This is a genomic window from Streptomyces griseorubiginosus (genome assembly GCF_001514195.1).
Taxonomy (GTDB): domain Bacteria; phylum Actinomycetota; class Actinomycetes; order Streptomycetales; family Streptomycetaceae; genus Streptomyces; species Streptomyces griseorubiginosus.
In genome coordinates, this window is the sequence record NZ_KQ948736.1 from 242,448 (window position 1) to 469,685 (window position 227,238).

The following is a 227,238-nucleotide window of genomic DNA, read 5'->3' on the forward strand; positions in this document are numbered from 1 at the left end:
ATGAACGCCTCGACGAGGGTCCACACATGGGCGGGGATCGGGATGCCCGCGCGCAGGGCCAGCCAGAGCGTGTCCAGGACCTCGCCGTAGACGTCGAGTTGGAACTGGTGTGCCGTGGAGTTCCCGAACCGGACCGGCCGAGAGCCGGCGTAACCGGGCAGCCAGGGGGCCTCCGTCTCCGGCAGCAGCCGCTGGCCGCCGACGCCGTAGACGGTCTGGAGATCGCCGGGGTCGCCCGCGATGGCCCGCACCAGCCAGTCCAGCCAGGCCCGGGCCTCGTCGCGGTATCCGCTGCGCAGGAGGCAGGACAGGGCGAGGGTCGAGTCGCGCAGCCAGCAGAACCGGTGGTCCCAGTTGCGCTCGCCTCCGATGCTGCCGGGCAGTGAGGTGGTGGCGGCCGCGACGATGCCGCCGGTGGGAGCGTAGGTGAGGGCCTTGAGGGTGACGAGGGAACGCACCACCGCGTCCCGCCACGGCCCCTGGTACCGGCAGCGGGCGGTCCAGCGGTGCCAGTGGTCGACGGTCTCCTTGAGCACGGTCTCCACGGGCAGGGGCAGCGGCGCGGGCGGCTCGGGCCGGTGCGAGGGGGCCCAGACCAGCGTCAGCGTGAGCCGGTGTCCCGCGGTCAGGGTCACGTCCCAGTCGACCGTGTCCGCGCCCGTTACGACCCGGACGGGGCCGTCGGCGCCCAGCCAGACCGCGTCCGGCCCGGCGACCGCGACGGTGCAGGGGCCGAGGTCCCGCACCCACGGCACGACCCGCCCCTGGTGGAACCGCAGCCGCAGCGCGCTGCGCACGGTCACGGTGCCCGAAAGCCCCTCGACCACCCGCACGAGGCTGGGCAGCCGGGTACGGGGCGGCATGAAGTCGGTGACGCGGACGGTGCCGGCCGGTGTCTCCCACAGGGAGTCCAGGACCAGCGTGCCCGGCCGGTACGCACGGCTGGTGCAGCGGCCGCCGCTCGTCGGCGCGAGACGCCAGAACCCGTTGTCCTCGGTGCCCAGCAGTGCGGCGAGACAGGCCGGGGAGTCGAAGCGGGGCAGGCAGAGCCAGTCGACGGAACCGTCCCGGCCGACCATGGCGGCGGTCTCCTGGTCGCCGACGAGGGCGTAGTCCTCGATGGGCGCGCTCATGGGCGTGATCATCGGGGTGTTCACGGGTGTGTGCATGGGTGCGTTCATGACCGGAGGTACACCCCCGCCCTGCCCTCGTCGCGTTCGGCCAGGTGCAGCAGCGGCTCCCACCAGGACCGGTGGGTGCGGTACCAGTCCACGGTCTCCGCGAGACCGGCGGCCAGGTCCCGGCGCGGGTCGAAGCCGAGTTCGTCCCGGATCTTCCTGGCGTCGACCGCGTAGCGCCGGTCGTGGACCGTCTGGTCGGTGACGATGCCGACCCGGCTCCAGTCGGCGTCGCACGCGTGCAGCAGCAGGGCGGTCACGTCCCGTACGGACCGTTCGTTACCGGCGCCGATGTTGTAGACCTCGCCGGGGCGGCCGCGGGTGCGGACGAGTTCGATGCCCCGGACGTGGTCGTCGACGTGGATCCAGTCGCGGACGTCGTGTCCGCCGCCGTGCAGGAGGACCGGCCGCCCCTCCAGCAGCAGGCAGATGAAGCGGGGCACGAGCCGGTCGGGGAACTGCCGGGGGCCGTAGGTGGTGCAGCCCCGGGCGACCCGGACGTCGAGGCCGTGGGTGCGGTGCCAGGCCAGCGCGATCAGGTCCGAGGCGGCCTTGGTGGCGGCGCGGGGCGAGTTGGGCCGCAGCGGGTCGGTCTCCGGCCAGGATCCGGCGCGGATCGAGCCGTACACCTCGTCGGAGGAGATGTGCACGAACCGCTTCGGCCCGTGTCGCAGGGCCGCGTCGACGAGGGTCTGGGTGCCGAGCACATTGGTGCGCACGCAGGCCTCGGCCCCGTGGCCCGGTCGGTCGACGCGGGTCTCGGCGGCGAAGTGCACGACCTGGTCGTGTGCCGTGAGCAGTTCGTCGACGAGTTCCTGGTCGCAGATGTCGCCCCGGACGAAGGCGAAGTGGTCCGTACGGCGCAGGTCGTCGAGGCCGGCCGGGCGGCCGGCGTGCGTGAGCGCGTCGAGGACGGTCACCGTGACGTCGGCGGGACCGTCGGGGCCGAGCAGCGCGCGGACGTAGTGCGAGCCGACGAACCCGGCTCCACCCGTGACCAGGATGCGGGTGCGCGTCATGACGGGACCGGCGCCCTGCGGTGAGGGCGGCAGACCGGCGGGGGCGCCGCGGGTGTGGAGGGTCGGGCCCCGCCGCGGACGCCGTGCGGGCGCGGGTGCATGGCCGCGGTGGGCTCTGTCATGGTGCTCCGCCTTGTCGTCGCACGGCGTGCCGGGGCCGACCCGGGGCGTGCAGGGTCCATCCCGCCGCGCGCCAGGCCGCCGCGTCGAGGGTGTGGCGGGCGTCGACGATCGCCGGGGTGCGCACCACCTGGGCCAGCTCGGCGGGGTCGAGGTCCCGGTACTGGGGCCAGTCGGTCAGGTGCAGCACCAGATCCGCCTGGTCGCACGTCTTGGTCACGTCCGGTGCGAACAGCAGGGCCGGACGCACGGCGCGCGCGTTGTCGGCCGCCTCGGGGTCGTGGACGCGCACGTGCGCTCCCCGCCGTCGTACGGCTTCGGCGACGGCGAGCGCGGGCGAGTCCCGGACGTCGTCGCTGCCGGGTTTGAAGGCGGCGCCCAGGACGCCGATCCGGCGGCCCGTGAAGGACCCGCCGACCAGGTGCGCGGCGAGTTCGACGGTCCGCAGCCGCTGCCGGGAGTTGATCGCGTCGATCTGGCGGAGGAAGGCCACCGACTCCCCGAGGCCCAGGTCCTCCACCCCGGCCGCGAAGGCCCGGATGTCCTTGGGCAGGCAGCTGCCGCCGAACCCCAGCCCGGGGACGAGGCAGCCCGGCCCGATGCGGGGGTCGGCGCCCATGGCCCGCGCCAGGGTCAGGACGTCGGCGCCGGTGGCGTCACAGATCTCCGCCATGGCGTTGATGAAGGAGACCTTGGTGGCGAGGAAGGAGTTGGAGGCGAGTTTGACCAGTTCGGCGGTGGCGGGATCAGTGGCGACGAAGGGCGTGCCGAGCCGCGTCAGGGGCGCGTAGACCTCCCGCAGCCGCGCTTCCGCCCACGCGGCCCCGACGCCCGCCACGATGCGCAGGGGCCGCGTGGCGTCCTGGACCGCACAGCCCTCGCGCAGGAACTCCGGGTTCCAGGCGAGGTCGGCGGCGGTGCCGAGCCGTCCGGCCAGACGCTGAGTCGTACCCACCGGCACGGTGGACCTGCCGACGACGAGGACCCGTTCGTCCCGCTCCTCGGGCAGGTGTGCGGTCAGCTCGTCCACGGCCGCTTCGACGAACCGCAGGTCCGCGGCGCCGGAACCGGGCAGGGGCGGTGTTCCGACGCAGACGAAGTGGGTGGCGGCGAACCGGGCGGCCTCGGCCGTCGAGGTGGTGAAGCGCAGCCGTCCGCTGTCCACGGCACGTTTGAGCAGCCCGCCCAGACCGGGCTCGAAGAACGGCGGCCGGCCCGCGGTGAGCGCCGCGATCCGCTCGGGGTCGACGTCCGCACCGAGGACCTGGTGACCGAGGTCCGCCATGCAGGCGGCGTGGACGGCTCCCACGTATCCGGTGCCGATGACGGTGAGGCGCATGTCGATCTCCCGGGGGCGGGGGTGGGCCGTGCGGGGGCGGCCGAGTCAGTGGGCGGGGGCCGGAGCGGGCGGCGGGAGGCCGAGCAGCTCGCGATAGCAGGCGTCGACGGCGGCGCACATGGCCTGCGGGGTGAAGCCCCGGCGGGCCCGGCGCCGGCCCTGACGGCCCATGTCGGCCGCCTGGTGCGGATGGTCGAGCAGCCAGCGGACGGCCCGCGCGGCCCCGTCCGGGTCGGCCGGCGGGACGAGCAGCCCGGTGGCGCCGTGTTCCACGAGGTCGGGTACGCCGTTGACTGCTGTGGCGACGACCGGGCGGGCCGTGGCGAGGGCCTCGGTGAGCGCCCGGCCGAGTCCCTCGTACAGGGACGTGATCACGAAGACGTCCAGCCCGGCCACCAGCCAGGCGGCGTCCGTCCGGTGCCCGGTGAGCGTGAGGTCGACGCCCAGTTCCGCGGCGAGCCGTCGCACGTCCCCCTCCAGTGGTCCCTCGCCGATCATCACGAAGGCGGTGTCCGGACGCTCGGCGCGCAGTGCGGCGGCCATCCGGACGAAGTCGAGGGGGGCCTTCTGGTGGTCGAGCCGGCCGACGGTGCCGACGAGGGCGGTGGTGCGCGGCGTCCCGAGCACGCGGCGGGCGAGCGGGTCGAACCGTTCGGGGATGTGGGCCAGGTCGACCGCCGACGGGACGACCCGGACGGCGCCCGGTGGGGCGAGGCGCTCCTCGACGACCTGCTCGGCCAGGCGGGGCGCGACGGCGAGGAAGCGGTGGGTGAAGCGCCGGGTGACCCGCTCCAGGCGGCGGTAGACGAGTCGCCGGCCGCGGGACTGGTAGGGGTGGAAGCTGACGCCGTGGAAGGTGTGCACGACCACCGGTGTGCGGCACAGCCGGGCGGCCACGCGCCCGAGGAATCCGCCCTTGGCGGAGTGGGTGTGCACGATGGTGAACCGCTCGCGCCTGATCAGCCGCGTCAGCCGCCACAGCACCGCCAGGTCCGCCGGGGTCAGCGTGTGCCGGAACCCGGGTATCTCGACCGTGCGCAGGCCGGCGGCCCGGGCCCGGGCCCAGAGGGGACCGCCGGGGACTCCGGCGATCCAGACCTCGTAGCGGGCGGGGTCCATGCCCTGGGCCGACAGCAGGGTGTTGCCGCCGGCGCCGGCCTCCAGGCGGGTGATGACATGGAGGACCTTGACGCGGGGCAGCGACGGCGACGGCGGCAGCTCCGCCGCCGACGCGACCCGCGGGGGTGTGCCCGGCCAGTCGGCGTCGCCGACCGGACGTCCCGAACCGGGGACCAGTGTCCCGTGCCGCATCATCCACCACCGCTCGTCCACCACGACCATAAACCGTATATTTACGGCGTATACGTACATCTTCTCCCGGCAGGCGATCCGGGTCAATCCGGGCGAGGATGTCTCATGGCGAGCCCGGCGCAGGAACCGGCCGTCGGTGATCCCCGGGGTCCGAGGAGCGCGCATGGTCCTGGCCGAACTGGACGACATCAGGCCGCTGTTGGCATGCCCGCGCTGCGGTTCCGGGCTGGAGGCGGACCCGACCGGAGCGGGAGCCGGTGCCGGAGCGGGGGCGGGTTCCGGAGTGGGAACGGGTGCCGGGGCCGGTGTCGGTACCGGCGTGGGAGCCGGTGTCGGTACCGGTGTGGGAGCCGGTGTCGGTACCGGCGTGGGAGCCGGTGCCGGTGCGCTGCGGTGCGCCGCGCCGGACTGCGCGTACCACGCCTCCCCGGCGTTTCCCGACGTGGCGGGAGCGCCCGTGCTCGTCGACTTCGAGCACAGCGTGGTGCGCCGGGAGGCCGTCGCCGCCCTCGCGTCCCCCGCGCACGTGCACCGGGGGGCCGATGCGCTGCCCACCCCGCTGCGGCGGATCGCCAGGCCGCCCAACCGGGTCGCGGCCGTCAACATCGACCTGCTGCTGCGCGCCCTGCCGGGCCCGGCGCCGACGCTGCTCGTCGTGGGCGGGGCGACGGTCGGGAACGGGGTGGAGGCGGTCTACCGGGACACCCGCGTGCGGGTGATCGGGTTCGACATCGTCACCAGCCCGGCCACCCAGTTCGTCGCCGACGCCCACCGCATCCCGCTGCGCACGTCCAGTGTCGACGCGGTGCTGGTGCAGGCCGTGCTGGAGCATGTGCTGGACCCAGCGCAGGTGGTCGCCGAGATCCACCGGGTGCTGCGGGACGACGGGCTGGTCTATGCCGAGACCCCGTTCCTGCAACAGGTCCACGCGGGCGCCCACGACTTCACGCGCTTCACCCCGAGCGGCCACCGCTATCTGTTCCGGCGGTTCGAGGAACTCGCCGCGGGCCCCGTCGCCGGCCCCGGCACCCAGATGCTGTGGAGCGTGGACCACCTGGTGCGGGGTCTGACCCGCAGCGCCGTCGCGGGCCGCGCGACTCGGGCGGCGCTCTTCTGGCTGCGCGGCCTCGACCACCTCGTCCCGCCCGACTTCGCCCAGGACGACGCGTCGGCCGTCTACTTCCTGGGGCGTCGGCGGGACCGGGAGATGACGGAGGCGGAGATCATCGCCTACTACCGGGGGGCGCAGGGGTCGTCGTGACGGGGGACGTGGCCCCGGGCGACGACTCGGCGCGCAGCATCGCCGCGAGCCCGGCCCGCAGGCCCGTGGCCGGGCGGTAGGCGAAGGCGTCGTGGGCCAGGGTGATGTCGGCGGCGGTGCGGCGGGCGTCCCCGGGACGGGCGGGGCCCGGTACGACCCGCACCGGCGCGTTCAAGTCGCCCAGCAGGTCGATGACCTGACGCATCGTCACCTCGCTGCCGCCGCCGAGGTTGGCGACGCCGGACCAGGAGGAGAGCGCGGCCGCCCGCATCGCGGCGACCACGTCCTGGACGTAGGTGAAGTCACGGCTCTGGCCGCCGTCGCCGTACAGCGGGAAGGGACGGTCGGCACGCGCGGCCGCGACCAGGCGGGCGAAGGCCATGTCGGGCCGCTGTCCGGGGCCGTAGACGCTGAAGAGCCGCAGCGAGGCGGCCGGGACGCCGAAGACGGTGCGGTAGGTCTCGCACAGCTGCTCCGCGGCGAGCTTGGTGACGCCGTACGGGGACACCGGCCGGGGGCGCACGGTCTCCGGCGTCGGGTAGGCCTCGGCGTCGCCGTACACGGACGAGCTGGACGCGAAGACCAGGCGCCGCAGTCCGGTGTCCCGGGCCGCTTCCAGGACCCGCTGGGTGACCAGGACGTTGCGTTCCAGGTAGACGGCGAACTCCGGCCCCCAGGAGCCGCGGACACCGGGCTGGCCGGCGAGGTGGTAGACGGCGTCGGCGGGTGCGAACAGCTGCCGCAGGGGCAGGTCGAGCAGGTCGCCGCGGTGGAAGCGGAAGCCCTTCCGGCGCAGCAGCCGGTCGAGGTTGTGCCGTTTGCGGGCGGGGTCGTAGAAATCGGTGAGGGCGTCGACCCCGACGACCTCGTCCCCTTGGGACAGCAGGTGAGCGCTCAGGTGGGAGCCGATGAACCCGGCCGCGCCGGTCACCACGGCCCGCATCAGGACCCGCCCCCTCGGCGCTCCCGGGCCTCGTCCCACGGGGTGCGGAGCACGTACAGGGCGGTCCGGGCGAGGTACCGCACGACGTTCCAGGCCGTGGCCCGGTTGAGGAACTCCGCGTCCAGGGCGGTGCGCCGGGGCACCAGGACCCTCAGGTAGTACGCCTCGGGGTCCGGCCGGCCGTCGAGCCGGTCGGCGTAGGCGCGGGAGCGGAGTTGGCAGGGGCCGGTGAGGCCGGGGCGGTGCCGGAACACCCACTGGTGCTCGGGCGGGTAGCGGCGGGCCAGGTCCGGGACCTCGGGGCGGGGGCCGACCAGGGTCATGTCGCCGCGCAGGACGTTCCACAGCTGCGGCAGTTCGTCGAGGCCGAGCCGGCGCAGCAGCCGGCCGGTGGCCGTGATCCTCGGGTCGGCGCCGCCTGCGACCTGGGGGCCCGCGCTGCCGCTGCGCATGCTGCGGAACTTGTACAGGGTGAACTCCCGCCACCCCTCCCCCGTCCGCGGCTGCCGGAAGAGCACCGGCCGACCGCTCGTCACGGCGACCAGCAGCGCCAGCAGCGCCAGCAGGGGCGCCAGCACCACGAGGAGGGTCAGCGCGACGACGACGTCGAGGACCCGGCGCGACGCCGGAAGCCGCACCGTGCCGGTCGCGGGCAGGGTGGCGGGGGGAGTCTCGTCAACGGTGCGCATGGGACGGACCGCCTCTTTTCCTGGTCGTGCCGCTTTTGCCGGCCGGGCCGCTCTTGCTCGTCGTGCCGCTTTTGCCGGCCGGGCCGCTCTTGCTCGTCGTGCCGCTTTTGCCGGTCGTGCCGCCCGGCGCCGGGCCGGTCTCGCGCGGGTCGGGGATCGCCGGTGCCGACGGGTCGCGGCGGCGGCCGGTGCGGAGCCAGTGCAGGTACCGCCGGTAGACGGCCACGGTGGTCCGCAGGTCCGCCCACCGGCCGTGCGCGGCGGCGGCCGTCAGCCGCGCGGCCGGCTCCAGGGACAGGGTCAGTGCCGTGAGCAGCCGTGCCCGGGACCTGGGCCAGTGCAGACAGGCGTAGGTGGTGCGGCTGCACAGCATCAAGTAGTGGCGCCATGGCCCGAGTTGGGAGGAGCTGACGTTCTCCGCGTGGTGCACACGGGCCTGCCGGAGGAAGTAGGAGGGCCAGCCGGCCTCGCGGGCCCGCAGGGCCAGGTCGACGTCCTCCAGGTAGAGGAAGTACCGCTCGTCGAAGCCGTTCAGCTCGGTGTACAAGGGGCGGCGCACCAGGAAGAAGGCTCCGATCACCTGGTCCACCGGTCCCGAGCGGGTCAGCTCCCGCGGTCCGAGGTGGTGCGGCGGGAACAGGGCGGGGGCCAGCCGGTCCAGGCCGGTCATCTTCCCGACCCAGATGCGCAGGCTGGGAAAGCGCGAGCAGGAGATCCGCGGACGGCCCAGCTCGTCCACCATGAGCGCGCCGAAGATCCCGAAGCCGTCCGCGTCCGGCGTCCCGAGGAACCGGCCGACGGCCCGGAGGGTGTCGGGGTACAACTGCGCGTCCGGGTTGAGGAAGAGCACGAAGTCGCCGCTCCCCCGGCCCGCACCCTGGTTGCAGGCGGCGGCGAACCCGCGGTTGCGCGCGTTGCGCACCACGTCGAGCGGAACGCCGGCGACGGTGTCGCCGGTGGCGAGGTGGTGCAGGGAGTCGTCCGTGGAGGCGTTGTCGACGACGACGATCCTCGTCACCCTCAGCAGCGACGTGTCGGTCGCGGCGATCGACCGCAGGCAGTCGGCCAGGCAGCGGCCCGTGTTCCAGTTGACGATCACGATGTCGACGGTCGGCACCGGCCGGTCCGCGCCGGTCACGGGGTCACCGTCCCGAGTTCCAGGGCGGCGGCCCAGCGGGGCAGCCACGCGTCGTACGAGTACCTGCGCCCGGTGATCTCCCGCGCGGTCCGACCGAGCCCCGCCCGGACGGTCGCGGACGCGTCGATCAGCCCGAGGATCGCGGCGGTCCACTCGTCCGGGCCGCGGGGCGCGGGCATGCCGAACTCGGACAGCAGCTCGGTGTTGACGCCGAGCGGGGTCGCCACGGCGGGCAGCCCGGCTGCGGCGTACTGGAGGAGTTTGTAGCCGCACTTGCCGAGGCTGTAGGCGGTGGGCGCCAGCGGCATCAGCCCGATGTCCATCGCGGACAGGGCCTCCCGCTGGCTGTCCGGGCTCCAGGCGATCCGGTCGATGAGGTGTTCCAGGTCGCCGAGAGAGGGCGTGGTGGTGCCGACGACCGTGACCCGGGCCCCGGTCCGCCGGTGCACCTCCCGGAGCGCCCCGGAGATCAGCAGGAGACACGCCTCGTTGTGCGGTGAGCCGATCCAGCCGAGCCGCGGCGGGTCGTGCAGCGTGTACGACCTCTTGGGCACGTAGTCCGCCAGGGCCACACAGCTCGGTATCACCACGACGTCGCGGTGACGTTCGCAGGCCCAGTCGGCCAGCACGGCGTTGCCCGCGATGACCCGGTCCGCGTGCTCCACGGCCACCTGGGCCTTGGCCGCCTTGGGAGCGAGTCTGCGGACGAGACCCCCCTCGCCCCGGTCCCACTGCAGGGCGTCGTCGAAGTCGTAGACGGCGAACTCCGCGCTCCTCAGGAGCCGCCGCTCCCACCAGCCGCGGCTCAGCGGGGAGGCCTCACGGTGCAGCAGCAGACGCCGGGGTCCGGCGCGTACGACGTCCGCGAGCCGCAGCTCCGCCCGGGCCAGGGACACCGGGTGCCGCAGAAGGCGGGACGGGGCGGCGTCGGACAGCGAGAGATAGCTGCCGACGGCGAAGTCCGTGCCGATGCGGTCGAGCCACTCGAAGACACGGACCCGCGAACTTCCGGCACCCCGGCCGTAAGGGGTGATCGCGAAGCAGTCCGAGCCGTGATCCACAGATCCTCACCCCGACATGGTGGGTCGAGTCTGTATATTTACGGTGTATACGTACACCCTAACCACGGGACGGAAGGGGAGACAACCGCGACAACCGCTCCCCTTCTAGGAGATCTGCGTGGCGACGTTGGTGAACGTGTTGCCCGAGGTGTCCCCGAGGGCGGAGAAGTAGTTCAGGATCGCCGGGGAGAGATTGGTGAACCGGTTGTCCGTGATGTCGGGCCTGATGCCGTAGTTCAGCTCGACTCCGGCACCCCCGGCGTCATGGATGTCGTTCGCCGTGACGGAGACGGTGCTCGTGTTCAGCGTTCCGCTGCTGTTGCCGATGATCAGGCAGCCGGCGCTCAGCCCGGCCCCGCTGATGTCGTTGTTCCGGAACACGATGTTCGTGCCAACGCAGTCGAACAGGGCCGCCAGGATTCCGTACCGGGAGCCGGTGCCCGAAAGGGCCGCTCGTGTGATCGTGTTGTACTCGACCAGGATGTCGGAGATCACGTCGGTGACGGCGTTCCGCTCGATGTCGATCGCGCCCGGCATGTCGGGGCGGGCCATGTCGGTGAACGTGTTGTGGTGGATGTGCACGTTCGTTCCCGAGGTGACGCTGACGCCGTTGCGGTTGCTGTTGGTCCCGGTGAACGTGCAGTCGCGGACCTCGATGGTGTGCCCGGTGTTTCCGGCGGAGCCGACGTTGATGTACACGCCGTCGCCGATGATGTTGTAGAACTCGCAGTTCATGACCAGGACATCGCTGATATCGCCGTGCACCCTGATCTGGTGGCGGTGCTGGTTCCAGACGCCGTTCTGGTTCTGCACGTTCCCGTCGAACTTCAGGCCGTCGACGGTGACACCGTTTCCGCCCACGCGCAGGATGCCGTCGTCGCTGCTGTCCGTGGTGGTCGCGTTCGCGGTCCTGAGGACCGCGCCGTTGCCCTCGACATAACACCCGGCAGGGATCAGCAGGTCATCGACGAGGTACGTCCGGCCGGCCGGGAAACGCAGCCGCTTGCCGGCGGCAGCGTTCGCGGCGAGCTGGGGCGTCGCGTAGTCGGTGACGAGGACGACGTCGGTGTTGGTCGCGCCCTTGGCGGGGCGCGGCGGCTTCGCCGCGAGCAACGGCAGGGCCATCAGTCCCAGCATCGATCTGCGGGACAGCGATCCCGACCCGGAAAAGACGCCCACGGGCAAACCTCCTGAACAGCATGCGGTCGGACGGGTCCCGGAGCATATGTCGACAAACCGATTACCGGAACTCGCGGAATTCGCAGAACTCGGCACGAAAGCGCACATCCGCTTGAATCCCCGCACACAGACGGCGGATTGGCTTCACGTGTGGCATCGACCACAGGCCCGGCCACCGTATGAGGATCATGCAATTCTACGCATACAGGACAGTTGGTTCATACCGCCATAGAATCGAACGGTGGACGACTCCCCCGTACCACTGCCGGGCGCGGCGTTCTACACGGTCGCCGACCGGCGGTTCTTCCCCGGGCTGGTGGCGCTGCTCAACTCCCTGCGGTTGACGGGCCACGAGGAGCCCCTGGTCGTCGTCGACATCGGCCTGTCGCCCCAGCAGCGGGAAATGCTCGCGGACCACGTCCTCCTCGTGGAGCCGCCCTCGCCCGACATGCCGGCCGTGTTCGTCGCCCCCTACGGTCCCCTGCGTCGCCCCGCGGAGGTCGCGGTCCTCATCGATGCGGACATCATCGTCACCCGGCCGCTGACGGAGCTCACCGAGGCCGCCCGGCAGGGCCGGATCGTGGCCTTCGTCGACTGCCTGCCCAACAGCCACCGCTTCCACCCCGAGTGGCAGACCACCCTCGGGCTCGGCCCCCTGCGGCGCCGGCGCTATCTGAACGCCGGTTTCCTCGCCTACCCGCATGCCCTGACCGAACGGCTCCTGCCGCCGTGGACCGAGGGGCAGCGGACCATCGGCGTCGCGCACAGCAGATACGGCAGCGCGACCCTGGACGACCCCTTCTACTTCGCCGACCAGGACGTGCTGAACGCGGTGCTCGCGGCCCGCTTCGAGGACGACGAGCTCCTCGTCCTCGACCACCGGCTGGCTCCCCACCCGCCCTTCCCGGGCCTCGATCTGGTCGACCGAGACCGCCTGACGTGCCGGTACGGCGACGGAGCCGAACCCTTCCTCCTCCATCACGTGCTGGCCAAACCGTGGCTCAGGGCGACTCGGGACACCGTCTACTCCACGCTCATGACCCGGCTGCTCCTGGCGCCCGACGTCGCCCTGCGGCTGGACCCGCCGGCCCTGCCGCTGCGGCTGCGCGAGGGGCGGGCCGCCGCTCTCGACCGGCGCAGGGCCGACGCGGTGACCCTCGTCCACGACCACGGCCGGCACCAGCTCGGACGGTTCGGCATCAGGACCCGGCTGGCCCGCCGACGCGCACGGCGGGCCACCCGCTGAAGTCAGCATGGGTGCCGGGCGAGGGCACGGCGAGGACGAGGTCCTCACGGGCAGCGAGCTGAAACGGCGCGCCAAGGCGGGCGTCTTCGTCGTCAGCACCCGCGGCCTGGTGATCCTGCTGCTGGGGTTCGCCGGGAACGTGGTCGTGGCCCGGCTGCTGGAACCCCGGGACCTCGGCGTGGTCGCCGTCGGCATGTCCTTCGTGCTGTTCGCCGGGCTCGTCTCCGACGGCGGTCTGGGCGCCGGGCTCATCCGCCGGGAGCAGCCCCCGAGCGGCGAGGAGCTCGGCGCCCTGAGCGCGCTGCAACTGGGCCTGACGCTGGCGATGACGGCGCTCGCCGCGGCCGTGGCCGTCCCGCTCGGCCGGGTCGCCTGGGTGACCGCCGTCATGGTCGCCTCCATGCCGTTCGTCGCCCTCCAGTTCCCCGGCCGGATCCTGCTGGAGCGGGCCCTGCTGTACCGGCGGCTGGTGGTCGTGGAGATGTCCCAGGTGCTGTGCTACCAGGCGTGGGCGATCGGCACCGTGGCGGCCGGGTTCGGGGTGTGGGGGCTCGCCACGGCGACCGTGGTCCGGGCCCTCGTCGGGGCGGTGGTGATGGGGTGCGTGTGCCCCGACGGGCTGGTGCGGCCCCGGCCGAGGTTGCGGCTCATCAGGCCGCTCGTCGGGTTCGGCCTGCGGTTCCAGGCGGTCAACGCGACCTGGCTGCTGCGCGACCAGCTCCTCAACGTGTGCGTCGCTGCTGTCGGCGGGGTCGCCCAGCTGGGCCTGTGGGCCCTGGCCAAGCGGCTGATGGAGGTGCCGTACCTGATCCTCCAGTCGCTGTGGCGGGTCTCGTTCCCCACGATGTCCCGGCTGGTCTCCGACCGGGACCGCAGCACGCGCCTGGTCCAGCAGGCCGTCGAGATCACCTCGGTCGGCATGGGCTTCGTGCTGACCGCGCTCGCCGGTTCCGCGCCGGGGCTGGTGCCCGGTCTCTTCGGGCCCCAGTGGCGGGACGCCGCCGCGGCCGTGCCCGGCGCCTGTCTGGGGCTGGCCGTGGGAGGGTCGGTCTCGGTGGCCGCCCAGGGCTACCTGTACGCGCTCGGCGACGCGCGGACCGTGCTACGGGCGGGCCTCCTCCAGGCGGTGACCTGGTTCGCGGTCACCGTGCCGCTGCTCGTGCCGCTCGGGGTGGCGTCCGTGGGCCTCGGCTGGTGCGCGGCGGGGGTGGTGGAGGCGCTGGTGATCGGCCGGGCGACCACGCGCAGCATTCCCGTGCGGCTGGCCCGCCCGCTCATCGCTCCCGTCCTCGCCGGCGTGGGCGCGGCCGCGGTGGGCTGGGCGGTGTCCGCACGGGGTGGCGGCACCCTGTGGTCCGGTCTCGCGGGCGGCGGCTGCTCCGCGGCGCTCTTCGCGGTCGCCATGACCGTGGCAGACCGGCACCTGGTCCGGCGCACCTGCGCCTTCGCCGCGAGCTCGGTCCGCGCGGCACTGTCCCACCGGGCGGCGGAGGAGGGGTGAGCCGGTGACTCGACCAGCCCACGGCCCTCAGGGCTTGACCGCGATCCGCCCCTCGTCCATCCGCAGCAACAGCAGCCGCTCGCCGGTCCGTTCCAGGAACTCGTCCACCGCTCGGCGTGATCCCTGCCAGGTGCCGTAGTCGTCGATCAGCAGGACTCCGCCGGGGACCAGGCGCGGGTACAGGTGCTCCAGTTCGTGCCGGGTGGAGGCGTACCAGTCCGTGTCGAGGCGCAGGATCGCGATCCGCTCGGGCGCCCGTCCGGGCACGGTGTCCTCGACCAGGCCCCGCACATAGTGGATCCGCTCCTTCGGGTACGGGATCGGCGCGAAGCCCGACTTGACGTCCTCGAGGCTCGCCACGGCCCTGATCAGACTGTCCGGGTCGGCGTCGGCGAGCAGGCGGTCGGCCGGTTCCCCGTCGTTCCTGCGGTCGTGCCGGGTCGGCGGCGGCATGCCCTCGAAGGTGTCGAAGAGGAACAGCTCGCGGTCGGCGGCGCCGAGCGAGAGAAGGGTGCGGGCCACGGCGTGCATGCTGCCGCCCCGCCAGACCCCGCACTCCACCATCGCACCCGGGACGCGGTGGCGCACGACGTAACGGGTCGCCAGGATCAGCGCGTTGACGCGCTCGGCAGGCGTCATGGAGTACGGCCGGACCGCCGTGATCACCGCTTTCGCCTCCTCGTCGTAGTCGGCGGGGTAGGCGGCCGCGGCCGACCGGGGCACCCGCCGGACCTCGAACCCCGTGACGCGCCGCAGTCCCGCGTTGGCCCTGCGCTTCCATGACATGGCGTCAGCTCCTTGTGCCGGAGGGCGGCGGCCCGCCCGGGTCCTTCTCGGACGCGCGGACCAGCGCGGTGGCGAGCCCGAGGGAGAGGTAGAAGAGCACCCGCAGGACCGTGCCCTCGAAGCTCGACTCGACCGCGAAGACGACGAGTTGGGCGACGAGCGTGAACCCGACGACCCGGGCGGGCCCGCTGGTGCGCCACCGGGAGAAGAAGAACACGGCCGTCCCGGCCAGGACGAGCGAGACCAGGGCGCCCAGCAGGACCCCGAAGTACACCATCTGCTGGAGATAGGTGTCGTGGACCCGCGCGAGGTCCGCCATGCCGTCGGGGGCCGCTCCCCCGCCGTAGCCGAGGAACGGCCGCTCGGCGATCTTCTCGACGGCCTCGACGGCGAACTCCGAGCGGATGAGGACGTTGGCCGGGCTGAACCGGCTGGCCACCAGGGTGTGCGGGAGCAGCCGGTACAGCAGCGCGACGGCGATCACGGCCACCGCCAGGGCGGCGACGGCCTTTCCGAACACCCGGCCGCCCGCCCACCGGCTGCGGAGCAGGCTTCCCAGGGCCGCCAGGACGGCTGCCGTCAGGAGGCCGAGGACGACCCCGCGGGAGAGGGTGCCGAGGACCGCGGCGAGCGTGACGTACCCGGCCACGGTGAACCACCGCTCGTGCCGCACATGGCCCCAGTACAGGAGCAGCGGGACGAAGAAGGCCAGCACGGTGGCGAGATTGTTCGAGGGGCCCAGGGCGGGGTGGGACAGCCTCGTGTAGTACGAGAGGTAGCGGTCGGAGTCGGTGGGCAGCCCGGGCTCCTCGGGACCGAAGCCGGGCACGCGCAGCAGGAGCAGCACGGCGGGCACGACGAGCAGACAGGCGTAGCGCCTGATGTACGTCATGACGCGGTCCGGTGAGGCGTCCCGGAGTTCCCGCACGACGAAGAGGTAGGCGACGACGCCCTCCCCGTAGACGAGCGTGGCGCGGAAGGTCGCGCCCGGGTCCTGCGTCCACAGCATCGACAGGCCGCAGACGGCCGCCGGGACGCACAGCAGGGCGAAGAGCCCCGGGTATCCCAGGTCCAGGGGTGCGCAGGCCAGGTCGAGGAACAGGGTCAGCGCGGCGACGGCCAGCAGGATGTCCAGCACGGAGACCGAGTCGATCCCCGGCACGGACCTGAGCACGCGCACCGGCATCGCGGCCGCGATCAGGACCAGCATCAGCAGGACGCGGGGGCGTGCGCCGGGACCGGCCCCCGTGGCCGGGCGGGCGGGTGCGCTCGCGGTCGTCATGAGCCGGCCCCGCTCCGGGTCCCATGCGTCCTCACCGGGGTTCCGCCTTCGAGGCGCGCCGGGGACCGCCGCCGTTTCCCGGGGACCATTCCGCCGTGTGGGACCTGCCGCGGTCCTCACGGCGCACATCACGCCCGTTCAGGCGGGCGGGCGGGGAGACCGCCGGTACGTACGGCCTGCTGCGCCGCCGCCGCTCCCCGCTGAGCACGGCGCCCAGCACGCCCACGCCGACCGAGCGCAGGCGCTGGACCGACTGGACGAAGTCCGGTACGCGGGTGACCCCGGCCTCCGCCACGAGGATCACCTGTCCCACGGCCCGGGCCACGACCGTCGCGTCGCTCCGGGTCAGCACGGAAGGTGCGAGGAAGACCACGGCGTCGGCCCGTGCGGTGAGCCGGCCGCGCAGGTCGGCGACCTCCGCCTGGCGCAGCGGCGGGGTGTCGGCGCCGGGTTCCGCGACGCGCCCGGCGAGAACCCGCAGCGGCACGTCGTCGTGCCAGGTCCGCAGGGCCTCGTCGAGGGAGACCCGGCCGTCCAGGACGTCCGTCAGCGCCCAGGGGGACGACAAGCCGAGCAGATCGGCCAGCTGGACGCGGGAGCGCTGGGCGTCGACCACGATCGTCCGTGTGCCGCTCTCGGCCAGGGCGATCGCCAGCCCGGCGGCGACACCGGCCGGCTCCTCCCCGCCGAGGGGCGAGGTCACCACGTACGCCCGGGCCCCGGCACCGCGGGCGGGGATCTCGGTCGTCAGAGCCAGCCACCGGAAGGCCTGGGCCCGCACCGGCGCGTCGGGCAGCCCCGTCCGGAACTCGAGGTCCCGGTTCCGCCCGCCCCGGGGCAGGACGCCCAGGACGTCGACGTCCGTGTTCTGCTCCAGGTCCTGGACGTCCCGGATCCGGGTGTCCGTGACCTCACGGCCGACCGCCCACACGAGCCCGAGGAACAGGCCCACGGCGAGCCCGAGGAGGATGTCGAAGTCCTTGTGCGGGGAGACCGGTCCGTCGAGGAGCTGCACGGGCTCCAGCGTCCTGACGTTGATCACGGGTGCCTTCCCGTCGCCCTGCTGCCCGGAGTTCTCCGCGGACGAGACGATCCTGGAGAACGCCGGTCCCAACGCCTGCGCGATCTCCCGGGCCTGCCGGGCCGAGCGGTCCCTCACCGTGACGTCGATGACCGCGGTGTCGGTCGGGTTGTCCGCCGTGATGTGGCTCTTCATGTGCTCCACCGAGTACGGCAGCCCCAGTTGGTCGGTGAGCTGCCGCAGCACGGACTGACCGGTCAGCAGGGTCGTGTACGACTTGGCGCGCTGCTGGGAGAGGAGCGCGCCCTGGTAGGCCTGGCTGGAGTCCTCCCCCGGGGCGGAGACGGTCACCAGCATCTGGGCCTTGGCCGCGTAGACCGGCGACTGCGACTGGGCCACCGCGGCCCCGGCGGCCGCGCCCAGGAGCGTCAGCAGGAGGATCGCCACCCAGTGGAGGCGCAGCAGACGGCGATAGGCGTTCAGGTCCATGTCGAGTCCCTGGAGGGATGGGGGTCGTCGCCGAGCAGGCGTTCCAGCGGGCGCAGGGTCTCGTCCCAGCTCAGACGCTCGGCCTGGGCGTACGCCTCGTCGCTGACCGACCGCCACCGGCGCTCCTCGCCCAGGTCCTCGACGACGGCACGGAAGGTGTCCTCGGTGTAGGGCACCGAGCCGCGCAGCAGGTCCAGATGGCGCCGCCAGGAGGGGACCAGCACGGGCAGGCCGTACGACAGGTAGTGGACGTGCTTCGAGGAGAATCCCTCCCGGCGCAGCTGGTCCTCGCTGCATGTGACCAGGCCCAGTTGGTAGTTCCGCAGCACGTCGGTCGAGGGGGCGTAGCCGAGGTAGTGGAGGCCGAGCGCGGGGTCGGGCGGGGGGCCGCCGTAGACGTCGATGCGGGGGTACAGCGCGGCCAGGCGCGAGAGCAGGGCCGGGTTGTTGAAGCCGGCGGTCACGTTGCCGAGGTAGACGATGCGCGGCGGCGCGGCGAACTCCGCCCGCAGCGGCGAGGGAGCGCAGCCGAAGTTGAGTGACATCAGGTTGCGCCCGCTGATCCCGTAGTGCTCGACCGCGTAGCGCGCGTACGAGTCCCAGTGCAGGGCCAGATGGTCGACGCCCTCGAAGAGGGCCGTCTCCAGCCGCCGCAGTTTGTGGTGCTGCCGTTCGGTCACCCTGCCGTCGAAGTACACCTCGTCCGCCCACGGGGCCGGGGCGTCGTAGAGCGTGCGGGCCGAGGTGGCCTCGGTCAGCACCCCGGCGTCGTAGACGGTCTCGCAGATCACCAGGTCGAAGTCGTCGAGGGGCAGTTCCCGTCTGAGGATCGCGCGCCGCAGCCGGTGGTCGGCCACGAGCAGGTAGTAGGACAGGTGCCGTCGGCCGAAGCGCCAGCGCCGGGTCAGCGCGGCCGCGGTCGCCTCGGTCGCGTAGAGGGCGGCCTTGCGGAGGCCGGGTGCGGGGAGTCGGCCGGCGAGCCGTGCCGGGGCGCGCCGGGACCTGCTCAAGTGGTAGGTGTCGACGAGACGTACGTCGTGCCCCCGTTGCCGCAGGAAGCGCTGGATCTCGACGGGCTTCACGCCGTTGGCGTAGGCGTCGAGCTGGCAGATGACGAGGACGCGCCTGGTCGCCCTCGTGGGCACGCTGGTCAACGGACTACCTCCTCGCGGTGGCGGGTTCCTTTACCGGGCGGTCTCCGGCTTCGAGGGCGCGGACCTGTGCGCGCAGCGCGGGCCGGTCGAGGATCAGGGCGTACTGGCCGCGGATCATCTCCGACCGGATGATCGGCGCGGTATCGAACCGGGTCTTCGCCGCGTCCAGGTGACGCAGCCCGAAGGCGAGGTCGCGCAGGTCGCCGTTCGACATCCGGTCGTCGACGCTCACCGCGCGCGTGATCGCGTCGAGCATGCGGTCGGTGGCGAGCGGGTCGGTGACGCTGATGTCGGCACGGACCTGGCCGACGAGGCTGTGCAGGAACTGCTGCTGGCGTTTGATGCGGTCCAGTTCGCCGCCGGGCAGGCCGTGCCGCTGGCGGACGTAGGCCAGCGCCTGTTCACCGTTCAGGACGTGGGTGCCGGCGGTGAAGTGCCGGTGCTGCTCGGGGTCGTAGGTATCGCGCTCGATGGTGACGGGGACGCCGCCGACGGCGTCGGTGAGGGCGCGGAAGCCGTGCCAGTCGATGACGCCGAAGTGGTCGACGCGGGTGCCGGTGAGCTGCTCCACGGTCCGGATGAGCAGCGGCGGTCCGCCCCAGGAGAAGGCGGCGTTGATCTTCGCCGAGCCGTGGCCGGGGATCGGGACCCAGCTGTCCCTGGGGAGGGACAGGGTGGAGGCGCTGCGTTCGTCGCCGCTGAGGTGCACCAGCATGAGCGTGTCGCTGCGCTGTGCGCCGTACTTCCACAGCGGGCCGGTGGCGTCGCTGCCGGTGGTCGGGCGCCGGGAGCGGCTGTCGACGCCGGCGAGCAGGAAGGTCGTACCGCCGTCGTGGCCGGGGGGCTTGGGCGGGCGGGGGCCCTTGGGGAAGGCGTCGGGAATGCGGGTGACCTGGTCGCCGTAGTGCTCGGTGGCCCACCAGAAGCCGCCCGCCCCGAGGCCCAGCAGTGCGAGGACGGTGACCAGCGCGACCACGAGGACGCGGCGCAGCAGGTGGCGGGGGCGCCGCACTCGCGGTCTCGGCTCCCAGGTCGGCCACCGGCGGGGCGCGGGCATCAGAAGTCGTCCGGGTACGGGTCGGCCAGCCCGGCGTGCGGCTCGGGGGCCGGTGCCGGGGCGGGGAAGCCGGGCAGCAGGTCGGCGAGGACGCGGCGCACCTCGTCGGTGTCGCCGCTGTCGGCGGCGGCGTACAGCTCGGGCAGGCGCCGGCCGAGGTCGGCGGTGTGCTCGTCCGGGGAGGTGACGGCGAGGATGCGGGGGTGGGCGGTGCGGCTGTGCTGCTCCCCGCTGGCGAACAGCGTCTCGTTGAGTTTCTCGCCGGGGCGCAGACCGGTGTAGCGGATGTCGACGTCGGGGACGTGCAGGGAGCGGGCGTACCCGCGGACGAGGTCCACGATCCGCACCGGGCGCTCCATGTCGAGCACCAGCACCTCGCCGCCGCGGGCCATCCGCGCCGCTTCCAGGACCAGGCCCACGGCCTCCTCCACGGTCATGAAGAAGCGGGTCGCGTCGGGATGCGTGACGGTCACCGGGGAGCCGGCGCCCAGTTGCTGGGCCACGACCGACAGCAGGGAGCCCCGGCTGCCGAGGACGTTGCCGAAGCGGACGGCGGCGAAGACCGTCCCGGGCGGGGCGCTGCGCTGGGCGCGGTGCACGATCAGCTCGGCCAGCCGTTTCGTGGCGCCGAGCACCGACACCGGGTCGGCCGCCTTGTCGGTGGAGATCAGCACGAACCGCGCGGTGCCGGCCGCCGTGGCGGCCCGGACCAGGTTCTCGGTGCCGCGCACGTTCGACTTCACGCCTTCGCAGGGGTGCAGTTCGAGCAGCGGCAGGTGTTTGTGCGCGGCCGCGTGGAAGACCACCTCGGGGCGCAGCCGGCGGAAGATCTGGTCGATGCGGGGGCGGTCGCGGATGTCCGAGATCACGATGTCGTCGGAGTGCAACGCGTCGCCGTGCAGCTCCAGTTGGAGCCGGTGCAGGTTCGACTCGTCGTGGTCCAGGAGGAACAGGCGGCTGGGGCCGAAGGCATGGACCTGGTGGCACAGCTCGCTGCCGATCGAGCCGCCGGCACCGGTGACCAGGACCCGCCGTCCGGCGATCGTGGCGCCGGCCTCGGGGCTGACGACATGCATCTCGGCGCGGCCGATCAGCGCGCGCACGTCCAGTTCCCGCATGTCGTCGCCGACCACGTCCCGCCGGAGCGCGGCGATGAACGACGGCAGGTAGCGCACGCTGGCCCCGGCGGCCTCGGCGGCCCGCGCCACCCGGCGGAACCTGGCCGGGGCCAGCCCCGGGATGGCCACCACCACCGCCTCGGCCCGGTGCAGCGGCACGACGCTGCCGGTGTCCTCCAGGGTGCCGAGGACGGGCAGGCCCCCGATGAGGGCCGCCCGGCGCTTGGCCGGGTCGTCGTCCAGGAAGCCGACGGGGTCCAGCCCGTACTGCGGGGTGTGCGCGAGGTCCCGGGCCAGCGCCCGTCCGGCCTCGCCCGCGCCGATGACCAGGGTGCGCAGGCCGGCGGGACGGCGGGTGCGGGCGGCGTAGCGCGCGAGGTGGGCGCAGACGCGGTCGACCGAGCGCTCGGGCAGGTGCGGGTACAGGGGCAGGGACAGCAGCTGCGGGAACAGCGCGTCGGCGCCCGGCAGGCCGCCCGGCGGGATGATCGCGGCCTGCCGGAAGTACGGCATGTGGTGCAGCGGGATGAAGTGGACCGAGGTGCCGATGCCGTGCGCGGCCAGTCGCTCGACGAGTTCGTCACGGCTCGTCCCGTACGACTCGAGCACCCGGACGACCTGGAGGTGGCGGGCGTGCCGGCCGGGCGCGGGAGAGCGCAGCGGTTCGATGCCCGGTACGGCCGCCAGCGCCGCCGCGTACTGCTCGGCGAGGGCGTCACGGCGGTTCTGCCACGCGGCCAGGTGGCGGAGCTGGGCCCGCCCGATGGCGGCCTGCACGTCCGTCATGTTGGCCTTGAGCCCGGCCTCCTCGACGGTGTAGCGCCAGGTCCCGCCGGGCAGTGCGCGCCGCCAGGCGTCGGCGGACATGCCGTGCAGCCGGCCGCGGCGGATCCGGTCGGCGAGCAGCGGATCGCCGGTGGTGACCATGCCGCCCTCGCCGATCGGCAGGTTCTTGGTGGCGTAGAAGCTGAAGCAGGTCGCCCGCGACACGCCGCCCACGGGGCGCTCCCCCACCGTGGCGCCCAGGGCGTGCGCGGCGTCCTCGACGACGCGGGTGAGGGGCAGTCCGGCGGCCTCGGCGAGTGCGGCGACGGGTGCGGGGGCGCCGGTGTAGTGCAGGACCATCATGGCCGCGGGCCGGCCGCATGCGGCGGCCGCGGCGGTGACGGTGGCGGGCGTGGGCATCCCGGTGGCGGGGTCGACGTCGACGAGGACGGGTCGCAGTCCGGCGTGGAGGATGGCCTGGGCCGCTCCGCAGAAGGTCAGCGCCGGGACCAGGACGGGCGCGCCGGCCGGCAACGCGAGGGCGCGCAGCGCCAGTTCGAGGGCGGCCGTGCAGGAGCTCACCGCGACGGCGTACGGGGCCGAGACGTACGCCGCGAAGTCGTCCTCGAAGTGTTCGGTCTCGCGGCCGGTGGTGACCCAGCCCGAGGCGAGCACCTTCTGCGCGGCCCGCCGGGCCTCCGGGCTGATCCAGGTCGTGGCGAAGGGGACGTCCCGCCGGTCGGGTCCCGCCGGCCCGTCGGCGCCGCGCGCTACGGGTTCGAGGTGGTCCTGGGGAGGCCTGCGGTGGTCCGGCGGTTCCTGTCGGGACCGCAGCCGGTGGACGGTCATCTCGCGCTCCCACTTCTGGCTCTCCCGGGGGCGGTGCTCGGGCAGACGCCCTCATGTCCTGAAAGCGTATATTTACGCCGTATACGTACACCCTGCCCCGGGTCATGCGTAGAGTCAACACAGGCGGAACGCACCGCGCGGAGCGACTCACTGGAGGCGAGGCATGGCAGGTGAGCGGGCTGAGGAGCGGAGCGGCGGCGCCCGGGCGGCGGCAGGACCGGCACGCCGCGCCGGCGACCGCGGCCGCTACGGCCGGCTGAGCCGGGAGCGCGTCCTGGCCAGCGCCCTGGAACTCGTCGACCGCGAGGGCCTGTCGGCGCTGAGCATGCGCCGCCTCGGCGCCGAGCTCGGCGTCGAGGCGATGGCGCTCTACCGCTATGCCGACAGCAAGGACGCCCTCCTGGACGGGCTGGTGGAAGCCCTGTACCTGGAACTGGAGGAGCGGCTCGCCCGGGAGCCCGCGGCGCCTTCCTGGCGTGCCGGACTGCACCGCGTGGCCCGGGCGACGTACGACGTCTGCCTCGCCCATCCCCAGGCCGTCCCGCTGCTCGCCACGCGCATGCTCGCCGTCCCGCTGGCCCGCCGGCCGCTCGCTGTGCTGAGGGATCACGAGAGAGTGCTCACGCTGCTGAGGGAGAGCGGCCTGGACGACGCCGGGGTGGCCGCGACCTTCCGGGGGTTCACCTCCTGGCTGCTGGGCTATGTGGCGGTGGAGCTACGGCCGATGGTGGACAACCCCGAGGAGTCGGATCCGGCGTTCCGGCTCGGCCTGCACCACATGCCGTCCCGGGAACTGCCCGTCCTGCGGGAGACCGCCCCCGCCCTCGCCGAGCGGGGCGGGGTGGTGGGGCTGACGGAGGGGCTGGACGCACTGCTCGACCGGTTCACGGGCACACAGGGGTGAGCTGACCGCTCAATGGACCCCGTCCAGCCGCGCCCGCTGTTCCGGCGTGAGCTCCAGGTCCACCGCCGCCAGGTTCTCCTCCAGCTGGGCCACCGACGACACCCCCGCCAGCGGGACGATCGGCAGGTCGCCGCCGATCTGCCAGGCCAGGACGACCTGGTTCACACTCGCGCCGGTCTCCTTCGCCACCTCGGCCAGGACCTTCAGGCGGGACGCGGTGCCCGGGTGGTCGAAGTCCGCGGGCAGCCGCTCCGGGTGGGTGTAGGCGCCCTTCAGGAGCGGTGAGTAGGCGACCAGGGTGAGTCCGGGTTCCGCGCGCAGATAGCTCAGCAGGTCCGGGCCGGCGTGCCCGAGGCTGCCGTCGGGGAACAGGGGCTCGGGGACGTCGGTACGGGGGCGGAGGTGGCTGTGGGCGTACTGGAGGACCTCGTAGCCGGGGAGCCCGGCCGCCGCCGCGAGCGCCCGGGCCCGCTCCACACGCCAGGTGGCGTGGTTGCTCACCCCCAGCAGGCCCACCGTGCCCTCGGCCACCAGCCCGGCGAACCCCTCGACCGTCTCCTGGAGCGGCACGCCGTGGTCCTCGATGTGCGCGTACAGCAGGTCCAGCTTGTCGACGCCGAGCCGTTCCCGGCTGCGCTCCGCGGACTCCCGGATCACCTTCGCCGACAGGCCCTCGGCGTTGTCGGCGTAGCCCGTGCCGGGGGCCAGCGGGCGGGCGCCGAGCTTGGTGGCGATGACGACCTCGCCGCCGATGCCGCGGCTGCGCCGCCACCGGCCGAGCAGTTCCTCGCTCTGGCCGCCCTGGCCGCCGTCCTCCCAGTAGGCGTAGTTGTCGGACGTGTCGATGAAGGTGCCGCCGGCCTCGACATACCGGTCGAGAACCGCGAACGAGGTCTTTTCGTCGGCCCGTGAGCCGAACAGCATCGCGCCGAGCGCGAGGACGCTGACCTCGCGACGGGTCGCCGGATCGGTGCCGATGGTGCGGTACTTCATGGTGATTCCCTCCCGTGTGTACCCGTCTCGGGGGCACACACGGGAGTCTTCATCTTGAAGCGCACTTCAAGTCAAGGGCCCGCGTGCCCACTTGCGCTCACTTCGCGAACGGGCCCTCCAGCGCCGCCCATTGGAGCAGCATGATCGTCTTGGCGTCGGCGATCTCCCCGGTGCGGATCATCTCCAGGGCCCGGCGGAAGGGCAGTTCGAGGATCTCGATGTCCTCGCCCTCCTCGTCGAGGCCGCCGCCCTCGTGGGTGCGGGTCGACGCGGCGTACTCGGCGGCGTAGAAGCTGACGCGTTCGGTGACCGAACCGGGGCTCATGTAGACGTCGAAGACGTGCCGGACCTCGCCGATGGTGTGCCCGGTCTCCTCCACGACCTCGCGCCGCACCGCGATCTCCGGGTGCTCGTCATCGTCGTCGAGCAGGCCGCCCGGGGTCTCGATGAGCAGTCCGTCCGGGTGGCCGTTGACGTACACCGGGTAGCGGAACTGCCGGGTGAGCAGGACGGTCTCGCGTGCCCTGTCGTACAGGAGCATGGTGGCCCCGTTGCCGCGGTCGTGGGTCTCGCGCTGCTGGGTGCTCCAACTGCCGTCGGCGTGCTGGATGTCGAAGGTCGTGGCCCGCTCGACGTACCAGTGGCTGGACAGCAGGGTCACCTCCCGGACCCTGACGCGTGGATTGCCGGTCAGGTCCAGGCCGGTGCGGTCGAGTCCGGTGCGGCCCCGGCGGTCGGGGGTGTCGATGCCCGCGGTCATCGGACACCGGCCGGGCGGCGGGAGCAGCGGGGGAAGTGCGAGTTGGTCATGACCGCTTCTACCACTCCGGCACGGGACGTACGAAAAGGGCCCCCACGGACTCTCGCCCGCGAAGACCCTTCGCACCGTCGGGACGACAGGATTTGAACCTGCGACCCCTTGACCCCCAGTCAAGTGCGCTACCAAGCTGCGCCACGTCCCGGTGTGCCGACCCGCGGTGACCGCGGGAACGCGCGTACAGAACTCTACCCCACCTCGGGGGCTCGTCCGAAGCAGGCACCGGGCGCGGGACAATCGGGGCATGGCCAGTACATCCTCAGGACGCCAGGCGGACGCACGGGACCGGGACGAGGAGGGGCGGGCGCGCAACGCACGGGACCGGGGCGACGACGGGCAGGTACGCGACGCACGGGACCGGGACGAGGAAGGGCGGGCGCGCAACGCGCGGCCGCGGGACGGGCTCGGGCGGCCGCTGCCGTACGGCTCCGAGGGCGTCGCCCGGCAGCCGGAGGGCGTGGTCCGCACACCGCGGGAGACGGTGACCGAGGCCCAGGACCTGCTGGACGCCGGGCGTCCCTTCCACGCCCACGAGGTCTTCGAGGACGCCTGGAAGTCGGGCCCCGAGGAGGAACGCGGCCTGTGGCGGGGGCTGGCCCAGCTCGCCGTGGGCCTCACGCACGCGGCCCGCGGGAACGTCACCGGCGGCGCAAGGCTGCTGCGGCGCGGCGCCGGGGCGGTGACGGAGTGGGCCGCGTCGGGGGCCGGGCGGCAGCGGCCGTACGAGATGGACCTGGCCGGTCTCGCGCAGTGGGCGCGGGCGCTGGCGGAGGAGGTGGAACGGACGGCGGCACCGGTGGACGCCCGGACCCGCCGCCCGCGGCTGCGGGGGTGACGGGCGGGCCCCGTGGCCCGGCGGTGCTCCCGGGGGGCGCCGGGTGGCCGTCCCCGCCGCGGCCGCGGGGGTGACGCGCGGACCCCGTGCCCCGGCGGTGCCGCGGGGAGAGCCGACGGGTGGCCGTCACCGGCCCGGGTGGCAGGGCACGGGAGCATCGCGCCCCCGGCCGCGGGCCCCACGCGGCGCGACCGGTGCCACGGAGCCCGGTGGGGCCCGACGCGGCCTGACCGGTGCCACGAAGCCCGGTGGGGCTCGACCGGTGCCACGGAGCCCGGTGGCCCGGCGTACGGGCCGGGCGCCGCTCTCCCCCCACCGAGAACCCCCGCGCACCCGTAAGCCCCGACGCGGTGACCTCGCTGTCAGTGGGGTGCGGCAGACTCGGGGGGTGCGAAAGATTCATGTCATCGGTATCGGCGCGGGCGACCCCGAGCAGCTGACCCTTCAGGCGGTCCGGGCGCTGCGGAGCACGGACGTGTTCTTCGTCCTGGACAAGGGCGAGGTGAAGAGCGACCTGACGCAGCTGCGCCGGGACATGCTGGACACGCACATACCCGAGGGCACCTACCGGGTGGTCGAGGCCCAGGACCCGGAGCGGGACCGGCGGGCGGGCGGCTCCGCGTACTCCCCCGCCGTCGGGGACTGGCGCAGCGCCCGCGCCGACATCTACGAGCGGCTGATCTCCGAGGAGCTGGGTGAGGAGGAGAGCGGCGCGTTCCTGGTGTGGGGCGACCCCGCGCTGTACGACAGCACGCTCGGCATCCTGGAGGAGATCCTGGAGCGCGGCTCGGTGGACTTCGACTACGACGTCGTGCCCGGCATCAGCAGTGTCTCGGCGCTCGTCGCCCGTCACCGCACCGGCCTGAACCGCGTCGCCCGCCCCGTCCAGATCACCACCGGCCGGCGTCTCGCGGAGGGGTTCCCGGAGGGCGTGGACGACGTGGTGGTGATGCTCGACGCCCACCAGTCCTTCCGTGCCTACGCCGACCAGGACATCGACATCTACTGGGGCGCCTACATAGGCACACCGGACGAGATCCTCGCGTCAGGACCGATCGCCGAGGCCGCCCCCCGGATCGAGCGGCTGCGCGCCGAGGCCCGGGAGCGCAAGGGCTGGATCATGGACACGTATCTGCTCCGCCGTCATCCGAAGCAGGAGTAGGAATAGGCACCGGAAAGGGGCCGTCCCGCGGGAGCCCGCACGCAGGCACTCGCCCGGACCGCCCGGCATGCACGGATGGCCCAGCGGTGTGATCGTGCCCTTGTGACAGTCGCCGAGCACCCCGCGGAGTCCGCACCGCCCGCCGCCACCGCCCCCGCCGACCAGCCGCCCGTGCTGGACGCGCGCCGGCGCAACGTCGTCTTCGTGACGATCATGCTGGGGATGCTGCTCGCCGCCCTCGACCAGACGATCGTGGGCACCGCGCTGCCGACGATCGTCTCGGACCTCGGCGGCGCCGAGCACATGTCGTGGGTCGTCACGTCGTACCTCCTCGCGGAGACCGTCTCGACCGTGCTGGTCGGCAAGTTCGGTGACCTGTTCGGGCGCAAGGTGGTCTTCCAGGTCTCGGCGATCGTGTTCATCACGGGCTCGTTCCTGTGCGGTCTCGCCTCCGACATGTCGTTGCTGATCACCTGGCGGGCGATGCAGGGAGTCGGGGCCGGCGGTCTGATGGTGACGGCGATGGCGCTGATCGCCGACGTCATCCCGCTGCGCGAGCGCGGCAAGTACCAGGGCGCCATCGGGGCGGTGTTCGGGGTGGCCACCGTCATCGGGCCGTTGCTGGGCGGGCTGTTCACCGACCATCTGACCTGGCGCTGGGCGTTCTACGTCAACGTCCCGATCGCGATCGTCGTGGTCTTCGCGGCCGCCCGCACCATCCCCGTCGTCAGGTCGGCCGTGCGGCCGGTGATCGACTACCTGGGCATCGCGTCCGTCGCGGTGGGCGCCAGCGCCCTGATCCTGGCGACGAGCTGGGGCGGCAACGAGTACGCCTGGGGCTCCGGCGTCATCATCGGCCTGTTCGTCGGCGGCGCCCTCGCCCTCGGGCTGTTCTGCTGGGTGGAGACCCGGGCCGCCGAACCCATGCTGCCGATGCGGCTGTTCGGCAACCCGGTGTTCACGGTCTGCTCGATCCTGAGCTTCATCGTCGGCTTCGCGATGCTGGGCGCGATGACGTATCTGCCGACCTATCTCCAGTACGTCGACGGCGACTCCGCGACCATCTCCGGTGTACGGACGCTGCCCATGGTGATCGGCCTGCTGATCGCGTCGGTGGCCAGCGGCAACGTGGTGAGCAAGACCGGTCACTACCGGCTCTTCCCGATCGCCGGCTCGCTGGTGATGGGGCTCGGACTGTTCCTGATGTCCCTGATGGGGCCGTCCACGGGCGCCTGGCTGGAGTCCCTGTACATGTTCGTGCTGGGCACCGGCATCGGGCTGTGCATGCAGGTTCTGACCATCGCCGTGCAGAACACCGTCGAGTACGCCGACCTCGGCACGGCGACCTCGGGCGTCACCTTCTTCCGTACGCTGGGCAGTTCCTTCGGCACCGCGGTGTTCGGCACGATCTACACCAACACCCTGACCCCGAACCTCAAGGACGGCATCGCCTCCGCCGTACGGGCGGGCGGCGGCGGCCTGGACCCGGCCACGGTCACCAGGGCCGCGACCAGTCCGGAGGGACTGCACCGACTGCCGTCGGCCGTCGCCGCACCGATCATCGAGGCGTACGCCGACACCCTCCAGACCGTCTTCCTGTGGACCGTGCCGGTGGCCGGGCTGGGTTTCGTCGTCGCCCTGTTCCTCAAGCAGGTCCAACTGCGGGACAGCGCACGGGCCGGCTCGACCGACCTGGGCGAGGGGTTCGCGTCACCGTCCGGGGCGGACTCGCAGCGGGTGCTGGAGGCGACCGTGGGGAAGATCATCGGCAGTACCGACCTGGACACCGCGCGCCGGATCATCGGGGACTCCGACACCCGGCTGGACATCGCCGGGGCCTGGGCGGTGATGCAGGTGGAGCTGCACACGCGGATGGTCGGCCACGCCAGCCTCGGCATGATCGCCGCGCGCCGGCATCTGCCGCCCGAGGTGCTGCTGCCGGTCTTCGACCGGATGGTCGAGGAGGGCTATCTGACCCGGGCGGGCCATCTCTTCTCGCACACCGAGGGCGGCGCGCGCGAGGCCCGGGTCATCGGCACCGCGTGGGGCAACTGGCTGGCGGACCGGGTGCAGCAGGACATCGGCCGCCCCTCGGGCACGGACCTGCGCGCCGCCGTGGACACGATCGCCAAACGCCTCCTGGTGGAGGACCTCAGCACCGGACTCCCGCAGCGCACGAGGGAGGCGGCGGAAAGCGCCGCCGCCTGAAAACCGTGTGCCCGGCGGACCGCGCGGACGCCATACTCACGGCATGTCCCCCGCCCCCGTCCGTTTCCACGATCCCGGTTCGACGGCCTACGACTTCTGCCGCTCGGCCCTCGTGCGGTGTCCGCGCTGCGACCGGATCGCCCACTTCGAGCGGACCGGGCGCTGGAAGACGAGCGCGCCCGGGGAAGGGGCGGCTCGGCCGGAGACGCGCGTGATCTGCCGCTCGTGCGGGCTGGCCCGGACCATGAACGGCTGCTGTCGGCCCCCGCTCTGGCTGCAGGCCGGGACGCGGCACGGGGAGCTGTGGGCGTACGACCTCGCGCATCTGGACCTGATCCGGCGGTTCGTGGCCGCCTCGCTGCGCGAGCGGGACCCCTGGTACGAGCACGGCCGGAAGATGACCCTCGTCGCCCGGCTGCCCGTGTGGGTCAAGCGCGCGCGGAACCGCGACGAGGTGCTCCGCACGATCGACCGCATGCGGGCCTCGGTCACGGCGCGTTGAGCTCCAGCCACCGCAGGACTCCCGCGAGATCCGGTACTTCCGTGACCCCGTCCGGCAGGGGCGGTCGGCGTACGACCACGACGGGCAGGGCCAGTTCGCGGGCGGCGGTGAGCTTGGCGGCCGTGGCCGCTCCCCCGCTGTCCTTGGTCACCAGGACGTCGATGCGGTGAGCCCGCAGGAGCGCCGACTCGTCCTCCACCGTGAACGGGCCGCGGGCCAGGAGGACTTCGGTGTGCGGCGGCATCGGCGGCTCGGGCGGCTCCACCGACCGTACGACGAAGTGCAGGCCGGTGAGCGGGGCGAACGCGGCGAGGTCCATCCGGCCGGTGGTCAGGAACACGCGTCGGCCGAGGCCGGGCAGCGCCGCCGCGGCCTCGTCGAGGGAGTCGACCAGGTGCCAGCGATCCCCCGGACCGGGGTGCCAGCCGGGGCGGCGCAGCACCAGCGAGGGCACGCCGGTCGCCGCGGCGGCCCGGGCCGCGTTGCCGGTGATGCCGCGGGCGAAGGGATGCGTGGCGTCGACCAGGGCGTCGACGTGCTCCTCCCGCAGCCACTCGGCGAGCCCCTCCGCCCCGCCGAAGCCCCCCACCCGCACCTCCCCCGCGACCGCCCCCGGCCGCGCCACCCGCCCCGCGAGGGAGGTGGTGACACGCACCCCCTCCCGGCCCGCGAGCACGGCGGCCAGCTCACGCGCCTCGGTGGTACCGCCGAGAACCAGGACGTGGGGGGACATGACGGCCAGCGTACGAGATGCCACGCTCGCCCCGTGAGACGCACGCTCCGCCCCGGACGAGGTCACCGCACCAGCAGCTGCACGGCCCCCACCACCGTCGCCGCGATCACCAGTCGCTCGAAGAGTCGCTGGTTGATGCGGTTCACCGCCCATTTGCCGATGAACGCGCCCGGCACGACGAACACCACGAGGGCGAGGTCGAGCAGCAGCGAGTGGGCGTCGATCAGGCCGAGGCCGACGCTGAAGGGCACCTTGGAGACGTTGACGATGAGGAAGAAGAACGCCGACGTACCGAGGAAGCCGAGCTTGCGGAAGCCGGCCGACAGCAGGTACATCGACATCACCGGCCCGCCCGCGTTGGCGACCATGGTGGTGAAACCGCCGAGGACACCGTAGGAGCGGGCCTTGACGCGCCCGGCGCGGGTGGCGACCGAGTCGGGTTCCTCCTCCGCGTCGGCCGTGCGGCGCCGCCAGACCGTCACCCCGGCCATCAGCAGCAGGATCGCGCCGATCGAGGTCCGTACGATCCCGTCGTCCGCCCACTCCAGGAACACGGTGCCCGCGACCACGCCGACCGCGACCGCCGGGAACAGCCGCCAGAGCGTCGGCCAGTGGGCGTGCCGTCGGTACGTGAGCACCGCGAGCACGTCGCCGGCGATCAGGATCGGCAGCAGCGCGCCCGTGGAGGCGCGGGCGGGCAGTACGGCGGCGAAGATCGCGAGGCTGACCGTGTTGGCCCCGCTGACGGCCGTCTTGGAGAAGCCTACGAGCAGGGCCGCGGCGGCGAGCGCGGCGAACTCCCAGCCGGAGATGTGCCAGAGCGTCATCGTGTTCATGCGGAGACCGATGCTAAGTGCAGGTAACCGCCGCGGTAAGTGCCGTCTCGCCGAGTGGTCCTGTTGCCGGTGCTCCCGCGGAGGCACACCCAGGCCTTCGCGGGCGTGACGGAAGTCCCCGGCGACGTGCTCACACTCCGAGACACCACTGTTTGCACCAGTACGCCCGGGGCACTCGCGCCTCCATGGAGTGGTTGCGTCGAGCGGCCTGCGTGGGCGAGGACCCCGAGCTGTTCTTCCCCGTGGGCACAGCGGGGCCCGCCGTGCGCGACATCGCGGCGGCCAAGCAGGTCTGCGCCCGCTGCCCGGTCCGCCCCGAGTGCCTGGAGTGGGCGCTCGGCACCGGGCAGACCTCGGGCGTGTGGGGCGGTACCTGCGAGCAGGAACGCGACGCGCTGCTCCGTACCGGCACTGACCATGCCCGAAGGAGGAGCACGGTATGACTGTGGTGAAGAGCACCCTGTCCGACTCGGCCCGCGAGACGGCCGGGGAGGCCCTTCAGAGCACCCTGGTGGATCTGATCGGCCTGTCGCTGATCGGCAAGCAGGCGCACTGGAACATCGTGGGCCCGCGTTTCCGGTCCATCCATCTGCAACTGGACGAGCTGGTGGCGACGGCGCGCACCTTCTCCGACACCGTGGCGGAGCGCTCCGCCGCCCTGGGGCTGCCGCCCGACGGCCGTCCGGAGACGATCGCGGCCGCGTACACGCTGCCCGGCTCGAAGAACGGCTGGATCAAGGACGACGAGGTCGTGCGGCTGGTGGCCGAGACGCTGGAGGCGGCGATCGGCAGGCTGCGCGAGCGCATCGAGGCCACCGAGAAGGCCGACCCGGTCACCCAGGACCTGCTGATCGGCATCACGGCCGAGCTGGAGAAGCAGCGCTGGATGTTCGAGGCCGAGAACTGGCCCCGGGACTGACCAGCCGCGAGCCGAGCCGCAAGCACCCACGAAAGGCGCACCGCGATGACCGACGCCCTCGAACTCGACGCGCTCTGGGAGGACTTCCACCGCGCGGTGAACATGACCTCGCAGGAACTGGCCGCCTGGCTGCGGGTGAGCGACGCCGACGAGTCCGCGGAACCGCTGCCGGAGCACGCCGGTGAGCCGACCGGGCAGCATGTCCTGGCGATCCTCCAGAAGCGGCGCACGGACCTGACCGACGAGGACCTCGAGGTGATGTACCAGGTCGTGGAGACCGTCGAGGCCGAGGTCGACGTGGAGAACGAGCCCGAGGACAGCCCGCGCAGGCACCGGCTGATGTCCGTGGGACACGATCCCCTCAGGTCGTGACGCACCCGCGGACGCGGTGAGGAACCGCGCACACGCGCCCGTGCCCGCCGTACGGGAACTCCCGACGGCGCACACGGGCGCGTGTGCGTATCCGCGTGCGCACTCCAACCCACCGCGCCGGCAGCCGGGTTGACGCATCCGGCGATCGGCGCCGACATGGCCGAAGTCGGTCCCTAGCAGCCGGGTCGTCGTGGCACACTGCTCGCACATCCTGTCGAGCAGAGGAGCTGTGTGTGACCGGGACCGAGTCGGCCCGACGGCGGATCGACACGAGCAGGCCGCATCCGGCCCGGGTGTACGACTGGTTCCTCGGCGGCAAGGACAACTACCCCGTCGACGAGGAACTCGGACGGCAGATCACCGCCCAGGGCGACGCCCCCCGGCAGGCGCGCGCCAACCGCCGGTTCATGGAACGGGCCACCCGGACCGTCGTACGGGAGGCGGGGATCCGGCAGTTCCTCGACATCGGCTCCGGCATCCCCACCGAGCCGAACCTGCACCAGATCGCCCAGTCCGCCGTACCGGACGCGCGCATCGTGTACGTCGACAACGACCCGATCGTCCTGGCCCACGCGGCGGCCCTGCTGCACGGCACGCCGGAGGGGGCGACGCACTACCTCCAGGCCGACGCCCGGGAACCGGAGCGGATCCTCCAAGGGGCCTCGGCCGTGATCGACTTCGACCAGCCCGTCGCGCTGTCGCTGATCGCGCTGCTGCACTTCGTCTCCGCCGAGGACGGCGCCGAGGAACTGGTGGCCACGCTGGTCGACGCACTGGCGCCGGGCAGTTGCCTGGTGCTGTCCGCGATGACGGCGGACTTCGACCCGGAGAAGGTGAACGCGGGCATCGCGGCGTACACGGCGAAGGGCGTGACCCTGGTGGCGCGTTCGCACGACGAAGTGAGCCGTCTCTTCAAGGGACTGGAGGTGCTGGAGCCGGGGATCGTGTCCCTGTCGCAGTGGCGCCCCGACGAGCGGGAGGACGGCGAGCCGGTGTCGCTGTACGGGGCCGTCGGCATCAAGCGCTGACCCCTCCGACGGGCCCGGGTCAGTCCTTCTTCCTCGCCGCTCCCAGCAGTTCCTCCAGCCGGTCGAAGCGCTCGTGGACGGCGTGCAGGGTCTCCGCGCCGAGCTGGTGGGGGCCGTGCCGCCGCTTCTGCTCCCGTGCCACGAACCAGGTCGCGAGGGCCGCGGTGACCATGCCGTAGGTCGTGATCCCCACGACCATGACGACCGTGCCGACGACCCGGCCCCACCAGGTCACCGGGAAGAAGTCGCCGTACCCCACGGTGGTCGCCGTCTCGACCGACCACCACAGGGCCTTCGGGTACGAGGTCAGGTTCGCGCCCCGCGCCCCGTCCTCGGCGGCGACGACCGCCCAGGAACCGAGGAGCATCACGACGAGCAGGACGGCCGTGGCACCGCCCGCCGCCTTCAGATGGAGCGAGCGTCCCTCCCGGCCGAGCAGCAGCCCGAACGCCCTGGTGAGGAAGCCGGGCAGCATGCGCACTCCTCGCGCCAAGGGGTCCGTACCCGGCCAGTGTCGCCGCCTGATCGTCCGGAGGCATCCCGGACGGGGCGTTCAGGTCGCGGTTTCCGGGACAAGCTGATCATCGGGCGGCACAATGGCGACAACGGCCGCACGAGAAGGAGCACTGTCGTGAGCGAGAGCCACACCCCGTCGGGCGTATCGGCGAGGCTGAACACAGGTGTGGCGCACAACGCGCGTGTGTGGAACTACTGGATCGGCGGCAAGGACAACTACGAGGTCGACCAGCGCGTCGGCGACCATGTCGCCGGGATGTTCCCGATCATCCGGGAGATCGCCCGCGCGGACCGCTGGTTCCTGGGCCGCTCGGTGCGCTTCCTCGCCGAGGAGCAGGGCATCCGGCAGTTCCTCGACATCGGCACCGGGCTGCCGACGGTGGACAACACCCACCAGATCGCGCAGCGCATCGCGCCCGAGGCGCGGATCGTCTACGTCGACAACGACCCCATCGTGCTCGTCCACGCCCGCACCCTGCTGACCAGCACCCACGAGGGCGTCACCGACTACATCGACGCCGACGTCCACGACCCGGCGGCCATCCTGGAACGCGCCTCCCGGACCCTGGACTTCAGCAAGCCGGTCGCGGTGATGATGCTCGGCATCCTCAACTTCGTCCTCGACACCGACGAGGCCCGCCGGATCGCCCGCGAGGTCATGGCCGCGCTGCCCGCGGGCAGTCATCTCGCCCTGACGCACCCGACGTTCGACGCCGAGCTGGGCGGCGAGGGCCAGATCCCGGCCATGAAGTTCTGGAACGAGAACGCCACTCCGCCGATCACGGCCCGCAGCGGAGCGGACATCGCCTCCTTCCTGGAGGGTCTTCAGCTGCTCGAACCGGGCCTGGTCTCCTGCTCCCGGTGGCGTGCCGACTCGGACTCCCCGGCCGTGGTACCGCAGTACGGCGCGGTGGCCGTGAAAGCCTGACGCGGGACCCGATCCGGCCGAGCCCGTCGTGGAGGACGTATGACCACCCTTGCCGACCCCGTCCCCGGTGGACGTCCCGGTGACGTGGAGCGGGCGACCGTCCTCGCCGAAGAGCTGTCCGGGAAGGGCGTCCACGGTGTGGTCCTGGCGTACGTCGACACGGCGGGCGTCTGCCGCGTGAAGACGGTGCCGACGGCCAAGCTGCCCGCCGCGGCCGCCTGGGGTGTGGGCATGTCGCCGGTGTTCGACACCTTCCTGGCGAACGACTCCATCGTCACCACCGACACCCTGGGCTCCCCCGACGGCGATCTGCGCCTCTACCCCGACCTCGACCGGCTGGTGGCCCTGGCCGGGCAGCCCGGCTGGGCCTGGGCGCCGGTCGACCGGATCACCCAGGAGGGCGAGCCGCATCCGGGCTGCTCCCGCACGGTGCTGCGGCGGATCGTCACCGAGGCCGCCGAGCGGCACCGGATCACCTTCAGGGCGGGCGTCGAGATCGAGTGGGCGGTGGGCCAGGGCCCGGTGGCCGACGGCGAGTTCAGGCCCGCCGCGTGGGGCCCGGCGTACGGCGCCGTCCGTCAGGTCGAGCTCGGCGACTACACCGCCGACCTGCTGGCGGCCTGCGCCCGGCAGGGCATCGAGGTGGAGCAGCTCCATCCCGAGTACGCCTCCGGGCAGTTCGAGATCTCCACGAGCGCGCTGGACCCGGTGGCGGCGGCCGACGTCAGTGTGCTCGTCCGCCAGACGATCCGGGCGGTGGCCCAACGGCACGGGCTCGTCGTGTCCTTCGCACCGGCGGTGTTCGCGGAAGGCGTCGGCAACGGCGGCCATCTCCACCTCTCCGCCTGGCGCGACGGCGTGAACCTGCACTCCGGCGGCACGGGCCGGTACGGCATGACCGCCGACGCGGAGTCGTTCATCGCCGGTGTGCTCGCCCATCTGCACGCCCTCACCGCCCTGACCGCGCCGAGCCCCGCCAGCTATCTACGGCTCAAACCCTCCCAGTGGGCCGGGGTGTTCAGCGTCTGGGGCCGGGAGACCCGGGAGGCGGCCGTCCGGATCGTCACCGGCACGGCGGGCCTGACCGACCGGTCCGCGAACCTGGAGCTGAAGCCGGTCGACCTGGCCGCCAACCCGTATCTCGCCTTCACCGGCCTGATCGCCGCAGGTCTCGACGGGCTGACCTCGGCCATGCCGCTGCCCAGGGAGATCACCGGCGATCCGGCCCTGCTCCCCGCCGACCAGGCCGCCGCGGCGGGCGTACGCCGGCTGCCGACATCGCTGTCCCAGGCGGTCCGGGCGTTCCGCGCCGACGAACGGCTGCGGGCCGCGCTGGGCCCGGCCCTCGCCGACGCCGTGGTCGCCGTGCGGTTCGGGGAGAGCGACGCCGTGGCCGACCTGGACGACGAGCAGATCGCGGCGGCGTACCGCTGGAAGTACTGATCATGAGCGGACCGCCGAGGGGTGCGGAGACGCGTCCCGTCCACGAGGCCCTCGCCGCCACCCGTCTCGTGGACCACCACTGCCACGGGGTCGTCACCGACGCCCTCGACCGCCAGGGCTTCGAGTCGCTGCTCACCGAGGGTGCGGCCTGGCCCGGGATCTCGCCGTTCGACAGCCCGGTCGGCGTGGCGGTCCGCCGCCACTGCGCACCCCTACTGGACCTGCCCCGCCACGCGTCGCCCGAGGACTACCTGGCCCGGCGCGCCGAACTCGGCGTGCGGGAGGTCGACCGCCGCTTCCTGACCGCCGCCGGCACGGACGTCCTCTGTGTGGACACCGGACATCTGCCGGAACGTCTCAGCACCCCGGCCCAGCTGGCGGAGGCGGCGGGCGGGACGGCGTACGAGGTCGTCCGGCTGGAGAGCGTCGCCGAGGCGGTCGCGGCGCGGGGCGTGACGGCACGGTCGTACGCCGACGGGTTCCGCGCGGCGGCCCTGGAGGCGGTCGGACGGACCGGTGTGGTGGCCGTGAAGTCGGTCGCCGCCTACCGCACCGGCTTCGACCTGGACCCGGCCCGGCCCACCGAGCAGGAGGTCACCCGCGCCGCCGGGGAGTGGCTGGCGCGCGGTGGCCGGCTCGCCGATCCCGTCCTCGTACGGCATCTGCTGTGGACCGCCGTGGACCTCGGCCTGCCGCTCCAGCTGCACACCGGGTTCGGCGACAGTGACATCCGGATGCACCGCGTCGACCCGACCCTCCTCACGGACTGGCTGCACCTGACCGCGGGCACGGTTCCGGTCCTGCTGCTGCACTGCTGGCCGTACCAGCGGCAGGCCGCCTATCTGGCCGCGGTGTTCGAGCAGGTGTACCTGGACGTCGGTCTCACCCTCCACCACGTCGGCCCGGCGCGGTCCCGGGCGATCCTGGCGGAGGCGCTGGAGATCACCCCGTTCCGCAAGCTCCTCTACAGCTCGGACGCGTACGGACTGGCCGAGTTCCATCTGCTGGGCGCGCTGTCCTTCCGGCAGGGGCTGGGCGCGCTGCTCCAGGAGCGGGTGGACGCCGACGAGCTGAGCCTGCCGGACGCGTTGCGCGTCGCGGCCTGGACGAGCGGGGACAACGCCCGCCGCCTCTACGGACTTCCTGCCCCGGCCCCGTCCCACCAGGCGGGCGCGACTGAGCGCCCGCCGTCCCCGGAAAGTATGATCTAGCAATGTCTGACTTGACCGATACCACGCCCGGCTGGCTGAGCGCCGACGACCTCGAGCAGGCGCGCGCCCGGATGCCCATCCTGTACGTCGAGGCGGTGCCCGTGCGCGTCGACGACAGCGGCGAAGTCACCAGCGTCGGCCTGCTGCTGCGCATCGGACCCGACGGAACGGTCAGCCGGACCCTGGTCTCCGGCCGCGTTCTGCACCACGAGCGGGTCCGGGACGCCCTGCTGCGCCACCTGGAGAAGGACCTGGGGCCCGTGGCGCTGCCCCGGATCCCGTCCTCGCTCCAGCCGTTCACGGTGGCGGAGTACTTCCCCACCCAGGGCATCACCCCGTACCACGACCCGCGCCAGCACGCGGTGTCCCTCGCCTACGTCGTCCCGGTGACCGGTGACTGCCGGCCCCGCCAGGACGCCCTGGACCTGGTGTGGTTCAGCCCGCAGGAGGCCTTGTCACCGGCGGTGGAGAGCGAGATGCCCGGCGGGCACGGAGTGCTGCTCAAGCAGGCGCTGGCCCATGTCGGCTGTGTGATCTGACCCGCTCAGCCGGAGTCCTTGCGCTGGGTGGGCGCGGCTCAGTCGGATTCCTTGCGCTGGGTGGTGCCCGGCTCGCCGCCGTCCCGCGTCCATGCGACGACGAGTTCGTCCTTGGTGCCGAAGCGGACCAGGTGGCTGCCTACCACGCCCTCCAGGAGGTCGAGGTGCTCGGACTCCGTCTCCAGCGTCAGCAGCAGCGCGCCCTCGGTGGCGGTGAGGGAGCCCCTGCCTCCGTTCTGGAAGAGCAGGCTGCCCTCACCGCTCTCCTCGTCCCAGCTGGTCGTGGAGCGACGCCCGAGGTGTGAGGCGAGCTGCTTGGCGTAGCGGTGCGGGCGGTCGGTGGCGACGCGGGCTTCGGAGCGGGGCATGGGAACTCCCAGGAGTGCGGTGGCGCTTGATGTTGCCGCAACACCGGGCGCCCCGCGCTCATTCCGTACCCCTGACCCACCGCGCCGGCTACGCGCGGATCTTGCTCGTCATGGCGAACTCGTCGGCCTCCGCGAGGTCGAACTCCCCGTGGTCGCTGCCCAGTCCCTGGGCGACCAGCGCGGCCGCGGCACTGCCGAGGACGGCCGCCTCGCGAGGCGTACGGCCCAGGCTCACCCCGCGCAGGAAGCCCGCCGAGAAGGCGTCGCCGCAGCCGGTGGTGTCGACGACCTCGACCTCGAAGGCGGGGATCGTCTCGGTGCCCTCGGCCGTGACCAGGAGGGCGCCTTCGCCGCCGCGGGTGACCGCGACCAGGCCCACCCCGCCGGCCAGGAACTTCCTGGCGCCGGTGACGAGGTCCTCCTCCTCGCTGAAGCCGACGACCTGGTCGTCGTTGGGGACAAGGAAGTCGATGTACGGGAGCAGCGGCTCGATCTGGTCGAAGGTGCCGAGGTAGCCCGGGGCCAGGAGGTCGACCGAGGTGACGACGCCGTGGTCCTTGGCGTGCGCCAGGACGCGGACGGCGACGTCGGCGCCGATGAGTTCGGGTCCGCCGAGGTGCAGATGGCTCGCTTCGGCGACCGCGTCCCAGGGGATGTCGTCGAGGCCGTAGGTGATGTTGGCGCCGAGCAGGTGGAGGGAGGGGCGGTCGCCGTTGGGGCGGATCGGCAGGACGCTCGCGGAGGTGGCGGTGTCCCGGCGCCGCACCAGCAGTTCGGTGTCGATGCCCGCCTTCCGCAGCAGCTGGATCAGCAGGTCGCCCGTGGGGTCGGTGCCGATCGCTCCCGTGGTGCGGACCGAGGCGCCCAGCTTGGCCAGGGTGAGGGCGGTGCCGGCCGCCGTGCCTGCGGCGGTCATCCGGATGTCCTCGACGAGGGTCGCGCCCTGCCCTTCGGGTATCTCCTCGACCGGCCGGACCAGCACGTCCAGGACGTGCACACCCATGGTGACGACGTTCATCTGTTCCCCTCCTGAGCGGATTGCGTGGTGCCGTAGTTGCGGGCGAGGGCGGCCTCGATCACCGCGATCTGCTGCTGTTCGTCGAGGGCGCGCGGCGTCCCGAGGACGGCCGCGCGCTGGTACACACCGCAGGCCCATTCGAGGAGCAACGCGTGCTCGACGGCCTTGTCGAGGGTCGGGGCGTGGGTGACCGCACCGTGGTTGGCCATCAGGGCGGCCCCTCTCCCGTCCAGCGCGGTGAGGACCGACTCGGCGAGTTCCGGGGTGCCGAAGGTGGCGTACGGCGCGACCCGGACGGTGCCGCCGAGCGCGAGCAACTGATAGTGGATGCAGGGCAGTTCGTCGAGGACGAGGGAGAGGGCGGTGGCCATCGGGGCGTGGGTGTGCACGACGGCCGTGGTGCCGTAGCGCCGGTAGACACCGAGGTGGAGGTCGAGCTCCGAGGTGGGCAGCAGCTCTCCGGCCACGATCTCGCCGTCGAGGTCCACGACGGTCACCTGCTCCGGGGTGAGCTCGGCGAGGACGGCTCCGGTCGCGGTGATGGCGACCCGGTCCTCGACCCGCACGCTGACATTGCCCGCCGTACCGATGAGCAGGCCCTCGGCCCCCAGACGGCGGCAGGCGGCCGCCACGGCGACCCGTTCCTCGCTCAGCACCGGGCTTGAGTCGGTCATGCGCGCGACGCTAACCTAAACGTGAAACAAAGTCACGTTCACGTTCGGAGGTGGTCCCGTGGCCGAGTCCGCCCCGGGCGCCGACCCCGCCGCCTGGATCGCCTCCCTGCGCCGCACTCCCCAGCAGGCCCGCAGCCGGGCCCGGCTGGCCAGGGTGCTGGACGCCGCGGAGCGCATCCTGGTCGAGGAGGGCGTGGAGGCGCTCACCACGACCCGGATCGCGTCCGAGGCGCGGGTGTCGGTCGGCTCGCTGTACCAGTACCTGCCCGACCGCGGCGCGATCATCGAGGCGCTGGCGGCCGGCTACTTCGCGAAGCTGGAAGCCGCGATGGACGCGCTCGCCTCCGCCGCGGCCACCGAGCGCTGGGAGGACCCGGTCGGCGTCCTCATCGACGCGTACGCGGAGATCTACCGCACCGAGCACGGCTTCCGCGCCCTGTGGTTCGGCAGCGGACTGACCGAGCGGACCCGGGCCGCGGACCGGGAGCACAAACGCCGGATGGCCGACGGGATCCGCCGCATCCTGCTCACCCTGCGTCTCGCCGAGGACGACGACACCCTCGCCCGCGTCTGCCACGCGGCCGTTCTCGCCGCCGACGCCCTCGCGCAGGAGGCGTTCCGCAGGGACGTCAAGGGGGACGCGGCGCTGCTGGAGGAGGCGAAGATCCTGCTGCGGGGTTACCTCACGGACGTCGCGGCGCGGTACAACGTCTCCTGACGTCTTCGAACCGACGGGGGACCCATGCGGCTCACCTTCACCGGCCGGGTGGTCGAATGGCGCGGCCCGGCCCCCTACTACTTCGTCCCGGTGCCCGACCAGGAGTCCGCCGACATCGGCGAGGTGGCGAGGGCGGCCACGTACGGCTGGGGCGTGATCCCGGTCGAGGCCCGCATCGGCGAGACCACCTTCACGACCTCGCTCTTCCCGAAGGACGGCGGCTACCTGCTCCCCCTCAAGAACGCCGTACGCAAGCCGGAAGGACTCGACGCGGGGGACGACGTACGGGTGGAGCTGACGGTACGCCTCCAGCGCCCGGTCGGCTGAAGCGCCCCGTCGGTTGCGGCGCCCGAGGGCACCGACACGACGCCCACGTATCGTGCAGCCGTGACCGACACCGAGCCCCTGCGGCTGCCCGAGATGCCGTTGCACGATCCGTTCGTCGTCGCCGACGAGGAGACGCGGACGTACTACCTCTACACCTCCAACGAGCCGTCGGCGTCAGGGGTGGAGGGGGTCGGGACGATGGTCTACCGCAGCCGCGACCTGAGGGAGTGGACGCGGCCCGTGGTGGTGTTCCGGACCGGCGAGCAGGAGGGGCTCTGGGCGCGGGACGGCGGATGGGCGCCCGAGGTGCACGCCTGGGGCGGCCGGTACTACCTGTTCACCACCCTGCACGACGAGAGCCGTCCGCTGCCGGTGCCGCCCGCCGGGCGGTGGGGTACGCCATTCCAGCTGCCGAACCACGCACGCGGCACGATCACCGCCGTGTCCGACTCGCTGCTGGGCCCCTTCACCGTCGTCGACCCGACCGGACCCACCCCGCCCGCGCACCTCATGACCCTCGACGGCACGCTCCACGTCGATCCGGCCGGGCAGCCCTGGATGGTGTACGCGCACGAGTGGCTCCAGACCGTGGACGGGACCATCGAGGCGGTCCGGCTGGCTCCGGATCTCACCGCGACGATCGGTGACCCCGTCTTCCTGTTCAAGGGCTCGGACGCGTCCTGGCTGGGTGAGCAGATCCCCGCCGGCGTACCGCACCAGCTCGCGCCCTACGTCACCGACGGCCCCCAGCTCCATCGCACCCCCGACGGCGGCCTGCTCATGCTCTGGTCGACGTACGAGAAGAACACGGCGGGTGCGGACGGCACCGTCAGCGGTGGTTACGTGCAGACCTACGCGGTCTCCAAGTCCGGTGCGCTGCAAGGGCCCTGGGAGCAGCGGCGGCCGCTGGTCCGGGACGACAGCGGGCACGGCATGCTGTTTCGGGCCTTCGACGGACGGCTGATGATGATCCTGCACCGCCCCTTCGAGAACGCGCGCGGGAAGCTGTACGAGATGCGCTTCGAGGGCGACGAGCTGCGGGTGGTGCGGCAGTGCACCGACCTCGACGGCGACGGGACCGGCGTCTGAGGCGCGTGCGGGCGGGCCGGATTCAGATCGCCTCGCGCACGGCCCGCTCGAAGCCCTCCACATGGCTGCGGGCGAGCCGTGCCGCGCGGTCGGCGTCCCCGGCCACGATCGCCGCGATCAGCGGGCCGTGCTCCTCGACATGTCCCGCCATGCCGGACAGCCGGTCGACGAACAGGCACCAGATGCGGGTGGCCAGGTTGTCGTGGCGGACGAGGGTGTCCTCCAGGTACGGGTTGTGCGTGGCGGTGTAGACGGCCCGGTGCACCCTGAGGTCCAGCCGCATCAGCTCGGCGGGGTCCCGGCCGAGGCCTCCGTCCTCCAGCTCGGTCCGGAGTGCCGTCAGGTTCGCCCGGTCGGCCGCCGTGGCGCGCCGCGCGGCCTGGGCTGCGGCCAGGGGCTCCAGTTCCAGGCGCACCTCGGAGATGTGTGCCAGGTCGGTGATGTTGACCTCGGTGGCGAAGGTGCCGCGCCGTGGATACGTCGTGATCAGGCGCTCGTACTGGAGCCGCTTGAGCGCCTCGCGCACCGGCGTGCGGCCGACGCCGAGCGACTGGCCCAGCTGCTCTTCGTTGATCGGCGCGCCGGGGCGGATCTCCAGCATGACGAGCCGGTCCCGGATGGCGCGGTACGCGCGCTCGGCGAGCGACAGTTCCTCGGCCTCGGCCGCGACCTGCTGCATGGATGCCCCCTTGACCGGTCCCCGCAAGCTCCCATACTTTACCGCACAGGTTGATATATCAGTTGCCCATGAGTTGGCTCTCAGGATGGTGCACAGATGGCAACGAGTACGTCGCTCACCACGCCCACCGCCTCCCTCACCGCGCCCGCCTCCTCCCTCGCCCTCCCCCTCGCCGAACTCGACCCAGAGGTCGCCGCCGCGGTCGGCGCCGAGCTGCACCGCCAGCAGTCCACCCTCGAGATGATCGCCTCGGAGAACTTCGCCCCGACCGCGGTCATGGAGGTCCAGGGCTCGGTCCTGACCAACAAGTACGCCGAGGGCTACCCGGGTCGCCGCTACTACGGCGGCTGTGAACACGTCGATGTCATCGAACGGTTGGCCATCGCCCGCGTCAGGGAGCTCTTCGGCGCCGAGGCCGCCAACGTCCAGCCGCACTCGGGCGCCCAGGCCAACGCGGCCGCGATGTTCGCCCTGTTGCAGCCCGGCGACACCATCCTCGGGCTGGACCTGGCGCACGGCGGGCATCTGACCCACGGCATGCGCCTCAACTACTCGGGCAAGCTGTACGACGTCGTGCCGTACCACGTGCGCGAGACCGACCTCCGCGTCGACATGGACGAGGTGGAGCAGCTCGCCCTCGCGCACCGGCCGAAGATGATCGTCGCGGGCTGGTCGGCCTACCCCCGGCAGCTGGACTTCGCGGAGTTCCGCCGGATCGCCGACGCGGTGGGCGCGTATCTGATGGTGGACATGGCGCACTTCGCCGGCCTGGTGGCCGCGGGGCTGCATCCGAACCCGGTGCCGTACGCCGACGTCGTCACGACGACCACCCACAAGACCCTCGGCGGCCCGCGCGGCGGTGTGATCCTGAGCCGGGCCGACCTGGCCAAGAAGATCAACTCGGCGGTCTTCCCGGGGCAGCAGGGCGGACCGCTGGAGCATGTCGTCGCGGCGAAGGCGGTGGCCTTCAAAGTGGCCGCCTCGGAGGAGTTCAGGGAGCGGCAGCGGCGCACCCTGCGGGGCGCGAAGATCCTCGCCGGCCGGCTACTCGCCGACGATGTCGCCGAAGCCGGGATCACCGTCCTGACCGGCGGCACCGAAGTGCACCTGATCCTGGTCGACTTGAGGAACTCCGAGCTCGACGGCAAGCAGGCCGAGGACCGGCTGCACCGCATCGGCATCACGGTCAACCGCAACGCCGTGCCGTTCGACCCACGCCCGCCGATGGTCTCCTCGGGGCTGCGCATCGGCACCCCCGCCCTGGCCACCCGCGGCTTCGGCGACACGGAGTTCCGTGAGGTCGCCGACATCATCGCGGAGTCCCTGAAGGGCGAACGCCCCGCGGACGAGCTGCGCACGCGGGTCGAGAAGCTGGCCGCAGCGTTCCCGCTCTACGCGGACGGCTCTCGGCGGAACTGAGAGGGCACTGTCGGGACTGAGAGGGCCCTGTAGCGGGCCACGGAAAAGGCCGTTCTCCCGTCGATGGGAAAACGGCCTCCGACCTGCGTGAAGCTGGTCGGGACGACAGGATTTGAACCTGCGACCCCTTGACCCCCAGTCAAGTGCGCTACCAAGCTGCGCCACGTCCCGGTGCCCGTCTGACCTGGGGTTTCCCCTGGCCGAACGCGCAAAGAAACCATACCGCACTCGGGTCGATGGTCGCGCACCCGTTTCCCGCTGGCCCTCGGGCCCGGCCGGGCACGGGAGCTCACGCCCTGGGCTCGTCCGGCAGCCCCAGCGCCGGATACGCGTCGAGCAGCCGCGACGGGGCCGCCTGGCGCCAGGAGTCGGCGAGGATGTCCCGCAGTTCCGCCTCGTCCTCGATCGCGGACAGGTAGGCCCGCACCCACGCGAACTGCGCCTCGTGGTCGGCGATCCAGAACTTCCCCGGTTCCGCCAGCACCAGTTCGTCGCGCTCCTCCTTGGGGCAGCGCACTGCGATGGAGGTCTCGTCCTCGGGCAGCGTGGCGAACATCTTGCCCGCGACCCGGAACGTGGGCATGTTCCAGGCGATCTTCTCCGTGGTGTCCGGCAGGGACAGGGCGACACGGCGTACGTCTTCGGCGTCCGGCATGACAGGCACGGTAGCGGCCCGCACTGACAATCACCTGGTGGGAGCGGGCGCCGATGGCCACGGCGGACCGCCGTCACCGATCGCTTGGCGGACCGCCGTAGCCGATCACCTGGTGGTCGGTCGTCACCGGACGCCTGGCGGAGCGCCGTCACCGCTCACCAGGCGGACCGCCGTTGCCGATCAGCTGGTGGGGCCGCTCTCGCCGATCACCCGGTGGGAGCGGTCGTCGTCACCCAGTAGGAGCGGTCGTCGTCAGCCGGCGGGCGCTGTCGCCGTCAGCCGCTTGTAGTACAGCGTCGTCGGCCGCAGCTTCCCGCCGGGATCGGCTGCGTAGTCGGGGATGACCCCGGCCCGGACCCAGCCGGCCGAGTCGTAGAGGCGTTCGGCGGGGCTGTCGGTCTCGGTGTCGAGGTGGAGCAGGGTGATCCCGGCCGCGGCGGCGGCCTCTTCCGCGACTCCGAGGAGCGTGCGGCCCAGACCACGCCCACGGGCGCTCCGGTGCACCATCAGCTTGACCAGCTCGGCGCGGTGGCGGGAGTTGGGCTTGTCGGGGAAGGCCAGGCTGACCGTGCCGACCACGCGGTGGTCGTCGAAGGCGGCCCACACGGCCAGCTGTCCGGCGGTCACCGCGGCCGCGCGCTCCGTCCACCAGGCGACGGCCGCGGCCCGGTCGAGTGGCGCGAGGAATCCGATGGAGGCACCGCCGTCCACGGTGTTGACCAGCAGCCCGGCCAACTCCTCGACGCACTCCGCGAGTTGTGCCTCGTCCAGGCGAGACGCGCTCACGGCAGCACCACCGCCAGCACGTACCGCGCCGCCTCGGGGCCGGTGCAGCGGAACCGGGTCGGCCCCCATACCCGCAGCCGGAGGCAGTCCCCGGTGTCGAGGTGGTGGTCGGCTCCCTGCGCGGTGACGTCGAGCGCGCCCGCCAGGACCCAGATGTGCTGTTCGAGACCGGGTACGGGCGGGCGGTCGTAGGAGATGTCGGCACCGGCGGCGAGACGCCCCTCGACGAGTTCGCCGCGCAGCCCGGGGTGCGGCGGAGACACGGACCGCCGTACGAACCCGGAGGCGGCGTCCTCCCACACCGTCTGCTCGGCGCCGCGCACCAGGGGTGCGGGCTCGGCCTCGACCTCGCTGAGCAGCTGCGACATGGTCCGCCCGTACACCCCGCACAGCCGGTTGAGCAGCGAGGCGGTCGGACTGATCTCGGCCCGCTCCGCACGCGAGAGAGTCGACTTGCTGACGCCACTGCGCTCGGCCAACTCGCCCAGGGACCAGCCGCGTTCGGCCCGAAGCACGGCGAGCCGGGCGGCGAGTCGGACATCGACGGAGTCGACCTCGCTCGGGACCACATCATGTTTCATATCCGGGACGTTATCCCAGATATGAAACAGGGAGGTTTCCGAGACCTCTCAGCCAAGCTCCCAGGTCAGGCTCCCGGTCGGCGGCTACGCCCCGGCCGCCTCGCCCAGTGCTTCCAGCACGGGCCGGATCAGCGGATGGCCCTCCGCCCCCCGCCGTACCGCCGCGAACACCCGCCGCGTCGGGGCCGGCCCGTCCACCGGTCGTACGACCACCCCCGCGAGGTCCATCCCGCGCAGCGCCGAACGCGGCACCAGCGCCACCCCGGCGCCCGCCGAGGCCAGGGCCACCACCGCGCGGAAGTCGTCCGAGGAGTGCTCCAGGCAGGGCTGGAAACCGGCGTTCTCGCAGGCCAGGACCACCACGTCATGGCAGGGGTTGCCCGGGTAGGGGCCGATCCAGGGGTCCTTGGCGAGCTCCGCCAGCGGCACCTCGCCCGCGTCGGCGAGCCGGTGACCGGCCGGGACGACCGCGTCGAAGGGCTCGGCGTACAGGGGCACGTGCGCCAGGCGGGGGTCGTCGGCCGGCGGGGCCCCGCGGTACTCCACCGCGACCGCCACGTCGACCTGCCGGTCCAGCACCATCGGCAGGCTGGCGTCGCCCTCGGCGTCCTGGACCCGCAGGCGGATACCCGGGGCGGTCCTGGCGAGCCGGGTCACCGCGGGCGCCACGACCAGCGCGATGCCGGTCGCGAAGGACGCGACGGTGACCGTGCCGGCCTCCCCCGCGTCGTACGCGGCGAGTTCGGCCTCCGCCCGCTCCAGTTGGGCGAGGACCGCGTTGGTGTGGCTGAGCAGGATCTCACCGGCGGCGGTCAGCCGTACGCCTTTCGCACCCCGCTCGACGAGCCGGTGGCCGGTCTCCTGCTCCAGCGCCGTCAGCTGCTGGGAGACCGCGGAGGGCGTGAGATACAGCGCGGCGGCAGCCGCCGTCACCGTACGGTGGTCGGCCACCGCACGCAGGATGTGGAGCCGCCGCGCTTCGATCATGCGACTGATTGTCTCAAATGCACCCGTGTGGTCCGGCTCAGCGCTCGGGTCCGGCTCAGCGCTCGGGTCTGGCTCAGCGCTAGGGTCCGGCTCAGCCCCCGAGCCCCGTGCAGCCGCACGGCCCGGCTCACGTCCCGCGCCCGGTGCAGCCGCCCGGCCCCGCTCACGTCCCGCGCCCGGCTCAGTCCCCGAGCTCCGCGCGGGCCGCGACGAAGGCCTCGACCGCGCGGTTCACGTCCCCGGTGGAGTGCGCGGCCGACAGCTGGACGCGGATCCGCGCCTGGCCCTGCGGCACCACCGGGTAGGAGAACCCGATCACGTACACCCCGCGCTCCAGCAGCAGCTCCGCCAGTCGGCCCGCCCGGGAGGCGTCGCCGATCATCACGGGCGCGATGGCGTGGTCGCCGGGGAGGATCTCGAAGCCCTCCTCCGTCATACGGCGGCGGAACAGGGCCGTGTTCTCGCGCAGCCGCACCCGCAGGTCGTCGGCCGACTCCAGCAGGTCCAGGACCTTCAGGGAGGCCGCGGCGATCACCGGGGCCAGCGTGTTGGAGAAGAGGTACGGCCGGGAGCGCTGACGCAGCAGGGCGACGATCTCGGCGCGGGCGGCGACGTAGCCGCCCGAGGCACCGCCGAGGGCCTTGCCGAGGGTGCCGGTGATGATGTCGACGCGGTCCATCACGCCGTGCAGTTCGGGCGTGCCGCGGCCGCCGGGACCGACGAAGCCGACGGCGTGCGAGTCGTCGACCATGACCAGGGCGTCGTAGCGGTCGGCGAGGTCGCAGATCTCGCGCAGGGGCGCCACGTAACCGTCCATGGAGAAGACGCCGTCGGTGACGATCAGACGCCGACGCGCGTCGGACGCGTCCTTCAACTGCCGTTCCAGATCGGCGAGATCACGGTTGGCGTAGCGGAAGCGGCGGGCCTTGGACAGGCGGATGCCGTCGATGATGGAGGCGTGGTTCAGGGCGTCGGAGATCACCGCGTCCTCGGGGCCCAACAGGGTTTCGAAGACACCGCCGTTGGCGTCGAAGCAGGAGGAGTACAGGATCGTGTCCTCCTGCCCGAGGAAGGCGGACAGGCGGGCCTCCAGCTCCTTGTGGACCTCCTGGGTGCCGCAGATGAAGCGGACCGAGGCCATGCCGTAGCCCCAGCGGTCCAGGGCGGCGTGCGCGGCGGCGACCACCTCGGGGTGGTCGGCGAGGCCGAGGTAGTTGTTGGCGCAGAAGTTGAGGACCTCACCGGGGCGGCCGCCCGCGGAGACGTTCACGGTCGCCGACTGCGGGGTGTCGATCACGCGCTCGGGCTTGTGCAGTCCGGCGGCGCGGATCTCGTCGAGGGTGGCGCGCAGGTCGTCGCGCACGGAGTCGAACATCGTCAGTCCCTAGGTCAGTTGGTCCAGTCGAGGATGACCTTGCCGCCGCGGCCGCTCGCCGCGTCGGCGAACGCCGCCTCGAAGTCTCGGTGGCCGTACCGGCCCGTGATCACGGGGGCGAGGTCGAGGCCGCCCTCCAGGAGGACCGACATCGCGTACCAGGTCTCGAACATCTCACGGCCGTAGATGCCCTTGAGGGTGATCATCGAGGTGACGATCCGGGCCCAGTCGACGGGGAACTCCGCGGCCGGCAGCCCCAGCATCGCGATCCGGCCGCCGTGGGTCATGTTGGCGATCATGTCGCGCAAGGCCTCGGGGCGGCCGGACATCTCCAGCCCGATGTCGAAGCCCTCGCGCAGCCCCAACTCCCGCTGCCCGTCCACGATCTGAGCCTCCGACACATTGAGTGCGAGGCTCACCCCGATCTTGCGGGCCAGCTCCAGGCGCTCCTCGCTGACGTCGGTGATCACGACGTTGCGGGCACCGGCGTGCCGGGCGACGGCCGCCGCCATCAGGCCGATCGGCCCCGCCCCGGTGATCAGCACGTCCTCGCCGACCAGCGGGAAGGACAGCGCGGTGTGCACGGCGTTGCCGAACGGGTCGAAGATCGCGGCCACGTCGAGTTCCACCGGCACCCGGTGCACCCACACATTGGCCGCGGGCAGGGCGACGTACTCGGCGAAGGCCCCGTCCCGTCCGACGCCGAGGCCGACCGTGGCCCGGCACAGGTGCCGCCGCCCGGCGAGGCAGTTGCGGCACTTCCCGCAGACGAGGTGCCCCTCGCCGCTCACCCGGTCCCCGATCTGGATCTCCTGGACGTCGCGCCCGGTCTCGACGACCTCGCCGACGAACTCGTGCCCGAGGACGAGCGGGGTGCGGATCGCCTGCTGCGCCCAGCCGTCCCAGTTCCGGATGTGCAGATCGGTGCCGCAGATCCCGGTGCGCAGCACCTTGATCAGCACATCGCCGGGTCCGACGGCGGGCTCCGGGACGTCCGCGAGCCAGAGCCCGGGCTCGGCCCTCTCCTTGACCAGCGCCTTCACGCTACGGCTCCTGTGGGTACGAGGGGTGGGAACGCCCAGCAATCTGCCGTACGACGCCGTCCTGGTCCATCGAGGATTTCTTAAGCGGCCCCACAGCTCGGCTTCACGCCTGCGGCGGCGGGGCGGCGGGGGCGTGGCGGCGGGGGCGGGGGGCAGCGCCGAACAGGCCGCCGCGCAGCCCGGCCGGCTCGAGGCCGAGGTCACGCACGGGGTCGCGAGATCCCCGGTCGGTACTCGGTACTCGGTGCGCGGTGCTCGGTGCTCGGCACTCGGCACTCGGCACTCGGCACTCGGCAACACGGTCGGGGCCGGGCGGCACACGGCTGGGCGGCCCGGACAGGCGGCACACGGCCTGGTCCGGACAGGCGGCGACCTGCGGTGCCTGTGCGTGGGGCTGCGCACCCACGGGTGTCCGGGAGCAGCGCGGTAGCGGACCCCGGCCGGAGTGGGGGCCGAGCGCTGGTCGCGGGCGAACAGCCCTGCCCCCAGGCCGCGTTGGCCAGGACAGTTACCCGTCCGCGCTCCTCCTGGCCGCCGCCGCGGTGCTCGCCCCGAACGCCGCACCCATCCTCCGGCGGGGCGGGCGGTGCTCCCCTCGAACGCCGCGCCCCGCTCCTCCCCCGGGGCGGATTCCCGGATCCCATGGTCATCGCGGGCCGATCGCGGAGAGAATCGACCGAGGACGCAAGGACCCCGCGGTCCTGGCACCCTTGCCCCGCACCCGGCCGACAGACGTGGAGCCACTCATGACCACCGCACGGGACCTCGCGATCGTCGCCCTGGACGTGCCGCCCGGCCGCTCCGTGGAGCAGGGCGACCTGTCGCTCGCGCTCGCGGGGGCCGAGGTGCTGGACCTCGTGGCGGCCGGGGCGATCACCGTGGAGGACGACCGGATCGTGCCGGCGCCGGAGACGGCGACGGGAGACCGGCTGCTCGACGAGGCCACCGCCGCGCTCGTCCGGCAGGAGCCCTACGAGACGGTGGAGGACTGGCTGTGGCGCCGGGGCCGCGAACTCGCCACGGCCTACGTCGACGACCTGGAGAAGGTCGGACTGACCAGCCGCCCGCGCGGCCGCCGCTTCCCGCTGCTCTCGGCTCGCACGGTGCCGGTCGACTCCCCGGCCCGCAGCGCCGCACAGGAACGCCGGGCCTCGGGCGAACCGGTCTTCGCCGCCTTGGCTTCCGCCGCCGGGATCGAGGACAAGAACGCGGAGTTCGAAGAGGACCTCGGCGGGGAGACGGTCACGACCGTGCTGGCGGCCGTCGGGGACGCGGTGATGGAACTGGAGGCCGTACGGCAGCGGCGGGCGATCGAGAGCGCGGCCTTCGACAACATCTGGCGCGGAGGCGTGTGACGGTCACCGGCGTCGCGGGCCACGGGCGGCTGCCGTTCACAGCGGGAGCCCGCCGGCCACCCCCTGCTCCAGCCGTGCCATGAGTTCGGACGCCGACGACTTGATGGTCTCCAGGCCGGGCTTGCCCCAGGTCCGCGGCTCCACGTCCGCGACGCACACCGTGCCGAGGACCATCCCGGTGGAGTCGATGAGGGGTGCGCCCAGATAGGACCGGATGCCGAACTCGTCGACCACCGGGTTGCCGGCGAAGCGGGGGTAGTCACGGACGTCCTCCAGGGCCAACGCCTTGCGACGGACGACCACATGGGGGCAGAACCCGTGGTCGCGCTCCATGTAGCGGCCCACTTCCGGCTTGGCCTCGCCGCCGTCCGCAGGGACCGGAGGGCGGGTCGCGGGAATCCTGAGCCCGGCGAAGAACTGCCGTTGCTCGCCGATGAAGTTGACCATCGCGTACGGCGCCCCCGTGCGCTCGGCGAGCCGCCCGGCGAAGGCGTCGAGCGCGGGCTCCGGCTGCTCCCCGAGCCCCAGCAGGCGCAGTCGTCGCGCCCGGTCCGGAGCCTCCTTGTCCTCCGGGGTGAGCAGCAGTCGACCGGCCGGGCGTGGTGGGTCGTAGCTCATGGGCGGCTTCCGTCGCTGTGGACGTCGGTCATATGCGGCTCCGTGGCAGTGTGTGCGGGGGTCACATGTGGGCGCCAAGGGTTGGCGCGGGGTGCTTCACATGTGGGCGCCATGGCTCGGCGCGGGTGCCGGGCTGTGGGCGATGAGATGCCGTACGAGGGTGAGCAGGGTCTGGACACCGGAACTGGAGATCCGGGCGTCGCAGCGCACGATCGGGATCTCCGGCGGGAGGTCGATGGCGGCGCGCACCTCCTCGGGGTCGTAGCGGTAGCCGCCGTCGAACTCGTTGATCGCGACGATGAAGCCGAGTCCGCGCTGTTCGAAGAAGTCGACCGCCGCGAAGCAGTCCTCCAGCCGGCGGGTGTCCGCGAGGATCACCGCGCCGAGCGCGCCCTCGGAGAGCTCGTCCCACATGAACCAGAACCGCTCCTGCCCGGGCGTGCCGAACAGGTAGAGCACATGTTGCGGGTCGAGCGTGATGCGTCCGAAGTCCATGGCGACCGTCGTCTCGACCTTGTTCTCGATGCCGTCGAGAGAGTCGGTCGCGGCGCTGACCGTGGTGAGCAGCTCCTCCGTGCTGAGGGGGGCGATCTCGCTGACCGCGCCCACGAAGGTCGTCTTGCCTACTCCGAACCCTCCCGCCACCAGGATCTTCAGTGCGGTGGGGAAGGGATCAGAGCTGTCGTCGTAGTCCATCGAGCACTGCCTCCAGAAGAGCCCGGTCAGTCGGGTTGTGGGTGAACTCGGGGGGCTTGGTGGTCAGCGCCCCGCAGTCGACGAGGTCGGACAGCAGCACCTTGGTGACCACCGCCGGCAGCTTCAGGTGGGCGGCGACCTCGGCGACCGAGACGGTCGTGCGGCACAGGTCGAGCACCTGCGCGTGCTCGGGGCCGAGGTAGCCGATGGGGGTGACCCCGGTGGCCCGCAGGTGCGACAGCAGGTCGAGCGCGATGGACGGCCGGGTGCGGCCGTTGCTGACCGTGAAGGGCCGCACCAGCCGCCCGGCCGCGTCGTCGAGCCAGGGCCCGTCGCCGGCCGCCGCCACGCTCAAGGCCTCATCGCCGGGGATTCGACGGCGTGCTGCCGGGGCGCGGTCACCAGGTAGGGGCGGACGCTCTTGACGAGCATCGCCATCTCGTAGCCGAGCACCGCGGCGTCGGCCTCGCGTCCCGCCAGGACGGCGAGACAGGTGCCGGATCCGGCGGTGGTCACGAACAGCAGCGTCGAGTCGAGTTCGACGACGACCTGGCGGACGTCCCCGCCGTCGCCGAAGCGGGCGCCCGCGCTGCGGCCGAGGGAGTAGAGGCCGGAGGCCAGGGCGGCCATGTGGTCGGCGCTGTCGACATCGAGGCCGTGGACCGACTTCACGAGCCCGTCGCAGGACAGGAGGACCGCGCTGGTGGTGTGCGGCACGCGCTGCACGAGGCCGCTCATCAGCCAGTCGAGGTCGGATACATGGCCGGTCGGCGCTTCGCTCGCCATGGTGGATCGACTCCTTGAGGTACGAAGGTCTGCGGGAGCGCTGGGGGGTGAGGTGAACGCGGGGTTGGTCATCCGGCGGGTGCGCTCCCGTCGTGCCGGTGGGTGGTGTGGTCAGGACCGAGACCGTGCGGGTCGGATATGTGGGGCCGCTCCATGGGGGTCACGTCCAGGGGGGTCACGTCTGGGTGGGTTGCGTCTATGGAGGCGGACTCGGTCGTGGGTGTGGCGTCTGTACGGCCCCTGCCACGACGGAGGTGGAAGTCGAACTCGTACGCGGCGGACGGGTCGGGGGACGGCACACGGCTTGACTCCGCTGATGCGGGAGGCATGTGGGAGAGGGGGTCCATGGGGGCGGCGGCCGTGTGCGCCGGACCCGTGTGGCCGGACTCCATATGGACGGCAGCGGTGTGCTGCGGTCCCCCCGGGTGTGGCTCCATGTGTCCGGCGGCTGTGTGTGCCGGTCCCATGGGGTCGGACGCCATGTGGGGCGGAGCGACGGGCAGGGACGGTCCCTGTTCGCCGGGGTCCGACTCCAGGTGCTGCTGGGCCTCGGCGAGGCTGATCCCCCGCTGGAAGGCGGCCATCAGTCCCGGGTCGTGGCCTGTCAGGTACTCGGCGTCCTGCCTGGGTGCGGGCCCGCCGCGCAGTTGCGGCACGATGTGCTCCTGGGCGCGGCGCCGGGGCAGTTGCGGCTTGCCCATGGTGCCCCGCACGGTCCCGGCCCGCGGGGTCGGAGGCGCGACGACGTGCTCCGCGACCAGCCGCCGATCGGCAGGCTTGATCCCGGGCACGGCGTCGGCCGGATTGGGCCGCCCGGCCCGCGCCCCCCGCACGGGCAGGGGCGCGGGCCGCCCGCCCTTTCCCTCACCGAGGGCGCGCCCGCTCCCGTGGGAACCGACTCCTCCCCCGTCGGCGGACGATGCGTCTCCGTGGGGGCCGACTCCATTCCCTCGGACGGACGATCCGTCCCCGTGAGAGCCGACTCCATTCCCATGGACAGACGATCCGCCCCCGGGGGAGTCGACTCCATACCCGTCGACGGGCGATCCGTTCCCTTGGGACCCCGCTCCATGCCCGCCGGCCAACGGCCCGATCCCACCGGCCCCCGCACCGTCACCACCAGCCGACGGCCCAGTCCCCCCGGCCGCCACCCCCGAAGCGCCGTTCAGCGAGGGGCCGCCGCTCGACAGGGGATCGCTGCCGTCGAAACCCGACCCACGGCCGTGCGACACACTCGCGTCGCCTTCCAGCGCGCTCAGGCTCCCTCCGGACGTGGCCGCACCGTTCGCGGCCGAGCCGGCACCCCCGATCCCCCGTCCGCCTGCATTCGCCTCAGGGCCACCGGCGCCCGGCGCGAACTCGCCCCCGGCCTGTGCTCGGCTCCCCTCCTCGGCCGGGTCCTCGACCCCGCCGACCGCAGGCGAAGCCCCAGGACGACCCGTGTCCGACGACGCACGATCACCAGCCCCCGGTGCGCGCCCGTCTCCGTTCGCCCCGTCCCCGTTCGCCCCGCCCCCGCCGCCACGCGACGACGCGTCTCCGCCCCGCCCACGCCCGCCGCCGCCCTCCCCCTCGGCAGGCGCCGTCCGTCCACCCTCCGCGCCCCGTGTCCCCGCCGACCCGCCGTTCACCGCCGGGGTCGTGCGGCCGTTGAGCTGCGCTCCCGCGGCGCCCTGAGACTGCCGCCGACTCGGATCGCCCCCGGGACGCGGCTCCGCCGGCGCTCCCCGGTGCCGTGCCTGCGCACCGGGCCGCTGTGGGCCGGGACTCCGCGGCGCCCCGACGCCGGATACCGCGCCCTCGGGGGGCTGCGCCCCCACCGCCCCCGGCGCCGAGCCCAACAGCGCCTGCGGGACGACGAGAACGGCCTGCACCCCGCCGTAGATGTTGCTCTGGAGTCGCACATGGATCCCGTGCCGCTTGGCGAGCTGGGACACCACGAACAACCCGATGCGGCCGTCCGCCAACAGGCTGGCCACATTCACCTGATCGGGGTCCGTCAACAGCGCGTTCATCCGCTGCTGTTCGGCGACCGGCATACCGAGCCCACGGTCCTCGACCTCGACCGCGAGCCCCGAGGTCACCAGGTTGGCCCGCAACAGCACTTGGGTGTGCGGGGCCGAGAACACCGTCGCGTTCTCGACGAGTTCGGCCAGCAGATGGATGACGTCGGCGACGGCATGCCCCCGCAGCGTGCCGTCGATCGGCGGCACCAGCTTGACCCGCGAGTACTGCTCGACCTCGGCGATGGCCGAACGCAGCACCTCGGTCATCGGGACGGGGTTGCTCCACTGCCGCCGCGAGACCGCACCGCCGAGCACCGCGAGGTTCTCGGCGTGCCGCCGGATCCGGGTCGCGAGGTGGTCGACGTGGAAGAGCCCCTTGAGCAGGTCGGGATCCTCGATCTCGTTCTCCAGCTCGTCGAGAATCGAGATCTCCCGGTGCACCAGCGACTGAAGCCGCCGGGCGAGGTTGACGAACACCTCCAGCTTCTGTTCGCTGCCGGCCTGGCTGGAGAGCTGGGCGGCCTGGACGACGGCCGTGACGGCTCCGTCGTGCGCGCGCGTCAGATCGGCCGCGAGCAGCTCGAAGTCGTCGGCGCCCTCGGCCGGACCGCTGCGCGGAGCACGCCCCGGCGGCACCTCCCCGCGCCGCAATCCCTCGACCAGCGCCCGCAGTTCGGCTTCGCGGCGCGCGCTGCTGCGGCGCAGTGCGCCGACCCGGTCGCTCACCGTGGCGGCGGCTCGGTCGGCCGCCACCGCGGCGATCAGGATGCCCGCGAGTGTGACCGAGAGCGCGCCGCCGAGGACACCCCACAGGACGAGTCCGGGCCGTGCCCCCGTGGTGCGGACGGTGAACAGGACCGCCGCGCAGCCGCTGAGGGCCACCGCGATCGGCGGGAGCACGGCCAGGCGCAACAACTGCGGCCGTATGTGCGTCTCCGGCAGCGAGGGTGCGGGGCGGGCGACCTGCCGGCCGTGCCGCCCGCCCTCACGGCGGTCTGCGCGCGCGGCCGGTGCACGGAGGTGAGACATCGGTGTCCTTGTAGTGGTCCGTGGGTCCTGACGGCCGGAGTTCCCCGGGCTGACCCGCCCAGTCCGGCGGGCCGCGGCGTGCGCCCCGGCGGGCTGCCGCGCGGGGGGCGTGGGGACGGGTGAGGCGGCGCGTTCGTCGGTCACCTGCGCCCCCTCCCTCCTCCCCGCCCCCGCGGCGGTCCACCGTGGGCATGCGTCGTGGCGTACCGGTCGAGAGAACCGAATACTTCAGCCCCTCGTCGCCCGGCGGACACTCACAGTAGTCGCCAAGGCATCATGTGCGAGCGGCAGTTGACAAAGTCCTCCGGAGGGCGTCCCACTCTGGTATGAGGCTTCGCACGACAGACCGACAAGCCGATCGGACTGGCACCCTCGAACGAGTGAATACCGATCAGCCCTGGTCAAAGGTGTTCAGGAACGCGCGACGAGGCCGCGAGGCGTACGGGTGCCCCGGTCATCACATCAGCCGCCTTTTCGAGTGCGATCGCCCACAAAGGCACCGCTGGACCATTGGCCCAAGCCTTCCCGAACGTCACTGAGCGTGTCCATGAGGGACTCCGGCGCAGTGTCCCCGGCGCACCCGGAAGAGCGCATCACAAAGGGGTGCCGCGCGCCCCCGGCGGATTCATCACCGCCGCGAGCACCCGACACCCCCCGACACCACCCGAGCTCAGGCTTCAGCCCTCAACCTCGCAACAGAGGCCGACCTGCAGGGCCCTCAGCCCTCCAGCACGGCCTCCGGCTCCCCCGCAGCCGTCGGCAACGCGTCCCATCCCCCGACAGGCGCCTTGGCCACCCCGCGCCACCACGGGTCGACCGCCGGCACCGCGCCCGGCTCGAACGGCTCCCCCGGCCGCGGCGAAGCCATCGCGACCCCGGCCTTGTGCGCCAGGAGCATCGTCCGCTCGGCCGGCTCCGCCCACGCATGGGCCGCGAGATTGAACGTCCCCCAGTGGATCGGCAGCAGCACACCCTGTGCCGCGTCCCCGCCCTGGAGGTCCAGATGGGATCGCAGCGCCTCGTCGGGGGTCATGTGGATGTCCGGCCACAGGTCGGAGTACGCGCCGAGCTGGATCATCGTGGCGTCGAAGGGCCCGAAAGCCGCGCCGATCTCCTTGAAGCCGTCGAAGTACCCGGTGTCACCGCTGTGGTAGACCCGGTGCTCCTCGCCGGAGACCACCCAGGAGGCCCACAGCGTGTGCTGGGTGTTCCGCAGTCCGCGTCCGCAGAAGTGCCGAGCCGGCGTGGCCGTCAGCGTCAGTCCGGCGACCTGGGTCGACTCGTGCCAGTCCAGCTCGCGCAGCCGGTCCGCGGACACGCCCCAGTGCTCGAGATGGGCCCCCACCCCGAGCGGTACGGCGAACACCGTGTCCGTCCCGGCGAGTGCCTTGATGGTGGGCATGTCCAGATGGTCGTAGTGGTCGTGGGAGATCACGACCACGTCGACCGGGCCGAGCGCGGCGAGCGGCAGCGGCACCGGGTGGAGCCGCTTGGGCCCGACGAAGGGGAACGGGGAGCACCGCTCGCCCCAGACGGGGTCGAACAGCACCCGGCGTCCGTCGATCTCGGCGAGGACGCTGGAGTGGCCCATCCAGGTCAGCCGCAGGCCGGTGGCGGGCGGCCTGGAGAGGTCGGCGAGGGTCGTGGGGTGCACCGGGATCCGGCCCTCGGGAGCGCGCCGGGGCCGGCTGTCGCTGTCGAAGAAGACCTTGGCGAAGTCCAGCGGCGAGGCGTCGGGCCGGATTCGCGTGGGGCTCCCGCCCGGGTTCTGGAAGACGCCGTCCTTGAAGTGGGGGGATCTGCGGATGCGCGCCATGCGCTCGCCGCTCGGATCCGCACCGAAGGCCGCGGGCTGCACCGCGCGGAGCCCGGAGCTCAGGGAACGGAAGCCGGTCACGGTACCTCCAGGTGGAGAAGCTGAGGCATCCATTATGGTCCGCCCCTCTGACTGTGCCGGGGTCTGCCCGGTCACATGCGTAAGGACGCCGCGGGAGGGGTTCACGTTGACAGGAGGGGCTCCTTCACGTTGACAGCACGGGCCCTGATGCCAATACTGACTCCCCGTTCAGTAACTCTTCAGCCGCCCCGGAGCCCGCGTGACCACCCCCCTGCTGTCGCTCACCTGGACCGACCACGTCACCGGCCGCCGGGGCTTCCTGGTCGTCGACCGGCTGGTGCGGGGTGTGGCCAGCGGCGGTCTGCGCATGCGCCCGGGCTGCACGCTGGAGGAGGTCACCGGCCTCGCCCGCGGCATGACCATGAAGGAAGCCCTGCACTACGACCCCGCCGCGCGGTACGTCCCCCTGGGCGGCGCCAAGGGCGGCATCGACTGCGACCCCCGGGACCCGGAGGCGTACGGGCTCCTCGTGCGCTACCTGCGTGCCATGCGGCCGTACGTCGAGAGTCTCTGGACGACCGGTGAGGACCTCGGTCTCAGCCAGGACCTGGTGGACCGGGCGGCCGCCGAGGCCGGTCTGGTCTCCTCGATCCAGGCGGTCTACCCGCTGCTCGACGACGCGACCGCGGCGCGACGGCGGCTCGCGGACGCCTTCGCCGTCGAGGTGGACGGCATCGGTCTCGACGAGCTGGCGGGCGGCTGCGGGGTCGCCGAGTCGGTGCTCGCGGCCCTGGACCGGGCCGGGGTGCCGTACGCGGGCACGCGGGTGGCCGTGCAGGGGCTGGGCACCATGGGCGGGGCCACGGCCCGCTTCCTCACCCGCGCGGGGCTCACCGTGGTCGCCGTCGCGGACATCAAGGGCACGATCCTCAATCCGGCCGGCCTCGATGTCGAGGCGCTGCTCGCCGCCCGGGACTCCTACGGGACCGTGGACCGCTCCGTGTTGCGTCCCGCCGACCGTGAACTGCCCGGCGAGGCCTGGCTGTCGTCGGATGCGGAGGTGCTGGTGCCCGCGGCGGTCTCGTACGCGATCGACACCGGCAACCAGGCGCGGATCCGGGCCCGTTGGATCGTCGAGGCCGCCAACATGCCGGTCCTACCCGCGGCGGAGGTGATGCTGGCCGCGCGCGGGGTCACCGTGCTGCCGGACGTGGTGGTCAACTCCGGGACGAACGCCTGGTGGTGGTGGACCCTGTTCGGTGACATCGGCGCGGACGCGGACGAGGCCTTCGCACACATACGACGTTCCATGCGCGCCCTGGTCGAGCAGATGCTGGGGCGGGCGGAGGCGGACGGCACCTCGCCGCGCGCCGCGGCGCACGCGGTGGTCGCGGACCGGCTGCCGGTGATCGCGGAGCGGTTCGGCTGGTATCGCTGAGCCGACCCCGGCCGGGCGGTGTGCTCCTGGCCGACGGATTAGGGTGACCTCGTGGCGAGAGTGCGGTTGACAGTGGCCGAGCGGCGCGAGGAGCTGCTGCGGGCGGCCATCGAGCAGATCGAGGCGCGGGGCGTGGCGGCCGTCAGGATCGCCGACGTGGCCTCGGCGCTCGGGGTGAGCAACGCCCTGGTGCTCTATCACTTCTCGACGAAGGAGAAGCTGGTCGCCGCCGCGTTCACCTTCGCGGCGGAGGATGATCTGGCGCATCTGCGCAAGCTCCTCGGCCGACGTACGAGCGCCCTGCGCCGACTCCGCTCGGCCGTGCGCTGGTATGCCCCGACGGGTCAGGCCAAGGGGTGGCGGCTGTGGATCGAGGGCTGGGCCGTGGCACTGCGCGAACCGGCCCTCCAGGAGGTCACGCGCGATCTCGACCGGCGCTGGAAGGCGGCGCTGGCGGAGGTGATCGCCGAGGGTGTCACGGCGGGCGAGTTCCACTGCCCGGACCCCCAGGCCACGGCCCTGCGCCTCACGGCCCTCCTGGACGGCCTCGCCGTCCAGCTGACGTCCTACGCCGGAGCGGTCCTCCGAACCCGCGCCCAGGAGTGGGTCGACGAGGCCTTGACCCGCGAACTGGGCCTGGACGGGGCGCCCTTGACGCCGTAGCCGCAGCCACGCCCCCGCACACCGGGCACCACCCGCCGCCGCCCGGCCCAAACGCCGCGAACCTCCAACAGTCGCCGCTTGCCCGGCCCGGCCACCGCAGAACTCCCACCGTCGCCACCGATCCCGGCCACCGCAGCTTCCGCCGCCGCCACCGAGCCCGGCCACCGCAGCCGCCGCCCGGCCCAGACGCCGCGGACCTCCGGCGGTCGCCGCTTGCCCGGTCCGGCCGCATGGATAACCCCCTCCCGGCTCGGCCGCGCAGAACTCTCGCACCCACCCGGCCCAGGCACCACAGACGACCCGCCGCCTGCCGACCCGGGCACCACAAACCACCCGCCGCCAGCCTGCCAAGGCACCGCGGACCACCCCCGCCGACCGGCCAAGGCGGCCGCGCGGGAGTCCCGTCGCTAAGCCTGCGCGCCGCAAGCCTCTCGTCGCCCCGCCCGCCCCAAGCCGCCCCGCCCCTCAGGCCACCGAAGCGATCCGTGTCTTGATGTCGTCCGGCGAGAGCACGCCCTTGGCCGTCACGTGGTCGCCGGAGGACTCCCCGCGCAGTCGGCGGCCGATCCACGGGACCAGGTACTCCCGCGCCCAGTGGACGTCGTCCCGCCGCACGTCCAGCGGGCCGCGCGGCGGCAGCGGGGGCCAGGGCTGGTCGGGGTCGGCCGGGACCTCGAGGCCGAGGACCTGGCCCGCGCGGAGCGCCACACGCGTGTGCCCCTCCGCGGACAGGTGCAGCCGGTCGTGGTCCCAGGCCCGCCGGTCCTGGATCGTCTTCAGGGACCACAGGTCGAGCACCGGGCACCCGTACCGGTCGGCGACGGCCCGCACATGCCCGTTGTACGTGGCGATCTTGCCGCGCAGGTGCTTGAGCACGGGCACGCCACGGGTGTCGAAGCCGGTGGTCACCATGACGGTGCCGCACACCTCGGTGAGCCGGGCGACGGCCCGCTCGAAGCGCTCGGCGACCTCGTCGGGGTCGGTGCCGGGCCGGATGATGTCGTTGCCGCCGGCGCAGAACGACACCAGGTCCGGCGCCAGTTCGACGGCCTGCGGAAGCTGGTCCTCGACGATCTGGTCGAGCAGCTTCCCGCGCACGGCGAGATTGCTGTACCTGAATTCGCCCTCGGGCCGCCGGTCCGCGAGAAGCACCGCGAACCGGTCGGCCCAGCCGACGAACGCCCCGTCGGGGCCGGGGTCGCCGACGCCCTCGGTGAAGCTGTCCCCCACCGCCACGTACGACCCGATCACTGATCTGCTGTCATTCTTCGAATCGTCTGCCACAGCAGTTCATGATTCACCTTCGAATGTGACCTACGCGACCGTAGGAAGGGCTTGACGTGCGGTGAGATAAGCCACTCCTAAAGTGTTGGCCAAACCAGGAATAGGTCCCTGATCACCGCTGTTGACGATGCGACCGCCACACCCGGAAGTCGTTGATCCGGAAGTGGCTCCAGGTGGTACGGAACGCGAAGTGCCCGCTCGTGTACGGCTCCGGGTCGGTGTAGTCGAAGACGAGCCGTCCGTTGTTCCACCACTTCACCCCGGTGCCGTCGGAGACGATACGCACCCGGTTCGGCCGGTTCGCGACGAGCAGGGGCTCGGTGTAGTCGTAGACCAGCGGCCGCACCCCGGCCTGGCCGACGTACCGGCGCAGCCGGGTCGTGGTGTTGGTGTTGGCGCCGTAGCCGACGTAGTAGGTCGTGAGTTGGTCGTACTCCGCGAGGGCCCCGCCGCGGTGCGTGGCGAAGATGTCCTGCGGGGACCGGACGTCGACGGCGTTCCAGAAGTTGTTGAGGTCGGAGACCCGGTCGTTGACGCCGCCCTCCGAGACCGGCGTCGCGGTGTACTCGAGGACGTACGGTCCTTCGAGCCGCTGCTTGAACCAGATCGTCGCGCCGGCGGGCACGTCGACCTCCAGGGTCCTGCGCCGCGCGGTGACCGAGCCGCCCTGCTCCAGTTCGACGGCCCACTGTCCGAGACCGTGGTGGAAGTCGTCGTGGGCGACGAGGCGACGGTGTCGCGGCGAGGCGCTCGCCGTGGCCGCGGGGCCGAGGGCGGCGAGGGCGGCACCTGCGGCGAGGGCTCCGAAGGCTCTGCGGGTGGTCGTCACGTCCGGTGGCGGTACGGGACTGGGCGACACGGTGACCTCCGAAGGAATCAGAAAGCGCTTACACAGCAACGGAGTTCACTGTGCCCCACCCTCCCCCGGCTGTCGACGACCCCGAGCCCCCTCGCCACGAGATCGCAATGAAGTGATCGTTCAGGAGCAACGGCTCACAGGCCGGGCCGGGGCGGCGGACCGCCGGAGTCGGAACCCGTGGGCGGGACCCGGGGACGGAACACCGAAGGCCGGACCCGGGGATCGGGGTCCGGCCTTCGGTGGTACAGGGGCGGGGTCAGCCGACGGCGACACCCTTCGAGCGGAGGTAGGCGACCGGGTCCACGTCCGAGCCGTAGTCCGGCGTGGTGCGGATCTCGAAGTGCAGGTGCGGTCCTGTCACGTTGCCGGTGGCGCCGGAGAGACCGATCTGCTGGCCCTCGGACACGGTCTGACCGGCCGACACCGAGAGCTGCGAGAGGTGGGCGTACTGGGCGTAGTAGCCGTCGTTCAGCTTGATGACGACCTGGTTGCCGTAGGCACCGCCCCAGCCCGCGGAGACGACCGTGCCCGCGGCGACGGCCTTGAGCGGGGTGCCGGTGGGCACGACGAAGTCGACGCCGGTGTGGTAACCGCTGGACCACATGGCACCCGCCACGTGGTACCCGGTGCCGATGGTGGCCCCGGTGACCGGCAGGGTGTAGCCGCTGGAGCTGCCGGTGCTCTGGGTCGCGGCCGCCGGCTTGGCCTCCGCCTTCTCCGGCTTCGGGGAAGAGTGCTTCGGGGCGGACGACTTGGCCGGGGATCCGGTCTTCGCCGCGCCCGCGGCCGCCTTCTTGCCGATCGACAGCTTCAAGCCGGGGTGGATCAGCGAGGGGTCGTCACCGACGGCCTCACGGTTGTCGGCATAGAGCTTCTTCCAGCCACCGGCGACATTCTGCTCGTCGGCGATCTTCGAGAGGCAGTCGCCGACGCGCACCGAATAGGTGCGCACGGTCGAGGCCTTCGCGGTGTCTTTCTTCGCGGCGGTCTTCTCAGCCGACTTCTGCGTGACCGGGAGCGACTGAACGGCCTTTTCCGGCACCGACTGCGAGGTGGCGGCGTGGGCGCCGGTGGCCCCCATCAGCGGGAGCGCGAGCGCGGCGCCTCCGGTACCGGCGACGGCTATCGAGCGGGTGAAGCGCTGGGACTTCGGGCGGCGGTGCTTACCCTTCGCGGGCATGGCGAATTCCTCTCCGGCGCCTGCGAGGTGAGCTGTCGGGTGCGAGCTGGAGATGCCCGGCCGCGTCGGGACGCGACTAAACCCCAAGCCTGTTCCGGAGACCGGAACAGGCGGTACTGCCTGTGGGTCCCCCGCTCCTGCCGTCACGGGTGAGTGTGTGCGGAATCCGTTCGGCGGCAGGATTGGGCGTCCGACCGGATCGGTGGCGAACGTAAACGAGCAAGACGCAAAGGGACAAGTGAGTGGTTCCCCGGGAAAGCGTTCCCCTTGATCCCTTATGGGAATTACCGGTCACCCTGCGTGAATCGAATGCCCGTCACCCACGCAAATCCCCTTGAGGGCCATAAGAATTACGTGAACATGACGTGCGACACACCGTCACGGATATGACGCTCCTCACGTCACGAATTCCCAGGACCCCGCACTCCGGAAGGAGTTGGAAAGAAACCAGCAATTCGGACAGAAGCCCTAGATGCGGCGCAGCCGGAAAACTGCCGCATCGAGGTCGCCTCGCAGGCCGGTGCGAAGTCCGTGATGCAGCAATACGGCCCCTCGGTGAACTTCGCCCGTTTCGAGGCATTCGTACGACGCCGCCGGGTCGAGTCCGCGCAGCCGCACCGCCGGTACGGGTTCCCCGTAGTGCTGGGCCTGAAGCCAGGCGAGTACGACCGCCTCCTCGCCGAGGACGTACTGCACCGCGCTCAGGCCGCCCCGCGGCGGACGCAGCCGGTACAGGTCGCCACGCTGGACCACGGGACGGATCTCCTTGTAGAGGTCCACCCAGCGGCGGGCCTCGGCGAGCTCCTCCTCGGTCCACTCCGTGAGGTCGCCCCCGACCCCGAGCACCCCGGCCATGGAGCTGACGAACCGGAACCGAAGCGAGCTCACCCGGTCGTTGAGCTGGGTGTTGGGGCTGTCGGTGACCCAGGCGGCCATCACGCGCGCGGGATGGATCTGACTGAAGCCGTGCTGGATGGCGAGACGGTCGAGCGGGTCGGTGTTGTCCGAGGTCCACACCTGGTCGGTGCGGCTGAGCACCCCGAGGTCGATCCGGCCGCCGCCGCCCGAGCAGGACTCGAAGGCGACACCGGGGTGGGCCGCGCGCAGCCGGTCCAGCAGGGCGTAGAAGCCACGGACATGGTCCACCCACAGGCGCTGCGGGTAGGGGTCGCCGGGCCAGCCGGCGTCGGTGAAGCAGCGGTTGAAGTCCCACTTGACGTAGTCGATCGGGGCGCTCGACAGCAGGGCGTCGAGCTGTTCCCAGAGGTACTCCTGGACGTCCTCGCGCGCGAGGTTCAGTACGAGCTGATTGCGGAACTCCGTCCGCTTTCGTCCCTCTTGGTACTGCACCCAGTCCGGGTGGGCGCGGTACAGCTCGCTGTCCGGGTTGACCATCTCCGGCTCGACCCAGATGCCGAACTGCATGCCGAGCGCGTGCACGTAGTCGCCGAGCGGCTTGAGGCCGGAGGGGAAGCGGTCGGGGTTGGGGCTCCAGTCGCCGAGACCGGCCCGGTCGCTGGTGCGGGTGCCGAACCAGCCGTCGTCGACCACGAACAGCTCGACCCCGGCCGCGGCGGCCCGGCGGGCCAGGGTGCCCTGCTGCTCCTCGGAGATGTCGAAGTTGGTGGCCTCCCAGGAGTTGAACAGCACCGGCCGGTCCTGGTCGGCGTCCGGGATGACGTAGGCCCGCTGGTAGGCGTGCCAGGCGCGGCTCGCGCCGCCGAAACCGCCGTCGCTCCAGAGTCCGGCGAAGACGGGCGTCGTGAACGACTCCCCCTCGGCCAGGCTGAGCAGGCCGGACTCGTCGTAGCCGGCACCGCCGGTGATCTGCACGCGCGCGTCGGGGAGTTGAGCGACGGCGATCCGCCAGGACCCCGACCAGCCGAGGGCGGCCCCGTAGACCTCGCCGCGCTCCTCGGTGGCGTCGGTGTCGAGCGCGACCCAGGGCAGGTGCTGGTGCCCGGTGTGGCCGCGGCGGCTGCCGATGACCTTCTCGCCGTAGGTGAGCGGGGTTTGGGTGAGCAGGGACTCGGCGGCCCAGCGGCCGTGCAGCTGGGAGAGCCGCCAGCCGTCCTCGCGGTCGGGCAGGGTCCAGGTCGCGGAGTCGGCACGCAGCAGCTCGACGGGGCCCGGCCCCTGGTTGTCCAGGGTCACCCAGCGCTCCAGGACGTCGTGGCGCATCCGGTAGTGCAGGGTGATGGCCAGGCCGCCGTCGCGGAACCGCAGCCGCAGCTCGTCGCCCTCGGTGTCGTGGGACTCGAAGGTCCACTCGGTGCCGCGGCGCTCGTCAGTGCGCACGGACAGGGCGGGCCGGGTGAACCGGGGGCCGCCCTCGACCGGGTACTCCTCGCGCCCGTCGAGCCGGGACTCGAAGGGCCAGTACTCCGGCAGCGGGCGCACCGCGAGCGCCTCGGCGTCGGCGAGGGCGATCTTGGGCCCCCAGTGCAGGTGCAGCAGCTCGTCCTCGGGTGTGAGGTGCAGGGCGTAACTGCTGGCCGGCCCGGACAGAATCCACGTACGGCCGTTCTCGGCGATCTCCAGCATGGTGGTGCCCCTCACAGATTCGAACAGGTGTAAACAGGCGCGCTCAGGCAGCAACATCATCAATGGCCAGGGGCCCCTGCTGCAACGCCTGTGGACGACCGATTGCCAGGCCTGTGGACAACTCATTGCCCCAGGAAGCCATGTCGTATGGTCGAGAGCGTGCCCGTCGACGAGCAGCGCCGACGGTGCCCGGCTGGGAGGAGCCCCCGTGACGCAGCAGATCCCGTCGACCGAACCCGAGCTCGCCGGAGTCCGCAACTTCCGTGATGTGGGCGGACTGCGGACGGCGGACGGACGGCGGGTGCGGTACGGGGTGCTGTTCCGCAGTGGCCACCTCGCACACGCGACGGAGGACGACGCCGCCTTCCTGTCCTCGCTCGGCCTGCACACGATCTTCGACTTCCGCAACGCGGCGGACCAGAAGCTGGAGGGCCCCGACGTCGAGCTGCCGGGCGTCACCAATGTGAATCTGCCGCTGAGCGACCCGGCGGAGGGCACCTGGTTCTGGAAGATGGTCCGGGACGGGGACATCGAGCAGCTGCGGGAGCTGCTCGGCGACGGCAAGGCCGCGGCGCGGATGACCAACTCCTACCGCACGATGATCAAGGAGCGCACCGCCGAGCACTCCCAGGTGGTGCGTTCCCTCGCCGAGGACAGCGTCCCCGCCCTCATGCACTGCGCGGCCGGCAAGGACCGCGCGGGCCTGGCCGTGGCGGTGACCCTGCTCGCCCTGGGCGTGGAGCGCGAGGCGATCGTGGCCGACTACCTGGAGTCGAACGCCAAACACCGCCGCTACAAGGTCCGCCGCACCAGCACCTCCGCCGACGCGTACTCCCCCGAGGTCATGGAGCTGCTCAGCCCGCTGTTCGAAGCGCGCGCCGAGTATCTGGAGGCGGCCTTCGAGACCATTGAGGAGACCTGGGGCGGCGTCGACACCTATCTGGAGGAAGGTCTCGGCCTCACCCCCGAGATCCGCGAGCGGCTGCGGGAGCGCCTGCTCGACTGAGCCGTACGGCCCCTACTGTCCGGCTCCCACCTCGAAGAGCAGGTAGAGGAAGGCCGCGAAGACGTGGCCGGCCGCCAAGTAGATGAGAAGGCGTACCCACAGGGCGCGGGGAAACTTCTCCTCCATGTCGCTCATGGTGTCTCTCCAGGGGTGGGGCCCAGGCACAGGGCGGCCGTGGGACTCTGCAACAGGGTGTGGACGAACAGGAGCTCGACTCCGTCGGGATCCTGGGCGGCGATGCGGTGCGGGGTCAGCGAGTCGAAGTGCGCACTGTCACCGGGACCGAGTCCGTGCGTGGTGTCGCCGAGACGCAGGCGCAGCCGTCCGCGCAGGACGTAAAGCCATTCCTCGCCCGGGTGCACCCGCACGATGTCGCCCTGGGAGCCGTGCGGCACGCGCACCCGCAGGGCCTGCATGCCGCGGCCGGACGCGCCGGCCTGGAAGTAGGTCCAGCCGCCGGCCGCGGTGGGTTCCATGTCGGCGGCGCGCACCACGGACTCCCGGTCGACGACCGTCTCACCGAGGAGTTCCGAGACCGTCGTACCGTAGATGCGGGCGAGTGCGAGCAGCATCGGCAGCGAGGGCTGGCGCTGCCCGGTCTCCAGCCGGGAGAGGTGGGCGGCCGACAGCCCCGCGGCGGCGGCCGCGGCCTCCAGAGTGAGGGAGGCGCGGCGGCGCAGCGCGCGAAGCTGGGGAGCCACCGAGGGCAGCTCCGTGAAGGCTTCCGGGGAGCTCATGCCTCCATTCAGCCGCAGCTTTGCCTCTGCGGCAAATTTCTTGCCTCAGAGGCAAAGCCCCGGGGTAAAGCCCCGGCGGCAGGGGTCAACGGTTGGCCACCGCCTGCTTCACCAGCGTCCTGCCGAAGTCCCACATCAGCCCGCTGCCGCTGTGCGCGTCGTCCATGACGTCGGTGAAGGCGTCGACGAACCGGTCCACTTCCTTCTCGCCGACGACGAGCGGCGGGATCAGCTTGATGACCTCCAGGTGGTCGCCGGAGACCTGGGTGAGGATCCGGTGCCGCTGGAGCAGCGGTACGACGACCATCTGCGCGAACAGGCCCTTGCGCGCGGCCTGGAGCATGGTCCAGCGGCCGCGCAGCTTGAGCGACCTGGGCTTGCCGAACTCGATGCCGATCATCAGGCCCCGGCCGCGGACATCGGCGAGCAGCTCGTACTTGTCGACGAGCGCCGCCAGCCGGGACTTCAGCAGCTCCCCCGTCGCGCGCGCGTTCGCGACGATCTGCTCGTTCTCCATGACCGACAGGACCGCGAGCCCCGCCGCCATGGCCTGTGCGTTGGACCCGAAGCTCGCCGAGTGCACCAGCACCCGGTCCATGGACGAGTAAACCTTCTTGAAGATCCAGTCCTTGCCGAGCGTGGCCCCGACCGGCACATAGCCGCCGGAGAGCGCCTTGGCCACGCAGACCAGGTCGGGCTCGACCCCGTCCTCGTGCTGGTAGGCGTAGAAGGCCCCGGTGCGCCCGAGCCCGGTCTGCACCTCGTCAGCGATGAGCAGCGCCTTGTGCCGGCGCAGCAGTTCCTGCGCGGACCGCAGATAGCCGGGCGGCGCCTCGTGCACGCCCTTGCCCTGGATCGGCTCGACGACCAGGGCGGCCACGTCGCCCTTCTTCAACTCCCGGGCCAGGGCGTCGAGATCGCCGAGGGGCACGGCCGTGTCGGGCAGCAGGGGTGCGAAGCCGTCCCGGAAGCCGGACTCGCCGTTGACCGAGAGCGAGCCGGTGGTCAGTCCGTGGAAGGCGTGGTCGCAGTACAGGACCCGTGGCCTGCCGGTGGCGTACCGGGCGAACTTCAGCGCGGTCTCCACCGCCTCCGTTCCGCTGTTGCCGAAGAACACCCGGTCCAGGTGCGGGCTGTGGGCGAGGAGCTTCTCGGCCAGCAGCCCGGGCAGCGGCTGGCAGTCGAAGCGGGTGAGGTCGGCGAGCTGGGCGTCGAGGACGTCGTGCAGTGCCTTGCGGACGACGGGGTGGTGACGCCCCAGGCCCATCACCCCGAACCCGGCGAGCATGTCCAGGTAGTCGTTGCCGTCCGCGTCCCAGAAGTACGCGCCCTCGCCGCGCTCGTAGACCTTGTCGAAGCCGATGGTGTGCAGCATGCGCGGGAGCTGGTGGTTCAGGTACTTCCCGTGCAGCTCGTACCGCTCGGCTCCGCGCTCGGCCAGGAGTCTGCCGAGGTCGAACTCCGTGCTCATTCCTTCTCCTTGACGTCAACCTGTTGCCGCCCGACGGCTCCGACCTGGTCCTTGACGGCAAGGCTCGCACTGATCCGCCCCGCCACCTCGACCGGCGTCAGCCCGATGTCGGCGAGCACCTCGCCCCGCTTGGCGTGTGCGAGGAACTGCTCCGGGATCCCGAACCGCCGTACGGGCACGTCGACTTCGGCGTCCCCGAGGGCCAGCTCGACCGCGGCGCCCACCCCGGCGGCCCGGCTGTTGTCCTCGACGACGGCCACCAGCCGGTGCTCGGCGGCGAGGCCCGGCAGCGCGGGGTCGACGGGCTTGACCCACCGGGGGTCCACGACCGTGCAGTCGATGCCGCGCGCCTCCAGCAGCTCGGCCGCCTGGAGGCAGACGGGCGCCATGACACCGACGGCGACGAGAAGCACCTGGGGGCGCTCCCCGCGATGGAGCACGTCCATGCCGCCCACGTGGTCCACGGCCGGGACCGCGGGCCCCGCCGACTCCTTGGGGAACCGCACCAGCGTCGGCGCGTCGTCCACGGCGACCGCTTCCCTGAGCTGGGCCCGCAGCTGGTCGGCGTCGCGGGGCGCGGCGATCCTCAGGCCGGGCACGACCTGAAGGATCGACATGTCCCACATGCCGTTGTGCGAGGCCCCGTCGACCCCCGTGACCCCGGCCCGGTCCAGGACGAACGTGACGCCGCAGCGGTGCAGGGCGACATCCATCAGGAGCTGGTCGAAGGCGCGGTTCAGGAAGGTCGCGTAGACGGCGACGACGGGGTGCAGCCCGCCCGTCGCGAGACCGGCCGCGGAGACCGCCGCGTGCTGCTCGGCGATGCCGACGTCCCACACCCGGTCCGGGAACCGGGCGGCGAACTTGCCGAGGCCGACGGGGTGCAGCATGGCCGCCGTGATCGCCACGACGTCCTCGCGCTCCTCCCCGATCGCGACGATCTCGTCGCCGAACACCGAGGTCCAGGAGGGCCCGTTGGAGGGCGCCAGCGGCTCGCAGGTGAGGGGGTCCATCACACCGACGGTGTGGAAGTGGTCCTCCTCGTGGGCGAGGGCGGGCTCGTAGCCCCGGCCCTTCTCGGTCAGACAGTGCACGAGCACCGGACCGTGGAACCGTTTCGCCCGCCGGAGCGCCGACTCCACGGCCCCGATGTCGTGCCCGTCGATCGGGCCGACGTATTTCAGCCCGAGGTCCTCGAACATGCCCTGCGGGGCGAAGGCGTCCTTGAAGCCCTTCTTCGCCCCGTGCAGGGACTCGTAGATGGTGCCGCCCACCAGCGGGGTCTTCAGGAGTACGTCCTTGCCCCAGGCCAGCACCTTCTCGTAACCGTCGGTGGTGCGCAGGGTGGCCAGGTGGTTGGCGAGGCCGCCGATGGTCGGCGAGTACGAGCGCTCGTTGTCGTTGACGACGATGATCAGCGGCCGGTCCTTGGCGGCCGCGATGTTGTTGAGCGCCTCCCAAGCCATGCCGCCGGTGAGCGCGCCGTCGCCGATGACCGCGACCACGTGTCCCTTGTCGCCCTGCACCTGGCGGGCCTTGGCGAGCCCGTCGGCCCAGCCGAGCGCGGTGGAGGCGTGGCTGTTCTCGACGATGTCGTGCTCGGACTCCTCCCGCGAGGGGTAGCCCGACAGGCCGCCCTTGCCGCGCAGCTTGGAGAAGTCCTGACGGCCCGTCAGGATCTTGTGCACATAGCTCTGATGGCCGGTGTCCCAGACGATGCGGTCGACCGGCGACTCGAAGACCCGGTGGAGCGCGATGGTCAGTTCCACCACCCCCAGGTTGGGCCCGAGGTGGCCGCCGGTCCTGGCGACCGCGTGCACCAGGAACTCCCTGATCTCTTCGGACAGTTCACCGAGATCCGATTCGGACAGCGCCTTCAGGTCGCGTGGTCCCCGGATGTTCTCCAGAATGGTCACGCTCGGGCCCCCTTCGGTCCGTGCTGCTCAACTCACGGTGACGGCCGGCTCCCCCGACGCGACGCCGTCCTTCTCCATCTGCTCGGCGATCTTCATCGCCTCCTCGATGAGGGTCTCCACGATCTTCGACTCGGGTACGGTCTTGACGACTTCCCCCTTCACGAAGATCTGCCCCTTGCCGTTGCCGGACGCGACCCCGAGGTCCGCCTCCCGCGCCTCGCCGGGACCGTTGACCACACACCCCATCACCGCGACCCGCAGGGGCACTTCCATGCCCTCCAGACCCGCCGTGACCTCGTCGGCCAGCTTGTAGACGTCGACCTGCGCCCGCCCGCAGGACGGACACGACACGATCTCCAGGCGCCGCTGCCTGAGCCCCAGCGACTCCAGGATCTGGATGCCGACCTTGACCTCCTCGGCGGGCGGCGCGCTCAGGGACACCCGGATGGTGTCGCCGATGCCCCGGGACAGCAGCGCCCCGAAGGCCACGGCCGATTTGATCGTCCCCTGGAACGCGGGCCCGGCCTCCGTGACACCGAGGTGCAGCGGGTAGTCGCACTGGGCGGCGAGCTGCCTGTACGCCTCGATCATGACGACCGGGTCGTTGTGCTTGACGGAGATCTTGATGTCGCGGAAGTCGTGCTCCTCGAAGAGCGAGGCCTCCCACAGCGCGCTCTCCACGAGCGCCTCCGGGGTCGCCCTGCCGTACTTCTGGAGCAGACGGCGGTCCAGGGAGCCCGCGTTGACCCCGATCCGGATCGGCGTGCCGTGATCCTTCGCGGCCTTCGCGATCTCCTTGACCTTGTCGTCGAACTGCTTGATGTTGCCGGGGTTGACGCGGACGGCCGCGCAGCCGGCCTCGATCGCCGCGAACACGTACTTCGGCTGGAAGTGGATGTCCGCGATCACCGGGATCTGCGACTTGCGCGCGATGGTCGCCAGCGCGTCCGCGTCGTCCTGCGTGGGACAGGCGACGCGGACGATCTGGCAGCCGGACGCGGTGAGTTCGGCGATCTGCTGGAGGGTGGCGCCGATGTCGGACGTACGGGTCGTCGTCATCGACTGCACCGACACCGGGGCCCCGCCCCCGACCGCCACCGGCCCGACCATGATCTGCCGCGACACGCGCCGCTCGGCGATCGGCCGGACCGGTACCTCGGGGACGCCCAAGGGGATGGCGGTCATGGCACTACTCGCGGTTTCCGGAGACCGTCTCGCGCATGGCGCGCAGCGACTCCTTGAGCGAGCCCATGGTGGCGAGGACGGCGGTCGGCTCATAACCACAGTGCGCCATGCAGTTGGCGCAGCGCGGGTCCTTGCCGCGGCCGTACTTGTCCCAGTCCGTCTCCTCGATGAGTTCGCGGTACGTCGGCACGTACCCGTCGCTCATCAGGTAGCAGGGGCGCTGCCAGCCGAACAGGGAGTAGTTGGGGATCGCCCAGGCCGTGCACGGGAAGTCGACCTTGCCCTCCAGGAAGTCCAGGAAGAGCGGGGAGTGGTTGAGCCGCCACTTCTTGCGGTTGCCGCCCGCGAAGGCCTTCTTGAACAGCTCGCGGGTCTGCTCCACGCCCAGGAAGTGCTCCTGGTCGGGCGCCTTCTCGTAGGCGTAGGCGGGCGAGATCATCATCTCGTCGACCTTGAGGTCGTCGTTGAGGAAGTTGAGCACCTCGATGATGGTCTGCGGGGTGTCGGTGTTGAAGAAGGTCGAGTTGGTGGTGACCCGGAAGCCGCGCTTCTTGGCCTCCTTGATCGCCTCCACGGCCTCGTCGAACACCCCCTCCTTCGCCACGGACTCGTCGTGCCGCTCGCGCAGCCCGTCGATGTGCACCGCGAAGGCGAAGTAGGGGGAGGGCGTGAACTTGTCCATCTTCTTGCGCAGCAGCATGGCGTTGGTGCAGAGGAAGACGTACTTCTTCTTCGCCACCAACTGCCGCACGATCTCGTCGATCTGAGGGTGCATCAGCGGTTCACCGCCGGCGATGGACACCATCGGCGCACCGGATTCCAACACCGCCCCGACGGCCTGCGCCACCGGCATGCGCTGCTTGAGCACGCCCGCCGGATGCTGGATCTTGCCGCAGCCCTCACACTTCAGGTTGCACGCGAAGAGAGGTTCCAGCTCCACGATCAGCGGGAACTTGTCCCGCTTGCGGAGCTTCTGTTCGGCCAAGTATGTAGCGACCTTGATGGACTGACGCAGCGGCATGGCCATCTGGCTCACCTCCTGGGGAGCAGCAAGGAACGGTGCCATTCGTAGTAAGCGGGAAGGACGGAACGAAGGACGCGGAAGGCCGATATTCCACCGCGTACCGTGCCGATCCGGACGAGTTCATGTTGTGGAGCGTCCACGACCACCCGGACGGCCGCAACAGGGCGCTCGCCCGCGCGCACGGCGCTCAGGAGCGTGGCCGCGGACTCCATGTCGACCGCGATCGCGCCGGTCGCGAGCAGCTCCGACCGCTCGTGACCGCGGACGACGTGATCGGAGCCGGTGAGGGGTCCGGTGTGCACGGTACGTCCCGGTACGGCCCGTACGAGCTCCTTGACCAGTAGGTCGGTCTGCACACAGGGAACGGTTCCGTCCGGATCCCGGGTCTCCTCGGCGACGACCAGGTCGCCGGGGTGCATCCCGGGGGCGAGGCCCGCGCAGAAGCCGGTGGCGAGGACGGCGGCCCCGTCGAGCGCGGGGTCCGCGAGGGCCTCGGTGACGGCTCGGGTGGCCGCCCTCGGCCCCATGCCGGTCCGGAGCACGGTGACCGGCCCGCCGGCCCCGCCGCGGTCGCCGGTGCGCAGGGCGAGGTGCTCGATGCCGAGGGCGCAGGCGATCAGCAGGGGGGCGGTGGCGGGCCCGGCGCTCATCAGAGGGCCTCGGTCCGGGAGAACGGTTCTCCATGGACATAACGGCCCAGCGCGGTGAGCGGGAAGACCTGCCGGTAGAGGTGGTAGTTGATGGAGAAGTCCCAGGGGAAGCCGGTGCCGGTGAAGTAGGGCTCGTCCCAGGAGCCGTCCTCGCGCTGGGTGCTCGCGAGCCATTCGACGCCGCGCTCGACGGCCTTGGAGTCCCGCTCCCCCGCCGCGAGCAGCGCCATCAGCGCCCAGGCGGTCTGGGAGGCGGTGGAGGCGCCGCGGCCGCTCCACTCCTTGACGTACCGGTAGGAGCGCAGGTCCTCGCCCCAGCCGCCGTCGTCGTTCTGCACCTTCTCCAGCCAGGCGACGGCCCGGCGGATCGCCGGGTGCGCGGCGGGCAGTCCGGCGGCCGTGAGGGCGGGCACCACCGACCCCGTGCCGTAGATGTAGTTGACGCCCCAGCGTCCGAACCACGAGCCGTCCGGCTCCTGTTCGGCGAGCAGCCAGTCGATGCCGCGCCGGGTGCGCGGGTCGTGCGCGAGGCCCTCGACCGCCAGCATCTCCACCACGTGGGCGGTGACGTCGGCGGACGGCGGGTCGATGACCTCGCCGAAGTCGCAGAACGGCAGGCGGTTGGGGAACGGGCTGGTGTTGTCGACGTCGAAGGCGCCCCAGGCGCCGTTCTTCGACTGCATCCCGAGGTTCCAGCGCACCCCGCGCCCGATGGCCCGCTCGACCCGCTCGGGGTCGTGGTGCCGGACCCGGCGCAGTGCGAGGACCACCTCGGCGGTGTCGTCGATGTCGGGGTAGTTGTCGTTGTGGAACTCGAACGCCCAGCCGCCCGGCGGGAGTTGGGGACGCTTGACGGCCCAGTCGCCGGGCCGGACGATCTCCTCGCCGAGCATCCAGTCGGCCGCCCTGACGAGCTGCGGATGGTCGGCGGGCACTCCCGCGTCGACGAGGGCGATGGTGGCGAGGCAGGTGTCCCACACCGGGGACTGGCAGGCCTCGATCATCCGGGACCCGTCCTCGCGCCAGATGGCGAAGCGGTCCAGGGACTCCAACCCGGCCCGCATGACCGGGTGTTCGAGGTCGTAGCCGAGCAGGTGCAGGGCGATCACCGAGTACACGGCGGGGGGCTGGATGCCGCCCCAGCAGCCGTCGTTCTCCTGCCGCTCGATGATCCAGCGGGCCGCCGAGTTCATGGCGGCTCTGCGGAGTCTGCGCGGAGCGACCTTGCGCAGCTGGTGCAGCGCCTTGTCGAGCCGCTGGAAGGCGCCGTCCCAACTCGCCACCGGGGCGAAGGGCTTGGCGGGGTTCGGGTCGGCCGGGTCGGTGTGCAGCTCGTCGAGCGGGAAGGGCGCGGGCCGTACCGGCCGCTTCGCGGAGACGATCGTCAGCGGGACGATGGTCTGGCGGGCCCAGCAGCCGAAGTCGTAGATGTTGAGAGGGACCCACTTGGGGAAGTAGATGAGCTCCGGCGGGAGTTCGGGCAGGTCCTCCCACTTCCACCAGCCGAACAGGGCGAGCCAGATCCGGGTGAACACCCGGGCGGAGGCGATACCGCCCCGCTCGCGGATCCAGGCGGATGCCTTGGCCATGTGCGGGGCGTCCGGCGCGTCGCCGTCCAGGCGGAGGGCGACGTACGCCTCGACGGTGGTGGAGAGTTCGCCTGGGCCGCCGTAGAAGCTGGCCCAGGTGCCGTCCTCGCGCTGCTCGCCGCGGATGAACTGGGCGGCGGCCCGGGTGGTCGACTCGTCGCGGATGCCGAGGAACTGACGGAGCAGCAGGTCCTCGGCGTCCATCGTGACGTTGGTCTCGAGGTCGCCCTTCCACCAGCCCTGGGCGTCCTGGCGGGCGAGCAGGTGGTCGGTGGCGCGCCGGACGGCCCGTACGGCGGCTTCTTGTACCCCGGCCGCCACGGGGGTGTGGAGACGGGTTTCGCTGGCCGCGGCAGCCCGGGGCGGCAGGGCCCCGGTGCTTCCGTCGGTCGTCGCTGTCATGGCTTCCCCTTCGTGCAGTGTGCAATGTGGTGCTCTGCTGTGGGTCCGCCGTCGGCCGGTGCCTTTCCTTTCCTCGCAGCACCGGCCGGCGACTACGCGAGGGCTATTCAGCCGATAATGATCATCTCTTTCGTACGACGACGAAGTCGGCCAGCGCCGTGAACTGCGCCCGCACCCGCTCGGGCATGTCGACGGCGTCGAGGGCTTCGATGGCGATGGTGTGCTGACGGCGGGCTTCCGCCGCCGTCCACTCGCGGCCGCCCGCCTCCTCGATGAGGGCGGCACGGGCCGCGAACTCCTCCTCGGAGAAGTTCTCGAAGTCGCTGCTCTTCGCGTCGGCGGCGAGGATCTCGCCGAGCCGCTCGGAGGCGGCACCGCCCGCCGCGAGCGCGGCCACGACCGGCAGGGACTTCTTGCGCTGGCGCAGGTCGCTCCAGGTCTGCTTGCCGGTGGAGACCGGGTCGCCCCAGATGCCGAGGAGATCGTCGACGGCCTGGAAGGCGAGGCCGAGGTGGTAGCCGTACTTCTCCAGGGCGTCGGCGGTGCGGTCGTCCGCGCCGCCGAGGACCGCGCCGATGGAGCAGGCGCAGGCGAGCAGCGCGCCGGTCTTGTTGCCCTCCATCTCCAGGCACTCCTCGACGCTGACGCGGTCGCGGTGCTCGTAGGAGATGTCCTGCGCCTGGCCGTCGATGAGGGCGCGGGTGGCGGTGGTGAGGCGGCGGGTGGCGCGGCCGGCCTCGACGGTGCCGAGTTCGAGGAGGATCTCGTTGGCGAGGGCGAACAGGGCGTCGCCGACCAGGATGGCCTGGGCGGGGCCGTGCACCTTCCACACGGTGTCGCGGTGGCGGCGCTGCTCGTCGCCGTCCATCAGGTCGTCGTGCAGCAGCGAGAAGTTGTGGACCAGCTCGACGGCGACCGCACCGGGGATGCCGGTCTCCGGCGCGGCGCCGGTGACCTCGGCCGAGAGCACCGCGAGGGCGGGGCGCACGGCCTTGCCGCCGTCGCCGTCCGCGGGGTTGCCCTGGGCGTCGATCCAGCCGAAGTGGTAGGCGGAAACGGTGTCCATCGGGGGCGCGAGGCGGTCGACGGCCGCCTTCAGCACCGGTGTGGCCAGGGTCCGGCCGCGCTCCAGGAGCGCGGTCACGTCCACCGCGGTCCTCCGAGCAGCCGTCTCGGCGGGGGGCACAGTGGGCACAGTCTCTCCTCTTGTTGCGGTGCCGGAGGTGCTGGGGCCTGTCGCGCCGTGCTGATCGAGCATCATGCGGCCTCCTCGACGTCGAAGAGGTGGGCGGGGCGGGGCCGGCCCAGGGTGCTCAGTACGGCGTCCGCCGCACTCACACCGCTGCGGACCGCACTCTCCATGGTCGCGGGCCACCCTGTGGCGGTCCACGCGCCGGCCAGGTAGAGGCCGGGGGCTCTGGTACGGGCGCCGGGCCTGAGCCGACCGACGCCGGGGGTCGGGGCGAACGTGGCCGTGCGCTCCCTGGTCACGAAGAAGTCCCTGACCTCGGCGCCGCGCGTGAGCGGGAGCAGCCGCTCCAGCTCGGGCAGGTACCGCTCGCGCAGCTCGGCCACCGGTGAGTCGATCTCGTCCTGCGCGGCCGACTGGGACAGGGCGAGGTACTGGCCCTCGCGCAGCCCGGAGGCGTCGGTGCGGTCGAAGACCCACTGCACGGGGCTGCCGAGGGCGGCGAAGAACGGCTTGTCGAGCACCTTGCGGTCGTAGACGACATGGACGTTCAGGATGGGCGCGGTGCCGATCCGCCGAAGATTTTCCGGGGCGTCGAGCGCACCCTCGGGCAGCAGGTCAGCGGCCTCGCCCTGGGCCACGGCGAGCACGACCGCGTCCGCGCGGAGCGTCTCCCCGGGAACCTGGACGCTCCAAGTGCCGTTGTCATCGGTGGAGATGGAGGTGACGCGTGTTCGGACCTCGGTACGCACGCCCGCGGAGTCGAGCGCCTTGCGGGCGAGCCGGTCATGCAGGTCGCCCAGCGGGACGCGCGCCCAGCCGATGTCGGCCGCGCCCGGGTCGGACAGCAGACCGGTCTTGAACACCATCGCGGCGAGCCCCAGCGAGGCGTCGCCCGCGACCGCGTTGAGGGTGGCGACCCCGACCAGGTCCCACAGGGCCTCGACGGCACGCGCCGACTGACCGTGCGCGGTCAGCCAGCTGCCGAAGTCCTGTGCGTCCAGGCTCGGATCGGCGAGGTCCAGTCCCTTGAGCGCGAGCGCGGCACGCCCCACTCCGGCCCGTTCGGCAAGGGTGAGATGCGGATAGGTCGCGAGGCTGCGCCCCAGGTGCAGGGGCACCGGCAGCGCGTCGCGCCGCAGTCTGCCGAGCCGTCGGCCCGCGGGCCGGTTCGCGTCGAGAACGGGCACGTCGAGACGATCCTGCAAGGGTGCCAGCGCCGTGCCCTCGATGCGGTCGAGGAACCAGCGGTAGGCGGTGCAGCACCGCAGGTAGACGTGCTGGCCGTTGTCGACGGTCAGGTCGCCGCGCTGGAAGGAGAAGGCGAGTCCGCCGAGGCGGGGCCGTCCTTCGAGCAGGGTGACGCGGACCCCGGCGTCGGCGAGCGCGAGCGCGGCGGTGATCCCGGCGAGCCCGCCGCCGATCACGACGGCGTCCCGCGCCGGCTGCTGCCCGTCGGTCATCGCACCCCCTCCCCTGCGCGGCCGCCGTGCTGCGGGAACGGCGCGCGGCCGACCGTCGCAGTCAGGGACGCCGTGATCGAGCGGAGGGTTGCGTGCCACTTTTCTCCGGCGGCATCACCTTGGACCGGATTGTCCACATCTCCCATCAGGCGCGCCTCCTGACGGTCTGTCGCGTCACATGCCGGGCGTCCAGCCCCGACAGGCCGCGGACCGCGACGAACGCCTTCTCGCGTCCGGGGAGCGAGACCCGGCCGCGCAGCACCGCCTCGGGGTCGCGCTCGATGCGGTCGAGCAGCCGGCGGTAGATGCCGGCCATCGCGGCGACACAGGCGCCGCTGCGCCGGTCGAGCATGGGGAGCAGCCGGTAGCCCTCGGCGAAAAGGGCGCGGGCCCGACGCACTTCGAAGTGCACGAGGCCCGCGAAGTCGGCTCCCTCGGGTGGTTGCGACCCCTTGAAGCCGGCCGAGCAGCCGAACTTCGCGAGGTCGTCGGCCGGGAGATAGGTGCGGCCGCCCTCGGCGTCCTCACGGACGTCCCTGAGGATGTTGGTGAGCTGGAGCGCGAGACCGAGCGTGTCGGCATACTCCGGCGCGCGTTCGGCGGCGCGCGCCCCGGGTTCGGTGCCGAAGACGCCGAGCGAGAGCCGGCCGATGGCGCCCGCCACACAGCGGCAGTACACCTTGAGGTCGTCCCAGGTCTCGTAGGTCTCGCCGCGTACGTCCATCAGGACGCCGTCGATCAGTTCGTCGAGGCCGCCGAGCGGGATCGGGAAGGTCTCGGCGGCGTGGGCGAGGGCGACGGCCACCGGGTCGGTGTCGTCCTCGTCGACCGCACCCTCGCGCACCCGGGTCAGCATGGCCCGGGTGTCCTCGAGTCTCGCGGCCTTGACCTCGTGTGCCAGCGCGCCGTCGCCGATGTCGTCGACGCGCCGCGAGAACGCGTAGAGCGCCGACATCGCGCGTCGCTTGGACGTCGGCAGCAGCCTGATGCCGTACGCGAAGTTGCGCGCCTGCTGTCCGGTCACCGCCTCGCAGTAGCTGTAGGCGGCGAGTACCGGTGCGGACACGTGCGACGGTGACTCCACGGTCCGGATCACCCCTCTCCTCGCAGAGCGACGCCCACCTCGCGCAGCAGCCGGAGCTTGCCGGGCTTGGGCGGGCCGGGAAGTACGTCGTGTTCTGCGGCGGCGATCGCGTGGAGCGCCGCCCTTCCCCCCGCCACGAACCCTGCGAGCAGCAGCTTCAGTCTGCCGTGGACGCTACCCACCAGGGGGGCGCCTTCATTCAGGAGTTCGCGGGCGCGTTGTGCTTCGTATGCAACCAGAGCGCGCACCGATGCGCCCGCGCTTTTCGGGGCCAGATCCGCCTCCTGGACATGAAAGCGCTTCATGTCCGCGGCGGGCAGGTAGATGCGGTCGCGGCCGAGGTCCTCGGCGACGTCCTGGAGGTGTTCGACGATCTGGAGGGCGGTGCAGATCGCGTCGGAGAGGCGGACCCGCTCGGGGGTCGAGGTGCCGGTGACGGCGAGCACGAGACGGCCGACGGGGTTGGCGGACAGCTCGCAGTAGGCCAGCAGGTCGTCATAGGTCTCGTAGCGGGTGACGAGCTGGTCCTGGCGGTTGGCGGCGATCAGGCCGAGGAAGGGCTCGGGGCTCAGTGCGCGGCGGCGGACCGTGGGCTGGAGGCGGCGCAGCAGGGGGTGGTGCGGAGTGCCGTCGAAAACCCGGTTCAGGTCGGCCTCGAAGGTGTCGAGGAGCAGCAGCCGGTCCTCTGCCTCCTCGGGCGACACGCCGAGCAGCCGGGCGTCGGCGCCGCCGGGGGCGAGATCGCCGTCGCCGATGTCGTCGACGAGGCGCGCGAAGCCGTAGACGGCCATGAGGTCGGCGCGCCAGTCCCTGGGCAGGAAGAAGGGGGCCACGGGGAAGTTCTCCGCCGCGGCCTTGTCGAGCGTTCCGCGCTCCGTCGCTCCGGGGCGCTTCGTGCCGGTCTCCGTCATCGCTGCCTGCCTGGGGCGGGGACGGCACGTGCTGCGCTGAGCTGGGGAGTTTCCGAAGCCATTGCCGTCACATCTCCCGTTCTACACCGCCGACCCAATACACACTATTTCGGACACGCCGCCCGGCCTTCCGCACGGTGTCCCTGTGCGGGGGTGTCGCGCATTATCGCCCCACTTGCCGCGATTGGGCACCGGTACAGCTTACGTTGTACAACGCGCCGAGGATCGTCGGGGTGTCCTGCGCATCACAACAACACACCGATTGGCCCCAAGATTCCTAAGGGGGCCGGAAGTTGACGTTTCCTTTGCAGACGCGGGGCCCCGCCGGAGCAGTTCCGGCGGGGCCCGGTCAAGCGGAGGGGTCGTTTTCGTCCGGGGCGGGGTGGACTACTTGCCCGTGAACTTCTCGTACTCCTTGATGACCTCTTCGGTCGGGCCGTCCATGCGCAGCTCACCGCGCTCCAGCCACAGCACGCGGTCGCAGGTGTCGCGGATCGACTTGTTGTTGTGACTGACGAGAAACACCGTGCCGGCCTCTTTGCGCAGTTCCCGGATGCGTTCCTCGGAGCGCTTCTGGAACTTGCGGTCACCGGTGGCCAGGGCCTCGTCGATCATGAGGACGTCGTGGTCCTTGGCGGCGGCGATGGAGAACCGCAGCCGGGCCGCCATGCCCGAGGAGTACGTGCGCATCGGAAGGGTGATGAAGTCGCCCTTCTCGTTGATCCCGGAGAAGTCGACGATCTCCTGGTAGCGCTCCTTGATCTGCTCCCGGGACATCCCCATGGCGAGACCGCCCAGGATGACGTTCCGCTCACCCGTGAGGTCGTTCATCAGCGCCGCGTTGACGCCGAGCAGCGAGGGCTGGCCGTGGGTGTAGACGCGGCCCTTCTCGGCGGGCAGCAGACCTGCGATGGCCCGCAGCAGGGTCGACTTGCCGGAGCCGTTGGAGCCGATCAGACCGATGGCCTCGCCCTTGTACGCGACGAAGGAGACGCCCCGCACGGCGTGCACCTTGCGCACGCCCCGCTCCTCGCCGCGCTTGAGGATGCGGCTCAGGGCCGCGGTGGCGCTGCCCTTGCCGGTCTTGGCGCCGTTGACGCGGTAGACGATGTGCAGCTCGTCGGCGATCACCGTCGGGACCTGCGTCTCCGCGACGGCCATGGGCATCTGCTCGTCCCGGATGTCGTCAGCCACGGCCGTACCTTTCCTCCGCCTTCCAGAAGTACACGAAGCCGCCGAGCGCGAACAGCGCGGCCCAGCCGCCCGCCGCCGCCCAGACGTGGTCGGGCAGGTTCTCGGCGCCGTAGTCGTCGATCAGCGCGAAGCGCATCAGGTCCATGTAGAGGGCCGCGGGGTTCCACTGGAGCACCGTGGCGACCCACTGGGGCTTGTCGGCCAGCATGATCGGGATGGAGAACATCACGCCGGACGCGTACATCCAGGTGCGCATCACGAACGGCATCAGCTGGGCCAGGTCGGGCGTCTTGGCACCGGCCCGGGCCATGATCAGCGCAAGCCCGGTGTTGAACAGGAACTGAAGGGCCAGCACCGGCACGATCAGCGCCCAGGACAGGTCCGGGTAGTGCCCGAAGCCGACCGCCACCGCGAACAGCACGAGCATCGAGAACAGCAGCTGCTGGAGCTGCTGGAGCGCGAAGGAGATCGGCAGCGAGGCGCGCGGGAAGTGCAGCGCGCGGACCAGGCCGAGGTTGCCGGAGATGGCGCGCACTCCCGCCATGACCGAGCTCTGCGTGAAGGTGAACACGAAGACACCCGTGACCAGGAACGGGATGTACACGTCCTTCGACATGCCCCGGCTGGCGTCGAGGATCACGCCGAAGATCACGAAGTACACACCGGCGTTCAGCAGCGGGGTCGCCACCTGCCACAGCTGGCCGAGCTTGGCCTGGCTGTACTGGGCGGTCAGCTTCGCCCGCGAGAACGCGAGGATGAAGTGACGCCGGTCCCAGAGCTGGCGTACGTACTCGACGAGCGAGGGTCGAGCGCCGCTCACCGCCAGGTCGTACTTCGCGGCGAGCTGTGCCGCCGTGAGGCCCTGGTCGGGCGACACGGGCGCGCTGGTCGCGACCTTGCCGTCGTGCGTTGTCTCACTCAATGGATGGGTAACTTTCGTCTTCGAGATGCGCGGCCTGGACAGGCAGGGCATGAGCGTGGGGCCGCGGTGCGGCCCGGCTGCTCTCGGATACGAGCTTGTCAGATGACCGGGGGACGGCCCAGACGGGTGAGCCGCCACACCGTACGCCACTTCATGGGCCGGCGCGGACCGCATGATGTGCTCCAGCCTTCCCGGAAACCGCCGAACCAGGCCTTCAGGGCAGGTCGCGAGGGGCGGCGCAGCAGGGTCAGCAGCAGCCAGACACCGAGGTAGACGGGGACCAGCGGGGCGGGCAGGTTGCGGCGGGCGAGCCAGACGCGGTTGCGGGCGACCATGCGGTGGTAGACCGCGTGCCGTGAGGGCGCGGTCGTGGGGTGGTACAGCACCATGTCGGAGCGGTAGTCGATCATCCAGCCCGCGTCGAGGGCCCGCCATGCCAGGTCGGTCTCCTCATGGGCGTAGAAGAACTCGTCCGGCAGGCCGCCGACCTCGGCGAGGACCTGGGTGCGCACGGCGTTGGCACCGCCGAGGAAGGTGGTGACCCGGGAGGAGCGCATCGGGTCGGAGGCGCGCAGCCGCGGGACGTGCCGGCGCTGGGTGACCCCGGTGTCGGGGTCGGCGATGCGGAAGCTGACGATGCCGAGCTTCGGGTCCGCGGTGAACGCCTCGCGGCAGAGTTCCGCGGTGTCGTGGTTCGGCAGGAGACCGTCGTCGTCGAGGAACATCAGTATGTCGACTTCTCGACCGCTGGGTCCGAAGGCCTCGATGCCGACGTTGCGGCCGCCGGGGATGCCGAGGTTCTCGGGCAGCTCGATCGTGCGGACGCCCTCGGGGACGTCCGGGACGGGCGAGCCGTTGCCGACCACGACCACCTCGACCGGGTCGCCGTCCTGCTTTGCGACCGAGTCGAGCAGGGCGCGCAGCTCCTCGGGCCGGTTGCCCATGGTGATGATCACCGCGCCGACCTTCATGGCGGTGCTCACTTCAGCCTGCTGGAGGCGAGGATCGACACGAGGTGCAGCAGGGTCTGGAGCATCGCGATGCCGGCCAGCACGGCGACGCCGAGCCGGGAGAAGAACAGGTCGTCGCGCACCTGGTCGGCGATCGCGAGGACCAGGATCAGCAGGGACGCCTCGATGCCGAGGATCAGGCGGTGGAACTTCAGCAGGGAGGCGGCCCTGCGGGCCAGCGCCATGCCGGAGGAGCGCATCTCGGAGGCGGCCTCCTGCACGGGCGGCTTCCCGGTCTGGTGCCGGGCGACGGCCACGAGGTCGGTCTCGGACTTGATGAGGATCGCGCCGAGCGCGGCGAGCGTGCCGAGGAAGGCCCACAGCCAGTCGATACGGCCGCTGCCGAACAGGTCGGCGGCGCGCAGTCCGAAGCCGACGAGCACGGCCGCGTCGGTCAGGTACGCGCCGACGCGGTCCATGTAGACGCCGTTGAGCGAGTACTGCTTCTTCCAGCGCGCGATCTCGCCGTCGACGCAGTCCAGCAGCAGGTACATCTGGACGCACACCACGCCGAGCACGGCGCCCGGGATCCCCGGCACGAGCAGTGCCGGGGCCGCGAGGACACCGAAGACGGTCATCAGGTACGTGAGCTGGTTGGGCGTGACCCTGGTGTTCACCAGGTAGCGGTCCACCCGCAGGGACACCTCACGCATGTAGAGGCGTCCCATCCAGTGCTCACCGCTGCGCCGGTCCTTGACCCCAGCGGGGTGGACGACCGGACGGAGTTCAGCTACCGATGGCCTTGACATAGTCGGTGTAGATGTCCTTGATCTGGTCGGTCTTGAGGTCGAGGTGTTCGAGGATGGTGTAGCGGCCGGGGCGGGTCTGCGGGGCGAACTCCACGGCGCGCACGAACTCCGCGGACGTGAAGCCGATCTCCTCCGGCAGCACCGGAAGTCCGTGCCGGCGCAGTACTTCGGCCATGTACGCCGATTCCTCGTGGGCTCCGCGCAGGTACATCGCGAAGGCCGCGCCCAAACCGCACTGCTCGCCGTGGGCGGCGGCACGCTTGGGGTAGAGCAGGTCGAACGCGTGGTTGATCTCGTGGCACGAGCCGGACGCGGGCCGTGAGTCCCCCGAGATCGACATCGCGACACCGGTGAGGACGAGGGCCTCGGCGAGCACCTGGAGGAAGGAGTTGTCCCCGACTCCGCCCGGGTGCCGGAGCACGGCCTCGCCCGCCTGGCGGGCCATGGCTGCCGCGAGTCCGTCGATCTTCTCGCCCTGGACGCGGCTCGCCAGCTCCCAGTCGGCGATCGCGTTGATGTTGGAGATCGCGTCGCCGATGCCCGCGCGCACGAAGCGCACGGGGGCCTCGCGGATGACGTCGAGATCGATGACGGCCGCTATCGGGTTGGGCACACCGTAGGAGCCGCGGCCCGCGTCGTTGTCCAGGGTCGCGACGGGCGAGCACAGGCCGTCGTGCGCGAGATTGGTCGGTACGGCGACCAGGGGCAGGCCGACGCGTGCCGCGGCGAACTTGGCGCAGTCGATGATCTTGCCGCCGCCGAGTCCGACGACCGCGTCGTAGTGGCCGGCCTTCATCTCGCCCGCCAGCCGGATGGCGTCGTCGAGGGTGCCGCCGCCGACCTCGTACCAGGTGGCGCCGGGCAGGGCGGGAGCAAGCCGGTCCCGCAGCCTGGCGCCGGAGCCGTTGCTGACGGCGACGGCCAGCTTGCCCGAGTGCGAGATGCGCTCGTCGGCGAGCACACCCGCGAGGTCGTCGAGGGCACCCGGGCGGATGTCCACGACGACGGGTGACGGAATCAGCCTCGTCAGTACTGGCACGCGATCTCCCGTCCGCGGGCGAGATCGTCGTGGTTGTCGATCTCCACCCACTGGACGTCGCCGATCGGCGCCACGTCGATCCGGAAGCCGCGGTTCACGAGCTCCTGGTAGCCGTGCTCGTAGAACTGCTGCGGGTCGGTCTCCCAGACCGTCTTCAGCGCGTCGGCCAGTTCGGGGGCGGCATCGCCCTCGATGAGCGTGACGCCGATGTACTCGCCGGTGGCCTCGGCCGGGTCCATCAGCTTGGTGATCCTCGTCATGCCCTTCTCGGGATCGACGACGACCTTCATCTCCTCGTCCGCGAGGGACTTCACGGTGTCCAGGGCCAGGATGATCCGCCTGCCCTCGCCGCGCGCTGCGAGCAGCGTCTTCTCCACGGAGACCGGGTGCACGGTGTCGCCATTGGCGAGGATCACGCCGTCCTTGAGGGCGTCACGACCGCACCACAGGGAATAGGCGTTGTTCCACTCCTCGGCCTTGTCGTTGTCGATGAGGGTGAGCTTGAGGCCGTACTTGGCCTCCAGGGCCGCCTTGCGCTCGTACACGGCCTCCTTGCGGTAGCCGACGATGACCGCGACCTCGGTCAGGCCGATCTCCGCGAAGTTGGCGAGGGTCAGGTCGAGAACCGTGGGTTCGCCCTCTATGCCCGCAGGGCCCACCGGCACCAGAGCCTTGGGGAGGCTGTCGGTGTAGGGGCGCAGTCGGCGTCCGGCGCCGGCCGCCAGCACGAGGCCGATCATGCGGGTTCTCCTTCGTCGTGTACGGCGGGTGCCCCTGCGGACACCCAGAAGCGGATGCTCTCCAGGAGCACCACCAGGGCGACGGCCACGGCCAGGACCGTGAGCGCGACCGTGAACTGCGCGGCGGTGAGGGCCACGGCCAGCACGGTGACGAGGAGCGTCCGCCCTTCCTGCCCCCCGACGGCACGCACCAGCCAGGCCGGGGGCGCTCCGGCGTTGCCGCGGATGCGGTACACCGTGTCGTAGTGATGGTAGGCGACGGCCGCCACCAGGCCGAAAGCCGCAGGGAGGGCCCCGTTCACGTCCGCCTTGGCCGCCAGGATCAGGACGGTGCCGTATTCGGCGGCGCGGAAGAGCGGGGGGACGAGCCAGTCGAGGGCGCCCTTGAGGGGGCGGTGCAGAGCCTGACCGGCGGCGACGGCGTAGACGAGGGCGCCGACGACGGGTGCCCAGGTCACGCCCGAGAAGAGCGACACGGTCAAGACCACCGTGCCGGACACCGCGGCCACGAGGGGTCCGCCCAGCGATGCGCGCCTGCCCCTCGCCAGGAGTCCGGCCAGCGGCCCGTTGTCGGCGAGGTCCGCCAGCGCTCCCGCCGCCCGGTCCGTGCGCTGTGCCTTCCGCGTCAGCGACCGCAGCACGCGGCCCGCGGTCGTGTAGGTCGCCGCGAACGCGCAGCCGATGAGCAGCACGTAGAAGGTGATCCGGGGGGTCGTGACCGCCGTGAGGACCGCGATCATCGCCCAGCGCTCGCCGATGGGCAGGACGATCATGCGCCGGACCCACACCGTCCAGCCGACGCTGTCGAGCCGGCCCGAAAGGGCGGCCGTGGGGCTGGTGTTGGCGGTGGCGTCGTGGTTCGCCTCGTTGAAGGAGAAGTCGACGACGTGCCGGCAGGTCTGGAGGATCATCGCGCCCAGCGCCAGGGCCCAGACGTCGTCGCCGCCCCGGGCGGCACCCAGGGCGAGGCCCGCGTAGTAGGCGTACTCCTTGGCGCGGTCGAAAGTGGCGTCGAGCCAGGCGCCGAGCGTGGAGTACTGGAGGGAGTAGCGGGCGAGCTGGCCGTCGGTGCAGTCCAGGACGAACGAGGCGATCAGCAGCACACCGGCCGCGATGAACCCGCCGCGCGTACCCGTGGCCGCGCAGGCCGCCGCGATCAGGGCGGTGATCAGGGACGCCGTGGTGACCTGGTTCGGGGTCAGGCCCCGGCGGGCGCACCAGCGCGCGATGTAGCGGGAGTAGGGGCTGATGAAGTACGTGGTGAAGAAGCCGTCACGGGACTTCACGGCCGACTTCAGGCGTACGGCCTCGTCGTCGACCTCCGCGACGGCCTGCCGTGCCTCGTTGCGGGCCTGGGGGTCGGCGGGGACGGCGGCGACCAGGCTGCCGAGCTCGGGGCGGTGCACGTCGGCGCCGTCCTCGGCCAGCGCGGTGACGATGCGGTCGGGGAGGCTGTCCACGGCGACCGCCGTACCGCCGCCGGCGGAGTTCTCGCGGGCCAGCGCCCGGGTCAGCGTCACGCGGCCGTCGGGCTGCGCCGTGACGGCGCCGGGCACGGCCGCGAGGGAGAAGCGGGGGTCGGTCAGGCCGAGGCGCAGCGCGTGCACGTGGCCGACGAAGCGGGCGTCGACGAGGGCGATGCGCTGCTCGCACGGCGCTTCGGCGACCAGTCGCTCGGCGTCGGCGGCGTCCGCGGCGATCAGCACGTCGAAGCCGAGGGACCGCAGATCACCCTCGATCGACGAACCGGGAACCGGCTGACCGGTGAGGATGGCGGTCGACAACCGAACTCACTCCCTGGGTGCCGACGCGCGGGCGCCGGTCATGTGCACGATGGGGGCGCCCCTTGGCCGGGCCAGGCGGGCGGCATGTCGGCAGAGGCTATCGGATGCCAAGAAGGCTGCGTTCACCGCCCGTTAACGGGTCGATCAACAGCGCCTCCCCCGGCCTTTGCCGCGATCATCATCGGTGATCTGGGCCCCCGCCCACAAACCGCACCCCACAGAGCGGACATCCGGGACATCGCAGGTGACGGAGGCCACGGCCACCGGGGGCACGCGGGTTCACGGGGGTTACGGACATCGGGGGCACGCGGGTCTACGGGGGTTACGGACACCGGGGGCACGCGGGTCTACGGAGGCCAAGGACACCGGGGGGCACGCGGGTCCACGGAGGCCACGGACAGCGCGGGCGCGGCGGGTCCACTGGGTGTCGGCATAGGGTGGGCGACCATGACGTGGCTGATCACCGGCGGTGCCGGGTACATAGGGGCGCATGTGGCGCGGGCCATGACGGGGGCCGGTGAGCGGGTGCTCGTCCTGGACGACCTCTCGGCGGGGGTGCCCGCGCGGCTGCCCGCCGAGGTGCCGCTGGTCCGGGGCTCGTCGCTGGACGGCGGCCTGCTGAAGCGGGTGCTGGCCGAGCACGCGGTGACGGGTGTGGTGCATCTCGCGGCGCGCAAGCAGGTCGCCGAGTCGGTGGCGCAGCCCACCCGCTACTACCAGGAGAACGTCGGAGGCCTCGCGACGCTGCTGGAGGCGGTCGCGGAGGCCGGGATCGAGCGCTTCCTCTTCTCCTCGTCGGCGGCCGTCTACGGCAACCCGGCTGTGGGACTGATCACGGAGGAGACGCCCTGCGCCCCGGTGAACCCGTACGGCGAGACGAAGCTCGCCGGGGAGTGGCTGGTGCGGGCGGCGGGGCGGGCGCACGGGATCTCCACGGTCTGTCTGCGCTACTTCAACGTCGCCGGGGCGGCCGCGCCGGAGCTCGCGGACACCGGGGTGTTCAACATCGTCCCGATGGTCTTCGACCGGCTGACCCGCGGTGAGGCCCCGCGCATCTTCGGTGACGACTACCCGACCCCGGACGGCACCTGCATCCGTGACTACATCCATGTGTCCGACCTCGCCGAGGCCCATCTCGCGGCGGCCCGGCGGTTGTCCGAGGGTGACCTGAGCGGTGATCTGACGGTCAACATCGGTCGCGGCGAGGGCGTTTCCGTGCGCGAGATGGTCACGGTGATCGGCGAGGTGACCGGGGACCGCCGGCCCGCCCTCGTGGAGCCGAGGCGCCCCGGGGACGCCCCCGTGTCGGTGGCCTCCGCCGCGCGGGCCGCCGAGGCGCTGGGCTGGAGCGCCCGCCGCGGGGTGCGCGAGATGATCGACTCCGCCTGGCGCGGGTGGCAGTTGCACCATCGGTGAGGTCGCACCACCAGTGGCCCGCACCACCAGGGCGCTGCACCACCAGTGAGCCGCACCACCAGTGCGGCTGCACCACCGGTGCGGCTGCACCACCGGTGCGGCTGCACATCCAGTGAGGCTCCCCTGACCTGCGGATCGTTTGCCCAGGTCAGGGCACATGACAACGGTGTTCAGTGCCGCGTTGCCCGATACCCCCCGCCCGTAGTTCACTGTGATCCCGGAGCGGCGTTTCCGGCTGCTCCGGACCGACGCACAGGAGGCGGCTGCCATGGGGGCAGGGCACGACCACGGGCACACGCACGCCCCGGCCGGCGGTACGGCGACCGCGGCGTACGTGGGCAGACTGCGGGTGGCCCTGTCGATCACGCTCACCGTCATGGTGATCGAGATCGTCGGTGGCATCGCCGCGGACTCCCTCGCCCTGGTCGCGGACGCGGCCCACATGGCGACGGACGCGCTGGGTCTCGGCATGGCCCTGCTCGCGATCCACTTCGCCAACCGCCCGGCGACCGGCAACCGCACCTTCGGGTACGCCCGCGCCGAGATCCTGGCCGCGCTCGCGAACTGTCTGCTGCTGCTCGGGGTCGGCGGCTACCTCCTGTACGAGGCGATCGAGCGGTTCGTCACGCCGGCCGACACCAGGGGCGGGCTGGCCCTCGTGTTCGGCGCGATCGGTCTGGTCGCGAACATGATCTCGCTGACCCTGCTCATGCGCGGCCAGAAGGAGAGCCTGAACGTGCGGGGCGCGTTCCTCGAGGTCGCCGCGGACGCGCTGGGCTCGCTCGCGGTGCTGATCGCGTCGACGGTGATCCTCACCACGGGATGGCAGGCCGCCGACCCGATCGCCTCTCTCCTCATCGGCCTGATGATCGTGCCGCGCACCCTCAAGCTGCTGCGCGAGACCCTGGACGTGCTGCTGGAGGCGGCGCCCAAGGACGTCGACATGGCCGAGGTACGGACCCACATCCTGGCCCTGGACGGGGTGGAGGACGTCCACGATCTGCACGCCTGGACGATCACCTCCGGTATGCCGGTGCTCTCCGCCCACGTTGTGGTGAGCTCCGAGGTGCTCAACGCGATCGGCCACGAGAAGATGCTGCACGAACTCCAGGGCTGTCTCGGCGACCACTTCGACGTGGAGCACTGCACCTTCCAGCTGGAGCCGGGCGGCCACGCGGAGCACGAGGCGCACTTGTGCCACTGACGCACGGGTGTCGTCCGTGCCACTGGCACACCGGTGTCATCCGTGCCACTGACACGCGGCGTCACCTCTGCCACTGACACACGTGTACGGTGCATGAAACGCCTGTTCTGGCGGAACGCAGCGATCCGGTGCACCTTTGCGTCCTCCACCCCACAGCCCCGCCCCGGGCGGTTCCCGGCCCGCCGCGCCGGGCACGATCAACTGCCGGGTGTGCCGGATCGGTGCGGCACACTTGGGGCGCGAAGACCGATGTGAAGGATGGGTATGCCGACCACACCTGCGACCACGACGCACACTCCGTCGAACGGCGCCGCGAACGCGATCCTGCTGGAACTGGTCGACGAGCACGGTGTGACGATCGGCACCGCGGAGAAGCTCGCCGCCCACCAACCGCCGGGGCAGCTGCACCGCGCCTTCTCGGTGTTCCTCTTCGACGAGCGCGGCCGGCTGCTGCTCCAGCAGCGGGCGCTCGGCAAGTACCACTCCCCCGGCGTGTGGTCCAACACCTGCTGCGGCCACCCCTACCCCGGCGAGGCGCCCTTCGCGGCGGCTGCCCGGCGGACGTACGAGGAGCTGGGAGTCTCCCCCTCGCTGCTCGCCGAGGCGGGCACGGTCCGCTACAACCACCCGGACCCGGACTCGGGCCTGGTCGAGCAGGAGTACAACCATCTCTTCGTCGGGCTGGTGCAGTCGTCGCTCGACCCGGACGCCGAGGAGGTCGGCGCGACCGCCTTCGTGACCCCGGCCGAGCTGGCGGAGCGGCACGCGAAGGACACCTTCTCCTCGTGGTTCATGACGGTCCTCGACGCGGCCCGGCCCGCGGTGCGGGAGCTGACGGGCCCGTCGGCCGGCTGGTGACAGCCCGCTGGAACCGTTGGTGAACGTCCCCTAGGACACCGGCGCGGTCGTGAGCGGCAGGGCGGCCCAGATCACCTTGCCGCCGCCGGCCGTGTGCTCGACGTCGCAGGCGCCGCCCGCCTCCCGGGTGATCTCGCGCACCAGCAGCAGGCCGCGGCCCCCGGTCTCGCTGTGGGCGGCCTCCAGGGCGGTCGGCCGGTAGGGGTGGTTGTCCTCGACGGACACCCGCACCCACTCGGCGCCCACGGCCACCTCCACGGCGAGCATCGGTGAGAGCAGCGCCGCGTGCCGGACGGCGTTCGTGACGAGCTCGGACACGATCAGCAGGAGGCCCTGGACGAGATCCTGGGAGACGGGTACACCCTGTCGGTACAGCAGGTCCCGCACGGCGTGCCGCGCCTGCGGGACGGAGGCGTCGACGGCGGGGGCGGTGAACCGCCACACGCCCTCGTACGGCAGCGGATCCGGCGGAGCCGGTGCGAAGAGGTCGGGTCCGACGGGTTCGGGTCCGGCAGGTTCCGGTATGACAGGTTCCGGTCCGAGTGGGGCTGATACGAGAGGGGCCGGTCCCGCGCCGTCCGGTCCGTGGGGATCCGGTGCGAAGGGGTCCGGTCCGTGGTCCGCTTCTCTGCCGGCGTCTGAGCTGTCCGTTGGACGAGGGCCGGACCCACGCCCATCGTCGTCCATTCTTCGGTCGCCACCCTTGCGCTCGATTGTCACCACACGTCGAGTGTTGGCAGGGCGTCACTCCGGCCCGCCGCGCTGAACAGAAGTCAGCACATATCGAGTGCCTACGACCGTTTCCGCGCGGAACTACTCGGATTCTGTCGGCGCGGTTGGCGTTTCCTGTCGCTCGGCGACCATTCCGACGATCTTGCGGCCCCCGAACCCGGTGGCGACGAGACCGAGCCCGTCGAAGAGCAGGGCGAGCGAGAAGAAGCAGCCGATCACGTACTTGCTGCTGCTCGGCCAGGAGGCCAGCACCAGGATGCCGAGCAGCAGCCCGAAGGCGCCCTGCACGAGCGTCCAGCCGAACTGCGGTCCGCGCACCACCAGGCTGCCGACCAGCCGGAACACCCCTCCGGTCAGGAACAGCAGCGCGGCGAACATGGTCAGGGCCGCGGCCGCCGCCTCCGGACGGGCGATGACGACGACGCCGGCCGCGATGTTCAGGGCGGCGACGACCACGCCGAGCCAGAAGAAGCCGGAGTCGCGGGCCTGGACCGCGTGCAGCAGCCCGACCACACCGCCGACCAGCAGGAGCCAGCCGAACAGGAACATGGAGGTGAGCGTGGCCACCCCGGTGTAGACGAGCCCGACCAGCCCCGCGAGCACCAGGATCACGCCCAGTGCCGCCACCCGTCCGAACTCACGGCTCAGCCGGGCCGGTTCGGTCCTGTCCACCCTCTTCACTGCCATCCGGGGCCTCCTCGCGCTGCGGCCCCCGGCTTGATCGTACGGTCGGGGGGTACGGCTAGCATCCGAGATATGGAGTACCCGGAGCCGCAGCTGCTGCACACCGTCACCGACGCGGTGGCCACCGTCGTGGTCCGTCATCCGGCCAAGCGCAACGCCATGACGGCCGCGATGTGGCGGGCGCTGCCGCCACTGCTCGACACCCTGGCCGCCGATCCGGGGGTGCGGGCGCTCGTGCTGACCGGGGAGGGCGGGACGTTCTGCGCGGGCGCCGACATCTCCACCCTGCGTGAGGGGCCCGAGGAGGCGCAGGGACTCGCGGTGCGGGCCGAGGAGGCACTGGCGGCCTTTCCCAAGCCGACGCTCGCGGCGATCCGGGGGCACTGCGTGGGCGGCGGGGCACAGTTGGCGGCGGCGTGCGATCTGCGCTTCGCGGAGGAGGGCGCGCTGTTCGGGGTGACACCGGCGAAGCTCGGGATCGTGTACACGGCCTCCTCGACCCGGCGGCTGGTCTCGCTGGTCGGTCCGGCGACGGCCAAGTACCTTTTGTTCTCGGGCGAGTTGATCGACGCGGAGCGGGCGCTGCGCACCGGTCTCGTCGACGAGGTGCTGCCGGAGGGCGAACTCGCCAAGCGTGTCGGGGAGTTCACCCGGATCCTGGCCTCCCGGTCGCAGCTGACCCAGGCCGCGGCGAAGGAGTTCGCGAGCGGGCGCACGGACCGGGACGCGCACTGGGCCGAACAGGCGCGGGGCAGCGGCGACACCGCGGAGGGCGTCGCCGCGTTCCTGGAGCGCAGGGCGCCGCGCTTCACCTGGACTACGTCAGGATGAAGCGGCTCTTGGCGCGGAACTCCTCGACGAGGTGCGCGGGGGCCTTCAGCGGTGAGCCCGCGTCGTAGGGCGGCTGCGGGTCGTACTCGGTCAACAGCTGTACGGCCTGGGCGTGTTCGTCACCGGCGATCCGGCCGAGCAGGGCCAGCCCCATGTCGATCCCGGAGGAGACGCCGGCGGCGGTGACGTACTTGCCGTCGAACACGACCCGCTCCCCGGTGGGCTCGACGCCGAACCGCTCCAGGTACTCCAGGGCCAGCCAGTGGGAGGTCGCCCGGCGGCCTTCGAGCAGCCCGGCGGCGGCCAGCAGGAGGGAGCCGGTGCACACCGAGGTGGTCCAGGTGCTGGTGGCGTCCGCGGTGCGCAGCCAGTCGAGCAGCGCCGTGTTCTCCATCTGCGGGGTCTGTCCGGGGCCGCCCGGCACGATCACGATGTCGGGGCTCGGCACCTCTTCGAGCGTCCTGTCCGCGGTGATGGCGAGGACCCCGGTGTCGGTGCGCACCGGGCCGGTCCGCTCGGCGACGAAGACGGTCTCCGCGTCGGGGAGGCGGCCGAGGGTCTCGTACGGCCCCACGGCGTCCAGGGCGGTGAAGCGGTCGAAGAGGACGACGGCGATCTGCATGGCGAGGCCTTTCACTGGGCCGGGTGGAAGCGGCGGCGGTACTCGGACGGGGCCGTGCCGAGGGCTCTGACGAAGGCGCGGCGCATGCCCTCGGGGGTGCCGTAGCCGCTGGCGCGGGAGATCTCCTCGACGCCGTCGGAGGTGTCCTCCAGCAGGCGGCGGGCGTGTTCGAGCCGGACCCGGTCGACGTAGCGGCCGGGGGTCATGCCGGTCTCGGTCTGGAAGGCGCGGGCGAAGTGGCGGGGCGAGAGGCGGGCCCGGACGGCGAGGCTCTCGACGCTCAGGTCGGCGTCCGGGTGCTCGGTGATCCACTGCTGGACCTCGCGCAACGGTTCGCGCTGCGCGGTCTGCGCGGCGAGCTGGGCGCTGAACTGGGCCTGGTTGCCGGGTCTGCGCAGGAAGACGACGAGGTGGCGGGCGATGGTGAGGGCCGCGTCACGGCCGAGGTCCTCCTCGACCAGGGCGAGGGCGAGGTCGATGCCCGAGGTGACACCGGCGGATGTCGAGACGTGCCCGTCGCGCACGTAGATGGGATCGGGGTCCACCTCCACGGCCGGGTGGTCATGGGCGAGCTTGTCGCAGTACGCCCAGTGGGTGGTGACCCGGCGGCCGTCCAGCAGCCCCGCCTCCGCCAGCCGGATCGCGCCGGTGCACACCGAGACCAGGCGCTCGGCGCGCGGCCCGTGCTCCCGCAGCCAGTCGGCGAGGCGCGCGTCGGGGCGCCGGGTGCCCTGGCCGCCGGGCACGACGAGGGTGTGCGGGGTGTCGGCCCCCGCGAGCGCTTCGTCCGGTACGACGGTCAGGCCGCTGGAGGTGCGCACGGCGGCGCCGTCCAGCGAGGCCGTGCGGATGCGGTAGCTGCCCGGGGTGTGCTGCTCGGCGCCGGCGAAGACCTCCAGGGGGCCGGTGACGTCGAGGCTCTGCACCCCGTCGAAGAGGACGAAGAGAACGGTTCGCTGGGCCATGCCCCTGATTCTTGGGGCGGTCGGTGACGGCTGCAATGACGAGTTCCCCACCTTTCCTGCCATGCACCGCTCCCCCGACGAGTGGATACCAAGCGGTCGGTAACCTGCGGGGCATGACTACTGCCGCCCTGGAACCCCGTGCCGGTCGCCGCTGTCACAACGCGCTCAACTCGCTGCACGCCACGCACTACTTCTCCCCCGACCTGGGAAAGGAGCTGGCCTCGGTCGGCGTCACCCATCCGAGGGCCGTGAACTTCGCGGTGCGGGCCGCCGCGCTGGGACCGGTCGGCGCGGGGGCGGTGACGGCGGCGTTCTACAACTACAAGCACGACCTGGTCGCCGAGCACGTGCCCGCGGTGTGGCGGACCGCCGGGCCGGAGCAGGTCCTGGCCGCACGCGCGCGTGCCGTCGACACGACGCTGCGCCGCCTGCTGGGCGAGGAGGTCCTGGCCTGCGACGAGATGGCCGAGGCCGCGCGGCTCGCGCTGCACGCCGCCGAGGGCTGTTCGCGGGCCGCCCGCCCGCTGTACTCCGCCCACGCCGACCTGCCGGTGCCCGAGGAGCCGCACCTGGCGTTCTGGCACGCGGCGACGCTGCTGCGCGAGCACCGGGGGGACGGGCATCTCGCCGCCCTGATGTCCGCAGAACTCGACGGGCTGGAGGCGCTGGTGACCCACACCGCGACAGGTCGGGGCATGACACCGTCCTGGGTGTTCACCACGCGCGGCTGGAGCCGGGCGGAATGGGACGCGGCCGTCGGGCAGCTCCAGGAGCGCGAGCTCCTCGACGCCGACGGCGAGCTGACGGAACGCGGGGCCGCCCTGCGCGAGGAGATCGAGGCGGAGACGGACCGGCTGGACCTGGCCCCGTACGAGCACCTCGGCGCCGAAGGCGTGCGGCGGCTGACGGAGCTGGCGGGCGGGTTCGCCCGGACGGCGGTGGCCGCGGGCGCGTACCCGGCGGACCTGATCGGCAAGCGCTGAACCTGCGGACTCCCGGGGGGGCTGACGGGCGCCCGGGTCTGCGGGCTTGCGGGCTCCCGGGCATGCGAGCTCCCGGGCTTGGAGGCTTGCAGGCTCCCGAGTTTGCGGGCTCCCGGGCTCCCAAACTCCGGCACTCCCGGACCCCCGCTTCCCGACTTCCCGGCTTCCCGGCATCCCCGGCTTCCCGGCATCCCCGGCTTCCCCGCTTCCCCGCGTCCCCGCTTCCCGGCCTCCCCGGCATCCCCGCATCCCCGCATCCCCGCATCCCCGCGACGAAGATTGCCCGCGCGTCTGTGAGGTACCCGTTCTTCTCCCGGTCGTGGTGGCCGGGAGAGGAAAGGGGAATGCACATGTTCCGCGCGATCGCAGACGTACTGCGCCAGATCGGTGGCGCCATCGCCACCGTCGTGACGCTGCCCTTCCGGGCGCTGGCCCGGCTCTTCGGCGGTGCGTCCGGCTCGACGAGGAGCCGCAGGGCCTGACGACCGCGGCCGGGACGACCGCGCCCTGATCCCCGACTGTCGGTGCCGCCTGCCACAATTGCCGCGCAACCTCAGTGAGAAGGCGGTACGGGATCGTGACGACACCCGGGTCCAGCGGGTCCACCCACCTCGGATCCATCGAAGGCAGGATCGCCGAGGAACTCGGCGTACGGGAGCGGCAGGTCAAGGCGGCCGTGGAACTGCTCGACGGCGGTTCCACGGTTCCCTTCATCGCCCGCTACCGCAAGGAAGCGACCGAGATGCTCGACGACGCGCAGCTGCGCACGCTCGAGGAGCGGCTGCGCTATCTGCGGGAGCTGGAGGAGCGACGGACCGCGATCCTCGACTCGGTGCGCGAGCAGGGCAAGCTCACCGGCGAACTGGAGGCGCAGATCCGGGGCGCGGAGACCAAGGCGCGCCTCGAGGACATCTACCTCCCGTTCAAGCCGAAGCGGCGCACCAAGGCGCAGATCGCGCGCGAGGCCGGGCTCGAACCGCTCGCGGAGGGCCTGCTCGGTGACCCGACGGTCGACCCGCTCGCCGCTGCCGCCGCGTTCGTCGACGCCGACAAGGGCGTCGCCGACCCGCAGGCCGCGCTGGACGGCGCCCGCGCGATCCTCACGGAGCGCTTCTCCGAGGACGCCGACCTGATCGGTGAACTGCGCGAGCGCATGTGGGTGCGCGGGCGCCTGGTCGCGAAGGTGAAGGACGGCAAGGAGGAGGCGGGCGCCAAGTTCGCCGACTACTTCGACTTCTCCGAGCCCTTCAAGGAGCTCCCCTCGCACCGCGTCCTGGCGATGCTGCGCGGCGAGAAGGAGGACATCCTCGACCTCGTCCTGGAGCCCGAGGAGCCCACGGACGGCCCTTCGTCGTACGAGGGGGTCGTCGCCCACCGGTTCGGCATCGCCGACCGTGGCCGTGCCGCTGACAAGTGGCTGAAGGACACCGTCCGTTGGGCCTGGCGGACCCGCATCCTCGTGCACCTCGGCATCGATCTGCGGCTGCGGCTGCGGACGGCCGCCGAGGACGAGGCGGTCGACGTGTTCGCGAAGAACCTCCGCGACCTGCTGCTCGCCGCCCCGGCCGGCACGCGCGCGACGCTCGGCCTCGACCCGGGCTTCCGTACCGGCGTGAAGGTCGCCGTGGTCGACGCCACCGGCAAGGTCGTGGCCACCGACGTCATCCACCCGCACGTCCCGGCCAACCGGTGGGACGAGGCGATCGCCAAGCTGGCCCGGCTGGCCAAGGAGCACGCGGTCGAGCTGATCGCGATCGGCAACGGCACGGCGTCCCGCGAGACCGACAAGCTCGCCGGTGAACTCATCACCAAACACCCGGAGCTGAAGCTCACCAAGGTGATGGTGTCCGAGGCCGGCGCGTCGGTGTACTCGGCCTCCGCGTTCGCCTCGCAGGAGCTGCCGGACATGGACGTGTCGTTGCGCGGCGCGGTCTCCATCGCGCGCCGGCTCCAGGACCCGCTCGCGGAGCTGGTGAAGATCGACCCGAAGTCGATCGGCGTGGGCCAGTACCAGCACGACCTGTCCGAGGTGAAGCTGTCGCGCTCGCTGGACGCGGTCGTGGAGGACTGTGTGAACGGCGTCGGGGTCGACGTCAACACCGCGTCCGCTCCCCTGCTGGCCCGGGTCTCCGGGATCACCTCCGGGCTCGCCGAGAACATCGTGGCGCACCGGGACACCAACGGCCCGTTCACCTCCCGCACCGAGCTGAAGAAGGTGGCCCGGCTGGGCCCCAAGGCGTACGAGCAGTGCGCGGGGTTCCTGCGGATCCGGGGCGGCTCCGACCCGCTGGACTCCTCCAGCGTGCATCCCGAGGCGTATCCGGTGGTGCGCAGGATGGTGAAGACCGCGGGGCAGGAGGTCGCGTCCCTCATCGGGAACACCGGCGTGCTGCGGTCGCTCAGGCCGCAGGATTTCGTGGACGAGACGTTCGGCCTGCCGACCGTGACCGACATCCTCAAGGAGCTGGAGAAGCCGGGGCGTGACCCCCGTCCCGCCTTCAAGACGGCGACCTTCAAGGAGGGCGTCGAGAAGATCTCCGACCTGGTGGCCGGGATGGTGCTGGAGGGCGTCGTGACCAACGTGGCGGCCTTCGGGGCGTTCATCGACGTCGGTGTCCACCAGGACGGCCTGGCGCATGTCTCGGCGCTGTCGAAGACGTTCGTGAAGGATCCCCGGGACGTCGTGAAGCCGGGTGACATCGTCAAGGTGAAGGTGCTGGAGGTCGACATCCCGCGCAAGCGGATCTCGTTGACGCTGCGGCTCGACGACGAGGCGGCGGCGAAGCCCTCCGGTGGGGAGCGCCGTCAGCAGCGGGGCGGGCGGCCGCCCCAGCAGCGGCAGCAGCAACCGCGCCAGCAGCAGCGGTCGGCGCCGGCTCCGGCCAACAGCGCGATGGCCGATGCCCTGCGCCGGGCCGGGATCGTCGATCCGAAGAACGGCCGCCGCTGACCCGACCCGGCATGTGCGGGAGGCTCGCACCGCCTCCCGCACGCCGAGGGTGGCGGACACCTAGGGTGAAGGGCATGGTCACTTCGCGCACCGTCACCTGGGAAGTGTTCGAGAGCCGGGGCTACGAGACCGCCTGGGCGGAGTTCGGCGAGGGCTCACTGCGGGCGCGGGGCAGAGCGGTCGGGGTCGCTCCCGAGCCGTACTGGATCTCGTACGAGCTCGAGACCGGCGATGACTTCGTGACCCGCCGACTGGCGGTCACGGCGGAGACCGGGTCGGGGACCCGCACCCTGGACCTGGCCCACGACGGACACGGCCGGTGGGCCGCCGACGGAGAGCCGCTGCCCGGGCTCGACGGGGCGCTCGACTGCGATCTGGGGCTGTGTCCGCTCACCAACGCCATGCCCGTGCTGCGGCACGGGCTCCATCGGGCGCCCGGGGAACGGGAGTTCCTGATGGCGTGGGTGTCGGTGCCCGAGCTGTCCGTACGGCCCTCGCCGCAGACCTACACCCATCTGGAGCGGACGGGTGCGGGCGGACGGGTGCGGTTCGCCTCCGGCGACTTCCGCAGCGACCTCCTGTTCGACGAGGACGGACTCGTCGTCGACTATCCCTCGCTCGCCCGCCGACTCACGGACTAGCACCCCTGCGCCCGGTCGGCCCTAGCGCTCGGTCACCTTGCCGTCGGCGACCTCCAGGCGGCGGTTCACGCGCACCGCGTCCAGCATGCGGCGGTCGTGGGTGACCAGGAGCAGGGTGCCCTCGTAGGCGTCCAGGGCCGACTCCAGCTGCTCGATCGCCGGCAGGTCGAGGTGGTTCGTCGGCTCGTCCAGGACCAGCAGGTTCACACCGCGGGCCTGCAACAGCGCGAGCGCGGAGCGCGTCCGCTCCCCCGGTGACAGGGTCGCCGCCGAACGCATGACGTGGTCGGACTTCAGGCCGAACTTGGCCAGGAGGGTCCGGACCTCCACGGGCTCGGTGTCGGGGACGGCCGCGCAGAAGGCGTCGAGCAGCGACTCCTCGCCGTGGAACAGCTTGCGGGCCTGGTCGACCTCGCCGATCAGGACGCCGGAGCCGAGGGCGGCCTGGCCGGCGGACAGCGCCGCCCGGCCGAGCAGGGCGGCCAGCAGCGTCGACTTGCCGGCGCCGTTCGCTCCGGTGACCGCCACCCGGTCCGCCCAGTCGATCTGGAGGGTGACCGGGCCGAGCACGAAGTTGCCCTGGCGCACCTCGGCGTCCCGCAGCGTGGCGACCACCGCTCCCGAGCGGGGGGCCGCCGCGATCTCCATGCGCAGTTCCCACTCCTTGCGCGGCTCCTCGACGACATCGAGGCGTTCGATCATGCGCTGGGTCTGGCGGGCCTTCGCGGCCTGCTTCTCGCTGGCCTCGCTGCGGAACTTGCGGCCGATCTTGTCGTTGTCGTTGCTCGCCTTGCGGCGGGCGTTCTTGACGCCCTTGTCCATCCAGGAGCGCTGCATCTGCGCCCGGTCCTGGAGGGCGGCCCGCTTGTCGGCGTACTCCTCGTAGTCGTCCCGGGCATGCCTGCGGGCGACCTCGCGCTCCTCCAGGTAGGCCTCGTAGCCGCCGCCGTAGAGGGTGATCTGCTGCTGGGCCAGGTCGAGTTCGAGGACCTTGGTGACCGTGCGGGTGAGGAACTCGCGGTCGTGGCTGACGACGACCGTGCCGGCCCGCAGGCCCTTCACGAACTTCTCCAGGCGCTCCAGGCCGTCCAGGTCGAGGTCGTTGGTCGGCTCGTCGAGGAGGAAGACGTCGTAGCGGGAGAGCAGGAGGGAGGCGAGGCCGGCGCGGGCCGCCTGGCCGCCCGAGAGCGAGGTCATCGGCTGGTCCAGGTCGACCGCGAGGCCGAGCGAGTCTGCGACCTCCTCGGCGCGTTCGTCGAGGTCGGCGCCGCCCAGGTCGAGCCAGCGCTCCAGGCTGGTGGCGTAGGCGTCGTCCGCGCCCGGGGCTCCGTCGACCAGGGCCTGGGTCGCGTCGTCCATCACCTGCTGGGCCTCGGCGACGCCGGTGCGGCGGGCCAGGAACTCCCGGACGGTCTCGCCCGGGCGGCGCTCCGGCTCCTGCGGGAGGTGACCGACGGTCGCCGTCGGCGGGGAGAGCCTGAGCTCGCCCTCCTCCGGTGCGAGCAGGCCCGCGAGCATCCTGAGCAGCGTGGACTTGCCGGCGCCGTTGGCCCCGACCAGGCCGATGACGTCTCCGGGTGCGACGACGAGGTCGAGCCCGCTGAACAGGGAGCGGTCGCCGTGGCCGGCGGCGAGGTTCTTGGCGACGAGGGTGGCAGTCATCAGACCGCCGATCCTAGTGGCCGTGGGGGACGGCCGGCGCTCGGGATTTCAGCGGGCCCTCTCCTCCGCGAGGCACCGGTCGCCCGCCTCCGCTCCTCACCGGGCCATCGCCTCCACCAGGACGCTTCCCGAGGTCCGTGCCACCACGAAGGACTCTCCCTTGACCGCCTTGGCGTCCAGGGCGATCCGGTGCCGGCCCGCTTCCAGGACGCCGTCGAAGACCTCCTGGGCGTGGGTGCGGTAGAGGCGGTCGAGGCGGTACGCCGTCAGCCGCACCCGGCACGGGGAGGTGACCTCGACGCCCGCCTCGCCGTCGGCGGCGACCAGCCTGATCAGTCGGCGCTGTGCGAGGGGGCTGCGGTCGAGGGCGTGCTCTATCTGGGCCACGAGGAGCGGGACGATCGGGGCCAGGCCGTCGACGTAGGCCACCTCGATGCCCGCGCCGGCGAAGGACCGGCGTACGGCGGCACGTTCCTCCTCGCTGATCGCGCGGCCGAAGGCGACGGCGCCGTAGCCGCGCAGTTCGTCGGCGGGGACCCCGCCCACGCCGTGCGTGATGTCGGCGCCGATGCCGATGGAGCGCAGGGCGGCGGCCAGCTTGGCGAGGACGGCGACGCGGGCGCCGATGAGCAGGACGCGGCGGCGGGCCCGCCGGGTCTCCTCCTGGAGGAGGGAGTCCAGTGCCGCGCGGTACTCGGCGCCCTGGAAGCGGAAGGGGCCGATGCCGTGGTAGCCGTTGAGGCGGAGGTCCACGGTCTCCTCGGTCTGCCAGGCGAAGTCGCGCCAGATGAAGTCGTCACCGTCCCGCTCGATGACGGCGGTGACGGCCCCGCAGGCCAGGTCCTCGCACTCGGGACAGCCGTAGATGACGTGACGGCCGCCCGGCAGCGGGGCGTCCGTCTCGCCCAGGAGGCTGCGGACCTGTGCGGTGAAGATGGCGGGCGGCACGTCGGAGGCGAGGGGGGAGACGGCGTCGAGGTCGGAGAGCTGGAAGAGGAGCGGGCGGCTGTCGACGATGAAGTCCACGAAGTCGCGGTGCAGTTGGAAGTCACCGTTGGCGAGGACTCCACCGGCACGCATCGCCGGTGCCAGGCCGAAGGTCGCGTAGGCGGCAGACATGGTGTGAGTATTCCCGGCTTTGGGCAGGTCTGCGCACGGCATGGGGCATTCCGCTACGGCCGGGCCGCCGGGGTCGCCCGACGAGGAGGAGTTGGGAGCCCGGCCAGGCGTGGGCGGCGTACGCGTGGTCGAAGGGGGACCGGCGGGAGGGGGGCCTGACATCGGTGCGCGGAGGAGGCGGTCGTGCCCGCCCCCTCCGCGCGCCGGCCGTTCTCAGGCGTGGTCGTGGCCCAGCGGGTCGCCCTCCGTCTCGGTGCCGGGGCCCGGGCCGATCTGGATCCCGAAGTCGCCGTCGTACTTGCGGTGGCCCTCGATCACGGCGAGTTCGACGGCCTCGGAGCCCATCTCGCCGCGCACGATGACCGGGTCCCGGCGCAGGTCGCGCATGAGGGCGACACACATGCCGATCATGACGAGGACGAAGGGCGCGGCGGCCAGGATGGTGAGGTTCTGGAGGCCGGTGAGCGCGTCGCCCTGGCCGCTGCCGACGAGCAGCATGATCGCGGCGACCGCTCCGGTGACCACGCCCCAGAACACCACGACGAAACGGCCGGGTTCGAGGGCGCCCTTCTGGGAGAGCGTGCCCATCACGATGGACGCGGCGTCGGCGCCCGACACGAAGAAGATGCCGACCAGGATCATCACGAGCAGGCTGGTGACGGTGGCCATGGGGAACTCCTGGAGCACCGCGAAGAGTTGGCCCTCGGGGGTGTCCTCGCCGCCGAGCGCGCCGCCCTCCTTCAGCTTCATGGCCGTGCCGCCGAAGATCGCGAACCAGACCAGGCTGACCGTGCTGGGCACCAGGATGACCCCGCCGACGAACTGGCGGACGGTGCGGCCTCGGCTGATGCGGGCGATGAACATGCCCACGAAGGGCGTCCAGGAGATCCACCAGGCCCAGTAGAAGACGGTCCAGCTGCCGAGCCAGTCCGCGACGCCCTTGCCGCCGCTGGCCTCGGTGCGGCCGGCCAGCTGGGGCAGGTCGCCGAGGTAGGAGAAGATCGAGGTGGGCAGCAGGTCGAGGACGATGATCGTGGGCCCCGCGACGAACACGAAGACCGCGAGGACCAGGGCCAGCACCATGTTGGTGTTGGACAGCCACTGGATGCCCCGCTCGATGCCGGAGACCGCTGAGAGCACGAAGGCCAGGGTCAGTACGGCGATGATGGCGACGAGCAGTCCGGTGCTGACGTGGTTCATCCAGTCCAGCTCCTGGAAGCCGGAGCCGATCTGGAGGGCGCCGAGACCGAGGGAGGCGGCGGAGCCGAAGACGGTGGCGATGATCGCGAGGATGTCGATCACCCGGCCGGCGGCGCCGTTGGCGTGCCGCTCCCCGATGAGGGGGGTGAAGACGGCGCTGATGGTCTGGCGCCTGCGCTTGCGGAAGGTGCTGTAGGCGATGGCGAGGCCGACCACCGCGTAGATCGCCCACGGGTGCAGGGTCCAGTGGAAGAGGGTCGTCGCCATCGCCGTCTCCATGCGTTCACCGGAGTTGGCTGGATCGGTGCCCGGCGGCGGGGTCGTGTAGTGGGAGAGCGGCTCGCTGACGCCGTAGAACATCAGGCCGATGCCCATGCCGGCGCTGAACATCATGGCGACCCAGGAGACGGTTCTGAACTCGGGTTCCTCGCCCTCGGCGCCCAGGTGGATGCGGCCGTAACGGCTCATCGCGAGCCACAGGGCGAACACCACGAAGCACGAGGCGGCCAGCATGAAGGCCCAGCCGCCGTTGTGGATCAGCCCGTCGAGCAGCGTGGTGGAGACGTCCTCCAGGGAGTCCGTCGCCGCCCAGCCCCAGATCACGAAGGCCAGGGTGATGACGGCGGTGACTCCGAACACCACCCGGTCGGTCCGGTGGCCGAGAACGCCCATGGGGCCTTCCCGGCCACCTCTCTTCTTCAGGTCTTCAGTCATCTGCGGCACCTTCCCCTGGGGCGGTGGGTACGCCGGTTTTCACACAGTTCCCCAGGACCTACCACAGATGCCGCAGATCAGCGCCGATTCACCGGCCGGTGTCCGGCTCCGTCACCGGTTGCTCGCCGGCTCATCCACCCTCCGGGACACGGTGGGCGGTGCGCGGCGCCCGGACACCGTCGAGCGCCCCGGCCTCCTGCGGTACGGCGGTCCGGGCGCCCTTCGTGGCGTGCGCGAAGGCGGCGGCGCCGCCGACCAAGGGGACCCGGGCCGAGGTACGGGCCAGGTCGATCGTCAGGGTGGGCCGGGTGGGCGGCGGGTCGATGAGGTCCTTGTCGGTGCCCGCGACGATCAGGGCGAGACGGTGGCCCGCGGGCACGACGTGGTCCGTGGCGCCCAGGTCGAGGGTGATGGTGTAGGCCTTGCCCGGGGTGAGCGGGACGCCCTTCCCGGCATCCGCGTAGGTGCCGAGGTCGGCCCAGCCGCGGCTGACCACCGTGTAGTCGACGGCGGTCGTCTTCGCCCGGGTCTCCTTGAAGCAGGCGCTGTCACCGGTGGTGCTCAGTCCCCAGCAGGTGCGGTCGGCCAGGGTGCTGATGCCTTCCCCGCTCGCCGCGTAGTCACGGATGGTGTCGGGACCCAGGTCCACGAGGACGGCGGACAGGTGGGCCGTGGAGGTGGTGGGTGTCGCGGTGACGGTCACCTTCGAGGCGCCCGACAGGCGGAGGTCCCCGGTGAGGGTGCCGGTGGTGAAGCCCGCCTTGTCGGGGGTCGAGGTGTCGATCCGGGCGGCCCAGTCGGTCTCGCTCAGTGCGGGGTCGTCGGTGAAGGTCTCGGTGCCCCTGGCCCTGCTCAGGCCGAGGGTGCCGACGCCCGGCCGGGTGCCCTGCGCGGGGCGCAGAGTGGTGGCCGAAGTGCCGCGCGGGGGCCAGGACTTGGAGGTGACCCACTGGTCGGGGTGGCGTTCGATGTCGGCCATGGGCTCGCGGTCGATGCCGTTGTCGTAGCCGAGGAGTTCGTGGTCGAACCAGCGGTGCAGGGTGTCGACCCACTGCGCGCGTCGGAAGTCGAAGGGGTCGACGTGGCCGGTCTGGGAGAGCCAGATCTTGCGCTGGACGCCGTTCTTCGCGAGGGCGTCCCACCACGGACCGACGTGCTGGAGACGGACGTTGAGGTCCTGCATGCCGTGCACCAGGAAGACGCTGGCCTTGACCTTGCGCGCGTCCTTGACGTAGTCGCGCTCGGTCCACAGCGGGGTCCGGTCACCGGTGCGGGGTGCCTGGTCGACGAGCTTCTGCTGGACGGCGGCGCACTTGGCGCGGGCGTCGGGGCTGTCGACGTAGTCCGAGAGCCAGTCGGGCCCGGAGTCGTAGAGCGGGGCGCCCTGGGCGAAGTAGTAGTCGTACCAGGTGGAGATGGCGCTGATCGGGACGATGGTCTTCAGGCCCTTCACGCCGGTGGCGGCGACGCCGTTGGCGATGGTGCCGTCCCAGCTCTTGCCGATCATGCCGGTTTTGCCGTTGGTCCAGTCGGCCTTGGTCTTCTGGGTTCCGGTGCGGGTCGTGTAGGCGGTGGCCCGGCCGTTCAGCCAGTCGACGACGGCCTTCGCGGACTGGATGTCGGAGCGGCCGCCGACGTCCACACAGCCGTCGGAGCGGTTGGTTCCGGCCAGGTCGACGCCGACGAAGGCGTAGCCGCGGGGCACGAAGTAGTTGTCGTAGAACAACGGCATCTGGACGACACGGCCGTTGGCGTCGTACGTCTTCAGCTGACTCTCGTTGCCGCGACCGCAGCAGGAGTAGTACGGGCTGGCGTCCATGATGACCGGGACCTTGCGGCCCCTCTGGGCGGGTTCGCGGGGCCGCACGATGTCGACGGCGACGCGGTCGGACTTCCCGTCCCCGTCGCCGTCGAGCCGGGTGTCCACCCAGACGGCCTCGCGGACCGCGTGCTCGTAGGAGTAGACGGGTTGGCTCTCGCGCGGCGCTGTCTGCGCCTGTGCGGTCGCGGGTGCGAGGAAGGTCGCCAGCAGGGCGGCGGTGGCCGCGAGGGCGGTCGCGAGCGGTCTCCAGATCGTGAAGCGCGTGCTTGTCGGCATGCGCGGACGTTACTGCGGTCAACTCCCGGGCAAAAGAGGGCCCCTTGAGACCATGTCGGCCGAATGGCGATCGTGTGACAGGGGTGGTCGTGGACACATCCAGCTCACAGGTGGTGAATAGGCTGCGAACCGACTTGGTCCCCCCACGACTTGGAGTTCTCGTGCACCGCAGACTCATCGCACCGGGCGCCCTCGCGGCGGCCTCCCTGATGCTGGCGGTCCCGGCGTCGGCGGCGAGCTTCTCCCCCGGCGCGCCGGGCATCGGCGACCCCTACTACCCGGACTACGGCAACGGCGGCTACGACGTCTCGCACTACGACCTGCGGCTCAAGTACCAGCCGTCGACGGACGAGTTGGAGGGTACGGCGACCCTCCTCGCGCGTACGACGCAGGATCTGTCCCGCTTCGACCTGGACTTCCTGCTCGATGTGAGCGAGGTGCGGGTCAACGGCACGAAGGCGTCCTTCACCACGTCGGGCGAGCATGAGCTGGAGATCACGCCCAAGTCGCCGCTGGCCAAGGGGACCGCGATCACGGTCGTGGTGCGCTACAGCGGAGTTCCGTCGTCGAAGCAGGCGTACGGCTTCACCAGCTGGCACCGCACTCCGGACGGCGGGGTCGGGGCGAACGAGCCCGAGGCCGCGTGGTGGTGGTTCCCCAGCAATGATCACCCGCTCGACAAGGCCACCTACGACGTGTCGGTGCTGGTCCCGGACGGCAGCCAGGCCATCTCCAACGGCACCCTCCAGTCGACGAGTTCACGCCTGGGCTGGACCCGCTGGAACTGGCGCTCCGACAAGCCGCAGGCCACGTATCTGGCGACGCTGGCCGTCGGCCGGTTCGACCTCACCACCGGCACGACCGACGGCGGGATCCCGGTCGTCAACGCCTACAGCAAGGACCTGGGGGCCAACTACGGTGCCGCGCGGGCCAGCGTCGAGCGGACCGGGGAGATCGCCGACTGGCTGAGCTCGTACTTCGGACCGTATCCCTTCGACGCGCTCGGCGGGTACGTGCCGAACACGAACACCGGGTACGCGCTGGAGACCCAGACCCGGCCCTTCTACAGCCCGCGCCAGTTCGCGAACGGCTCCAACACCTCGGTGGTCGTGCACGAGCTGGCCCACCAGTGGTACGGCGACCTGGTGTCGGTGAGCGGCTGGAAGGACATCTGGATCAACGAGGGCTTCGCGCGGTACGCGCAGTGGCTGTGGTCCGAGCACGAGGACGAGGGCACGGCACGGGAACTCGCCGACTACGTGTACGCCTCGCACCCGGCCGACGACGCGTTCTGGACGGTGCGGCCGGGTGATCCGGGGCCGGAGAACCAGTTCGACATCGCGGTCTACGACCGGGGGGCGCTGGCCATCCAGGCGCTGCGGAACGAGATCGGTGACGAGGCGTTCTTCGCGGTGCTGAAGGGGTGGCCGCAGCGGCACGCCTACGGCAACGCCTCGGTGGCCGACTTCCAGAAGTACGCCGAGGAGGTGTCGGGTCAGCCGCTGGCCGCGCTGTTCGACACATGGCTGTTCCAGCCGTCGAAGCCGGGGGCGCCGGCGGCGCGGGGCGCGTCGATCGCGGGAGCTGCGGCAACCGCGATTCAGCCGAAGTCGTGGACGAAGATCGCAGCGACGAACGACGTGCACACGGACTGAGCGCGGACCGGGTGGGCGGCCCTGTCCTTCGACGCGCGTCGAGGCGGGGGCCGCCCTCCACCGGCTCCCGGACTTGGACAGCCGGTTCAAGAAGGGGTGCGGGTGGCGGCAGAGTCCTGACCGAAGTCGTAGACGGTGACCGCGATACTGCGCTCGACCAGCCGGGCCATGATCAGCGGCTCGACACTGGACCATTTTCCGCTGCGCGGCAGGGCAACTCTCGCCGTACCCCCGCGGTATGTGTTCGGCCGCAGGCCGGCTGTGGCTGGTCGCGCAGTTCCCCGCGCCCCTTCAGGGCGTGTCACGTGCCCCGGGTCCGTGCTGCCCCCGCCTCGGCCCCCGATGTCGTTATACACGTGCGCGATCAGCTTGGTGCCCTTCACGGACGGGGCCGTGGCGTCGCCCTTGGTGTAAGTGATCTCCCCCATGACGCCACGGTAGGGGACGGCACTGACAGTGGCCCCCCGTCAGGCCGTGTGGTCGGTCGGGGCGGGTGGGGTCGGGGAGTGGACCCTGTGGCGGACTGCGAACCAGCCGGCGATCAGGAGGGCGGCGATCAGGGGGATGAGGAGGAGGGTCTTGCGGCCGACCTCGGGGTCGTTCCACATCATGCCCAGGCAGGCCAGGAGGAAGGCGATCGTGCTGATCTCGGTGACCGGGCTGAAGGGGAGGCGGAACGCGGGGCGGGTCAGGTGGCCCGCGCGAGCGCGGCGGACGAAGACCAGGTGGCAGACCATGATGATCACCCACGTGCTGATGACACCGAGCGAGGCGATGTTCAGCACGATCTCGAAGGCCTGGCTCGGCACGAGGTAGTTGAGGCCGACGCCGAGCACGCAGACCGCGCAGGTGAGCAGGATCCCGCCGTACGGCACCTGGCTGCGGTTCATCCTCGCCGTGAACCTCGGTGCGGAGCCCGCCGTCGCCATGGAGCGCAGGATGCGGCCCGTGGAGTAGAGGCCGGAGTTCAGGGAGGACATGGCCGCCGTGAGGACGACCAGGTTCATCACGTCGCCCGCCGCCGGGACGCCGATCTTCGAGAGGACGGTGACAAACGGGCTCTCGTCGGCCGAGTAGAGCGAACCCGGCAGCAGCAGGGCCAGGAGGACGACCGAGCCCACGTAGAACAGACCCACCCGCCACATGATCGAGTTCACCGCGCGCGGCACGACCTTCTCCGGCTGCGCCGTCTCGCCCGCCGTGACACCCACCAGCTCCAGCGCGGCGTACGCGAAGATCACGCCCTGCATGACGAGGACGACCGGCATCAGGCCGTGCGGGAAGACACCCCCGCCGTCGGTGATCACGCTCGCTCCGGGCGTCCTGCCGCCCACCTCGTGCTGGGTGGCGAGCAGGAAGATGCCGATCAGCATGAAGCCGACGAGCGTGGCCACCTTGATGATCGAGAACCAGAACTCCATCTCGCCGAAGATCTTCACCGAGATCAGGTTCACGGCCAGCACCACCGCGAGGGCGACGAGCGCGAGCGTCCACTGCGGGATGTCGGTGAACATGCTCCAGTAGTGCGTGTAGAGCGCGATCGCCGTGATGTCCGCGATACCGGTCGTCGACCAGTTGAGGAAGTACATCCAGCCGGCGACGTACGCGCCCTTCTCGCCGAGGAACTCGCGCGCGTACGACACGAAGGAGCCCGATGAGGGGCGGTAGAGGACGAGTTCGCCGAGGGCGCGGACCACGAAGAAGGCGAAGATCCCGCAGACCAGGTAGGCCAGCGCGAGTCCCGGCCCCGCGGTGTGCAGACGCCCGCCTGCGCCCAGGAAGAGGCCGGTGCCGATCGCGCCGCCGATGGCGATCATGTTGACGTGGCGGGCCTTGAGATCCTTGCTGTAGCCGGCGTCGCCCGCGTCGGCGTGCACCCGCGCGGCGGGGGTGCGGGCGGTACGGGCAGGGGCCTGGGCCGGTTGCGCGGCGTCCTTGCTCACAGGTGGTTCCACTCTCTGGTGCGCCCCGGCGGGTCTCGCTCGGGGGTCCGGACGTGCGTCGGCCCCTGCCTCCTGGCGCGGGGCACGGACCGACGGATCACCTGCCCGGGAACCCCTCGCCCAACCGGTGGCGGATGTCACAGCAGTGGTGAGACAGCGATACTGCTGCACATGACGACCGACACCTCCCCCGACGCCGGGAACGACGCCCGGAACGACGCCGAGCCGGCCCTCACCGTCGACGAGCTGGCCGCGCGAGCGGGGGTGACGGTCCGCAGGGTCCGCTTCTACAGCACACGGGGGCTGCTCCCCCCGCCGGTGATCGGCCCCCGCCGGGTCGGCCACTACGGCCGCGAGCACCTCGCGCGTCTGGCCCTGATCGAGGAGCTCCAGCACCAGGGCATGACGCTGGCGGCGATCGAGCGGTACATGCAGCAGCTGCCGGCCGGTCTGAGCGCCCACGACCTGGCGATCCACCGGGCCGTGGTGGCCTCCTGGGCCCCCGACCTGGTGGAGCCGGTGACCCGGGAGGAACTCCAGCGGCGGGCCGGGCGGGCGCTCGACGACGACGACGTGGAACGGCTCGCCGCGATGGGTGTCGTACGGCGGGACGACGACACCTGGCTGGTCGACCTGGGCCTGCTCCGGCTGGGCGTCGGGCTGCTCGACGTGCCGCTGTCGCAGGAGGCGATCCTGGCCTCGCGGAAGGTGCTCATCGAGCACTCCAGGGCCGCCGCGCACGAGTTGTCCGAGCTGTTCCGCGGCGAGGTGGCGCGGCGCGACCCACGGGACGTGAAGTCGCTGTCCGCGCACATGGAACCCCTGGTCGTCCAGGCCCTGTTGACGACCTTTCAGCGGTCCCTCAAGGAGGAACTACGGGAGTGGACGGCGCAGATGGACCGCGGGACGGGGTGACCGGACGGGATCGCGGCGCGCTCGCCGGGGCCCACCGAGGGGCGCAGGGCTGTATCGATGTGCGGCTCCGCCGCGTGGGCGCGACCAGCCCCCACGCGCCCGCACTCACCCCCGCACCTCAGGCGTCCCCGAACCGCTCCCCCTTCTCCGCCTTCTCCACCAGCAGCGCCGGCGGCGTGAAGCGGTCCCCGTACCGGTCGGCCAGTTCACGCGCGCGTGCCACGAAGCCCGGCAGCCCACCCTCGTAGCCGTTGATGTACTGGAGGACGCCGCCGGTCCAGCCGGGGAAGCCGATGCCGAAGATCGAGCCGATGTTGGCGTCGGCGACCGAGGTCAGGACGCCTTCCTCCAGGAGCTTGACGGTGTCGAGGGCCTCGGAGAAGAGCATGCGTTCCTGCATGTCCCGGAAGGGGATCTCCGCGCCGGGGCGGGTGAAGTGCTCGCGCAGGCCCGGCCAGAGGGCGACGCGCTTGCCGTCGTCGCCGTAGTCGTAGAAACCGCCGCCCCCGCTGCGACCCGTGCGGCCGAACTCGTCGACCATGCGGTCGATGACCGCCTCCGCGGGGTGGGGCGTCCAGGTGCCGCCCGCCTCCTCCACCGCCTGCCTGGTCTCCTTGCGGATCTTGCGCGGGAGGGTCAGCGTCAGCTCGTCCATCAGGGAGAGCACCTTCGCAGGGTAGCCCGCCTGCGCCGCCGCCTGTTCGATGGACGCGGGCTCGATGCCCTCGCCGACCATCGCGACGCCCTCGTTGAGGAAGTGGCCGATCACGCGGGAGGTGAAGAAGCCGCGCGAGTCGTTCACGACGATCGGCGTCTTCCTGATCTGCCGGACCAGGTCGAAGGCACGGGCCAGCGCCTCCTCGCCCGTCCGCTCGCCCTTGATGATCTCGACCAGGGGCATCTTGTCGACCGGTGAGAAGAAGTGCAGGCCGATGAAGTCGCCCTGGCGCTCGACGCCTTCGGCGAGGGCGGTGATGGGGAGCGTGGAGGTGTTGGAGCACAGCAGCGCGTCCGGTTCGACGATGTGCTGGATCTCCTGGAACACCTTGTGCTTGAGCGCCGAGTCCTCGAAGACGGCCTCGATGACCGCGTCGCAGCCGGCCAGGTCCTGGGGGTCGGCCGTCGGGGTGATGCGGGCCAGGAGCGCCTCGGCCTTCTCCTGGGTCGTACGGCCGCGGGAGACCGCCTTGGCGCAGAGCTTCTCCGAGTAGGCCTTGCCCTTGGCCGCCGCCCGCGGGGTCACGTCCTTCAGGACGACCTGGATGCCCGCGCGGGCGCACGAGTAGGCGATGCCCGCACCCATCATGCCCGCGCCGAGCACGGCCACCTTGCGGACCTGGCGGGGCTCGACCCCCTTCGGGCGGTTGGCGCCGGAGTTCACCGCCTGGAGGTCGAAGAAGAACGCCTGGATCATGTTCTTGGACGTCTGGCCCGCCGCCAGCTCGACGAAGTAGCGCGCCTCGATGACCTGCGCGGTCTCGAAGTCGACCTGGGCGCCTTCGACGGCGGCCGCGAGGATGTTGCGCGGGGCCGGGTAGGGGGCGCCGTTGGTCTGCTTGCGCAGGCTCGCCGGGAAGGCGGGCAGGTTCGCCGCGAACTTCGGGTTGGCGGGGGTGCCGCCGGGGATGCGGTAGCCGGGCCTGTCCCAGGGCTGCTGGGACTCGGGGTTGGCCTCAATGAAGGCGCGGGCCTTGGCGAGGAGTTCGTCCTGGGTGCTCGCGACGTCGTCGACGAGGCCGTTCTGGAGGGCTCGCCGCGGGGCGTACTGGGTGCCCTGGAGGAGGACCTTCAGCAGGGCGTCGGCGATGCCCAGCAGGCGGACCGTACGGACGACTCCGCCGCCGCCGGGGAGCAGGCCGAGGGTGACCTCTGGGCAGCCGATCTTGGAGCCGGGGGCGTCGAGGGCGATGCGGTGGTGGCAGGCGAGCGCGATCTCGTAACCGCCGCCCAGGGCCGCGCCGTTGATCGCGGCGACGACCGGCTTGCCGAGGGTCTCGATGCGGCGCAGGTTGCGCTTGATCGCCATGCCGCCGTCGAAGAGCTCCTGTGCGGTCTCCGGGGTGACGCGGATCAGGTCGCGCAGGTCGCCGCCGGCGAAGAAGGTCTTCTTGGCGGAGGTGATGATGATCCCGCGGATGGTGTCCTTCTCGGCCTCCAGGCGGTCGGTGATCACCGCGAGGGAGTCGCGGAACGCCTGGTTCATGGTGTTGGCGGACTGGTTCGGGTCGTCGATGACGAGGGTGACGACGCCGGTGCGGTCCTGTTCCCAGCGGATGGTCGTGGACTGAGTGCTCATGTGGAAGTGCTCCGTGTGATCCGTCGTATCCGTGGGAGGGGGTCAGATGCGTTCGACGACCGTCGCGATGCCCATGCCGCCGCCGACGCAGAGGGTGGCGAGGCCGTATCGCTTGTCCTGGCGCTCCAGTTCGTCGATGAGGCTGCCCAGGATCATCGCGCCGGTCGCGCCGAGCGGGTGGCCGAGGGCGATCGCGCCGCCGTTGACGTTGACCTTGTCCAGCGAGAGGCCCATGTCCTTGACGAAGCGCAGGACGACCGCCGCGAAGGCCTCGTTGATCTCGACCAGGTCGATGTCGTCGATGGTCAGGCCGGCCTTGGCGAGGGCCTTGCGGGTGGCGGGCGCGGGGCCCGTCAGCATGATGGTGGGTTCGGAGCCGGAGACGGCCGCGGAGACGATCCGCGCGCGGGGGCGCAGGCCGTAGCGCTCGCCGACCTCCTGGGAGCCGATCGCGACGAGCGAGGCGCCGTCCACGATGCCGGAGGAGTTGCCCGCGTGGTGGACGTGGTCGATCTTCTCGACCCAGTGGTACTTCTGGAGGGCCACGGCGTCGAAGCCGCCCAGGTCGCCGATGTCCGCGAAGGACGGCTTGAGGCCCGCCAGGGAGTCGGCGGTGGTGCCGGGGCGCAGGTGCTCGTCGTGGTCGAGGACGGTCAGGCCCGCGCGGTCCTTCACCGGGACTACGGACCGGTCGAAGCGGCCCTCCTTCCAGGCGGTGGCGGCCCGCTCCTGCGAGAGGGCCGCGTACTCGTCCACGTCGCGCCGGGAGAATCCCTCGATGGTGGCGATGAGGTCGGCGCCGATGCCCTGTGGCACGAAGTTGACGGCGAGGTTGGTCATCGGGTCGTTGAACCAGGCGCCGCCGTCGGAGGCCATCGGCACCCGGGACATGGACTCGACGCCGCCCGCGAGGACCAGGTCCTCCCAGCCCGAACGCACCTTGGCGGCGGCCATGTTGACGGCTTCGAGGCCGGACGCACAGAAGCGGTTCTCCTGCACGCCGGCGACCGTGTCGGGCAGCCCGGCGGCGATCGCGGCGATCCTGGCGATGTCGGACCCCTGGTCGCCGACCGGCCCGACGACGCCGAGCACGATGTCGTCGACGGCGGCCGGGTCCAGGCCGGGGAAGCGGGCGCGGATCTCGTGGATGAGCCCGACGACCAGGTCGATGGGCTTGGTGCCGTGCAGGGCGCCGTTCGCCTTGCCGCGGCCGCGCGGGGTGCGGATCGCGTCGTACACGTACGCTTCGGTGCTCACGAGGAAGCCTTTCAGGGGTGAGGGTCAGCCGGGCGAAAGGTTCTTATCCCAGCAGGGAACGGCCGATGATCTCCTTCATGATCTCGGTCGTGCCGCCGTAGATGGTCTGGATGCGGCCGTCCGTGAAGGCCTTGGCGACCGCGTGCTCGCTCATGTAGCCGTAGCCGCCGTGCAGTTGCAGACAGCGGTCGGCGACGCGCTTCTGGAGCTCGGTCGCCCACCACTTGGCCATGGAGGCGTGGACGGCGTCGAGCTGCCCGATCGAGTGATCCTCGATGCAGCGGTCGAGGAACGTGCGGGTGACGGCGCACTCCGTGGCCATCTCGGCCACCTCGAACCGTATGTGCTGCTTGGTGGCGAGCGGCCGCCCGAAGGCCTCGCGCTCCTTGACGTACGCGGTGGTGATCTCCAGGAGGTGTTCGGCGGCGGCGATCGCGGAGACGGCGATGCTCAGGCGCTCCTGGGCGAGGTTGGTCATCAGGTGCACGAAGGCGCCGTCGCGCTCGCCGAGGAGGTTTTCCTTGGGCACGCGCACGTCGTGGAAGAACAGTTCGGCGGTGTCCTGGGCCTTCTGGCCGATCTTGTCGAGGTTGCGGCCGCGCTCGAAGCCCTCGGTGCCGCGCTCGACGGCCAGGAGGGACAGCCCCCGGGCCCCGCCCTCGGGGGTGGTTTTCGCGACGACGATCACGAGGTCGGCCAGGATGCCGTTGGAGATGAACGTCTTGGAGCCGTTGAGCAGCCAGTGGTCGCCCCGGTCCTCCGCGCGCGTGCGGATGCCCTGGAGGTCGGAGCCGGCGCCGGGTTCGGTCATCGCGATGGCGGTGATCAGGGAGCCGTCGCAGAAGCCGGGCAGCCAGCGGCGCTTCTGCTCGTCGGTGGTGAGCGAGGTGAGGTAGGGGCCGATGATGTCGTTGTGCAGGCCCAGGGCGAGTCCGGGGGTGCCCGCGCGGGTGAACTCCTCGGCGAGGACGGCGCTGTAGCGGAAGTCGGAGGTGCCGCCACCGCCGTACTCCTCGGGCACGGCGAGCCCCAGCAGGCCCTGTTTTCCGGCCGCGCGCCAGGCCTCGCGGGAGACGATGCCGTCCTTCTCCCACTGCTCGTAGTACGGCAGGACCTCCCTGGCCAGGAAGGCGCGCACGGTCGCGCGGAACGCGTCGTGCTCGGGGGCGAAGATCTGCCGCTTCATCGGGGGCCCTTCGGGAGTTCCTGGTCTTTCGAAAGATCCGGTACGTCCCAGTCGCGGGCCACCGCGGCGGTGTCGGTGCCCGGTCGGGCGGGCCCGGTCCGTACGGCCGTGGGGGTCGCGGAGAAGCGGGGCGCGGGGGCGGGCTGGGTGATGCCGTCGTGGTCGGTGAAGGTGCCGCGGGCGGCGAGGTGGGGGTGGTGCGGGGCCTCGCGCAGGGACAGGACGGGCGCCACGCACGCGTCGGTGCCCTCGAAGACGGCCGTCCACTCGTCTCGCGAACGGGACTTGAAGCGGGCGGCGACCGCCTCGCGCAGGTCGCCCCAGCGGGTCCAGTCCTTGCGGGCGTCGGCGAAGTCCGGCAGGCCCAGCAGGTCCAGGAAGCGGTCGTAGAACTGCGGCTCCAGGGCGCCCACCGCCATGTACCCGCCGTCGGCGGTCTCGTAGGTGCCGTAGTACGGGCAGCCGCCGTCGAGGAGGTTGGCGCCGCGCCGGTCCTGCCAGCCGCCGGCCGCGGTCATGCCGTGCAGCATCGCGGCGAGGTGGGAGGTGCCGTCCACGATGGCGGCGTCGACGACCTGGCCGGTGCCGGTCGCGCGCGCGTGGTGCAGGGCGGCGAGGACGCCGACGACGAGGTAGAGGGCGCCGCCCGCGTAGTCGCCGAGGAGGTTGGCGGGGACCGCCGGGGGACGGCCCGGTTCGCCGATGAGGCCGAGGGTGCCGGTGACGGCGATGTACGCGATGTCGTGCCCGGCGCGCTGGGCCAGCGGGCCGTCCTGGCCCCAGCCGGTCATGCGGCCGTAGACGAGGGCGGGGTTGCGGGCGTGGCAGTCCGCCGGGCCGACGCCGAGCCGCTCGGCCACGCCGGGGCGGTTGCCCTCGACGAGGATGTCGGCCCGGGCGGCGAGGTCGAGCACGCGCGCGGGACCGTCGGGGGCCTTGAGGTCGACGACCACGGACCGCTTGTTGCGGTTGGTGATGTCGTAGGCGGGGTCGATCGACAGGGCGCTGCCGCCGGGACGGCAGACCTGGACGACGTCGGCGCCCAGGTCGGCGAGGAGCATGGCGGCGAACGGGCCGGGGCCGATACCGGCCAGCTCGACCACGCGCACACCGGTGAGCGGGCCGTGCCGCCCGGGCGTCGTCGCCGTTGTCATCCAGCCCCCATCGGTATGACACAACTGATGTAACACCAGTGATGCTATGAACACGCCCCAGCGGGCACAAGACCTGAACGAGCAAGCGCTTAGCCAATTATCGGCCGGTCATCGGCCGCCGGACCCGCACCGTCGCACGTGTCGGCGCGCCGGAGCGGTGGCTCTCCTCGACCCAGCCGCCGAGCAGAACCACCCCTCACGCTAGCCTCGGCCACCGACAACGGCGCGTGCGGCGGATCCAGGAGTGTCATGAGCAGGCTGAAGAGGTCGGACCGTCCCTACGACATCGTGCTCTTCGGAGCGACGAGCTTCGCGGGCACGCTCACCGCGGAGTACCTCGCCGCGCACGGCCCGAAGGACCTGCGCTGGGCCATCGCCGGCAGGAGCGAGGAGAAGCTGCGGGCGCTGCGCGAGCGGCTGCCCGCTGGCACCGAGGTCGGGACCCTCACCGCCGACGTGTCCGACCCGGACTCGCTGCGCGCGCTCGCCGGGCACGCGCGCGTGGTGGCCACCACGGTGGGGCCCTACCTGACGTACGGCGAGGAGCTCGTCGCCGCCTGCGCGGACGCCGGTACGGACTATCTCGACCTGTGCGGGGAGCCGGAGTTCGTGGACCTGATGTACGTCCGGCACGACGCACGCGCGCGTGAGACGGGCGCACGGATGGTGCACGCGGCCGGCTTCGACTCGATCCCGCACGACCTGGGGGTCTGGTTCACGGTCCGGCAACTGCCGGAGGGCGTGCCGCTGACCGTCGACGGGTTCGTGACCGCGGAGGGCATGTTCTCCGGCGGCACCTTCGCCTCGGCCCTCAACCAGTTCGCGCGCGGCCGACAGATGATCGCCGCCGCCCGGGACCGGGCCCGGCACGAGCCGCGCCTGATGGGCCGGCGGGCCACCGCGCCGGCCGGCACCCCGCGCTACGCCCCGGAGGTCGGCGCCTGGGCCCTGCCGCTGCCGACCATCGACCCGCAGATCGTCCAGCGCTCGGCGAAGGCCCTGGAGCGTTACGGCCCGGACTTCCGCTACCGGCACTACGCGGCCGTACGGCGGCTGCCGGTGGCGGTGGGCGGGGTCGCGGCCGTCGGCGCGCTGTTCGCGGCGGCCCAGGTGCCGCCCGCGCGGCGCTGGCTGTCGGGCCGGGTCAGGCCGGGTGACGGACCGAGCCCGGAGAAGCGGGCGAAGAGCTGGTTCTCGGTGCGGTTCGTCGGCGAGGGCGGCGGTCGGCGGGTGTACACCGAGGTCAGGGGCGGCGACCCGGGCTACGACGAGACTGCCAGGATGTTCGCCGAGTCCGCGCTGTCCCTGGCCTTCGACGACCTGCCGGAGACGTCAGGTCAGGTCACCACGGCGGTGGCGATGGGCGAGGCGCTGATCGAGCGGCTCCAGGAGGCCGGGATCACCTTCCGGGTGGCGTCTGCCAAGTGAGCGGGCCGCGAGCGGTGCAGGCGGCCCCGGGCCCGGTGGCAGGGCCTCAGAAGGACCAGCCCGCCACCGTGTAGATCATCCCGGCGATCCAGCCGAGCCCCGCGAGCACGCCGAGGACCAGTGCGGCGGTCACGGCGCGCTCGACGGGCCGGTTGGGGTCGGCGAGGGGCTTGGGGGAACGCTGGGTCATACGGTGCGTCGTCATGCGGGACAGCCTGCCGACCGCACCGGGGCCCGCACATCCGTACAGATACTCAGACGACGTACTCAGTACCCGCTCCTCCCTTGCCGACGGACGACGTACTGAGTACCCGCGGCTCACCCTCCCTGACGGGTCGTCGCCTCCCGCAGTGCCCGGCGGCACAGCGCGTCCGCCCTGCGGGTGGTCTCCGGGAGCCGGTAGGCCGGGGTGAGGGCGAGTGTGTGGGCGCACGCGTTGTCGAGGCTCACGCGGTGGCCGACCGAGACGAAGACCGGCTTCACCGCCGCGCGGGTGCGCAGGGCCCTGCCCACCTCCTCGTCGCCCGCCAGCAGCGGCGTCCACGCGCCGCGCCGGGGCCCGGGATCGTCGTAGGAGAAGGTGAACGGGTTCTTGGCGACGCCGATCGTCGGCAGGCCGGTGAGGACGCCGAGGTGGCTTGCCAGACCGAAGCGGCGGGGGTGGGCGAGGCCGTAGCCGTCGCAGACGACGAGGCCGGGCGGGCACGGCAGGGCGTCGAGCGCCGCGAGGACGGTGGGGATCTCGCGGAAGGCGAGCAGTCCGGGGACGTACGGGAAGGAGATCCGGCCCACGGCGGTCCGCTCGGCCACGACCTCCAGGGTCGCCGCGTCCAGCACCACGGCGGCCGCCGCGACCACGTCCCGCTCGTCGTCGTAGGCCACGTCGACGCCGGTGACATGTCCGGTGCCGGGCGGTGGGCCGGGTTCGCCGAGGATCGTCCTCGTCCTCAACTCGTCCTGGATCGCCCGGGCCTGTTCCTCGGTCGCGGGCCGGCCCGCGGGGATGTCCATCGTCTCCATGGTGGGGACGAGCGTACGGCCCCCGGCATAGGCTCGCGATCATGTTCGTACTGGAGCTGACCTACACCGCGTCCCTCGATGCCGTGGACGCCGTGCTGCCGGCGCACGTGGCCTGGCTGGACGAGCAGTACGCGCGGGGGGTGTTCCTCGCCTCTGGCCGGAAGAACCCCCGCGACGGCGGGGTGATCATCGCCGTCGCGGAGGACCGTGCGCGGATCGAGGAGATCGCCGCGGGCGACCCGTTCGTCGCGGCCGGGGTGTGCGCGTACCGCGTCACCGAGTTCGCCGCGACGAAGACGGCCCCGGCACTGGAGCCGTACCGGGAGCCGTCCGCCTGAGGGGTCCGAGAGGTCAGCTCTTGTTGCCGAGCGCGCGCTGGAGCTGGGTCTTGTTCATGTCCGAACGGCCCTTGACGCCCCTGCGCTTGGCCTCCTCGTAGAGCTGGTCGTAGGTCGGGCCCTGGGAGCCCTTGCCGGACCGCTGTCCGCCTCGCTTGCCCGAGGACATGTCCTGGGTCGAGGTACGACTGGCCGTCTTGGACTCACCGGAGCGGGCGCGTTCCTTGTTGACCGTGCGGGCCGCGATCTCCTTGGCCCGTCCGGTGCTCTCGCCCCGGTCCTCGGCACTCTTCTTGATGTGTTCGTACTGGCGCTCGCGCTTGGAGTTCGAACCGGCTGGCATGGGGGATCACTCCTTTCGCCGTCGGCGACCGGGTACCCACATTCCGCCGCTCAGTGCTCCAGTCGAGCCACCCGCCCCTTCTCGCCCGAGGCCCAGCAGCCCCCGTCGACCGTGCAGTCGACGGTGTCGTAGGAGCCGGTGTCCACAGTCCGCCAGGTCCGGCCGCCGTCCGTGGTGAGGTCGGTGCCGGTGGGGCCGACCGCGAGGGCGGCGGTGCGGCTGTGCGGGAGCCAGGCGACGCCGGAGCGGTACGCGGGCGGCGAGGTGGCCGCGGACTGCCAGGAGCCGCCGGCGTCGGCGGTGCGGGCGCCCGCGCGCGGGGACGGCTGGTCCGCGTTGTAGTCGCCGCCGACCGCGAGGCCGTGCGCGCGGTCCCGGAAGGCGAGGGCGAAGACGCCCTTGGCCGCGCTACCGCCGGGGATCGGGGTGTCGGAGGCCGTCCAGGTCAGGCCGCGGTCGCCGGAGTGCAGTACACGCGCGCGTGCGCCTCCGCCGGTGGCCAGCCAGACATCGCGCGGGCCGGAGCTCACCAGGCACTGACCGCTCGCCGCGAAGCCCGCCTCGCCGTCGAGGGCGGCCGGCATGCCCTTGTCGGGCAGCACCTTCCAGGAGCGGCCGCCGTCGGCGGTGGACAGGATGCGGAACTTCCCGTCCACCGGGTCGCTCATCGCCAGTCCGTGGCGGCGGTCGAAGAAGGTGAGGCAGTCGTAGAAGGCCTTGGCGTCGGTGTTGCGGAAGGACTCGGTCCAGGTCGCTCCGCCGTCCTCGGTCCGGTACACCCGGGACGCCTCGCCCTCGCCGATGGCCAGCACCACGGCCCGGCGCGCGTCGAAGGCCTCGACGTCCCGGAACTGGAGGTCGGTCGCTCCGGCCGGTGAGACGTTTCGCCAGCTCGCCCCGCCGTCGGTGGTGCGCAGCACGGTGCCCTGGGTTCCGGCCACCCAGGCGGTGTCCCGGCTGACGGCCGAAAGGCCCCGGAAGCGCACGCCGGGGGCGCCGCTGTCCTTCAGCTCCCAGTGCGGTGTACCGCCGTCGGGGCCGTGTGCCTGGGCCGGTACGGCGGTCACGGCGGCCAGCGCCGCCGCGCAGACCGCGCCCGCGGTGATGGTCCGGATGGTCAGTCCCACAGGTCTCTTGCCTCGCGTGTTCCCCATGCGCCTCATGGCGGGCGAAGCTAGTGCACGCTCCGGGCGCCGTCCAGATGCCCTCGGCCGCACGCCGAGCGGTGCGCGAGGTGTCACAACTGTCTCTGGGGGCACGGGAGAAGGACCGGATCCCACGGGGGCGTGACGACGGTGACAGAGGTCACTCGATTCTCGTGTACACGGATTGGCCGATTCCGACGTCTCTTCCATTGCCCGTCCCACCCTCCTAGAGCCCCATCAGCCGTCACAAGGGAGCAAGGCGTTGTCCACCGTCATCGAGCAGCCCGTAGAGGCCCGTCTCGTCGCCGCGGCACCGCGGATGCCGAGCATTCCCGCCACACTGCACTACGACCGCTGTGACCCGTTCGCCGTCCGTATGACCTTCCCCGCCCCGGCCACCCTCGAGGGCGTCGAGGTCTGCTGGACCTTCAGCCGCGAACTGCTCACCACAGGTCTCGAAGAGCCCGACGGCCACGGCGACGTCCGGGTGCGCCCCTACGGCTACGACCGCACCGTGCTCGAGTTCCACGCCCCCGAGGGCACCGCCGTCGTGCATGTCCGCACCGGTGAGCTGCGCCGGTTCCTGGAGGCGACCAACGACCTCGTGCCGAGCGGCCTCGAGCACCTCCAGCTCGACCTCGACCACGACCTCGCGGAACTGATGCGCGACGCGTACTGAGGCCTTCCGAGGACGCGTGCTGACGCCTACCGACGCCTTCTGAGGACGCGTGCTGACGCCTACTGACGTGTACTGACGTGTGCTGATCGCCTTCTGAGGCCGACCGCACCCGTCGGCTCCCCCGGCCGGTCCTGGCCGGGCCGCGTGCGGAGACGTGGAGTCACCGTCACCGCACCGCCCGAAACCCTGTCACGCGCGCGTGGCGACCGTCGCCGCCGTCACCGCTCCGCGTACCTCCTGGACGAGCTTGCGCAGCACCGGTGCCACCGGGCCGCTGCGGTCGATCAGTTCCTCGACGTGGACGTCGTGACGGTCCTTGCGCGGCAGCAGGGTGCGCAGGTCGGCGGCGGCGGCGAGAGCGCCCAGGGCAGCGTCCCGGCCGGACAGCCCGGCGGTCCGCCCCCGCAGGATCTCCCGCGCCTCCTCCTGGAGCGCCTCCACCGTGGCCGGTCGCGCCAGGTCGTGGTCGACCGTGGGGAACAGTCCGAGGGCCCGCTTCTTCCGGGCCCGCAGATATCCGCCCGCGGTGAGCTGTTCACGCACGGCGTCCAGGGTGAACCGGGAGTGCAGTGTCACCCAGCCGCGCCACCGGTGCGGACGCGATTCCCGGACCAGTTCGAGGAGCCCGTCCAGGACGGGGTCCCCGGTCTCGGCGTCCATGTCGACCGGGGTCGCGATGCCGTCCTCGTCGAGGAGCAGACCGCGCTGGGCGAGCTCGGTGAGGGCACCGGCCCGGACCAGCTGGGGGACCTGCGCGGTACCGGTGACCTCGGACTTCGAGGTGTCCCAGGCCAGCAGGTAGAGACGGGCCGGCAGGGAGAGCGAGCCGTCGGTCACGGGGCCTCCTTTGGATGCTGCGGACTTTTAATTCGTTGACAGCCCGGTGGCCGCCTCATACGGTGTAGAACGCTTCTGTTGCCGTCGATCGGAGAAGGACGTTGCTCGTCTGAGGTCCTGAGACACCGTGTCACACACCTGAGGTGTGTGCGCTGCGTGCGACCTCGGCACACGAGCCGTTCCCGACGAGCAGGGCCCCTTCCACGCCCCCCGGTTTCCCTCGTCTCCCGCCGGTCGCAGGTGTCTCGATACGCGATTGCCCCTTCTCGCTTCGAGCAACCGCGGAGACTTGTATGTCTGCTTCCATCACCTGCACCTCGCTCGTTTTCGCCTGGCCCGACGGCACCTCCGTCTTCGAGGGCCTGGACATCGCCTTCGGCCCCGGCCGCACCGGCCTTGTCGGGGTCAACGGGTCAGGAAAATCGACCCTGTTGAAGCTGATCGCCGGTGAACTGGCCCCGGCCGACGGCGCCGTACGCGTCGCGGGCGAGGTCGGTTACCTCCCCCAGAACGTCACGCTGGACACCGGCCTCAAGGTCGACGAGGCGCTCGGCATCGCCGCGCGGCGCGCCGCCCTGCACGCCATCGAGGCGGGTGACGTGGCCGAGGAGCACTTCGAGACGGTCGGCGACGACTGGGACGTCGAGGAGCGCGCCCTGGCCACCCTCGGCGAACTCGGTCTCGGACACATCGGGTTGGACCGTACGATCGGCGAGGTGTCGGGCGGCGAGTCGGTGCTGCTGCGCCTGGCCGCGCTGCTGCTGCGCCGCCCGGACGTCCTGCTCCTCGACGAACCGACCAACAACCTCGACCTGTACGCCCGCAGGCGGCTGTACTCGGCCGTCGCCTCCTGGCCGGGGGTCATGGTCGTGGTCAGTCACGACCGTGAACTCCTCGACCTGGTCGACCAGATCGCCGATCTGCGCGCCGGGGAGGTCACCTGGTACGGCGGAAACTACTCCGCCTACGAGGACGCCCTCGCCGTCGAACAGGACGCGGCGGAGCGGATGGTGCGGGTCGCCGAGTCCGACTTCCGCAAGCAGAAGCGCGAACTGGCCGACGCACAGGTCAAGCTGGCCCGCCGCAAGCGGTACGGCCAGAAGATGTTCGAGCAGAAGCGCGAGCCGAAGATCGTCATGGGGGCGCGCAAGCGGGCGGCGCAGGAGTCCGCCGGCAAGCACCGCATCATGCACGAGGAGCGGCTCTCGGAGGCGAAGGAACGGCTCGACGAGGCGGTGGAGGCGGTACGGGACGACGACGAGATCCGCGTCGACCTGCCGTACACGGCCGTGCCGCCGGGCCGTACGGTCCTGACCCTCATGGACCTCGAACTCGCCTACGGCGCACGGGTGCAGGGCGGCTTCGACCTGCGGGGACCCGAGCGGGTGGCGCTGATCGGGCGCAACGGCTCGGGCAAGACGTCGCTGCTGCGCACGATCGCCGGGGAGCTGGAGCCGGTGTCGGGCGAGGCGACGGCCCAGGTCCCGCTCCGTTTCCTGCCCCAGCGGCTCGACGTCATCGACGGTGAGCTGTCGGTCGCGGAGAACGTGGCCCGGTTCGCGCCGGGTGCCACCAACAACCGGGTGCGGGCCCGTCTCGCCCGCTTCCTGTTCCGGGGGGCGCGGGCCGACCAGCAGGCGTCCACGCTGTCCGGCGGCGAGCGCTTCCGGGCGGCGCTGGCGGCGCTGATGCTGGCCGAGCCGGCACCCCAGCTGCTCATGCTCGACGAGCCGACGAACAACCTCGACATGGCGAGCGTGCGGCAGCTGACCACGGCCCTGGAGTCGTACGAGGGAGCCCTGGTGGTGGCCAGCCACGACCTGCCGTTCCTGGAGTCCATCGGCATCACACGCTGGCTGCTGCTGGACGGCGAACTCCGCGAGATCACTCCGGACGACCTGGAGTCCCTGGCGTAGGGCCGCCCCTCGGCTCGCGGCAGGGCGCCTCCGCTCGACCTGCGGCACGGCCCCCGCCGCGGCCTCCGGTGGGGCGGGCGCGACGGCCTCCGGCAAGATGCTCGCCGGAGGCCGTCGCGGAGCGGCGTCCGCGGCGGTTTCCGGCAGCATCCGCACCGCCGTTGCCGTCATGGTGCCCGCCAGGCCTCCGGCAGCCCGCCCGCCGAGGCTTGCGGGGTGACCGCCCACGAAGGCACCCGGCGCACTTTCCGCGCCGACACTCCACAACCGCTTTCCCCACCGTGCCGTGAACCCCGGCGGCGGGCGACGGGGGGATCGTCGTGCGGCTGCTGCCGGAGGCTCATGAGGCGGCACGCGCGTGTGCGGCGCGGTGGGGTTCGTGGGCCGTGGTGCGTCTCAGGAGGGCCACAGCCTGACAAGGGGGGTTTTGTCGACACGGATCGGCGCTGCATGATGGCTGACCGGCGCCCGTCACGGGCGCCGCCCTGTCCCGCCGATACGGAGTTTCCCTCGTGCCCAGCAAGAAGGCCCTCGTCCGCCGCCCCGGTCCGCGTCTCGCCGAAGGCCTGGTGACGCACATCGAGCGGGAGAAGGTCGACGTCGACCTCGCGCTCGAACAGTGGGAGGCGTACGTCGAGGCCCTGCGCACCCACGGCTGGGAGACCGTGGAGGTGGACCCGGCGGAGGACTGCCCGGACTCGGTGTTCGTCGAGGACACGGTGGTCGTGTACAAGAACGTCGCCCTGATCGCTCGCTCCGGCGCCGAGTCCCGGCGCGAGGAGACGGTCGGCGTCGAGGAGGCCGTGGCCCGCCTCGGCTGCTCGGTGAACTGGATCTGGGAGCCGGGCACCCTGGACGGCGGGGACGTCCTCAAGGTCGGTGACACGATCTACGTCGGCCGCGGCGGGCGCACCAACGCGGCCGGCGTCCAGCAGCTGCGGGCCGCCTTCGAGCCGCTCGGGGCCCAGGTGGTCGTCGTACCGGTGAGCAAGGTGCTGCACCTGAAGTCGGCGGTCACGGCGCTTCCCGACGGGACCGTCGTCGGGCACATCCCGAAGGTGGACCGGCCCTCGCTCTTCCCGCGCTTCCTGTCGGTGCCCGAGGGGGCCGGCTCCCATGTCGTCCTGCTCGGCGGCCCCAAGCTGCTCATGGCCGCGAGCGCGCCCAAGACGGCGGAGCTGTACACCGACCTCGGCTTCGAGCCCGTGGTGGTGGACATCAGCGAGTTCGAGAAGCTCGAAGGGTGTGTGACATGCCTCTCGGTCCGGCTGCGGGAGCTGTACGTCTGATCGGGTGAGCGTCTCACCCGGACGGCCCCGGACCTGCGCTTCCCGGGACACCTTGTCATGACCGGGGAACACCGCTGATCAGGGATCTTTACGGCACCCTTAACCTACGGTCTCGTAACCTACGGTTTCGTAGCCTACGATTCCGTAGGTTCCCGGCACCGCTCGCCGGCTCCCAGACGTATTCGCCGTGTCCCCCTGGAGCACCTGTGACGATCACTTCCCCTCATCTCGGCAGCCCGTCCTCCGAATGGACCGACGCGCGGCTGCTGTACGCGCTGGAGGAAGTGGTCGAGAAGGAGCTCAACCGGCATCTGAAGGTCACCAAGGACTGGATGCCGCACGAGTACGTGCCGTGGGGCGACGGCCGCAACTTCCCCGGTTTCTTCGAGGACGGCGAGGCCTGGGACAAGGAGCAGTCCAAGGTCACCGAGATCGGCCGGATCGCCCTGGTGGTGAACCTCCTCACCGAGGACAACCTCCCCAGCTACCACCACGAGATCGCCTCGCTCTTCGGCCGGGACGGCGCCTGGGGCACCTGGGTGCACCGCTGGACCGCCGAGGAGGGCCGGCACGGCATCGTGATGCGCGACTACCTGCTCACCTCCCGCGCGGTGGACCCGGACAAGCTGGAGCAGTTCCGGATGGCCCACATGAGCGAGGGCTTCGAGTCGGACAACCGGCACTCGATGCTGCACTCGGTCGCCTACGTGGCCTTCCAGGAGCTCGCGACCCGTGTCTCGCACCGCAACACCGGCCACCAGTCCGGGGACCCGGTCTGCGACCGCATGCTGGCGCGCATCGCGACCGACGAGAACCTGCACATGGTCTTCTACCGGAACCTGCTGAAGGCGGCCTTCGAGCTGGCTCCCGACCTGACGATGATGGCGGTGCGCGACGTCATCGTGAACTTCCGGATGCCCGGTCACGGCATGCCCGGCTTCGAGCGGGCCGCCGCGCAGATGGCGATCGGCGAGATCTACAACATGCGCATCCACCACGACGACGTGCTCCAGCCCGTGCTGCGCTTCCTGAAGGTCATGGAGATCGACGGTCTCGGCCCCGAGGGGCAGCAGGCGCAGGACGAGCTCGGTCTGTTCATGGGCGGGCTGGACGCGGAGGCCCTCAAGTTCGACGAGAAGCTCGCGGCGCGCAAGGCGCGGATGGCGGCCCGCGCCGGGGCCTGACGCCGACCCGGCCGACCTGCCGACCCGTAGAGCCTCCGGTGTCGGCCCTGCCGGCCCGTCGGGCATCCGGCGTCGGACTTGCGGTCCCGCCGGGTCGGGTGTCCGGTGTCGGCCTTACGGTCCGCCGGGCATCCGGCGGACCGGCCCTGCGGTCCCGTCCGGCATCCGGCGTCGGCCCTGCGGTCCCGTCGTATATCCGGTGCGGGGCGCCCGCCGCCTGCGACATCATGCGGTCATGCGTGACAGCAGCACGGATCAGCGGGCCGTCGGCTTCCTGCTGGACCTGATCGACGCCGACTCCGCCGCACGGATACGGCGGCGGATCGGCGCGCCGCGACCGGGCGGCAACCGGCGCCGGGCCGCGCACGCCGCCCTGAAGCTGACCCCGGTCCCCTCCTCCGTGCTGGTGTGGATCCTGGAGGAGGACGACCCCGAGCTCAACGCGGCGGTGTACGGGCACCGTTCGGCGGACGAGCCGATGCGGCGGGCGGTGCTGCGGGGCATGCCGTTCGGTCCCGGCCGTACGGGCCCTCTGCGCGTGGACACGGTCCTGCGCAAGCACGCGGTGGAACCGCCGGTGCCGCAACCCGTCGTAGAGCTGGGGCTCGTCGGCGCGCTCCGTGCCGCCACCGCCATGGGACCGGCCAGGCAGGCCGCGTCCATGGTGCTGGGTCAGGACGACTGGCGGACGGTCACCGCGGCCGACCGTGAACGCCCGCTGCCCGGTTACGCCCGCTGGGCCCTGTCCGTGCGCCCGGACTGTCCGCCCGCGCTGCGCGAGCGGTTCGGCAGCCACCCCAAGTTCACCCACCGCGTCCGGCGGGCGGGAGTGCTGGCCGGATCCGGTGTCTACGCGACCGCGCACGGACCGGCCGCGCACGTACTGACGGTGCTGTCCCTGGGCCCCGCGCTCTTCCCCGCGCGCGTGCGCGACGCCGAGAACGCCCTGCGCCCTCTGGTGCGCGACCACTTGGGCGACCGGGAGGAGGCCTGGGCGGTGCTCGCGCAGCTCCTCGACACGTTCCACGGGACGGCGCCGGAGCTGATCATGACGGCGGGCGCGATCGCCTGACCCTGCCGGGCAAGGGGGGCGGGGCGGCTGGATTCGAACCAGCGTGTTCTGGTTTTGGAGACCGGTGCGCCTGCCTCTGCGCTACGGCCCCGCCCTTGGTCCCCGAGCCTAGTGCGCCGGTCCGGCGTGGGTGGGCGTAATGCGCTGGCCCGTTGTCAGTGGGCGCTGCTACCAATGAGGCACGGGGGCATCACGGGGGAATCCGGTACGGGGGGCTCGGCATGGCGTACGGAGAGCGGGGGCGGCGTGTCCCGGTGGTCGACCTGGCCGACCGGCGGGCGCTGGAGCGGTACCGCCCGGCGGACGCGGGGGTGATCGAGGAGGCGCGGCGGCTGAAGGAGGCCGCGCTGCTGGACTTCGGGCTGACCGAGTCGGCGGTGGCGTCCTGGCTGTACGCCAAGTGCCACCACCAGATCCCCACGACCGCGATCGACACCGCGGCCGTGGTGGCCTCGGGCGACGGCTCCTGCCTGCTGCTCTACAACCCGGACTTCTTCGTCGGCCTCGGCCTGGACGGCGTCAAGTTCGTGCTGTTCCACGAGGCGCGGCACCTCGTGCACCGGCATCTGTTCACCGACCCGGAGCTGCGCGCCGACCCGGTGTTCGAGCTGGCCTGCGAGGTGTCCGTCAACCATGTGGCGCTCGTCCGGCTGGGCCGCACGCGGCTGCCCCTGCTGAACGGCCGCCCCACTGGGGTCGACCCGCGCGAGGTCCACGACGCCTACGTCCGGGACCTGACGGCACACGGTCTGGAGCCGGTGCCGTACGAGGTGTTCACCGAGACGGACATGCGGGTGTACGGCGAGCTGAAGCGCATGCACAGGCCGCCCGTCCCGGAGCGGCGGCTGTGCGTGCACCTGCGCGAGGGAGGCGTCCCGGCCGACCAGGAGACCGTCGACGCGGTGACCTCCTCGGCGCTGCTGAACTCCCTGCTGGCGGCCCGGCGGGGACACGCGGGCGCGGAGCGGGAGCTCCTCGACCTGATGGACCGCACCGAGGACGGCAACGCCCGGGCCGCGCGGATCTGGGGCAGCCTGGGCGCGGGCACCCTGCGCGGCGAGACCACGCGCACGCGTACGGTCCACTGGTGGCAGCGCTGGCTGGTCGACGTGCTCGGCTCCAGACTGCGCGACGGCGAGCGGCTGGTGTACCCGAAGAAGCGGGGGGCGCTGCTCGCCGCCCTCGGCCAGGACCCGGTGCTCTCGCGGCGCGGTCCGGTACGGGAGAAGGTGCTCGTCGTCGCCTACGACACCTCGGGCTCCATGCCGGACCACGTGATCCAGTGGCTCACCCGACTGGTGGGCCGGATCGACGGGGTCGAGGCGCACTGGCTCTCCTTCGACGCCGTGGTGATGCCGTTCAGGCCGGGCGAGCGGGTCTACGGCGGTGGCGGCACCAGCTTCCAGGTGGTCGCCGACTACGTGGAGGGCCGTACGGAGGTCGGCGGGCGGCGTTTCGACGTCACCCCCGACGCCGTCGTGGTGCTCACCGACGGATACGCCCCGCCCGTCACGCCCGCCGAGCCGGACAAATGGATCTGGCTGATCACGGAGGGCGGCAGCGAGTGGCCCGAAACCCACACACCGGCGATGGACTGCCATCGCGTCACCACAGGATCACGGTAAATGACCACGGACACCGAGCAGTTGACGGCATCGCGCCTCGAGTCGTTCATCGACGCGATGATCGACATGGGGCAGACGGGGCAGATCTTCGGCGAGCACGGCATCGGCAAGACGGCGACGTTCTTCTCGCACATCGGCCGGGTCCACCCGGACGCCACGCTGGTGTACGTCCCGGCGGCCAACCTGACGCCGGACGACCTGCTGGTCAACGCGCCGGTGCGCGACCCGCACACCGGTGAACTGGTCCTGCGCCAGCTCGTGATGAGCCAGCTGAAGCCGGGACGGCCGTTCGTGCTGCTCATCGACGACTCCCTCCAGGCGGGCGAGACGATCCAGTCGCAGCTGATGCAGATCGCCTGCAACTGGACGCTCGGGGAGCACGACCTGCGGGCGCTGGGCTGCGTCGGCGTCTTCCTCACGGACAACGAGTCGCTGGCCGAGACCTCGGCCCGCCGCAGCGACCTGGCGCTCCTCGACCGCATGGTGACCTTGCGGATCACGGCGAACGACACCGCGTGGCGGCGGCACCTGGCCGCCAAGTACCGCCCCTGGGACCTGACTCCGGTGTTCTCGCTGTGGGCGTCGCTCTCCCCCGCCCTGCGTGAACTGCTGTCCCCGCGCACCCTGGACCACGTGCTGGCGAACGCCCGGGAGGGCTTTCCGCTGCGCTGGGGGCTGCCGTTGGTCGACGGGGAGCGGCTGCGGCTGGCCGAGCCGGGTCCGGACGGCAGGCCGGGGCAGAACCGCACCGCCGAGATCCTGGACCGGATCGCGACGCTCCTCGGCGTGTCCAACCCCGCGACGATCCCCGACCCGGTCCGGCAGGTGCTGCGGGCCGCGCTGCGGGGCCGCTGGACGGTGCTGCTCCAGGGCCCACCGGGCTGCGGCAAGACGGAACTGGTGCGCGAGACCGTGCGGACGGCCCTGGGCCGCGAACCGCTGTACTTCTCGCTGCCGGTGACGAACGTCGAGGAACTGTGCGCGCCGATCCCGTCCGCCGACGGCACCCTCGACAACCTGCTGGCGGCGAAGTTCACCGGGCCCGAGCCCAAGGCGATCGTGTGGGACGAGTACAACCGGCCCAAGGACAAGGCCGCGTTCGCGAAGCTCATGGAGATCACTCAGGAGTGGTCGCTGGCGGGGCGGCGGATCGAGAACCTGCGGGCTCAGATCGCGGTGCAGAACCCGCCGTACCATCTGGGCCGCAAGATGCTCGTGTCCCGGAACAACATCGCCCAGGCGACCCGGTTCACGGCTTCGCTCCAGGTCGAGCCCGCCGACATACCGGCCAACGAGTGGCTGCTGGCCCGGTACGGCTCGGACGCCGAGACCGTCCTGGAGTGGTGGAAGCACGACATCGACGACGAGGGACGGGCCTGGATCACCAAGCGGACGCTGGAGCGGCTGATCAAGCTGCACCGGCGCGGGCTGCCGCTGGAGATGGGCACCGTCTATCTCGGCGACGGCGAGTACGCGCCCGTCCCGCTCACCGCGCTGATCGACCGCTTCCGGGGCCGCCCGGTCACCGGTCTGCGTGAGCTGGCGCGGGACCTCGACGCCTGGGAGGCCCGGCTGCGCCGCGCCGCCGGCCACTCCTCGGAGGGCGGTGACGACAGCGACACCGTCCACCAGATCCTCGCCAACGCGGAGTTGTCCCAGCTGCGCAAGAACCGGGTGGCCGTGACGCGCCTGGTCGCCCTGCTGCCGGCGAAGCTGCGGGCGACCTATCTGGTGGGCGCGTCGGCGCAGCAACAGCGCTTCTGGACGGAGGTGTTCATGGCGATGGCACGGTGATCGGGCGTAGGCCGGTCGCCGGTCGCCAGCTGCCGGTCGCTGGCCGCCGGTCGCCGGCGCCGGTCGCCGGTGTCAGCCTGAGGCACTCGCCGGTGGGGTCCGGTGCACGCTGCGTACGGCCGCCACGTCCGCCGGTACCGACGGGGGCGGGAGGTGGGCGCTATGGGCGGCGAGACGGCGTTTGACGCTGGCGGCGATCCCCTCGCCCAGAACGAACCGGGTGGCCGTCGTGGCGCGGGGGGCGGTGTCCAGGAGGCGGTGGGCCTCGCGGCTGCGCATGCCGGTGTGGGTGAGGACGAGGTGGGTGAGCCGGTGTCCGGCGGTGCTCGCGAGGACGTCCGCGATGGTCTCGGCGGCCGTCAGGTCCACGTGGTTGTCCTGAGCGCCGAGCACGGCCGCCGCGCGTACCCGGCCGAGGTCCAGCAACTGCACCCCGGCCGCCGTCGCCGCGGCGACCAGCCGGGCCGCCGCCGAGGGGCCGATGCCGTTGCTCGCGACCGACAGACGGGTGAGCCGGCCGTGCGGCGCCCGGTCCAGCGCCGCCGCGAGCCGCAGAGCGCCGGCATCGCCCAACCCGGCCGCGGACACGTACAGTTCGTCGACCGCGCCCGCCGCGATCACCTCGACGAGCGCTGCCGCGCCCGCCTCCCCCAGCGGATTGCCGCCGACGAACAGCCGCTCGATCCGTCGGCCGTGCTCCGCCGCGGCCGCCAGCGCGTCGGCCAGGACGGCGGCTCCGGTGGCGTCGAGCCCGGTCTGGACGAGGTCCAGGGTCCGCAACGAGCGTGCGGCGTCGATGAGTTCGGCGGCCGCCCGGCCGCCCCCGGCGCCCAGCGGATTGCGCTTGAGCCAGACGCCCGTGACGACCTGCGGCGAGGCCCGCAACTGGTCGGCGATCCGGCAGGCGCCGCCCTCGGTGACGCCGTTGCAGCCGAGGTACAGGGTCTCGACGCCGGTGCCCGCTCCGGCCACCGCGGCGGCCCCGTCGTCGCCCAGCGCGTCGGTCCCCAGCAGCAGGTGCCGTACCGGGGAAGGCCCCTGGGACAGCGCGTCGGCGACCAGCGCGGCACCCTCGGTGCCCAGGGACTGCTTGCACAGGTCGAGGCGGCCGTCGGGCAGCGCCGTACCCGCCGCGAAGTCGAGCCGCTCCCCCGCCGGGCGGCCGGACCGCAACCAGTCGAGCAGCGGGGCGAGTTCGGCGGTGGGACGGGGCACGACGTGCGGTACTCCCGCGAAGGGTCCCCCGGCGTCCGCGCTCACCACTCCGCCTCCTGGTAGTCCTTCAGGAACACGCCGGACACGGGGTCGCCCGCCTCGCCGCGCACGATGGGGTCGTAGACCCGCGCCGCCCCGTCCACGATGTCCAGCGGCGTGCGGAACCCGGCGCGGGCCATCCGCTCCTTCTTCGGCGCCGGGTTCTCGTCGGTGATCCAGCCGGTGTCGACGGCGCACATGTGCACTCCCTGCACGGCGAGTTCGGCGGCGCTCGTGCGGGTGAGCATGTTGAGGGCGGCCTTGGCCATGTTGGTGTGCGGGTGCCCGGGCATCTTGTTGCGGACGGCGAACCGTCCCTCCACGGCTGTCACGTTGACGACGTACCGGCGCGGGTGCGGGGAGGCCAGCAGCAGGGGCAGCAGTCGGTCGCAGAGGAGCGCCGGGGCGAGCGCGTTGACGAGCTGGGTCTCCAGGACCTCGGCCGGGTCAAGTGCGCCGAGCCGGGCCGACCAGGAGTTCTCCGGGGACGGGTCGGGCAGCAGCCCGGCCTCGTCGGCCTCGCGCAGCGCGACGGGCAGGGCGGCCGCGCCGCTCTCCAGCATGCGCGTCGAGATGAAGCCCGGTGCCCGTCGCGCCCCTTCGGGCAATGCGTCCCGCTCTCCGGCGGCGAGGAGGGCGTACGACTCGGGTGGTCGGCGTACCGTCTGCGCGGCGTTGTTGACGAGGATGTCCAGGGGGCGGCCCTCCCGGCACAGTTCCTCGCACAGGCCGAGCACCTGGCGCGGGTCGCGCAGGTCGACGGCGATCACGGTCAGCCGGTCCAGCCAGCGCGCACTGCCCGGCTCGGCCTGGAAGCGGCGCACGGTGTCGTGCGGGAAGCGGCTGGTCACGAGCAGTTCGGCGCCGTCCCGGAGCATCATCAGGGCCAGCTGGAAGCCGATCTTCACGCGTCCTCCGGTGAGCAGCGCGCGGCGGCCCGCGAGGTCGGTGCTCAGCCGGCGCCGGGCGGTGTTGTCGGCGGCGCAGCGCGGGCAGAGGCGGTGGTAGAAGGCGTCGACCTGTCGATAGGACGTCTTGCAGACATAGCAACTGCGCGGCTTGCGGAAGACACCCACGTCCCCTGTGTCGCCGGACACGGCCAGCGGCGCGTCCTCACGCCGGTCCTGGGCGCCGGTGGCGGTTGCCGCCATGGCGGCCGCGTCGGCCGCTGCCGTCTCGGCACCGCGCGCCTTGCGCCGCCTCAGCCGTCCGTCGCGGGCGAAGGACGCGGCGACCTGCTCGGCACGGAGCCGTACCGGGTCGTCGACGGGCAGCTCGCGCAGTCTGCCGACCGTGCGGTGGAAGGCGGCCAGCTCGTCCTCGTCGATCATGTCCCCCATGCGCCCCGCCCCGTTCGTGCCCTGCCGTGGACCGGGTCGGATTCGAACCGACGTTCCCTTCATGCGATGAAGGTGCGCCTGCCTCTGCGCTACCGACCCCTGCGCCATGGGCCCCGGCCGGATTCGAACCGGCGTATCCGCCTTGAGAGGGCGGCGAGTCTGCCTCTGCTCTACAGGGCCCCGTGGACGCAGCCCGGGGGTCGGATTCGAACCGACGTGTTTCGCCTGTGCAGGGCGGTGCGCCTGCCTCTGCGCTACGCCCGGGTGCGCTCCGGGATCCTAGCCGTACTCCCGGCCGGTCGGCTCATCGGTTTTCCGGCCGGCTCATCGGCTTTCGCTCGGCTCACCGGCTATCGCTCGGCTCATCGGCCCTCGGTCGGCTCATCGGTTGCCCAGCCGCCTGATGTCGAGCCGCTCCTTCTCGGAGAGGCCTCCCCAGACGCCGAAGCGCTCGTCGTTGGCCAGGGCGTACTCGAGGCAGGCCGGGCGCATCTCGCACATGCCGCAGATGCGCTTCGCCTCCCGTACCGAGCTGCCCGGCTCCGGAAAGAAGAAATCCGCCCCGGTCTGCGCGCACAGCGCCTGCGTCTGCCAGTCGAGGCCGCCCGGGCTGATGGTGTCTGTGTGCATGGCCGAGATCGTGCCGGGCAGCGAAAAACGTTCGATCAACGGCGGATCAACGAGGCCGTTCATGACCCCCGGCGGCCTGGCCAATCCTCGCCCGGCCGCCTCGTCGGTCCTCGCCCCGACCGCCTCGATGGTCCCCGTCCCCGCCCTCGGGCGCACGGCGGCGCGCTGGATCGGTTTCGCCTCGCACCCGGCCCGTCCCGGCATCCCGGCGGCGATTGTCGGTGGGCGGTGCCAGACTCGGCAGTGCAGGCAACGGGACCCCGTCAGAGGAGGGCAATGATGCTCACGACCCGTTATGTCACCGGCGCTCCGAACTGGCTCGACCTCGGCACCCCGGACATCGACGGTGCCACGTCCTTCTACGGCGGACTGTTCGGCTGGGAGTTCCGGCCGGGCCCGCCCGAGGCCGGAGGGTACGGCTTCTTCCAGCTCGACGGCCGGACCGCGGCCGCCGGTATGCAGACCGGCCCGGACCAGGGGCCGCCCTCCTGGACCGTGTACTTCCAGACCCCGGACGCGGACGCCACCGCGAAAGCGGCCGAGCAGGCGCACGGCTCGGTGCTGATGCAGCCCATGGACGTGATGGACCAGGGCCGCATGGCGATCCTCGCCGACAAGGCCGGTGTGCCCTTCGGCATCTGGCAGCCCGGCCGGAACAAGGGCCTGGACGTCACCCAGGTGCCGGGCACCCTGTGCTGGGTCGAGCTGTACACGGCCGACCTGCCGATGGCCGCTTACTTCTACCGCGCGGCGCTCGGTCTGGAGACCTACGCGGTCGACTTCCCCGGCGGCACCTACACGACGGTCCTTCCGGACGGCCAGAGCGAGGACAGCATGTTCGGCGGCATCGTCCCGCTCGCCGACGACCCTCTGGAGGCCAAGGAGGGGGCGTACTGGATGCCGTACTTCGAGGTCGCGGACACCGACGCGACGGTCGCCAAGGCACAGGAGCTGGGCGGCAGGGTCCGGCTGCCGGCCACGACCGTGCCGGGCGTCGGCCGGGTCGCCAAGCTGGCCGACCCCTACGGCGCCCGCTTCGCGGTGATCAAGAGCGAGCCGCAGACGTCCTCCTAGCGGTCACACCACGCCTCACGCCGAGGCGCGTCGCACCAGCGTGGTCGGAAGCACGACACCGGCCGGTGCGGCGCCCGCCGGTGCGGCGCCCGCCGGTCCGGCCGGTGAGGGGTCGAGGCCCCGTAGCAGCAGGCGGGCCATCAACCGTCCCATCTCCTCTATGTCCTGGCGGACCGTGGTCAGCGGCGGGTCGGTCTGCTCGGCGACCGGCAGCATGTCGTCGAAGCCGATCAGGGCCACGTCCTCGGGCACCCGGCGCCCCCGTTCGCGCAGCACGCGCAGGGCGCCGGAGGCGGTGAGGTCGTTGGCGGCGAACACCGCGTCCAGGCCGGGGCACCGGTCGAGGAGCTCCCGCATCGCCCGCTCGCCGCCGGCCGGGGTGAAGTCGCCCGGCGCGACGAGATCCGGGTCGGCGTCCCCCATCACGTCCCGGTAGCCGTCGAGCCGGTCCACCGCGGAGGTCTGGTCGAGCGCGCCGGTGATGTGGGCGACGCGGGAGCGGCCGAGGCCGAGCAGGTGCCGTACGGCGTCCCGGGCGCCGCCGCGGTTGTCGCTGTCGACGTAGACGACGTCCGCCGTGCCGTCGCTCCAGCCGGGGCGCCCGCCGAACACCGTGGGGACACCGGCCCGTTGGATCAGCCCGGGCAGCGGGTCGTCCAGATGGAGGGAGAAGACGAGCGCGCCGTCCACGTGTCCGCCGGCCAGGTAGCGCGCGACGCGCGTGTGGTCGTCGCGGCCCTCGGTGAGCAGCAGGACGAGCTGGTTGTCCTGGGCCGTCAGCTCCTTGCTGATCCCCCTGAGTTGCAGGGCGAAGAAGGGGTCGGCGAAGACCCGGCTCTCCGGTTCGGCGACGACGACCGCGACCGCGTGGTGCCGCTTGGTGACGAGGCTTCGGGCGGCCTGGTTGGGCACGTAACCGAGTTCCTCGACGGCCCTGCGCACCCGTTCGACGAGCGGCTCCCTGACCCCGTCGCCGCCGTTCACCACCCGGGACACCGTGGCCCGGGAGACCCCGGCCCGGGCGGCCACGGCCTCCAGAGTGGGACGTGGCGCGGCATCGTTCACATCGGGCTCCTCGTCGGCGGGGTGCCGATCAGGATAGCCCCGCGGGAGGACTCGGTTGAGAGCGCTCTCGTGGAGAGGCGAGTCCGGGGAGGCGGGGCCGGCGGGGGCGAGCCGACAGAGGCTGAGGCGAGGAGCACGGACAGAGACCCCTGCGATCAAGTCCAGGTAGCTTCAGGCCAACAGATCCCCCCGCGATCAAGTCCAGGTCGCTTCAGGCCAACAGATCCACCCGCCGCCCGACCCCCTCCCGCTCGGCCCGCCCAAACGCCGTCCAGGCCAGCGCGAGGTCCTGCCAGGGCATGCCGACGGGGGCGTAGACCGTGAGGTCCGTGTCGGTGGTCCGGCCGGGATGCTCGCCGCGCACGACCTCACCCAGGGTCGTGTCGGCCTCCCTCAACACGCCCACCCCCGCCGCCAGTTCGCGGTCGTCCACGACCAGGAGGGCCGCGTCCAGCAGATCGGGGGCCAGTTCCGCCTTGCCCGGCTCGTCCACGCCCAGGCTGGTGAAGTGCCGGCCCGGCCCGGTGTCGTCCAGGTGCAGCAGCGGTTCCCGGGACCAGGTGGCCGCCAGGACGATGTCGGCGACCCGAGCCACCTCCGCGGCGGAGGACAGCACCCGGCCACCGTGCCGGGCGGCGAACTCGGCGGCGCGGTCGGCGGACGTGTCGTGGACGACGAGGTCGCCGCGGGGTCGTAGCGCCGCGAGGCCGCGCACCATCAGCTCGGCCTGTGCGCCCGCCCCGACCACTCCGACGGCTTCTCCCCGGCCGGCCAGCAGATCGGTGCCCAGGGCCGCCGCGAGCCCCGTTCGCCATGCCGTGACGGTCGCCGAGTCCAGGAGCGCCAGCAGTTCGCCGTCGGTACCGCTGTGCAGGCAGATCACCCCGCGCAGGGCGGGCCGGGCCCCGGGGAACTTGGCGTTGACCTTCACCGTGTAGGCGGGAACGCCGGGGAGCAGGCCTGGGATCAGCGCGGTCGCCGTGCCGGGGAACGGGAGGTCCGTGCGCACCCGTTGCCCCGCGATCGGCACGCGCTCCGCGGTGCTGAAGCCGTGCCGCAACGCTTCGAGGCAGGCCGTCGGCTCCAGCACTGCCTCCAGATCACCCCGGGTGAGAAGAAGAGTCACCCGTCCATGATCCGTCAGTGGTGGTGCTCGGCCCGCTGCCCGGTGTGCTCGTGCGGCTCGTAGCCGGGGATCGTGCCGTCCTTCTTCTTCACCAGGAACAGTCCGACCATGCCCATGTCGGAGTGGCTCTGGACGTGGCAGTGGTACATCCACGCGCCCGCCCCGACCCCCTCCCCCGCGATCACCTGGAAGCCGAAGGAGTCCGCCGGTCCCACGATCTTGTTGTCGATGACCTGGCTCGGGTCGTCGGGACCGGTGAGCATGCCGGTGCGGTTGTCCGCCCAGCGGTGACCGTGCATATGGAAGGTGTGGTAGTACTCGCCGTGCGTGATCATCACGAACTCGACCCGATCGCCCACGGTCGCCTCGAAGTCGGGGCCGGAATGGGCGGGCTTGTTGTTGATGAGCATGTCGTTGAAGACGATCGTGTGGGTGGCGTCCGGGAGGACATCGCCCTTGCGGCGGACGATCACCGGGCCGTAGAGGCCCTTGCGGATGCCGCCGGTGCCGTGCTCCGTGCCGACCACGTGGTCGTGGTAGTGCCAGTAGCCCGCGCTGCCCGCCCGCCAGGTGCCGTCGCTGCGGCGGCCCGGCAGATGGGTGCGCCAGGTGTAGGTGCGGGTGCCGCCCGGCTCGACGTCACTGTGGTTCAACGCCGTTCCGTCGCTGGAGACTTCGTAGTCGAGACCGTGGACGTGCAGGCTCGCCCGGACGTCCATGGTGTTCTCGAAGTCGATGTGCAGGGTGTCGCCCTCGTTGAGCTCGATCAGCGGCCCGGGGACGGTCGCCTTGCCCTTCTCGAGGCCGTAGCCCATCTGTCCGTCGGGGAGCCGCTCGGCGTACAGCTTGATCCGCTTGACCTCGCCGCCCGGGGGCGCCAGCGCCGGACCGGCGTCGCTGCGGGCCTCCGGTGCGAGCGACAACGATGTCGCGACCGCCGCACCACCGAGCAGCACCCGCCGGTTGAAGCCACGTCTGTCCAGTGCGCCCATGCGGAACTCCCCACCGTGGTAAGGGTTTGACGGAGACGTACCTGTGATGAACCTGTGAGACGGTACCGGCCCGCGAGCCGTTTATCCACACTCAGGACAAAGTTGGTGCGATCCCGGTCATAGGTATTGGCGAGCGCGGCGAAGCGGTCTAGCTTCCATGGCGCTGTTGCCGTGACCGAGGAGGTGCCCATGCACTTACGAGGGTTGAGCGCGAGAAGCGGAGGAACGACGAGAAGACGGACCCGTGTGGCGGCCGTGACCGCCGGGATCGTCGCCGCCGGGCTGTTGTCCGGCCCCGCCGCGGGGGCGGCCCCGCCGCCTGAACCGACCGCGACAACGATGTCCATCACGTCACCACCGGGCGGCGGGGATGTGCGGGTGCTGGTCTTCTACGGCTCCGCGGCTGCCGGCGAGGAGTCGCCGGTCGTCAACGCGGGGATCGCGGCCGTCGAACGGATCGGGCTCTCGGGCCCGGCGAACCAGCGGTTCGCGACCGAGGCCACCGACGACGCCCGGGTCTTCACCGACGAGAGGGCGCTGAGCGGCTACAACGCGATCGTCTTCCTGACCGGCGGCGGCGATGTCCTCGACCCCGACCAGGAAGCCGGTCTGGAGGCCTACATGGAGGCGGGCGGCGGCTTCGTCGGCATCCATGACGCGGCCCGGGCGGAACCGTACTCCGACTGGTTCACCGGGCTCGTCGGCGCCCGGCCGGCCCCCACGAGCCCGACGGCCGTCCAGCGGGCCACCGTCGAGGTCGGCGACCGGCAGCACCCGGCGACCAGGGACCTGCCGGTGCGGTGGAAGCGCCCCGACCAGTGGTTCAACTGGGTGAAGAACCCGTCCGGCGAGGTGCACACCGTCGCCCGGGTGCGCGAGTCGACGTACCGGCCCGGCACAGGCGCCAACGGCTGGGACCATCCGGTGAGTTGGTGCCGGGACTACGACGGCGGCCGGTCCTTCTACACCGGCATGGGCGGCACGGTGTCGTCGTACGACGAGACCGACTTCCGCACCCATCTGCGCGGCGCACTGCTGTGGACCGCACGGCTCGTGCAGGCCGACTGCAAGGCGACCATCAACGCCAACTACAAGGCGGAGCGCCTCACCCGGCCCAACCAGCCGGGCCAGAACGACCAGATCGGCGAGCCGCACGGGCTGGTGACCGCGCCGGACGGGCGGGTGCTCTACATCGGCCGGGGCGGCGCCGACTCCTCCCAGCCGGTGATCACCGACTGGAACAACCCCGACATCGGCAAGGGCAGGGGCGAGATCCACGTCTACGACCCGGCGACCGGGAAGGTCACCCTCGCGGGCGCGTTGACGGTCTTCGGCAACAAGGGCGGCGGCGACGAGCTGGTCAAGGTCGAGGAGGGCCTGCTCGGCATCGAGCTCGACCCGCGCTTCGAGGAGAACGGCTGGGTGTACCTGCACTACACCCCGCACTCCCGGCTCAACCGCGACACGCAGACGGCCGAGCGGCGGGTCTCCCGCTTCACCCTCGACCTCGCGACGAACCGGCTGGACCTGAACAGCGAGAAGGTGCTGCTCAAGTGGCCTGTCCAGGTGCACAGTTGCTGCCATGCGGGCGGCGGGATGGCCTGGGACTCCAAGGGCAACCTCTACATCGCGACCGGCGACAACAACTCCAGCGGCTTCAGCGGGGGTTACTCCGGCAACAACCCGCAGCCGAACTACAAGGGCCTCTCCTTCGCGGACGCGCGCCGCACCGCGGGCAACACCAACAACCTCAACGGGAAGATCCTGCGCATCCATCCGGAGGCCGACGGGACGTACACCCTCCCCGAGGGAAACCTCTTCACCGGCAGGGAGACCGCCGAGGGCGGTGGCAAGACGCGTGGTGAGATCTATGTGATGGGGGTCAGGAACCCGGCCCGGATCTTCGTCGACAAGAAGACCGACATCCTCTACGCGGGGTGGGTCGGTCCGGACGCGGGCGCGCCCTCGACGACCTGGGGTCCGGCCAAGTACGACACCTTCGCCGTCATCACCAGGGCGAGCAACCGGGGCTGGCCGTACTGCATGGGCAACAAGCAGCCCTACCGGGACCGCAACCTGCCCAACCCCGACCAGCCGCTGGGCTGGTACGACTGCGACCACCCGAAGAACGAGTCGCCGAACAACGACGGCCTGGTGAACCTCCCGCCGGTCACCGGCAACAACATCTGGTACTCGCCGCAGGGCGGCGCCCCGGACTACCCGCGGGACGCGAACGGCATCCCCTCGTACAAGCAGGAGGAGGCCACGTACCTGCTGCCCTGGCTCAAGGGCGGCGGCCAGGCCGCGATGAACGGCCCGGTCTACCGGTACGACACCGCCGCGGCGACCAGCACCGTCAAATGGCCCTCCTACTGGGACGGCAAGTGGTTCGTCGGCGACTTCTACGACGCCGACCAGCCGCGCAACGCGGTGATCACGGATCCGAGGACCCACGGCGAGGGCGGACTCCCGGTCCACTCCGAGTCGTTGAAGAAGATCGTGCCGATCGGCAACGACGGCATCAAGAACCTCATGGACTGGAAGTTCGGTCCGGACGGGGCCCTCTACGTCCTCGACTACGGGCGCGGCTTCTTCACCTCGGACGCCAAGTCGGCGCTGTGGCGGGTCACTTACCAGGGCGGCGGACCCACTCCGGCCGCCGGCCAGTTGGTGCGGGGAGGACAGTGATGCGCCGACAGAGAACTCTGACCGTCCTGCTGGTGGCCCTGGTGACGCTGTTGGGCCTGACGTCGACGTCGACGGCCCGGCCCCGGGAGGCAACGGCGGCCGCCGCGCAGACCCTCACCTGGACCGCCGGCGACGACATCACCAAGTACGCCTCGGCGCCGACGACAGCGGTCGCCGGTACGGCCACGATCGTCTTCGAGAACAGCGCGGCCACCGGCAACACCACCGGGATGCCGCACACGCTGACCTTCGTGACCAGCGATCCCGAGTTCAACGACGACGTCCAGCTCAACATCCTCGCCAACCCGAACGACGACACGGGAGGCCGTCACACCGCCGAGGTCACGCTCACCCCGGGCCGCTACTTCTACCACTGCACGATCCCGGGCCACGGCCAGATGCAGGGCATCCTGGTGGTGACCGAGGGCACCGGCCAGGACACCACCGCGCCGACGGCCCGCGCTCAGGTGTCCGGCACGCAGAACACGCAGGGCCAGTACGTCGGTTCGGCGAGCGTGGCCCTCACGGCGACCGACGAGGCCGGCGGCTCCGGCGTCGACCGGATCGAGTACGCGATCGGGGACACGGGTGCCTGGCAGCCCTACACCGCCCCGGTCGTCGTCGACCAGGCCGGCGACCACAAGGTGCGTTACCGGGCCGTCGACAAGGCGGGCAATGTCTCCGCCGAGCAGAGCGCCGCCTTCACGGTGGTGCCGCCGCCGTCCGACGACACCGCCCCGCCGGACACCTCGGCGACGGTGAGCGGCGAGAAGAACCCCGACGGCACGTACATCGACATGGCCACGGTGACCGTGTCGGCGTCCGACACCGGGTCCGGGGTCAACACCATCGAGTACGCGGTGAACAGCGGGACCTGGCAGCCGTACACGATGCCCGTGATGGTGCATCAGGTCGGCTCCCACACCGTGCGGTACCGGGCGACCGACAAGGCGGGCAACGTGGCCGCCGAGAAGAGCGTCGCCTTCACGGTGGTCGCGGCGGCCCCGCAGGACACCGTCCCGCCGGTGACCGGTGTGACCGTGGACGGCACACGGAACTCCGACGGCGCCTACGTGGGCAACGCCAGGGTGACCGTGAGCGCCACGGACACGGGCGGTTCGGGTGTCGCCGGCATCCAGTACTCGATCGACGCCGGACCCTATCTGGCGTACACCGCTCCCGTGGTCGTCGACCGGGCGGGCACGCACACCCTCGCGTACCGTGCGACGGACAGGGCGGGCAACACCTCGGCCGCGCGCACGGTGACCTTCACGGTGGTGTCCGGTCAGGTTCCGGCGCCCAACTGCCCCGAACTCGACGAGCGGTTGACGGTGATCGTTGGCGCGGTCGACTCGGGGGTGCCGAACCGGATCACCAACAGCCGGTGCCGGATCAACGAGTTGATCGAGGACGAGAAGGAGTGGACCTCCCACGCCCTGTTCCTCAAGCACGTGAAGACCGTCCTGGACAGGCTCTTCCGCGAGGGGGTGCTCGACGCGCGCGAGTACGACGCCATCGACGCGGCGGCCCGTGAGTCCGGCATCGGCAGGCCGGGCCAGACCGAGGGCTACCGCACGATCCTCGACGGCAGCGCGGCCTCCTTCGCCAAGTGGCAGCAGGTGGGCGGCGGTTCGTTCGCGCCGAACGGCGACGGGTCGATCACGTCCGGCACCACCAGGGACGGCCTCGGCATGCTCTGGTTCCCGGAGCGCACGTACGGCGACTTCTCGCTCAAGCTCCAGTGGCGGGACGACGCCCCGGGTACCGGCAACGCCAACTCCGGTGTGTTCGTGCGGTTCCCGTGGGTCCACGACCACCCGGAGGAGCCCCGGCCCGAGTGGGCGGCCATCAAGTTCGGGCACGAGGTCCAGGTGTTCGACCGCCCCGACGGCGACATGTACAAGACCGGGTCGGTGTACGGCTTCGACCGGGTGGGGCTCGCCGGTGCCGGTGTCACCCAGAAGGGGACGTGGAACGACTACGAGATCCGGGTGGTCGACCAGCACTACTCGGTCTTCCGCAACGGCGTGCTGATCAACGAGTTCGACAACGTCGGCGGTCAGGACTTCTACCCGGCACGCTCGGACGACCCGGGCACGGACGGGCGGCGGTTCGCCTCCGGCTACGTCGGACTCCAGGTGCACAGCACGACGGACGTGATCTCGTACCGGGACGTCCGGATCAAGGAGTTGTAGAACCGGGCTTCCTGGCCCGGCTCGGCTGTACCCGCTTGGGCTCCCCCGGCATCTTCGGATACTCGGGCGGGTACGGCAGATCGCCGAGTCCGTGGTCGTGCTCGTCCTTGCGGGCGAGCTCCAGCAGGGGCTCGAGCGAGAAGGCGTGATCGTCCATGTCCGCGTGCACGTCGCCGAGTTCGGCGAAGCGCGCGGGCATGGTCGCGAGGTCGAAGTCCTGGGGGTGCGCCTCGCCGACCTCCTCCCAGCGCAGGGGTGCGGAGACCGGGGCGTGCGGGCGGGGCCGTACGGAATAGGCGGAGGCGATCGTGCGGTCGCGGGCCGTCTGGTTGTAGTCGAGGAAGATGCGCTCGCCGCGCTCCTCCTTCCACCACTTGATGGTCACGTGGTCCGGCATCCGGCGTTCCATCTCCCGGCCGACCGCGATCGCCGCCCGCCGTACCTGGGTGAAGGTCCAGCGCGGTTCGATGGGCACGAAGACGTGCAGGCCGCGTCCGCCGGAGGTCTTGGGCCAGCCGCGCAGACCGCCGAACTCGTCCAGCACCGACCGCAGTTCGTGGGCTGCGCGCACGGCGTCGTCGTAGTCGGTGCCGGGCTGCGGGTCGAGGTCGATGCGCAGTTCGTCGGGGCTGTCGACGTCGTCGCGGCGGACCGGCCAGGGGTGGAAGGTGAGGGTGCCGAACTGGGCGGCCCACAGCACGGCGGCCTCCTCGGTGGGGCACATCTCGTCGGCGCTGCGGCCGCTCGGGAAGGTGATGTGGGCGGTGGGGATCCAGTCGGGCATGTTCTTGGGCGCCCGCTTCTGGAAGAAGTTCTCGCCGGTGACCCCGTCCGGGTAGCGCTCCAGGGTGGTGGGGCGGTTGCGCAGGGCGCGCAGGATGCCGGGGGCGACCGCCTGGTAGTAGCGGGCCAGGTCCAGCTTGGTGAAGCCGCGCTCCGGGAAGAAGATCTTGTCCGGGCTGGACAGCCGTACCGTGCGGCCGCCCGCCTCCAGTTCCACCGCGTCACCCATGCGGCCACCGTAGGCCCACGGGGCACGGTGCGCATATCAGGCGAAAAACGGCACCTCCCAGCAGAATCGGAGCCATGGATCTGCCGGTGATGCCCCCCGTGAAGCCCATGCTCGCCAAGTCGGTGGCGAAGATCCCGCCGGACATGCACTACGAGGCGAAGTGGGACGGGTTCCGGGCGATCGTGTTCCGGGACGGGGCCGAGGTCGAGCTGGGCAGCCGTACCGGAAAGCCGCTGACCAGGTACTTTCCCGAGCTGGTGGAGGCCCTGCGGGAGCGGTTGCCGGAGCGCTGTGTGATGGACGGGGAGATCGTGATCGCCCGGGAGGGCCGCCTCGACTTCGACGCGCTGACCGAGCGGATCCACCCGGCCGACTCACGGGTGCGGACGCTGGCCGAGCGGACCCCGGCCTCCTTCGTCGCCTTCGACCTGCTGGCGCTCCAGGACGAGTCCCTGCTGGACGTGCCGCTGGCCGAGCGCAGGAAGCTGCTCACGACCGCCCTGTCCGGGGTCACGGCGCCGGTGCACCTCGCCCCCGCGACGACCGACATCGGCGTGGCGCAGCAGTGGTTCGAGCAGTACGAGGGCGCGGGCCTGGACGGGGTCATCGCCAAGCCGCTCACCGGGCGCTACCTCCAGGACGAGCGCGCCATGTTCAAGATCAAGCACGAGCGCACCGCGGACGTGGTGGTGGCGGGCTACCGGCTCCACAAGAGCGGCCCGATCGTCGGCTCCCTGCTGCTCGGGCTCCACGACGACCGGGGCACGCTCCAGCACGTGGGCGTGTCGGCGGCCTTCCCGATGAAGCGGCGCGCCGAGCTGATCGACGAGCTGGAGCCGCTGCGGATGGCGGACCCGAGCGGCCATCCGTGGGCGGCCTGGGCCGAGGAGGCCGCCCACGAGAGCGCCCGGCTGCCCGGGGCGCCGAGCCGCTGGTCGGGCAAGAAGGACCTGTCCTGGGTGCCGCTGAGGCCGGAGCGGGTGGCGGAGGTGGCGTACGACCACATGGAGAACGGCGCACGCTTCCGCCACACCGCGCGTTTCCGCCGCTGGCGGCCCGACCGGACCCCCGAGAGCTGCACCTACGCGCAGCTGGAGGAGCCGGTGCGCTACGACCTGGTCGACATCCTGCGCTGACCGGGACCGGCAGCGGAGGTCGGCAGATCGTCAGGGCTTCATCAGCACCTTGACCATGCCGTCCTGCTTCTTCTGGAACATCTCGTACGCGCGCGGGGCGTCGGACAGCGGCACATGGTGGGTCGCGAAGTCGTCGACGCCGAGCGGGTCCTCGTCGGTCAGGTACGGGATGATCTCGTCGCTCCAGCGCCGGACGTTGGCCTGGCCCATGCGGATCTGGATCTGCTTGTCGAACATGGTGAGCATCGGCAGCGGGTCGGCCATGCCGCCGTAGACGCCCGTCAGGGAGAGGGTGCCGCCGCGGCGCACCAGCTCGATCGCGGTGTGCAGGGCGGCGAGCCGGTCGATGCTGAACCGCTCGGCGAACGGCCCGCTGATCCTCCTCGGCAGCAGGGCCGAGGCGTTCTGGGCCAGCCGGGCGGCCGCGCTGCCGTGGGCCTCGGTGCCGACCGCGTCGATCACGGCGTCGGGACCGCGCCCGTCGGTCTCGTCGCGGATGGCCTGGACGAGCTCCTTCTCGCTGTCGAAGCTCCGGAGGTCGTACGTCTCCACGCCCCGCGCGCGTGCCCTGCGCAGCCGCTCGGTCACCAGGTCCACGCCGAAGACGCGCCCGGCGCCGCGCACCTGGGCGACCCGGCAGGCCATGTCGCCGATGGGCCCGAGTCCGAGCACCGCCACGCTGCCGCCCTCGGGGACGTCCGCGTAGGCGACGGCCTGCCAGGCGGTCGGCAGCACGTCGGAGAGGTAGACGAAGCGGTCGTCCGGCGGCCCCTCGGGCACCTTGATGGGCCCGAACTGCGCCTGCGGGACCCGCAGGTACTCGGCCTGGGCGCCCGGCACGGCGCCGTACAGACGGGTGTAGCCGAACAGGGCGGCGCCCATGCCCTCGCTGGTGACCTGGGTGGTCTCGCACTGGGTCGGCAGCCCGGTCATGCACATCCAGCAGTTGCCGCAGGCGATCTGGAACGGCACGACGACGCGGTCGCCCGCCGCGAGGTCGGGCACCGCGGCGCCGACCTCCTCGACGATGCCCATGGGTTCGTGCCCGAGGATGTCGCCCGGTGTCATGAACGGGGTGAGCACTTCGTAGAGATGCAGGTCGGAGCCGCACAACCCGGTCGAGGTGATGCGGATGACGGCGTCCGTCGGTTCCTTGATCCGGGGATCGGGCACCTCTTCCACCCGTACGTCCCGCTTGCCCTGCCAGGTCACAGCCTTCATCGCCCGGCACTCCCTCCGTCACCTCGTACAGCGCGTGTCGGTCCTTGGGGTCGGCGCCCGGGTACCCGAGGCGCCGACGCCGAACCGCGATCGAGGGCTGATCGGCCTACCGGGTGCGCCCGATCAAGATCAGACAGGTATGGCCATCAAAGAACTTATAAGCGCACAATCAATGACACGAGGCGGGTGCGTATGGCGGGCCTGGCGCGTGCGGCGGGAGCGGTGGGCATGACGGGGACGGCGGATGACATGGGTACGGCGGACACGGCGGGCAGCAGATCCGGGGCGCGTGCGAGACGCGCCCGTACGGTGGCGGCCCTGCTGGCCGCGGCAGGTCTGTTCGTCGCGGGCTGCACGCATCAGGGCAAGCCCCGCGTCCCGTCCGACGACGGGCGGGGCCACCTGGACACCTCGGCCCCGAGCCCCTCGACGCCGACCCCGTCGGAGCCCACCCGGCAGGCCCCCTCCCTGCTCGCCGTGAAGATCGACAACGTACGGGCGGCGCGACCGCAGACCGGCCTCGACTCCGCGGACATCGTCTACGCCGAGCAGGTCGAGGGCGGGCTCAGTCGGCTCATGGCGGTGTACGCGACCAAGCTGCCTAAGGCCGTCGGCCCGGTACGCAGCGCCCGCGAGTCCGACCTGGAGCTGCTGCGGCAGTTCCACGACCCGACGCTCGCCTTCTCCGGCGCGCAGGGCAAGCTGATGCCCCTGATCAACCGGGCACCGCTGGACGCCCGTACCCCCGAGAAGGCGTCCGAGGCCTACTTCCGCGGCGCCGGCCGGGCCATCCCGCACAACCTCTACCTGCGCCCGAAGCGTCTGATGCCCACCACGCCGGGCCCGGACGCGCTGACCACCGGGTTCCGCTACGGCCCCGCGCCCGCCGGCGGCACGAAGGACACCTCGGAGACGGTCCGCTTCCCGGCCGCCCGCTTCACCTTCAGCTGGTCCGCGAGCCGGGGGCGCTGGCTGGTCTCGCTGGACGGCACCCCGGACGTGATGACCGACGGGAAGCGGCTCGCCCCGGCGACGGTCGTGGTGCAGTACGTGAAGGTCCGCAAGTCCGCCTTCCACGACTTCCTCGGCAACAACACGCCGTACACGGTGACGGTCGGCTCGGGAAAGGCGAAGGTGCTGCGCGACGGGCGCGCCTGGGACGTGAACTGGCAGCGGGCGAAGGCGACGGACGGCACCCGGTTCACGACGAAGGACGGCTCACCGGTGAACTTCGCCGAGGGCCAGGTGTGGGTCGTGTTCGCGAAGGCGCCCTGAGCCGGGGCCGCCGTGCGCTCAGGGCCGGCCGACCAGCGGCTCCGCCGGGTTGCGGAGCCCCTCGGCCGCGTCCGAGACCCGGCGGATCAGCTCGAAGAACAGGCTCTGCTCGTCGGCGGAGAGAGGGGCGAGGAAGACCTGGTTCATCCGGGCCGTGCGCACGGTCAGCCTGCGGTGGGTGCGCACCCCTTCCTCGGTCAGGCGCAGCAGGAAGCGCCGGCCGTCCTGGGGGTCGCGGACCTTGTCGAGCAGTCCGCGGCGGCCCAGCCGGCTGATGACCTCGGCGATGGTCGAGCGGTCGAGGCCCACCCGCTCCCCCACCGTGCGCTGGTCGAGCCCCGGTTCGGCGACGAGCGCGTTCAGGACCGCGAACTGCGGCGAGGTGATCTCCTCGGAGACCATCGTGTTCCACAGCAGGTAGTGCGCCTGCTGGAGCCGCCGGGCGAGGTGCCCGGGGTGGGTGGTGAGGTCCACCGCGGCCATGTGCGCTCCCGAGGACGAATCGGCTGGTGCCGGGAAAGGATGATTTTGGTTGGTGCACTGAAGAATATCGAGCCTTGACGCCAGGCTGCCACAGTGGCAGCTTAAGAGAAACCTCGCCGAAATACTCAGTGCACTGAGCAAGTCAAGAGATGGGGCTGCGCGGATGGACAAGGTGGTCGCCACAGCCGGGGAGGCCGTGGCCGACGTGCCCCGCGGTGCGTCGCTGGCGGTGGGCGGTTTCGGTCTGAGCGGTGTGCCGAACGTGCTCATCCAGGCGCTGTACGAGCGTGGTGTGTCCGAGCTGTCAGTGGTCTCGAACAACTGCGGGGCCATGGAGTCGGGCCTGGCGGTCCTGCTCGCGGCCGGGCGGATCGCCCGGGTGACCGGTTCCTACATCGGAGCCAACAAGGAGTTCGCCCGCCAGTACCTGGCCGGCGAGCTGGAGGTCGAGATGATCCCGCAGGGCACGCTCGCCGAGCGGCTGCGGGCGGGCGGCGCCGGCATCCCCGCGTTCTTCACCCCGGCCGGGGTCGGCACCCAGGTCGCCGACGGCGGGCTGCCGTGGCGCTACGACGGCTCCGGCGGGGTCGCGCTGGCCTCGCCGCCGAAGGAGGTGCGGGAGTTCGACGGCACCGAGTACGTCCTGGAGCGCGGGATCCGCACCGACTTCGCCCTGGTGCGGGCGGCGAAGGGGGACCGGCACGGCAACCTGGTCTTCAACAAGTCCACCCGCAACTTCAACCCCCTCGCGGCGATGGCGGGCAAGCTGACCATCGCCGAGGTCGAGGAACTCGTGGAGCCCGGCGAGATCGACCCGGACGCGGTGCACCTGCCCGGGATCTTCGTGCAGCGGGTGCTGGCCCTGACCCCGGAACAGGCGACGGACAAGAAGATCGAGCAGCGGACGGTCTCCGCGGCTCCGGCACGAGGCACGGTGAACGACTGATGGCCTGGACCCGGCAGCAGATGGCCGCACGAGCCGCACGCGAGCTTCAGGACGGCCAGTACGTCAACCTCGGCATCGGCCTGCCGACACTGATCCCGAACTACCTCCCCGAGGGCGTCGAGGTGATCCTGGAGTCGGAGAACGGCATCCTGGGCACCGGCCCCTACCCCACCGAGGACCAGGTCGACCCCGATCTGATCAACGCGGGCAAGGAGACCGTCACCGTGCTGCCGGGGGCGTCCTTCTTCGACTCGGCGCTGTCCTTCTCGATGATCCGGGGCGGGCACATCGACGTGGCGGTCCTCGGCGCCATGCAGGTGTCCGAGCGGGGCGACCTGGCCAACTGGGCCATCCCCGGCAAGCTGATCACCGGGATCGGCGGGGCGATGGACCTGGTGCACGGCGCCCGCACGGTCATCGTGGTGATGACGCACACCGCCAAGGACGGCTCGCCCAAGATCCTCACCGAGTGCGCGCTGCCGCTCACCGGCAAGGCGTGCGTGGACCGGATCATCACCGACCTCGGCGTCCTGGACGTGACCGAGGACGGTCTGGTGCTCGTCGAGACGGCACCCGGGGTCACCGTCGAGGAGATCACCGCCAAGACCGACGCCAAGCTGAGTGTCGCGGAGGACCTGAAGTGAAGAACGTCTACATCGTCGACGCCGTCCGCACCCCCTTCGGCCGCTACAACGGAGGCCTCGCCTCGGTGCGCCCGGACGACCTGGGCGCCCACGCGATCCGTGAACTCCTGGCCCGCACCCCCGACTTGGACCCGTCCCGGATCGAGGACGTCTACTTCGGCAACGCCAACGGGGCGGGCGAGGAGAACCGCAACGTCGGCCGCATGGCCGCCCTGCTCGCCGGACTGCCGACCTCCGTGCCGGGGGTGACCGTCAACCGCCTGTGCGCCTCGGGCCTGGAGGCGGTGATCCAGGCGGCCCGGGCCATCGCGGTCGGGGACGCCTCGATCGCCGTCGCCGGCGGTGTGGAGTCGATGACCCGGGCACCCTACGTGCTGCCCAAGTCCGACAAGCCGTTCCCGGCCGCCCACACCGAGCTGTACTCGACCACGCTGGGCTGGCGCATGGTCAACCCGGCCATGGAGCCGCAGTGGACGATCCCGCTGGGCGAGTCGGCCGAACTGATCGCCGACAAGCACAAGATCAGCCGGGAGCAGCAGGACGAGTTCGCCCTGGCCTCGCACCAGAAGGCGGCCCGGGCGCAGGCGGCGGGGCTGTTCGACGCCGAGCTGGCTCCGGTGTCCATCCCGCGGCGCAAGGGCGAGCCGGTCGTCTTCGGCGCCGACGAAGGCGTACGGCCGGACGCGTCGCTGGAGGCGATGGCGAAGCTCAAGCCCTCGTTCCGCAAGGACGGGGGCACGGTGACCGCGGGCAACGCGTCACCGCTGAACGACGGCGCCGCCGCCCTGCTGCTGGTGGACGACGAGGGCCTGGCCGCGACCGGCCGCGAGCCGCTGGCCCGGATCTCCGCGACCGGCGTCAACGCGCTGGACCCGCACTACTTCGGCCTCGCCCCCGTCGAGGCCGTCAACCGGGCGCTCGCCAAGGCGGGCAAGGGATTTGACGACCTGTCGGTCCTGGAGCTGAACGAGGCGTTCGCCGCCCAGGTGCTGGGATGCGTCGCCGAATGGCCCGAGTTCGACCCGGCGGTCCTCAACCCGCAGGGCGGCGCGATCGCGCTCGGGCATCCGCTCGGCGCCTCGGGCGCGCGGCTGGCCGGCACGGTCGCCCACCAACTCGCCCGCAGGGGCGGCGGAGTCGGTGTCGCCACCCTGTGCATCGGTGTCGGCCAGGGTCTCGCTCTCGTCCTCGAACGTTAACGGAACGCAGGAATCCCATGACTCTCACCCAGCACGACATCGACCAGGAAATCGCCGCCGAGCACGCCGCCTACGAGAAGCGGGTCGCCGACGGGGCGCCGGTCGAGCATCACCCGCGGCGCGACTACGCGCCCTACCGCTCCTCGGTGCTGCGCCACCCGAAGCAGCCGCCGGTCACCATCGACGTGACCAAGGACCCCGAGCTGGTGGAGCTGCACTCCCCCGCCTTCGGGGAGCGGGACATCACCGAGATCGACAACGACCTGACCCGGCACCACCGCGGGGAGCCCGTCGGCGAGCGCATCACCGTGTCCGGGCGGCTGCTCGACCGGGACGGCCGGCCCGTGCGCGGACAGCTGATCGAGATCTGGCAGGCGAACTCCGCCGGGCGCTACGCCCACCAGCGCGAGCAGCACGACGCCCCGCTGGACCCGAACTTCACCGGCGTCGGCCGCACCCTCACCGACGACACCGGCTTCTACCGCTTCACCACCATCCAGCCCGGCCCCTACCCGTGGCGCAACCACGTCAACGCCTGGCGCCCCGCCCACATCCACTTCTCCATGTTCGGGACCGCGTTCACCCAGCGCCTGGTGACCCAGATGTACTTCCCGAGCGACCCGCTCTTCCCGTACGACCCGATCATCCAGTCGGTGACGGACGACGCGGCACGGCAGCGGCTGGTCGCCACCTACGACCACAGCCTGTCCGTACCGGAGTTCTCGATGGGCTACCACTGGGACATCGTGCTGGACGGGCCGCAGGCCACCTGGGTCGAGGAAGGACGCTGACCTGCCATGACGAAGATCGACACCAGCTCGCCCGAGAGCGTGCTGCCCACCCCCTCGCACACGGTCGGCCCCTTCTACGGGTACGCCCTGCCCTTCCCCGGCGGCGGTGACATCGCGCCCGTCGGCCACCCGGACACCATCACCGTCCAGGGCTACATCACCGACGGCGAGGGCAACCCGCTGCCGGACGCGTTCGTGGAGCTGTGGGGCCCGGACCCGGACGGCAACCTGCCGACGACCGACGGTTCGATCCGGCGCGACCCGGCGACCGGCGGCTACCTCGGGCGCAACGGCGTGGAGTTCACCGGCTGGGGCCGGATCCAGACCGACGCCAACGGGCACTGGTACGCGCGCACCCTGCGCCCCGGCGCCCGCGGACAGAGCGCCCCGCACCTCAGTGTGTGCGTCTTCGCACGCGGTCTGCTGGTGCACCTGTTCACCCGGATCTACCTGCCGGGCGACGAGGCGGCCCTCGCCGCCGACCCGCTGCTCTCCCACCTGGACGCGGACCGCCGCGACACGCTGATCGCCGCCGACACCGGTCACGGGACGTACCGTTTCGACATCCGCCTTCAGGGCGAAGGCGAGACGGTCTTCCTGGAGTTCCAGTGACTTCTCCCGATCCGGACACCGGTCTGCTCGCTCCCGGGTGGGCGGACTCCCCCGCCGCCTCCGCGACCTCCGACGGCGCCTTCCTCCAGGCGCTGCTGGACGCGGAGTCGGCGCTGACCCGGGTGCAGGCCCGGCTGGGTCTCGCCCCGGCCGGGGCGGCCGAGGCGGTGACCGGGGCGGCCCGCGCGGACCGCTTCGACGTACGGTCCCTCGCCGACCGTGCGCGGGCCGGCGGCAACCCCGTCATCCCCCTGGTCGCCGACCTCACGAAGGCGGTGGGCCAGGAGTACGGCCCGTCCGTGCACCGGGGCGCGACCAGCCAGGACATCCTCGACACGGCGATGATGCTGGTGGCCGCGCGCACGCTCGACCTGGTCCTGGCGGACCTGGACCGTGTGCAGCGTGCTCTGGCCAGGCTCGCCGGCGAACACCGCGACACCGCGATGCCCGGACGGACGCTGACCCAGCACGCCGTGCCGACGACGTTCGGGCTGAAGGCGGCCGGATGGCGTTCGCTGGTACTGGACGCGCGGGACCGGGCCCTCGGGGTACGGGACGGTCTCCCTGCCCAACTCGGGGGTGCGGCAGGAACGTTGGCCGCCTTCACCGCGTACGGAGCCGGGGACCCGACGGCCCTCGCGGCGGCCTTCGCCCGGGAACTGGGCCTGGAGGCGCCCCTCCTGCCCTGGCACACCCTGCGCACGCCCATCGCCGATCTCGCCGGGTGTCTGGCCTTCACGGCCGGAGCCCTGGGCAAGATCGCCGCCGACGTGCTGGTGCTGGGCCGCACCGAGATCGCCGAAGTCACCGAGGGCAGCGGCGGCGGTTCCTCGGCCATGCCGCACAAGGCGAACCCCGTCCGCTCCACACTGATCGCGGCCGCCGCCCGGCGCGCTCCCCAGCTCGCGGCCACGCTGTACGGCTCGATGGCCGCGGAGGACGAGCGGCCGGCCGGGGCCTGGCACGCCGAGTGGGAGCCCCTGAGGGATCTGCTGCGCCTGGTCGGCGGCGCCGCCCGGGACGCCGCCGAACTCACCGAGGGACTGCGGGTGAACGCGGACGCCATGCGCCGAAACCTGGACCTCACCCACGGACTGATCGTCTCCGAGCGCCTCTCCGCCGAGCTGGCGGACGTGCTGGGCCGGGCCCGCGCCAAGGAGCTGCTGACCGAGCTGGCCGGCAGGACGTACGCCGAGGGCCGGTCACTGGGCGAACTTCTCGCGCAGGAGCCTGAGTTGAAGGACGTCGACCTCGGGGAGCTCACCGACCCCGCCCGCTACACCGGCTCCGCCGGAGCCCTCACCGACCGCGCACTGGAGCGACGTTGACCGAGAAACTCCTCAACCACCGTGCCGAGGGCTCCGCTTCCGCGCCGCCGCTGCTGCTCGGGCCGTCGCTCGGGACGTCGTACGCCCTGTGGGACAAGGTGGCGCCCGAGCTGTCCATCACCCACCGGGTGGTCCGCTGGGACCTGCCCGGGCACGGCGGTTCGGCGGCCGACCTGATCGGGCCCGGCGCCACGGTTGGCGACCTAGCCGCCCTGGTGCTGGAACTCGCCGACTCGCTCGGCATCGAGCGGTTCGCGTACGCCGGGGTGTCGCTGGGCGGTGCCGTCGGTCTGCATCTGGCCGTGCACCACCCGGAGCGGATCGCGTCGCTGGCGGTCATCTGTTCCTCCGCGCACTTCAACGGCGCCAAGCCGTGGCAGGAGCGGGCCGAGCGGGTCCGGCGGGAGGGCCTGGAGTGGCTGCTGGAGAGCGCCGACGCCCGTTGGTTTGCCGGTGACTTCACCGATCCGGTGCTCGTGCGGGACCATGCCGGGGCCGACCCGCAGGCGTACGCCGCCTGTTGTGACGCGCTGGCCGCCTTCGACCTGAGCGACCGGCTGGACGGGATCTCCGCGCCGACCCTGCTGATCGCGGGCCGCGAGGACCCGGCGACCCCGCCGCCCCACCTGCGGGAGATCGCCGACGCGGTGCGGGGCGCCACGCTCGTCGAGCTGCCGGGCGCCTCCCACCTGGCCCCGGCACAGTGCCCGGAGGCCGTCCTCACCGCCCTGCGGGCCCACCTCGACGGCGGCGCCCGGCGCGGCATGGAGGTGCGGCGCGAGGTCCTCGGGGACACCCACGTGGACCGGGCGCAGTCCCGCCAGACGCCCTTCACCGCCCGCTTCCAGGACTTCATCTCGCGCTACGCGTGGGGCGAGATCTGGACCGACCCGACGCTCAGCCGCCGCGAGCGCAGCATGATCACACTGACCGCGCTGGTCGCCCACGGCCACTACGACGAGCTGGCCATGCATGTCCGCGCGGCCCGCCGCAACGGGCTCACGCCGGACGAGATCGGGGCCGTACTGCTCCAGACGGCCGTGTACTGCGGGGTTCCGGCAGCGAACTCGGCGTTCGCGACGGCCCAGCGGGTGCTGGCGGAGGAGGAGAGCGGGGAAGGGTGACACCGGCAGGGGCAGGCACGAGGCCCCGGGATCTACCTACTGTGGGGGCATGTCGACCATTCTGATCACCGGCGCCACCTCGGGTCTCGGCCGCTACGTCGCCTTCGAGCTGGTCCGCGCCGGCCATGTCGTCCTCGCCCATGGCCGCGACCGGGGCCGTACGGAGAGCCTGGTGGCGGAGCTGCGGCTGGAGGGCGAGGCCGAGGGGTTCGTGGCCGACCTGGCCTCCCTGGCCGAGGTGCGTGACCTGGGCGCCCGGGTCGCCGAGGCCCGCCCCGGACTCGACGTGCTGATCAACAACGCGGGTGTGGGCGCCGGTTCACCGGGCGCGGGCCGGGAGCTCAGCGCCGACGGCCACGAACTCCGGCTGGCGGTGAACTACTTGGCACCGGTGGCGCTGACCCGGGCCCTGCTGCCGACCCTGACGGCGAACACTCCGGCCCGGATCGTCAACGTGGGTTCGGTGGGGCAGGAGCCACTCGACTTCGACGACCCCGGGTTCACCCGGGGCTACGCCGGATTCGCCGCCTACTGCCGCGCGAAGTTCGCCCTGGCGGCCCACACCTTCGCCCTGGCCGAGGAGTTGAAGGGCACGGGAGTCTCGGTGAACGTCCTCCACCCGGCCACGTTCATGGACACGGCGATGGTCAGGGAGGGCGGCATGGCGCCCTGGTCGACGGTGGCGGACGGGGCGCCGGGGGTGCTGACGCCGGCTACGGAGGACGTGGGGTCGGGCGGCTACTTCGACGGGACGAGTCCGGCTCGGGCGCATGAGGCGACGTACGACAGGGAGGTGCAGAAGCGTCTGGTGGCGTTGACGAATCAATTGGTCGCACCGTAACTCCCCAGGGGCGCGGGGAACTGCGCGCCGAGCCCCCACCGGCCCGCAGGCATCACCGCAACCCCCGCCCCGTCTCCAGCACCTCCCGCCCCTGCGCAACCAACCCGTCCGCCCCACACGACCGAGCCAACGCCACCCCACGGTTCAGCTCAGCCACCGACCGAGCCAGAATCCCGTACTCCACCCGCGCCGCCGCATGCTCGTACTGACACGGCGACGCCTCCAGATACGCCACAGCCTGCGCAGCAAGCCGTACCGCCCGCTGCCCCGTCTCCAGCGCGGCCGCACACCTCAGCGCCTCACCTATGGCCGTGTCCGTACCGAGCCGCTCGGCATGCCGGCGGATTTCCTTGACCAGTTGGGCCGCCCGCACCGGATCCTCCACGGCGAGAGCACGGGCGAGGTCGACGGCCCAGGGCACCAGGACGGGGTTGTGGTGCCCCCGCACCTCCGCCGCCTTCTCCGCGGCCTCCAGTTCGTTGACGGCTTCCTTGGTCCGGCCGACCGCCAGCAGCAGCCGCCCGCGCACGGACCGCGGATCGGGCAGCACGATCGTGGAGGGGTAGGGCGGCGCGAACCCGTACTGCTCGGCGATCGCCCAGGCCTCCTCCACATGTCCGCGCGCGAGCAGCGTGTCGACGAGGTTGCAGGTCGCCGACCAGTACAGGGGCAGTCCGCGCCCGACCCGCTCGGCGAGCCGCAGTGACTCGCGCAGAGAGGTCTCCGCCTCCCGCAGCCGCCCTCGCCTGCGGTGGCCGAGGCCGACGTAGGCGTGGGCGAGCGCGAGGTGTCCGCCGCTCCAGCCGGCCGACTCGTAGGTGCGCAGGGCGTCGGAGTACAGGGTCTCGGCCCGGTCCAGCCGGTCCGTGAAGGCGTACGCGCTGGCCAGCATCAGCGGCAGTTCGAGGCCCCACTCGATGTCGGTCCAGCCGAGTCCGGGCGCGAGGCGGCCGTTGACCAGGGCGCGGTCGCAGATCTCGGCGATCTCCTCGGCGCTCTCGCCGTGGGCCATCGCGTCGAAGCCGCGCAGGATGAGCAGGGCGCGCTCCGCGTTGTCCCGGCCGGTGCAGGTGGCGGCGAGGGCGGCGAGGCGCTCGGAGCGGCCCGGGAAGGTGGTCTCGCCGGGGTAGAGGCTCTCCCAGGTGTACTGCACGGCCTGGAGACGGAGCCGGGCCGGGCCCTCCTCGTGCCGGGCGGCCTCCGCCTCGACGGTGCGGACGGCCTCCTCCAGCTGGTTGTTGTGCATGAGGGCCTGGGAGAGCCGGATGACGGCGTCGACCCGGGCGGAGCCCTCCAGGCCGGGCATGGCGAGCGCGGTCTGGAGGTGGCCGATGGTCTTGGCCGGGGCGGTCAGGAGGGTGGCGCAGCCGAGTTCGTAGAGCACGCTCGCGTGGACCTCGGGCGGCGGGGGTTCCAGCAGCGCCCGCTCCAGGCAGCGCCGGGCCGCGTCCGGGGCGCCGACGGCGAGGTGTTCGCGGGCGGCCTCGCGCAGCTGCTCGACGAGTTCCTCGTCGTCGTCCGGGTGGACCTGGAGGAGATGCCGGGAGGCGGCCGCGGCGCCGTGCCCGGAATCGGTGACGAGCTGTGCGGCGATGCCGTGCAGGCGGTGCGCAGGGCGTCGGGGATGGAGTCGTAGACGGCGGTGGCGATCAGCGGGTGGACGAACTCCAGCTCGCCGGCCTCGCCCTGGACGCCGGTGAGGATGCGGGCGTTGCGCAGCAGTTCGGCGCAGAGTGCCGCCTTCTGCGGACTCAGGGTGGCGAGCCGGGCCGCCAGACCGACGGAGATGTCGGTGCCGAGGATCGCGGCGGCCCAGGCGAACCGGGTGGCGTCGATGCCGAGTTCCTCCAGGCGGGCGACGAGTCCGCCGCCGCGGGCCGAGCGGTTCAGCTCGCGCAGTTCGCTCGCCGAGTCCTCGCTCGGCTCCATCCCGCTGTCCCGGACCTTGGCGAGGAGTTCGACGGTCTCGTACGGGTTGCCGCCGGTGACGGCCCAGACCTCGCGGCAGAACGGGGCGTCGGCGTGGTCGCCGAGGGTGGCGCGGGTGAGGCCCTCGGCGCCCGACGGGGTGAGGGCGCTGAGGCTGGTGACGGGGCGGCCCGCGGTGGCGGCGACCGCGTCCAGGAGGCGGGCCCGCTCGCCGGTGGCGTCACCGGGGCGGCGGGCCACCACGACCAGCACGGACAGGTCGTCGAGGCGCTCGGCGAAGGCGGCGAGCCAGCGCAGGGTCTCCTGGTCGGCCCAGTGGGCGTCGTCGATCGTCAGCACCAGCGGCCAGTCCCGGCGGGCCAGCCGGCGCACCGCGGCGACCAGTCCGTCGCACACGCCCTGCGGGTCGGCCTGCCGCTCCCCCGGGTCCGCGATGCCGAGGGCGGGGCCGGCGATGTCGTACCAGTCGCCGAGGTACTCGCGGGCCTCCTCGGGCATCAGCGACAGGAGGGCGGGCTGGAGCAGTTGGCGGACGACGTTGAAGGGGACGGACCTGAGGGTCTCGCCGCCGCGGGCCGACCAGACGGTGCAGCCGCGGGCCTCGGCGATCCTGCGGGTCTCGGCCAGCAGGGCGGTCTTGCCGAAGCCCGCCTCGCCGCGGATCATCAGCACGCTCCCCGCGGACGCATGGTCCTCGCGCAGAGCGTCGACCGCGCGTTCGACGGCGGTGAGCTCCTCGTCGCGCTCCCACAGCGAGGCCGGGGCGGCCGCAGTGGGCCGTACCTCCGTCATCCCGCTACCTCCCCAAGTCGCCCGGACGACGTACAGATCTCGAGCGTAGCCGTACGGGTGCGGAAGCGGAGGGCGGTCGCGGTACCTGTTGCCGTGACGGGTGATCTGGGGTACGCGCAGGCGACGCACCCTGCCCGTGACCAGCCGTCGACAAACCTGACCATCGGTCAGTTGTCGTTCTGGCAGCGGAAGGTGGAAGCCTCGACGGCGGGGGGCGAAAGCGTCGGCAGTCGGGGCTGACAGCCTCGGCAGTGGCCGGTCCGGTTGTGCGTGGCTCCTTCGCGACGATCATCGCGGGGCGCATGGGGGCGCCCCGCACGCGCGCGTGCCGAAGCGGTGGCCCGACGTGCGCGGAAATCTCGGCCGGAACGGACCGGACCCCTCTCATCCCCCTTTCACCGAGTGCTCATACGGTGGGGGCATGACGCAGGAGACTCCCCCCGGGTGGTACCCCGACCCCGGGCAGACAAGTGACGGTCCCGCCACCGAGCGCTGGTGGGACGGCAGGGCGTGGACGGAGCAGACCCGTCCCACCGGATCGGCCGCCGCATGGGGTCCCCCGGAGCAGGTCGCGAGCCCCGGGGAGTACGGGGCCTATCCGGCGTACCCGGCGTATCCCGCACAGCCGCCGACCACCAAGCGGCGCGGCCCGGTGGGCATAGCGGTGGCGGTGGTGGCGGCGGTCGTGGTCCTCTCGTGCATAGGCATCGGCGTGTACGCGCTGACCGACAACGGCGGCGGAAGCAAGGACACCGCCAACTCGCAGGGACCGGGAGGCGGCCAGGGCGGGCCCTTCGGCGGGAACGGTGGCCAGAACGGGCAGGGCGGGCCTTTCGGCGGCAACGGCGGCTCCGGCGGCGACGGCGGCTCGGGGGGCGCGTCGCCCTCCCCGCAGGGCTCCGAGGCGCCGAGGATCGAGAGCGGTTCGGTGACCGACTTGGTCGACGGGATCAGCCTGCCCATCCCGGACGGCTGGTACGGCCAGGAGATCCAGGTCGGCGCGTCCGTCACCTCGAAGGACTCCTACGCCTGCCCCGGCGACACCTCCGCGACGTGCACGAAGGGCGGTGCCTACTCGGCGCCCGCCCTGGCGCTCGGCAGCAAGGGCAGCACGGCCGAGCAGGTCGCCAAGGCCGACATCCAGGCGAACGCCGAGCAGTCCTACGGCGGCAAGACCTACGGCTCGATCACCTCGCACGACGTGCTCGACTCCAAGGCGGTGACCGTGGCCGGACAGAAGGGGTACCTCGTCCGCTGGAAGGCGGTCACCAGCAAGGGCTCCGACGGCTATGTCCAGTCGCTGGCCTTCCCCGCGCCGGCGAACCCGCAGCAGATCGTGGTGGTGCGCTTCGGTGTGGACGTCGGCGAGGGCCAGGGTGTGATCGACGACATCACCAAGGGGATCAAGGTGTCCACGGGCGGCGGCAGCGGCAGCAACGTGTGACGCCGGGGCTCCGAAGCCGAGGCGGCCGGGGTGCCCGGGGCGAAAGCAGCCAGGGCCCCGAAAGCCGCAACGGCCGGAGGCCCCGGAGCGGAAGCAGCCCGGGTCCCACAAGGCGAAACGACCCAGGCCCCGAAGCCGGGACGGCCGGGTGGGGCTCCTCTCCGCTCGGGAGGAACCCCACCCGGCCGGGGGGTGCGCGCCGCCCCCGTCCCCACGGTGCGGCGCGAGCAGGTCGCCGTCCAGTCATCCCGTGGACGGCGGCCTGGGTCAGGTCAGGCCGAGGGCCGGCAGTACGGCGGCCTCGACGAAGCGGACCAGGTAGTCCTGGTCGGCGTACTCGCCGTCGATGACCGGCCGGGCGCGGATCACGCCGAACATCTGGACCGGGACATACTCCAGCGCCGGGTGTCCGGCGACGATCTCACCCCGGTCGACGCCCCGCTGGAGGAGGTGCCTCAGGGCGGCGATCTCCGGTTCGACCAGCGCTTCCCGCAGGGCCCGCGCGAGTTCCGCGTCCTGGGTCGCCGCATGGCCGAGCGCCTGGAGGAGCTTGGTGTCGCGCGTCGACCACCGGCCCGCCGCCCGGGCGGCCTCGCGCAGGTCCTCGGCGAGCGATCCGGTGTCGATGCCGTCGAACTTCGCCTGGCGCCGGGAGCGCAGCGCGGCCACCACGAACTGGGGTTTGGTCTTCCACTGCCGGTAGAGCGTGGACTTGCTGCACCGCGTGCTGGAGGCGACGCCCTCCATGGTCACGGCGTCGTATCCGCATTCACGGATCTGTTCGAGCACGGCGTCGAAGAACTCCTGCTCACGCTCCGGCGTGATCTTGGAGCGGCGCGAGGCGGCGACCGTCTCCGGTCCGTCCGCGGCCTGCGACGTCATCTGCCCTTCTCCTCACTCACGGGTCGACGGGCCTGCTGCGCGATCCGCGCGTTTCATTCCCGGTTTCCCGTGTGTCGTTCGTCTATCGATACGCCAGTGTACCGGTACCCGTCCGTATCGGTACACTGGCGTATCGGTACGATGTCGTATCGATGAGTTTGGGGATCGGGACGAGTCATCACCCTGTCCGGATCCAGTACCCGCACCACCGTCAGCGAAAGGGCCGGGGGATGAATGCCCGCACCGAGCCTTCAGAAGCAGAGCCGGGCGCGACAGCGCGGCCGCCGCTCGTCCGTGAGCTCCTGCTCGTCGTAGGACTCTTCCTCGTCTACAAGTTCGGCCGGCAACTGGTCGCGGGGCACACCCCCGAGGCCTTCCGCAACGCCGGTCGCGTCTGGGACTGGGAGCGGGCCCTGCACCTGCCCTCGGAGCGCTCGGTGCAGTCGCTGCTGCTGCACGGCGACACCCTCGCGCACATCGCCAACACCTACTACGCGACCGTCCACTTCCCGGCCACGGTCGCCTTCCTGGTCTGGCTGTACCTCAAGCGCCCCGCGCACTACGTCTGGGCCCGGCGCGTCCTCGCCTCGCTGACCGGCGCCGCCCTGGTGCTGCACCTGGTCTTCCCGCTGGCCCCGCCGCGGATGCTCGCGGCGGCCGGACTGGTCGACACCGCCAAGGTCTACGGCCCCTCCGTGTACGGCCCGCCGCAGACCGACACCCTCTCCAACCAGTTCGCGGCGATGCCCTCGCTGCACTTCGGGTGGGCGCTGATGGTGGCGATCGGCCTGATCGTGGCGACCCGCTCGCGGTGGCGCTGGCTCTGGCTGCTGCACCCGCTGGTGACCCTGACGGTGATCGTCGGCACGGCGAACCACTACTGGCTGGACGCGATCGTCGCGGCCGCGCTGCTCGGCATCGCCCTCGCGGTCCTCCACGCGCCGCAGCGCACGGCGAGCACGGCGGGACGGGCGCGGGAGAAGCTCGCCCCGGCCGCGTCCGAGAAGAAGAACGTCCTGGTCGGAGCGGGCCGATGAACGCCACCCTGATCGCCGTCGCCCTGAGCCTGCTCTCCTCCGTCGCCTACGCGGCCGCCGCGGTCGCGCAGGAGCGCCTGGCCTCGCGCAACCCCGGCTCGGGTGTGCTGCGGATGCTGGGCTCGGGTGCCTGGTGGGGGTCCGTCGCCCTCAACGCCTCGGCCGCACTGCTGCACGTGGTGGCCCTCAAGTACGGCCCGCTGACCGTGGTCCAGCCGCTCGGCGCGCTCACGCTCGTCGCCGCGGTGCCGCTGGGCGCGCGGATCGCGGGGCGCCGGGTCACGGCGACGGAGTGGCGGGGCACGGCGTACACGCTGGCGGGGCTCGCGGCCATCCTGGTGGTGGCGTCGGGTTCCGCACCCGGGAAGGTGCTGAGCACCACCGAGGCGGTCGCGGTGGCGGGGGCGACGGCGGCCCTCATCGGGCTGCTGGCCCGCCCGGGCGCCCGGCCCGGAGTACGGCACGCCTCGGCGTCCGGGGTCGCCTCGGGTGTCGCCTCCGCGCTCACCCAGACCGTCACGGTGGCCGCGACGGACCGCTCCGGATCCCTGCTCAGCGTCCAGGTGATCGGCGTGGCCCTGCTCGTCGCGGCCTTCGCGGCGGGCGGTCTCCTGCTCTCCCAGACGGCCTACCGGGACGGTCTGGGTGCCCCGCTCGCGGTGGTCACCCTGGCCAACCCGCTGGCCGCGGCGGTCATCGGACTCTCGCTGCTGGGCGAGGGCCTGCGCGGCGGAGTGGCGGGTGTGCTGCTGGCGCTGGCGGGCGCGGGCCTGGCCTCGTGGGGCGTGGTGCTGCTGAGCCGGGTCGCTCCCGCCGAGGTGCACGACGACCACCCGGTGGCGGCGGTCCTGGCACTGGAACCGTCACTGCGGGACGTGAAGGTGCCCCGGCCTTCCGAACCGGGGCACCTCACACCGCTCTGACCGCTCTGGGCCCGGTCAGCCGAAGCCCCGAGCATCCTGCTTCAACGCCGTGTCCACGGTCAGCGCCGTGGCGACCACCAGACTCAGCAGCGGCTCGGGCAACTGGTAGTGGATCTGGAGGACATAGTTGTCCGCGGTCGTGAACATCGTCTTGGCCAGCCCCTCCCACGTCTTCGTGATCCGGGCCACCTCGTTCCCCGCGTGGTCGACGATCGCGAAGTTCCACGCCCGCCAGTTCTCCGCCTTGATCGCGCCGACCTGCTGACCATCCACCATCAGCGCGAAGTTGATCTTTCCGATCATGTTCTGCTGGACGATCTCACCGACCGGCGAACCGTCCGGACGCTCCACGATCACCCGGGACTTGAAGATCTTCCCCGGCCGGGTCAGCAGCAGGACCGGCTGCCCGTGGGCGTCCCGGATCTCCAGCCTGATCTTCATGAACTGGTCGATGCTCCACAGGAAACGCACGATCTTCCGCAGCGCGCTCTGGCCGACCTGGGTGACCGAGCCGATCTGGTGACCGTGCTGGTCCATGACCTTGTACTCGTTGGTCAGCTCGATCAGCTTGGCCTTCTGGTTCACCACCAGGACCGGCTCGGTGAAGAGCGTGCCGCCGCCCGCACCGCCCGCGGTGACCCCGGCCTGCTGCTGCACCTGACGCTGCACGCGCGCGTCGGGGCCGGCCGCCTGCTGCGGTATCTGGGGCGCCTGCTGGGCCGGCGGGGCCTGTACGGCCTGGGCCTGGCCCGCCGCCTGCTGCTGGCCGTTGGTGTGCTGGGTCCACTGCGCCCCGTCCCAGTAACGGAGCGTCTGGGGCGCTCCGTGCGGATCGGGGTACCAACCGGCAGGTGTGTTCGAATGCGTGGTCACCGGGGCACATTACCCCGGGACCATCGCGATCCGGCCACCTGTTCGGCGGCTTGTACAGCGGCTTTACCCGGTGATGACGGCCGGGTCGCTCACTCCGGGGCGCCCGTTCTCGACATGTCCGGCGAATCGCCTGAGAAACGCCGGGTCCGCGTCGGCCGTCACCGTGAGGTCGTACCAACGGCGGCTCCTGGCGAGGCCGAAGGTGTGCCGGACGGTGGTGCCGGGCCGCACGGTGAACGTCCGCACCCGGTCGCCGTAGCCGCTCTCGACCTTCAGGCGGACCAGTCCGGAGCCGCTGTTGGTGAAGGTCAGCTCGATGTCGTCACCGCTGTGACGGGCGGTGACCTCGGGCCCGGCGGTCTTGTTCGACCCCTTGAAGGAGCGCAGGAAGCCGTTGGGGCCGTGCACGGTCAGGTCGTACGACCCCTTCGAGTACGCCGAGTTCCAGGTGTCCGAGACGGACTTGCCGGCCTCGGTGGTGTAACTCCAGGGCCCGTCGGTGCGGTTGCCGGAGGTCACCAGGAAGGCGGCGCCGGCCTTGGCTCCGGAGGCGAAGGCGAGCGTGAACCTGCCGCCCTTCGCGTCGACCGAACCGTCCACGTGCGGGGCGTACTTGAGCGGGCGGGCCGGACGCAGTCCGCGTTCCTGCCTCGGCAGGGCGCCGACCGCGGGCGGGACCGGTACGTAGTCGGGGTGGCGCTCGCGGTCCGGCGGCTCGAAGCCGTCGGTGTCCGGCAGGGCGACCGGCTTGGTGTCCTTGCGGGAGAAGTCGAAGGCCGCCGTGAGGTCGCCGCACACGGCCCGCCGCCAGGGCGAGATGTTGGGCTCGTGGACGCCGAAGCGGCGCTCCAGGAAGCGGATGATCGAGGTGTGGTCGAGCGTCTCGGAGCAGACGTAACCGCCCTTGCTCCAGGGCGAGACGACGAGCATGGGCACGCGCTGGCCGAGGCCGTAGGGGCCGGCCGGGTGGCTCGCGCTGCCCTGGAACAGGTCGAGCGCCGGGTCGACCGTGGACTTGCCCTGCGCGGCGGAACCCGCCGGGTAGGCCGGGACGACGTGGTCGAAGAAGCCGTCGTTCTCGTCGTAGGTGATGAACACGGCCGTTTTCGCCCAGACCTTGGGGTCCGAGGTGAGCGCGTCCAGGACCTGGGCGACGTACCAGGCGCCGTAGTTCGCGGGCCAGTTGGGGTGTTCGGTGAAGGCCTCGGGGGCGACGATCCAGGAGACCTGGGGCAGCTTCCCGGCCTTGACGTCGGCCTTGAGCTGGTCGAAGTAGCCCTCGCCCTTGGTGTAGTCGGTGCCGGTGCGGGCCTTGTCGTACAGCGGGTCGCCGGGCTTGGCGTTCCGGTACTGGTTGAAGTAGAGCAGCGAGTTGTCGCCGTAGTTGCCCCGGTAGGCGTCCGGGATCCAGCCCCAACTGCCGTTGGCGTCCAGGCCGTCGCCGACGTCCTGGTAGATCTTCCAGGAGACGCCCGCCTTCTCCAGGCGCTCCGGGTAGGTCGTCCAGCCGTAGCCGGCCTCGTCGTTGCCGAGGACCGGGCCGCCGCCCTGGCCGTCGTTGCCCGTGTACCCCGTCCACATGTAGTAGCGGTTCGGGTCGGTCGAGCCGATGAACGAGCAGTGGTAGGCGTCGCAGATGGTGAACGAGTCGGCGAGGGCGTAGTGGAAGGGGATGTCCTCGCGGGTCAGGTACGCCATCGTCGTGGACCCCTTGTTCGGGACCCATTTGTCGTACTTGCCCCCGTTGAAGGCGGCGTGTCCGTCGTTCCAGCCGTGCGGCAGGTCCTGGATGAACTGCATGCCCAGGTCGTTCGCCTCGGGCCGGAAGGGCAGGATCTCCTTGCCGTTCCGGTCGGTCTGGTGCCAGACGGACTTGCTGCTGTCCAGCGTGACCGGGCGCGGGTCGCCGAAGCCGCGCACGCCTCGGAGCGAGCCGAAGTAGTGGTCGAAGGAGCGGTTCTCCTGCATCAGGACGACGACGTGCTCGACGTCCTCGATGGTCCCGGTGCGGTGGTGGGCCGGGAGGGCGGCGGCGCGCTGGATGCTGTTCGACAGGGCGCTGAAGGCCGTGGTGGCGCCCGCGAGTTGGAGGAATCTGCGCCGGTTGACGTCAGCCATGAGTGAGGGGGACCTCTCATCCTGCGCATCGGTGGCCGGAACGTGACGGAAGGTGCGCGCAGCGAGTTTTCCAAGTCCACCAAACGACAGGGAAGGGTCTGGTGGCGCTGATGTGAAAGTCGCGGGTACGGGAGGTGTGACGCGGCGCGAGCGGGGGATGGTCGCGATCATGACAGAGACGACTCGTCCGGTGGCGCCGCCCGCGAAACGGCCCGTACGCCAGCTGTTCGCCGCCTCCGTGGGCAACGCCGTGGAGTGGTACGACTGGTACGCCTACACGTTTCTGGCCACCTACATCGCCGCCGCCGTCTTCCCCAAGGGCGCGGACAACTCGCTGGTACCGCTGCTCTCGACGTTCGCCGTGTTCGCGGTCGGGTTCTTCATGCGGCCGGTCGGCGGGCTGCTGATGGGGGCAATCGCTGACCGGCACGGTCGGCGGGCCGCGCTGACGGTCACCATCCTGCTGATGGGCGGCAGCAGCCTGCTGGTCGGACTGACGCCGACGTACGCGGCGGTGGGCGTGCTGTCCCCGGTCGTGCTGGTGCTCGCGCGACTGCTCCAAGGGCTGTCCGTGGGCGGGGAGTTCGCGGCCTCGACGACCTTCCTGGTGGAGTCTGCGGGCCCCGGTCGGCGCGGGCTGTTCTCCAGCTTTCAGTATGTGTCGACGACCGCCGGGCAGCTCCTCGCGTCCGGGATCGCCACCGTGCTGGTGGACACACTGAGCGAGGGGCGGATGGACGACTGGGGCTGGCGGGTGCCGTTCGTGCTCGGGGCCGCGCTGTCCCTGGTCGGCTTCTGGATCCGGCAGGGCGCTCAGGAGACCCGCAGCGAGGAGCAGCGGTCGGCGCCGCGGCCCGCGCTGCTGGAGGCGCTGCGCCGCCATCCCCGTGAGTCGCTGCTGATCTGCGGGATCACGATGGGCGGCACCATCGCGTACTACACGTGGACGTCCTACCTGCCGACCTACGCCGAACTGAACGCCGGGGTCGGCAAGTCGGACGCGCTGCTCGCGGGCACGATCTCGCTGGCCTTCTTCGGTCTGCTCCAGCCGCTGGGCGGGCTGCTGTCGGACCGGTTCGGACGGCGGCCGCTGCTGCTGTTCTTCGGGGTCGGGTTCGCGCTGCTGAGCGTGCCGCTGCTGCACGCGCTGCGGGACTCGTTCGCGGTCCTGCTGCTCGTGCAGTGCGCGGGGATGGTGCTGCTGACCGGGTTCACCTCGATCAGCGCGGCGGTGAACGCGGAGGTGTTCCCGCCCCGGGTGCGGGCGGCCGGGATCGGGTTTCCGTACTCCCTGACGGTCGCGCTGTTCGGCGGGACGGCGCCGTACGTCGGCACGCTGTTCAAGGAGTTCGGGCACGCCGGGCTGTTCCCCTGGTACGTGGCCCTGCTGTGCCTCGGCTCGTCACTGGTCTATCTGCGCCTCCCGGAGACCGCCCACGGCGAACTGCGCCGCTAGCACCCGCTTCGCCACGGCCGTGCCCGACCTGAGCGCGGCCACCGGATCGGCGGCCTCGTCCAGTTCGATCAGGACCGTGCCCGCGCCGGGCGTGGCGGACATCGCGTCCGCCCAGCCCTCCCAGTCGACGATCCCCTTGCCCAACTCCGCCATGTACGGCTGCTGTTGTGAGTACACCGTCTCGTCGACGGTGAGATGGACGCCGATCGGGGCGACCGCGTCCTTCCAGTGGGCCAGCGTGATGCGCGGAGTGTGGCGCCGGGCCACCGCGACAGGGTCGCCGCCACCCAGTGCGATGTGGCAGGAGTCCGGGCACAGCCAGACGTAGCGCGGGTCGGTCAGGGCCATGAACAGGTCGATGTCCCGCTCGTACCAGAGGGTGCTGTGGGACTCGGTGTGGAACGCCAGCCGCACCCCGGACCGGGACACCGCCTCGCCCACCGCGTGCGCGATGTCGGCCATCCGGTTCATGTAGGCGGCGTCGACGAAGAAGGGCGGGCGGGTGCCGTACGTCGTCCTCATCGGCAGTCCGGCGACGAGGACCTCGGCGCCCACCTCGGCCAGGAAGGCGGCGCGGCGCTCGGCGTCCGCGACGATCGCGGGCAGGTTGCCGCCGTGCCGCCAGTCGGGGGCGTCGCTGTCGGCGACGAAGGCGCTGACGACGGCCAGGCCCCGGTCGGCCAGTTCCCGGCGGAACGCCTCCGCGCTGCCGAAGGCGCCCAGGGCCGAGTCGATGCCGCCGGGCGCGAACGTCAGCTCGATGCCGGTGACCTCGGTCTCGGCGAGCGTGTCCAGCACCCGCCCCCAGAAGCGGTCCGGACTGTCCGCGGCCCAGGCCCGGACGGCGTCGGCGGAGTCGAGGTCCCAGAAGCCGGGATGGTGGAAGGTGACGACGTCCGTCGCGAAGCGGGGGCTCATTCCGCTCCCCCGCGGGCGTTGTAGACGACGACGTCGTCGGACTCGTCGACGGCCTTGCGGTAGTTCCGGAACACCGCGAGCGCCTCGTCCCTGAGGACGTCCCCCACGACCTCGATGCCGCGGTTCTCGAACTGCTCGGCCCAGTCGGGGCCGACCGGGCCCTCGTCGAAGGTGGTGATCTCCTCCAGTTCAGGACCCTCCCCCGCGACCACCAGGCCGCGCACCCCCGACCACATCGTGGCGCCGTAACACTGCACGCAGGGGCGCCAGTTGACGACCAGTTCGTGGGACGGCAGGCCGTCGCCGCCGAGGTCCCAGCTGCCGGTGGCGATCTGGGCGAGGCCGAGGGCGACGACCTCGGCGTGCGCGCTGGAGACTCCGGTGGACAGCACGACGTTCACGCCGACGGAGACGATCCGGCCGGACGCGCGCTCGGCGACGAGCGCGGCGAACGGACCGCCGTTGCCCTCGCGCCAGTTGCGGTCGGCGAGCCGGTGCACCAGCCGCATCCGGTCCTCGCGGGTGGGCAGGGCGGCGGGCGTGGCGGCGAGTTCGTCGTCGATCCAGGCGGGCAGGGCAACGCGGAATTCCTTGGCGATGTCGATCACTTTCGGTTCCTCTCGATGGTTCCGGTGCGTGCGGCGGTGACGGCACGGGCGGCCCGTACCGCGGTGACGGCACCGGTCAGGGTGACGTTGGCGGCCATCGCCGTGGGAACGACTCCGTTGCCCGCCAGATACAGGTTGTCGAAGCCCCACACCCTCCCGTCCGGGTCGCACACGCTGGTGCCGTCGTCGCTGACGCCTGCCCGGACCGTGCCGGTGAGATGCAGCGAGGAACCGGGCGGAAGCACGGTGGACTCGGTCGCGGGATCGAAGGGGCCGAACTCCTCAGCGACGGAACGGACTTCGTCCAGGGCCCGGCGGATCAGCACACGGTCGGCCTCGGAGTAGCCGAACTCGACACGGATGCGGGGCAGGCCAGCGAGATCGGTCTCGCCCGCCGAGAACACGAGCCGGTTCTGCGGTCGCGACTCGACGGGGACGTACAGCGACAGACCGACGGAGTGCGCGAGGGGCCGGCCGGTCCCGTCCACGTAGGTGCGGTTCATGATCTGGCCGTGGAAGGGCTGGGCGGGCCCGTTGCACGGCAGCCACAGCGAGTCCGTGCTGAACTCGCCGGGACGCGGCAGGGGCAGGGCATCGGCGTCCAGGCCGAACCGGTCCAGGTCGAGCAGGACGCGGGCGGTGACGAAGGCGTGCTCGTTGAGCCGGCGGCCCAGGGCCTCGGGCCGGATGCCGGATGCGTACAGGAGTTGCGGGGTGCGCAGGGCGTCGGCGCACACCACCACGGTGCCGGGGCGCAGTTCGGACTCGGTGCCGTCGGCGACGCGGCGCAGACGGGCCGCCGTGACCCGGCCGCTTCCCGTGCCGAGGGCGGTCACCAGGGTGCCGGTGAGCAGGGTGAAGGCCGGGTCGCCGCCCTGCGCGAGGGCGGGGAAGATCGTCCCGGGGGCCGAGCGGGGCATGGGGCCCGAGGGTGTGGGGGTGACAGCCATCGGCATGGGCTGCGGGGCACGGTCGGCGGGCCCCGAGCCGTCGTAGCGTCGGCGCAGGACGTCGAGGACGAGCTCGCCCACCTTGGTCGGGCCGATCGCGGCGGGGGTGACGGCGAGCAGTCGGCGTGCGGTGTCGAGGTCGGCCGCCCAGGCGTCCGGGTCGCCGAAGTCGAAGGCCTCGTCCGGGGCGGGCCACGGGGTGGCGGCGGTCCAGTGGACGCCCATGCCGCCCGCGTTCCAGGCGAGCGCGGCCTGCGGCATCGCCTCGGCGTCCTGGCCGAAGGCGAGCGCGTGGAACATGCCGGGGGTGAGGTCGGGAAGGCTGTCCGCGACCTCGCGGACCACCTCCGCTCCGGTGTACATGCCCTGGATGCCGGTGGCGGCCTTCTCGTTGTAGCGGGACCACAGTTCGGGATCGTCGAGGTCGTGCAGGTGCAGCCCCGGCGCACCGCCGATGGGGCTGCCACCGTCGGCCATGGTGATGTGCAGCGCCGGATCGCTCCTGCGCAGGAGGCGGGCCACGAGGGAGCCCATGATGCCGCTGCCCACGATGAGGACATCGGTGCGGGGGGTGCTGGTCAAGTGGAGCTCCGGGTGCGTGTGGTGTGGGGGTCAGTCGACCGGGACGAGCGGTCCGAACAGTTCGGTGTCCATGCGGTCCAGGGCGAGCTTGACCGCGCCGACGAGCGGGGCGTCGTGGCCGAGCGCGGTGGCACGCAGCTCGACCGCGGGGGCCCGGGCGTCCCGCAACGCGGCGCGCACCCGCGGCAGCAGGACGTCGGCCGCGTCCTCGAGGCCGCCGCCGAGGACGATGAGCGAGGGGGCGACCGTCCAGGACAGGGTGATGAGGATCGAGGCGATGTTCTCCACGAACTCGTCGACCTCGGCGAGCGCGGCGGTGTCACCGGCGCGGGCCGCCTCGAACCGGGCCAGGGCGAGGGCGCGTTGGGCGGCCAGCGGTGAGGTCAGGGCGGCGACGGGGCGGTCCTCGACCGAGCCGGCCGGCATCGAGCGTGCCTCGACGATCTCGCCCGCGGCACCGTCGAGCCCACGGTGCACGGCCCCCCTGATGAGGATGCCGAGCCCGGTCCGGTTCCCGAGCATCGCCCAGACGACGTTGTCGTGATCCGCGGCGATTCCCCGCCAACGCTCGGCCAGCGCACCGAGGTTGGTGTCGTTGTCGGCGAACCAGGGCACCGGGACGCGCCGGCCGAGCTCCTCGGGCAGGTGCACGCCTTCCCAGCGGGTGGTGTGCACCAGGCGCCGCACGACTCCCTCGTCGTCGATGGCACCGCCGCCCGCGATGGCCCCGGCGCGCAGCCGGTCCACCGTGCCGCCGGCGTCGTCGAGGGCCCGGCGGACCAGACCGGCGGCGTCGTCGAGGGTGGTGTCGGGGTCCTCGTAGGCGCGCAGCGGACCGTGGGACCGGCCGAGGATGTGGCCGCGCACGTCGGCGACGACGGCGGACGCATCGACGGTCGTGACGCGTACCGCGGCCAACAGAGCATGCTCGGCTCGCAGTTCGTAACGGCGGGCCGGGCGTCCGGCGCAGCCGCTGAGGGGCACCCTGTCGAGTTCGGCGACCCAGCCCGCCTCGACGAGCGAGTCCAGGACCAGCTCGATCGTGCGACGGGACAGAGCGGTCTGCGCGGCGAGTTCGGTGAGTTTCCGCGGTCCTGCCGACACCGCCAACGCCCGCAGGATCACCGAGGTGTTGACCCGTCGTACGGCGCTCTGGTTCATGCCCGCGATCAGCACGCGCCTGCTCCCGTCACCGGGTGGTACCCACCCCTGGTGCCTACCTCGGACTGGTCGCCCACCCGGGTCCGGACGGTGACCCGCGTGCTCATCGCAACCCCGTTCCGGCGATGCCCTGCACGAAGTAGCGCTGGAGGAAGAGGAAGAGCACGAGCACCGGCAGCATCACGACGATCGCCCCGGCGAGCAGCAGGCCGTAGTCGGTGACGTGGGCCGCGGCCTGACTGGTGGCGGCGAGGCCGACCGGGAGGGTGTAGGTGGACATGCTCTGGGCGACGACCAGCGGCCAGATGAAGTTGTTCCAGGAGTTGAGGAAAGACATGATCGTGATCGTGGCGACGGCGGGTCCGGCCAGCGGCAGGAAGATCCTGAGGAAGATCCGGAACTCGCCCGCGCCGTCGATGCGGGCCGCTTCGAGGAGTTCGTCGGGGACCGACAGGGCGTACTGGCGCACGATGAAGACCGACAGCGGGAGCGCGGCACCGGGCAGGGCGATCCCGGTGAGGGTGTCCGCGAGGCCCAGGTCCACGGTGATCACGAACTGGGTGACGAACACCGCGGTGAACGGCACCATCATCGCCGCCATGACCGCGCCGAACGCGAGCCGACGGCCCGCGAAGTCGAGCTTGGCGAGGGCGTACCCGGCGGCCGACGCGGCCAGGATGTTCCCGGCGACGACGATCAGCGCGACGACGACGCTGTTGACCAGGAACCTGCCGAAGCCCTGGGTCTCGAACAGCCGGGTGAAGTTGCCGAAGGTCAGGTGGTGCGGGAACAGGGCCCCGGGGTCGGAACGGATCTCGTCCAGGCTGCGCAACGAGCCGCTCACCCCCCACGCGAAGGGCAGCAGGGTGAGCAGGGCGCACAGCACCAGGGCGGCGTACATCAGGGGGCGGGCGGCACGGTTCATGTGCGGGACCTCAGCAGCCGGAACTGGACGACGCTGACCACGGTCACCAGGGCGAGCGTCACGAAGGACGCCGCCGAAGACATCCCGAACTCGCCCGCCCCGAACTGGCGGTAGGTGTACAGCGCGACCGACTCGGTGGAGCCGAGCGGGCCACCGCCGGTGAGGAGGTAGGGCTCGTCGAAGACCTGGAGGTAGAAGACGGTCAGCAGGACGGAGACCATGAGGGTGGTGGGCATCAGCAACGGCAGGGTGATGTGCCGGAGTTGGCGCCACCGGCCGGCCCCGTCCAGGGCGGCGGCCTCGTACACGTCCCGGGGGACCGCCTGGAGACCGGCGAGGAACAGCACCATGGCGGTGCCGAAGTTGCGCCAGACGCCGAGCAGGATGACGACCGGCATGGCCAGGTCGGGGTCGTCCAGCCAGTTCGGTCCGGCGAACCCGACCGCACCGAGCAGCTTGTCGACTGTGCCGTCGACGTGGAAGGCGTACTGCCAGATCAGCGCGACGGCCACCACGTTGGTGACGACGGGAGCGAAGAAGACCGTCCGGAAGGCACCGCGCAGCCTGCTGACGCCGGAGTTGAGCACGAGGGCCAGAGCGAAACCGGCACCCATCGTCAGGGGCACGCCCACGACGACGAACAGGGCGGTGTTGAGGATGTCCCGTACGAAGGTGTCGTCCTGGAACAGCCGGAGGTAGTTGTCGATGCCGGTGAAGTCGACGGCGAACGGGGTGCGCAGGTCGGCGCCGCGGATGTCGGTGAGGCTCAGGGCGAGCGCGGCGACCGTGGGGATCGCCGTGTAGACCAGGAAGACGACGCCGAAGGGGGCGAGGAAGAGCCAGGCGACCGCGGTGCGGCGGCCCCGGGACGCCCTGGGTGCCGCCGTCCTCGGTACGGCTCGGGTCCTCTCGGTGGCCGGTACGGCCGTCGTGGTCATCACTTCCTGCCCGTGCCGACGCTCTCGGCGTACGCCTGGATGGCCGCGGCCGCCTTCGCCGCGGTCTGCTTCCCCTTGGCGACGGCCTCCATCTCCTTGCCCAGCCGGGTCGCGACCTGCTGCCACGTGCCGACCTGCGGGAACGCGCGGGTGTTCTTGAGCTGCGTGAAGAAGGCGTCCAGCAGTGGCTGGCCCTTGATCACCGGGTCGCCCCACGCGGAGACGACGGCCGGCAGCGATCCGTACGCCTTGTACTGCGCGACCTGGGTGGTGGGCTCGGCCAGATGCCGGACGAGTTTCCAGGCGGCGTCCGGGTTGCCGCTGTCGGCGAGGACGCCCCAGGTACCGCCCGCGGAGAAGGAGACGCTGCTCGACGCTCCGGCGGACAGCGGGGCTGTGGCGACATGGGAGGCCGTCCAGCCGCTCTTCTTGGCGGCGGTGTCGAGCTGGCCGATGACCCAGGGGCCGGTGATCATGCTCGCTGTTCTGCCCGAGACGAAGTACGGCTGTGCGTCGAGGAAGGTCGGCCCACCGGTGTCGGCGGTCCCGGCGGTGAAGAAGGACGCGTTGTAGTCGAGGGCGTCGATCATCTGGGGCGTGTCGAGGTTCCACTTGCTGTCGGAGGTGACGAGTGAGCCGCCGGCCTGCCAGGCGTACATGGCGACATCCTGGCCGTTGAAGATGTCCCACCCGATGTCGGCCCCCAGCGCGTGGGCGGCACCGGCGCTCTGGAGGCCCTTGAGGAAGGGTTCCATGCCGGCCCAGGTGGTCGGCGCCTCGACGCCCGCCTTCTTGGCCAGATCCGATCGGTAGACCAGTGCGTACGTGTACGCGTACCAGGGCACCGTGTAGGCCACGTCGTTCACGACGCCGGCGTCCCAGAGGCTCTTGAAGAAGCGGCCCGGATCGACCAGGTCGTCCGGCACGGGCAAGAGGGTCGACGAGTCGAGGAACTGCGCCTGCGACTCGGGGAAGAACTGGGCCAGGTCCGGTCCCTTGCCGGCCGCGACGGCCGCCTGGAGTTTGGTGTAGTACTCCGCGTTCGGGATCAGCGTGGTCTGCACGGCCAGGTCGGGGTTGGCGGCCTTGAACGGCGTCAGGACCTTGCCGAGCACGTCGGCGTCGCCCTGGGCGGCCCAGACGTTCACGGTGCCGGTTGCCGGGGACGTGTCGACCTTCTTGGCGCCGGAGGTGGCGGCCGCGTCGTCTTCGCGCCCGCAGCCTGCCAGGGGGAGCGCGGCACCGAGGGCCATTCCGGCGGTCAGCCGCAGGGCGGTGCGGCGGGAGAGGTGGGGCACGGGGACTCCTGTGACACGGGATTCCTCACGAGTACTGAGGTCAGTGGCGTGGTGTGTCCCGACGCTAGGAACCGCGTGTTTCGGCCACGTGGCCGTCCTCGCCCCGAATAATTTCGGAACTTGTAGCGAAATCGACGGGGCGTGGGCCGGTGCGTTTCTCCGCACCGGCCCACGCCCCGTCTCGGAGCTGGACCGCTACCCGTGGCCTCCGCTCGTGAACCGCTCGAAGGTGTGGCTGAAGGCCCAGGTGTCCTGGGCGATGCCGGAGCAGGAGTCGGAGCCGCCGGTGCCGGGGCAGCCGCCGTTGTCGCGCTGGAGGGCCCAGAAGGAGAGGGTGTTGATCCTTCTGGCCTCGGCCCACTTCTCGACGGCGGCCGCGTTCTCGACCGTGAAGGTCTCCTCGGGGCCGTAGTCGTCGATGCCGGGCATCTCGATGACACCGATCATGTGCCACAGCCGGGCGGAGCTCTTCTTCGGGTACAGCGCGGCCAGTTGGGCTTGCAGTCCCTCGGCGGCCGTCACGGTGTCGGCCGCCATGTCGTGCGTGGCGCCGTCGTAGTAGTCGAAGGTCATGAGGTTGACGACGTCCACGCGGGCGCCGTTGTCGACGGCGTTGCGGAGCACGGCGAGGCCGTTGGCCTCCAGACCCTTGGTGGAGGTCGGCAGGGTGTAGGAGAACTGCACGGTGCGGCCGGCGCGTTCGGCCCAGCGCTGCACCTTCGCGATGGCCTTGTTGCGGCGGTCGATGCCGGCGGCGTTGTCGATCGAGTCGCCTTCGACATCGAGGTCGATGCGGGTGATGCCGTACGTGGTGACCAGGCTCCGGTAGACCGCGGCGATGGCGTCGACGCTGGTGCAGCTGTCCGCCAGTTCGGTGCCGGTGGTGTCCGCGGACCAGCCGCCGAAGGACGGGATGGCGTTGCCGCCGCGCGCCTGGAGGGTGGCGATGTCCCGGCCGAAGGCCGCCTTCGAGATCGGCTGGGTGGTGTCGCCGTTCCAGTAGGCGGTGCAGGAACCGGGCGCGGCCGTCTGGAGGAAGGCCAGGGTGAGGTACTTGTTGCCGGAGGCGGCGGCGAGGTCGGCGGGGCTCTCGCCGGTCCAGGACTCGACGTAGGGCGCGGCCACCTGGGCCGGCAGCGGCTTGCCGAAGCCGGAGGACGAGGGCGAGGACGAGGGCGAGAGCGGCGCCGCGAGTGCGTCTCCTCCCCCGATTCCGACGAGCCCGGCGGACAGAGCACTGACACTCAGACAGGACAGCAATGTGCGAAGTCGTCTCACTGACGCTCCCAGGGGTGGGCCGTGTGGATCGGTGTGGATCGGTGCCCATGATTGGACTAGACCACATAACTGTCAAGGTTCTTTACAGTTAGCTTGCCGACCGCTGTCCGACCGCTGTCCGACCGGGGTTCACCCTTCTCCTTCCGTGAGACGGAAGCGGTGTTGCCCGGCCCCGGCCGCCGCCAAGACGATGCCACCACCACGACAGACGGGAGCCGCAACGATGCCGCACATGACCGCCTTCGCCAGGAACCAGTGGTACGTCGCCGCCTACAGCCACGAGGTCGGCCGCGAGGAACTGCTCGGACGCACCGTCCTCGGCGAGCCGCTCGTCTTCTACCGGACCGAGGAGGACGGCACACCCGTCGCCCTCGCCGACCGCTGTGTGCACCGCCGGTTCCCGCTGCACGAGAAGCCCAGCCGGCTCGACGGCGACAAACTCGTCTGCGGCTACCACGGGTTCACCTACGACACGACGGGCACCTGTGTGTACGTGCCGGGCCAGAAGCGCGTCCCGCGTACCGCCCGGGTCGCCTCCTATCCCGTGGTCGAGCAGGACTCGCTGGTCTGGGTGTGGATAGGCGACCCGGCGCTCGCCGACGCCGACACCATCCCCCGCGCCCGGCACCTCGACTCCCCCGGCTGGGTCACCGTGCGCGGCATGGAACCCATCGACGCCGACTACGGTCTGCTGGTCGACAACCTCCTCGACCTCTCCCACGAGACCTATCTGCACGGCGGTTACATCGGCACCCCCGAGGTCGCCGAGACGCCGATCACCACGGAGGTCGACGAGGGCGCCGGCATCGTCCGGGTGAGCCGGCACATGGACGACGCCGCGTGCCCGCCCTTCTACGCGAAGTCCACCGGCATCGAGGGCCGGATCACCCGCTGGCAGGACATCGAGTACCACGCTCCCTGTCTCTACCTGCTGCACAGCCGCATCGCCCCGGTCGGTGTGCTGCCGGAGGCGGACGGCAGCGACCCGAACGGCTTCCACACCGAGATCACGTACGCCATCACACCGTCCGCCGACGGGCACGTGTACGACTTCTGGATGGTCTCGCGCGACTGGGCGACCGAGGACACCGAGGTCACCGAGTTCCTGCGGGGCAACAACCACACGGTGGTCATGCAGGACGTGGACGCCCTCAACCTGCTCCAGCGGACGCTCGGCACCGAGCGCGCCGGCTACCAGGAGCTCAGCATCAACATCGACACCGGCGGTCTCGCCGCCCGCCGTATCCTCGCCCGTCTCGTCGAGGAAGGCGACAAGCCCGTGGAGAAGGTCCTGTGAGTGCCGGACCCACCGGGGAGATCTACCGCATCGACTGGCTGCCGGGCACCGACACCCTGCACGGCACCTGCCACTGCGGCCGCGAGCACACCGCGCAGGACCCGATCGAGATGTGGGAGTGGATGCTCGCCCACCCGCAGGGCCACGAGCCGCCCGCATCCGGACCACAGGGACACGAGCCGCGCGGCGGTGAGCCGCGAGGAACCGAGCCGCGAGGACACCGTTCATGAGTGACGCGTACGAAGCCGAACTCGTCGTCGAGCGCCGCGAATCGGCGGCCGACGGCGTGCTGGCCCTCACCCTGCGCCACCCGCTGGGCGAACCGCTCCCGGCCTGGGAGCCCGGCGCCCACATCGACGTGCTGCTCGGGCCGGGCCTGGAGCGCCAGTACTCCCTGTGCGGCGACCCCGCCGACCGCGCCCGGTGGCGGATCGCCGTGCTGCGCGAGCCGGTCGGGCGCGGCGGATCGGCCCATGTGCACGAGCAGGTGAACCAGGGCGACAAGGTACGGGTGCGCGGTCCCCGCAACCACTTCGCCCTGCGGCCCGCACCGCGCTACCTCTTCATCGCGGGCGGCATCGGGATCACCCCGATCCTTCCGATGCTCGCGGCCGCGGAGGCCGAGGGCGCCCAGTGGAGCCTGCTGTACGGCGGGCGCACGCGCAACTCCATGGCGTTCACCGAGGAGTTGAGCCGCTACGACGACCGCGTCACGGTGGCCCCCCAGGACGAGACCGGCCTGCTGGACCTGCCGTCCGTGCTCGACGGCGTCCCCGAGGGCACCCTCGTCTACTGCTGCGGGCCCGGCCCGCTCCTGGACGCGGTGGAGCAGCGCTGCCCGGCCGGACTGCTGCACGTGGAGCGGTTCGCGCCGAAGGAGCAGGAGGAGGGCGAGAACACCGAGTTCGAGGTGGAGCTGGCGCAGACCGGCACGACGGTCACCGTCCCCGCGGACGTGTCGGTGCTCGACGCCGTGCGCGCCTCCGGAGTGGAGGTGCTGTTCTCCTGCACCGAGGGCACCTGCGGCACCTGTGAGACCGACGTCCTCGAAGGCACCCCGGACCACCGGGACTCGGTGCTCACGGACGAGGAGCGGGAGGCCGGGGAGACGATGATGATCTGCGTGTCCCGGTGCCGGGGCAAGAGGCTCGTGCTGGACCTGTAAATCCCTTGTTTTCTCGACCAGTTGCTCCGGATTCCGGTCGATGATCTGGGCCTGCGTGACGGTGACGTTGTACCGTGCGGTCTGCGCACAGCCTGTCGGAACGACGAAGTCTGCACAGGAGGAGCCATGCGTCGAATCCTCACCGCCCTGGCGGCCGGGGCGTTACTGGTCACCGGGTCCGCCTGCGGTTCGTCCGACGGCTCGGCGGACCCGGACCCGGGATCGTCCGGGGGCACCACCACCGTCAGACTCGGGCTCATCCCCATCGTCGACGTCGCGCCGGTCTATCTGGGCCAGAAGAAGGGCTTCTACGACAGGCGCGGGCTGAAGCTCCAGATCTCGAAGGCGTCCAGCGGCGCGGCGATCGTCCCGGGGGTGGCCGGCGGACAGTTCCAGTTCGGGTTCTCCAACGTCACCTCCCTGCTGATCGCCCGCAGCAACGGCGTCCCGGTCAAGGCGGTCTCCAACGCCATCGCCTCAACGGGCGTGGCGGGCAAGGACTTCACGGGCGTCGCGGTGAAGAAGGGCAGCGCGATCGGGTCGGCGAAGGACCTGGAGGGCAGGAAGGTCGCCATCAACGCCCTCAGGAACATCAACGAGTCGGCGGTGCGCGAGTCGGTCCGCAAGGACGGCGGCGACCCGGACAAGGTGAGCTTCGTGGAGCTCCCCTTCGACCAGATGCCGGCCGCGCTCGACGCCGGCCAGGTCGACGCGGCCTGCGCGGTCGAGCCCGCCCTGGCCACCATCAAGGGCCAGGGCGGCCGGGTGATCGCCTCCCAGCTGGTGGACGTGGCCGCGAACACCACCGTCGCCATGTACTTCACCTCCGAGCGGTACCAGCAGCAGAACCCCGACGTGGTGAAGCGGTTCCAGCAGGCCACCGCCGAGTCCCTCGCCTACGCCGACGCGCACCCGGACGAAGCCCGGCAGATCGTCACGACGTACACGAAGATCCCGGCGTCGGTGCTGGAGCAGGTGATCCTGCCGAAGTGGCCGGCCGAACCGGACAGGGCCTCGATCGAGGCGCTGGCGAAGCTCGGTGAGAAGGACGGGTTCTTCAAGAAGACCCCCGACGTGGACGCGCTCCTTCCGTGAGGCTCCAGAACACCCTGCTGGGTACCGCCGGACTCGCGGCCTTCCTCCTCCTGGGCGAGGCGGTGCCGCGGCTCGGCGTGGTCAAGGAGGAGTACTTCCCGCCGACCAGCCGTATCGCCCGCGCCCTCGCCGACGAACTCTCCGACGGCGCCTTCTGGACCGCCCTCGGCGACACCCTCACCGGCTGGGCGCTGGGCCTGGCCGTCGCCACCTGCGCGGGCATCGTCACCGGTGTCCTCCTGTCGGTCGTGCCGTACCTGCGCGAGGCAACGGCGTCGACCATCGAGTTCCTGCGCCCGATCCCCTCCGTCGCCCTGATCCCGCTGGCCGTGCTGCTGTACGGCAGCGAACTGCGCTCGGTGCTGATCCTCGTCGTCTACGCCGGCTTCTGGCAGGTCCTCGTCCAGACGCTCTACGGTGTCCAGGACGTCGACCCCGTCGCCGACGAGACCGCGCGGTCGTACGGCCTCGGCACCTGGGCGCGGATCCGGCACGTGCTGTGGCCGAGCGCGCTGCCGTACGTCTTCACCGGTGTCCGGCTGGCCGCGACCGTCGCGCTGATCCTCGCCATCACCGGTGAACTCGTCATCGGGGCGCCTGGGTTGGGCGCGCGGATCGGGGTCGCGCAGAACTCGCAGGCGGTGCCGGAGATGTACGCGCTGATCGTGGTGACCGGTCTGCTGGGGCTGCTCGTCAACGTGGGCGCGCGTACCGTGGAGCGACGGGCGCTGGCCTGGCACCAGTCGGTGCGCGGGGAGGTGGCGGTGTGAAGCGGATCGCTCGCCGGCTGGTCCTCGTGCTCGCCCTGCCCGCCCTGTTGTTCGCGGGCTGGTGGCTGGCGTCGGCGAACAGCACCGACGTCTTCTGGCCGCCGCTGCGCACGATCCTGAAGACCTTCCCTGACGTGTGGACCGCCGAGCGGCTGCGCGACGACGTGCTGCCCAGCCTCTGGCGGCTCACGGCCGGTTACGCGCTGGCCGCCGTGGCCGGGGTGGCTCTCGGCACCGTGATCGGCTCCTACCGGCGGGTGCGGGCGGTGTGCGAACCGGTCCTGGAGTTCCTGCGGGCGATCCCGCCGCCTGTGCTGATCCCGGTCATCATGCTGTTCGCGGGCATCGGCGACACCATGAAGGTCACGGTGATCGCGAGCGGATGCGTCTGGCCGATCCTGCTCAACACGGTCGAGGGCGTCCGCGCGGTCGACCCGGTGATGCTGGAGACCGCCCGCACCTACGGCATCTCCGGCCCGTCGCGCCTGCGTCACCTGGTGCTGCGCTCGGCGAGTCCGCAGATCTTCGCGGGTCTGCGGCAGGCGCTGTCGATCGGCATCATCCTGATGGTCATCAGCGAGATGTTCGCGGCCAGCAACGGCATCGGCTTCACCGTCGTCCAGTTCCAACGCAGCTTCGCGGTACCGGACATGTGGACCGGGATCATCGTGCTCGGTCTGCTCGGCTGTCTGCTCTCCGTCGTGTTCCAGCTGGTCGAGCGGCGGGTCCTCGCCTGGTACCACGGCCTGCGCGCTGCGGCCCGGCGGTCCCCGTGAGTTCCCCGAACGCGAAAGGGCGGTCCATGCAGGAACTTCTTGGCGTATCCGGCCTGAACAAGGTCTACGCGGGCTCGGGGCGCCGGGTGGAGGCGGTCCGCGACCTCACCTTCACCGTCGAGGCGGGCGAACTGGTCTGTCTGGTGGGCCCGTCGGGCTGCGGCAAGACGACCCTGCTGAAGTGCATGGGCGGTCTGCTCACCCCGACAGCGGGCGAGGTCCGCCTGGCCGGCCGGAAGGTGACCGGGCCCCCGCCCGGCATGGCCTTCGTCTTCCAGGAGTACGGCCGCAGCCTGTTCCCGTGGATGCGGGTCGCCGACAATGTCGAACTCCCCCTGAAGCACAAGGACTTGACCAGGGCCCGACGCCGTGAGCTGGTCGCCGACGCACTGGAGTCGGTCGGTCTCCCGGACGCGGCCGGCGCCTACCCGTGGCAGCTCTCCGGCGGTATGCAGCAGCGGGTCGCCATCGCCCGCGCGCTGGCCTACGAGCCCGAGGTCCTGCTGATGGACGAACCGTTCGCGGCGGTGGACGCGCAGACCCGCGCCGACCTGGAGGATCTCGTACGACGGCTGTGGCGCGAGCGCGGCATCACGATCCTGTTCGTCACCCACGACATCGACGAGGCGGTCTACCTGGGCGAACGGGTCATCGTCCTCTCGGCCTCGCCCACGGTCGTGCGGGAGCAGCTCAAGGTCGATCTGCCCGAGGAGCGGGACCAGGTGCACACCCGGGTGGCCCCGCGCTTCGCCGAACTGCGCACTCATGTGTACGAGCAGATCCAGGCGGCGAAACGCGGGGCCGGGCAGGACGCCGTGGTCACGGAGTCGAGTACGCCTCCACTTCACTGAACTGCCCCGCGGGCCAGCCGGTGTTGGCGCTGACGGAGAGGCGGAGGTACCTCAGACTGGTGCCCGCCGGCAGGGAGACGGTGGCCGTGTTGCCGGTCGCGGGGTCGAAGCGGTAGGCCTGCGCGCCGACGACCGTGGCGTAGCTTCCGCCGTCGGTGCTGCCGAGCACGGTGACGGTCTGGGTGCGCGCGCCCCACGCCGAGGACGGGGGCAGCTTCAGCACGAGACGTCGTACGGTCTGGCTCGCACCGAGGTCCACGGTCCAGGACTGCGGGAAGGCGTTGTTGGCCGACTCCCAGTAGCTGTTCGGGTCACCGTCCACGGCCTTGCCGGGTGTGTAGACGTCCTGGGAGCCGGTCGCGGTGGCGGGACGCCCCTTGGCGAGGTTGCGGTTCGGGTCCGGTTCGGGGTTGCCCTGGCCGGGCTGGGGCCAGGTCGAGCAGTCCGACCAGGTGCTGTTCCAGCCGGAGTTGCCGCCGCCGTCGGTGAGGGCGAAGGTGCCGGAGTTCGCCGGGTAGGGGCAGTTGTAGATCCCGGCGGAGCCCACCGACGTGGCCGTGACGTTGCGGAAGCTCGCGGCGCCCTGGGCCTCCGCCTGCACGACGACCGTCCCGGTGTTGCGGACGGTGGCGCCGTCCACGGTGACGTTGCGGACCGGGTAGCCCTGCCCGCCACCCGAGACGAACTCGAAGGCGCTGTAGGGGCTGTCGGTGATCGTCGTGTTGGTGATCCTCACGGTGGCGTTGACGGCGCTGTCGTACGAGTCGACCCGGAGCGCCCCCATGGGGTGGTTCCAGTTGGGGTTCATCGCACCGGTGCGGACCAGGGTGTTGCCGTCCACCGTGATGGTGCCGGCGAGGGGGAAGAAGGGGTCGAGGAACTTCTGGTTGGAGATCGCGATGCCGCTGCCGAGGGCGTTGGTGTCGGAGACCAGGTTGTTCCTGACCGCGATGTCGGTGCCGCCGTAGATCGCGATGCCGTTGGCCAGGTTGGGCTGGGTGATGGTGTTGTTCTCGAAGCTGCTGTCGGTGTCGGGTGCGTACAGGGACCACATGGCGAGGGCGTCGTCGCCCTGGTTGCGCAGGAAGTTGTTGCGGACGCGGACTCCGCGCGCGTTGCCGTTGAGGTTGAGGCCGTCGGCGGTCATGTCGAGGAAGCGGTTGTTCTCGACGACGAGGTTGTCGTTGTTGCCCGTCAGCCACAGGCCGACCTTGAGGTGCTGGAGCCACATACCGGACACCGAACTGCCGGTTCCGAGGGAGCCGTTGACGAAGTTGTCCGGGCTGGAGTCGACGCGTTCGGTGACCTCGCCGACGACCGCGAAGTCCTTGATGTGGACGCCGCCCGAGGAGCCGGTCTGGTCGATGAAGCGGGAGGTGTGCACGACCGAGTGCCAGCTTCCGGCGCCCTGGAGCGTGACGTTCTGGACGCCGCTGAGCGAGGAGGTCAGCCGGTAGTCGCCCGGCGGAATCCAGACGACTCCCCCTTGCGCGGCGGAGATCGCGTCCCGGAAGGCCTGGGTGGAGTCGCCGTTGCCGGTGGGGTCGGCGCCCTTCGAGGTGACCGACACCGAACCGGCGGGCTGACCGGCGGCTCCCGCGACCTGCTCGAAGTCGGCCACGTCGACGGTGACCTGGGTGCCGGTCGACTCGAAGGCGACCTTGTCGCCCGCCTGGAGGTTCTGGCCGAGCAGCAGGCGGGCGTTGTCGTAGAAGTGGTGCGTCCTGGCGCCGGGGATCCAACCGGTGTCGATGTAGGAGTACTTGGAGGTGACGGGGACGGTCCTGGCGAGCCGGGTCCCGTTGACGTAGACGTTCAGGGTGCCGGACTGGCCGTCGGGGACGCTGTAGGCGAGGTTCACGGCGTTGGCGGCGCGCGGCACGGTGAACTCGACGCGCTGACCGGCGGTGATCCGTACGGCCTGCCGGCCCGACGCCTCCGAGGCGAGCGTGCCCTGGGTGTAGTCCGGGCCGATCCTCGTGCCGGTGGTGGTGGCGGACTCGGCCTCGACGGAGGTGAAGGGGAGGGTGGCGCCGGCGGCCGCGTGGGCGGAGGGGGCGATGGCGGTGAGCAGGCCGGTGGTGAGGGCCACGGTGATGGCTGCTGACATGCTCCTGACAGATCTGTGCATGTGCTGATCCCTTCCTGTGGGGGTGGTGCGGTCTCAGCTCCGCAGCCAGACCGCGGTGTCCTCGGGCAGTCGGCCCCCGTCGTCCAAAGGCCCACTGGCGAGCAGCAGTTCGGCGTGGTCGGGCAGCTCCACGGACGCGGTGCCGAGATTCACCACGCACCGGACGCCGTCCGCGCGGGTGAAGGCGAGCACGTCCTCGGGGGCCGGAAGCCAGGTGAGCGGTCCGTGGCCGAAGACCGGCCGAAGGCGGATCGCCTGCCGGTAGAGGGCGAGCATCGACGCGGGGTCGGCGGCCTGGCGGTCGGCGGCGTACGCGGCCCAGCCGTCGGGCTGCGGCAGCCAGGGCTCGCCCCCGAACCCGGCGTGCGGGGCGTCGGCCGTCCACGGCAGGGGCACCCGGCACCCGTCCCGCCCCGGGTCCGCACCGCCCGACCGGAAGTGCATCGGGTCCTCGATCCGCTCGCGCGGGATCTCCGCCTCGGGCAGGCCGAGTTCCTCGCCCTGGTACACGTAGACGGCCCCGGGCAGGGCGAGCGAGAGCAGCGCCGCCGCGCGGGCGCGCCGGGTGCCGAGGGCGAGGTCGCTCGGGGTGCCGAAGGCCTTGGCCGCGAAGTCGAAGCCGGTGTCGGTGCGGCCGTAACGGGTCACCGTGCGGGTGATGTCGTGGTTGCACAGGACCCAGGTCGCGGGGGCGCCGACCGGGGCGTGCTCGGCGAGGGTGGTCCTGATCGAGGTGCGCAGCCGCTCGGCGTCCCAGGGGCAGGACAGGAAGGAGAAGTTGAAGGCGGTGTGCAGTTCGTCGGGGCGCAGGTAGCGGGCGAAGCGCTCGGTGTCGGGGAGCCAGACCTCGCCGACGAAGACTCCGCCGTACTCGTCGGCGACGGCCCGCCAGGACCGGTAGATGTCGTGGAGCTCGTCGCGGTCGACGAAGGGGTGCGGGTGGGGGGCGGTGGCGAGGTCGGGCAGGTCCGGGTCCTTGGCGAGCAGGGCGGCCGAGTCGATGCGGACGCCGGCCACTCCGCGCTCGAACCAGAACCGCAGGATGTCCTCGTGCTCCTGGCGGACCGCCGGGTGGGCCCAGTTGAGGTCGGGCTGCTCCGGGGTGAACAGGTGCAGGTACCAGTCGCCGTCGGGCAGCCGCGTCCACACGGGCTGGGTGGAGCCGACGAACTGGGACGGCCAGTCGTTGGGCGGCAGTTCGCCGTGCAGGCCACGACCGCGCCGGAAGTGGAACAGCTCGCGTTCGGGGCTGCCGGGACCCGCCTTCAAGGCCGCCTGGAACCAAGGGTGTTGGTCGGAGACATGGTTGGGCACGATGTCGACGATCGTCCGGATGCCCAGTTCCCGCGCCTCGGCGATGAGTTTCTCCGCCTCGGCGAGGGTGCCGAAGGACGGGTCGATCGCACGGTAGTCGGCGACGTCGTAACCGCCGTCCTTCATCGGGGAGAGGTACCAGGGGTTGAACCACAGGGCGTCCACGCCGAGTTCGGCGAGATACGGCAGCCTGGCGCGGACCCCGGCGAGGTCCCCGGTGCCGTCTCCGTCACCGTCGGCGAAGCTGCGGACGTACACCTGGTAGATGACGGCGGAGCGCCACCAGTCCTGCTGTGCCACGGAGCCTGCCTTTCTGCGGAGGGACGGGGTCAGCCCTTTGTGCCGCCCGCGCTGATCCCGGCGACGATGTGCCGCTGGAAGACGAGGAAGAGCGCGACCATCGGGATGCTGGCGATCACCATCGCCGCGATCAGCACGGTGAGCTGGATGTTCTGCGACAACTGGACCAGTGCCACGCCGATGGGCTGCTTGTCGGTGTCGGAGAAGACCATCAGCGGCCAGAGGAAGTCCTGCCACACGGCGACCAGCGCGAAGATCGACACCACCCCGAGGACGGGCCGCGACAGGGGCAGCACGATCGACCACAGGACCCGTAGCTTCCCGGCCCCGTCGATCTCGGCGGCCTCCAGCACGTCGCGCGGGAGCTGGTCGAAGAACCGCTTGAGCAGATACAGGTTGAAGGCGTTGGCGACCGCCGGCAGCCAGATCGCGAGCGGGTCGTTCAGCAGCCCCAGGTCGGCCACCGTCAGGTACTTCGGTACGACCAGGGCCTGGGCGGGGACCATCAGCGTGGCGAGGATGCCGCCCAGGATCACCTTGCCGAAGGCGGGGTTCAGCCGGGACAGGGCGTAGGCGGCCGCCGTGCACAGGACCAGCTGGAACGCCCAGGCGCCGGCGGCCTGGACCACCGTGTTCCACAGGTGCTGCGGGAGCTGCATCAGCTGCCAGGCGTCCTGGTAGCCGCCGAGGTGCCACCGCTCGGGGACGAGGGTGGGCGGGGTGCGGGCCACCTCGTCCGGTGACTTCATCGCGCCGGTGACCATCCAGTACACCGGGAAGAGGAAGGCGAGCGCGAAGAGGACGACGACCGAGGTGAGGACGGTCCAGTAGACGGCCTTGCCGCGGGGGCGGGCGAGCGCCGCCGGGGAGATCAGGGTGCGGGTGGTCATCCGAGGTCCCCCTCCGCGGACCGGGTCAGGCGCAGGTACCCGGCGGAGAAGGCGCCCAGGAGCAGCAGGAGCATGACGCTCAGTGCGCAGGCACCGCCGAAGTCGTTGTAGAGGAAGGCGTACTTGTAGATCAGGTAGAGCACGGTCACCGTGGCGTTCTCGGGGCCGCCGCCGGTGATCACGAACGGTTCGGTGAAGACCTGCATGGTCGCGATGATCTGAAGGAGCATCAGCATGAGGATGGCGAACCGGGTCTGAGGGATCGTCACATGACGGATGCGCTGGAGGAGGTTCGCGCCGTCCAGTTCGGCGGCCTCGTACAGCTCGCCCGGGATGGACTGGAGGGCGGCCAGGTAGATCAGGACGGTGCCGCCCATGGTGGCCCAGGTCGCCACGATCACCAGGGAGACGAGCGCGGTGTCGGTGCCGTTGGACCAGTTCGAGGTGGGCAGGTGGAGCAGGCGCAGTGCCTCGTTGGCGAGGCCGGCCCCCGGGTCGTAGAACCACTTCCACAGCAGGGCGCTGACCACCGGCGGGATCATCACCGGGAGGTAGACCACGACCCTGAAGAACGCCTTGGCGTGCCGGAGTTCGTTGAGGACCAGGGCCATGACGAACGGGATCGCGAACCCGATGAGCAGGGCCAGCAGGGTGAAGGTGAAGGTGTTGCGCCAGGCGGCGGCGAACTCCGGGTCGTGCCAGACGCGGGTGAAGTTGGCGGTGCCGACCCACTCGGGGTCGGAGCCGGGCGTGTACTTCTGGAAGGCGATCACGACGGCACGGATCGCCGGATACCAGGAGAAGAGGGCGAAGCAGAGCAGTCCGCCGAGGAGGAAGCCGTGGGCACGGGCCTGGTCGGCGAGGCGGCGCCGCCTCCGGTCCCCTGCGGGAGTCGGCGCCTGGATCGGGGGGACGGCGACTTCGTGGAGCCGCTCGGCCGTCTTCGTCATGGCGGTCAGCCCCGGGCCAGAATGCCGTCGATCTTGGTCGAGGCGTCTTCCAGGAGCCGGTCGATGTCGGCGTCCTCCTTGGTGAGGACGGCGGAGACGGCACCGTCGAGGACGGAGTAGATCTGCTGGGCGTGCGGGGGCTCGATCTTCATGTCCAGGCTCTGGTTGCCGTCGAGGAAGGCCTGGTAGTTCTCCACCGGAACATTGGCGTTGGCCTTCTTGACCTGCTGGTCCTTGGCGTCGGCGGCGCCGGTGAACAGACGCGGTTCGGGCAGGCCGACCGGGGCGTCGGCCTTCCTGGCGCGGGCGTAGTCGCCGAGGAAGCCCGCTCCGGGGGTGAGGAACATGTGGTCGAGCCACTTCAGGGCGGCCCTGATCTGGTCGGGGCTCGCCTTCTTGTTGACCATGTAGCCGTCGCCGCCGATGAGCGTGCCCTTGCCGCCGGGCATCGGGGCGAGGGCGAGGTCCTTGTAGTCGCCGCCCTTCTCCTTGACCAGGATCGGGATGTTGTCCGGGGCGGAGAGGTACATGCCGAGCTTGCCCGAACCCATCAGCTGCTGGACGTCGTTGATGACGAGGAGCTGCTTGCTGCCCATCGAGTCGTCGGTCCAGCGCATGTCGTGGAGGTTCTGGAGGACGGCACGGCCCTCGGGGGTGTCGACGGTGGCCTTCTTGCCGTCGGCGCTGACGACGTCGCCGCCCTGGGAGTACAGCTCGGCGGTGAAGTGCCAGCCGCCCTGGTTCTGGGCGCTGTAGTCGGCGTACCCGACGGTGCCGTCGCCGAGCGCGGCGATCTTCTTGGCGTCGGCGCGCAACTCCGCCCAGGTGGCCGGGGGTTGCTCGGGGTCGAGGCCCGCCTTCTCGAAGAGCTTCTTGTTGTAGATCAGGCCCATGGAGTAGCCGGTGCGGGGGATGCCGTAGACCTTGCCGTCGACGGTGTAGATGTCGCGGAGTTGCTGCTGGAGGGTGCCGTAGCTCTTCAACTCCTTGACGTACGGAGTGAGATCGGCGGCCTGGTGGATGTCCACGACGTGCCGGGCGTCGGTGAAGTACGTGTAGAAGACGTCCTCCATCTGCCCGCCGGCGAGCTTGGCGTCGAAGGTCTTGGGGTCCTGGCAGGGGAACGCGTCGTGGGCGACGACGTCGATGTCCGGGTTCTGCTTCTCGAAGGACGCGATGTCCTGCTCGAAGAAGCGGCGGTCGACCTCGGCGCTCTTGGGTGGCATGCAGTTGACCGTGATGCGGGTCTTGCCGCCGGCGGAGTCGTCCCCGCCGGACCCGCAGGAGGTCAGGGCCAAGGCGAGCGAGCTGACGCTGAGCGCGACGAACGTACGGCGGAACCCGGTGCTTCTCATCGGTGGACCCCTCTGGGCAGGAGCGGTGGGCGGGGCACACTCAAGCACCGGCGACATCCGTCCGCAAGATGTCGCGCACAATCTGAAATTATTTGACAGTCAGGTGGATCTCAGGAGCGGGGCGGCGGTGCCGTCGAGCCCCGCACCACCAGCTCGGGCTCGAACAGCAGCTCCTCGCGCGCCACGAAACCGCCGCTGATCTGTGTGTTCAGCAACTCCACGGCCGCCCTGCCCATGGCCTCGATGGGCTGCCGGACCGTGGTGAGCGGAGGCTCGGTGCAGTTCATGAACGCCGAGTCGTCGTAACCGACGACCGAGACCCGGGAGGGCACGTCCAGGCCCTTGCGGCGGGCGGCCCTGACGGCGCCGAGCGCCAGCGGGTCGCTGGCGCAGATGATGCCGGTGACGCCCCGGTCGATGAGCCGGGAGGCCGCCGCGTGTCCGCCCTCGATCGAGAACATCGCCCGGGCGACCTGCTCGTCGGGCAGGTCCCCCACGGCCCGCGCGGCGGCCAGCTTGCGCGCCGAGGGCACATGGTCCTCCGGCCCCAGCACCAGCCCGATCCGCTCGTGCCCCAGCGAGGCGAGGTGCCGCCAGGCCTGCTCCACCGCCACCGCGTCGTCGCAGGAGACCCCGGGGAAGCCGAGGTCCTCGATGGACGCGTTGACCAGCACCACCGGGATCCTGCGCTCGGCGAGCAGCCGGTAGTGGTCGTGCGGGGCGTCAGCCTGCGCGTACAGCCCACCGGCGAAGACGACCCCGGACACCTGCTGTTGCAGCAGCAGCTCCACGTAGTCCGCCTCGGACACCCCGCCCTTGGTCTGGGTGCACAGCACCGGCGTCAGCCCGAGCTGGGCCAGCGCTCCCCCGATGACCTCGGCGAACGCGGGGAAGATCGGGTTCTGGAGCTCCGGCAGCACCAGTCCCACCAGCCGGGCCCGCTCGCCGCGCAGCTGCGTGGGCCGCTCGTAGCCGAGCACGTCCAGCGCGGACAGCACGGCCTGCCGGGTGCCCTCGGACACCCCGGGCTTGCCGTTGAGCACCCGGCTGACCGTGGCCTCACTGACCCCGACCTTCTTCGCCACCTCGGCAAGTCGTCGCGTCATGCGCGCAAGAATAGCGCAAGAAATGCAAGCCGCTTGCGTAACGCCGACAGGCGGAGAACGTGCGCGATGACTGACGAGGCGCCGTCGGCGACCTGAACGCCGACGGTGCCCGTCAGGCCTCGGGGGCGGGCACCACCGTGAGGTGGCCGGCGGCGCGGCGCGGGCGGCGCCGGGCGCCGGCCGGGCGGAGCACCAGGGTCAGTCTGGTGCAGCCGAGTTCACGCAGCGTGGGCGGGGTCTCGTCGACGACCCGGCAGTCGGTGGCACCCCACCGCGGATCGGGGTGCACCAGGGGGCGTACGGAGCCGTCGTGCTCCACGGCCTGCTCGCCGACCGCGCGGATCCAGTGCGGCAGCCCGTGCCGGTAGGCGGCCTCCATGATCGGGTCCTGGGCGATGTCCCGCCGGATCACCTGGAGCCCGTGGTCATGGCCGTACCGCTCGACCGCGGCGGCGAACTGCGCGAGCATCGGCAGACACCAGCGCGATTCGTGCTCCCCGAGAACGGAACTCGCGTCCGGATGGAACAGGACGAAGCGGAGGAAGTTGTCGCCCGGCATGGCCGACGGATGCGGACCCACGGCACGGAAAAGTGACGCGAAAGCGGTGTTGGCGAGAACGACGTCCCAGCGGTGGTCGAGGACGACGGACGGGAAGGGGACGGCTTCCAGGAGCGTGGCGTAGTCCTGAAGGTACGCCTGGGCTTCGAGCCCCTCGGGGCCCGGCCGCGGTTCCGACGGCTGCCCACCTGCCTGATGTGCCATCGGGAGGTCACCCCTCTTGCCTATGCGGCCTTCACGCGGCGCCTTGATCCTGCTTCCCCGTCAGGAGGCGTGTCAACTATCGTGGCATTCCATGGCGGTTGACGGCTGAAATTGGCCACAGTTGTGGCGAGACCTGGATGTGAGTTCGAACAACGGGCTACTCTCCGGGAAGTTCACGGCGAGGGCCTGTGAGAAGTCGGGTGAGAGACGTAGGAGATCTGTCGGTGTCGGATGGCTTCGAGAGCCCGGACGACGCGGCAACGGTCGTACTGACGGCCGTCGTCGCCCGCGTCACCGCACTCGCCGACCGGCTCGGCGTCCCGCACGCGCAGGTCTTCGACACCGGGCGGCTGTCCGTGGCCTCCGGCGTCCCCGAGCCCGTCGTCAAGGCGCTGCTGAGCGGACGCCCGGCCGGCGAACCGGACGTCCAGGCGCGGTTCCTGCAACGGCTCGACCTGCTGCGCCGCACCCGGCTCAAGCCGGGCGGCCGCAAGTACACCCAGCAGGAGATCGCCGACGGGGCCGGCATGTCCCGGCAGCAGGCGGGCGCGCTCATCAACGGCGACCGCCGCCCCACCATGGAGCACTGCGACGCCATCCAGCGGTTCTTCCGGGTGCACGCCGGGTTCCTCACCGCCGAGGACCCCGAGGCGCTCGCGGGCGCGCTCCAGCGCACCGAGCAGGAGCTGCTGCACAAGCTCGCCGACCGGGAGCGGGAGGCCGCCGCGGCCGCCCACGACCCGCTGGAGCGGCTGCTCCAGGACCACGGCGTCCGGGGGATCGCCTGGCGGGCCGCGCAGCTGCCCACCGACCAGCACCGTGACAAGGTCGCCGAGTGGCTGGACATGCTCCTGGAGAGCGTCAAGCGGCCCGAGTCCTGATCCGGGAGACAACTGTGGGCATCGGTAAGCACATGCGCCGCCTCAGCGGCGAGTTGGTCGCGGAGCTGGAGCTGACCGCACCGGCCCGGCCCGAGCACCTGTACGGCGCCCTGTGCGAGGCGATGAGCAGACGCCGGGGCCGCCCGGTCCACTTCCGTACGGCACCCTTCCCGCCCGGCACCGCGAGCGGACTCTGGCTCGACATGGCCGACCAGGACCTCGTCGTGATCGAGGAACGCACCGCGCCCGACCACCAGTTGGTGATCCTCGGCCACGAGCTGTGGCACATGAACGCCGGTCACTGCTCCCACCACGTCGAGGGCGCCGCGGTCGCGGCCCGGCTCCTCCACGACGACGCCGACCTCCAGGCCACCGTCCGCAAGGTCGCCGCGCGCAGCCGTTTCGAGCTCGCCGACGAACGGGACGCGGAGAGCTTCGGTCTGCTGCTGGCCAGCAAGTGCCGGACGCTGCTCTCGGGTTCGCCGCTGCGGGGTCCGGCGCAGCGGGACCGTCTGGCGGGGCGGATCGAGGCGTCCCTCGGCTATCGCGGGCCCCAGGGCTGAGATTCGCCCCCTCACGTGGCGCTGCGTTCGCTCGCCTCCCTCAGGTCCCGTTCCACGGCACGCGCGCGTGGGCCGTCCGGCCGTCCCTCGCGCAGCAGCTCCCGCCAGTGCTCCCGGCTCCAGTGCGCCGGGCCCGTCGTGGCCGTGAACTCCTCGACCAGCGAGACGAAGCGGGCGGGATCGGTGTGGAACGGGAAGTGGCCCGCGCCCTCGAAGATCTCCAGGCGGCTGCCGGGCATCGCCTCGTGGGCGCGGTGGGCGTGCCGTACGGGCACCACGCTGTCGCGGTCGCCCCACAGCAGCATGGTCGGCATGCCCTCGGTGAGGTAGCAGCGGTCCAGCATGGTCACGACCTGTCCGCGCCAGTCGACGACCGCGCGCAGGGTGCGGATGAAGGCGTTGCGGGAGGTCTCGTCGGGGAGCGCGTCGACGAGGTTCAGGATGTCCGGCGCGTCCTGGCCGAGATCGGTGTCCAGGAGCTTCATCAGGCCCACGGCGAGGCCCACTTGGAGCCGCATTCCGGGCAGCCGCAGCGCCGACAGCATCAGGTGCGCACCCGGCAGCGAGACCAGCCGCAGCACGGGGTTGACCTCGCGGCCCACCCCGCCCGCGCCGACCAGGACGAGCCGCTCGGTGCGCTCCGGGAACTGGTAGGCGAACTGCATGGCCACACCACCGCCGAGCGAGTGCCCGACCAGGGTGGCCGACTCGATGCCCAGGGTGGTGAGCAGATCCCGCACTCCGTTGGCGTACGCGGCGACCGAGTAGTCGGCGCGCGGCTTGTCGGAGTCGCCGTGGCCGAGCAGGTCGGGGGCGATCACGGTGTGGGTGCGGGCGAGCGGGGGGATCAGGTCCGCCCAGGTCGCCGAGGAGTCCCCGATGCCGTGCACGAGCACCAGTGCCGGGCCGTCACCGGCCATGCGGTAGGCACGGCGGTAACCGTGCACCACGCGGTACCGCAGCTCCGGTGCGGCGTCGCCCACCGGGCGCAGCCGGACGGCGCGCACCGGGCGTGCGCGCGGGTCGTCGACCACGCGCCCACCTCCCTCCGTCTCACCGGCCGCCGCGGGGCGGCCGAAAGCCCTTCCTCCCAGCGTAGGACCCCTTTCCCCAGGGTGATTTCGGGGAGGTTTCGCCTCCGCTAAGCGGGCGAACGACGGGGCACGGAGACCGGATTGTCAGTGGTGGACGGCAAGCTGGAGACACACAGCCGTATGTCCGACCACGACTTGGGGAGAGCCGCCGATGCCCACCGCCGTACTGACCGACCGTGAGCGCACCGCCGTCCAGGCGTATCTGCGGCTGCTGCACACGGTCCGAGCCGCTTTCGACACCGCGTCGGGTCCGCCCGACACCGCCCGGCCACCGGTGGTCCCGCCGGCGGTCCTCGCCGAGGCCGAACAGGCCCTGGCGGACGCGGGCCTCGCGGGCAACGAGGAGGAGTTCTTCAGGCTGCTGCGGGGTTGGTGCCCGCCGGAGCCATAAGGGCGTCCGCCCCGGAACCGTGGGGGCGTCGGGGGCGATGCCGTGCCGCGCCCTCAGCCGTGCCGCCCGCTCAGGCGTGCCGCCCGCTCAGCCGTGCGGCACGGTCAGCCGTGCGGCACGGTCAGGCGTGCGGCACGGTCAGCCGTGCGGCACGGTCAGCCGTGCGGCACGGTCAGGCGTGCGGCACGGTCACGGAGGTCGCCACGAGACCGTCCTGGACCGTCCAGCGGCCCTCGAAGGCTCCGCGGCGCACACCGCCCACCAGCGGGCCGGGCACGAGGAGTTCGGCGCGCAGGGTGCCGCCGGGAGGCCCCTCGGGGTCGACGTGGATCGCGATGTCGGCCTCGGAGAAGTCCAGCCACTTGCCGGTGAGGGGGAACCACGCCTTGTAGACGGACTCCTTGGCGCTGAACAGCAGCCTGTCCCAGTGGACGGCGGGGTGCTGCCCGGCCAGCTCCCGCAGCCTGACCCGCTCCCCCGGCAGGGACACGCTCTCCAGCACACCCTCCGGGAGCGGACCGTGGGGTTCGGCGTCGATGCCGAGGGACGCCAGGTCCGCGGCCCGGACCAGGGCCGCGGCGCAGTAGCCGTCGCAGTGGGTCATGCTGCCGGTGAGACCGGCGGGCCAGCGCGGGGCACCCCGTTCGCCGGGCAGCAGCGGCTGCGGCGGCACACCGAGCTTCTCCATGGCCCGCCGGGCGCAGGCACGCACCAGGGTGAACTCCCGGCGGCGCTTGGGAACGGCGTGCGCGACGAGCGCGGCCTCCTCGGGGTACAGCCCCGCGTGCCCGGCCTCCTCGGGGTACAACCCTGCGTGCCCGGCCTCCTCGGGGTACAGCCCCGCGTGCCCGGCGTCCACGGAGTACAACCCGGCGTCGTCCCGCTCGTCGGTGCCGTAGGCCTCGACGGCGACCACCGGGGCCGGCAGGAGTTCCTCGATCACCGTGCGCCCACCTCCCCGGGCACGATCCGGCGCGGCCTGCCCGGCGGTTCGGGCCGCTTGCGCCACTCCCGTGGGTAGCCCACCGACACCTCCTCGAAGCGCACCCCCTCGTGCCAGGTGGTCCGGGGGATGTGCAGATGGCCGTAGACCATCGTCTCGACGCGGAAGCGGCGGTGCCAGTCGGCGGTCAGCGTGGTGCCGCACCACATGGCGAACTCGGGGTACCACAGGACGTCCGTGGGGTGCCGGTCCAGCGGGTAGTGGTTGACGAGGACCGTGGGCAGGTCGTCGGGGAGCGCGTCGAGCCGGCGCTCGGTCTCGGCGACCCGGGCCCGGCACCAGGCCTCGCGGGTCGGGTACGGGTCGGGGTGCAACAGGTACTCGTCGTTGCACACGATGCCGGTGCCGTGGGCGTACTCCAGGCCCTGTTCCTTGGTCGTGCAGCCGGCCGGCAGGAACGAGTAGTCGTAGAGCAGGAAGAGCGGGGCGACGGCGACCGGGCCGCCGGGGCCCTCCCAGACCGGGTAGGGGTCCTCGGGGGTGAGGACGCCCAGGTCCCGGCACATCGCGACGAGGTGCTCGTAGCGGGCGACCCCACGCAGGGTGACGGTGTCCTTGGGATGGGTCCACAGTTCGTGGTTGCCGGGGGCCCAGACGACCTGGCGGAAGCGGCCGGCGAGGGTTTCGAGGGCCCACCGGACGTCGGCGACGGTCTCCGCGACGTCGCCGGCCACCAGGAGCCAGTCGTCGTCGGTCCCGGGACGCAGCTCCTCGACGAGGGCGCGGTTCTCGGGGTAGCCGATGTGCAGATCGCTGATGGCCAGGAGCTGTGCCGCGGCACCGGCCGTAGACGTCACCTCTCGCCCCCTCCGAGCACCGAGTGGAACCACGACAACACATTTGGTTTCCCGGTACAAGAGTGAACCGCGCGGGGCGGGTTCATGATCGGGTAATCCGTAACACGGGCGTTGCACGCGGGACCCCGGGAAAGCCGTATGATCGCCCCAACACCACCGCATGGAACTTCCCTTTCCAGGGGCGGTTTGGTGTCCCTCCAACCACCCTGCCCGGGCACGGGCCCGCTTCGCCGTGCCCGAAAATGCCCGAAAGGCGGCCTGCATGCTCTCTCGCGTACGCGTCTGGCTCAACCGCACGTACGCGGAGAACGTGTTCTTCATGGATCAGTTGCGGCGAAATCCCAGCGATCGCGCCGTCGAGATCCACGCGACGCACGGCGACCCCGACTCGCCGGTGCTGGCCGCGGCGGACACCGCCGAACTGGAGCCGGAGGGCCTGTCCCCCGCCGCCTACGTCGAGTTCGCGCTCGACCAGTGCCAGCGGCGCGGCATCGACGTGTTCGTGCCCCGGCTGCACCAGGCGGCGATCGTGGCCCACCGGGCCGACTTCGCGGCCGTCGGTACGGCGCTGCTGGCGCCGCCGCCGGAGGGCGTGGCCGTCTTCCACGACAAGGTCGTCGCCTACGAGGCGGTCCAGTCGATCGGTGTCCCGGTGCCGCCGTGGTGGCGGGTGCGGACCGCGGCCGACCTGGTGACGGCCGTGGAGGCGCTGGAGGCGGACGGGCACAAGGCGTGCTTCAAGCCGGCGTCCGGCGCCGGCGGGGTGGGCTTCCGCGTGATCACGCGCACCCCCTTCTCGCTCGCGCAGCTCAACGGCTTCCCGAGCCCGTACGTCTCGCTGGACATGGTCGTCGAGGCGCTCGAGCAGGCCGGCGAGGAGGTGGACTGGCTGGTCATGCCGCGGCTGGAGCAGCCGGAGGTGTCGGTGGACACGCTCACCGGGACCGACAACCGGGTGCGGCTGGCGATCGGCCGCACGAAGAACGGCCGTCGGCGCGGGTTCACGCAGGACGAGCAGTGGCTGGAGCCGGCGCGGCTGATCGCCGAGGGGTTCGGGCTGCACTACCTGTCCAACATCCAGTTCCGGATGTTCGGCGACCGTCCGGTCCTGATGGATGTCAACACGCGGCCCGCGGGCGGGCTGCACCAGCTGTCCCTCTGCGGGGTCAACGTGCCTTGGGCGGCTGTGCAGTTGGCGCTCGGTGAGGAGACCGGGGTGATCGAGCCGCCGTTCCTGGGGCAGGACTACACGGTGGTGTCGGGGCCGCGGCAGCTTCGGCCGGCGTCGGTGCCGGTGCCGGTGCCGCATCAGCGGGTGGAGGAGGTCGAGCAGCCGCTGCTGCCGTCCGTTCCGGCGCCGGCCCCTGCGATGGAGGCTGCGGCGGAGGTACTGCCGCTTTAGGTTGGCTGCCGGGTGCGGGGGCGTCGTGGTTGATCGCGCCCACGCGGCGGAGCCGCAAATCAACACAGCCCCGCGCCCCTAAAAACTTTCACAGCACCGGTATGGACCAATCCCGCAAACCACCTTGACAGTTGGATTGGTCCATACCAACTTGGTTGCGCACCCCCCGCTCCTCTCTGCACTCCCGAACACCCCCATTTCTTCAGGGAGATCGCGTGCGCAACCCACTCAGACGTTCCAGAGTCCTCGCTCTGCTCGGCACCGCCGCTCTCGCACTGGCCGGAGCCGTCGCCCTCCCCGGCACGGCCCAGGCGGCCAACATCGTGACCAATCCCGGCTTCGAGTCGGGCGGCCTCTCCCCCTGGACCTGCACCGGCAACCTCGGGTCCGTCGTCTCCGCTCCCGTGCACGGGGGCTCCAAAGCCCTTCAGGGCGCGGTGAGTTCGAGCGACAACGCGCAGTGCAGCCAGACCGTCGCCGTGCAGCCCAACACCACGTACCAGCTCAGCGGCTGGGTGCGCGGCTCGTACGTGTACCTCGGCGTGACCGGCGGACCCTCCACCTGGACGACCTCCCCGTCGGCGTACAGCCAGCTCAGCACGAGCTTCACCACCGGCGCCTCGCAGACCAGCGCGCAGATCTACGTGCACGGCTGGTACGCCCAGGGCACCTACTACGCCGACGACATCAGCCTCGACGGCCCCGGCGGTGGCGGTGGTTCGGACACGCAGGCGCCGACCGCGCCCACCGGGCTGACCTCCACCGGCAAGACCTCGTCGAGCGTGTCGCTGAAGTGGAACGCGTCGACGGACAACGTGGGGGTGACGTCGTACGACATCTACAGGGGCTCCAGCAACGTCCTGACCGTGTCCGGTACCACCGCCACGGTCAGCGGGCTCTCGGCGAGCACGGCGTACACCTTCACCGTCAGGGCGCGGGACGCGGCCGGAAACACCTCCGGCGCCTCCAACTCCGTGAGTGTGACGACGGACGCCGGTACCGGTGGCGGCACCGGCTTCAAGCAGGCCGCGCCCTATCTGTACGAGGGCTGGGGCGATCCGCCGAGCCCGACGACCGTGATGAGCGCGACCGGCGTCAAGTGGTTCACGATGGCGTTCATGCTGGACTCCGGTGGCTGCAACCCGGCCTGGGACAGCACCCGGCCGCTGACCGGCGGCGTCGACCAGACCGCCATCAACCAGATCCGGGCCGCCGGCGGTGACGTCGTGCCGTCGTTCGGCGGCTGGCAGGGCAGCAAGCTCGGCGCCAACTGCTCCTCGGCGAGCGCGCTCGCGGCGGCTCTCCAGAAGGTGATCGACGCCTACTCGCTCAAGGCGATCGACATGGACATCGAGAACACCGACGAGTTCGAGAACGAGGCCGTGCAGGCGAGGATCCTGACCGCGCTGAAGACGGTCAAGGCCAACAACCCGGGCCTGAAGACCATCGTCACCTTCGGCACCTCGACCACCGGACCGACCTACTACGGCAACCGGCTCATCGAGCAGGCGCAGTCGCTGGGCGCGAACATCGACGTGTTCACCATCATGCCGTTCGACTTCGGCGGCGGCTCCGACATGTACGGCAACACCGTGAACGCCACGGAGGGGCTGAAAGCCAAGCTGAAGTCGACCTTCGGGTGGGACGACGCGACCGCCTACGCCCACATCGGCATCTCGGGCATGAACGGGCTGTCCGACCAGCAGGAGAACACGACCCCGGCCATCTGGACCCAGATCAAGGACTGGGCCAACAGTCACCACATCGCGCGGCTCGCCTTCTGGTCGGTCAACCGCGACCGGCCGTGCCCGGGCGGCGGCGTGGTGAGCAACTGCTCCGGGATCAGCCAGAGCAACTGGCAGTTCACCTCGATCACGGCCGGGTTCACCGGCTGAGTACCGTCCCAGGAACAGCGGTGCCTGCCGGTCCCTCAACCGGCAGGCACCGCAGCTGTGTCAGAACCGACCGGAACCCCGGTACAGCTCCAACTCCCCGTCCAGTTCGACCTTGAGGACGGTGGCGTACGGGTCGAGGTCCGCCGCGGCCGGCGGGTCGATCCAGACGATGCCCACGGCGTCGTGGAGTCCGCCCACCTTCCGGTGGCCGAGTTCCGTGCCGGTGCCGAGGACGGTGACCCTGCGGACCGGGGTGACGAGTCCGCGCAGGCCGATCTCGGCGCGGGGCGCGTCGAAGAGGACCAGGTGGAGCGTCCGGCCGTCCGCGGAGAGGGTGCTGGGACCGTAGTGGTGCCCGGCGGGCAGTCCGCGCCGGGTCCCGTACACCGCCTCGGAGTGCTTCCCGATCCACTCCCCCAGCCCTTCGAGCCGCTCGACCTGAGGCTCGGGGATGGTGCCGTCCTCCATCGGACCGACGTCGAGCAGCAGGTTGCCGCCCCCGCCGATGGTCTCGGTGAAGTAGCGGATCAGCTGGGCGAGCGACTTGTGGTTGTGGTCGTGGTGCTGGTACCCCCACGAGTCGTTGATCGTCAGGCACAACTCCCAGGGACCGTCCGGCGGTTCGATGGGAGCGCCCTGCTCGGGGGTGGCGTAGTCGCCCTCACTGAGCATGCGCGCGTTGAAGACGACGTCCGGCACGTACGAACGGATCAGCGCGGCGAGTTCGAGGATGCGCCACTGCTCCTCGCTGCGGTCCCACTCGCCGTCGAACCACATCAGGTCAGGCCGGTAGCGGGAGGCGAGCTCGGTGATCTGGCCGTCCCGGTAGGCGATGAACCGCTCCCAGGCCTCCAGGTCCTCGTCCTCGGCGGCCACCTCGGAGTAGCGGTTGTCCTCCTGTTCCGGCGGGCGGCCCGGCTTGCGCGTGGAGGCGTAGTCCGGGTGGTTCCAGTCGGAGTGGGAGTAGTAGAAGCCGACCTTGAGGTCCTTCTCCCGCAGGGCCTCGGCGTAGGGGCCGAGGTAGTCCTTGCCGAGGTTGAGGTCGCCGAACCCGGTGTCCCACAAGGCGACTCCGTCGTGATGACGGGTCGTCAGCACCGCGTACTTCGCGCCCGCGCGGGCGAACAGGTCGGCCCAGGCGCGCGGGTCGTACTTGGCGCCCGTGAAGCGCTCCAGCTGGGACATGTACTGCTCGTGCGGGACGATGTCGTCGTAGAACGACCAGGACTCCTGGACGCCGTCGACGGCGTAGATGCCCCAGTGGACGAAGATCCCCAACTTGGCGTCGGTGAACCAGGGTTGCATCGCCATCCGTCAGCCCCTCCGCAGCCGCAGCGTGAGCACCTGGAAGGGACGCAGCGAGACCCGCACGCCGCCGTCCTCGACGGCCGCGTCCTCCAGCGGGCGCTCCAGCAGGTCGGTGACCTGGGCGCCGGCCAGCGGGAAGCCGGTGCGCAGCACGCCCTGGGCGCGGCCGCCGCCGGACTCGTAGAGGCGGACCACCACGTCACCGGACGCGTCGTCGGCGAGCTTGACCGCCTCGACCGTCACGCCCTGGCCCTCGACCGAGACGACCGGCTCGGGGGCCCCGGCCGCGTCCGCCACCCGGAGCGGGAGGTTGAGGGAGTAGCCCTCGGCGACGGTCTCGTCGATGCTCGCGCCGGGCAGCAGCGAGTAGGTGAAGCGGTGCTTGCCCTGGTCGGCCTCGGGGTCCGGGATGCGCGGGGCGCGGACCAGGCTGAGGCGGACCGTGGTGGTCGTACCGCCGTCCTCGCGGACCGTGCGGGAGACGTCGTGGCCGTAGGTCGAGTCGTTGAGGACCGCGACGCCGTAGCCCGGTTCGGCGAGGTGGACCCAGCGGTGGCCGGAGACCTCGAACCGGGCCGACTCCCAGGTGGTGTTGGTGTGGGTGGGGCGCTGGACGTGGCCGAACTGGATCTCGGCGGAGGAGTGCGCGGCGCGGACGTCCACCGGGAAGGCGGCCTTGAGGATCTTCTCGGCCTCGTGCCAGTCGATCTCGGTCGCGAAGTCGATGCGGGGGCTGTCGGCGCGCACCGAGATCGTCTGGGTGATCTTCGAGCCCTTGCCGAAGGAGCGGGTCACGCGGATCGCGCCCTCCAGCGGGTCCTCCGATACGACCTCGATCGCCGTGGCCTCCAGGAGGTCCGTGTAGCGGTTCTTGTAGTGGCTGTCGATGTCCCAGGCGTCCCAGTAGTTCGGGAGGTCGGTGTGCAGCCGCAGCAGGTTGCCCGCGGAGGCGAGGACCTCCCGGCCGGCGCGCAGGTCGAGGACGGACTCCAGGGTGCCGTCCTCGGCGACCGTCACCCGCACCAGGCCGTTGTCGAGCAGCCGGCCGGAGACGGTCACCGGTTGGGCGGGACGCGCGTCGGCCAGGGGGGCGCTGCCGTTCGCGGGGACCTCGACGAAGGCGGGGGTCCCCGCGGACGTCCGGACCACCTCGGAGCGGTCGTAGGGGCTGGTGTTGAAGACCCGGGTGCTCCCGGCCCCCAGCGCGGCCACCGCCTCGGCGGTCAGCGCCTCCAGTTCCTCGGCCACGCGCGCGTACTCGGCCTCCGCCTCGCGGTGCACCCAGGCGATGGAGGAGCCGGGCAGGATGTCGTGGAACTGGTGCAGCAGGACCGTCTTCCACAGCCGGTCGAGCTTCTCGTACGGGTAGGCGTAGCCCGGCGCGTGCAGCGCGGCCGTCGTCGCCCACAGCTCGGCCTCGCGCAGTTTGTGCTCGGAGCGCCGGTTGCCCTGCTTGGTGCGGGCCTGGGAGGTGTAGGTGGCGCGGTGCAGCTCCAGGTAGAGCTCGCCGACCCAGACGGGGGCGTCCGGGTACTCGGCGCGGGCCTGGGCGAAGAAGTCGTCCGGGTGCTCGATGACGACCTTGGGCGAGCCCTCCAGGTCGGCGAGGCGCCGGGCGCGCTCCATGATCTCGCGGGTGGGGCCGCCACCGCCGTCGCCCCAGCCGAAGGGGGCCAGGGAACGGGTGCCGCCGCCCTTCTCGGAGTAGTTGCGGACCGCGCGGTCCATCTCCTCGCCGGAGAAGCGGGCGTTGTAGGTGTCGACGGGCGGGAAGTGCGTGTAGATGCGGGTGCCGTCGATGCCCTCCCACCAGAAGGTGTGGTGGGGGAACTTGTTGGTCTGGTTCCAGGAGATCTTCTGGGTGAGGAACCACTCGTTGCCGGCGAGCTTGGCGAGCTGCGGGTAGGCGGCGGTGTAGCCGAAGGAGTCCGGGAGCCAGACGCCCTTGGTCTCGATGCCGAAGTGCTCGATGAAGAACCGCTTGCCGTGGATGAGCTGGCGGGCCATCGCCTCGCCGCCGGGCAGGTTGCCGTCGGCCTCGACCCACATGCCGCCGACCGGCGCCCACTGGCCCTTCTTCACGGACTCCTGGATGCGGGCCCACACGTGCGGGTAGTTGTCGCGCACCCACTCGTACTGCTGGGCCTGGGAGCAGGCGAAGATGAAGTCGTCGTACTCGTCGGCGAGCGCGGTGACGTTGGAGAAGGTGCGGGACGTCTTGCGCTTGGTCTCGCGGATCGGCCAGAGCCAGGCGGAGTCGATGTGGGCGTGGCCGACGCCGGAGACGGTGTGCGCGCTGGCGTGCGCGGGCCTGGCCAGGACGGGGGCGAGCACCTCGCGGACGGCGGCGGCGGTGCCGGCGACGTCGTCCAGGTCGAGGGCGTCCATGGCGCGGTCCAGGGCGTGCAGGATCTCGTGGCGGCGGGGCTCGTGGTCGGGGAGGTGGACCATGAGCCCGCGCAGGACCTGGAGGTCGAGGTCGAGGTGGAAGACCTCCTCGTCGAGGATCGCGAGGTCGGCGCGCTGGAAGGTGTAGAGGGGCACGGAGCCGGCCGTGAGCTTGTCGCCCATCGGCGTCGTCCTCGAGAAGTTGTCCTTGAGGATGTCCGGGTTGGAGGCGGCCTCGACCAGGTAGTCGATCTGCTCGCCGCCGACGGCCGGGTTGGCGACGGGGACGTACTGGTTGAGCGGGTTCACGGCCTTCAGGGGGCGGCCGTCGACCAGGTGGACCAGGGCCTCGGCCTGGTTTCCGGGCCAGTCGCCGACGAAGCCGAGGTCGATGACGGTCTCGACGCGCCGGCCGGCCCACTCCGCGGGCACCTGGCCGCGCATCCGGAACCAGGTGGTGCCCCAGGGCGGGCCCCACGGGGTGTTCATCGCGAAGGGCTCGTAGCGGGCGGCCGCGGCCTCCTCGAAGGAGACCGGCTCACCCGGCGCCTGCCAGGCCTCGACCTCCAGGGGCACGGTGGCCGCGTAGATCGCGGGCTTGATGCGCTGGTCGTGCGCGCGCTGGACGCGCTCCTCGATGCGGGTGCGTTCGTCGTGCATGAAAAGTCTCCAGGGAGGGCGGAAGAGCTTCGAGAAAGCGCTTTCCAGAAAGCGGGCGCTACTTAAGGTACGCGAGCCCCGGGTGGACCGCGGTGTACCCCTCGACCAGGCGGCGGGCGACGCCCACGGAGTCGACCAGCGGGTGCAGCGCGAAGGCCTTGACGGCGGTGGTGCGGGCGCCGGACTCGGCGGCGGCCAGCACCTCGCGCTCCACCGCCTTGACCGAGCAGACCAGGCCGGTGGCGTGGCCGGGCAGCGGGGCGACGGCCACCGGGTGGGCGCCGTTGGCGTCGACCAGGCAGGGCACCTCGATCACGGCGTCGTCGTCGAGCACGGAGAGCGTGCGCCGGTTGCGGACGTTGAGGATCAGGGTGGTGCGCTCGTCGCGGGCGATGGCCCGCATCAGGGCGAGGGCGACCTTCTCGTAACCGCCGGAGAGGTCGTCGGCGTCGCGCTCGCCGGCGCCCGCGGTCTCCCGGTTCTCCGACATGTAGGTGGCCTCGCGCTCGGCGCGGGTGCGGTCCCAGGCGTCCAGGGCCTTCACCCCGGGGTCGCCGACCTCGTCGTAGAAGTGCGCCTGCTGGTCGGCGAGGAAGGCGCCGCGGGTCTTCTCGGCCTGCTGGTAGGCGCGCACGGCCTCGCGGTTGAAGTAGTAGTAGTGCAGGTACTCGTTGGGGATCGCGCCCAGGGACTGGAGCCAGTCGACACCGAAGAGCTTGCCCTCCTCGAAGGAGCCCAGCAGGTCCGGGTCGGCGAGCAGCCGGGGCAGTTCGTCGCGGCCCGCGATCTTCAGGCCGCGGACCCAGCCGAGGTGATTGAGGCCGACGTAGTCGATCCATGCCTCGTTGGGATTCGCGCCCAGCACGCGGGCGATACGGCGGCCGAGGCCGACCGGGGAGTCGCAGATGCCGATGACGCGGTCGCCGAGGTGGCGGGACATGGCCTCGGTGACCAGTCCGGCCGGGTTGGTGAAGTTGATGACCCAGGCCTCGGGGGCGAGCCGGGCCACCCGGCGGGCGATGTCGACGGCCACCGGGACCGTGCGCAGGCCGTAGGCGATGCCGCCGGCGCCGACGGTCTCCTGACCGAGGACGCCCTCGGCGAGCGCCACCCGCTCGTCGTTCGCCCGGCCCTCCAGGCCCCCGACACGAATCGCCGAGAAGACGAAGTCGGCGCCGCGCAGGGCCTCGTCGAGGTCGGTCGTCGCGGTCACCGCGGGGGCGTCGGGGACGCGTGCCGCCTGCTCGGCGAGCACCCGGGTCACCGCGGAGAGCCGGCGGCCGTCCAGGTCGTGCAGCACGACCTCGGTGACCCTGCCCTCGCCGCGGTCGCCCAGGAGGGCGCCGTACACGAGCGGCACGCGGAACCCGCCGCCGCCCAGAATCGTGAGCCTCACTCTTGCACCTTTCCTGTCTCGACCACCTGGACACCCGCCTCCTCCAGTGAAGCGCGGGTGACCGGGTCGGCCGGGGCGTTCGTCACCACCACGTCCAGGTCCTCGGGACCACAGACCTTCGCCATCCCGGTACCCGGGAACTTGGCGGCGTCGGCGAGCAGGACGACCTTGTCACCGGCCTTGATCATGGCCCGTTTGACCGGCACCTCGACGACCGTCGTGTCCATCACCTGCCCGCCGGGGCGCACTCCGCTGGTGCCGAGGAAGAGCCAGTCGGCGTGCAGCTGGCGCAGGTTGTCCTCGGTGAGGAAGCCGACCAGGCTGCGGTACTCCCGGCGCAGCATGCCGCCGAGCAGCACCAGCTCGATGCCCTCGTCGTCGGCGAGTTCCTCGTAGACCACCAGGTTGCTGGTGATCACCGTGAGGCGGCGGCCGTGCAGCTGGCGGGCCAGCCGGTAGGCGGTGGTGCCGATGTCGAGCAGCACCGACTGGCCGTCGGTGACCATGGCGGCGGCCCGCTCGGCTATGGCGTCCTTCTCGGACACGCGCACCTCGGCGACCTCGGCGAAGGGCTGGTCGCCCTCCTCCACGACGGCGCCGCCGTGGACACGCGTGAGCAGGCCGTCCTCCTCGAGCTTGACCAGGTCGCGCCTGATCGTGGCGGGGCTCACACCCAGCTGCTCGGAGAGATCGGTCACGGACGCGGGACCACCGGAGCGCAGGGCCCGCAGGATGAGTTGGTGTCGTCGTTCTGCCAGCACGGCGTGAACACTACTCGTCATCTTCAATCAAATCCATGCTCAGTTCTGCTCGGGTATTGACCAATCTCTCGGAGCAGCGCACGATTCCCGTCATCGAAATTGACGAGTTTTGACGAGAGGCTCTTCGCGTGGACGACGACAGGCCCGACGTGCTCCTGACCGGGCTGCTCTTCTACGACCTCGTCCTCACCGGGCTCGGGAAGCCGCCGACACCCGGCGAGGAGATCTGGACGGCCGGCATGGGCTGCGGCCCCGGCGGCATCGCCAACCTGGCGGTCGCCGCGTCCCGCTTCGGCCTGCGCACCTCGCTGGCCACGGTCTTCGGCGACGACTTCTACGGCGACCACTGCCGGGACGTGCTGTGCGACCAGGAGGACATCGACCTCTCGCTCTCCCGCACCGCGGACGGCTGGCCCACCCCCGTCACCGTCGCCCTCGCCTACGGCACCGACCGTGCCCTGGTCACCCACGGCCAGGAGCCGCCGTACTCCCAGGACGCGCTGATGGGCGACCCGCCCGAGGCGCGCACGGCCCTCGTCCACCTGGAGGCCGAGCCGCGCGCCTGGCTCGCCAAGGCGGCCGCGAACGGCACGGGCATCTACGCGGACGTCGGCTGGGACCCCACCCAGGAGTGGTCGAAGGACCTCCTGGACCAGCTGGCCCTGTGCCACGCCTTCCTCCCGAACGAGACCGAGGCGATGGCCTACACCCGCACCGACAGCGCGGTCGCGGCCCTCGGCACGCTCGCCGAGCTGGTGCCGGTGGCCGTGGTCACCCGCGGTGGTGACGGCGCGGTGGCCGTCGACCAGAGCACCGGCGAGTACGCGGACGTCCCGGCCCTCGGCGTCGGCGTCCTGGACGCGACCGGCGCCGGTGACGTCTTCGGCGCCGCGTTCGTCGCGGCCTCGCTGGGCGGCTGGCCCCTGGAGGAGCGGCTGCGGTTCGCCGTGCTCGCAGCCGGGCTCTCCGTCCAGCAGCACGGCGGGGCCCTCGCGGCCCCCGGCTGGTACGGCGTCGACCGCTGGTGGCGCTCACTGACCGACCCCGAGCTGCGCAGGACGTACGGCTTCCTGACCGACCGGCTGCCGGCCGACGTCGGCCCGCCGGTGCACCACGCCCCGGTCACCCCGCCCCGGCCCCACTGACCCTCACAACGCCCCCACAGCCCGTCCCACACCCCTCAGCACCACGAACAGGAACAACAGGAGTGACCCGTGGACCTTTCACGTAGAGGCTTCCTCCAGGCCGCCGCGCTGACCGCGGCCGCCTCCGGACTGACCGTCGCCTGCGGCGGCGGCTCGGGCTCGGGCGGCACCAAGAACGGCAAGGACCTGACCTTGTGGTACTGGGGCGGCGCACTCAGCGACAAGGTGGTCGCCGAGGCCAAGACGCACTTCGCCGGCCAGGTCAAGCTGACGTCCGCCTCCATCGGCGGCGACTTCAAGCAGAAGCTCACCACGACCCTCGCGGCGGGCACCTCCGTGCCCGACATCACCGGCATCAAGGGCGAGGACATCGCCTCGTTCCTGCCCAACGCCGGCCGCTTCCTCGACCTGAACGACCTCGGCTTCAAGAAGGTCTCCTCGCAGTACCTGGACTGGAAGACCAAGCTGGCCCAGACCGAGGACGGCAAGCAGATCGGCTTCCCGATCGACATCGGCCCCACCGCGCTCTTCTACCGCGAGGACCTCTTCGCCAAGGGCGGGGTGGACACCGACCCCGCCAAGGTCGCCGAGCTCGTGAAGACCTGGGAGGACTACTTCCAGCTCGGTGTCCAGCTCCAGAAGAAGAATCCCGGCACCTACCTGGTCAACAACATCGGCTCCGTCTTCAACATCGCGGTCGGCCAGGGCAGCCAGCGGTTCATCGACAAGGACAACCACTTCATCGGCGACGGGGACCACATCCGCGCCGCGTGGACCACGGCGGTGCGCCCGTACACCCTGGGCATCGACGCCAAGATCAACGACAACACCTGGAACGCCGCCGTCGGCAAGAACCTGCTCACCGAACTCGGCGCGGCCTGGCACGCGCTGGACATCGAGCAGGCGGCGCCGCAGACCAAGGGCAAGTGGCGGGTCTGCGCCAACCCGGTCGGGCCGGCCAACCAGGGCGGCTCCTACCTGGCGCTGCCCAAGCAGTGCCGCAACCCCGAAGAGGCGTTCAAGATCATCAGCTGGATCCTGAGCCCCGCCAACGACGCCCGTGGCTTCACGGACGCCGCCATCTTCCCGGCCGCGCCCGCCGCGTACGCGATGCCGGCCATGACCGGCCCCGACGCCTTCTTCGGCGGACAGAAGATCATCGAGGTCTTCGGCCCGGCCGCCAAGGCCATCAAGGTGGCCTACGAGGCGCCCGCCGACGCCGCCGTCATGGCCCCCTTCATGACGGAACTGACCAACATCGAGGCCAAGGGCAAGAAGCCCGACGACGCCTGGAAGGACGCGGTCAGCCAGGCCAAGCAGATCGCCCGGCGGCAGGGGGTGAGCTGAGGTGACGTCCCCTCCGGTCACCGGTCCCGCCGCGGTGCCCACGCACCGCGGCGGGCCGGGCCCGGCCCGGTTCCGCCCGCGGCGCACCACGCCCGCGGGTGCGGCCCGGCCCAAGCGCCGGGGTCCGCTGGCGTACTGGCGGCAGTACCTGGCGATCTCGCCGTTCTACCTGATCTTCGCCGCGTTCTCGTTCTTCCCGGTCTTCTACTCGCTGTACCTGGCCTTCCAGCGCTGGGACGGCCTGGGGAGCATGCAGTTCGTGGGGCTCCAGCAGTTCAGGTTCCTGTGGGACGACCCGGTGTTCTGGCTGTCGATCCGCAACACCCTGGTCATCTGGGTGCTGTCCACCGTGCCGACCCTGTTCGGCGCCCTGACGCTGGCAACGCTGCTGCACTCGGTGCGGCGCTTCAAGGGCTTCTACCGCATCGCGCTGTACGTGCCGAACGTGACGTCGATCGTCGCGGTGGCGATCTTCTTCGGCGCGGTCTTCAGCAACAACTTCGGTCTGGTCAACGCGATCCTGGGCATGGTCGGCATCTCGCCGGTGCCGTGGCTGAGCAATCCGTGGCTGATCAAGGTGGTCATCTCGCTGCTGATGACCTGGCAGTGGACCGGCTACAACATGATCATCTACCTGGCCGGTCTCCAGGCGATCCCGGGCTCGATCTACGAGGCGGCGAAGATGGACGGCGCGGGCCCGATCCGCACGTTCTTCCAGATCACGATTCCGATCATGCGGCCGATCATCCTGTTCACGGTCATCATCTCGACCATCAACGGACTCCAGAGCTTCAGCGAACCGCAGGTCCTGTTCGCCAGCAACGCCGCCAACGCGAACCTCGGCGGGCCGGGCCAGGCGGGTCTGACGACCTTGCTGTACTTCTACCAGTCGGCCTTCCTCAACAACGACTACGGCTACGGCGCGGCCATCGTGTGGGCCTTCTTCGTCCTGATCATCATCCTCGTCGCCGTCAACTGGCGCCTCACCACACGAGGGAGGAAGGCATGACCGCCCTCGACACCGCGCGGCCGGCCTCGGGGGGCGGGAAACGCCGCCGCCCCAAGGGCCTCACGGCGCACGTCATCCTCGTCGTGGCCGTCCTGGTCTCGGTCTTCCCGTTCGCGTGGACGATCATCATGGCGACCAACACCACGCAGGACATCTACAAGAGCCCGCCGAAGTTCACCTTCGGCTCGCATCTGCTGGAGAACATCCGGCACGTGCTGAACACCATCGATTTCTTCGGGTCGATGCTCAACACGGTGATGGTCGCGACCGTCACCACCGTCCTGGTGCTGTTCATCGACTCCCTGGCGGCCTTCACCTTCGCCAAGTTCGACTTCCCAGGGCGCAAGATCCTCTTCGGCACGCTGCTGCTGTTCATGATGCTGCCGCTCCAGCTGGCGATCCTGCCGCAGTTCATCCTGATGTCGAAGATCGGCTGGGTGGGCATGCTCAAGGCACTGGCCCTGCCGTCCCTCGCCAACGCCTTCGGCATCTTCTGGCTGCACCAGTACATCCAGAACGGCGTGCCCGACGAACTCCTCGACGCCGCCCGCATCGACGGCGCCGGGTTCTTCCGGCAGTACTGGAACATCGCGCTGCCGATGATCAGGCCCGCGCTGTCGTTCCTCGCCATCTACGCCTTCGTCAACTGCTGGAACGACTACATCTGGCCGCTGGTCGTGCTGACCGACCCGGGCCACGTGACCCTCCAGGTGGAGCTGGCCCAGCTCAACGTCGGCCACACCACGGACTACAGCATGGTCATGGCCGGCGTGCTGATGGCGGCACTCCCCCTGGTCATCGTGTTCAGCATCTTCGCCCGCGGTTTCATCGCGGGTGCCACCGAGGGCGCGGTCCAGGGCACCTGACGGGGTGCCGGGAGGAAGGGGGTGGGCGGTGAACCACACCAAGGTCCAGAGGGACGGCTCGCGCCGCGTCCAGGCAACCGGCGCACCGCCCCACGGCGGCCTCCACGCCCCGCGCAGGCCGCGGCCGCCCGCCAGGACACCCCGCACCGAGTCCACACCGGCCGGCCCACCGCGACAGGAAAGGGGGTGCGCGGTGAGCCACACCGGCTCGCGCCGCGTCCACGCAACCGACGCGCCGCTCCACCACGCTCCTGACCGGCGGCCCGCCGAAGCAACCCGCACCACCTCCGGCCCGGCCGGGCGGCCTGCGGGAGAAGGGGGTGGGCGGTGAGTGACACCGTCGGCAAGGTGCTCGTCGTCGGGATGGACGGGCTGCGGTACGACCTGCTCACCCGCTCCCCGGCGGTGGCGCCCGTCCTGCACGGCCTGATGGCGGCGGGCGCCCACGGCACCAGCCTGCTGCCCTACGGCGAGGTGGACGGCCAGGCCCCGGACGGGCCGTCCACCAGCATGGCGTACACCGACTCCGGGCCCGGCTGGTCCAGCGTGCTGACCGGGGTGTGGCCCGACCGGCACGGCGTACGCGGCAACGACTTCGCGGGCGCCGACTACGCCCGCTACCCCGACTTCCTGAGCCGGGCCGGCACCGCCCGGCGCCGACTGCGCACCGCGGCCGCGGTGTCCTGGCCGGAGCTGATCAGGCGCGGCACCCTCGGCCCAGCCGTCGGCCGCCGGGTCCGCTACGACGGCGAGACCGACGGCTACGGCACCGCGGACCGCCTGGTCGCCCGCACCGCCGAGCGCTGGCTCACCCAGGACGACCCGGACGCCGTCTTCGTCTACTTCGGCGCCACCGACGAGGCCGCCCACGCCGAGGGCCCGCACAGCCCCGCCTACGACCGGGCCCTGCTCGCCCAGGACACCCACCTCGGGTGGCTCCTCGCGGCCGTCGAGACCCGGCGGCTGGACCCCGCCCGCGCCCGGGAGCGCTGGACCGTGCTGGTCACCACGGACCACGGGCACCTCGACACCGGCGGCCACGGCGGCGACACCCGCGCGGAGCGGGAGGTGTTCGTCGTGCTGGCCGAGCCCGGCATGGCGGGCGGCACCCGGCTCGACACCCCGCGCCTGGTCGACATCGCCCCCACCGTCCTGGACCGGCTCGGCGTCCGCATCGACCCGGCCTGGGGCCTCCAGGGCCGGGTCCTGCACGGCCACGGACAGTCCTGCCACGCCCCCGCACCACCGACTACGGAACGGTCATGACCGACGCACCCCGCGGCCCCCGCCCCACCGACCCCCTGATCGCCCTGCGCCCCTGGGAGGCGCCCGAGGTGACCTCGTGGGGGCGGCTGCCCATGAACGCCGTCGACCGGCGCTCCGGAGCACTCCCCCTGGACGGCGACTGGCGCTTCCAGTTGCTGCCCACTCCGGACGCGCCGGTCGGCGGCTCCTGGTCGACGGCCCACGTCCCCGGTGTCTGGACGATGCAGGGCACCGACGACCTGCCGCAGTACCTCAACGTCCGCATGCCGTTCCCTGACTTCCCGCCCAACTCCCCCGCCGCCAACCCGACGGGGGTGTACGAGCGTGCGGTGGACGTCCCCGCCGAGTGGGCCGGACGCCGGATCGTGCTCCAGGTCGGGGCCGCCGAGAGCGTGCTCCTCGTGCACGTGGACGGGCGGCCCGCGGGGATATCCAAGGACTCCCACCTGGCGGCCGAGTTCGACCTGACGGGACTGGTGAGCGCCGGCGCCCCGAGCGTCGTACGCCTCACGGTCGTCAAGTGGTCGGACGCCTCGCACATCGAGGACCAGGACCAGTGGTGGCACGGCGGGATCACCCGGTCGGTGCTGCTGTACGCGACGGATCCGCTGCATCTGGCGGACGTGACCGTACGGACTTCCCGCGACGGCTCGTTGCGGGTCGACTGCCGGGTGCGGGACGCGGGCGGTGCGCTGCCCGAGGGCTGGTACGTCAGCGGGGAGCTGGACGGCCTGGCGCTGACACAGGACGCGGAGTTCGACCGGTTCAACCGGGAGGACGAGCGGGTCTCCGACTTCCTCGGCGAGGCACGGCTGCGGACCGTCGTCGAGAGCGTCAGGACCTGGAACGCCGAGACGCCCGAGCTGTACGACCTGACCGTCCGGCTGCACCGGGCCGACGGCACGGTCGCCGACACTTCACGGCAGCGGATCGGTTTCCGGGACGTCGAGATCTCCGGCCGGGAACTGCTGGTCAACGGCGAGCGGATCTTCGTCCGGGGCGTGAACCGGCACGACTTCCACCCGCTGACCGGGCGCACGGTGTCGTACGACGACATGCGCGCGGACCTGGTCACGCTGAAGCGCTTCGGGTTCAACGCGATCCGCACCAGCCACTACCCCGGTGACCCCGCGCTCTACGACCTCGCCGACGAGCTGGGTTTCTACGTCGTCGATGAGGCGGACATCGAGTCGCACGACCACGCCCACGAGATCGCCGACGACCCGCGCTATCTCAACGCCTTCGTGGACCGGGTCGCGCGGATGGTGCTGCGGGACAAGAACCACCCGTCGGTCATCGTCTGGTCGCTGGGCAACGAGTCCGACTACGGTGCCAACCACGACGCCGCCGCGGGCTGGCTGCGACGGCACGACCCGACCCGGCCCGTCCAGTACGAGGGTGCGGCCAAGCTCGACTGGGCGGCGGCCGGCGACGCCACCGACATCGCCTGCCCCATGTACGCCCCACTGGAGGAGTGCGTGGCGCACGCGCTCTCCGGGCGGCAGACCAAGCCGCTGATCTGGTGCGAGTACTCCCACGCCATGGGCAACAGCAACGGCACGCTCGCCGACCATTGGGCGGCCATCGAGTCCACGCCGGGTCTTCAGGGCGGGTTCATCTGGGAGTTCTGGGACCACGGCATCCTCCAGCGTGTGAACGACGGCAGACCGGTCGGGCGTGGGGGCGCCGGGCTCTATGACAACGGTGTCGCCGCGCCCGGACACCGCTGGGCGTACGGCGGCGACTTCGGCGAGGCCGACCACGACGGTGCCTTCATCGCGGACGGGGTGGTCTTCCCGGACCGGACGCCGAAGCCGGCGATGTACGAGCACCGGGAGATCGCGGCGCCGGTGCGCATCGAGTGCTTCCGGCACGAGGGGATCGTGCTCGGCAACCACCAGCACTTCCGGGGCCTCGACTGGCTGGCCGGGCAGTGGGAGCTGTCGCTGGCCGACGGCCGCACCCTCACCGCGCCCGCCGAGCTGCCCGATCTGCGGCCCGGTCAGACGGCCGCGGTGCCGCTGCCGTTCCAGCTGCCCGAGGACGGCGGCGAGGCGTGGCTGACCCTGCGGGTGACGACCGCCGGGGACGAGCCCTGGGCGCCGCGCGGGACGGTGGTGTGCGTGCCGCAGGTGCGGTTGCGCAGGGCCGCGCCCCGACCGGCGCTCGCGGTGCCGAATCGTTCCGTCGAGGTCGACGACGAGGGCCTCCTGGTCCATCCGCTGCTCACGGCCGCCCCCGCGCTCTCGCTGTGGCGGGCGCCCACCGACAACGACGAGCTCGGCGGCATGGCCCCGCGCTGGCGGGACTGGGGCCTGGACGCGCTGGTGCGCAAGGTCGCGGAGGTACGGCGGTCCGAGGGCCGGGTCACCGTGCACGCCGAGTACGCCTGCGCGGCGGGTGTGGTCCGTCATGTGCAGGTCCTCACCGCGGTCGAGGGCGGGATCCACGTCGCGGAGTCGGCCGAGCTGCCGGAGGAACTGAACGACGTGGCACGGGTCGGGTCGGTGTTCGAGACGGTCGCCGGACTCGACCTCATGGAGTGGTTCGGCCAGGGCCCCTGGGAGTCGTATCCGGACCGTGCCTTCGGGGCTCCGGTCGGCCACCACGCGGTGCCCGTGGACGAGTTGTTCACCCCCTACCTGCGTCCGCAGGAGAGCGGCGGCCGTCACGGTGTACGGCACTTCACGCTCTCGGCGCCGGACGCCACCGGCCTCTCGGTCGTCCTGGACGAACCGCGCCAGGTCGGGGTGAGCCGGTACCGCGCCGCGGATCTCACCGCGGTGGCACATCACGACGAGCTCGTCCCGAGGGCCGGCTGTGTGGTGCACATCGACGCGGCCCACCGGGGTCTCGGCACCGCCTCCTGCGGACCCGACACCACCGCCTCCTGTCTCGTCACGCCGGGCGTCCACCGCTGGAGCTGGACGCTGCGCGCGCTCTGAACACCCCTCTCACCGACCTCTTCACGTCCGTCTTGGAGCACACGTGTGTACTTCGCATGACCACGACCACGGCCAGGAGGCCCCGCAGGCCGGTGCCGGCCGGCGCAGTTTCCTGCGGGCCACGGCGCTGCTGGGCGCCGCGGCCGGCGCCGCGGTCGCCCTTCCCGCCGTGGCGGAGGCGGCTCCCGCCTCGGTGGCCGGCCACCGCCCCGACCCCGACAGCCGGCGCTTCACGCTCGCCGTGATGCCGGACACGCAGTACCTCTTCGACGGGCCGAGCATCGACAAGGCGCCCGTAGAGGCCTCGCTGCGGTATCTGCTGGAGCACGGGAAGGACGAGAACATCGTCTTCCTGTCCCACCTGGGCGACCTCACGCAGAACGGGGCGGCTCCCGAATTCGCCGCGATCAGCGAGGCGTTCGAGCTGCTGGACCGGCGCGGGGTCGGCTACAGCGTCCTCGCGGGCAACCACGACGTGAAGTCGTCCAGCACCGACCAGCGCGGTGCGACGCCGTACCTGGACGCGTTCGGGCCGTCCCGGTTCGAGCGGCACCGGACCTTCGGGGGCGCCTCCGCCGACGGCTACAACACCTACCACCTCTTCCGGGCCGCCGGGCGCGAGTGGCTGGTCCTGGCCCTGGACTGGCGGCTGTCGGACCAGGGCTACGCGTGGGCGAGGAGTGTCCTGGCCGCCCACCCGAAGACGCCGGTGATCCTCACGACCCACGAGCTGGTCGTCGAGGACGACACCCTGTCCGACTACGGGCAGCAGCTGTGGGACCGGCTGGTCAAGGACCACGACCAGATCTTCCTCACCCTCAACGGCCATTACTGGCCCGCCGGCCGGGCCACCCGGAAGAACAGCGCGGGCAACGACGTCCACCTGCACCTGACGAACTACCAGAACCGGTACTTCGGCGGCGCGGCCATGATCCGCCTGTACCGCTTCGACCTGGACCGGGGCGTGATCGACGTGGAGACGGTCTCCCCGTGGATCCTCGGCCGGGCCGGGAAGGGCCTCAACGAGCTGGAGCGGCAGGAGATCGAACTCAGCGGAGACGCCGACCGGTTCACGGTCGGGATCGACTTCGCGGAGCGCTTCTCCGGCTTCGCCCCGGTGCCCGCGCGCGCCGCCCGCCCGGCCTCGAAGATGCTCCTGCCGGGCACGGCCGCGTACTGGCGCTTCGACTCGGCCGTCTCCGGCACGGTCCGTGACCTCTCCGGCCGCGGCAACGACCTCACTGTGGTCTCGGTGGGCGGCGGCACCCTGGGCTGGTCCGCGGACCACCACCCCGACCAGCCCGGCCACGGCAGCCTGGAGTTCCGGGGCTGGAAGTCGCCGCTGAAGGGCGCGTACCTCCGGACGGTCGACGGGGCACCGCTCAACTCGGCGGAGTTCAAGGACGGTTACACCATCGAGGTGTTCTACCGCATGCCCGCCGACTGGGACCCGGACCACAACGCCTGGGCGGGGCTGGTCAGCCGGCAGGGCACCGGCGGCGCCGCGGGCAGGACCGGCGACGACCCCGACGAGCCGCTCGCCACCCTCTCCCTCTCCAACGACCGCGAGCCGCAGTGGGCCATGCGGCCGCTCAACCAGCAGGGCATCGCCACCAACTGGGGCCAGGAGACACCCCTGGAGACCTGGTGGCACCTGGCCGTCGTCAACGACGGCAGGCACACCACGCTGTACGTCCAGGGCTGCCCGGTGGTCCGCAACCCGAAGGCCTCCGCCGTCGGGATCACCTCGGTCGGCGAGCCGTGGCTGCTCGGCGGCTACACCTACGCCGACAAGATCGACCAGATCTTCCACGGCCGCCTCGGCGACGTCCGGATCGTCTCGCGGGCGCTGCCCGTCTCGTCCTTCATGACTCACTGACCCCCCCCCACTTGAGGATCACCATGACCGAGCAGCAGCTTCCCTCCTGGGCCGACCCCGCCGTCTCCCCCGCCGACCTCGACGCGCAGGGTGTGTCGAGACGCGGACTCCTGCGCCGTGCGGGCCTGTTCGGCGCGGCGTTCGCGCTGGGGTCGGCCGCCACTCCCGCCTTCGCCGCCTCCGGGAAGCGGGGCCTGGGCAGCGACGACCCCCACCTCGCCTACCTGGTCGGCGACCACCACGTGCACTCCGTCTACAGCCACGACGCGAAGTACACCTTCTCCCAGCAGGCGCGGGCCGCCGCCAAGTACGGCCTCGACTGGATGGTGTTCAACGAGCACTCCAACTTCGGACACGCGAACTACGGCGCGAAGCTGGAGCACGCGGAAATCGTCAAGGCCCGCGCCGAGAACCCGCGTCAGCTGATCTTCCAGGGCCTGGAGTGGTACATCCCGGCCGCCGAGCACTGCACGGTCTTCGCCGCGCCCGGCCCCCACGAGACGGATCTGCTCACGCAGTTCGAGCTGGCCTACGACGGCAAGCTGCTCGGTTACACCGAGGGCTCCGCGGGCGCGGCCGACACCGCCCGCAACGAGGCGCACGCCGTGAAGGCCATCAAGTGGCTGGCGGAGCAGCGCCGTTCGGGCTACGTGGACGACGTGCTCGTCATCGCCAACCATCCGCTGCGGCTCGGCATCGACTCCCCGCACGAGCTGCGGAACTGGCGCGACGCGGCTCCCGAGATCATGATCGGCATGGAGGGCGCCCCGGGCGCCCAGGGTGCGGCGATCCCCGGGTGGCGGGGCGCCACGTCGATCCGGGGCGAGTACGAGAACAAGCAGTCTGCGCAGTCCTGGGCGGGCTATCCGGCCGAGGCCTATGTGACGTACGGCGGTTTCGACTGGGCGACCGCGACGGTCGGCGGGCTGTGGGACTCGATGCTGGCCGAGGGCAGCCTGTACTCGATCACCACCAACTCCGACAACCACCGCACGGTCTTCGACACCTGGAAGAACGGCGACTGGCCCGCCGGGCAGAACTTCGACAACACCGGCAGGCTCCCCGACCCGGTGAACACCGACACCCCGCAGCCCGGCAGCGACTTCTGGCCGGGCGAGTTCAGCCGCACCCATGTGGGTGTGACGCGTTACGGCTACCGCTCGGTCATGGCGGGCCTGCGCGCGGGCCGCGTCTGGGTGGACCACGGACACCTTCTGGACGGGCTCGACGTCCGGGTGAAGCGGGAGTGCGACGCCGGGCGCGGGGTCACCCTGGGCGGTCGGCTGCGGGTCCGCAAGGGCGAGAAACTCACGCTGTACGTGACGGTCACCTCCGCGTCCCGCCCCAACCCCCAGGGAATCCTGCCCGAGTTGGCGCACGTGGACGTGATCCGGGGCGCGGTGCGCGGGCCGGTGACCGACCGGGACGGCTGGCGGGCGCCCGACACGAAGGTCGTGCAGACCAGGGACGTGTCGGGCCGGAAGGGGACGTACACCCTGCGCATCCCGCTGACCGCCGGGGACGAGTCGTTCTACGTCCGCCTGCGCGGCAGCGACGGCAACCGGCACGGAGCGGGTTACCTCGGCGCGGCGATCGACCCGCACGGCCCGATCCCCCACGAGCCCGGCAACGGCGACCCGTGGGCCGACACGTGGTTCTACTCGAACCCGGTCTTCGTCGACGTCACCGGCTGAGTTCGACGCCGCCCCCAAAGGGGCGCGGGGAACTGCGCGACCAGCCACAGCGGTCCCGCAGTTCCCCACTGCCTCCGCCCGGACGTTTTAGGCGTAGAACCGGGAAAGACTCTGCAGCACCGCCGCCGGCTTCGCCCCGCCCTCGATCTCGATCGCCCCGTCGACGGTGATCTGGACACCGCCGGGCACCTCCTCGACCTCGGTCAGCTTGCCGACCAGGCGGATGCGGGAGCCGACCTTCACCGGCGAGGGGAAACGGACCTTGTTCAGACCGTAGTTGACCTTCGTCGTCACGCCCTGGACGTCGAGGAGTTCGGTGAACAGGGGGATGAACAGGGACAGGGTCAGGTAACCGTGGGCGATGGGGGCGCCGAACGGGCCGTCCTTGGCGCGCTCGGGGTCCACATGGATCCACTGGTGGTCACCGGTCGCGTCGGCGAAGGTGTCGATCCGCTCCTGGGTGACCTCGATCCACTCGCTGGTGCCGAGGTCGCTGCCCGCGAGCTTCTTCAGTTCGTCGAGGCCGTTCACGGTGAGGCTCATGGGGTTCCTTAACTGTTGCCGTAGCGCTTGCGCACCCGGGACTTGAGGAGCTTTCCGGAGGCGGTGCGCGGGAGTTCGTCCGCGACCACCACCGACTTGGGGATCTTGTACTTGGCGAGCCGGCCGGCCAGGGAGGCCAGCACCTCGTCGGGGTCGGGCACCTTGCCCTCGCGGGGGACGACGACCGCCCTCGGCACCTCGCCCCACTTCTCGTCGGCGACGCCGATGACCGCGCACTCGGCGATGTCGGGGTGGCGCAGGAGCAGGTCCTCGATCTCGGCGGGGTAGATGTTCTCGCCGCCCGAGATGATCATGTCCTTGATGCGGTCGACGATGAAGACGTAGCCGTCCTCGTCGACCCGGGCGGCGTCCCCGCTGCGGAACCAGCCGTCGGCGAAGGAGGCGGCCGTCTCCTCGGGCAGCCCCCAGTACCCCGGCATGACGTGCGGGCCGCGGAGCACGACCTCGCCGGTCTCGCCGGTGTCGACGGGCGCGAGGTCGGGCCGTACGACCCGGACGTCGCTGAAGAAGTGCGGCACCCCCGCCGAACCCGCCTTGCTGATGGCGTGCTCGGCGTCCAGGAACAGGGTCCCGGGTGAGGCCTCCGTCATGCCGTAGCCCTGGAGGAAGGTGAGCCCGCGCTCCTGGTAGGCGGCGATCAGAGGGGTCGACACCGGGGAGCCGCCGCAGGTCAGGATGCGCAGGGAGGACAGGTCCGCGGCCGGCCAGCGCGGATGCCGGGCCACCTGCTCGAACATCGTCGGAACCCCGAACATGAAGGTGATCCGGTGCTGTTCGATCAGGTCGAAGGTGGCGTCCGGGTCGAAGGCCTCGACCAGGACGCAGGTGCCGCCCTTGAGCAGCACGGGCAGGGCCAGCATGTTCAGGCCCGCGGTGTGGAACAACGGGGCGGAGACCAGGGCGCGTTCGTCGGCGATCAGGTCGGTGTCGACGAGGACGTTGATCGCGTTCCAGGTGAGGTTGCCGTGGGTGAGCATCGCGCCCTTGGGGCGGCCCGTGGTGCCCGAGGTGTACATGATGATGCAGGTGTCGTCGCCCGTGACCGGCTCGTCGATCGGCTCGGCCGGTGACCCGGCGAGCAGCTGCTCGTATTCGGCGCCCACTTCGACGTACGTACGGACATCGGTGCTGCCCGGCAGTCCGGCGACGAGCCCCGCGTGCGAGGGTCCGTAGACGAGCGCCCTGGCCCCGGAGTCGGAGAGCTGGTAGCCGATCTCCGGTCCGGCGAGGCGGGTGTTGAGCGGGACGAAGACCGCGCCGAGGACTCCGGCCGCGAACAGCGTCTCCAGGTAGGAGGGGTGGTTGGGTCCGAGGTAGGCGACCCGGTCGCCGCGCCGGATGCCCCGGGCGCGCAGGGCGTGCGCGAGGCGGGTGACGCGGGTGTGCAGCTCGGCGTACGAGAGTGTGGTGCCGCCGTGGATCAGGGCGGTGCGGTGCGGGGTCTTGCGGGCCCGGCGTGCGGGCCACGAACCCAGTCCCTCGTTGCGCATCAGGGGCCCCTTACGGCTTGGTCAGCCCGAGCAGGCGGGCGGCGTTCTCCTTGAGGATCCTCGGCTTCACCTCGTCCTTGATCGACAGCTTCTCGAAGTCGGCGAGCCAGCGGTCGGGGGTGAGGACGGGGAAGTCGGAGCCGAAGAGGACCTTGTCCTTGAGCAGGGTGTTCGCGTACTGCACGAGCTGCGGCGGGAAGTACTTCGGCGACCAGCCGGACAGGTCGATGTGGACGCCCGGCTTGTGCGTGGCGACGGCGAGGGCCTCGTCCTGCCAGGGGAAGGACGGGTGCGCCAGGATGATCTTCAGGTGCGGGAAGTCGGCCGCCACGTCGTCCACGTGCAGCGGGTTCGAGTACTTCAGACGGATGCCGCCGCCGCCCGGGACCCCGGCGCCGATGCCGGTCTGGCCGGTGTGGAAGAGGGCGATGGTGCCCGTCTCCTCGATCACCTCGTAGAGGTCGTAGGCCACCGAGCGGTCGTTGGGGAAGAAGCCCTGGATGCTGGGGTGGAACTTGAAGCCCTTGACCCCGTACTCCTCGACCAGTCGGCGGGCCTGCTTCACGCCCGCCTTCCCGCGGAAGGGGTCGATGGAGGCGAAGGGGATCAGCACGTCGGAGTTGGCGGCGGCGGCCTCGGCGACCTCCTCGTTCGGGACGGGCGCGGTGCCGGTCGCGGACTCCGAGTCCACCGTGAAGATCACGGCGGCCATCCTCCGCTCGCGGTAGTAGGCGGCGGTCTCCTCCAGCGTGGGCTTCCGCTTGCCCTCGACCTTGAAGTAGGCGGAGGAGGCGTCGTGGAGGTCGTCGTCCAGGGAGGAGGCGTGGCCCTTGGAGGAGACCTCCGCGTGGGTGTGGACGTCGATGGCGACCAGGTCGTCGACGTTCATCGAGGGGGCCATCATGCCTCCGGGAACTTGGGCGCCGGGATGCCGACCGACTGGAGCTCGGCACCGACCGAGGTGGGGAAGGCGTCGGCCAGCGTCTCGGGGGTCCAGCCGCCGTCGGCGTACGCGGCCTTGATCTCCTGCGGATGGGACCAGAGTGCCACCTTGTCGCCGCCGATGCCGATGGCCTGTCCGGTGATGCCCCGGGCCGCCTCGGAGGCGAGGAAGGGCACGAGGGCCGCGCAGTCCTCGGGGGTGCCGAAGCCCTCGCCCTTGCGCAGGAAGTCCGGCAGCGGCTCGCCGTTGCGCATGGCCTCGATGTACGGGGCGAAGGCGGGGATGGTCTCGGTCATCGCGGTCGCGGCGACCGGCACGATCGCGTTGACGGTGATGTTCGCGCGGCCCAGTTCCATCGACCAGGTGCGGGCGAAGGCGGCGATGCCGGCCTTGGCGGCGGCGTAGTTCGTCTGGCCGAAGTTGCCGCGCTGCCCGGCCGGGGAGCCGACCAGGATCAGCGAGCCGCCCTCGCCCTGCTCGCGCATCCGCACGGCGGCGGCGCGGGCGCAGGTGAAGGTGCCCTTGAGGTGGGTGGTGATCACGGCGTCGAAGTCGTCGTCGGTCATCTTCCACAGCACCTTGTCGCGCAGGATGCCCGCGTTGGTGACCAGGATGTCCAGCCGCCCGAACTCCTCCACCGCGCGGTTCACGAGCCGCTCGGCGGCCTCGGTGGTGCCGACCGGGACGACCTCGGCGACGGCCCGGCCGCCGGCCTCGGTGATGCTCTTCACCGCCTGCTCGGCGACCGCCTCGTCCACGTCGTTGACGACGACCGAGGCGCCGTGGGCGGCGAGGGCGTGCGCGTAGGCGAGGCCGAGGCCCCGGCCGCTGCCGGTGACGACGGCGACCTTGCCGGAGAGATCGATGCTGGGCACGAGCGGGTCCCTTCCCGAGGGGTACGACTGCGGGTACGCGTGCTGGTACGACTGCGAGGTCGAAGTTAAGAGCAATAATTGGTGACGTCAATAGTTGTTGGAGACCTCCGGGTGAGTCATGCTGGAATCTGTACGTCGTACCGACCCAGGGAGCTCGCCATCACCAGCCAGCACGTGACCCCGAAGCCCATGGACGCGGAGGAGCCGTGGATGCGCGGGCTGCACGCGGACACCGGTTATCTGCTGTACCGCCTCGGCCTGCGCTCCGGTCAGCTGTTCAACACGTTCCTCCAGGAGTCGGGGCTGCGGCTGCGGCACTACGCCGTGCTGCGCTATCTCGCCGGTGCCGAGGGCGCCCTCCAGCGGGAGCTGAGCACCCGGCTCGGCTACGACCCGAGCGCGATCGTCGGCCTGGTCGACGACCTGGAGAGGCTGGGCATGACCGAGCGCCGCCCCTCCCCCGACGACCGGCGCAGCAAGATCGTCGTGCTGACCGAGGACGGCCGGGCCTTCCTGCGCGGCACCGACGAGGCCGGCAGACGGGTCACCAACGACCTGCTCGCCCCGCTCGACACCGCCGAACGCGAGACGCTCCAGGCGCTCCTGCTGAGGGTCGTCGACCGGCCATGACCGTGGCCCCGCACTCCAGGACCGGTGCGCGCGGCGGGACCCCCACCGCGCCGGACCGGCTGCTGTCCGTGCTCGCCGCCTTCGACCACGACCACCCGGCGCTGTCCCTCACCGACATCAGCCGGCGGGCCGGACTGACCCTGACCACGGCCCACCGCCTGGTCGGCGCGCTGACCGAGTGGGGCGCGCTGGAGCGGGACGACGCCGGGATCTACCACGTGGGGCTGCGGCTGTGGGAGGTCGCCGCGCTGGCTCCGCGCGGGGTCGCGCTGCGGCAGCTCGCGCTGCCGTACCTGGAGGACCTGTACGAAGCCACCCACGAGAACGTGCAGTTGGCGGTGCGGGACGGCTCGGACGTCGTCTACATCGAGTGGATCTCGGGGCGTTCGGCGGTCGGGGTGCACATCCGGGTCGGCGCGCGCTGGCCGCTGCACGCCACCGGGGTCGGTCTGGTGCTGCTGGCCCACTGCGGCCCGCGGGAGCAGGAGGAGTACTGCGCCGGTCCGCTCGCCGTGTTCACCCCGCACACGATCGCCGACCCGGCGCGGCTGCGCCGGGTGCTGGCCGAAGTGCGGCGCTCGGGAGTCGCGGTGAGCAGCCGTCAGGTCACCGACGACGCCCTGTCGGTGGCCGCCCCGGTGCGCGGCCCGGACGGCACGGTGGTCGCGGCCGTGTCGGTCGTCGTGCCCCAGGCCGACGACCAGGTGCCGGCCCTGGTCCCGGCGGTACGGCTCGCGGCGCTGGGGATCTCACGGGCGCTGGGCTGGCAGCCCGCGGTCACGCCCCGCCCGGGCACCGGAAATCCCTCGCACCGGTGAGGCCCCGGCCGGGCCGTCGTCGTGATACTGGAACGGCCCCGGCCCCGAGGAGCCGCCCATGTCCGCCGCCCGGTCCCGCCACGACCCGCTCGTGACCCGCGCGAGGTCGGCGCACCCGTACGGCCTGGTCGTGAACCGCCTGAGGTCGGCCAACCCGTACGTCGTCGACAGCGCGCTCGCCGTGCTGGTGCTGTTCGCCGCGTCCCTCCAGTGGATGTTCCCGGACGAGGGCGACGACCGGCTCACCCTGGTGGGCTGGCTGCTGGGAGCCGGTACGGCCGTTCCGCTGATCTGGCGGCGCCGCTTCCCCTACGCGACCGCCCTGGCCGTCTCGACGGTCACCACCGCGATGGCGTACTACCACGCGCCCCCGCCCGACGTCCCCTACAGCGGCCTCGTCGTCCTCTACACCATGGCCGTCCAGGGCCTGCCCTGGCAGCGCCGCAGCATGCTGGCGAGCTGGCTGCTCGGGGCCGTGCTGACCATGCAGTTCAAGGAGCACGCCCAGCCCTTCGAGTACGCCTTCCACCTCACCGGCATGATCTGCGCCTACGGCCTCGGTGTGCTGGCCCGCCTCCAGCGCGCGTACACCGCGGCCGTCGAGGACCGGGCCGCCCGCCTCGAGCGGGAGCGGGCCGCGGAGACCGCGCGGGCCATCGCCCAGGAACGGGCCCGGATCGCCCGGGACATGCACGACATCCTGGCGCACGCGGTGAGCCTGATGGTCGTCCAGGCGGAGGCCGGACCGGTCGTGGTGCGCAGCGATCCGGCCCGCGCCGAGGCGGCGTTCGACGCCATCGCGGCCAGCGGCCGGGACGCGATGAACCAACTGCGGCGGATCCTCGGTGTGTTGAAGGAGGAGGAGCGCCGGAGCGGCGCCACCCGGCTGCCGCAGCCCGACCTCGCCGCGCTCCCGTCCCTGGTCCGCCAGGTCTCCGAATCGACGGGCCTGCGGGTCGACTTCCGCATCTGCGGCCGGTCGCGCCCCCTTCCCCCGGACACCGAGGTCGCCGCCTATCGCGCGGTGCAGGAAGCCCTGACCAACACCGTCAAGCACGCGTACGCTTCCCGTGCACAGGTGGAACTCGACTGGAAAGAGAACGAGTTGACCGTCACGGTGACCGACGACGGCACCGGGCCCGCGCGCCCGGACGGCGGGCACGGGCTGATCGGCCTCAGGGAGCGGGCGGCGGCCTGCGGGGGCAGCGCCGAGACCGGGCCGGGTCCGGAAGGGGGCTTCCGGGTGGTCGTGCGGCTGCCCGCGGGCGCCGACCGGGAGGCGGCCCTCGGGTGAGCATCCGGGTGGTCGTCGCCGACGACCAGGAACTGGTCCGCAGCGGCTTCAGCATGATCCTGGAGGCGCAGCCGGACATCGAGGTGGTCGCCGAGGCCGGGGACGGCGCGGAGGCGGTCGCCGCGGTCCGCCGGCACACCCCGGACGTCCTCCTGCTCGACATCCGGATGCCGGTCATGGACGGCCTGGAGGCGGCCCGCCGGGTGTGCGCGGGGTCGGGCTGCAAGGTGGTCATGCTGACCACGTTCGATCTCGACGAGTACGTGTACGACGCCCTGTACGCGGGTGCCAGCGGCTTCCTGCTCAAGGACGTCCGCCGCGACGACCTCGTCCACGCGGTCCGCGTGGTGGCGGGCGGCGACTCCCTCCTCGCCCCGGCCGTCACCCGCCGCCTGGTGGCGGACATCGTGCGCCGCCGCCGCGAGGAGACGGCCACCGGGCCCGCCCCCGGCTGCCTGGACGTCCTGACGGCCCGGGAGGTGGAGACCCTGCGGATGCTGGCGCGGGGCCTGTCGAACGCCGAGATCGCCACGACCCTGTTCGTGAGCGAGCACACGGTGAAGACCCACGTCAGCAACGTCCTGAGCAAGCTGGGGCTGCGGGACCGGGTCCAGGCGGTGATCCGGGCGTACGAGACGGGTCTGGTGACGCCGGGGGCGCCCTAGTCCTCCTCGTCCCCCTGGTCCCCGAGCTCGGTGAACAGGGTGAGCTGGAGTGAACCAGGCCCTTCCAGGCGGGAGTTGAGCGAGTTCCACGGGGTGCGGGTCGGCTCGGCGACGACCTCCGCCCCGGCCTCCGCCAGCCTCGCCGTGGTCGCCGTCGAGTCGTCGACCTCGAACGCCACCCGGATGTGCCCGGCGACCCGCTTGCCGACCTCCACCTCGTCGATGAACGCGGCATGGTCCGGATCGGTGATCTCCAGCGTCGCCCGCCCCGCCTCCAGGATGGTGACGCGGCCGCCGTCGGACGCGAACGCGGCCCGCTCGGGCAGACCGAGCACGTCCCGGTAGAAGCGCAACGCCTCGTCGTAGTCGTCCGCGGTGACGACGAGACGGAGTTCACGGACGGTGGGCGGTACCTCGGACATGCGGGCCTCCTCGTAGCTGTTCCCAAGGTCAACTCCTCGACCGGTACCGAGAATTCCTCCCCCGCGGGAGTGAGCCGGGGCCAGGACTCACTCGCACGGCGGAGTCCCGGAAACCGCCCGCGACGGCGATCCGGTGAGCGGGCCCGCCGCAGCAGCCTGAGGGGGCCAACACCACCGGTGCCCTCGATCACCGGTGCGTTCGACCACCGGTGCCACCAGCCACCGCCAACCCGCCGGGAGGCCCCCGTGCTCTCCACCCTCGCCCGGGCGGCGACCCGTCGCCCGCTCACCGTCATCGGCCTGTGGGCCGCGTTCCTGCTGCTGGGCTTCGGCCTCGGCACGGGCGTATTCGCCGACCTCTCCGACGACGTGCCCGACGTCCCCGGCACCGAGTCCGACCTGGCCGACGACCACCTCTCCGGCATCGACCCGACCGGCGAGTCCGTCACCGCAGTCGTCGCGGGCGAGGCCGTCTCCGACGCGGCTCTGCGCGCCCAGGTCGAGCGGACCGTCGCCGAGGTCCGGCGGATCGCCGGGGTCGCCGACGTACCGGACCCGTACACCACGCCCGGCCTCACCGCCCGCGACGGACAGGCCCTCGTCATCCCCGTCACCTTCGAGGGCGGTCTCAGCGACGAGGCCGAGGAGGAGGCGACGGACAGGGCGGTCGAGACCATCAAACGGATCGACGCGCCCGACGTCCACGTCAG

203 protein-coding genes, 6 tRNA genes, 1 pseudogene and 1 riboswitch (2 of these 211 running past the window's edge) are annotated in these 227,238 nt (G+C 71.6%); of the genes and pseudogenes, 85 read left to right on the forward strand and 125 right to left on the reverse strand.

All coding sequences use genetic code 11. The annotated features are described in order from the left end of the window. From AQJ54_RS13760 to AQJ54_RS13775, 4 genes are all read right to left on the reverse strand, one after another. On the reverse strand, positions 1–1,133 hold the 5' portion of the coding sequence (locus AQJ54_RS13760) for a glycoside hydrolase family 15 protein (RefSeq protein ID WP_062238613.1). Its footprint begins 667 nt before the window's first position; only the first 1,133 of its 1,800 coding nucleotides appear in the window; it begins with the start codon at positions 1,131–1,133; the stop codon falls past the left edge of the window. Positions 1,134–1,177: 44 nt separating this feature from the next. Next, entirely contained in the window at positions 1,178–2,197 is a 1,020-nt protein-coding gene (locus AQJ54_RS13765) for a dTDP-glucose 4,6-dehydratase (protein ID WP_062029362.1), read from the reverse strand. Positions 2,198–2,315: 118 nt separating this feature from the next. Further along, the gene (locus tag AQJ54_RS13770) at positions 2,316–3,656 is read right to left on the reverse strand and encodes a UDP-glucose dehydrogenase family protein (RefSeq protein ID WP_062237428.1); all 1,341 of its coding nucleotides are present in this window, start codon (positions 3,654–3,656) and stop codon (positions 2,316–2,318) included. 45 nt (positions 3,657–3,701) lie between these two features. Continuing rightward, on the reverse strand, positions 3,702–4,991 hold the full coding sequence (locus AQJ54_RS13775; protein WP_159055520.1) for a glycosyltransferase: 1,290 nt from the start codon (positions 4,989–4,991) through the stop codon (positions 3,702–3,704). A gap of 139 nt (positions 4,992–5,130) precedes the next feature. On the opposite strand from AQJ54_RS13775, the gene AQJ54_RS45620 reads away from it, so the two are divergent. Next, positions 5,131–6,228 carry a class I SAM-dependent methyltransferase gene (locus AQJ54_RS45620; protein ID WP_062237432.1) on the forward strand — a complete coding sequence of 366 codons (1,098 nt, stop codon included), beginning with the start codon at positions 5,131–5,133 and terminating at the stop codon, positions 6,226–6,228. Here the strand turns inward: AQJ54_RS45620 and AQJ54_RS13785 are convergent. From AQJ54_RS13785 to AQJ54_RS13805, 5 genes are all read right to left on the reverse strand, one after another. Further along, complete coding sequence (locus AQJ54_RS13785; protein WP_062237434.1) at positions 6,191–7,171, reverse strand: NAD-dependent epimerase/dehydratase family protein; 981 nt, start codon at positions 7,169–7,171, stop codon at positions 6,191–6,193. The genes AQJ54_RS45620 and AQJ54_RS13785 overlap by 38 nt on opposite strands. Next, positions 7,171–7,860: a sugar transferase gene (locus tag AQJ54_RS13790; RefSeq protein ID WP_062237436.1), complete on the reverse strand. Its 690-nt coding sequence runs from the start codon at positions 7,858–7,860 to the stop codon at positions 7,171–7,173. Before AQJ54_RS13790 ends, AQJ54_RS13785 begins: the two co-directional genes overlap by 1 nt. Continuing rightward, on the reverse strand, positions 7,847–8,998 hold the full coding sequence (locus AQJ54_RS13795; protein ID WP_062237438.1) for a glycosyltransferase family 2 protein: 1,152 nt from the start codon (positions 8,996–8,998) through the stop codon (positions 7,847–7,849). Before AQJ54_RS13795 ends, AQJ54_RS13790 begins: the two co-directional genes overlap by 14 nt. Beyond that, the gene (locus tag AQJ54_RS13800) at positions 8,995–10,059 is read right to left on the reverse strand and encodes a glycosyltransferase (protein WP_062237440.1); all 1,065 of its coding nucleotides are present in this window, start codon (positions 10,057–10,059) and stop codon (positions 8,995–8,997) included. Before AQJ54_RS13800 ends, AQJ54_RS13795 begins: the two co-directional genes overlap by 4 nt. Positions 10,060–10,164: 105 nt before the next feature. Then, on the reverse strand, positions 10,165–11,238 hold the full coding sequence (locus AQJ54_RS13805; RefSeq protein ID WP_159055521.1) for a right-handed parallel beta-helix repeat-containing protein: 1,074 nt from the start codon (positions 11,236–11,238) through the stop codon (positions 10,165–10,167). Between the two features lie 241 nt (positions 11,239–11,479). Here AQJ54_RS13805 and AQJ54_RS13810 point away from each other — a divergent pair, with 241 nt between their 5' ends. After that, positions 11,480–12,484, forward strand: a complete 1,005-nt coding sequence (locus tag AQJ54_RS13810) for a glycosyltransferase family protein (protein ID WP_062237444.1) — start codon at positions 11,480–11,482, stop codon at positions 12,482–12,484. A 7-nt stretch (positions 12,485–12,491) separates the two neighbouring features. Beyond that, positions 12,492–13,985, forward strand: coding sequence for an oligosaccharide flippase family protein (locus AQJ54_RS13815; RefSeq protein ID WP_062237445.1), 1,494 nt, complete (start codon positions 12,492–12,494; stop codon positions 13,983–13,985). Between the two features lie 27 nt (positions 13,986–14,012). On the opposite strand, the gene AQJ54_RS13820 is transcribed toward AQJ54_RS13815, so the two are convergent. The 6 genes from AQJ54_RS13820 to AQJ54_RS13845 are packed head-to-tail and all read right to left on the reverse strand — an operon-like array spanning position 14,013 to position 22,506. After that, positions 14,013–14,771, reverse strand: coding sequence for a TylF/MycF/NovP-related O-methyltransferase (locus AQJ54_RS13820; protein WP_062237447.1), 759 nt, complete (start codon positions 14,769–14,771; stop codon positions 14,013–14,015). Between the two features lie 4 nt (positions 14,772–14,775). Then, positions 14,776–16,053 (reverse strand): O-antigen ligase family protein, encoded by a 1,278-nt coding sequence (locus AQJ54_RS13825; protein WP_062237449.1) that lies wholly within the window; start codon positions 16,051–16,053, stop codon positions 14,776–14,778. A gap of 31 nt (positions 16,054–16,084) precedes the next feature. Continuing rightward, positions 16,085–17,563 (reverse strand): tyrosine-protein kinase domain-containing protein, encoded by a 1,479-nt coding sequence (locus tag AQJ54_RS13830; protein ID WP_062237451.1) that lies wholly within the window; start codon positions 17,561–17,563, stop codon positions 16,085–16,087. Continuing rightward, on the reverse strand, positions 17,554–18,717 hold the full coding sequence (locus AQJ54_RS45625; protein WP_062237453.1) for a glycosyltransferase family protein: 1,164 nt from the start codon (positions 18,715–18,717) through the stop codon (positions 17,554–17,556). Before AQJ54_RS45625 ends, AQJ54_RS13830 begins: the two co-directional genes overlap by 10 nt. A 4-nt stretch (positions 18,718–18,721) precedes the next feature. Continuing rightward, positions 18,722–19,729, reverse strand: a complete 1,008-nt coding sequence (locus AQJ54_RS13840) for an LCP family protein (protein ID WP_062237455.1) — start codon at positions 19,727–19,729, stop codon at positions 18,722–18,724. A 44-nt stretch (positions 19,730–19,773) separates the two neighbouring features. After that, positions 19,774–22,506: a DegT/DnrJ/EryC1/StrS family aminotransferase gene (locus AQJ54_RS13845; protein ID WP_062237457.1), complete on the reverse strand. Its 2,733-nt coding sequence runs from the start codon at positions 22,504–22,506 to the stop codon at positions 19,774–19,776. Positions 22,507–22,669: 163 nt separating this feature from the next. Between AQJ54_RS13845 and AQJ54_RS13850 the strand changes: the two genes are divergently transcribed. Next, entirely contained in the window at positions 22,670–23,410 is a 741-nt protein-coding gene (locus AQJ54_RS13850) for a TetR/AcrR family transcriptional regulator (protein ID WP_062237459.1), read from the forward strand. Positions 23,411–23,419: 9 nt separating this feature from the next. On the opposite strand, the gene AQJ54_RS13855 is transcribed toward AQJ54_RS13850, so the two are convergent. From AQJ54_RS13855 to AQJ54_RS13865, 3 genes are all read right to left on the reverse strand, one after another. After that, entirely contained in the window at positions 23,420–24,403 is a 984-nt protein-coding gene (locus AQJ54_RS13855) for an aldo/keto reductase (RefSeq protein ID WP_062237461.1), read from the reverse strand. Between the two features lie 97 nt (positions 24,404–24,500). Continuing rightward, on the reverse strand, positions 24,501–25,163 hold the full coding sequence (locus AQJ54_RS13860) for an NUDIX domain-containing protein (RefSeq protein WP_062237463.1): 663 nt from the start codon (positions 25,161–25,163) through the stop codon (positions 24,501–24,503). A gap of 128 nt (positions 25,164–25,291) precedes the next feature. Then, positions 25,292–25,365 (reverse strand) — tRNA-Pro (locus AQJ54_RS13865). 99 nt (positions 25,366–25,464) lie between these two features. On the opposite strand from AQJ54_RS13865, the gene AQJ54_RS13870 reads away from it, so the two are divergent. The 4 genes from AQJ54_RS13870 to AQJ54_RS13885 all read left to right on the forward strand — a co-directional run bounded on the left by AQJ54_RS13870 (position 25,465) and on the right by AQJ54_RS13885 (position 29,927). Then, positions 25,465–26,055 carry a DUF309 domain-containing protein gene (locus AQJ54_RS13870; RefSeq protein ID WP_062237465.1) on the forward strand — a complete coding sequence of 197 codons (591 nt, stop codon included), beginning with the start codon at positions 25,465–25,467 and terminating at the stop codon, positions 26,053–26,055. A gap of 388 nt (positions 26,056–26,443) precedes the next feature. Beyond that, complete coding sequence (gene cobF / locus AQJ54_RS13875) at positions 26,444–27,217, forward strand: precorrin-6A synthase (deacetylating) (RefSeq protein ID WP_062237467.1); 774 nt, start codon at positions 26,444–26,446, stop codon at positions 27,215–27,217. Positions 27,218–27,292: 75 nt separating this feature from the next. Next, complete coding sequence (locus AQJ54_RS13880) at positions 27,293–29,425, forward strand: MDR family MFS transporter (protein WP_107121060.1); 2,133 nt, start codon at positions 27,293–27,295, stop codon at positions 29,423–29,425. A 43-nt stretch (positions 29,426–29,468) separates the two neighbouring features. Beyond that, the gene (locus AQJ54_RS13885) at positions 29,469–29,927 is read left to right on the forward strand and encodes a hypothetical protein (RefSeq protein ID WP_062237471.1); all 459 of its coding nucleotides are present in this window, start codon (positions 29,469–29,471) and stop codon (positions 29,925–29,927) included. Here the strand turns inward: AQJ54_RS13885 and AQJ54_RS13890 are convergent. Further along, complete coding sequence (locus AQJ54_RS13890; RefSeq protein ID WP_062237473.1) at positions 29,914–30,660, reverse strand: cobalt-precorrin-6A reductase; 747 nt, start codon at positions 30,658–30,660, stop codon at positions 29,914–29,916. The two genes, AQJ54_RS13885 and AQJ54_RS13890, sit on opposite strands and share 14 nt — an antisense overlap. A 62-nt stretch (positions 30,661–30,722) precedes the next feature. Next, entirely contained in the window at positions 30,723–31,496 is a 774-nt protein-coding gene (locus tag AQJ54_RS13895; RefSeq protein WP_062029318.1) for a sulfite exporter TauE/SafE family protein, read from the reverse strand. Between the two features lie 185 nt (positions 31,497–31,681). On the opposite strand from AQJ54_RS13895, the gene AQJ54_RS13900 reads away from it, so the two are divergent. The 4 genes from AQJ54_RS13900 (at position 31,682) to AQJ54_RS13915 (ending at position 33,815) form a co-directional block, all read left to right on the forward strand. Next, positions 31,682–31,939 (forward strand): WhiB family transcriptional regulator, encoded by a 258-nt coding sequence (locus AQJ54_RS13900; RefSeq protein WP_062238615.1) that lies wholly within the window; start codon positions 31,682–31,684, stop codon positions 31,937–31,939. Then, entirely contained in the window at positions 31,936–32,415 is a 480-nt protein-coding gene (locus tag AQJ54_RS13905; protein ID WP_062237475.1) for a Dps family protein, read from the forward strand. Before AQJ54_RS13900 ends, AQJ54_RS13905 begins: the two co-directional genes overlap by 4 nt. Before the next feature lie 45 nt (positions 32,416–32,460). Next, positions 32,461–32,787 carry a DUF3140 domain-containing protein gene (locus AQJ54_RS13910; protein ID WP_062029315.1) on the forward strand — a complete coding sequence of 109 codons (327 nt, stop codon included), beginning with the start codon at positions 32,461–32,463 and terminating at the stop codon, positions 32,785–32,787. Between the two features lie 233 nt (positions 32,788–33,020). Beyond that, a complete protein-coding gene (locus AQJ54_RS13915; RefSeq protein WP_062029313.1) occupies positions 33,021–33,815 on the forward strand; it encodes an SAM-dependent methyltransferase in 795 nt (264 codons plus the stop codon). Positions 33,816–33,834: 19 nt separating this feature from the next. Here AQJ54_RS13915 and AQJ54_RS13920 read toward each other — a convergent pair whose 3' ends face one another. Further along, the gene (locus AQJ54_RS13920) at positions 33,835–34,290 is read right to left on the reverse strand and encodes a potassium channel family protein (protein ID WP_062237477.1); all 456 of its coding nucleotides are present in this window, start codon (positions 34,288–34,290) and stop codon (positions 33,835–33,837) included. A gap of 156 nt (positions 34,291–34,446) precedes the next feature. Between AQJ54_RS13920 and AQJ54_RS13925 the strand changes: the two genes are divergently transcribed. The 4 genes from AQJ54_RS13925 to AQJ54_RS13940 are packed head-to-tail and all read left to right on the forward strand — an operon-like array spanning position 34,447 to position 38,452. Further along, complete coding sequence (locus AQJ54_RS13925; RefSeq protein WP_062029309.1) at positions 34,447–35,259, forward strand: SAM-dependent methyltransferase; 813 nt, start codon at positions 34,447–34,449, stop codon at positions 35,257–35,259. 39 nt (positions 35,260–35,298) lie between these two features. Continuing rightward, on the forward strand, positions 35,299–36,702 hold the full coding sequence (locus AQJ54_RS13930; protein WP_062237479.1) for a glutamine synthetase family protein: 1,404 nt from the start codon (positions 35,299–35,301) through the stop codon (positions 36,700–36,702). A 2-nt stretch (positions 36,703–36,704) separates the two neighbouring features. Continuing rightward, a complete protein-coding gene (locus tag AQJ54_RS13935) occupies positions 36,705–37,913 on the forward strand; it encodes an amidohydrolase family protein (protein WP_062237481.1) in 1,209 nt (402 codons plus the stop codon). Positions 37,914–37,915: 2 nt separating this feature from the next. Beyond that, positions 37,916–38,452, forward strand: coding sequence for an NUDIX hydrolase family protein (locus tag AQJ54_RS13940; RefSeq protein WP_107121061.1), 537 nt, complete (start codon positions 37,916–37,918; stop codon positions 38,450–38,452). Between the two features lie 38 nt (positions 38,453–38,490). Here the strand turns inward: AQJ54_RS13940 and AQJ54_RS13945 are convergent, their stop codons facing one another. From AQJ54_RS13945 to AQJ54_RS13955, 3 genes are all read right to left on the reverse strand, one after another. After that, complete coding sequence (locus tag AQJ54_RS13945; RefSeq protein ID WP_030315293.1) at positions 38,491–38,820, reverse strand: DUF2218 domain-containing protein; 330 nt, start codon at positions 38,818–38,820, stop codon at positions 38,491–38,493. An 88-nt stretch (positions 38,821–38,908) separates the two neighbouring features. Then, the gene (locus AQJ54_RS13950) at positions 38,909–39,838 is read right to left on the reverse strand and encodes a carbohydrate kinase family protein (RefSeq protein ID WP_062237483.1); all 930 of its coding nucleotides are present in this window, start codon (positions 39,836–39,838) and stop codon (positions 38,909–38,911) included. Beyond that, positions 39,835–40,512 carry a class II aldolase/adducin family protein gene (locus AQJ54_RS13955; protein WP_062237485.1) on the reverse strand — a complete coding sequence of 226 codons (678 nt, stop codon included), beginning with the start codon at positions 40,510–40,512 and terminating at the stop codon, positions 39,835–39,837. Before AQJ54_RS13955 ends, AQJ54_RS13950 begins: the two co-directional genes overlap by 4 nt. A 58-nt stretch (positions 40,513–40,570) precedes the next feature. Here AQJ54_RS13955 and AQJ54_RS13960 point away from each other — a divergent pair, with 58 nt between their 5' ends. The 3 genes from AQJ54_RS13960 to AQJ54_RS13970 all read left to right on the forward strand — a co-directional run bounded on the left by AQJ54_RS13960 (position 40,571) and on the right by AQJ54_RS13970 (position 42,646). Continuing rightward, positions 40,571–41,230: a TetR/AcrR family transcriptional regulator gene (locus AQJ54_RS13960; RefSeq protein WP_030315287.1), complete on the forward strand. Its 660-nt coding sequence runs from the start codon at positions 40,571–40,573 to the stop codon at positions 41,228–41,230. A gap of 24 nt (positions 41,231–41,254) precedes the next feature. After that, positions 41,255–41,557: a DUF1905 domain-containing protein gene (locus AQJ54_RS13965; protein ID WP_062237487.1), complete on the forward strand. Its 303-nt coding sequence runs from the start codon at positions 41,255–41,257 to the stop codon at positions 41,555–41,557. Positions 41,558–41,650: 93 nt separating this feature from the next. Further along, on the forward strand, positions 41,651–42,646 hold the full coding sequence (locus AQJ54_RS13970) for a glycoside hydrolase family 43 protein (RefSeq protein ID WP_107121087.1): 996 nt from the start codon (positions 41,651–41,653) through the stop codon (positions 42,644–42,646). 22 nt (positions 42,647–42,668) lie between these two features. On the opposite strand, the gene AQJ54_RS13975 is transcribed toward AQJ54_RS13970, so the two are convergent. Next, positions 42,669–43,325, reverse strand: a complete 657-nt coding sequence (locus tag AQJ54_RS13975) for a GntR family transcriptional regulator (protein ID WP_062237491.1) — start codon at positions 43,323–43,325, stop codon at positions 42,669–42,671. Between the two features lie 96 nt (positions 43,326–43,421). Here AQJ54_RS13975 and glyA point away from each other — a divergent pair, with 96 nt between their 5' ends. Next, positions 43,422–44,744, forward strand: coding sequence for a serine hydroxymethyltransferase (gene glyA / locus AQJ54_RS13980; protein ID WP_062237493.1), 1,323 nt, complete (start codon positions 43,422–43,424; stop codon positions 44,742–44,744). A gap of 94 nt (positions 44,745–44,838) precedes the next feature. On the opposite strand, the gene AQJ54_RS13985 is transcribed toward glyA, so the two are convergent. The 7 genes from AQJ54_RS13985 to tdh form a co-directional block, all read right to left on the reverse strand. Continuing rightward, positions 44,839–44,915: transfer RNA gene (locus tag AQJ54_RS13985), tRNA-Pro, on the reverse strand. A 118-nt stretch (positions 44,916–45,033) separates the two neighbouring features. After that, positions 45,034–45,399 (reverse strand): MmcQ/YjbR family DNA-binding protein, encoded by a 366-nt coding sequence (locus tag AQJ54_RS13990; protein WP_062029289.1) that lies wholly within the window; start codon positions 45,397–45,399, stop codon positions 45,034–45,036. 252 nt (positions 45,400–45,651) lie between these two features. Next, a complete protein-coding gene (locus AQJ54_RS13995; RefSeq protein ID WP_062237494.1) occupies positions 45,652–46,185 on the reverse strand; it encodes a GNAT family N-acetyltransferase in 534 nt (177 codons plus the stop codon). Next, complete coding sequence (locus tag AQJ54_RS14000) at positions 46,182–46,766, reverse strand: helix-turn-helix domain-containing protein (RefSeq protein WP_062237496.1); 585 nt, start codon at positions 46,764–46,766, stop codon at positions 46,182–46,184. The genes AQJ54_RS13995 and AQJ54_RS14000 overlap by 4 nt, the downstream gene beginning before the upstream one ends. 84 nt (positions 46,767–46,850) lie before the next feature. Then, the gene (locus AQJ54_RS14005; RefSeq protein ID WP_062237498.1) at positions 46,851–47,753 is read right to left on the reverse strand and encodes a LysR family transcriptional regulator; all 903 of its coding nucleotides are present in this window, start codon (positions 47,751–47,753) and stop codon (positions 46,851–46,853) included. Positions 47,754–47,934: 181 nt separating this feature from the next. Then, positions 47,935–49,128: a glycine C-acetyltransferase gene (locus AQJ54_RS14010; RefSeq protein WP_062237500.1), complete on the reverse strand. Its 1,194-nt coding sequence runs from the start codon at positions 49,126–49,128 to the stop codon at positions 47,935–47,937. A 14-nt stretch (positions 49,129–49,142) separates the two neighbouring features. Continuing rightward, the gene (gene tdh / locus AQJ54_RS14015) at positions 49,143–50,171 is read right to left on the reverse strand and encodes an L-threonine 3-dehydrogenase (RefSeq protein WP_062237502.1); all 1,029 of its coding nucleotides are present in this window, start codon (positions 50,169–50,171) and stop codon (positions 49,143–49,145) included. Positions 50,172–50,917: 746 nt separating this feature from the next. Here tdh and AQJ54_RS14020 point away from each other — a divergent pair. Continuing rightward, positions 50,918–51,526, forward strand: a complete 609-nt coding sequence (locus AQJ54_RS14020) for a GOLPH3/VPS74 family protein (RefSeq protein WP_062237505.1) — start codon at positions 50,918–50,920, stop codon at positions 51,524–51,526. Between the two features lie 36 nt (positions 51,527–51,562). Here the strand turns inward: AQJ54_RS14020 and AQJ54_RS14025 are convergent, their stop codons facing one another. The 6 genes from AQJ54_RS14025 to AQJ54_RS14050 form a co-directional block, all read right to left on the reverse strand. Next, positions 51,563–52,144 (reverse strand): GAF domain-containing protein, encoded by a 582-nt coding sequence (locus AQJ54_RS14025; RefSeq protein ID WP_062237506.1) that lies wholly within the window; start codon positions 52,142–52,144, stop codon positions 51,563–51,565. A gap of 96 nt (positions 52,145–52,240) precedes the next feature. Next, entirely contained in the window at positions 52,241–52,840 is a 600-nt protein-coding gene (locus AQJ54_RS14030; protein WP_030315255.1) for a GTP-binding protein, read from the reverse strand. Continuing rightward, complete coding sequence (locus AQJ54_RS14035) at positions 52,818–53,189, reverse strand: DUF742 domain-containing protein (RefSeq protein WP_062237508.1); 372 nt, start codon at positions 53,187–53,189, stop codon at positions 52,818–52,820. The genes AQJ54_RS14030 and AQJ54_RS14035 overlap by 23 nt, the downstream gene beginning before the upstream one ends. A 2-nt stretch (positions 53,190–53,191) precedes the next feature. After that, positions 53,192–53,626 carry a roadblock/LC7 domain-containing protein gene (locus tag AQJ54_RS14040; protein ID WP_030315250.1) on the reverse strand — a complete coding sequence of 145 codons (435 nt, stop codon included), beginning with the start codon at positions 53,624–53,626 and terminating at the stop codon, positions 53,192–53,194. Between the two features lie 68 nt (positions 53,627–53,694). Beyond that, positions 53,695–56,661 carry an ATP-binding protein gene (locus tag AQJ54_RS14045; RefSeq protein WP_062237511.1) on the reverse strand — a complete coding sequence of 989 codons (2,967 nt, stop codon included), beginning with the start codon at positions 56,659–56,661 and terminating at the stop codon, positions 53,695–53,697. Between the two features lie 718 nt (positions 56,662–57,379). Then, positions 57,380–58,558, reverse strand: a complete 1,179-nt coding sequence (locus AQJ54_RS14050) for an MBL fold metallo-hydrolase (protein WP_062237513.1) — start codon at positions 58,556–58,558, stop codon at positions 57,380–57,382. Positions 58,559–58,757: 199 nt separating this feature from the next. Here AQJ54_RS14050 and AQJ54_RS14055 point away from each other — a divergent pair, with 199 nt between their 5' ends. Further along, entirely contained in the window at positions 58,758–59,936 is a 1,179-nt protein-coding gene (locus AQJ54_RS14055; protein ID WP_062237515.1) for a glutamate dehydrogenase, read from the forward strand. A gap of 51 nt (positions 59,937–59,987) precedes the next feature. Further along, positions 59,988–60,599, forward strand: coding sequence for a TetR/AcrR family transcriptional regulator (locus tag AQJ54_RS14060; protein ID WP_169808232.1), 612 nt, complete (start codon positions 59,988–59,990; stop codon positions 60,597–60,599). A gap of 465 nt (positions 60,600–61,064) precedes the next feature. Here AQJ54_RS14060 and AQJ54_RS14065 read toward each other — a convergent pair whose 3' ends face one another. The 4 genes from AQJ54_RS14065 to AQJ54_RS14080 form a co-directional block, all read right to left on the reverse strand. Beyond that, on the reverse strand, positions 61,065–61,850 hold the full coding sequence (locus AQJ54_RS14065; protein ID WP_030315237.1) for an SGNH/GDSL hydrolase family protein: 786 nt from the start codon (positions 61,848–61,850) through the stop codon (positions 61,065–61,067). A 145-nt stretch (positions 61,851–61,995) separates the two neighbouring features. Continuing rightward, positions 61,996–62,712: a DUF6250 domain-containing protein gene (locus AQJ54_RS14070; RefSeq protein ID WP_062237519.1), complete on the reverse strand. Its 717-nt coding sequence runs from the start codon at positions 62,710–62,712 to the stop codon at positions 61,996–61,998. A gap of 286 nt (positions 62,713–62,998) precedes the next feature. Next, entirely contained in the window at positions 62,999–63,922 is a 924-nt protein-coding gene (locus tag AQJ54_RS14075) for a M23 family metallopeptidase (protein ID WP_062237520.1), read from the reverse strand. Positions 63,923–63,924: 2 nt separating this feature from the next. Continuing rightward, a riboswitch (cyclic di-AMP (ydaO/yuaA leader) is annotated at positions 63,925–64,088 on the reverse strand. A gap of 302 nt (positions 64,089–64,390) precedes the next feature. Next, the gene (locus AQJ54_RS14080; RefSeq protein WP_062237522.1) at positions 64,391–66,466 is read right to left on the reverse strand and encodes an alpha-galactosidase; all 2,076 of its coding nucleotides are present in this window, start codon (positions 66,464–66,466) and stop codon (positions 64,391–64,393) included. A gap of 208 nt (positions 66,467–66,674) precedes the next feature. Here AQJ54_RS14080 and AQJ54_RS14085 point away from each other — a divergent pair, with 208 nt between their 5' ends. Further along, entirely contained in the window at positions 66,675–67,472 is a 798-nt protein-coding gene (locus tag AQJ54_RS14085) for a tyrosine-protein phosphatase (RefSeq protein ID WP_062237524.1), read from the forward strand. Between the two features lie 12 nt (positions 67,473–67,484). On the opposite strand, the gene AQJ54_RS14090 is transcribed toward AQJ54_RS14085, so the two are convergent. The 20 genes from AQJ54_RS14090 to AQJ54_RS14180 all read right to left on the reverse strand — a co-directional run bounded on the left by AQJ54_RS14090 (position 67,485) and on the right by AQJ54_RS14180 (position 88,531). Then, complete coding sequence (locus tag AQJ54_RS14090) at positions 67,485–67,607, reverse strand: DUF6126 family protein (protein ID WP_020135411.1); 123 nt, start codon at positions 67,605–67,607, stop codon at positions 67,485–67,487. After that, entirely contained in the window at positions 67,604–68,209 is a 606-nt protein-coding gene (locus AQJ54_RS14095) for a helix-turn-helix domain-containing protein (RefSeq protein ID WP_062237526.1), read from the reverse strand. The genes AQJ54_RS14090 and AQJ54_RS14095 overlap by 4 nt, the downstream gene beginning before the upstream one ends. A gap of 85 nt (positions 68,210–68,294) precedes the next feature. Then, complete coding sequence (locus AQJ54_RS14100; protein WP_062237527.1) at positions 68,295–69,680, reverse strand: aspartate aminotransferase family protein; 1,386 nt, start codon at positions 69,678–69,680, stop codon at positions 68,295–68,297. Beyond that, on the reverse strand, positions 69,677–71,596 hold the full coding sequence (gene dxs, locus AQJ54_RS14105) for a 1-deoxy-D-xylulose-5-phosphate synthase (RefSeq protein ID WP_062237529.1): 1,920 nt from the start codon (positions 71,594–71,596) through the stop codon (positions 69,677–69,679). The genes AQJ54_RS14100 and dxs overlap by 4 nt, the downstream gene beginning before the upstream one ends. 27 nt (positions 71,597–71,623) lie before the next feature. Next, positions 71,624–72,781, reverse strand: coding sequence for a flavodoxin-dependent (E)-4-hydroxy-3-methylbut-2-enyl-diphosphate synthase (gene ispG / locus AQJ54_RS14110; protein ID WP_062237531.1), 1,158 nt, complete (start codon positions 72,779–72,781; stop codon positions 71,624–71,626). Positions 72,782–72,785: 4 nt separating this feature from the next. Beyond that, positions 72,786–73,808, reverse strand: coding sequence for an adenosyl-hopene transferase HpnH (gene hpnH, locus AQJ54_RS14115; protein WP_062029252.1), 1,023 nt, complete (start codon positions 73,806–73,808; stop codon positions 72,786–72,788). 5 nt (positions 73,809–73,813) lie between these two features. Next, entirely contained in the window at positions 73,814–74,455 is a 642-nt protein-coding gene (locus AQJ54_RS14120) for a phosphorylase family protein (protein ID WP_062237533.1), read from the reverse strand. After that, a complete protein-coding gene (shc, locus tag AQJ54_RS14125) occupies positions 74,455–76,446 on the reverse strand; it encodes a squalene--hopene cyclase (protein WP_062237535.1) in 1,992 nt (663 codons plus the stop codon). Before shc ends, AQJ54_RS14120 begins: the two co-directional genes overlap by 1 nt. A gap of 121 nt (positions 76,447–76,567) precedes the next feature. Then, positions 76,568–77,632: a polyprenyl synthetase family protein gene (locus tag AQJ54_RS14130; protein WP_062029247.1), complete on the reverse strand. Its 1,065-nt coding sequence runs from the start codon at positions 77,630–77,632 to the stop codon at positions 76,568–76,570. Positions 77,633–77,703: 71 nt separating this feature from the next. Further along, on the reverse strand, positions 77,704–79,098 hold the full coding sequence (gene hpnE, locus AQJ54_RS14135; RefSeq protein WP_062237537.1) for a hydroxysqualene dehydroxylase HpnE: 1,395 nt from the start codon (positions 79,096–79,098) through the stop codon (positions 77,704–77,706). Continuing rightward, positions 79,095–79,244, reverse strand: coding sequence for a DUF6380 family protein (locus AQJ54_RS46680; RefSeq protein ID WP_243659646.1), 150 nt, complete (start codon positions 79,242–79,244; stop codon positions 79,095–79,097). The genes hpnE and AQJ54_RS46680 overlap by 4 nt, the downstream gene beginning before the upstream one ends. Then, entirely contained in the window at positions 79,244–80,194 is a 951-nt protein-coding gene (gene hpnD, locus AQJ54_RS14140) for a presqualene diphosphate synthase HpnD (protein WP_062029243.1), read from the reverse strand. Before hpnD ends, AQJ54_RS46680 begins: the two co-directional genes overlap by 1 nt. After that, complete coding sequence (hpnC, locus tag AQJ54_RS14145; protein ID WP_062237539.1) at positions 80,191–81,093, reverse strand: squalene synthase HpnC; 903 nt, start codon at positions 81,091–81,093, stop codon at positions 80,191–80,193. Before hpnC ends, hpnD begins: the two co-directional genes overlap by 4 nt. Before the next feature lie 387 nt (positions 81,094–81,480). Then, a complete protein-coding gene (locus tag AQJ54_RS14150; protein WP_062029765.1) occupies positions 81,481–82,260 on the reverse strand; it encodes an ABC transporter ATP-binding protein in 780 nt (259 codons plus the stop codon). A 19-nt stretch (positions 82,261–82,279) separates the two neighbouring features. After that, a complete protein-coding gene (locus tag AQJ54_RS14155) occupies positions 82,280–83,209 on the reverse strand; it encodes an ABC transporter permease (protein ID WP_062029240.1) in 930 nt (309 codons plus the stop codon). 98 nt (positions 83,210–83,307) lie between these two features. Then, on the reverse strand, positions 83,308–84,180 hold the full coding sequence (locus tag AQJ54_RS14160; protein ID WP_381004338.1) for a glycosyltransferase family 2 protein: 873 nt from the start codon (positions 84,178–84,180) through the stop codon (positions 83,308–83,310). A gap of 8 nt (positions 84,181–84,188) precedes the next feature. Next, a complete protein-coding gene (locus tag AQJ54_RS14165; protein ID WP_078851893.1) occupies positions 84,189–84,968 on the reverse strand; it encodes a CDP-alcohol phosphatidyltransferase family protein in 780 nt (259 codons plus the stop codon). Next, positions 84,946–86,007, reverse strand: a complete 1,062-nt coding sequence (locus AQJ54_RS14170) for an iron-containing alcohol dehydrogenase family protein (protein ID WP_062029236.1) — start codon at positions 86,005–86,007, stop codon at positions 84,946–84,948. The genes AQJ54_RS14165 and AQJ54_RS14170 overlap by 23 nt, the downstream gene beginning before the upstream one ends. After that, positions 85,995–86,747 carry a phosphocholine cytidylyltransferase family protein gene (locus AQJ54_RS14175; RefSeq protein WP_062029234.1) on the reverse strand — a complete coding sequence of 251 codons (753 nt, stop codon included), beginning with the start codon at positions 86,745–86,747 and terminating at the stop codon, positions 85,995–85,997. Before AQJ54_RS14175 ends, AQJ54_RS14170 begins: the two co-directional genes overlap by 13 nt. Beyond that, the gene (locus AQJ54_RS14180) at positions 86,744–88,531 is read right to left on the reverse strand and encodes a DUF5941 domain-containing protein (protein WP_062029233.1); all 1,788 of its coding nucleotides are present in this window, start codon (positions 88,529–88,531) and stop codon (positions 86,744–86,746) included. The genes AQJ54_RS14175 and AQJ54_RS14180 overlap by 4 nt, the downstream gene beginning before the upstream one ends. A 447-nt stretch (positions 88,532–88,978) precedes the next feature. Here AQJ54_RS14180 and galE point away from each other — a divergent pair, with 447 nt between their 5' ends. The 3 genes from galE (at position 88,979) to idi (ending at position 92,009) form a co-directional block, all read left to right on the forward strand. Then, a complete protein-coding gene (gene galE / locus AQJ54_RS14185) occupies positions 88,979–89,947 on the forward strand; it encodes a UDP-glucose 4-epimerase GalE (RefSeq protein WP_062237543.1) in 969 nt (322 codons plus the stop codon). A gap of 268 nt (positions 89,948–90,215) precedes the next feature. After that, entirely contained in the window at positions 90,216–91,151 is a 936-nt protein-coding gene (locus tag AQJ54_RS14190; protein WP_062029231.1) for a cation diffusion facilitator family transporter, read from the forward strand. A 264-nt stretch (positions 91,152–91,415) separates the two neighbouring features. Beyond that, a complete protein-coding gene (gene idi, locus AQJ54_RS14195; protein ID WP_062237545.1) occupies positions 91,416–92,009 on the forward strand; it encodes an isopentenyl-diphosphate Delta-isomerase in 594 nt (197 codons plus the stop codon). A 30-nt stretch (positions 92,010–92,039) separates the two neighbouring features. Here idi and AQJ54_RS14200 read toward each other — a convergent pair whose 3' ends face one another. Both AQJ54_RS14200 and AQJ54_RS14205 read right to left on the reverse strand, forming a co-directional pair. Beyond that, a complete protein-coding gene (locus tag AQJ54_RS14200; RefSeq protein ID WP_079069910.1) occupies positions 92,040–92,534 on the reverse strand; it encodes an ATP-binding protein in 495 nt (164 codons plus the stop codon). Between the two features lie 288 nt (positions 92,535–92,822). Beyond that, positions 92,823–93,428 (reverse strand): HdeD family acid-resistance protein, encoded by a 606-nt coding sequence (locus AQJ54_RS14205; RefSeq protein ID WP_062237547.1) that lies wholly within the window; start codon positions 93,426–93,428, stop codon positions 92,823–92,825. A gap of 69 nt (positions 93,429–93,497) precedes the next feature. Here AQJ54_RS14205 and AQJ54_RS14210 point away from each other — a divergent pair, with 69 nt between their 5' ends. Further along, positions 93,498–94,256 carry an enoyl-CoA hydratase/isomerase family protein gene (locus tag AQJ54_RS14210; RefSeq protein ID WP_062029229.1) on the forward strand — a complete coding sequence of 253 codons (759 nt, stop codon included), beginning with the start codon at positions 93,498–93,500 and terminating at the stop codon, positions 94,254–94,256. Here the strand turns inward: AQJ54_RS14210 and AQJ54_RS14215 are convergent. Then, entirely contained in the window at positions 94,243–94,878 is a 636-nt protein-coding gene (locus AQJ54_RS14215) for a DJ-1/PfpI family protein (protein ID WP_062029227.1), read from the reverse strand. The two genes, AQJ54_RS14210 and AQJ54_RS14215, sit on opposite strands and share 14 nt — an antisense overlap. Before the next feature lie 11 nt (positions 94,879–94,889). Continuing rightward, positions 94,890–95,843 carry a GlxA family transcriptional regulator gene (locus tag AQJ54_RS14220; RefSeq protein ID WP_062237549.1) on the reverse strand — a complete coding sequence of 318 codons (954 nt, stop codon included), beginning with the start codon at positions 95,841–95,843 and terminating at the stop codon, positions 94,890–94,892. Between the two features lie 113 nt (positions 95,844–95,956). Here AQJ54_RS14220 and AQJ54_RS14225 point away from each other — a divergent pair, with 113 nt between their 5' ends. The 4 genes from AQJ54_RS14225 (at position 95,957) to AQJ54_RS14235 (ending at position 100,417) form a co-directional block, all read left to right on the forward strand. Next, positions 95,957–96,826, forward strand: coding sequence for an SCO6745 family protein (locus tag AQJ54_RS14225; protein WP_062237551.1), 870 nt, complete (start codon positions 95,957–95,959; stop codon positions 96,824–96,826). Positions 96,827–97,176: 350 nt separating this feature from the next. Beyond that, positions 97,177–97,308 carry an LPFR motif small protein gene (locus tag AQJ54_RS45630; RefSeq protein ID WP_252100555.1) on the forward strand — a complete coding sequence of 44 codons (132 nt, stop codon included), beginning with the start codon at positions 97,177–97,179 and terminating at the stop codon, positions 97,306–97,308. Positions 97,309–97,403: 95 nt separating this feature from the next. Beyond that, entirely contained in the window at positions 97,404–99,776 is a 2,373-nt protein-coding gene (locus AQJ54_RS14230; RefSeq protein ID WP_062237553.1) for a Tex family protein, read from the forward strand. A 74-nt stretch (positions 99,777–99,850) separates the two neighbouring features. Next, on the forward strand, positions 99,851–100,417 hold the full coding sequence (locus AQJ54_RS14235; RefSeq protein ID WP_062237554.1) for a putative glycolipid-binding domain-containing protein: 567 nt from the start codon (positions 99,851–99,853) through the stop codon (positions 100,415–100,417). A 21-nt stretch (positions 100,418–100,438) separates the two neighbouring features. Here the strand turns inward: AQJ54_RS14235 and abc-f are convergent, their stop codons facing one another. The 4 genes from abc-f to AQJ54_RS14255 form a co-directional block, all read right to left on the reverse strand. Beyond that, positions 100,439–102,079: a ribosomal protection-like ABC-F family protein gene (gene abc-f, locus AQJ54_RS14240; protein WP_062237556.1), complete on the reverse strand. Its 1,641-nt coding sequence runs from the start codon at positions 102,077–102,079 to the stop codon at positions 100,439–100,441. A 96-nt stretch (positions 102,080–102,175) separates the two neighbouring features. Then, positions 102,176–103,198 carry a hypothetical protein gene (locus AQJ54_RS14245; RefSeq protein ID WP_062029214.1) on the reverse strand — a complete coding sequence of 341 codons (1,023 nt, stop codon included), beginning with the start codon at positions 103,196–103,198 and terminating at the stop codon, positions 102,176–102,178. Between the two features lie 213 nt (positions 103,199–103,411). Then, complete coding sequence (locus AQJ54_RS14250; protein ID WP_062029212.1) at positions 103,412–105,112, reverse strand: BCCT family transporter; 1,701 nt, start codon at positions 105,110–105,112, stop codon at positions 103,412–103,414. Between the two features lie 130 nt (positions 105,113–105,242). Next, the gene (locus AQJ54_RS14255) at positions 105,243–107,210 is read right to left on the reverse strand and encodes a Xaa-Pro dipeptidyl-peptidase (RefSeq protein WP_062237558.1); all 1,968 of its coding nucleotides are present in this window, start codon (positions 107,208–107,210) and stop codon (positions 105,243–105,245) included. A 161-nt stretch (positions 107,211–107,371) separates the two neighbouring features. Here AQJ54_RS14255 and AQJ54_RS14260 point away from each other — a divergent pair, with 161 nt between their 5' ends. After that, on the forward strand, positions 107,372–108,865 hold the full coding sequence (locus AQJ54_RS14260; protein WP_062237560.1) for a M1 family metallopeptidase: 1,494 nt from the start codon (positions 107,372–107,374) through the stop codon (positions 108,863–108,865). 86 nt (positions 108,866–108,951) lie between these two features. On the opposite strand, the gene AQJ54_RS47755 is transcribed toward AQJ54_RS14260, so the two are convergent. Together AQJ54_RS47755 and AQJ54_RS14265 are read right to left on the reverse strand one after the other, a co-directional pair. Continuing rightward, the gene (locus tag AQJ54_RS47755; RefSeq protein WP_107121064.1) at positions 108,952–109,293 is read right to left on the reverse strand and encodes a macro domain-containing protein; all 342 of its coding nucleotides are present in this window, start codon (positions 109,291–109,293) and stop codon (positions 108,952–108,954) included. A gap of 39 nt (positions 109,294–109,332) precedes the next feature. Further along, complete coding sequence (locus tag AQJ54_RS14265; protein ID WP_062237562.1) at positions 109,333–110,808, reverse strand: amino acid permease; 1,476 nt, start codon at positions 110,806–110,808, stop codon at positions 109,333–109,335. Between the two features lie 171 nt (positions 110,809–110,979). Here AQJ54_RS14265 and AQJ54_RS14270 point away from each other — a divergent pair, with 171 nt between their 5' ends. Further along, a complete protein-coding gene (locus tag AQJ54_RS14270) occupies positions 110,980–111,723 on the forward strand; it encodes a MerR family transcriptional regulator (protein WP_062237564.1) in 744 nt (247 codons plus the stop codon). 118 nt (positions 111,724–111,841) lie between these two features. Here AQJ54_RS14270 and AQJ54_RS14275 read toward each other — a convergent pair whose 3' ends face one another. From AQJ54_RS14275 to AQJ54_RS14290, 4 genes are read right to left on the reverse strand one after another with little or no spacing between them, the layout of a single operon-like run. Next, positions 111,842–114,019 carry a 3-hydroxyacyl-CoA dehydrogenase NAD-binding domain-containing protein gene (locus AQJ54_RS14275; RefSeq protein ID WP_062237566.1) on the reverse strand — a complete coding sequence of 726 codons (2,178 nt, stop codon included), beginning with the start codon at positions 114,017–114,019 and terminating at the stop codon, positions 111,842–111,844. 42 nt (positions 114,020–114,061) lie between these two features. Next, positions 114,062–115,276: an acetyl-CoA C-acetyltransferase gene (locus AQJ54_RS14280; protein WP_062029200.1), complete on the reverse strand. Its 1,215-nt coding sequence runs from the start codon at positions 115,274–115,276 to the stop codon at positions 114,062–114,064. 43 nt (positions 115,277–115,319) lie between these two features. Continuing rightward, positions 115,320–116,462 (reverse strand): acyl-CoA dehydrogenase family protein, encoded by a 1,143-nt coding sequence (locus tag AQJ54_RS14285; RefSeq protein WP_062237567.1) that lies wholly within the window; start codon positions 116,460–116,462, stop codon positions 115,320–115,322. Further along, positions 116,459–117,616: a CaiB/BaiF CoA transferase family protein gene (locus AQJ54_RS14290; RefSeq protein WP_062237569.1), complete on the reverse strand. Its 1,158-nt coding sequence runs from the start codon at positions 117,614–117,616 to the stop codon at positions 116,459–116,461. Before AQJ54_RS14290 ends, AQJ54_RS14285 begins: the two co-directional genes overlap by 4 nt. Positions 117,617–117,865: 249 nt before the next feature. Between AQJ54_RS14290 and AQJ54_RS14295 the strand changes: the two genes are divergently transcribed. Next, positions 117,866–119,044, forward strand: a complete 1,179-nt coding sequence (locus tag AQJ54_RS14295; RefSeq protein ID WP_062237571.1) for a saccharopine dehydrogenase family protein — start codon at positions 117,866–117,868, stop codon at positions 119,042–119,044. Between the two features lie 46 nt (positions 119,045–119,090). Here the strand turns inward: AQJ54_RS14295 and mmpA are convergent, their stop codons facing one another. Together mmpA and AQJ54_RS14300 are read right to left on the reverse strand one after the other, a co-directional pair. After that, on the reverse strand, positions 119,091–119,249 hold the full coding sequence (gene mmpA / locus AQJ54_RS46080; protein WP_162951986.1) for a morphogenic membrane protein MmpA: 159 nt from the start codon (positions 119,247–119,249) through the stop codon (positions 119,091–119,093). Between the two features lie 113 nt (positions 119,250–119,362). After that, entirely contained in the window at positions 119,363–120,064 is a 702-nt protein-coding gene (locus AQJ54_RS14300) for an endonuclease V (protein WP_062237573.1), read from the reverse strand. A gap of 41 nt (positions 120,065–120,105) precedes the next feature. On the opposite strand from AQJ54_RS14300, the gene AQJ54_RS14305 reads away from it, so the two are divergent. After that, positions 120,106–120,402 carry a YciI family protein gene (locus AQJ54_RS14305; protein ID WP_062237574.1) on the forward strand — a complete coding sequence of 99 codons (297 nt, stop codon included), beginning with the start codon at positions 120,106–120,108 and terminating at the stop codon, positions 120,400–120,402. A gap of 13 nt (positions 120,403–120,415) precedes the next feature. Here AQJ54_RS14305 and AQJ54_RS14310 read toward each other — a convergent pair whose 3' ends face one another. Together AQJ54_RS14310 and AQJ54_RS14315 are read right to left on the reverse strand one after the other, a co-directional pair. After that, positions 120,416–120,745: a hypothetical protein gene (locus AQJ54_RS14310; protein ID WP_062237577.1), complete on the reverse strand. Its 330-nt coding sequence runs from the start codon at positions 120,743–120,745 to the stop codon at positions 120,416–120,418. 50 nt (positions 120,746–120,795) lie between these two features. Beyond that, positions 120,796–121,908 carry a WD40/YVTN/BNR-like repeat-containing protein gene (locus AQJ54_RS14315; RefSeq protein WP_079069858.1) on the reverse strand — a complete coding sequence of 371 codons (1,113 nt, stop codon included), beginning with the start codon at positions 121,906–121,908 and terminating at the stop codon, positions 120,796–120,798. A gap of 244 nt (positions 121,909–122,152) precedes the next feature. Here AQJ54_RS14315 and ssgD point away from each other — a divergent pair, with 244 nt between their 5' ends. Then, positions 122,153–122,569 carry a spore wall synthesis regulator SsgD gene (gene ssgD / locus AQJ54_RS14320; RefSeq protein ID WP_062029185.1) on the forward strand — a complete coding sequence of 139 codons (417 nt, stop codon included), beginning with the start codon at positions 122,153–122,155 and terminating at the stop codon, positions 122,567–122,569. A gap of 189 nt (positions 122,570–122,758) precedes the next feature. Here the strand turns inward: ssgD and AQJ54_RS14325 are convergent, their stop codons facing one another. Continuing rightward, a complete protein-coding gene (locus tag AQJ54_RS14325; RefSeq protein ID WP_062029183.1) occupies positions 122,759–123,406 on the reverse strand; it encodes a GOLPH3/VPS74 family protein in 648 nt (215 codons plus the stop codon). 293 nt (positions 123,407–123,699) lie between these two features. Between AQJ54_RS14325 and AQJ54_RS14330 the strand changes: the two genes are divergently transcribed. The 4 genes from AQJ54_RS14330 (at position 123,700) to AQJ54_RS14345 (ending at position 128,867) form a co-directional block, all read left to right on the forward strand. Further along, entirely contained in the window at positions 123,700–125,322 is a 1,623-nt protein-coding gene (locus AQJ54_RS14330; RefSeq protein WP_062237581.1) for an ABC-F family ATP-binding cassette domain-containing protein, read from the forward strand. 512 nt (positions 125,323–125,834) lie between these two features. Beyond that, positions 125,835–126,611, forward strand: a complete 777-nt coding sequence (gene ddaH, locus AQJ54_RS14335; RefSeq protein WP_062237583.1) for a dimethylargininase — start codon at positions 125,835–125,837, stop codon at positions 126,609–126,611. A gap of 206 nt (positions 126,612–126,817) precedes the next feature. Further along, on the forward strand, positions 126,818–127,795 hold the full coding sequence (locus tag AQJ54_RS14340; protein ID WP_062237585.1) for an acyl-ACP desaturase: 978 nt from the start codon (positions 126,818–126,820) through the stop codon (positions 127,793–127,795). A gap of 235 nt (positions 127,796–128,030) precedes the next feature. Continuing rightward, a complete protein-coding gene (locus tag AQJ54_RS14345; protein WP_062237587.1) occupies positions 128,031–128,867 on the forward strand; it encodes a hypothetical protein in 837 nt (278 codons plus the stop codon). 17 nt (positions 128,868–128,884) lie between these two features. On the opposite strand, the gene AQJ54_RS14350 is transcribed toward AQJ54_RS14345, so the two are convergent. Further along, positions 128,885–128,960 (reverse strand) — tRNA-Trp (locus tag AQJ54_RS14350). A 128-nt stretch (positions 128,961–129,088) separates the two neighbouring features. On the opposite strand from AQJ54_RS14350, the gene AQJ54_RS14355 reads away from it, so the two are divergent. After that, entirely contained in the window at positions 129,089–130,492 is a 1,404-nt protein-coding gene (locus AQJ54_RS14355) for a vWA domain-containing protein (RefSeq protein ID WP_062237589.1), read from the forward strand. After that, on the forward strand, positions 130,493–132,286 hold the full coding sequence (locus tag AQJ54_RS14360; RefSeq protein WP_062237591.1) for an AAA family ATPase: 1,794 nt from the start codon (positions 130,493–130,495) through the stop codon (positions 132,284–132,286). A gap of 72 nt (positions 132,287–132,358) precedes the next feature. Here the strand turns inward: AQJ54_RS14360 and AQJ54_RS14365 are convergent, their stop codons facing one another. From AQJ54_RS14365 to AQJ54_RS14390, 6 genes are all read right to left on the reverse strand, one after another. Next, the gene (locus AQJ54_RS14365; RefSeq protein ID WP_107121091.1) at positions 132,359–133,546 is read right to left on the reverse strand and encodes a leucine-rich repeat domain-containing protein; all 1,188 of its coding nucleotides are present in this window, start codon (positions 133,544–133,546) and stop codon (positions 132,359–132,361) included. Next, a complete protein-coding gene (locus AQJ54_RS14370) occupies positions 133,543–134,880 on the reverse strand; it encodes an SDR family NAD(P)-dependent oxidoreductase (protein ID WP_062237594.1) in 1,338 nt (445 codons plus the stop codon). Before AQJ54_RS14370 ends, AQJ54_RS14365 begins: the two co-directional genes overlap by 4 nt. Positions 134,881–134,907: 27 nt before the next feature. Beyond that, positions 134,908–134,979: transfer RNA gene (locus tag AQJ54_RS14375), tRNA-Ala, on the reverse strand. A 9-nt stretch (positions 134,980–134,988) separates the two neighbouring features. After that, positions 134,989–135,060: transfer RNA gene (locus AQJ54_RS14380), tRNA-Glu, on the reverse strand. 11 nt (positions 135,061–135,071) lie between these two features. After that, positions 135,072–135,145 (reverse strand) — tRNA-Cys (locus AQJ54_RS14385). A 116-nt stretch (positions 135,146–135,261) separates the two neighbouring features. Beyond that, positions 135,262–135,510: a WhiB family transcriptional regulator gene (locus AQJ54_RS14390; protein ID WP_174857032.1), complete on the reverse strand. Its 249-nt coding sequence runs from the start codon at positions 135,508–135,510 to the stop codon at positions 135,262–135,264. Between the two features lie 279 nt (positions 135,511–135,789). Here AQJ54_RS14390 and AQJ54_RS14395 point away from each other — a divergent pair, with 279 nt between their 5' ends. After that, entirely contained in the window at positions 135,790–136,584 is a 795-nt protein-coding gene (locus tag AQJ54_RS14395) for a VOC family protein (protein WP_062238616.1), read from the forward strand. 15 nt (positions 136,585–136,599) lie between these two features. Here the strand turns inward: AQJ54_RS14395 and AQJ54_RS14400 are convergent, their stop codons facing one another. From AQJ54_RS14400 to AQJ54_RS14410, 3 genes are all read right to left on the reverse strand, one after another. Further along, on the reverse strand, positions 136,600–137,649 hold the full coding sequence (locus tag AQJ54_RS14400) for a LacI family DNA-binding transcriptional regulator (protein ID WP_062237596.1): 1,050 nt from the start codon (positions 137,647–137,649) through the stop codon (positions 136,600–136,602). Positions 137,650–137,860: 211 nt separating this feature from the next. Further along, a complete protein-coding gene (locus AQJ54_RS14405) occupies positions 137,861–138,775 on the reverse strand; it encodes an ornithine cyclodeaminase family protein (protein WP_062237598.1) in 915 nt (304 codons plus the stop codon). 14 nt (positions 138,776–138,789) lie between these two features. Continuing rightward, on the reverse strand, positions 138,790–139,767 hold the full coding sequence (locus AQJ54_RS14410) for a multicopper oxidase domain-containing protein (protein WP_062237600.1): 978 nt from the start codon (positions 139,765–139,767) through the stop codon (positions 138,790–138,792). Positions 139,768–139,956: 189 nt separating this feature from the next. On the opposite strand from AQJ54_RS14410, the gene AQJ54_RS14415 reads away from it, so the two are divergent. Together AQJ54_RS14415 and AQJ54_RS14420 are read left to right on the forward strand one after the other, a co-directional pair. Beyond that, positions 139,957–142,455 (forward strand): ThuA domain-containing protein, encoded by a 2,499-nt coding sequence (locus AQJ54_RS14415; RefSeq protein ID WP_211278533.1) that lies wholly within the window; start codon positions 139,957–139,959, stop codon positions 142,453–142,455. Continuing rightward, positions 142,455–144,650: an OmpL47-type beta-barrel domain-containing protein gene (locus AQJ54_RS14420; RefSeq protein ID WP_062237603.1), complete on the forward strand. Its 2,196-nt coding sequence runs from the start codon at positions 142,455–142,457 to the stop codon at positions 144,648–144,650. The genes AQJ54_RS14415 and AQJ54_RS14420 overlap by 1 nt, the downstream gene beginning before the upstream one ends. On the opposite strand, the gene ligD is transcribed toward AQJ54_RS14420, so the two are convergent. Further along, complete coding sequence (ligD, locus tag AQJ54_RS14425; RefSeq protein ID WP_062029156.1) at positions 144,637–145,662, reverse strand: non-homologous end-joining DNA ligase; 1,026 nt, start codon at positions 145,660–145,662, stop codon at positions 144,637–144,639. The two genes, AQJ54_RS14420 and ligD, sit on opposite strands and share 14 nt — an antisense overlap. A 74-nt stretch (positions 145,663–145,736) precedes the next feature. On the opposite strand from ligD, the gene AQJ54_RS14430 reads away from it, so the two are divergent. After that, a complete protein-coding gene (locus AQJ54_RS14430; RefSeq protein WP_062237604.1) occupies positions 145,737–146,798 on the forward strand; it encodes an ATP-dependent DNA ligase in 1,062 nt (353 codons plus the stop codon). A gap of 30 nt (positions 146,799–146,828) precedes the next feature. Here the strand turns inward: AQJ54_RS14430 and AQJ54_RS14435 are convergent, their stop codons facing one another. Then, positions 146,829–148,019, reverse strand: coding sequence for a zinc-dependent alcohol dehydrogenase (locus tag AQJ54_RS14435; RefSeq protein ID WP_030315116.1), 1,191 nt, complete (start codon positions 148,017–148,019; stop codon positions 146,829–146,831). A 249-nt stretch (positions 148,020–148,268) separates the two neighbouring features. Between AQJ54_RS14435 and AQJ54_RS14440 the strand changes: the two genes are divergently transcribed. Then, positions 148,269–149,294, forward strand: a complete 1,026-nt coding sequence (locus tag AQJ54_RS14440) for a DUF3048 domain-containing protein (protein ID WP_062029755.1) — start codon at positions 148,269–148,271, stop codon at positions 149,292–149,294. 18 nt (positions 149,295–149,312) lie between these two features. Here AQJ54_RS14440 and AQJ54_RS14445 read toward each other — a convergent pair whose 3' ends face one another. After that, the gene (locus AQJ54_RS14445; protein ID WP_062029151.1) at positions 149,313–149,777 is read right to left on the reverse strand and encodes a MarR family winged helix-turn-helix transcriptional regulator; all 465 of its coding nucleotides are present in this window, start codon (positions 149,775–149,777) and stop codon (positions 149,313–149,315) included. A gap of 163 nt (positions 149,778–149,940) precedes the next feature. Between AQJ54_RS14445 and AQJ54_RS14450 the strand changes: the two genes are divergently transcribed. From AQJ54_RS14450 to AQJ54_RS14485, 8 genes are read left to right on the forward strand one after another with little or no spacing between them, the layout of a single operon-like run. Beyond that, a complete protein-coding gene (locus AQJ54_RS14450) occupies positions 149,941–150,723 on the forward strand; it encodes a CoA transferase subunit A (protein ID WP_062237606.1) in 783 nt (260 codons plus the stop codon). After that, positions 150,723–151,367 (forward strand): CoA transferase subunit B, encoded by a 645-nt coding sequence (locus AQJ54_RS14455; protein ID WP_062029147.1) that lies wholly within the window; start codon positions 150,723–150,725, stop codon positions 151,365–151,367. Before AQJ54_RS14450 ends, AQJ54_RS14455 begins: the two co-directional genes overlap by 1 nt. Further along, a complete protein-coding gene (locus AQJ54_RS14460) occupies positions 151,364–152,566 on the forward strand; it encodes a thiolase family protein (protein WP_062029145.1) in 1,203 nt (400 codons plus the stop codon). The genes AQJ54_RS14455 and AQJ54_RS14460 overlap by 4 nt, the downstream gene beginning before the upstream one ends. A 17-nt stretch (positions 152,567–152,583) precedes the next feature. Further along, positions 152,584–153,357 (forward strand): protocatechuate 3,4-dioxygenase subunit beta, encoded by a 774-nt coding sequence (pcaH, locus tag AQJ54_RS14465; RefSeq protein WP_062237608.1) that lies wholly within the window; start codon positions 152,584–152,586, stop codon positions 153,355–153,357. A 6-nt stretch (positions 153,358–153,363) separates the two neighbouring features. Continuing rightward, positions 153,364–153,969, forward strand: coding sequence for a protocatechuate 3,4-dioxygenase subunit alpha (gene pcaG / locus AQJ54_RS14470; RefSeq protein WP_062237610.1), 606 nt, complete (start codon positions 153,364–153,366; stop codon positions 153,967–153,969). Then, complete coding sequence (pcaB, locus tag AQJ54_RS14475; RefSeq protein WP_062237612.1) at positions 153,966–155,297, forward strand: 3-carboxy-cis,cis-muconate cycloisomerase; 1,332 nt, start codon at positions 153,966–153,968, stop codon at positions 155,295–155,297. Before pcaG ends, pcaB begins: the two co-directional genes overlap by 4 nt. After that, positions 155,294–156,421, forward strand: a complete 1,128-nt coding sequence (pcaDC, locus tag AQJ54_RS14480; protein ID WP_062237614.1) for a bifunctional 3-oxoadipate enol-lactonase/4-carboxymuconolactone decarboxylase PcaDC — start codon at positions 155,294–155,296, stop codon at positions 156,419–156,421. Before pcaB ends, pcaDC begins: the two co-directional genes overlap by 4 nt. A 49-nt stretch (positions 156,422–156,470) precedes the next feature. Further along, positions 156,471–157,262 (forward strand): SDR family NAD(P)-dependent oxidoreductase, encoded by a 792-nt coding sequence (locus tag AQJ54_RS14485; RefSeq protein ID WP_062237616.1) that lies wholly within the window; start codon positions 156,471–156,473, stop codon positions 157,260–157,262. A gap of 52 nt (positions 157,263–157,314) precedes the next feature. Here the strand turns inward: AQJ54_RS14485 and AQJ54_RS14490 are convergent. After that, positions 157,315–159,983: pseudogene (locus AQJ54_RS14490) on the reverse strand (ATP-binding protein). 421 nt (positions 159,984–160,404) lie between these two features. Between AQJ54_RS14490 and AQJ54_RS14495 the strand changes: the two are divergent. After that, a complete protein-coding gene (locus tag AQJ54_RS14495; RefSeq protein WP_062237619.1) occupies positions 160,405–161,427 on the forward strand; it encodes a DUF2510 domain-containing protein in 1,023 nt (340 codons plus the stop codon). Positions 161,428–161,694: 267 nt separating this feature from the next. Here the strand turns inward: AQJ54_RS14495 and AQJ54_RS14500 are convergent, their stop codons facing one another. Then, complete coding sequence (locus tag AQJ54_RS14500) at positions 161,695–162,309, reverse strand: TetR/AcrR family transcriptional regulator (RefSeq protein WP_062029132.1); 615 nt, start codon at positions 162,307–162,309, stop codon at positions 161,695–161,697. 230 nt (positions 162,310–162,539) lie between these two features. On the opposite strand from AQJ54_RS14500, the gene AQJ54_RS14505 reads away from it, so the two are divergent. Both AQJ54_RS14505 and AQJ54_RS14510 read left to right on the forward strand, forming a co-directional pair. After that, the gene (locus tag AQJ54_RS14505; protein ID WP_062237620.1) at positions 162,540–163,346 is read left to right on the forward strand and encodes a phosphatase PAP2 family protein; all 807 of its coding nucleotides are present in this window, start codon (positions 162,540–162,542) and stop codon (positions 163,344–163,346) included. Then, complete coding sequence (locus tag AQJ54_RS14510) at positions 163,343–164,269, forward strand: DMT family protein (protein WP_062237621.1); 927 nt, start codon at positions 163,343–163,345, stop codon at positions 164,267–164,269. Before AQJ54_RS14505 ends, AQJ54_RS14510 begins: the two co-directional genes overlap by 4 nt. Positions 164,270–164,284: 15 nt before the next feature. Here the strand turns inward: AQJ54_RS14510 and AQJ54_RS14515 are convergent, their stop codons facing one another. Both AQJ54_RS14515 and AQJ54_RS14520 read right to left on the reverse strand, forming a co-directional pair. Further along, on the reverse strand, positions 164,285–165,142 hold the full coding sequence (locus tag AQJ54_RS14515) for an LURP-one-related family protein (RefSeq protein WP_062029127.1): 858 nt from the start codon (positions 165,140–165,142) through the stop codon (positions 164,285–164,287). A gap of 63 nt (positions 165,143–165,205) precedes the next feature. Beyond that, entirely contained in the window at positions 165,206–167,260 is a 2,055-nt protein-coding gene (locus AQJ54_RS14520) for a phosphocholine-specific phospholipase C (protein WP_062237624.1), read from the reverse strand. Positions 167,261–167,417: 157 nt separating this feature from the next. On the opposite strand from AQJ54_RS14520, the gene AQJ54_RS14525 reads away from it, so the two are divergent. Further along, on the forward strand, positions 167,418–168,716 hold the full coding sequence (locus AQJ54_RS14525) for an MFS transporter (RefSeq protein ID WP_062237627.1): 1,299 nt from the start codon (positions 167,418–167,420) through the stop codon (positions 168,714–168,716). Here the strand turns inward: AQJ54_RS14525 and AQJ54_RS14530 are convergent. The 8 genes from AQJ54_RS14530 to AQJ54_RS14565 form a co-directional block, all read right to left on the reverse strand. After that, on the reverse strand, positions 168,663–169,634 hold the full coding sequence (locus AQJ54_RS14530; protein WP_062237629.1) for a sugar phosphate isomerase/epimerase family protein: 972 nt from the start codon (positions 169,632–169,634) through the stop codon (positions 168,663–168,665). The two genes, AQJ54_RS14525 and AQJ54_RS14530, sit on opposite strands and share 54 nt — an antisense overlap. Continuing rightward, positions 169,631–170,242 (reverse strand): nucleoside deaminase, encoded by a 612-nt coding sequence (locus tag AQJ54_RS14535; protein WP_062237631.1) that lies wholly within the window; start codon positions 170,240–170,242, stop codon positions 169,631–169,633. Before AQJ54_RS14535 ends, AQJ54_RS14530 begins: the two co-directional genes overlap by 4 nt. Beyond that, entirely contained in the window at positions 170,239–171,774 is a 1,536-nt protein-coding gene (locus AQJ54_RS14540; protein ID WP_062237633.1) for a GMC oxidoreductase, read from the reverse strand. Before AQJ54_RS14540 ends, AQJ54_RS14535 begins: the two co-directional genes overlap by 4 nt. A gap of 30 nt (positions 171,775–171,804) precedes the next feature. Further along, positions 171,805–172,950, reverse strand: coding sequence for an ROK family transcriptional regulator (locus AQJ54_RS14545; protein ID WP_062237635.1), 1,146 nt, complete (start codon positions 172,948–172,950; stop codon positions 171,805–171,807). 88 nt (positions 172,951–173,038) lie between these two features. Further along, entirely contained in the window at positions 173,039–173,860 is an 822-nt protein-coding gene (locus tag AQJ54_RS14550) for a carbohydrate ABC transporter permease (RefSeq protein ID WP_062029112.1), read from the reverse strand. Continuing rightward, positions 173,857–174,798 carry a carbohydrate ABC transporter permease gene (locus AQJ54_RS14555; protein WP_062029109.1) on the reverse strand — a complete coding sequence of 314 codons (942 nt, stop codon included), beginning with the start codon at positions 174,796–174,798 and terminating at the stop codon, positions 173,857–173,859. The genes AQJ54_RS14550 and AQJ54_RS14555 overlap by 4 nt, the downstream gene beginning before the upstream one ends. After that, positions 174,798–176,096, reverse strand: a complete 1,299-nt coding sequence (locus AQJ54_RS14560; RefSeq protein ID WP_062237637.1) for an extracellular solute-binding protein — start codon at positions 176,094–176,096, stop codon at positions 174,798–174,800. Before AQJ54_RS14560 ends, AQJ54_RS14555 begins: the two co-directional genes overlap by 1 nt. Before the next feature lie 195 nt (positions 176,097–176,291). Then, entirely contained in the window at positions 176,292–177,374 is a 1,083-nt protein-coding gene (locus tag AQJ54_RS14565; protein WP_062237639.1) for a chitinase, read from the reverse strand. A 223-nt stretch (positions 177,375–177,597) separates the two neighbouring features. On the opposite strand from AQJ54_RS14565, the gene AQJ54_RS14570 reads away from it, so the two are divergent. The 7 genes from AQJ54_RS14570 to AQJ54_RS14600 all read left to right on the forward strand — a co-directional run bounded on the left by AQJ54_RS14570 (position 177,598) and on the right by AQJ54_RS14600 (position 183,328). Next, complete coding sequence (locus tag AQJ54_RS14570; protein WP_030315065.1) at positions 177,598–178,671, forward strand: aromatic ring-hydroxylating oxygenase subunit alpha; 1,074 nt, start codon at positions 177,598–177,600, stop codon at positions 178,669–178,671. Further along, on the forward strand, positions 178,668–178,901 hold the full coding sequence (locus AQJ54_RS14575) for a hypothetical protein (protein ID WP_062237641.1): 234 nt from the start codon (positions 178,668–178,670) through the stop codon (positions 178,899–178,901). Before AQJ54_RS14570 ends, AQJ54_RS14575 begins: the two co-directional genes overlap by 4 nt. Then, the gene (locus tag AQJ54_RS14580) at positions 178,898–179,836 is read left to right on the forward strand and encodes a PDR/VanB family oxidoreductase (RefSeq protein WP_062237643.1); all 939 of its coding nucleotides are present in this window, start codon (positions 178,898–178,900) and stop codon (positions 179,834–179,836) included. Before AQJ54_RS14575 ends, AQJ54_RS14580 begins: the two co-directional genes overlap by 4 nt. A gap of 126 nt (positions 179,837–179,962) precedes the next feature. Then, positions 179,963–180,931 (forward strand): ABC transporter substrate-binding protein, encoded by a 969-nt coding sequence (locus AQJ54_RS14585; protein WP_062029100.1) that lies wholly within the window; start codon positions 179,963–179,965, stop codon positions 180,929–180,931. Next, positions 180,928–181,701 (forward strand): ABC transporter permease, encoded by a 774-nt coding sequence (locus AQJ54_RS14590; protein WP_062237645.1) that lies wholly within the window; start codon positions 180,928–180,930, stop codon positions 181,699–181,701. The genes AQJ54_RS14585 and AQJ54_RS14590 overlap by 4 nt, the downstream gene beginning before the upstream one ends. Further along, complete coding sequence (locus tag AQJ54_RS14595) at positions 181,698–182,477, forward strand: ABC transporter permease (RefSeq protein ID WP_062237647.1); 780 nt, start codon at positions 181,698–181,700, stop codon at positions 182,475–182,477. Before AQJ54_RS14590 ends, AQJ54_RS14595 begins: the two co-directional genes overlap by 4 nt. Before the next feature lie 26 nt (positions 182,478–182,503). After that, entirely contained in the window at positions 182,504–183,328 is an 825-nt protein-coding gene (locus tag AQJ54_RS14600; RefSeq protein WP_211278534.1) for an ABC transporter ATP-binding protein, read from the forward strand. On the opposite strand, the gene AQJ54_RS14605 is transcribed toward AQJ54_RS14600, so the two are convergent. From AQJ54_RS14605 to AQJ54_RS14635, 7 genes are all read right to left on the reverse strand, one after another. Continuing rightward, a complete protein-coding gene (locus tag AQJ54_RS14605; protein ID WP_248845355.1) occupies positions 183,297–185,438 on the reverse strand; it encodes a discoidin domain-containing protein in 2,142 nt (713 codons plus the stop codon). The genes AQJ54_RS14600 and AQJ54_RS14605 overlap by 32 nt on opposite strands. Positions 185,439–185,492: 54 nt before the next feature. After that, positions 185,493–187,073 (reverse strand): glycoside hydrolase family 13 protein, encoded by a 1,581-nt coding sequence (locus AQJ54_RS14610; protein WP_062237651.1) that lies wholly within the window; start codon positions 187,071–187,073, stop codon positions 185,493–185,495. Between the two features lie 29 nt (positions 187,074–187,102). Beyond that, a complete protein-coding gene (locus AQJ54_RS14615; RefSeq protein WP_062237653.1) occupies positions 187,103–187,963 on the reverse strand; it encodes a carbohydrate ABC transporter permease in 861 nt (286 codons plus the stop codon). After that, the gene (locus AQJ54_RS14620) at positions 187,960–188,913 is read right to left on the reverse strand and encodes a carbohydrate ABC transporter permease (protein WP_062237655.1); all 954 of its coding nucleotides are present in this window, start codon (positions 188,911–188,913) and stop codon (positions 187,960–187,962) included. Before AQJ54_RS14620 ends, AQJ54_RS14615 begins: the two co-directional genes overlap by 4 nt. A 5-nt stretch (positions 188,914–188,918) precedes the next feature. Further along, positions 188,919–190,268 (reverse strand): ABC transporter substrate-binding protein, encoded by a 1,350-nt coding sequence (locus AQJ54_RS14625; RefSeq protein WP_062237656.1) that lies wholly within the window; start codon positions 190,266–190,268, stop codon positions 188,919–188,921. Between the two features lie 110 nt (positions 190,269–190,378). Then, positions 190,379–191,374 (reverse strand): LacI family DNA-binding transcriptional regulator, encoded by a 996-nt coding sequence (locus AQJ54_RS14630; protein ID WP_207917424.1) that lies wholly within the window; start codon positions 191,372–191,374, stop codon positions 190,379–190,381. Positions 191,375–191,486: 112 nt separating this feature from the next. Beyond that, on the reverse strand, positions 191,487–192,137 hold the full coding sequence (locus tag AQJ54_RS14635; protein WP_062237660.1) for an MmyB family transcriptional regulator: 651 nt from the start codon (positions 192,135–192,137) through the stop codon (positions 191,487–191,489). 224 nt (positions 192,138–192,361) lie between these two features. On the opposite strand from AQJ54_RS14635, the gene AQJ54_RS14640 reads away from it, so the two are divergent. Together AQJ54_RS14640 and AQJ54_RS14645 are read left to right on the forward strand one after the other, a co-directional pair. Further along, entirely contained in the window at positions 192,362–193,018 is a 657-nt protein-coding gene (locus tag AQJ54_RS14640; RefSeq protein ID WP_062237662.1) for a helix-turn-helix domain-containing protein, read from the forward strand. A gap of 32 nt (positions 193,019–193,050) precedes the next feature. Continuing rightward, positions 193,051–193,581, forward strand: a complete 531-nt coding sequence (locus AQJ54_RS14645) for a hypothetical protein (RefSeq protein ID WP_062029749.1) — start codon at positions 193,051–193,053, stop codon at positions 193,579–193,581. An 11-nt stretch (positions 193,582–193,592) separates the two neighbouring features. Here AQJ54_RS14645 and AQJ54_RS14650 read toward each other — a convergent pair whose 3' ends face one another. Further along, positions 193,593–194,615: an alpha/beta fold hydrolase gene (locus AQJ54_RS14650; RefSeq protein ID WP_079069861.1), complete on the reverse strand. Its 1,023-nt coding sequence runs from the start codon at positions 194,613–194,615 to the stop codon at positions 193,593–193,595. Between the two features lie 211 nt (positions 194,616–194,826). Here AQJ54_RS14650 and AQJ54_RS14655 point away from each other — a divergent pair, with 211 nt between their 5' ends. Continuing rightward, the gene (locus tag AQJ54_RS14655) at positions 194,827–195,066 is read left to right on the forward strand and encodes a hypothetical protein (RefSeq protein WP_020135527.1); all 240 of its coding nucleotides are present in this window, start codon (positions 194,827–194,829) and stop codon (positions 195,064–195,066) included. Positions 195,067–195,238: 172 nt separating this feature from the next. Here AQJ54_RS14655 and AQJ54_RS14660 read toward each other — a convergent pair whose 3' ends face one another. Together AQJ54_RS14660 and AQJ54_RS14665 are read right to left on the reverse strand one after the other, a co-directional pair. Further along, the gene (locus AQJ54_RS14660) at positions 195,239–196,009 is read right to left on the reverse strand and encodes a 4'-phosphopantetheinyl transferase family protein (protein WP_248845356.1); all 771 of its coding nucleotides are present in this window, start codon (positions 196,007–196,009) and stop codon (positions 195,239–195,241) included. Then, the gene (locus AQJ54_RS14665; RefSeq protein WP_062237664.1) at positions 196,006–196,866 is read right to left on the reverse strand and encodes a metallophosphoesterase family protein; all 861 of its coding nucleotides are present in this window, start codon (positions 196,864–196,866) and stop codon (positions 196,006–196,008) included. The genes AQJ54_RS14660 and AQJ54_RS14665 overlap by 4 nt, the downstream gene beginning before the upstream one ends. Positions 196,867–197,128: 262 nt before the next feature. Between AQJ54_RS14665 and AQJ54_RS14670 the strand changes: the two genes are divergently transcribed. Together AQJ54_RS14670 and AQJ54_RS14675 are read left to right on the forward strand one after the other, a co-directional pair. Further along, on the forward strand, positions 197,129–198,268 hold the full coding sequence (locus tag AQJ54_RS14670) for an ATP-grasp domain-containing protein (protein WP_062237666.1): 1,140 nt from the start codon (positions 197,129–197,131) through the stop codon (positions 198,266–198,268). 215 nt (positions 198,269–198,483) lie between these two features. Beyond that, complete coding sequence (locus tag AQJ54_RS14675) at positions 198,484–200,163, forward strand: carbohydrate binding domain-containing protein (RefSeq protein ID WP_062237668.1); 1,680 nt, start codon at positions 198,484–198,486, stop codon at positions 200,161–200,163. A gap of 60 nt (positions 200,164–200,223) precedes the next feature. Here AQJ54_RS14675 and AQJ54_RS14680 read toward each other — a convergent pair whose 3' ends face one another. From AQJ54_RS14680 to AQJ54_RS14695, 4 genes are read right to left on the reverse strand one after another with little or no spacing between them, the layout of a single operon-like run. Beyond that, a complete protein-coding gene (locus AQJ54_RS14680; RefSeq protein WP_062237669.1) occupies positions 200,224–201,474 on the reverse strand; it encodes an alpha-L-fucosidase in 1,251 nt (416 codons plus the stop codon). Positions 201,475–201,477: 3 nt separating this feature from the next. Then, positions 201,478–204,519 (reverse strand): alpha-mannosidase, encoded by a 3,042-nt coding sequence (locus AQJ54_RS14685; protein ID WP_062237671.1) that lies wholly within the window; start codon positions 204,517–204,519, stop codon positions 201,478–201,480. Positions 204,520–204,577: 58 nt separating this feature from the next. Continuing rightward, complete coding sequence (locus AQJ54_RS14690) at positions 204,578–205,915, reverse strand: 6-phospho-beta-glucosidase (protein ID WP_062029069.1); 1,338 nt, start codon at positions 205,913–205,915, stop codon at positions 204,578–204,580. After that, positions 205,912–206,676 carry a DeoR/GlpR family DNA-binding transcription regulator gene (locus tag AQJ54_RS14695; RefSeq protein ID WP_062029067.1) on the reverse strand — a complete coding sequence of 255 codons (765 nt, stop codon included), beginning with the start codon at positions 206,674–206,676 and terminating at the stop codon, positions 205,912–205,914. The genes AQJ54_RS14690 and AQJ54_RS14695 overlap by 4 nt, the downstream gene beginning before the upstream one ends. Before the next feature lie 128 nt (positions 206,677–206,804). Here AQJ54_RS14695 and AQJ54_RS14700 point away from each other — a divergent pair, with 128 nt between their 5' ends. From AQJ54_RS14700 to AQJ54_RS14735, 8 genes are all read left to right on the forward strand, one after another. Beyond that, positions 206,805–207,821, forward strand: coding sequence for a carbohydrate kinase family protein (locus AQJ54_RS14700; protein ID WP_062237673.1), 1,017 nt, complete (start codon positions 206,805–206,807; stop codon positions 207,819–207,821). Positions 207,822–207,890: 69 nt separating this feature from the next. Then, complete coding sequence (locus AQJ54_RS14705; RefSeq protein WP_062029063.1) at positions 207,891–209,168, forward strand: ABC transporter substrate-binding protein; 1,278 nt, start codon at positions 207,891–207,893, stop codon at positions 209,166–209,168. Positions 209,169–209,202: 34 nt separating this feature from the next. After that, positions 209,203–210,177 (forward strand): carbohydrate ABC transporter permease, encoded by a 975-nt coding sequence (locus tag AQJ54_RS14710; protein WP_207917426.1) that lies wholly within the window; start codon positions 209,203–209,205, stop codon positions 210,175–210,177. Then, positions 210,174–211,043 carry a carbohydrate ABC transporter permease gene (locus AQJ54_RS14715; protein ID WP_062029062.1) on the forward strand — a complete coding sequence of 290 codons (870 nt, stop codon included), beginning with the start codon at positions 210,174–210,176 and terminating at the stop codon, positions 211,041–211,043. The genes AQJ54_RS14710 and AQJ54_RS14715 overlap by 4 nt, the downstream gene beginning before the upstream one ends. Before the next feature lie 327 nt (positions 211,044–211,370). Further along, on the forward strand, positions 211,371–212,309 hold the full coding sequence (locus tag AQJ54_RS14720; protein ID WP_282959631.1) for an alkaline phosphatase family protein: 939 nt from the start codon (positions 211,371–211,373) through the stop codon (positions 212,307–212,309). Continuing rightward, on the forward strand, positions 212,306–215,254 hold the full coding sequence (locus AQJ54_RS14725) for a glycoside hydrolase family 2 TIM barrel-domain containing protein (RefSeq protein WP_062237675.1): 2,949 nt from the start codon (positions 212,306–212,308) through the stop codon (positions 215,252–215,254). Before AQJ54_RS14720 ends, AQJ54_RS14725 begins: the two co-directional genes overlap by 4 nt. 43 nt (positions 215,255–215,297) lie before the next feature. Next, a complete protein-coding gene (locus AQJ54_RS14730; protein WP_062237677.1) occupies positions 215,298–217,133 on the forward strand; it encodes a LamG-like jellyroll fold domain-containing protein in 1,836 nt (611 codons plus the stop codon). A gap of 23 nt (positions 217,134–217,156) precedes the next feature. Continuing rightward, the gene (locus tag AQJ54_RS14735) at positions 217,157–218,827 is read left to right on the forward strand and encodes a PHP domain-containing protein (RefSeq protein WP_062237678.1); all 1,671 of its coding nucleotides are present in this window, start codon (positions 217,157–217,159) and stop codon (positions 218,825–218,827) included. Positions 218,828–218,914: 87 nt separating this feature from the next. On the opposite strand, the gene AQJ54_RS14740 is transcribed toward AQJ54_RS14735, so the two are convergent. From AQJ54_RS14740 to AQJ54_RS14755, 4 genes are read right to left on the reverse strand one after another with little or no spacing between them, the layout of a single operon-like run. Next, positions 218,915–219,370: a MaoC family dehydratase gene (locus AQJ54_RS14740; RefSeq protein ID WP_030314990.1), complete on the reverse strand. Its 456-nt coding sequence runs from the start codon at positions 219,368–219,370 to the stop codon at positions 218,915–218,917. A gap of 8 nt (positions 219,371–219,378) precedes the next feature. After that, positions 219,379–220,881 (reverse strand): acyl-CoA synthetase, encoded by a 1,503-nt coding sequence (locus AQJ54_RS14745; protein WP_062029054.1) that lies wholly within the window; start codon positions 220,879–220,881, stop codon positions 219,379–219,381. Between the two features lie 10 nt (positions 220,882–220,891). Next, a complete protein-coding gene (locus AQJ54_RS14750) occupies positions 220,892–221,770 on the reverse strand; it encodes an amidohydrolase family protein (protein ID WP_062238627.1) in 879 nt (292 codons plus the stop codon). An 11-nt stretch (positions 221,771–221,781) separates the two neighbouring features. Continuing rightward, the gene (locus AQJ54_RS14755; RefSeq protein WP_062237680.1) at positions 221,782–222,699 is read right to left on the reverse strand and encodes an SDR family NAD(P)-dependent oxidoreductase; all 918 of its coding nucleotides are present in this window, start codon (positions 222,697–222,699) and stop codon (positions 221,782–221,784) included. A 210-nt stretch (positions 222,700–222,909) separates the two neighbouring features. Here AQJ54_RS14755 and AQJ54_RS14760 point away from each other — a divergent pair, with 210 nt between their 5' ends. From AQJ54_RS14760 to AQJ54_RS14775, 4 genes are read left to right on the forward strand one after another with little or no spacing between them, the layout of a single operon-like run. Continuing rightward, positions 222,910–223,329: a MarR family winged helix-turn-helix transcriptional regulator gene (locus AQJ54_RS14760; protein WP_079069911.1), complete on the forward strand. Its 420-nt coding sequence runs from the start codon at positions 222,910–222,912 to the stop codon at positions 223,327–223,329. Next, positions 223,326–224,147 carry an IclR family transcriptional regulator gene (locus AQJ54_RS14765; RefSeq protein WP_062237682.1) on the forward strand — a complete coding sequence of 274 codons (822 nt, stop codon included), beginning with the start codon at positions 223,326–223,328 and terminating at the stop codon, positions 224,145–224,147. The genes AQJ54_RS14760 and AQJ54_RS14765 overlap by 4 nt, the downstream gene beginning before the upstream one ends. Positions 224,148–224,205: 58 nt before the next feature. Further along, positions 224,206–225,441 (forward strand): sensor histidine kinase, encoded by a 1,236-nt coding sequence (locus tag AQJ54_RS14770; protein WP_062237684.1) that lies wholly within the window; start codon positions 224,206–224,208, stop codon positions 225,439–225,441. Next, entirely contained in the window at positions 225,438–226,106 is a 669-nt protein-coding gene (locus AQJ54_RS14775; protein ID WP_062029046.1) for a response regulator, read from the forward strand. The genes AQJ54_RS14770 and AQJ54_RS14775 overlap by 4 nt, the downstream gene beginning before the upstream one ends. On the opposite strand, the gene AQJ54_RS14780 is transcribed toward AQJ54_RS14775, so the two are convergent. Beyond that, positions 226,103–226,528: a VOC family protein gene (locus AQJ54_RS14780; protein WP_062237685.1), complete on the reverse strand. Its 426-nt coding sequence runs from the start codon at positions 226,526–226,528 to the stop codon at positions 226,103–226,105. The genes AQJ54_RS14775 and AQJ54_RS14780 overlap by 4 nt on opposite strands. Positions 226,529–226,774: 246 nt before the next feature. On the opposite strand from AQJ54_RS14780, the gene AQJ54_RS14785 reads away from it, so the two are divergent. Next, positions 226,775–227,238 carry the 5' portion of an MMPL family transporter gene (locus AQJ54_RS14785; RefSeq protein ID WP_062237687.1) on the forward strand. The gene runs 1,849 nt beyond the window's last position, so only the first 464 of its 2,313 coding nucleotides appear in the window; the start codon lies at positions 226,775–226,777; its stop codon lies off the right edge, out of view.

Bases quoted from the DNA above. Each gene is read 5' to 3' on its own strand.
- AQJ54_RS13765 (WP_062029362.1), bottom strand. From the start codon at position 2,197: ATGACGCGCACCCGCATCCTGGTCACGGGTGGAGCCGGGTTCGTCGGC.
- AQJ54_RS13770 (WP_062237428.1), bottom strand. From the start codon at position 3,656: ATGCGCCTCACCGTCATCGGCACCGGATACGTGGGAGCCGTCCACGCC.
- AQJ54_RS45620 (WP_062237432.1), top strand. From the start codon at position 5,131: ATGGTCCTGGCCGAACTGGACGACATCAGGCCGCTGTTGGCATGCCCG.
- AQJ54_RS13785 (WP_062237434.1), bottom strand. From the start codon at position 7,171: ATGCGGGCCGTGGTGACCGGCGCGGCCGGGTTCATCGGCTCCCACCTG.
- AQJ54_RS13790 (WP_062237436.1), bottom strand. From the start codon at position 7,860: ATGCGCACCGTTGACGAGACTCCCCCCGCCACCCTGCCCGCGACCGGC.
- AQJ54_RS13815 (WP_062237445.1), top strand. From the start codon at position 12,492: ATGGGTGCCGGGCGAGGGCACGGCGAGGACGAGGTCCTCACGGGCAGC.
- AQJ54_RS13820 (WP_062237447.1), bottom strand. From the start codon at position 14,771: ATGTCATGGAAGCGCAGGGCCAACGCGGGACTGCGGCGCGTCACGGGG.
- AQJ54_RS13825 (WP_062237449.1), bottom strand. From the start codon at position 16,053: ATGACGACCGCGAGCGCACCCGCCCGCCCGGCCACGGGGGCCGGTCCC.
- AQJ54_RS13830 (WP_062237451.1), bottom strand. From the start codon at position 17,563: ATGGACCTGAACGCCTATCGCCGTCTGCTGCGCCTCCACTGGGTGGCG.
- AQJ54_RS13845 (WP_062237457.1), bottom strand. From the start codon at position 22,506: ATGACCGTCCACCGGCTGCGGTCCCGACAGGAACCGCCGGACCACCGC.
- AQJ54_RS13850 (WP_062237459.1), top strand. From the start codon at position 22,670: ATGGCAGGTGAGCGGGCTGAGGAGCGGAGCGGCGGCGCCCGGGCGGCG.
- AQJ54_RS13855 (WP_062237461.1), bottom strand. From the start codon at position 24,403: ATGAAGTACCGCACCATCGGCACCGATCCGGCGACCCGTCGCGAGGTC.
- AQJ54_RS13860 (WP_062237463.1), bottom strand. From the start codon at position 25,163: ATGACCGCGGGCATCGACACCCCCGACCGCCGGGGCCGCACCGGACTC.
- AQJ54_RS13870 (WP_062237465.1), top strand. From the start codon at position 25,465: ATGGCCAGTACATCCTCAGGACGCCAGGCGGACGCACGGGACCGGGAC.
- AQJ54_RS13880 (WP_107121060.1), top strand. From the start codon at position 27,293: ATGGCCCAGCGGTGTGATCGTGCCCTTGTGACAGTCGCCGAGCACCCC.
- AQJ54_RS13885 (WP_062237471.1), top strand. From the start codon at position 29,469: ATGTCCCCCGCCCCCGTCCGTTTCCACGATCCCGGTTCGACGGCCTAC.
- AQJ54_RS13890 (WP_062237473.1), bottom strand. From the start codon at position 30,660: ATGTCCCCCCACGTCCTGGTTCTCGGCGGTACCACCGAGGCGCGTGAG.
- AQJ54_RS13895 (WP_062029318.1), bottom strand. From the start codon at position 31,496: ATGAACACGATGACGCTCTGGCACATCTCCGGCTGGGAGTTCGCCGCG.
- AQJ54_RS13900 (WP_062238615.1), top strand. From the start codon at position 31,682: ATGGAGTGGTTGCGTCGAGCGGCCTGCGTGGGCGAGGACCCCGAGCTG.
- AQJ54_RS13905 (WP_062237475.1), top strand. From the start codon at position 31,936: ATGACTGTGGTGAAGAGCACCCTGTCCGACTCGGCCCGCGAGACGGCC.
- AQJ54_RS13910 (WP_062029315.1), top strand. From the start codon at position 32,461: ATGACCGACGCCCTCGAACTCGACGCGCTCTGGGAGGACTTCCACCGC.
- AQJ54_RS13920 (WP_062237477.1), bottom strand. From the start codon at position 34,290: ATGCTGCCCGGCTTCCTCACCAGGGCGTTCGGGCTGCTGCTCGGCCGG.
- AQJ54_RS13930 (WP_062237479.1), top strand. From the start codon at position 35,299: ATGACCACCCTTGCCGACCCCGTCCCCGGTGGACGTCCCGGTGACGTG.
- AQJ54_RS13935 (WP_062237481.1), top strand. From the start codon at position 36,705: ATGAGCGGACCGCCGAGGGGTGCGGAGACGCGTCCCGTCCACGAGGCC.
- AQJ54_RS13940 (WP_107121061.1), top strand. From the start codon at position 37,916: ATGTCTGACTTGACCGATACCACGCCCGGCTGGCTGAGCGCCGACGAC.
- AQJ54_RS13945 (WP_030315293.1), bottom strand. From the start codon at position 38,820: ATGCCCCGCTCCGAAGCCCGCGTCGCCACCGACCGCCCGCACCGCTAC.
- AQJ54_RS13950 (WP_062237483.1), bottom strand. From the start codon at position 39,838: ATGAACGTCGTCACCATGGGTGTGCACGTCCTGGACGTGCTGGTCCGG.
- AQJ54_RS13955 (WP_062237485.1), bottom strand. From the start codon at position 40,512: ATGACCGACTCAAGCCCGGTGCTGAGCGAGGAACGGGTCGCCGTGGCG.
- AQJ54_RS13965 (WP_062237487.1), top strand. From the start codon at position 41,255: ATGCGGCTCACCTTCACCGGCCGGGTGGTCGAATGGCGCGGCCCGGCC.
- AQJ54_RS13970 (WP_107121087.1), top strand. From the start codon at position 41,651: ATGCCGTTGCACGATCCGTTCGTCGTCGCCGACGAGGAGACGCGGACG.
- AQJ54_RS13975 (WP_062237491.1), bottom strand. From the start codon at position 43,325: ATGCAGCAGGTCGCGGCCGAGGCCGAGGAACTGTCGCTCGCCGAGCGC.
- glyA (WP_062237493.1), top strand. From the start codon at position 43,422: ATGGCAACGAGTACGTCGCTCACCACGCCCACCGCCTCCCTCACCGCG.
- AQJ54_RS13990 (WP_062029289.1), bottom strand. From the start codon at position 45,399: ATGCCGGACGCCGAAGACGTACGCCGTGTCGCCCTGTCCCTGCCGGAC.
- AQJ54_RS14000 (WP_062237496.1), bottom strand. From the start codon at position 46,766: ATGAAACATGATGTGGTCCCGAGCGAGGTCGACTCCGTCGATGTCCGA.
- AQJ54_RS14005 (WP_062237498.1), bottom strand. From the start codon at position 47,753: ATGATCGAAGCGCGGCGGCTCCACATCCTGCGTGCGGTGGCCGACCAC.
- AQJ54_RS14010 (WP_062237500.1), bottom strand. From the start codon at position 49,128: ATGTTCGACTCCGTGCGCGACGACCTGCGCGCCACCCTCGACGAGATC.
- AQJ54_RS14020 (WP_062237505.1), top strand. From the start codon at position 50,918: ATGACCACCGCACGGGACCTCGCGATCGTCGCCCTGGACGTGCCGCCC.
- AQJ54_RS14025 (WP_062237506.1), bottom strand. From the start codon at position 52,144: ATGAGCTACGACCCACCACGCCCGGCCGGTCGACTGCTGCTCACCCCG.
- AQJ54_RS14030 (WP_030315255.1), bottom strand. From the start codon at position 52,840: ATGGACTACGACGACAGCTCTGATCCCTTCCCCACCGCACTGAAGATC.
- AQJ54_RS14040 (WP_030315250.1), bottom strand. From the start codon at position 53,626: ATGGCGAGCGAAGCGCCGACCGGCCATGTATCCGACCTCGACTGGCTG.
- AQJ54_RS14045 (WP_062237511.1), bottom strand. From the start codon at position 56,661: ATGTCTCACCTCCGTGCACCGGCCGCGCGCGCAGACCGCCGTGAGGGC.
- AQJ54_RS14075 (WP_062237520.1), bottom strand. From the start codon at position 63,922: ATGCCCGCGAAGGGTAAGCACCGCCGCCCGAAGTCCCAGCGCTTCACC.
- AQJ54_RS14080 (WP_062237522.1), bottom strand. From the start codon at position 66,466: ATGCTGGAGATCGCCGAGAACGGCCGTACGTGGATTCTGTCCGGGCCG.
- AQJ54_RS14090 (WP_020135411.1), bottom strand. From the start codon at position 67,607: ATGAGCGACATGGAGGAGAAGTTTCCCCGCGCCCTGTGGGTACGCCTT.
- AQJ54_RS14095 (WP_062237526.1), bottom strand. From the start codon at position 68,209: ATGAGCTCCCCGGAAGCCTTCACGGAGCTGCCCTCGGTGGCTCCCCAG.
- AQJ54_RS14100 (WP_062237527.1), bottom strand. From the start codon at position 69,680: ATGAGCACGGAGTTCGACCTCGGCAGACTCCTGGCCGAGCGCGGAGCC.
- ispG (WP_062237531.1), bottom strand. From the start codon at position 72,781: ATGACCGCCATCCCCTTGGGCGTCCCCGAGGTACCGGTCCGGCCGATC.
- hpnH (WP_062029252.1), bottom strand. From the start codon at position 73,808: ATGGCCATGCCGCTGCGTCAGTCCATCAAGGTCGCTACATACTTGGCC.
- AQJ54_RS14120 (WP_062237533.1), bottom strand. From the start codon at position 74,455: ATGAGCGCCGGGCCCGCCACCGCCCCCCTGCTGATCGCCTGCGCCCTC.
- shc (WP_062237535.1), bottom strand. From the start codon at position 76,446: ATGACAGCGACGACCGACGGAAGCACCGGGGCCCTGCCGCCCCGGGCT.
- hpnE (WP_062237537.1), bottom strand. From the start codon at position 79,098: ATGACCGACGGGCAGCAGCCGGCGCGGGACGCCGTCGTGATCGGCGGC.
- AQJ54_RS46680 (WP_243659646.1), bottom strand. From the start codon at position 79,244: ATGGGAGATGTGGACAATCCGGTCCAAGGTGATGCCGCCGGAGAAAAG.
- hpnC (WP_062237539.1), bottom strand. From the start codon at position 81,093: ATGACGGAGACCGGCACGAAGCGCCCCGGAGCGACGGAGCGCGGAACG.
- AQJ54_RS14150 (WP_062029765.1), bottom strand. From the start codon at position 82,260: ATGCCCATGGCCGTCGCGGAGACGCAGGTCCCGACGGTGATCGCCGAC.
- AQJ54_RS14160 (WP_381004338.1), bottom strand. From the start codon at position 84,180: ATGAAGGTCGGCGCGGTGATCATCACCATGGGCAACCGGCCCGAGGAG.
- AQJ54_RS14165 (WP_078851893.1), bottom strand. From the start codon at position 84,968: ATGTCAAGGCCATCGGTAGCTGAACTCCGTCCGGTCGTCCACCCCGCT.
- AQJ54_RS14175 (WP_062029234.1), bottom strand. From the start codon at position 86,747: ATGATCGGCCTCGTGCTGGCGGCCGGCGCCGGACGCCGACTGCGCCCC.
- galE (WP_062237543.1), top strand. From the start codon at position 88,979: ATGACGTGGCTGATCACCGGCGGTGCCGGGTACATAGGGGCGCATGTG.
- AQJ54_RS14190 (WP_062029231.1), top strand. From the start codon at position 90,216: ATGGGGGCAGGGCACGACCACGGGCACACGCACGCCCCGGCCGGCGGT.
- idi (WP_062237545.1), top strand. From the start codon at position 91,416: ATGCCGACCACACCTGCGACCACGACGCACACTCCGTCGAACGGCGCC.
- AQJ54_RS14205 (WP_062237547.1), bottom strand. From the start codon at position 93,428: ATGGCAGTGAAGAGGGTGGACAGGACCGAACCGGCCCGGCTGAGCCGT.
- AQJ54_RS14210 (WP_062029229.1), top strand. From the start codon at position 93,498: ATGGAGTACCCGGAGCCGCAGCTGCTGCACACCGTCACCGACGCGGTG.
- AQJ54_RS14215 (WP_062029227.1), bottom strand. From the start codon at position 94,878: ATGCAGATCGCCGTCGTCCTCTTCGACCGCTTCACCGCCCTGGACGCC.
- AQJ54_RS14220 (WP_062237549.1), bottom strand. From the start codon at position 95,843: ATGGCCCAGCGAACCGTTCTCTTCGTCCTCTTCGACGGGGTGCAGAGC.
- AQJ54_RS14225 (WP_062237551.1), top strand. From the start codon at position 95,957: ATGACTACTGCCGCCCTGGAACCCCGTGCCGGTCGCCGCTGTCACAAC.
- AQJ54_RS45630 (WP_252100555.1), top strand. From the start codon at position 97,177: ATGTTCCGCGCGATCGCAGACGTACTGCGCCAGATCGGTGGCGCCATC.
- AQJ54_RS14235 (WP_062237554.1), top strand. From the start codon at position 99,851: ATGGTCACTTCGCGCACCGTCACCTGGGAAGTGTTCGAGAGCCGGGGC.
- abc-f (WP_062237556.1), bottom strand. From the start codon at position 102,079: ATGACTGCCACCCTCGTCGCCAAGAACCTCGCCGCCGGCCACGGCGAC.
- AQJ54_RS14245 (WP_062029214.1), bottom strand. From the start codon at position 103,198: ATGTCTGCCGCCTACGCGACCTTCGGCCTGGCACCGGCGATGCGTGCC.
- AQJ54_RS14250 (WP_062029212.1), bottom strand. From the start codon at position 105,112: ATGACTGAAGACCTGAAGAAGAGAGGTGGCCGGGAAGGCCCCATGGGC.
- AQJ54_RS14255 (WP_062237558.1), bottom strand. From the start codon at position 107,210: ATGCCGACAAGCACGCGCTTCACGATCTGGAGACCGCTCGCGACCGCC.
- AQJ54_RS47755 (WP_107121064.1), bottom strand. From the start codon at position 109,293: ATGGGGGAGATCACTTACACCAAGGGCGACGCCACGGCCCCGTCCGTG.
- AQJ54_RS14270 (WP_062237564.1), top strand. From the start codon at position 110,980: ATGACGACCGACACCTCCCCCGACGCCGGGAACGACGCCCGGAACGAC.
- AQJ54_RS14275 (WP_062237566.1), bottom strand. From the start codon at position 114,019: ATGAGCACTCAGTCCACGACCATCCGCTGGGAACAGGACCGCACCGGC.
- AQJ54_RS14285 (WP_062237567.1), bottom strand. From the start codon at position 116,462: ATGAAGCGGCAGATCTTCGCCCCCGAGCACGACGCGTTCCGCGCGACC.
- AQJ54_RS14290 (WP_062237569.1), bottom strand. From the start codon at position 117,616: ATGACAACGGCGACGACGCCCGGGCGGCACGGCCCGCTCACCGGTGTG.
- AQJ54_RS14295 (WP_062237571.1), top strand. From the start codon at position 117,866: ATGAGCAGGCTGAAGAGGTCGGACCGTCCCTACGACATCGTGCTCTTC.
- mmpA (WP_162951986.1), bottom strand. From the start codon at position 119,249: ATGACGACGCACCGTATGACCCAGCGTTCCCCCAAGCCCCTCGCCGAC.
- AQJ54_RS14300 (WP_062237573.1), bottom strand. From the start codon at position 120,064: ATGGAGACGATGGACATCCCCGCGGGCCGGCCCGCGACCGAGGAACAG.
- AQJ54_RS14305 (WP_062237574.1), top strand. From the start codon at position 120,106: ATGTTCGTACTGGAGCTGACCTACACCGCGTCCCTCGATGCCGTGGAC.
- AQJ54_RS14310 (WP_062237577.1), bottom strand. From the start codon at position 120,745: ATGCCAGCCGGTTCGAACTCCAAGCGCGAGCGCCAGTACGAACACATC.
- AQJ54_RS14315 (WP_079069858.1), bottom strand. From the start codon at position 121,908: ATGAGGCGCATGGGGAACACGCGAGGCAAGAGACCTGTGGGACTGACC.
- AQJ54_RS14330 (WP_062237581.1), top strand. From the start codon at position 123,700: ATGTCTGCTTCCATCACCTGCACCTCGCTCGTTTTCGCCTGGCCCGAC.
- AQJ54_RS14345 (WP_062237587.1), top strand. From the start codon at position 128,031: ATGCGTGACAGCAGCACGGATCAGCGGGCCGTCGGCTTCCTGCTGGAC.
- AQJ54_RS14355 (WP_062237589.1), top strand. From the start codon at position 129,089: ATGGCGTACGGAGAGCGGGGGCGGCGTGTCCCGGTGGTCGACCTGGCC.
- AQJ54_RS14360 (WP_062237591.1), top strand. From the start codon at position 130,493: ATGACCACGGACACCGAGCAGTTGACGGCATCGCGCCTCGAGTCGTTC.
- AQJ54_RS14370 (WP_062237594.1), bottom strand. From the start codon at position 134,880: ATGGGGGACATGATCGACGAGGACGAGCTGGCCGCCTTCCACCGCACG.
- AQJ54_RS14390 (WP_174857032.1), bottom strand. From the start codon at position 135,510: ATGCACACAGACACCATCAGCCCGGGCGGCCTCGACTGGCAGACGCAG.
- AQJ54_RS14395 (WP_062238616.1), top strand. From the start codon at position 135,790: ATGCTCACGACCCGTTATGTCACCGGCGCTCCGAACTGGCTCGACCTC.
- AQJ54_RS14410 (WP_062237600.1), bottom strand. From the start codon at position 139,767: ATGGGCGCACTGGACAGACGTGGCTTCAACCGGCGGGTGCTGCTCGGT.
- AQJ54_RS14415 (WP_211278533.1), top strand. From the start codon at position 139,957: ATGCACTTACGAGGGTTGAGCGCGAGAAGCGGAGGAACGACGAGAAGA.
- AQJ54_RS14420 (WP_062237603.1), top strand. From the start codon at position 142,455: ATGCGCCGACAGAGAACTCTGACCGTCCTGCTGGTGGCCCTGGTGACG.
- ligD (WP_062029156.1), bottom strand. From the start codon at position 145,662: ATGGGTGACGCGGTGGAACTGGAGGCGGGCGGCCGCACGGTACGGCTG.
- AQJ54_RS14430 (WP_062237604.1), top strand. From the start codon at position 145,737: ATGGATCTGCCGGTGATGCCCCCCGTGAAGCCCATGCTCGCCAAGTCG.
- AQJ54_RS14435 (WP_030315116.1), bottom strand. From the start codon at position 148,019: ATGAAGGCTGTGACCTGGCAGGGCAAGCGGGACGTACGGGTGGAAGAG.
- AQJ54_RS14440 (WP_062029755.1), top strand. From the start codon at position 148,269: ATGGGTACGGCGGACACGGCGGGCAGCAGATCCGGGGCGCGTGCGAGA.
- AQJ54_RS14445 (WP_062029151.1), bottom strand. From the start codon at position 149,777: ATGGCCGCGGTGGACCTCACCACCCACCCCGGGCACCTCGCCCGGCGG.
- AQJ54_RS14450 (WP_062237606.1), top strand. From the start codon at position 149,941: ATGGACAAGGTGGTCGCCACAGCCGGGGAGGCCGTGGCCGACGTGCCC.
- AQJ54_RS14455 (WP_062029147.1), top strand. From the start codon at position 150,723: ATGGCCTGGACCCGGCAGCAGATGGCCGCACGAGCCGCACGCGAGCTT.
- pcaH (WP_062237608.1), top strand. From the start codon at position 152,584: ATGACTCTCACCCAGCACGACATCGACCAGGAAATCGCCGCCGAGCAC.
- pcaG (WP_062237610.1), top strand. From the start codon at position 153,364: ATGACGAAGATCGACACCAGCTCGCCCGAGAGCGTGCTGCCCACCCCC.
- AQJ54_RS14485 (WP_062237616.1), top strand. From the start codon at position 156,471: ATGTCGACCATTCTGATCACCGGCGCCACCTCGGGTCTCGGCCGCTAC.
- AQJ54_RS14495 (WP_062237619.1), top strand. From the start codon at position 160,405: ATGACGCAGGAGACTCCCCCCGGGTGGTACCCCGACCCCGGGCAGACA.
- AQJ54_RS14500 (WP_062029132.1), bottom strand. From the start codon at position 162,309: ATGACGTCGCAGGCCGCGGACGGACCGGAGACGGTCGCCGCCTCGCGC.
- AQJ54_RS14505 (WP_062237620.1), top strand. From the start codon at position 162,540: ATGAATGCCCGCACCGAGCCTTCAGAAGCAGAGCCGGGCGCGACAGCG.
- AQJ54_RS14510 (WP_062237621.1), top strand. From the start codon at position 163,343: ATGAACGCCACCCTGATCGCCGTCGCCCTGAGCCTGCTCTCCTCCGTC.
- AQJ54_RS14520 (WP_062237624.1), bottom strand. From the start codon at position 167,260: ATGGCTGACGTCAACCGGCGCAGATTCCTCCAACTCGCGGGCGCCACC.
- AQJ54_RS14525 (WP_062237627.1), top strand. From the start codon at position 167,418: ATGGTCGCGATCATGACAGAGACGACTCGTCCGGTGGCGCCGCCCGCG.
- AQJ54_RS14530 (WP_062237629.1), bottom strand. From the start codon at position 169,634: ATGAGCCCCCGCTTCGCGACGGACGTCGTCACCTTCCACCATCCCGGC.
- AQJ54_RS14550 (WP_062029112.1), bottom strand. From the start codon at position 173,860: ATGAACCGTGCCGCCCGCCCCCTGATGTACGCCGCCCTGGTGCTGTGC.
- AQJ54_RS14555 (WP_062029109.1), bottom strand. From the start codon at position 174,798: ATGACCACGACGGCCGTACCGGCCACCGAGAGGACCCGAGCCGTACCG.
- AQJ54_RS14570 (WP_030315065.1), top strand. From the start codon at position 177,598: ATGCCGCACATGACCGCCTTCGCCAGGAACCAGTGGTACGTCGCCGCC.
- AQJ54_RS14580 (WP_062237643.1), top strand. From the start codon at position 178,898: ATGAGTGACGCGTACGAAGCCGAACTCGTCGTCGAGCGCCGCGAATCG.
- AQJ54_RS14585 (WP_062029100.1), top strand. From the start codon at position 179,963: ATGCGTCGAATCCTCACCGCCCTGGCGGCCGGGGCGTTACTGGTCACC.
- AQJ54_RS14600 (WP_211278534.1), top strand. From the start codon at position 182,504: ATGCAGGAACTTCTTGGCGTATCCGGCCTGAACAAGGTCTACGCGGGC.
- AQJ54_RS14605 (WP_248845355.1), bottom strand. From the start codon at position 185,438: ATGTCAGCAGCCATCACCGTGGCCCTCACCACCGGCCTGCTCACCGCC.
- AQJ54_RS14615 (WP_062237653.1), bottom strand. From the start codon at position 187,963: ATGACCACCCGCACCCTGATCTCCCCGGCGGCGCTCGCCCGCCCCCGC.
- AQJ54_RS14620 (WP_062237655.1), bottom strand. From the start codon at position 188,913: ATGACGAAGACGGCCGAGCGGCTCCACGAAGTCGCCGTCCCCCCGATC.
- AQJ54_RS14625 (WP_062237656.1), bottom strand. From the start codon at position 190,268: ATGAGAAGCACCGGGTTCCGCCGTACGTTCGTCGCGCTCAGCGTCAGC.
- AQJ54_RS14630 (WP_207917424.1), bottom strand. From the start codon at position 191,374: ATGACGCGACGACTTGCCGAGGTGGCGAAGAAGGTCGGGGTCAGTGAG.
- AQJ54_RS14635 (WP_062237660.1), bottom strand. From the start codon at position 192,137: ATGGCACATCAGGCAGGTGGGCAGCCGTCGGAACCGCGGCCGGGCCCC.
- AQJ54_RS14645 (WP_062029749.1), top strand. From the start codon at position 193,051: ATGCGCCGCCTCAGCGGCGAGTTGGTCGCGGAGCTGGAGCTGACCGCA.
- AQJ54_RS14655 (WP_020135527.1), top strand. From the start codon at position 194,827: ATGCCCACCGCCGTACTGACCGACCGTGAGCGCACCGCCGTCCAGGCG.
- AQJ54_RS14670 (WP_062237666.1), top strand. From the start codon at position 197,129: ATGCTCTCTCGCGTACGCGTCTGGCTCAACCGCACGTACGCGGAGAAC.
- AQJ54_RS14680 (WP_062237669.1), bottom strand. From the start codon at position 201,474: ATGGCGATGCAACCCTGGTTCACCGACGCCAAGTTGGGGATCTTCGTC.
- AQJ54_RS14685 (WP_062237671.1), bottom strand. From the start codon at position 204,519: ATGCACGACGAACGCACCCGCATCGAGGAGCGCGTCCAGCGCGCGCAC.
- AQJ54_RS14715 (WP_062029062.1), top strand. From the start codon at position 210,174: ATGACCGCCCTCGACACCGCGCGGCCGGCCTCGGGGGGCGGGAAACGC.
- AQJ54_RS14725 (WP_062237675.1), top strand. From the start codon at position 212,306: ATGACCGACGCACCCCGCGGCCCCCGCCCCACCGACCCCCTGATCGCC.
- AQJ54_RS14735 (WP_062237678.1), top strand. From the start codon at position 217,157: ATGACCGAGCAGCAGCTTCCCTCCTGGGCCGACCCCGCCGTCTCCCCC.
- AQJ54_RS14740 (WP_030314990.1), bottom strand. From the start codon at position 219,370: ATGAGCCTCACCGTGAACGGCCTCGACGAACTGAAGAAGCTCGCGGGC.
- AQJ54_RS14745 (WP_062029054.1), bottom strand. From the start codon at position 220,881: ATGCGCAACGAGGGACTGGGTTCGTGGCCCGCACGCCGGGCCCGCAAG.
- AQJ54_RS14750 (WP_062238627.1), bottom strand. From the start codon at position 221,770: ATGAACGTCGACGACCTGGTCGCCATCGACGTCCACACCCACGCGGAG.
- AQJ54_RS14760 (WP_079069911.1), top strand. From the start codon at position 222,910: ATGCGCGGGCTGCACGCGGACACCGGTTATCTGCTGTACCGCCTCGGC.
- AQJ54_RS14765 (WP_062237682.1), top strand. From the start codon at position 223,326: ATGACCGTGGCCCCGCACTCCAGGACCGGTGCGCGCGGCGGGACCCCC.
- AQJ54_RS14770 (WP_062237684.1), top strand. From the start codon at position 224,206: ATGTCCGCCGCCCGGTCCCGCCACGACCCGCTCGTGACCCGCGCGAGG.
- AQJ54_RS14780 (WP_062237685.1), bottom strand. From the start codon at position 226,528: ATGTCCGAGGTACCGCCCACCGTCCGTGAACTCCGTCTCGTCGTCACC.